The 230,686-nt window shown below is 42.0% G+C and carries 195 protein-coding genes, 2 tRNA genes, 1 other RNA gene and 1 pseudogene (2 of these 199 only partly in view); 93 read left to right on the top strand and 106 right to left on the bottom strand.

What is annotated here, in order from left to right:
- Together GKO22_RS08210 and fmt are read right to left on the bottom strand one after the other, a co-directional pair.
- Positions 1 to 197 carry the beginning of a YceH family protein gene (locus tag GKO22_RS08210; protein WP_166334042.1) on the bottom strand. 463 nt of this gene lie to the left of the window's left edge, so the window shows 197 of its 660 coding nt (coding positions 1-197); the start codon lies at positions 195 to 197; its stop codon lies off the left edge, out of view.
- Between the two features lie 57 nt (positions 198 to 254).
- On the bottom strand, positions 255 to 1,172 hold the full coding sequence (gene fmt / locus GKO22_RS08215; protein ID WP_166334044.1) for a methionyl-tRNA formyltransferase: 918 nt from the start codon (positions 1,170 to 1,172) through the stop codon (positions 255 to 257).
- A 90-nt stretch (positions 1,173 to 1,262) separates the two neighbouring features.
- Between fmt and GKO22_RS08220 the strand changes: the two genes are divergently transcribed.
- The 4 genes from GKO22_RS08220 (at position 1,263) to metA (ending at position 5,972) form a co-directional block, all read left to right on the top strand.
- Positions 1,263 to 2,480: an ABC transporter permease gene (locus tag GKO22_RS08220; protein ID WP_166334046.1), complete on the top strand. Its 1,218-nt coding sequence runs from the start codon at positions 1,263 to 1,265 to the stop codon at positions 2,478 to 2,480.
- A gap of 72 nt (positions 2,481 to 2,552) precedes the next feature.
- A complete protein-coding gene (gene icd, locus GKO22_RS08225) occupies positions 2,553 to 3,827 on the top strand; it encodes an NADP-dependent isocitrate dehydrogenase (protein WP_166334048.1) in 1,275 nt (424 codons plus the stop codon).
- 58 nt (positions 3,828 to 3,885) lie between these two features.
- Complete coding sequence (locus tag GKO22_RS08230; protein ID WP_166334050.1) at positions 3,886 to 4,941, top strand: threonine aldolase family protein; 1,056 nt, start codon at positions 3,886 to 3,888, stop codon at positions 4,939 to 4,941.
- A gap of 68 nt (positions 4,942 to 5,009) precedes the next feature.
- Positions 5,010 to 5,972 (top strand): homoserine O-acetyltransferase MetA, encoded by a 963-nt coding sequence (metA, locus tag GKO22_RS08235; protein ID WP_166334052.1) that lies wholly within the window; start codon positions 5,010 to 5,012, stop codon positions 5,970 to 5,972.
- Here the strand turns inward: metA and GKO22_RS08240 are convergent.
- Complete coding sequence (locus GKO22_RS08240) at positions 5,947 to 6,972, bottom strand: DNA topoisomerase IB (protein ID WP_166334054.1); 1,026 nt, start codon at positions 6,970 to 6,972, stop codon at positions 5,947 to 5,949. The two genes, metA and GKO22_RS08240, sit on opposite strands and share 26 nt — an antisense overlap.
- A 257-nt stretch (positions 6,973 to 7,229) precedes the next feature.
- Here GKO22_RS08240 and GKO22_RS08245 point away from each other — a divergent pair, with 257 nt between their 5' ends.
- The 12 genes from GKO22_RS08245 to GKO22_RS08300 all read left to right on the top strand — a co-directional run bounded on the left by GKO22_RS08245 (position 7,230) and on the right by GKO22_RS08300 (position 17,450).
- Positions 7,230 to 7,892, top strand: coding sequence for a MarR family winged helix-turn-helix transcriptional regulator (locus tag GKO22_RS08245; protein WP_166334056.1), 663 nt, complete (start codon positions 7,230 to 7,232; stop codon positions 7,890 to 7,892).
- An 8-nt stretch (positions 7,893 to 7,900) separates the two neighbouring features.
- Positions 7,901 to 9,394, top strand: coding sequence for a phytoene desaturase family protein (locus GKO22_RS08250; RefSeq protein WP_166334058.1), 1,494 nt, complete (start codon positions 7,901 to 7,903; stop codon positions 9,392 to 9,394).
- Positions 9,378 to 10,214, top strand: a complete 837-nt coding sequence (locus GKO22_RS08255; RefSeq protein WP_166334060.1) for a phytoene/squalene synthase family protein — start codon at positions 9,378 to 9,380, stop codon at positions 10,212 to 10,214. Before GKO22_RS08250 ends, GKO22_RS08255 begins: the two co-directional genes overlap by 17 nt.
- A 27-nt stretch (positions 10,215 to 10,241) precedes the next feature.
- Positions 10,242 to 10,715, top strand: a complete 474-nt coding sequence (locus GKO22_RS08260; protein WP_166334062.1) for an SRPBCC family protein — start codon at positions 10,242 to 10,244, stop codon at positions 10,713 to 10,715.
- Positions 10,712 to 11,179, top strand: coding sequence for a sterol desaturase family protein (locus tag GKO22_RS08265; protein ID WP_166334064.1), 468 nt, complete (start codon positions 10,712 to 10,714; stop codon positions 11,177 to 11,179). Before GKO22_RS08260 ends, GKO22_RS08265 begins: the two co-directional genes overlap by 4 nt.
- The gene (locus GKO22_RS08270) at positions 11,169 to 11,726 is read left to right on the top strand and encodes a lipocalin family protein (RefSeq protein WP_166334066.1); all 558 of its coding nucleotides are present in this window, start codon (positions 11,169 to 11,171) and stop codon (positions 11,724 to 11,726) included. Before GKO22_RS08265 ends, GKO22_RS08270 begins: the two co-directional genes overlap by 11 nt.
- On the top strand, positions 11,716 to 13,020 hold the full coding sequence (locus tag GKO22_RS08275) for a cryptochrome/photolyase family protein (protein ID WP_166334068.1): 1,305 nt from the start codon (positions 11,716 to 11,718) through the stop codon (positions 13,018 to 13,020). Before GKO22_RS08270 ends, GKO22_RS08275 begins: the two co-directional genes overlap by 11 nt.
- A gap of 9 nt (positions 13,021 to 13,029) precedes the next feature.
- The gene (idi, locus tag GKO22_RS08280; protein ID WP_166334069.1) at positions 13,030 to 13,572 is read left to right on the top strand and encodes an isopentenyl-diphosphate Delta-isomerase; all 543 of its coding nucleotides are present in this window, start codon (positions 13,030 to 13,032) and stop codon (positions 13,570 to 13,572) included.
- Positions 13,573 to 13,697: 125 nt separating this feature from the next.
- Positions 13,698 to 14,045, top strand: a complete 348-nt coding sequence (locus GKO22_RS08285) for a hypothetical protein (RefSeq protein WP_166334070.1) — start codon at positions 13,698 to 13,700, stop codon at positions 14,043 to 14,045.
- A 171-nt stretch (positions 14,046 to 14,216) separates the two neighbouring features.
- Entirely contained in the window at positions 14,217 to 14,753 is a 537-nt protein-coding gene (locus GKO22_RS08290; RefSeq protein WP_240920221.1) for a GNAT family N-acetyltransferase, read from the top strand.
- 478 nt (positions 14,754 to 15,231) lie between these two features.
- A complete protein-coding gene (locus GKO22_RS08295) occupies positions 15,232 to 15,423 on the top strand; it encodes a hypothetical protein (RefSeq protein ID WP_166334071.1) in 192 nt (63 codons plus the stop codon).
- A 14-nt stretch (positions 15,424 to 15,437) separates the two neighbouring features.
- Positions 15,438 to 17,450 (top strand): hypothetical protein, encoded by a 2,013-nt coding sequence (locus tag GKO22_RS08300; RefSeq protein ID WP_166334072.1) that lies wholly within the window; start codon positions 15,438 to 15,440, stop codon positions 17,448 to 17,450.
- A 119-nt stretch (positions 17,451 to 17,569) separates the two neighbouring features.
- On the opposite strand, the gene GKO22_RS08305 is transcribed toward GKO22_RS08300, so the two are convergent.
- Positions 17,570 to 18,124: an NADPH-dependent FMN reductase gene (locus GKO22_RS08305; RefSeq protein ID WP_166334073.1), complete on the bottom strand. Its 555-nt coding sequence runs from the start codon at positions 18,122 to 18,124 to the stop codon at positions 17,570 to 17,572.
- 113 nt (positions 18,125 to 18,237) lie between these two features.
- Between GKO22_RS08305 and GKO22_RS08310 the strand changes: the two genes are divergently transcribed.
- Positions 18,238 to 18,612, top strand: coding sequence for a YkvA family protein (locus GKO22_RS08310; protein ID WP_166334074.1), 375 nt, complete (start codon positions 18,238 to 18,240; stop codon positions 18,610 to 18,612).
- A gap of 102 nt (positions 18,613 to 18,714) precedes the next feature.
- Here GKO22_RS08310 and purL read toward each other — a convergent pair whose 3' ends face one another.
- Both purL and GKO22_RS08320 read right to left on the bottom strand, forming a co-directional pair.
- Complete coding sequence (purL, locus tag GKO22_RS08315) at positions 18,715 to 22,392, bottom strand: phosphoribosylformylglycinamidine synthase (RefSeq protein ID WP_166334075.1); 3,678 nt, start codon at positions 22,390 to 22,392, stop codon at positions 18,715 to 18,717.
- Positions 22,393 to 22,505: 113 nt separating this feature from the next.
- Positions 22,506 to 23,045, bottom strand: a complete 540-nt coding sequence (locus GKO22_RS08320; RefSeq protein ID WP_166334076.1) for a lipocalin family protein — start codon at positions 23,043 to 23,045, stop codon at positions 22,506 to 22,508.
- An 87-nt stretch (positions 23,046 to 23,132) separates the two neighbouring features.
- Here GKO22_RS08320 and GKO22_RS08325 point away from each other — a divergent pair, with 87 nt between their 5' ends.
- From GKO22_RS08325 to uxaC, 4 genes are all read left to right on the top strand, one after another.
- Positions 23,133 to 23,591: a DUF4268 domain-containing protein gene (locus GKO22_RS08325; RefSeq protein WP_240920223.1), complete on the top strand. Its 459-nt coding sequence runs from the start codon at positions 23,133 to 23,135 to the stop codon at positions 23,589 to 23,591.
- A 27-nt stretch (positions 23,592 to 23,618) separates the two neighbouring features.
- A complete protein-coding gene (locus GKO22_RS08330) occupies positions 23,619 to 24,410 on the top strand; it encodes a S1/P1 nuclease (protein ID WP_166334077.1) in 792 nt (263 codons plus the stop codon).
- Between the two features lie 52 nt (positions 24,411 to 24,462).
- Positions 24,463 to 26,466, top strand: a complete 2,004-nt coding sequence (locus GKO22_RS08335; protein ID WP_166334078.1) for a M13 family metallopeptidase — start codon at positions 24,463 to 24,465, stop codon at positions 26,464 to 26,466.
- A gap of 416 nt (positions 26,467 to 26,882) precedes the next feature.
- Positions 26,883 to 28,283, top strand: a complete 1,401-nt coding sequence (uxaC, locus tag GKO22_RS08340) for a glucuronate isomerase (protein ID WP_166334079.1) — start codon at positions 26,883 to 26,885, stop codon at positions 28,281 to 28,283.
- 690 nt (positions 28,284 to 28,973) lie between these two features.
- On the opposite strand, the gene GKO22_RS08345 is transcribed toward uxaC, so the two are convergent.
- On the bottom strand, positions 28,974 to 30,647 hold the full coding sequence (locus GKO22_RS08345; protein WP_166334080.1) for a pseudouridine synthase: 1,674 nt from the start codon (positions 30,645 to 30,647) through the stop codon (positions 28,974 to 28,976).
- Between the two features lie 133 nt (positions 30,648 to 30,780).
- Here GKO22_RS08345 and GKO22_RS08350 point away from each other — a divergent pair, with 133 nt between their 5' ends.
- The gene (locus GKO22_RS08350; RefSeq protein WP_166334081.1) at positions 30,781 to 32,223 is read left to right on the top strand and encodes a dicarboxylate/amino acid:cation symporter; all 1,443 of its coding nucleotides are present in this window, start codon (positions 30,781 to 30,783) and stop codon (positions 32,221 to 32,223) included.
- Positions 32,224 to 32,305: 82 nt separating this feature from the next.
- On the opposite strand, the gene GKO22_RS08355 is transcribed toward GKO22_RS08350, so the two are convergent.
- From GKO22_RS08355 to GKO22_RS08370, 4 genes are read right to left on the bottom strand one after another with little or no spacing between them, the layout of a single operon-like run.
- On the bottom strand, positions 32,306 to 33,118 hold the full coding sequence (locus tag GKO22_RS08355; protein WP_166334082.1) for a phosphate ABC transporter ATP-binding protein: 813 nt from the start codon (positions 33,116 to 33,118) through the stop codon (positions 32,306 to 32,308).
- A complete protein-coding gene (locus GKO22_RS08360; protein WP_166334083.1) occupies positions 33,073 to 33,945 on the bottom strand; it encodes a PstA family ABC transporter permease in 873 nt (290 codons plus the stop codon). The genes GKO22_RS08355 and GKO22_RS08360 overlap by 46 nt, the downstream gene beginning before the upstream one ends.
- Entirely contained in the window at positions 33,938 to 34,825 is an 888-nt protein-coding gene (gene pstC / locus GKO22_RS08365) for a phosphate ABC transporter permease subunit PstC (RefSeq protein WP_166334084.1), read from the bottom strand. Before pstC ends, GKO22_RS08360 begins: the two co-directional genes overlap by 8 nt.
- Positions 34,822 to 35,823 carry a PstS family phosphate ABC transporter substrate-binding protein gene (locus GKO22_RS08370; protein ID WP_166334085.1) on the bottom strand — a complete coding sequence of 334 codons (1,002 nt, stop codon included), beginning with the start codon at positions 35,821 to 35,823 and terminating at the stop codon, positions 34,822 to 34,824. The genes pstC and GKO22_RS08370 overlap by 4 nt, the downstream gene beginning before the upstream one ends.
- Positions 35,824 to 35,955: 132 nt before the next feature.
- Here GKO22_RS08370 and GKO22_RS08375 point away from each other — a divergent pair, with 132 nt between their 5' ends.
- The 6 genes from GKO22_RS08375 (at position 35,956) to GKO22_RS08400 (ending at position 42,357) form a co-directional block, all read left to right on the top strand.
- Complete coding sequence (locus GKO22_RS08375; RefSeq protein WP_166334086.1) at positions 35,956 to 38,061, top strand: HEPN domain-containing protein; 2,106 nt, start codon at positions 35,956 to 35,958, stop codon at positions 38,059 to 38,061.
- Positions 38,062 to 38,090: 29 nt separating this feature from the next.
- Positions 38,091 to 38,864: a uroporphyrinogen-III C-methyltransferase gene (cobA, locus tag GKO22_RS08380; protein WP_166334087.1), complete on the top strand. Its 774-nt coding sequence runs from the start codon at positions 38,091 to 38,093 to the stop codon at positions 38,862 to 38,864.
- On the top strand, positions 38,861 to 39,433 hold the full coding sequence (locus GKO22_RS08385; protein ID WP_166334088.1) for a precorrin-2 dehydrogenase/sirohydrochlorin ferrochelatase family protein: 573 nt from the start codon (positions 38,861 to 38,863) through the stop codon (positions 39,431 to 39,433). The genes cobA and GKO22_RS08385 overlap by 4 nt, the downstream gene beginning before the upstream one ends.
- Entirely contained in the window at positions 39,430 to 40,128 is a 699-nt protein-coding gene (locus GKO22_RS08390) for a phosphoadenylyl-sulfate reductase (RefSeq protein WP_166334089.1), read from the top strand. The genes GKO22_RS08385 and GKO22_RS08390 overlap by 4 nt, the downstream gene beginning before the upstream one ends.
- Positions 40,129 to 40,137: 9 nt before the next feature.
- Entirely contained in the window at positions 40,138 to 41,028 is an 891-nt protein-coding gene (cysD, locus tag GKO22_RS08395; protein WP_166334090.1) for a sulfate adenylyltransferase subunit CysD, read from the top strand.
- Between the two features lie 81 nt (positions 41,029 to 41,109).
- Positions 41,110 to 42,357, top strand: a complete 1,248-nt coding sequence (locus GKO22_RS08400) for a sulfate adenylyltransferase subunit 1 (RefSeq protein WP_166334091.1) — start codon at positions 41,110 to 41,112, stop codon at positions 42,355 to 42,357.
- A gap of 224 nt (positions 42,358 to 42,581) precedes the next feature.
- Here GKO22_RS08400 and GKO22_RS08405 read toward each other — a convergent pair whose 3' ends face one another.
- The gene (locus GKO22_RS08405) at positions 42,582 to 43,001 is read right to left on the bottom strand and encodes a putative quinol monooxygenase (RefSeq protein ID WP_206367856.1); all 420 of its coding nucleotides are present in this window, start codon (positions 42,999 to 43,001) and stop codon (positions 42,582 to 42,584) included.
- A 233-nt stretch (positions 43,002 to 43,234) separates the two neighbouring features.
- The gene (locus GKO22_RS08410) at positions 43,235 to 43,903 is read right to left on the bottom strand and encodes a cysteine hydrolase family protein (protein ID WP_166334092.1); all 669 of its coding nucleotides are present in this window, start codon (positions 43,901 to 43,903) and stop codon (positions 43,235 to 43,237) included.
- Between the two features lie 388 nt (positions 43,904 to 44,291).
- Here GKO22_RS08410 and GKO22_RS08415 point away from each other — a divergent pair, with 388 nt between their 5' ends.
- From GKO22_RS08415 to GKO22_RS08425, 3 genes are read left to right on the top strand one after another with little or no spacing between them, the layout of a single operon-like run.
- Positions 44,292 to 45,380, top strand: a complete 1,089-nt coding sequence (locus GKO22_RS08415; RefSeq protein ID WP_166334094.1) for a glycosyltransferase family 4 protein — start codon at positions 44,292 to 44,294, stop codon at positions 45,378 to 45,380.
- Positions 45,370 to 46,449 (top strand): UDP-N-acetylglucosamine--N-acetylmuramyl-(pentapeptide) pyrophosphoryl-undecaprenol N-acetylglucosamine transferase, encoded by a 1,080-nt coding sequence (locus tag GKO22_RS08420; RefSeq protein WP_166334096.1) that lies wholly within the window; start codon positions 45,370 to 45,372, stop codon positions 46,447 to 46,449. The genes GKO22_RS08415 and GKO22_RS08420 overlap by 11 nt, the downstream gene beginning before the upstream one ends.
- Entirely contained in the window at positions 46,439 to 47,278 is an 840-nt protein-coding gene (locus GKO22_RS08425) for a glycosyltransferase family 2 protein (RefSeq protein ID WP_166334098.1), read from the top strand. Before GKO22_RS08420 ends, GKO22_RS08425 begins: the two co-directional genes overlap by 11 nt.
- A gap of 71 nt (positions 47,279 to 47,349) precedes the next feature.
- Here the strand turns inward: GKO22_RS08425 and GKO22_RS08430 are convergent, their stop codons facing one another.
- The 3 genes from GKO22_RS08430 to GKO22_RS08440 form a co-directional block, all read right to left on the bottom strand.
- The gene (locus tag GKO22_RS08430; RefSeq protein ID WP_166334100.1) at positions 47,350 to 48,243 is read right to left on the bottom strand and encodes a bestrophin family protein; all 894 of its coding nucleotides are present in this window, start codon (positions 48,241 to 48,243) and stop codon (positions 47,350 to 47,352) included.
- 178 nt (positions 48,244 to 48,421) lie between these two features.
- Positions 48,422 to 49,312 carry an SMP-30/gluconolactonase/LRE family protein gene (locus tag GKO22_RS08435; protein ID WP_166334102.1) on the bottom strand — a complete coding sequence of 297 codons (891 nt, stop codon included), beginning with the start codon at positions 49,310 to 49,312 and terminating at the stop codon, positions 48,422 to 48,424.
- Between the two features lie 19 nt (positions 49,313 to 49,331).
- Positions 49,332 to 51,176, bottom strand: coding sequence for a glycoside hydrolase family 15 protein (locus GKO22_RS08440; protein ID WP_166334104.1), 1,845 nt, complete (start codon positions 51,174 to 51,176; stop codon positions 49,332 to 49,334).
- 92 nt (positions 51,177 to 51,268) lie between these two features.
- Here GKO22_RS08440 and GKO22_RS08445 point away from each other — a divergent pair, with 92 nt between their 5' ends.
- Positions 51,269 to 52,045 carry an SDR family NAD(P)-dependent oxidoreductase gene (locus tag GKO22_RS08445; RefSeq protein WP_166334106.1) on the top strand — a complete coding sequence of 259 codons (777 nt, stop codon included), beginning with the start codon at positions 51,269 to 51,271 and terminating at the stop codon, positions 52,043 to 52,045.
- 194 nt (positions 52,046 to 52,239) lie between these two features.
- Here GKO22_RS08445 and GKO22_RS08450 read toward each other — a convergent pair.
- From GKO22_RS08450 to GKO22_RS08485, 8 genes and pseudogenes are all read right to left on the bottom strand, one after another.
- Positions 52,240 to 53,157: pseudogene (locus tag GKO22_RS08450) on the bottom strand (endonuclease/exonuclease/phosphatase family protein); the annotation flags it as partial.
- A 12-nt stretch (positions 53,158 to 53,169) separates the two neighbouring features.
- Positions 53,170 to 53,829, bottom strand: coding sequence for a ligase-associated DNA damage response endonuclease PdeM (gene pdeM, locus GKO22_RS08455; RefSeq protein ID WP_166334110.1), 660 nt, complete (start codon positions 53,827 to 53,829; stop codon positions 53,170 to 53,172).
- Positions 53,826 to 56,294, bottom strand: coding sequence for a ligase-associated DNA damage response DEXH box helicase (locus tag GKO22_RS08460; protein WP_206367857.1), 2,469 nt, complete (start codon positions 56,292 to 56,294; stop codon positions 53,826 to 53,828). Before GKO22_RS08460 ends, pdeM begins: the two co-directional genes overlap by 4 nt.
- A 4-nt stretch (positions 56,295 to 56,298) precedes the next feature.
- On the bottom strand, positions 56,299 to 57,888 hold the full coding sequence (locus GKO22_RS08465; RefSeq protein ID WP_166334112.1) for an ATP-dependent DNA ligase: 1,590 nt from the start codon (positions 57,886 to 57,888) through the stop codon (positions 56,299 to 56,301).
- Complete coding sequence (locus tag GKO22_RS08470) at positions 57,885 to 58,898, bottom strand: ligase-associated DNA damage response exonuclease (protein WP_166334114.1); 1,014 nt, start codon at positions 58,896 to 58,898, stop codon at positions 57,885 to 57,887. Before GKO22_RS08470 ends, GKO22_RS08465 begins: the two co-directional genes overlap by 4 nt.
- A 59-nt stretch (positions 58,899 to 58,957) precedes the next feature.
- A complete protein-coding gene (locus GKO22_RS08475; protein ID WP_166334116.1) occupies positions 58,958 to 59,578 on the bottom strand; it encodes a response regulator in 621 nt (206 codons plus the stop codon).
- Complete coding sequence (locus GKO22_RS08480; RefSeq protein ID WP_166334118.1) at positions 59,571 to 61,481, bottom strand: tetratricopeptide repeat-containing sensor histidine kinase; 1,911 nt, start codon at positions 61,479 to 61,481, stop codon at positions 59,571 to 59,573. The genes GKO22_RS08475 and GKO22_RS08480 overlap by 8 nt, the downstream gene beginning before the upstream one ends.
- 132 nt (positions 61,482 to 61,613) lie before the next feature.
- Positions 61,614 to 62,594 carry a TolB-like translocation protein gene (locus tag GKO22_RS08485; protein WP_166334120.1) on the bottom strand — a complete coding sequence of 327 codons (981 nt, stop codon included), beginning with the start codon at positions 62,592 to 62,594 and terminating at the stop codon, positions 61,614 to 61,616.
- A gap of 102 nt (positions 62,595 to 62,696) precedes the next feature.
- Between GKO22_RS08485 and GKO22_RS08490 the strand changes: the two genes are divergently transcribed.
- Positions 62,697 to 63,182, top strand: a complete 486-nt coding sequence (locus GKO22_RS08490) for a regulatory protein RecX (protein WP_166334121.1) — start codon at positions 62,697 to 62,699, stop codon at positions 63,180 to 63,182.
- Between the two features lie 143 nt (positions 63,183 to 63,325).
- Positions 63,326 to 64,033 (top strand): DsbA family oxidoreductase, encoded by a 708-nt coding sequence (locus GKO22_RS08495; protein WP_166334123.1) that lies wholly within the window; start codon positions 63,326 to 63,328, stop codon positions 64,031 to 64,033.
- A gap of 59 nt (positions 64,034 to 64,092) precedes the next feature.
- Here GKO22_RS08495 and GKO22_RS08500 read toward each other — a convergent pair whose 3' ends face one another.
- From GKO22_RS08500 to GKO22_RS08515, 4 genes are all read right to left on the bottom strand, one after another.
- On the bottom strand, positions 64,093 to 64,482 hold the full coding sequence (locus tag GKO22_RS08500) for a hypothetical protein (protein ID WP_166334125.1): 390 nt from the start codon (positions 64,480 to 64,482) through the stop codon (positions 64,093 to 64,095).
- 432 nt (positions 64,483 to 64,914) lie between these two features.
- Complete coding sequence (locus GKO22_RS08505; RefSeq protein WP_166334127.1) at positions 64,915 to 66,009, bottom strand: GAF domain-containing protein; 1,095 nt, start codon at positions 66,007 to 66,009, stop codon at positions 64,915 to 64,917.
- Positions 66,010 to 66,062: 53 nt separating this feature from the next.
- Positions 66,063 to 66,479: a response regulator gene (locus tag GKO22_RS08510; RefSeq protein ID WP_317165706.1), complete on the bottom strand. Its 417-nt coding sequence runs from the start codon at positions 66,477 to 66,479 to the stop codon at positions 66,063 to 66,065.
- A 167-nt stretch (positions 66,480 to 66,646) separates the two neighbouring features.
- Positions 66,647 to 68,101, bottom strand: a complete 1,455-nt coding sequence (locus tag GKO22_RS08515) for a sensor histidine kinase (protein ID WP_166334131.1) — start codon at positions 68,099 to 68,101, stop codon at positions 66,647 to 66,649.
- Between the two features lie 237 nt (positions 68,102 to 68,338).
- On the opposite strand from GKO22_RS08515, the gene GKO22_RS08520 reads away from it, so the two are divergent.
- The 3 genes from GKO22_RS08520 to coaA all read left to right on the top strand — a co-directional run bounded on the left by GKO22_RS08520 (position 68,339) and on the right by coaA (position 71,051).
- Complete coding sequence (locus GKO22_RS08520) at positions 68,339 to 69,568, top strand: nucleoside recognition domain-containing protein (protein ID WP_166334133.1); 1,230 nt, start codon at positions 68,339 to 68,341, stop codon at positions 69,566 to 69,568.
- 94 nt (positions 69,569 to 69,662) lie between these two features.
- The gene (locus GKO22_RS08525; RefSeq protein WP_166334135.1) at positions 69,663 to 70,034 is read left to right on the top strand and encodes a methylglyoxal synthase; all 372 of its coding nucleotides are present in this window, start codon (positions 69,663 to 69,665) and stop codon (positions 70,032 to 70,034) included.
- Between the two features lie 63 nt (positions 70,035 to 70,097).
- Positions 70,098 to 71,051 carry a type I pantothenate kinase gene (coaA, locus tag GKO22_RS08530; protein ID WP_166334137.1) on the top strand — a complete coding sequence of 318 codons (954 nt, stop codon included), beginning with the start codon at positions 70,098 to 70,100 and terminating at the stop codon, positions 71,049 to 71,051.
- Here the strand turns inward: coaA and GKO22_RS08535 are convergent.
- From GKO22_RS08535 to GKO22_RS08545, 3 genes are all read right to left on the bottom strand, one after another.
- Positions 71,038 to 71,949 carry a mechanosensitive ion channel family protein gene (locus GKO22_RS08535; protein ID WP_166334139.1) on the bottom strand — a complete coding sequence of 304 codons (912 nt, stop codon included), beginning with the start codon at positions 71,947 to 71,949 and terminating at the stop codon, positions 71,038 to 71,040. The two genes, coaA and GKO22_RS08535, sit on opposite strands and share 14 nt — an antisense overlap.
- A 140-nt stretch (positions 71,950 to 72,089) precedes the next feature.
- Positions 72,090 to 74,570 (bottom strand): S9 family peptidase, encoded by a 2,481-nt coding sequence (locus GKO22_RS08540; RefSeq protein WP_166334141.1) that lies wholly within the window; start codon positions 74,568 to 74,570, stop codon positions 72,090 to 72,092.
- A gap of 148 nt (positions 74,571 to 74,718) precedes the next feature.
- Entirely contained in the window at positions 74,719 to 76,167 is a 1,449-nt protein-coding gene (locus GKO22_RS08545) for an exonuclease domain-containing protein (RefSeq protein WP_166334142.1), read from the bottom strand.
- A 250-nt stretch (positions 76,168 to 76,417) separates the two neighbouring features.
- Here GKO22_RS08545 and GKO22_RS08550 point away from each other — a divergent pair, with 250 nt between their 5' ends.
- Positions 76,418 to 77,623 carry an acyl-CoA dehydrogenase family protein gene (locus GKO22_RS08550; RefSeq protein WP_240920224.1) on the top strand — a complete coding sequence of 402 codons (1,206 nt, stop codon included), beginning with the start codon at positions 76,418 to 76,420 and terminating at the stop codon, positions 77,621 to 77,623.
- The gene (locus GKO22_RS08555; protein ID WP_166334143.1) at positions 77,613 to 79,715 is read left to right on the top strand and encodes a 3-hydroxyacyl-CoA dehydrogenase NAD-binding domain-containing protein; all 2,103 of its coding nucleotides are present in this window, start codon (positions 77,613 to 77,615) and stop codon (positions 79,713 to 79,715) included. The genes GKO22_RS08550 and GKO22_RS08555 overlap by 11 nt, the downstream gene beginning before the upstream one ends.
- Positions 79,716 to 79,732: 17 nt before the next feature.
- Here GKO22_RS08555 and GKO22_RS08560 read toward each other — a convergent pair whose 3' ends face one another.
- The 3 genes from GKO22_RS08560 to prpB are packed head-to-tail and all read right to left on the bottom strand — an operon-like array spanning position 79,733 to position 83,265.
- Entirely contained in the window at positions 79,733 to 81,196 is a 1,464-nt protein-coding gene (locus GKO22_RS08560; protein WP_166334144.1) for a bifunctional 2-methylcitrate dehydratase/aconitate hydratase, read from the bottom strand.
- 43 nt (positions 81,197 to 81,239) lie between these two features.
- Positions 81,240 to 82,394 (bottom strand): bifunctional 2-methylcitrate synthase/citrate synthase, encoded by a 1,155-nt coding sequence (gene prpC / locus GKO22_RS08565; protein WP_166334146.1) that lies wholly within the window; start codon positions 82,392 to 82,394, stop codon positions 81,240 to 81,242.
- On the bottom strand, positions 82,381 to 83,265 hold the full coding sequence (gene prpB, locus GKO22_RS08570) for a methylisocitrate lyase (protein ID WP_166334147.1): 885 nt from the start codon (positions 83,263 to 83,265) through the stop codon (positions 82,381 to 82,383). The genes prpC and prpB overlap by 14 nt, the downstream gene beginning before the upstream one ends.
- Positions 83,266 to 83,695: 430 nt before the next feature.
- Between prpB and GKO22_RS08575 the strand changes: the two genes are divergently transcribed.
- Positions 83,696 to 84,118 (top strand): sigma-70 family RNA polymerase sigma factor, encoded by a 423-nt coding sequence (locus GKO22_RS08575; RefSeq protein ID WP_166334149.1) that lies wholly within the window; start codon positions 83,696 to 83,698, stop codon positions 84,116 to 84,118.
- 42 nt (positions 84,119 to 84,160) lie between these two features.
- On the opposite strand, the gene GKO22_RS08580 is transcribed toward GKO22_RS08575, so the two are convergent.
- The 9 genes from GKO22_RS08580 to GKO22_RS08620 form a co-directional block, all read right to left on the bottom strand.
- Positions 84,161 to 84,814, bottom strand: a complete 654-nt coding sequence (locus GKO22_RS08580; protein ID WP_166334151.1) for a response regulator — start codon at positions 84,812 to 84,814, stop codon at positions 84,161 to 84,163.
- Between the two features lie 97 nt (positions 84,815 to 84,911).
- A complete protein-coding gene (locus tag GKO22_RS08585) occupies positions 84,912 to 85,283 on the bottom strand; it encodes a response regulator (RefSeq protein ID WP_166334153.1) in 372 nt (123 codons plus the stop codon).
- Between the two features lie 9 nt (positions 85,284 to 85,292).
- Positions 85,293 to 85,892 carry a chemotaxis protein CheB gene (locus GKO22_RS08590; protein WP_240920225.1) on the bottom strand — a complete coding sequence of 200 codons (600 nt, stop codon included), beginning with the start codon at positions 85,890 to 85,892 and terminating at the stop codon, positions 85,293 to 85,295.
- Positions 85,893 to 85,895: 3 nt separating this feature from the next.
- Positions 85,896 to 86,717 (bottom strand): CheR family methyltransferase, encoded by an 822-nt coding sequence (locus GKO22_RS08595; RefSeq protein WP_166334155.1) that lies wholly within the window; start codon positions 86,715 to 86,717, stop codon positions 85,896 to 85,898.
- 3 nt (positions 86,718 to 86,720) lie between these two features.
- The gene (locus tag GKO22_RS08600; protein WP_166334157.1) at positions 86,721 to 87,092 is read right to left on the bottom strand and encodes a response regulator; all 372 of its coding nucleotides are present in this window, start codon (positions 87,090 to 87,092) and stop codon (positions 86,721 to 86,723) included.
- Between the two features lie 20 nt (positions 87,093 to 87,112).
- Entirely contained in the window at positions 87,113 to 90,709 is a 3,597-nt protein-coding gene (locus tag GKO22_RS08605; protein ID WP_166334159.1) for a response regulator, read from the bottom strand.
- Between the two features lie 4 nt (positions 90,710 to 90,713).
- On the bottom strand, positions 90,714 to 92,183 hold the full coding sequence (locus GKO22_RS08610; protein ID WP_166334161.1) for an ATP-binding response regulator: 1,470 nt from the start codon (positions 92,181 to 92,183) through the stop codon (positions 90,714 to 90,716).
- A gap of 269 nt (positions 92,184 to 92,452) precedes the next feature.
- Positions 92,453 to 92,896 (bottom strand): hypothetical protein, encoded by a 444-nt coding sequence (locus GKO22_RS08615; protein ID WP_166334162.1) that lies wholly within the window; start codon positions 92,894 to 92,896, stop codon positions 92,453 to 92,455.
- 98 nt (positions 92,897 to 92,994) lie between these two features.
- Entirely contained in the window at positions 92,995 to 94,134 is a 1,140-nt protein-coding gene (locus GKO22_RS08620) for a porin (RefSeq protein ID WP_166334164.1), read from the bottom strand.
- 283 nt (positions 94,135 to 94,417) lie between these two features.
- Between GKO22_RS08620 and GKO22_RS08625 the strand changes: the two genes are divergently transcribed.
- The 6 genes from GKO22_RS08625 to GKO22_RS08650 all read left to right on the top strand — a co-directional run bounded on the left by GKO22_RS08625 (position 94,418) and on the right by GKO22_RS08650 (position 98,557).
- Entirely contained in the window at positions 94,418 to 94,903 is a 486-nt protein-coding gene (locus GKO22_RS08625; RefSeq protein ID WP_166334166.1) for a DUF6438 domain-containing protein, read from the top strand.
- 215 nt (positions 94,904 to 95,118) lie between these two features.
- The gene (locus GKO22_RS08630) at positions 95,119 to 96,174 is read left to right on the top strand and encodes a linear amide C-N hydrolase (RefSeq protein WP_166334168.1); all 1,056 of its coding nucleotides are present in this window, start codon (positions 95,119 to 95,121) and stop codon (positions 96,172 to 96,174) included.
- Positions 96,175 to 96,182: 8 nt separating this feature from the next.
- On the top strand, positions 96,183 to 96,461 hold the full coding sequence (locus GKO22_RS08635) for a hypothetical protein (RefSeq protein ID WP_166334170.1): 279 nt from the start codon (positions 96,183 to 96,185) through the stop codon (positions 96,459 to 96,461).
- Between the two features lie 178 nt (positions 96,462 to 96,639).
- Complete coding sequence (locus GKO22_RS08640) at positions 96,640 to 96,870, top strand: hypothetical protein (RefSeq protein WP_166334172.1); 231 nt, start codon at positions 96,640 to 96,642, stop codon at positions 96,868 to 96,870.
- A 207-nt stretch (positions 96,871 to 97,077) separates the two neighbouring features.
- Positions 97,078 to 97,788, top strand: coding sequence for a DUF421 domain-containing protein (locus tag GKO22_RS08645; protein WP_166334174.1), 711 nt, complete (start codon positions 97,078 to 97,080; stop codon positions 97,786 to 97,788).
- Positions 97,789 to 97,966: 178 nt separating this feature from the next.
- On the top strand, positions 97,967 to 98,557 hold the full coding sequence (locus GKO22_RS08650) for a hypothetical protein (protein ID WP_166334175.1): 591 nt from the start codon (positions 97,967 to 97,969) through the stop codon (positions 98,555 to 98,557).
- A 132-nt stretch (positions 98,558 to 98,689) separates the two neighbouring features.
- Here the strand turns inward: GKO22_RS08650 and GKO22_RS08655 are convergent, their stop codons facing one another.
- The 5 genes from GKO22_RS08655 to pdxH are packed head-to-tail and all read right to left on the bottom strand — an operon-like array spanning position 98,690 to position 102,222.
- Positions 98,690 to 98,986, bottom strand: coding sequence for a YgaP family membrane protein (locus GKO22_RS08655; protein WP_166334177.1), 297 nt, complete (start codon positions 98,984 to 98,986; stop codon positions 98,690 to 98,692).
- A gap of 57 nt (positions 98,987 to 99,043) precedes the next feature.
- A complete protein-coding gene (ispE, locus tag GKO22_RS08660) occupies positions 99,044 to 99,841 on the bottom strand; it encodes a 4-(cytidine 5'-diphospho)-2-C-methyl-D-erythritol kinase (RefSeq protein ID WP_166334179.1) in 798 nt (265 codons plus the stop codon).
- Positions 99,842 to 99,866: 25 nt separating this feature from the next.
- Positions 99,867 to 101,057 carry an NADH-quinone oxidoreductase subunit D gene (locus GKO22_RS08665; protein ID WP_166334181.1) on the bottom strand — a complete coding sequence of 397 codons (1,191 nt, stop codon included), beginning with the start codon at positions 101,055 to 101,057 and terminating at the stop codon, positions 99,867 to 99,869.
- A gap of 2 nt (positions 101,058 to 101,059) precedes the next feature.
- Positions 101,060 to 101,563 (bottom strand): NADH-quinone oxidoreductase subunit C, encoded by a 504-nt coding sequence (locus tag GKO22_RS08670; protein ID WP_166334183.1) that lies wholly within the window; start codon positions 101,561 to 101,563, stop codon positions 101,060 to 101,062.
- Positions 101,564 to 101,568: 5 nt separating this feature from the next.
- Positions 101,569 to 102,222, bottom strand: a complete 654-nt coding sequence (pdxH, locus tag GKO22_RS08675; RefSeq protein WP_166334185.1) for a pyridoxamine 5'-phosphate oxidase — start codon at positions 102,220 to 102,222, stop codon at positions 101,569 to 101,571.
- 134 nt (positions 102,223 to 102,356) lie between these two features.
- On the opposite strand from pdxH, the gene GKO22_RS08680 reads away from it, so the two are divergent.
- The 3 genes from GKO22_RS08680 (at position 102,357) to GKO22_RS08690 (ending at position 104,856) form a co-directional block, all read left to right on the top strand.
- Complete coding sequence (locus tag GKO22_RS08680; RefSeq protein WP_166334187.1) at positions 102,357 to 102,923, top strand: YqgE/AlgH family protein; 567 nt, start codon at positions 102,357 to 102,359, stop codon at positions 102,921 to 102,923.
- 24 nt (positions 102,924 to 102,947) lie between these two features.
- Complete coding sequence (locus GKO22_RS08685) at positions 102,948 to 104,201, top strand: PQQ-dependent sugar dehydrogenase (RefSeq protein ID WP_240920227.1); 1,254 nt, start codon at positions 102,948 to 102,950, stop codon at positions 104,199 to 104,201.
- A gap of 277 nt (positions 104,202 to 104,478) precedes the next feature.
- Positions 104,479 to 104,856 carry a DUF423 domain-containing protein gene (locus GKO22_RS08690; RefSeq protein WP_166334189.1) on the top strand — a complete coding sequence of 126 codons (378 nt, stop codon included), beginning with the start codon at positions 104,479 to 104,481 and terminating at the stop codon, positions 104,854 to 104,856.
- Between the two features lie 16 nt (positions 104,857 to 104,872).
- Here GKO22_RS08690 and GKO22_RS08695 read toward each other — a convergent pair whose 3' ends face one another.
- The 5 genes from GKO22_RS08695 to GKO22_RS08715 all read right to left on the bottom strand — a co-directional run bounded on the left by GKO22_RS08695 (position 104,873) and on the right by GKO22_RS08715 (position 110,290).
- On the bottom strand, positions 104,873 to 105,598 hold the full coding sequence (locus GKO22_RS08695; protein WP_166334191.1) for a menaquinone biosynthetic enzyme MqnA/MqnD family protein: 726 nt from the start codon (positions 105,596 to 105,598) through the stop codon (positions 104,873 to 104,875).
- Between the two features lie 4 nt (positions 105,599 to 105,602).
- Positions 105,603 to 106,220 (bottom strand): histidine phosphatase family protein, encoded by a 618-nt coding sequence (locus GKO22_RS08700; RefSeq protein ID WP_166334192.1) that lies wholly within the window; start codon positions 106,218 to 106,220, stop codon positions 105,603 to 105,605.
- A 6-nt stretch (positions 106,221 to 106,226) separates the two neighbouring features.
- Positions 106,227 to 107,420, bottom strand: coding sequence for an aminofutalosine synthase MqnE (gene mqnE / locus GKO22_RS08705; protein WP_166334194.1), 1,194 nt, complete (start codon positions 107,418 to 107,420; stop codon positions 106,227 to 106,229).
- 123 nt (positions 107,421 to 107,543) lie between these two features.
- Positions 107,544 to 108,446: a transglutaminase-like domain-containing protein gene (locus tag GKO22_RS08710; RefSeq protein ID WP_166334196.1), complete on the bottom strand. Its 903-nt coding sequence runs from the start codon at positions 108,444 to 108,446 to the stop codon at positions 107,544 to 107,546.
- Between the two features lie 8 nt (positions 108,447 to 108,454).
- Positions 108,455 to 110,290, bottom strand: a complete 1,836-nt coding sequence (locus tag GKO22_RS08715; RefSeq protein ID WP_166334198.1) for an ABC transporter ATP-binding protein — start codon at positions 110,288 to 110,290, stop codon at positions 108,455 to 108,457.
- A gap of 230 nt (positions 110,291 to 110,520) precedes the next feature.
- On the opposite strand from GKO22_RS08715, the gene GKO22_RS08720 reads away from it, so the two are divergent.
- Positions 110,521 to 111,690 carry a pyridoxal phosphate-dependent aminotransferase gene (locus tag GKO22_RS08720; protein WP_166334200.1) on the top strand — a complete coding sequence of 390 codons (1,170 nt, stop codon included), beginning with the start codon at positions 110,521 to 110,523 and terminating at the stop codon, positions 111,688 to 111,690.
- A 23-nt stretch (positions 111,691 to 111,713) separates the two neighbouring features.
- Complete coding sequence (locus tag GKO22_RS08725; protein ID WP_166334202.1) at positions 111,714 to 112,553, top strand: prephenate dehydrogenase; 840 nt, start codon at positions 111,714 to 111,716, stop codon at positions 112,551 to 112,553.
- A 124-nt stretch (positions 112,554 to 112,677) separates the two neighbouring features.
- Here GKO22_RS08725 and rpmA read toward each other — a convergent pair whose 3' ends face one another.
- The 5 genes from rpmA to GKO22_RS08750 form a co-directional block, all read right to left on the bottom strand.
- The gene (gene rpmA / locus GKO22_RS08730; protein ID WP_066751365.1) at positions 112,678 to 112,941 is read right to left on the bottom strand and encodes a 50S ribosomal protein L27; all 264 of its coding nucleotides are present in this window, start codon (positions 112,939 to 112,941) and stop codon (positions 112,678 to 112,680) included.
- 74 nt (positions 112,942 to 113,015) lie between these two features.
- Positions 113,016 to 113,327: a 50S ribosomal protein L21 gene (gene rplU / locus GKO22_RS08735; RefSeq protein WP_066751363.1), complete on the bottom strand. Its 312-nt coding sequence runs from the start codon at positions 113,325 to 113,327 to the stop codon at positions 113,016 to 113,018.
- A 96-nt stretch (positions 113,328 to 113,423) separates the two neighbouring features.
- Complete coding sequence (locus GKO22_RS08740; RefSeq protein WP_166334204.1) at positions 113,424 to 113,921, bottom strand: hypothetical protein; 498 nt, start codon at positions 113,919 to 113,921, stop codon at positions 113,424 to 113,426.
- Between the two features lie 107 nt (positions 113,922 to 114,028).
- Entirely contained in the window at positions 114,029 to 114,757 is a 729-nt protein-coding gene (locus GKO22_RS08745) for a DUF3307 domain-containing protein (protein ID WP_166334206.1), read from the bottom strand.
- Positions 114,751 to 115,350 carry a SatD family protein gene (locus tag GKO22_RS08750; RefSeq protein WP_166334208.1) on the bottom strand — a complete coding sequence of 200 codons (600 nt, stop codon included), beginning with the start codon at positions 115,348 to 115,350 and terminating at the stop codon, positions 114,751 to 114,753. The genes GKO22_RS08745 and GKO22_RS08750 overlap by 7 nt, the downstream gene beginning before the upstream one ends.
- A gap of 218 nt (positions 115,351 to 115,568) precedes the next feature.
- Here GKO22_RS08750 and GKO22_RS08755 point away from each other — a divergent pair, with 218 nt between their 5' ends.
- On the top strand, positions 115,569 to 116,444 hold the full coding sequence (locus GKO22_RS08755) for a PPK2 family polyphosphate kinase (RefSeq protein WP_166334209.1): 876 nt from the start codon (positions 115,569 to 115,571) through the stop codon (positions 116,442 to 116,444).
- A 72-nt stretch (positions 116,445 to 116,516) separates the two neighbouring features.
- On the top strand, positions 116,517 to 116,897 hold the full coding sequence (locus tag GKO22_RS08760) for a hypothetical protein (RefSeq protein ID WP_166334211.1): 381 nt from the start codon (positions 116,517 to 116,519) through the stop codon (positions 116,895 to 116,897).
- Between the two features lie 16 nt (positions 116,898 to 116,913).
- Here the strand turns inward: GKO22_RS08760 and GKO22_RS08765 are convergent, their stop codons facing one another.
- Positions 116,914 to 117,594: a carboxylesterase family protein gene (locus GKO22_RS08765; RefSeq protein WP_166334213.1), complete on the bottom strand. Its 681-nt coding sequence runs from the start codon at positions 117,592 to 117,594 to the stop codon at positions 116,914 to 116,916.
- Positions 117,595 to 117,700: 106 nt separating this feature from the next.
- Here GKO22_RS08765 and GKO22_RS08770 point away from each other — a divergent pair, with 106 nt between their 5' ends.
- Together GKO22_RS08770 and GKO22_RS08775 are read left to right on the top strand one after the other, a co-directional pair.
- Entirely contained in the window at positions 117,701 to 118,933 is a 1,233-nt protein-coding gene (locus tag GKO22_RS08770; protein WP_166334215.1) for a metallophosphoesterase family protein, read from the top strand.
- An 18-nt stretch (positions 118,934 to 118,951) separates the two neighbouring features.
- On the top strand, positions 118,952 to 121,993 hold the full coding sequence (locus tag GKO22_RS08775) for an SbcC/MukB-like Walker B domain-containing protein (protein WP_166334217.1): 3,042 nt from the start codon (positions 118,952 to 118,954) through the stop codon (positions 121,991 to 121,993).
- 48 nt (positions 121,994 to 122,041) lie between these two features.
- Here GKO22_RS08775 and GKO22_RS08780 read toward each other — a convergent pair whose 3' ends face one another.
- The gene (locus tag GKO22_RS08780) at positions 122,042 to 122,902 is read right to left on the bottom strand and encodes a polysaccharide deacetylase family protein (protein WP_166334219.1); all 861 of its coding nucleotides are present in this window, start codon (positions 122,900 to 122,902) and stop codon (positions 122,042 to 122,044) included.
- Positions 122,903 to 123,174: 272 nt separating this feature from the next.
- On the opposite strand from GKO22_RS08780, the gene ychF reads away from it, so the two are divergent.
- The 3 genes from ychF to GKO22_RS08795 all read left to right on the top strand — a co-directional run bounded on the left by ychF (position 123,175) and on the right by GKO22_RS08795 (position 125,640).
- Complete coding sequence (ychF, locus tag GKO22_RS08785; RefSeq protein WP_166334221.1) at positions 123,175 to 124,275, top strand: redox-regulated ATPase YchF; 1,101 nt, start codon at positions 123,175 to 123,177, stop codon at positions 124,273 to 124,275.
- Positions 124,276 to 124,341: 66 nt separating this feature from the next.
- On the top strand, positions 124,342 to 125,295 hold the full coding sequence (locus tag GKO22_RS08790; RefSeq protein WP_166334223.1) for an acetyl-CoA carboxylase carboxyltransferase subunit alpha: 954 nt from the start codon (positions 124,342 to 124,344) through the stop codon (positions 125,293 to 125,295).
- A 51-nt stretch (positions 125,296 to 125,346) separates the two neighbouring features.
- Entirely contained in the window at positions 125,347 to 125,640 is a 294-nt protein-coding gene (locus GKO22_RS08795) for a hypothetical protein (RefSeq protein WP_166334225.1), read from the top strand.
- 157 nt (positions 125,641 to 125,797) lie between these two features.
- Here GKO22_RS08795 and GKO22_RS08800 read toward each other — a convergent pair whose 3' ends face one another.
- Positions 125,798 to 126,028 carry a hypothetical protein gene (locus tag GKO22_RS08800; protein ID WP_166334227.1) on the bottom strand — a complete coding sequence of 77 codons (231 nt, stop codon included), beginning with the start codon at positions 126,026 to 126,028 and terminating at the stop codon, positions 125,798 to 125,800.
- 123 nt (positions 126,029 to 126,151) lie between these two features.
- Here GKO22_RS08800 and GKO22_RS08805 point away from each other — a divergent pair, with 123 nt between their 5' ends.
- Positions 126,152 to 126,796: a hypothetical protein gene (locus tag GKO22_RS08805; protein WP_206367859.1), complete on the top strand. Its 645-nt coding sequence runs from the start codon at positions 126,152 to 126,154 to the stop codon at positions 126,794 to 126,796.
- 23 nt (positions 126,797 to 126,819) lie between these two features.
- On the opposite strand, the gene GKO22_RS08810 is transcribed toward GKO22_RS08805, so the two are convergent.
- Positions 126,820 to 128,337, bottom strand: coding sequence for a GH3 family domain-containing protein (locus tag GKO22_RS08810; protein WP_166334229.1), 1,518 nt, complete (start codon positions 128,335 to 128,337; stop codon positions 126,820 to 126,822).
- Positions 128,338 to 128,516: 179 nt separating this feature from the next.
- Between GKO22_RS08810 and GKO22_RS08815 the strand changes: the two genes are divergently transcribed.
- On the top strand, positions 128,517 to 129,998 hold the full coding sequence (locus GKO22_RS08815) for a DUF5687 family protein (RefSeq protein WP_166334231.1): 1,482 nt from the start codon (positions 128,517 to 128,519) through the stop codon (positions 129,996 to 129,998).
- A 64-nt stretch (positions 129,999 to 130,062) separates the two neighbouring features.
- On the opposite strand, the gene GKO22_RS08820 is transcribed toward GKO22_RS08815, so the two are convergent.
- The gene (locus GKO22_RS08820; RefSeq protein ID WP_166334233.1) at positions 130,063 to 131,961 is read right to left on the bottom strand and encodes a DUF3857 domain-containing protein; all 1,899 of its coding nucleotides are present in this window, start codon (positions 131,959 to 131,961) and stop codon (positions 130,063 to 130,065) included.
- A complete protein-coding gene (locus GKO22_RS08825) occupies positions 131,961 to 133,937 on the bottom strand; it encodes a DUF3857 domain-containing protein (protein ID WP_166334235.1) in 1,977 nt (658 codons plus the stop codon). Before GKO22_RS08825 ends, GKO22_RS08820 begins: the two co-directional genes overlap by 1 nt.
- Positions 133,938 to 134,295: 358 nt before the next feature.
- Here GKO22_RS08825 and GKO22_RS08830 point away from each other — a divergent pair, with 358 nt between their 5' ends.
- The 3 genes from GKO22_RS08830 to GKO22_RS08840 all read left to right on the top strand — a co-directional run bounded on the left by GKO22_RS08830 (position 134,296) and on the right by GKO22_RS08840 (position 139,576).
- A complete protein-coding gene (locus GKO22_RS08830; RefSeq protein ID WP_166334237.1) occupies positions 134,296 to 134,991 on the top strand; it encodes an ATP-binding cassette domain-containing protein in 696 nt (231 codons plus the stop codon).
- Positions 134,992 to 135,005: 14 nt separating this feature from the next.
- On the top strand, positions 135,006 to 138,353 hold the full coding sequence (locus GKO22_RS08835; RefSeq protein ID WP_166334238.1) for a DEAD/DEAH box helicase: 3,348 nt from the start codon (positions 135,006 to 135,008) through the stop codon (positions 138,351 to 138,353).
- A 116-nt stretch (positions 138,354 to 138,469) separates the two neighbouring features.
- Complete coding sequence (locus GKO22_RS08840) at positions 138,470 to 139,576, top strand: mechanosensitive ion channel family protein (RefSeq protein ID WP_166334240.1); 1,107 nt, start codon at positions 138,470 to 138,472, stop codon at positions 139,574 to 139,576.
- A gap of 288 nt (positions 139,577 to 139,864) precedes the next feature.
- On the opposite strand, the gene GKO22_RS08845 is transcribed toward GKO22_RS08840, so the two are convergent.
- Together GKO22_RS08845 and htpG are read right to left on the bottom strand one after the other, a co-directional pair.
- Positions 139,865 to 140,620, bottom strand: a complete 756-nt coding sequence (locus GKO22_RS08845) for an isocitrate lyase/PEP mutase family protein (protein WP_166334242.1) — start codon at positions 140,618 to 140,620, stop codon at positions 139,865 to 139,867.
- Positions 140,621 to 140,811: 191 nt separating this feature from the next.
- Entirely contained in the window at positions 140,812 to 142,701 is a 1,890-nt protein-coding gene (htpG, locus tag GKO22_RS08850; protein WP_166334244.1) for a molecular chaperone HtpG, read from the bottom strand.
- 169 nt (positions 142,702 to 142,870) lie between these two features.
- Here htpG and GKO22_RS08855 point away from each other — a divergent pair, with 169 nt between their 5' ends.
- Positions 142,871 to 143,449: a suppressor of fused domain protein gene (locus tag GKO22_RS08855; RefSeq protein ID WP_166334246.1), complete on the top strand. Its 579-nt coding sequence runs from the start codon at positions 142,871 to 142,873 to the stop codon at positions 143,447 to 143,449.
- Positions 143,450 to 143,701: 252 nt separating this feature from the next.
- On the opposite strand, the gene GKO22_RS08860 is transcribed toward GKO22_RS08855, so the two are convergent.
- The 4 genes from GKO22_RS08860 to GKO22_RS08875 all read right to left on the bottom strand — a co-directional run bounded on the left by GKO22_RS08860 (position 143,702) and on the right by GKO22_RS08875 (position 145,607).
- Positions 143,702 to 143,989, bottom strand: a complete 288-nt coding sequence (locus GKO22_RS08860; protein WP_206367860.1) for a type II toxin-antitoxin system RelE/ParE family toxin — start codon at positions 143,987 to 143,989, stop codon at positions 143,702 to 143,704.
- A complete protein-coding gene (locus GKO22_RS08865; RefSeq protein WP_166334248.1) occupies positions 143,952 to 144,185 on the bottom strand; it encodes a hypothetical protein in 234 nt (77 codons plus the stop codon). The genes GKO22_RS08860 and GKO22_RS08865 overlap by 38 nt, the downstream gene beginning before the upstream one ends.
- 126 nt (positions 144,186 to 144,311) lie before the next feature.
- A complete protein-coding gene (gene aroB, locus GKO22_RS08870) occupies positions 144,312 to 145,376 on the bottom strand; it encodes a 3-dehydroquinate synthase (RefSeq protein WP_166334249.1) in 1,065 nt (354 codons plus the stop codon).
- A 24-nt stretch (positions 145,377 to 145,400) separates the two neighbouring features.
- A complete protein-coding gene (locus GKO22_RS08875; protein WP_166334251.1) occupies positions 145,401 to 145,607 on the bottom strand; it encodes an RNA-binding S4 domain-containing protein in 207 nt (68 codons plus the stop codon).
- 86 nt (positions 145,608 to 145,693) lie between these two features.
- On the opposite strand from GKO22_RS08875, the gene GKO22_RS08880 reads away from it, so the two are divergent.
- On the top strand, positions 145,694 to 146,893 hold the full coding sequence (locus GKO22_RS08880) for a proline dehydrogenase family protein (protein ID WP_166334253.1): 1,200 nt from the start codon (positions 145,694 to 145,696) through the stop codon (positions 146,891 to 146,893).
- The gene (locus tag GKO22_RS08885) at positions 146,893 to 147,498 is read left to right on the top strand and encodes an HAD family hydrolase (RefSeq protein WP_166334255.1); all 606 of its coding nucleotides are present in this window, start codon (positions 146,893 to 146,895) and stop codon (positions 147,496 to 147,498) included. The genes GKO22_RS08880 and GKO22_RS08885 overlap by 1 nt, the downstream gene beginning before the upstream one ends.
- 40 nt (positions 147,499 to 147,538) lie before the next feature.
- Here the strand turns inward: GKO22_RS08885 and GKO22_RS08890 are convergent, their stop codons facing one another.
- Together GKO22_RS08890 and GKO22_RS08895 are read right to left on the bottom strand one after the other, a co-directional pair.
- A complete protein-coding gene (locus GKO22_RS08890) occupies positions 147,539 to 148,873 on the bottom strand; it encodes a hypothetical protein (protein ID WP_166334257.1) in 1,335 nt (444 codons plus the stop codon).
- A gap of 13 nt (positions 148,874 to 148,886) precedes the next feature.
- On the bottom strand, positions 148,887 to 149,471 hold the full coding sequence (locus tag GKO22_RS08895) for an RNA polymerase sigma factor (RefSeq protein ID WP_240920229.1): 585 nt from the start codon (positions 149,469 to 149,471) through the stop codon (positions 148,887 to 148,889).
- Between the two features lie 239 nt (positions 149,472 to 149,710).
- On the opposite strand from GKO22_RS08895, the gene GKO22_RS08900 reads away from it, so the two are divergent.
- Positions 149,711 to 150,556 (top strand): universal stress protein, encoded by an 846-nt coding sequence (locus GKO22_RS08900; RefSeq protein WP_166334261.1) that lies wholly within the window; start codon positions 149,711 to 149,713, stop codon positions 150,554 to 150,556.
- Between the two features lie 9 nt (positions 150,557 to 150,565).
- Here the strand turns inward: GKO22_RS08900 and GKO22_RS08905 are convergent, their stop codons facing one another.
- From GKO22_RS08905 to GKO22_RS08915, 3 genes are read right to left on the bottom strand one after another with little or no spacing between them, the layout of a single operon-like run.
- A complete protein-coding gene (locus GKO22_RS08905) occupies positions 150,566 to 151,159 on the bottom strand; it encodes a LytS family sensor histidine kinase (protein WP_166334263.1) in 594 nt (197 codons plus the stop codon).
- Positions 151,160 to 151,180: 21 nt separating this feature from the next.
- Positions 151,181 to 151,774, bottom strand: a complete 594-nt coding sequence (locus tag GKO22_RS08910; RefSeq protein ID WP_166334265.1) for a DUF502 domain-containing protein — start codon at positions 151,772 to 151,774, stop codon at positions 151,181 to 151,183.
- A 6-nt stretch (positions 151,775 to 151,780) separates the two neighbouring features.
- Positions 151,781 to 154,213, bottom strand: coding sequence for a bifunctional UDP-N-acetylmuramoyl-tripeptide:D-alanyl-D-alanine ligase/alanine racemase (locus GKO22_RS08915; RefSeq protein ID WP_166334266.1), 2,433 nt, complete (start codon positions 154,211 to 154,213; stop codon positions 151,781 to 151,783).
- Between the two features lie 351 nt (positions 154,214 to 154,564).
- Here GKO22_RS08915 and GKO22_RS08920 point away from each other — a divergent pair, with 351 nt between their 5' ends.
- The 3 genes from GKO22_RS08920 (at position 154,565) to GKO22_RS08930 (ending at position 155,584) form a co-directional block, all read left to right on the top strand.
- Positions 154,565 to 155,311, top strand: a complete 747-nt coding sequence (locus GKO22_RS08920) for a DUF6733 family protein (RefSeq protein ID WP_166334268.1) — start codon at positions 154,565 to 154,567, stop codon at positions 155,309 to 155,311.
- A 107-nt stretch (positions 155,312 to 155,418) separates the two neighbouring features.
- Positions 155,419 to 155,494: transfer RNA gene (locus GKO22_RS08925), tRNA-Gly, on the top strand.
- A gap of 5 nt (positions 155,495 to 155,499) precedes the next feature.
- Positions 155,500 to 155,584 (top strand) — tRNA-Leu (locus tag GKO22_RS08930).
- A gap of 184 nt (positions 155,585 to 155,768) precedes the next feature.
- On the opposite strand, the gene GKO22_RS08935 is transcribed toward GKO22_RS08930, so the two are convergent.
- The gene (locus GKO22_RS08935; protein WP_166334270.1) at positions 155,769 to 156,863 is read right to left on the bottom strand and encodes an L-dopachrome tautomerase-related protein; all 1,095 of its coding nucleotides are present in this window, start codon (positions 156,861 to 156,863) and stop codon (positions 155,769 to 155,771) included.
- 6 nt (positions 156,864 to 156,869) lie between these two features.
- Positions 156,870 to 157,616: a dienelactone hydrolase family protein gene (locus GKO22_RS08940; RefSeq protein ID WP_206367861.1), complete on the bottom strand. Its 747-nt coding sequence runs from the start codon at positions 157,614 to 157,616 to the stop codon at positions 156,870 to 156,872.
- Positions 157,617 to 157,968: 352 nt separating this feature from the next.
- Between GKO22_RS08940 and GKO22_RS08945 the strand changes: the two genes are divergently transcribed.
- From GKO22_RS08945 to GKO22_RS08960, 4 genes are all read left to right on the top strand, one after another.
- Positions 157,969 to 159,018, top strand: coding sequence for a TonB-dependent receptor domain-containing protein (locus GKO22_RS08945; protein WP_166334272.1), 1,050 nt, complete (start codon positions 157,969 to 157,971; stop codon positions 159,016 to 159,018).
- A 193-nt stretch (positions 159,019 to 159,211) separates the two neighbouring features.
- Complete coding sequence (locus GKO22_RS08950; RefSeq protein ID WP_166334274.1) at positions 159,212 to 162,013, top strand: TonB-dependent receptor; 2,802 nt, start codon at positions 159,212 to 159,214, stop codon at positions 162,011 to 162,013.
- A 79-nt stretch (positions 162,014 to 162,092) separates the two neighbouring features.
- Positions 162,093 to 163,097, top strand: coding sequence for a purple acid phosphatase family protein (locus GKO22_RS08955; RefSeq protein WP_166334276.1), 1,005 nt, complete (start codon positions 162,093 to 162,095; stop codon positions 163,095 to 163,097).
- 14 nt (positions 163,098 to 163,111) lie between these two features.
- Positions 163,112 to 164,185 (top strand): phytase, encoded by a 1,074-nt coding sequence (locus GKO22_RS08960; RefSeq protein ID WP_166334278.1) that lies wholly within the window; start codon positions 163,112 to 163,114, stop codon positions 164,183 to 164,185.
- A gap of 81 nt (positions 164,186 to 164,266) precedes the next feature.
- On the opposite strand, the gene GKO22_RS08965 is transcribed toward GKO22_RS08960, so the two are convergent.
- A complete protein-coding gene (locus tag GKO22_RS08965) occupies positions 164,267 to 165,109 on the bottom strand; it encodes an SMP-30/gluconolactonase/LRE family protein (protein ID WP_206367862.1) in 843 nt (280 codons plus the stop codon).
- A 272-nt stretch (positions 165,110 to 165,381) separates the two neighbouring features.
- Between GKO22_RS08965 and tssD the strand changes: the two genes are divergently transcribed.
- The 4 genes from tssD (at position 165,382) to GKO22_RS08985 (ending at position 169,005) form a co-directional block, all read left to right on the top strand.
- Positions 165,382 to 165,888, top strand: a complete 507-nt coding sequence (gene tssD / locus GKO22_RS08970; RefSeq protein ID WP_166334280.1) for a type VI secretion system tube protein TssD — start codon at positions 165,382 to 165,384, stop codon at positions 165,886 to 165,888.
- Positions 165,889 to 165,895: 7 nt separating this feature from the next.
- Complete coding sequence (locus GKO22_RS08975) at positions 165,896 to 166,915, top strand: hypothetical protein (protein ID WP_166334282.1); 1,020 nt, start codon at positions 165,896 to 165,898, stop codon at positions 166,913 to 166,915.
- Positions 166,916 to 167,264: 349 nt separating this feature from the next.
- Positions 167,265 to 167,588 carry a hypothetical protein gene (locus GKO22_RS08980; RefSeq protein WP_166334284.1) on the top strand — a complete coding sequence of 108 codons (324 nt, stop codon included), beginning with the start codon at positions 167,265 to 167,267 and terminating at the stop codon, positions 167,586 to 167,588.
- Positions 167,589 to 167,823: 235 nt separating this feature from the next.
- Entirely contained in the window at positions 167,824 to 169,005 is a 1,182-nt protein-coding gene (locus tag GKO22_RS08985) for an MFS transporter (protein WP_166334286.1), read from the top strand.
- A gap of 6 nt (positions 169,006 to 169,011) precedes the next feature.
- On the opposite strand, the gene GKO22_RS08990 is transcribed toward GKO22_RS08985, so the two are convergent.
- The 10 genes from GKO22_RS08990 to rnpB all read right to left on the bottom strand — a co-directional run bounded on the left by GKO22_RS08990 (position 169,012) and on the right by rnpB (position 181,396).
- Positions 169,012 to 170,343 carry a hypothetical protein gene (locus tag GKO22_RS08990; RefSeq protein WP_166334288.1) on the bottom strand — a complete coding sequence of 444 codons (1,332 nt, stop codon included), beginning with the start codon at positions 170,341 to 170,343 and terminating at the stop codon, positions 169,012 to 169,014.
- A gap of 5 nt (positions 170,344 to 170,348) precedes the next feature.
- Positions 170,349 to 172,361, bottom strand: a complete 2,013-nt coding sequence (locus tag GKO22_RS08995) for a hypothetical protein (protein WP_166334290.1) — start codon at positions 172,359 to 172,361, stop codon at positions 170,349 to 170,351.
- A gap of 20 nt (positions 172,362 to 172,381) precedes the next feature.
- Positions 172,382 to 173,068: a hypothetical protein gene (locus GKO22_RS09000; protein ID WP_240920231.1), complete on the bottom strand. Its 687-nt coding sequence runs from the start codon at positions 173,066 to 173,068 to the stop codon at positions 172,382 to 172,384.
- 306 nt (positions 173,069 to 173,374) lie between these two features.
- Positions 173,375 to 173,944, bottom strand: a complete 570-nt coding sequence (locus GKO22_RS09005) for a gluconate 2-dehydrogenase subunit 3 family protein (protein ID WP_166334292.1) — start codon at positions 173,942 to 173,944, stop codon at positions 173,375 to 173,377.
- 12 nt (positions 173,945 to 173,956) lie between these two features.
- The gene (locus GKO22_RS09010; RefSeq protein ID WP_166334293.1) at positions 173,957 to 175,381 is read right to left on the bottom strand and encodes a Gfo/Idh/MocA family protein; all 1,425 of its coding nucleotides are present in this window, start codon (positions 175,379 to 175,381) and stop codon (positions 173,957 to 173,959) included.
- Between the two features lie 30 nt (positions 175,382 to 175,411).
- Entirely contained in the window at positions 175,412 to 177,097 is a 1,686-nt protein-coding gene (locus GKO22_RS09015; protein WP_166334294.1) for a GMC oxidoreductase, read from the bottom strand.
- A gap of 32 nt (positions 177,098 to 177,129) precedes the next feature.
- Complete coding sequence (locus GKO22_RS09020; RefSeq protein WP_166334295.1) at positions 177,130 to 178,347, bottom strand: nucleoside permease; 1,218 nt, start codon at positions 178,345 to 178,347, stop codon at positions 177,130 to 177,132.
- Between the two features lie 92 nt (positions 178,348 to 178,439).
- On the bottom strand, positions 178,440 to 179,354 hold the full coding sequence (locus tag GKO22_RS09025; protein ID WP_166334297.1) for a hydroxypyruvate isomerase family protein: 915 nt from the start codon (positions 179,352 to 179,354) through the stop codon (positions 178,440 to 178,442).
- Between the two features lie 236 nt (positions 179,355 to 179,590).
- Complete coding sequence (locus GKO22_RS09030) at positions 179,591 to 180,946, bottom strand: sigma-54-dependent transcriptional regulator (protein ID WP_166334299.1); 1,356 nt, start codon at positions 180,944 to 180,946, stop codon at positions 179,591 to 179,593.
- Between the two features lie 67 nt (positions 180,947 to 181,013).
- Positions 181,014 to 181,396, bottom strand: an RNA gene (gene rnpB / locus GKO22_RS09035) — RNase P RNA component class A.
- A gap of 84 nt (positions 181,397 to 181,480) precedes the next feature.
- On the opposite strand from rnpB, the gene GKO22_RS09040 reads away from it, so the two are divergent.
- Both GKO22_RS09040 and GKO22_RS09045 read left to right on the top strand, forming a co-directional pair.
- Positions 181,481 to 182,407, top strand: coding sequence for a DNA/RNA non-specific endonuclease (locus GKO22_RS09040; protein ID WP_166334301.1), 927 nt, complete (start codon positions 181,481 to 181,483; stop codon positions 182,405 to 182,407).
- Between the two features lie 111 nt (positions 182,408 to 182,518).
- A complete protein-coding gene (locus GKO22_RS09045) occupies positions 182,519 to 182,863 on the top strand; it encodes a hypothetical protein (protein ID WP_166334303.1) in 345 nt (114 codons plus the stop codon).
- Between the two features lie 47 nt (positions 182,864 to 182,910).
- On the opposite strand, the gene GKO22_RS09050 is transcribed toward GKO22_RS09045, so the two are convergent.
- Positions 182,911 to 183,153, bottom strand: a complete 243-nt coding sequence (locus GKO22_RS09050; RefSeq protein ID WP_166334304.1) for a hypothetical protein — start codon at positions 183,151 to 183,153, stop codon at positions 182,911 to 182,913.
- A gap of 230 nt (positions 183,154 to 183,383) precedes the next feature.
- Positions 183,384 to 183,722: a zinc ribbon domain-containing protein YjdM gene (locus GKO22_RS09055; RefSeq protein ID WP_166334306.1), complete on the bottom strand. Its 339-nt coding sequence runs from the start codon at positions 183,720 to 183,722 to the stop codon at positions 183,384 to 183,386.
- Between the two features lie 369 nt (positions 183,723 to 184,091).
- Here GKO22_RS09055 and GKO22_RS09060 point away from each other — a divergent pair, with 369 nt between their 5' ends.
- Positions 184,092 to 186,440, top strand: coding sequence for a PAS domain-containing sensor histidine kinase (locus tag GKO22_RS09060; protein WP_166334308.1), 2,349 nt, complete (start codon positions 184,092 to 184,094; stop codon positions 186,438 to 186,440).
- A gap of 18 nt (positions 186,441 to 186,458) precedes the next feature.
- On the opposite strand, the gene GKO22_RS09065 is transcribed toward GKO22_RS09060, so the two are convergent.
- On the bottom strand, positions 186,459 to 189,356 hold the full coding sequence (locus GKO22_RS09065) for a triple tyrosine motif-containing protein (protein ID WP_166334310.1): 2,898 nt from the start codon (positions 189,354 to 189,356) through the stop codon (positions 186,459 to 186,461).
- Between the two features lie 175 nt (positions 189,357 to 189,531).
- Here GKO22_RS09065 and GKO22_RS09070 point away from each other — a divergent pair, with 175 nt between their 5' ends.
- From GKO22_RS09070 to GKO22_RS09105, 8 genes are all read left to right on the top strand, one after another.
- The gene (locus GKO22_RS09070) at positions 189,532 to 192,588 is read left to right on the top strand and encodes a SusC/RagA family TonB-linked outer membrane protein (protein ID WP_166334312.1); all 3,057 of its coding nucleotides are present in this window, start codon (positions 189,532 to 189,534) and stop codon (positions 192,586 to 192,588) included.
- A 26-nt stretch (positions 192,589 to 192,614) separates the two neighbouring features.
- Positions 192,615 to 194,159 (top strand): RagB/SusD family nutrient uptake outer membrane protein, encoded by a 1,545-nt coding sequence (locus GKO22_RS09075; protein WP_166334314.1) that lies wholly within the window; start codon positions 192,615 to 192,617, stop codon positions 194,157 to 194,159.
- Positions 194,160 to 194,281: 122 nt separating this feature from the next.
- A complete protein-coding gene (locus GKO22_RS09080; RefSeq protein ID WP_166334315.1) occupies positions 194,282 to 195,562 on the top strand; it encodes a glycoside hydrolase family 2 TIM barrel-domain containing protein in 1,281 nt (426 codons plus the stop codon).
- A gap of 30 nt (positions 195,563 to 195,592) precedes the next feature.
- Complete coding sequence (locus GKO22_RS09085; protein WP_166334317.1) at positions 195,593 to 196,459, top strand: glycoside hydrolase family 16 protein; 867 nt, start codon at positions 195,593 to 195,595, stop codon at positions 196,457 to 196,459.
- 326 nt (positions 196,460 to 196,785) lie between these two features.
- A complete protein-coding gene (locus GKO22_RS09090) occupies positions 196,786 to 198,810 on the top strand; it encodes an adenylate/guanylate cyclase domain-containing protein (RefSeq protein WP_166334319.1) in 2,025 nt (674 codons plus the stop codon).
- A gap of 10 nt (positions 198,811 to 198,820) precedes the next feature.
- Positions 198,821 to 199,405: an HD domain-containing protein gene (locus tag GKO22_RS09095; RefSeq protein WP_166334321.1), complete on the top strand. Its 585-nt coding sequence runs from the start codon at positions 198,821 to 198,823 to the stop codon at positions 199,403 to 199,405.
- 258 nt (positions 199,406 to 199,663) lie between these two features.
- Complete coding sequence (locus GKO22_RS09100; RefSeq protein ID WP_166334322.1) at positions 199,664 to 202,795, top strand: SusC/RagA family TonB-linked outer membrane protein; 3,132 nt, start codon at positions 199,664 to 199,666, stop codon at positions 202,793 to 202,795.
- Between the two features lie 30 nt (positions 202,796 to 202,825).
- Positions 202,826 to 204,673 (top strand): RagB/SusD family nutrient uptake outer membrane protein, encoded by a 1,848-nt coding sequence (locus GKO22_RS09105; RefSeq protein ID WP_166334324.1) that lies wholly within the window; start codon positions 202,826 to 202,828, stop codon positions 204,671 to 204,673.
- A 137-nt stretch (positions 204,674 to 204,810) separates the two neighbouring features.
- Here GKO22_RS09105 and GKO22_RS09110 read toward each other — a convergent pair whose 3' ends face one another.
- From GKO22_RS09110 to pyrE, 8 genes are all read right to left on the bottom strand, one after another.
- Entirely contained in the window at positions 204,811 to 205,944 is a 1,134-nt protein-coding gene (locus GKO22_RS09110; RefSeq protein ID WP_166334326.1) for a DEAD/DEAH box helicase, read from the bottom strand.
- Positions 205,945 to 206,072: 128 nt separating this feature from the next.
- Positions 206,073 to 207,068: an FAD:protein FMN transferase gene (locus tag GKO22_RS09115; RefSeq protein ID WP_206367863.1), complete on the bottom strand. Its 996-nt coding sequence runs from the start codon at positions 207,066 to 207,068 to the stop codon at positions 206,073 to 206,075.
- A complete protein-coding gene (locus GKO22_RS09120; protein ID WP_166334328.1) occupies positions 207,068 to 209,284 on the bottom strand; it encodes a PepSY domain-containing protein in 2,217 nt (738 codons plus the stop codon). The genes GKO22_RS09115 and GKO22_RS09120 overlap by 1 nt, the downstream gene beginning before the upstream one ends.
- 10 nt (positions 209,285 to 209,294) lie before the next feature.
- Positions 209,295 to 209,780, bottom strand: a complete 486-nt coding sequence (locus GKO22_RS09125) for a DUF2271 domain-containing protein (RefSeq protein WP_166334330.1) — start codon at positions 209,778 to 209,780, stop codon at positions 209,295 to 209,297.
- Positions 209,781 to 209,784: 4 nt separating this feature from the next.
- Positions 209,785 to 211,302, bottom strand: a complete 1,518-nt coding sequence (locus GKO22_RS09130; RefSeq protein ID WP_166334332.1) for an ankyrin repeat domain-containing protein — start codon at positions 211,300 to 211,302, stop codon at positions 209,785 to 209,787.
- Positions 211,303 to 212,165: 863 nt separating this feature from the next.
- Entirely contained in the window at positions 212,166 to 213,581 is a 1,416-nt protein-coding gene (gene mnmE / locus GKO22_RS09135) for a tRNA uridine-5-carboxymethylaminomethyl(34) synthesis GTPase MnmE (RefSeq protein WP_166334334.1), read from the bottom strand.
- A 108-nt stretch (positions 213,582 to 213,689) separates the two neighbouring features.
- On the bottom strand, positions 213,690 to 214,088 hold the full coding sequence (locus GKO22_RS09140) for an SRPBCC family protein (RefSeq protein WP_166334336.1): 399 nt from the start codon (positions 214,086 to 214,088) through the stop codon (positions 213,690 to 213,692).
- Positions 214,089 to 214,132: 44 nt separating this feature from the next.
- Positions 214,133 to 214,774, bottom strand: a complete 642-nt coding sequence (gene pyrE / locus GKO22_RS09145; RefSeq protein ID WP_166334337.1) for an orotate phosphoribosyltransferase — start codon at positions 214,772 to 214,774, stop codon at positions 214,133 to 214,135.
- A gap of 22 nt (positions 214,775 to 214,796) precedes the next feature.
- On the opposite strand from pyrE, the gene GKO22_RS09150 reads away from it, so the two are divergent.
- The gene (locus GKO22_RS09150; RefSeq protein WP_240920233.1) at positions 214,797 to 215,402 is read left to right on the top strand and encodes an NUDIX hydrolase; all 606 of its coding nucleotides are present in this window, start codon (positions 214,797 to 214,799) and stop codon (positions 215,400 to 215,402) included.
- Positions 215,403 to 215,503: 101 nt separating this feature from the next.
- On the opposite strand, the gene lysA is transcribed toward GKO22_RS09150, so the two are convergent.
- From lysA to serC, 4 genes are all read right to left on the bottom strand, one after another.
- The gene (gene lysA / locus GKO22_RS09155) at positions 215,504 to 216,688 is read right to left on the bottom strand and encodes a diaminopimelate decarboxylase (RefSeq protein ID WP_166334341.1); all 1,185 of its coding nucleotides are present in this window, start codon (positions 216,686 to 216,688) and stop codon (positions 215,504 to 215,506) included.
- A 16-nt stretch (positions 216,689 to 216,704) separates the two neighbouring features.
- Positions 216,705 to 218,018, bottom strand: coding sequence for an aspartate kinase (locus GKO22_RS09160; protein WP_166334343.1), 1,314 nt, complete (start codon positions 218,016 to 218,018; stop codon positions 216,705 to 216,707).
- A gap of 118 nt (positions 218,019 to 218,136) precedes the next feature.
- Entirely contained in the window at positions 218,137 to 219,084 is a 948-nt protein-coding gene (locus tag GKO22_RS09165) for a D-2-hydroxyacid dehydrogenase (RefSeq protein WP_166334344.1), read from the bottom strand.
- Between the two features lie 25 nt (positions 219,085 to 219,109).
- Entirely contained in the window at positions 219,110 to 220,177 is a 1,068-nt protein-coding gene (gene serC / locus GKO22_RS09170; RefSeq protein WP_166334346.1) for a 3-phosphoserine/phosphohydroxythreonine transaminase, read from the bottom strand.
- Positions 220,178 to 220,501: 324 nt separating this feature from the next.
- On the opposite strand from serC, the gene gyrA reads away from it, so the two are divergent.
- The 3 genes from gyrA to GKO22_RS09185 all read left to right on the top strand — a co-directional run bounded on the left by gyrA (position 220,502) and on the right by GKO22_RS09185 (position 225,434).
- The gene (gene gyrA, locus GKO22_RS09175) at positions 220,502 to 223,093 is read left to right on the top strand and encodes a DNA gyrase subunit A (protein ID WP_166334347.1); all 2,592 of its coding nucleotides are present in this window, start codon (positions 220,502 to 220,504) and stop codon (positions 223,091 to 223,093) included.
- Positions 223,074 to 224,192 carry a tetratricopeptide repeat protein gene (locus GKO22_RS09180; RefSeq protein ID WP_166334349.1) on the top strand — a complete coding sequence of 373 codons (1,119 nt, stop codon included), beginning with the start codon at positions 223,074 to 223,076 and terminating at the stop codon, positions 224,190 to 224,192. Before gyrA ends, GKO22_RS09180 begins: the two co-directional genes overlap by 20 nt.
- Before the next feature lie 69 nt (positions 224,193 to 224,261).
- Positions 224,262 to 225,434, top strand: a complete 1,173-nt coding sequence (locus GKO22_RS09185) for a tetratricopeptide repeat protein (protein WP_166334351.1) — start codon at positions 224,262 to 224,264, stop codon at positions 225,432 to 225,434.
- 127 nt (positions 225,435 to 225,561) lie between these two features.
- On the opposite strand, the gene GKO22_RS09190 is transcribed toward GKO22_RS09185, so the two are convergent.
- From GKO22_RS09190 to GKO22_RS09200, 3 genes are all read right to left on the bottom strand, one after another.
- Positions 225,562 to 226,059, bottom strand: coding sequence for a hypothetical protein (locus tag GKO22_RS09190; protein ID WP_166334353.1), 498 nt, complete (start codon positions 226,057 to 226,059; stop codon positions 225,562 to 225,564).
- Between the two features lie 163 nt (positions 226,060 to 226,222).
- Positions 226,223 to 228,412: a glutamine synthetase III family protein gene (locus GKO22_RS09195; RefSeq protein WP_166334355.1), complete on the bottom strand. Its 2,190-nt coding sequence runs from the start codon at positions 228,410 to 228,412 to the stop codon at positions 226,223 to 226,225.
- A gap of 178 nt (positions 228,413 to 228,590) precedes the next feature.
- On the bottom strand, positions 228,591 to 230,686 hold the 3' portion of the coding sequence (locus GKO22_RS09200) for an alpha/beta hydrolase family protein (RefSeq protein ID WP_166334357.1). Its footprint extends 739 nt past the window's final position; 2,096 of the gene's 2,835 nt are visible here — the last part of the coding sequence; its start codon lies beyond the right edge, outside the window; it ends in the stop codon at positions 228,591 to 228,593.

The following is a 230,686-nucleotide window of genomic DNA, read 5'->3' on the forward strand; positions in this document are numbered from 1 at the left end:
CTGTCCAAAGCTACAATAACCGTACTTTCGTCGTATTGTACTACCGGCCGGCGCGATGTTTTCTGATTACACGCCGTTTGTAAAGCATTCAAAGTAAGCGGATAATACTCCGGTGTGGTCTTTGCCTTCTCCAATAGCACGCCTAATACGCGTGCCTCTTTGGCATTTAATATTGGTAGCGGTTTATGTTCTTCCATCTGTATTGCTGTTATACGATGTGGTAAGTTACATATATTTTCCTTTCTATTGTAGTGTTATGGAAAACGGTACCCTCGTAGAAAGTCGCCTACGGTCATTCTTTTCTTGCCTTCAATCTGCACTAATTTCAAATCTAAAAAGCTATCGGTACAGGCAAATCGTAAATATGTTTTTTCATCAGTTTCGTATTCACCTGCGGCAATCGTAGGTTTTTCATTCACGAGTACCGTTTCATAGATCTTGAGTACCTTATCATGCAATTTAGTAAATGCGGTGGGATAAGGGCTCAATCCGCGAATCTGATTGTATACATCTTTACCCGGTCTGTCCCAGTCAATCTCACAATCCTCTTTGAATATCTTTGGCGCGTGCTTCCAATCCGATCCTTCTATCGCATCCTGCGGAGTCGGCTGGAGCGTGCCAGCGCGCAAGGCATTTACCGTTTCTAACAAAAGCGTGGCACCAGCGTTCATCAGTGCATCGTGCAAATCGCCGGCGTTATCTGTATCTGCAATAGCGACTTCTTTTTGGAGCAAAACATTACCGGTATCAATCTCGTGCTGCAACAAAAATGTCGTAACGCCCGAAGTTTTCTCGCCATTCATCACCGCATGATTAATCGGTGCCGCACCGCGGTAATTGGGCAGGAGCGAGGCGTGTACATTCACCGTTCCATGTTGAGGCATATCCCACACGACCTCAGGCAACATTCGGAAAGCGACCACAATCTGCAAATTGGCCTGATACGACTTTAAATCCGCCAAAAATTCTGGATTGCGTAGTTTTTCGGGCTGTAAAACGGGGATTTGGTGCGCTACGGCATACTGTTTTACCGCAGATTCGTGCATTTTCTGACCGCGCCCAGCTGGCTTGTCGGGTGTAGTGACTACCGCCACGACTTGTTCGCCTGCTTGTACTAATGCATCAAGAGAAGCTACCGCAAAATCGGGCGTACCCATAAATATAATTCGCATCGTATCTTTAAATCTTTTGTAGTTTGTTTCGCGTCATTCAGGGATGACATTTTTTATTAACTTTGCGAAGTTACAAAATATAATTTCAGCTTGAATTTCTCCTATTTTTTAGCCAAAAGGATCACCGTTTTCGGCCATAGAACGTTCTCGAAGATGATCATTCGAGTGACGATCGGTGCGCTGAGTTTGGCGATATTGGCGATCATTATGGCGGTCGCCATTCTGAAAGGATTCAAGCAGGAAATTACCGACAAGCAGCGTGGTTTTTTTGGTGATATTATGATCGTCAAAAACGATGTTTCTACCTCCTACGAGAGTGCGCCGATCGCGCTTTCGAGGACTAAATTAGATTCTATTCGTGAACTACCTAACGTAGAAAACATCTATCCCTTTGCTACCAAAGCGGGCATTATCCATGTCAATCAGGAAGTCGAAGGTGTGTTGATCAAAGGTATTGACGGTAGCTATCGCCAAGATTTTCTATCGCGCATGCTTGTGGAAGGAGATACCATTAATTTTGCAGCAGAGAATGCAAACAACCAAATTCTGGTATCTCAGCAAACTGCTAATAGGCTGCATCTGAAAGTTGGAGATAGTTTTATCATGTATTTCGTGCAGCATCCGGTTCGCAAACGCAAACTGGAGGTTAAGGGAATCTATACCACCCATTCGGAAGAGTTAGATAAGATGTATATCATCGGATCGCTGGATCTCATACGCCGTATCAATGATATGGCGCCAGAAGATGTGGGCGGTTATGAGGTACGGATCAAAGATTTCACGCAGTTGGCGCTCACATCCAGCGTGGTCGAAGATGAACTTCCTATACACATGGCGACTACTAACGTAGTCGAACAGATGCCTGACGTGTTTAATTGGCTCGAGCTGTTAGATATGAATGATAGCGTTATTTTTGTGTTGATGGTGATCGTCGCGCTGATCAATCTGATATCTGCCTTGTTGATCAATATCTTAGAGCGTTCTAGCATGATCGGCATTCTAAAAGCGCTCGGCATGCGCAATACCGAACTTCGAAAAGTGTTTTTGTATAATTCGCTATACCTGATTGGTTATGGTTTGGTGATCGGGAATGTACTGGCTATTCTGCTGTACTTCTTTCAGCGTAGTACGCAATTTTTCAAATTAGATCCCAGCATCTATTATGTTTCTTTTGTGCCCGTACAGATTTCATGGCACGAAGTTCTTTCACTCAACGTGGCTTTGATCGCGATCGTATTCGTGGTATTGATCATTCCTTCCATGTTGATTAGCAGAATCTCGCCAATAAAAACCATTCAATTCAAATAAGATTTTCAAATTGTACAGTTTGGTATTGTTTTGGTTGCTTGACGACTAGAACCACGTTAAAAATTGTACATTATGGCTGAAAAAATTTCCTTAAATGCGGATAGATCTTTGCACGTACCGCATCATCCCATTATTCCTTTTGTTATTGGCGACGGTATTGGACCTGATATCTGGCGCGCAGCAGTGCGGGTTTTTGATCAAGCCGTATCGCATGTGTATGGTGATGAAAGAGCAGTCGCATGGAAAGAAGTTTTGGCCGGTGAAAAAGCGTACAATGAAACAGGAAGCTGGCTTCCAGAAGAGACTACACAAGCATTTCGCGACTATCTTGTAGGCATCAAAGGTCCTTTGACTACGCCGGTAGGCGGCGGTATTCGTTCGCTCAATGTAGCGTTGCGCAAGGCATTGGATTTGTATGTCTGTCTTCGCCCAACAAAATGGTATCCCGGCACACCAACTCCTGTATTGCATCCAGAATACATCGATATGGTGATTTTTAGAGAGAATACCGAAGATATTTACGTCGGTGTAGAATATGCGGCAGACTCCGAAGAAAGTAAACGCCTACAACAGTTTTTGAATAACGATCTAAAGCTGGATTATGATTTTCGCGCCAATACAGGTCTAGGTATCAAAGTGGTATCGGAAGAAGGCACCAAACGCTTGGTACGCGCCGCGATACAATATGCTCTAGAACAAAATCGGCCTTCTGTGACGATTGTACACAAAGGCAATATTATGAAATACACAGAAGGCGCATTTAAAAATTGGGCTTACCAGCTGGCCGAAGAAGAGTTCGGCGATCAAGTCTATACGTGGGATCAGTGGGATAAAACAAAAGCAGAAAAAGGGCAGGAGGAAGCGAACAAAGAGCAACGTGCAGCACAAGATGCCGGAAAATTAATCATCAAAGATGTGATTGCCGATAACTTCTTGCAGCAAATATTATTAGCACCGCGCGATTATTCGGTAGTAGCCACCCTCAATTTAAATGGCGATTATGTATCAGACGCTTTGGCAGCCATCGTTGGGGGCATTGGTATTGCGCCAGGAGCAAATATTAATTACCAAACTGGTCATGCGATATTTGAAGCCACGCATGGCACGGCACCGCGTTTTGCCGATACCGACACGATGAACCCTTCCTCCGTAATCCTAAGCGGTGTATTACTATTTGAATACCTCGGTTGGGATGCTGTAGCTACTACTATTACCGAAGCACTCGCCAAAACGATAAAAAAGAAAACCGTCACGGTAGATTTCTATAATCAGATGGAAAATGCCACTTTGTTAAAGACAAGCGAGTTTGCGGATCAGATAATTGCCAACTTTAGTCCAGTTTCATAAGATAATGTCCGGTCTTTTTTTGCAACTTTGAGCGCCATAGATGACGGCACGTTACCATATGTACAATTTTAAAAATGACTACGCGGAGGGCGCACATCCTTCCATATTAGAACGCTTATCACAAACCAATCTGGTACAACAGGCTGGATATGGCGAAGACGAATATAGCTTGCTGGCAAAGGAAATCCTGAAAGAAAAGTTGGGGAACAAGTGGGCAGCCATCCACTTCGTATCCGGAGGTACACAGGCAAATCTGTTGGTCATATCTTCTTTGCTAAGACCACATGAAGCGGTGATTAGTGCGGCCTCGGGTCATATTTTTACCAACGAAGCGGGTGCTATTGAATCCGTTGGACATAAAGTGATTGCCGTGCCTACAAAAGATGGTAAGCTCACAAGCGCCGATATCGAAAAAACATTGCAAGCGTACCAGCTGAAGCCGCATGTGGTAAAGCCGCGTTTAGTGTACATTTCCAACACGACGGAGGTAGGCACGGTGTATTCTAAGACCGAATTACAGGATTTGTACACACAATGTAAGGCCAATGATTTATTGCTTTTCTTGGATGGCGCACGCTTAGGTCATGCATTGATGGCACCTGGGAGTGATTTGCTATTGGAAGATGTGAGCAGGTTCACGGATGTGTTTTATCTGGGCGCGACTAAAAATGGTGGTTTATTGGGCGAAGCAATCATTTTTAACCACAGCGCCGTCAGTCAGGAGTTTGAATTTGTCATGAAGCAAAAAGGCGCGCTACTTGCCAAGGGTCGTTTGCTAGGAATACAATTTCTGTCTCTCTTCGAAGGCGACCTGTATATGGAACTGGCGCAACATGCTAATTTGATGGCTGCTAAAATCGCGAAAGCCATTCAAGATGAGGGTCACCAATTTTTGTCAGCTCCGCAGTCCAATCAGCTTTTTCCGATCTTGCCCATGCCGCTCATTCAAAAGTTGTTAGAAAAATACCAGTTTTACATTTGGCAACAAGTAGACGAAACGCAGGCTGTAGTGCGCTTAATCACATCATGGGCTACGCCCGAAACGATTGTAGACGATCTGATAAAGGATATCCGATTGTATAATCAGGAGGACGTGGTTTCAAACCCGTCTTAATCCTTTTTTTATTCTACCGTATTCTTGCTATTTTTGCTTTTTAAGTACATTTAGGGAACAATCGGGTTATGCCAGTAAAGATACCAAACAATCTACCAGCTATTGAGCTTCTCAAAGAAGAGAACATCTTTGTGATGAGTGATTTACGCGCTAGCACGCAGGACATTAGGCCGCTGCGCGTCTTGATCTTAAACCTGATGCCCTTAAAAATTACCACGGAGACCGACTTTGTACGTTTGCTATCCAATAATCCATTGCAGGTTGAGGTAGAATTTCTACGTCTAGATACGCATACACCCAAAAATACTTCCGAGGAGCATTTAGAGTTATTTTATAAAGGCTTTAGCCAAGTAACAGAGAATTTCTACGATGGGATGATCATCACGGGGGCTCCAGTAGAAATGTTGCCGTTTGAGGAAGTGAGTTATTGGAATGAGATGAAAGCAATCTTCGACTGGGCCAAAACGCATGTTACTTCCACTTTGTATATCTGTTGGGCAGCGCAAGCCGCGTTGCATCATTTCTATGGTGTAGAAAAAGTACCACTAGATCACAAACTTTTCGGTGTATTCAAACACAACACGACTGAAAATCGCAGTCCCTTGTTTCGGGGCTTTGATGACGAATTTTATATCCCACACAGTCGGCATACCACGATTGCTAAAGAGGAACTGTTAGCTCAAAACGAGATTTCAATTTTAGCCGAATCAGATGAGGCAGGCGTAGCGGTAGTTTGTTCACGTGGAGGTCGGGAGTTTTACCTAACGGGACACTCGGAGTACTCACCTTGGACGCTGCACGAAGAATACTTACGTGATGTAGAGCGCGGTAGTGAGATTCAATTACCGATAAACTATTATAGAAACGACGACGCAAATAATCCGCCATTAGTACGGTGGAGCGGACACGCTAATTTGTTATTCAATAATTGGCTCAATTACTTCGTCTATCAAGAAACGCCATACGACCTTCGTGACGTGCCGCATTTAGGCTCATTAAATGAGCCTAGCGCAGCAATCGCTGACAAATAGCTTCTGCTTGCGGAATACTTAGTCGGCGCGCGCCAACTTTAAGTTTTGCTTTCTTGTAAAATGTGCCATCCAAGAACATTTCTTGTATCAAAGGATGCACATAATATTTCTTGGCCACAGCCCGCGTGTTTCCTAATTCTCCAGCGATCTGATCAATAATGGCATTCAACAGCTTTTGGCTGTTTTTCAACTCGTATTCAGACTGTATGGCCGCCATCAATTTGACCGCTAATATAGTCGCACCCCAGATCCGAAAACTTTTTACCGAAAGTTTATATTCCGAATTCTGCCCCTTTAAATAGGTATTCACGTCGCGACCACGCAATTTTCTAATTCCTTTTGGTGCGGATGGATCCAAATACTGAAACAAGTTTTTGCCTGGGATCTCCGACAATGAGGCTACAAAATTGTACAACTTCTTATCATTTACCACGTGTAATTGAGGCACACCTTTTTTGCCGACGTAGCTAATCGTGACGCCTTCTTTGGATAACGTGACATGCGATTTCTTTAAGGTAGTGAGGCCGTACGATTTATTGGCCTTCGTATATCGCGCATTCCCCACACGCATCAATGTACGTTTGATCACAGCCAACGCCAGAGCAGATACCTTGTCCTTCGTCCACTCAGGCAATTGGAGATCTTTATTGATCCTGCGCTGCAATTTTGGTAAGTATGGCCCTAAAGCCAATACCTTTTGAAATTTAGCATCATTTTGGTTCTGCGTCCATTCTTTATGATAAATGTATTGTTTACGATCGCGTAAATCATAACCAAAACATTGAATATGACCTTTCGGATCGGGACATATCCATACGCGCTTCCAAGCAGGTGGGATTACCAGTGCTTGAATTCTCTTCAAGGTGCGTTCATTGGTAATGAATGCGCCACGCAGATTTTTGTAGCGGTAAGATTTACCGACTTTCACTCGTTTGTAGCCTTTGCAGGTGCAGTCTATGTATTTATATGCGTTTTTTTCCGCTTGATCTATGCTTTCCATGCTTATTGTTTGATACGTATTGGATCCCTATAATCCGTGTGTTATGCAACAAAGGAATAAAGACATTTGTTTCTCTGATTAGATACATAATCATCCTAAAATTTGATAAATGAATACGAACAAAATAAAGTTGATTTTTACACCAAACATTTGAAACAACTCGTGTAGATCATTGTTTATATCAAAATACCATGATATAACAGTTTAAAAATATACTATTCATTATCCCTCAACCCTCATCAATAAACATCGCAAAAATGAAATACGATTTGTTACAAGATGTCATCCAGCTAGTATCAGAGTTTGAGCAGGAACAACTGTCGCATGCGAGCTATGGGAATGATTTGAAGGGCTTTATGAGTTGGGTCGCCAACAGTAAAGCCTCAGATCGAGAGCGAACAATAGCATGGAAGGGTATGGAAAATGGTCGATCAGCCGAAAGTGTTATCAGCACCTTACTAGTTCACCTGAATCGCTACGCTAAAAATTACTCACGATCTGTGCTTATTCATAGTGACTTTTCCACGCAGGAAGACTATATTTATCTCATAAATCTAAAAGCTTTTGGGGAGATGACCAAAATGGCTTTGATTAAGAAAAACATTCAGGACAAACCTGTCGGCATGCAAATCATCAACCGTCTCATCAAACATGGTTGGGTAAAGCAGCAAGACTCCGTGACGGATCGCCGTAGCAAGATGATCTCCATTACAGATATAGGGTTAGAAGTACTGGAACAACACATGCACAAAATCAGACAGGCCACACAAATTGTATCTGCTGATTTGCTGCCCGAAGAGAAACTGGAATTGATTCGCCTACTGCAAAAACTAGAAGCGTTTCACCATCCTATATATTTAAGTAACACACCAGCAGAGCAGCTGTTGGGTCAAGCGTATCAACAATTAAAATCTACCTAGACCACAAAATGAAGAAAAGGATTGCCATCATAGGATCCGGAATCTCGGGATTATCTGCCGCGGCTTACGCTGCGGCCGAAGGCCATTCGGTACATGTATTTGAGAAAAATGCAGGGCCGGGAGGTCGTGCACGCCAATTCAAAACGGAGAATGGATACACTTTCGATATGGGACCAAGCTGGTATTGGATGCCCGATATCATTGACAATTTTTTTCAAGACTTTGGAAAACACGCCACCGATTATTTCGAATTAATATCGCTGGATCCTCAGTTTGAAATGGTTTTCTCCCAAGATAATGTGGCTATCCCACGCGATTATGCGCAGATGAAAGTGTTGTTTGAGCAGATCGAACCAGGTGCTGGTTCACGGCTCGACGAATTTATGAAAGCCGCAAAATACAAGTACGAAGTAGGTATGCGGGATTTCGTAAACAAACCTTGCTACAGCTGGTTTGAATTCATGTCGCCCAAGATTGCTGGCAGTGCGCTTCGCCTAGATTTGCTTTCTGGATTCAGAAATTATGTCAAGAAATACTTTAAGAATCCTAAATTGATCTCCTTGATGGAATTTCCGGTCATATTTCTTGGTGCATCGCCACGCAAAATTCCTGCGATGTATAGCTTGATGAATTATGGAGGCTATGCATTAGGCACTTGGTATCCAAAGGGCGGTTTTTTCGAATTGGTGAAAGCCATGAAATCAGTCGCAGAAGAGCAGGGTGCAGTCTTTCATTTTAATCAACCGGTAGAAGCCATAAACTGCGCGGATGGTGCGGTGCAGACTTTATTAATAAACGGCGAAGAGCAAGCTTTTGATGTTGTGATTGCTTCTTCGGATTACCATCATACCGAAACATTATTAGCGCCATCATTGCGTAATTACGATGAAAAATACTGGGCTGCTCGCACTTTTGCACCATCGTGCTTAATTTATTATCTAGGGTTTAATGAGCAGATTCCTAATCTAAAACATCATACCTTATTTTTTGAAAATGATCTGGATGCGCATATAGACTCTATTTACGTGGATAAAGCTTGGCCAGAAAAACCGTTATTCTATGCCTGTTGTCCATCGCAAACAGATGATGCGGTGGCGCCAGAAGGCCACGAAAATATCTTTCTACTGATGCCGTTGGCTATGGGTGTTGCGGATGATGAGCCGACTCGGGAACGTTATTTCTTGGAAATGATCACGCGATTGGAAAAACATACCCGAGCAAGTAATTTATTGGATAAGATCGATTTTAAGAAAAGCTATTGCGTTTCTGATTTTATGCAAGATTACAATGCTTATGGCGGCAATGCGTACGGATTAGCGAATACCTTATCGCAAACGGCGGTATGGAAACCCGCCATCAAAAACAAAAAACTAACAAATCTATTCTATACAGGACAGCTGACTGTGCCAGGTCCCGGTGTACCTCCATCTATTATCTCTGGTAAAATCGTTGCTTCTGAAGTCAATAAACTTAATACATACTCCTATGAAAAAGCTGTTTGATGAATTAAGCTTCCAAGTAAGCAAAGCCACCACGGAAAAATATAGCACCAGCTTTTCCTTAGGAATTCTGGCCTTAGACCAATGCATTCGCCCAGCAGTATATGCTATCTATGGATACGTGCGATTAGCAGACGAAATTGTCGATAGCTTCCATACCTACGATAAGCAAAAATTGCTGGAGCGCTTTAAAGAACAAACGCATCAGGCGCTGGATGAGAAGATTTCGTTGAATCCTATCCTGCAGTCTTTTCAGGAAACGGTACACCGCTATGATATTGATCGGGCACTAATCGAACAATTTTTGCATAGCATGGAAATGGACTTAAATCCGACAGAATACAATACTGAAAAGTACAAGGAGTATATCTTGGGATCGGCCGAGGTGGTTGGGTTGATGTGCCTACAAGTATTTGTAGATGGCGATAAGTCTGCCTACGAAGCCCTGAAACCATACGCGATGAAGCTCGGATCTGCCTTTCAGAAGGTTAATTTCTTACGTGATCTGAAAGACGATTATCAAGTATTGGGACGCACATACTTTCCAGATGTGAATATGGCGGTATTTGATAATGCGATTAAATCTGCTATTGAAGAAGACATTCATACGGAATTTCGAGAGGCATTGGTGGGTATCAAAAAGCTGCCCGTTTCGGCGCGCTTCGGTGTGTATCTCGCCTACAAATATTATCTTTCTTTGTTCAAAAAGATTAAGAGATTGCCTGCGCAGCGTATCATGAGTGAGCGTGTGCGGATACCCAATGGCCAAAAGATGTCGTTGATGATGCAAAGTTATGTGGCTTACAAAATGGCCATTATGTAGTCCATTACATCTAAAAAATCATACAACATGATCTATAGTATATACCGAGAACAACATGTAAAAGGAGATATTGAATCAATTTGGGCATTCTTTTCTTCACCACATAATCTGGAGGAGATAACACCGAAGGATATGGCGTTCGTAGTCAAAAGTGAGATGGAAGATCGGTCCATTTACAAAGATCAAATTATTGATTATACGGTAAGTCCGATATTTGGTATTCCGCTTAAATGGCGTACGCGTATAACGGACGTAGTGCCTCTACAGCGTTTCATCGATTTTCAGGAAAGCGGACCGTACAAATTATGGGAACATACCCATACCTTTACTCCGGAAGGTGATGGCGTTTTGATCACCGATCATGTACGCTACGAACTGCCATTTGGCCCTTTGGGCACGCTGGCGCATCAGCTCTTTGTAAAAAAGAAATTGAAAAACATCTTCGACTATAGGCATCGAGTCTTAGACAAAAAATTTAATCATAACACTGTGCAACTATGAATTTTTTAATCCTGTTGGCCACCTTTCTAATCATGGAAGGAATTACCTGGACGGTACATAAATATGTAATGCATGGATTCTTGTGGCGATTGCATCGCGATCATCACGATCACAGCACCGAAGGTCATTTAGAGAAAAACGATTATTTCTTCGCGATCTTCGCTATTCCAGCCATTGCACTTATCTATATAGGCAGTACACAAGGTTTTAATCATTTGTTTTACATCGGGTTGGGTATTACCTTATATGGTTTTGCTTACTTCTTTGTACACGATATTTTTATTCACCAGCGTGTATCATTTCTTCGGAATACGACGAATCCTTACCTGATGGCCATTCGCCGTGCCCACAAACAACATCACAAACATACGGGAAAGGAAGAAGGCGAATGTTTTGGTTTCCTGTGGGTACCTGTGAAGTATTTTCAGATGTATTTTAAAAAGAATCAACAGCATGAACGTTAGATTACAGACTTACCTCTTACTTATTTTCGCTCTATGTATAGTCGGTTGCAGTACGACTTACATACCAAAAACGGCCAATCCTGTCAGCTCATTTGAGGTGGATCGCTACTTGGGTACTTGGTACGAAATTGCTAGACTAGACCACAAATTTGAAAAAGGATTATCGCACGTGACAGCAACCTATTCTGCTAACGAAGATGGGAGTATTAAAGTGCTCAACAAGGGGTACAATAAGGAAGATAAAGAGTGGAAATCGGCAGAAGGAAAAGCGAAGTTTCGCGGAGAACCGACCACTGCCGCGCTAAAAGTTTCCTTTTTTGGGCCATTTTATGCGGGCTACAACGTGATTGCTTTAGACAAAGATTATCAGCATGCCTTGGTGGCTGGTAAAGACTTCGATTATTTGTGGATACTTTCTCGCGAAACCACGATTCCAGAAGAAGTAAAAGTTAATTATTTGCGCCTAGCATTGGAAGTGGGCTATGATATTGAAGATCTACTTTGGGTAGACCAAGCTCCAGCTACGAAAGGAGCAGATGAAGGATAAGATCAACATTTTTTGGTTTAGAAGAGATCTGCGATTGGAAGATAATGTTGGTTTATCCAAAGCATTAGCACAGGATATCCCAGTAGTTCCGATCTTCTTATTCGATCAAGAGATTCTATCTAAATTACCAAATACTAAAGATATACGGGTAGATTACATTCATCAAGCACTGCAATCTTTACAAGGAAAACTCGAAGAGCTAGGTAGCTCACTGCATGTCTATCACGGCAACGTGGAAGAGATCTTTGAGCTGCTGATCCAAAAATTTGACGTCCAAGCAGTATTTTGCAATCGAGATTACGAACCTCTAGCGATCGCTAGAGACAACCGCGTGCAAAAGTGGTTGGCTAAGGAGGACGTGACCTTTTCGGCTTTCAAAGATCAGGTCATTTTCGAGAAAGGTGAGATTCTGAAGAATGATGGCACACCGTATACCGTGTATACGCCGTACGCCAAGAAGTGGCGCGCAGCATTAGAGCGCAAGCACTACACGGCAGCACCAAGCACGCTTGATGGATATTACCAGACAAAGAAAAAGTCTATTCCTTCCTTGAAAACATTAGGTTTTGAGAAGACCGTCTTGAACTACGAAACTCCATCACTCACACCCGGAATGATTGATGATTACGATCAGCATCGGGATTTTCCGGCAGAAGATCGTACTACGCGGTTGGGCGTGGCGCTGCGCTTCGGCACTATATCGGTACGCGAATGTGTGAAGACTGCGCTCAAGAATAACGACACATGGTTATCTGAGCTAATCTGGCGCGAATTCTTCATGCAAATCCTATTTCATTTTCCGCATGTGGTAGATACCAGTTTCAAATCATCTTACGACAACATTCGCTGGCGTAATAACGAAAAGGAGTTTGAAAAATGGCGCAAGGGAGAAACCGGTTATCCGATTGTAGATGCAGGTATGCGACAACTCAATGAGACGGGTTTTATGCACAATCGCGTTCGGATGGTCGTAGCCAGTTTCTTATGTAAGCATTTGCTAATTGATTGGCGTTGGGGCGAAGCCTATTTTGCCGAAAAATTGCTTGATTATGAGCTTTCTTCCAACAATGGCAATTGGCAGTGGGCAGCGGGATGCGGATGCGATGCTGCGCCGTATTTTCGGATTTTCAATCCCGATGCACAAACCAAGCGATTTGATAAAGACCTGAAGTATATCAAACGTTGGAACCCGCATTACGCTGATCGGTTAGAAACAGCCATAGTAGACCACAAACAAGCGCGCGAGCGCGCACTAAATACGTATAAAGAAGCACTGAACGACGCGAGATCCTAATATTAAGGTATGGAAAGAAATAAGGTAGTACTAGTAGATCAAAACGATCAGACAGTGGGAGAGATGGACAAATTACTGGCACACGAGCGCGGCGAGCTTCATCGGGCATTTTCCATCTTTATATTCAACAGTCGCGGAGAAATGTTGATACATCAACGCGCTGCCGACAAATACCACGGCGGCGGTTTATGGACCAATGCCTGCTGTTCGCATCCGCAGATGCACGAGGATCTCGAACAAGGTGCGCTTCAAAGACTGCAATTCGAAATGGGATTAGTTTGTCCAATCACGCCGCTTTTTTCGTTCATCTACCACGCCAAAGTAGAAAATGATTTGATAGAGCATGAGTTTGACCATGTTTTTGTGGGCTACAGCGATGATACACCATTGCCCAACCCAGCGGAAGTACAAGACTTTCGGTGGATTAGTGTGCGCAAACTGCACGAGGAGATTCTGACGTCACCAGAAAAATTCACCTACTGGTTTAAATCAGCATTGGATCAGGTACTCGAAACGTTAGAACAAACTAAGTCGTTCGCTGCGAATCGATAAGCCTTTTAGCACAATTATTTCTTCGCATCACGCAAACCGAATATTGTACTTCACTGTTATGGAGTTGGGTGCCATACTTTTCCTAGTGATCATGATGCCCATTTCAAACAACAAGACAGATACTGATGAAAATTACGACGATATTACTAGTAGCTTCCGGCTTTCTATTGAGCACTGCTTGCGGCAGCAAACGCATGAATAATGATACCGCACAAGAACAACCAGGGTTGGATGCATCGCGTAATCTGGTTATTTATTACGATAAAGATACGGGCAACGATCAGTTGCTAGAAGCTGTACAAACCTTCGGTGCAGAGGTAGTATACCTATATGATGCCCTGAATGGCGTAGCGATTAGCATTCCAGACGACAAGCCCATGGAAGATGCCATCGGTTATTTCGAAAAAATTGCGGGAGTTACTTCCGTAGATAGAGACGGCATGATGTCTATCCAAAATCAAATGGAGAAATAGGGCTTTTTCGCAATCAAATTTTCCTGATTTAATTTTCACAAATGTTTGAATACAATTACATTTGTGAAAATTAAAATTTCGGGTGTCATACATCTACCTTTCTCTCCTGTACCGATCTTTTATCGACGCTTTACAGCACTCGGAATGCAGGCCTATGGGGAGTAATGATCTATGCTCCGAATCCACAGCAAATCTGCCTACCTGATGAATACGCTTCGCTATAGAGATAGTACAATAGAAGATCTACCTACTATTGTTTCCATTTACAATTCGACTATTGCTTCTCGATTAGTCACTGCCGACGTAGATCCTGTTTCGGTAGAAAGCAGATTACCCTGGTTTCACGATCATTCAACAGATAAAAGGCCATTATGGATCATTGAGAAAGCAAGCGACGGAACAATAGTGGGATGGGCAAGTTTCCAATCTTTTTATGGTAGACCGGCTTACGATGGCACGGTGGAAATTAGCATTTATTTGCAGGAAGCGCAACGCGGACAAAAATTTGGCAATGCCATACTACAATACTGTATTGATCGAGCGCCCGATTTCGGAATAGATGTCTTATTGGCTTATATCTTCGCGCACAATACGCCAAGTATTGGCTTGTTCGAAAAATTTAAATTTTCCGAATGGGCAAATCTTCCTGATATCGCCGTGTTGGATGGACAGCGACGTAGCCTCAAGATTTTAGGTTTGCACCTTTAGTCCTAAACAAACCTCCACTGTTCTCCAAATCGTAACTTTTTAAGTACATATCGGGATTGATAACATACTTCAATCTTTATTCACCTGAACGTAGGTGACAAATATCCATATCGCATACCAAACCTCTAGTAATTCATAAAAGCCTATGGGTTAACTGATTAACAACGTAGGTTAGTTGAATAAATCAGATCATCCAACCACCATCCATTTTTAATTAAAAGAACATTTTTTGTGCTTTCCATTCTGCACCAACTCAACTGAATTATTAATAATTAAATAAAAATATTCTTAATAGTTAATTATTTACATTTTATTTAACTTAATTTGTAGTAGAAACGCTACAATATCATTCTTGCAGCTATTTATTTTGTTCATGAAAACACCCTTATAGCTTCAAGAACACATAGTTACTAATACAAGCCGATACTACTAGATTCGCTGAATCAATTCGAGATGCTAAACATTAAAATTATCTATTATGAAATATTTAAACAAAAAGAATATTATGGAAAATTTATCAAAAAAGACCAATTATGAGTCACCATCATTAGAAATTTCATTTATTAAGATGGAAGCTGCCATCGCAGCTGGATCTGTTGTGAGAAGAAACCCAGATCCTCTCTTATCGGAATGGCAGGACGTAGAGACGGTGGATATTTGGAATTTTTAGTAAACACCGCGATTATGAATAATAAAGCAGGTATTTTTGCGATGGTTCTCCTGAGCATTCTTACTTTATCTGGATGTTCTGACAAATTGGTAGAAACTCCGGGAGAGTTACTACGGTTACAAATTGGTGTCGAGGGAATAACAGCATCCGTGGACAATGTTAGTACCTCGACATCACAGCGGAGTGTGCAAAATTCGGATAATATCTCCTCTGCATTTTCGGGTGACGAATCGGGATTTGTAGCTAGTCTTACAACCATCCAAGATGGATTGGTAGGCACTTATGATGAAGATTATATCAATAGCTCTACCATTCCAAACGCAACAAAAAACACCATCAGTCGTGCTACGATCGATATGCCACAAGGTTACACTTATCGTGTGATACTTTACAATAGAAATACGGGTGAATTTTGGAGAACAATACATGCGAGATCAGGCACGCCAGCAACAGTAGATGGACAGAGAGGAGTAACCTATACGTGGTACGCATACTCTTACAACAATATGGAAGAAATACCCGCACCCACAAATCTGTCGAATCCTTCCATAGAAACTCCAACCGACAAAGCGCTGATGTATGCGACAGGCGAGATCAACATACCTACCACGGGCGAAGCAGAAGCTAATATCATAGGAATTTTATTTGAGCACAAAGTAGCGCAATTACGTATTAGAATTGATGCAACATCGCTAGCCACCTATGCGACCATAAATAATTTGAATGCTACATTTGATAATCCTTCGTACATCAAAAAAGGCCAATTTAATATCCGAGGAAATCGTATAAGTCAGATCGAAGCGGCACCTATTGAAACTATCTTTAATACCCGTTCGGCGACAAACATATGGGATAGAAGTTTCTTCACAGTAGATCCGCAAGTATTGAGTACCTACAGAATCACGATAAATGATCTACCCGTAAGATTTACGGGCGTACCTGATGCTTTGGCAAATCGCAATCTTGCAACCTACTTTGGGATGGCTAATCGACCCGTGTTTACTTCGAGTTTCAGAAATCCTGTGATCGGGCAGCGCTTAACCTCCAACATTTTTCTCAACTATCAGCCATCTTCTTTGCGCGTACTACACATATCAAGTGGCTCAAGCGATGGATTTGCACTGGAGCAAGGGCCATCTTGGCAGTTTATCAATTCGAAGGAGAATTTTGGTGATTTGCCTCAAAGTGTGGTAAAAATAGGATCTTGGACAAATGGCGGCGGAGCTTGGGAAGGCGGAACTGCAACCAGTAACTCTGCTCAGAACAGAATGACCTTTAGCACGAGTAATGCTTTTGATACTCAAATTCGTACTAGGCTAGCAGCAGGCGCACCAAATAGACCTGATGTGGTGATTATTGGTTTCAACGTCAGTTCTATCTCACCCATTTTTGGCACTGCATTGAATGATTTTATCAATGATAGAGGCGTTGTTGTCATGATGCTGCAAAGCGTTTCTAATAATGATCAAAATAGCGCAAACTTCTTCAACAATCTGTTCGGTGTCAATAATATTGGTTTTTTCAATAATACTGGCGCATCAGGCGCGATGTATCCCATTGATGGAAACAATCCTACAGATGTAATATTGAATGGACCATTTGGAGATGTGCGTAATCAGTATTGGGGCGACGATCGTGGTCCATCGACATTGGGTATCGTGAATGCACCTGCTAATCAAATCACCATCTATTCTCGAGAGCAAGCCATCAACAGAGGAGTGGCAGGAACCAGAGGTGCAACCATGTTTATACACAATACTAAAAGTATATTTTTCGTTGGCGATGGTGGATTTGTGGCTTATAGTGCTGGAGGTGCTAACAATATGACGGCCTTTCCATTTTTATACGATGCAACGACGACTCGTCCGCTTCCAAAGCCCTTCGGAAACTCGAGTAATGGGTATGTCGCCGGAAGTAGAAGCGCATACAATAGCATCGTGATGGCGAATGTAATGGCATGGGCCGTACTTAAGGCTGAATTAGAAGGAATCAGACCATGGCGGTATGCCGCACCACCAAGACCATAATTATGCAGAAGAGTATAACACAAATTTGTAAGTGCAAATAAGTACATGTAAAAAAAGGTTCAGCGCATATTTCCTTTGCGCTGAACCTTATACTTTATCGCTAGTCTTTGTGGCGACATCTAAACGTGTCTATTAGCAAAATCGATATAAGCGTTTAGCGCTTTTGTTAAAAAGCGACCACTATCTTCTTTTAGCAGCGAGCCATCTTCATCAAAACACGCTTGTACATTAGCGATATACACTTCCGGTTGTGCCAGAGTGGGCATATTTAGATAGGCCAATGACTGTCTTAAATGATGATTTGCCCCAAATCCACTTTGATTACTAATGGACGAAGAAATTACCATAGCTGGCTTTCCATCCCAAACACTGCTACCATAAGGACGAGATCCGACATCTATAGCATTTTTCAAAACGCCGGGCACCGAACGATTGTATTCAGGCGTGATAAAGATGATACCATCAAAAGATTTGATTTTTTGCCGAAAAGGCGCATATTCTGCCGGTTCATCATTTTCGTCGTAGTCTTGATTGTAAAGAGACAAACCACCAATCTCCACCATTTCCAATGATACGCCTTGCGGAGCCTGTTCTCTCAGATACTGACCGATTGCTTTGTTATAAGAACCCTTGCGTAATGATCCTACCACGATTCCAATATTTTTAACTGCCATAATGTTATTCAATTTGATGTACAATAAACAACACCTAGCGTACTAATTTGGTTTTTTGCTTGGGCATAGTTATTGTCTTCTATGTAGTGATTTGTGAACAAGAAAGGACAATAATGATTAAACCAAGGTATTTTGTAAAGGCTTTAGCACTATATAAGGTGTTTAGAACCTATCAATTGAACAGAAAGGATTTGGATAAAGCAGACAGCTTGTCAGCTAATCTAAAAGCGCATGGGGAGGATTTTAAGTTGATGGTTAGTATGGCGAAAGATACGTTGACCGGCAAGCACAAGATGAATAAGTGGAATATGTCTATCATTGTAGGTACAATAGTTTATGTGATATCTCCTTTAGATGCTGTGCCCGATATTATTCCGGTACTTGGCTGGCTGGATGATGTCGCTATTGTGAGCTACGCACTAAGCAAATTGCAAAAGGAAATGGAGCGATACAAAAAAGAGCAGCAACTACAGCCTGCGAAGATTTAGCAAAATTAGTTACATGAAGAAAGCCTCTTGTAAACCAAAAAGAGTTCGCAAGAGGCTTTCTTCTGTATAATCAACCTCAAATATGGAGGAGTGCATCTTCTTTTATGCCGATGGATGCGATTCAATCCATTTGCGTGCATTTACAAATGCTTCTAACCAAGGCGACACCTCATCTTGGCGACCAGCAGGATAGTTTGCCCAGTTCCATTGGAAGATAGAACGTTCGATGTGCGGCATAGTCACCAAATGGCGACCAGTTTCATCGCACAACATCGCTGTATTATAATCCGATCCGTTTGGATTATGCGGATAAGATTCATAACCATATTTACCGACAATCTGATATTGGTTTTCTGCCTCCGGCAAATAGAATTTACCCTCGCCATGCGAAATCCAAACACCTAATGTACTACCAGCAAGCGTAGAAAGCATGACCGATTTGTTTTCTTCGATACGAACAGATACGAAGTTTGATTCGTGTTTACCAGAAGTATTGTGATGCATCTTGCCGTGCTCGGCATGTGAAGGATTGATTAACTCCAGCTCCATAAACAACTGACAGCCATTACATATACCGACTGATAACGTATCTGGTCTGGCAAAAAAGTTGTCCAATGCTTTTTTTGCTTTTTCATTATATAAAAAGGCACCGGCCCAACCTTTGGCAGATCCTAATACATCCGAATTGGAGAAGCCACCAACGGCACCGATAAACTGAATATCTTCTAGCGTTTCACGACCGCTAATCAAGTCGGTCATGTGCACATCCTTGACATCAAATCCTGCTAAGTACATCGCATGCGCCATCTCGCGCTCCGAGTTAGATCCTTTCTCGCGAATGATGGCAGCCTTTGGTCTTGCTACAGTTTTATCAATCTGTGGCAACTTGCCATCAAAATTTGCAGGTAATACGAAGTTTAATGGTTGCTGCTTATAGTTCTCATAACGCAACTCAGCCGTACCATTTTTAGATTGTTTCTGATCCAGTAGGAAAGAGGTTTTGAACCAAGTATCACGCAAGGTCGCTACACTAAATTCAAATTTATCGCTGTTGTTAGCGAAGGTGATCTGATCACCCACTTGCGGTGCTCCGATTTTCGCCAACTCAATTCCTGCTGCTGCAAATGCCGATTCGAAAGCGGCATCGTCCGTAGCCTGTAGCACCACAGCGATATTCTCATTAAACAATGCTTTGACGCTGTCTTGTTCACCCAAGGAGGTCAAATCATATTGTGCACCTAAGTTGATAGAAGAGAACGACAACTCTAATAAGGTAGTTATTAAACCGCCAGAACCGATATCGTGCCCAGCTGCGACCAAACCTGATCCGATCGCATCTTGAATAGCATTAAATGCTTGCTTGAAGAAAGCAGCATCTTTAATGTCCGGAACTTCCTGTCCTACTTTGTTTAAAATCTGCGCGAAAGATGATCCGCCTAATTTTAACTGATCTTGAGATAGTGATATATAATAAATTGATCCTGCATCGGCTTTCAACACCGGCTCTATTACTTTAGATATATCATTACAGTTGCCTGCTGCCGAGATAATTACCGTTCCCGGCGCGATAACCGATTCACCGTTAGGATATTTCTGCTTCATAGAAAGCGAATCCTTTCCAGTAGGAATATTGATACCTAATGCAATCGCAAATTCAGAACAAGCTTCCACTGCTTGATATAAGCGTGCATCCTCACCTTCATTATTACAAGCCCACATCCAGTTCGCAGAAAGAGAAAGACCTTTCATACCGTCTTTAATTGGCGCGAATACGATATTGGATAAAGCTTCGGCAATAGCCGTACGGCTCGCAGCAGCCGGATTTACGATAGCGGCTACGGGAGAATGACCGACCGTGGTGGCAATTCCTTCTTTTCCTTTGAAATCCAAAGCCATGACACCAACATTGTTTAGAGGCAATTGCAATTCACCAACACATTGTTGTTTAGCAACACGTCCGCCAACACAACGATCGACTTTATTCGTTAACCAATCTTTGGCTGCGACTGCTTCCAATTGTAGTACTTGATCAAGGTAAGTTGGAATTTGATCAGCACTATATGCTAAATCAGCATAATCACGCGCTACCGTCTGATCACGCATGATCGTTTTTGGCGAAGAGCCAAAGAAATCTTCCAACGCGTAATCCATTGGCTTAGCGCCTGTAGTTTGCGAAGCGAAGGTAAAACGATGATCTCCGGTCACATCACCCACCGTGTACATCGGTGCACGCTCGCGATCAGCAATGGTTTTTAAACCTGTAATATCTTGTTCACCAATCACCAAGCCCATACGTTCTTGGGATTCATTACCAATAATTTCTTTGGCCGAAAGGGTAGGATCACCTACAGGTAATTTGTCCAGATCAATCAAGCCGCCCGTATCTTCTACCAATTCTGACAAGCAGTTTAAGTGGCCACCAGCACCATGATCATGAATAGATACAATGGGATTGTGATCTGATTCAACCATAGCACGTACCGCATTGGCAGCACGTTTTTGCATTTCGGGATTAGAACGCTGAATCGCATTTAATTCAATTCCTGAACCAAAAGCGCCCGTATCCGCAGAAGATACCGCAGCACCACCCATACCAATGCGGTAGTTTTCACCGCCCAGAATGACAATTTTATCACCAGTTTTTGGCGTATGTTTTTTTGCTTGATCTAATTTTCCATAACCTACACCACCGGCTTGCATAATTACTTTGTCGTAACCTAAAGTGCGACCAGCTTCTGCATGCTCGAAGGTAAGCACAGAACCGGTAATTAACGGTTGACCAAATTTATTCCCGAAATCAGAAGCACCGTTCGATGCTTTGATCAGAATATCCACCGGACTTTGATACAGCCAAGGACGCTCAGGAACCGCTTGTTCCCAAGGGCGATCTGCTAATAAACGAGAATAAGCCGTCATGTAAATCGCCGTTCCGGCCAATGGAATCGATCCTTGGCCACCGGCCAAACGATCACGAATCTCACCACCAGAACCAGTGGCAGCTCCTGCAAAAGGTTCTACCGTGGTAGGAAAGTTATGTGTTTCCGCTTTCACCGAAAGCACCGAATCGAAGACTTTCTCTTCGTAAAAATCGGGCTTATCAGCAGATTTTGGCGCGAATTGTACCAATTGCGGACCAGCAACAAACGCCACATTATCTTTGTATGCAGAAACAATACTGTTAGGATTCGTTTCCGAAGTTTTCTTTATTAATTTAAATAGGGAAGTGGGTTTTTCTTCTTCATCAATGATGAACGTACCATTAAAGATCTTGTGACGGCAATGCTCTGAATTAGCTTGTGAGAAGGCGAACACTTCCGCATCCGTCAATTTGCGATCAAGCTTTTCCGAAAGGCCGTTTAAATAAGCGACTTCTTCGGCATTCAATGCCAAACCTTCGGAATCATTGTATGCTGCGATATCATCTATGTCTAAAATAGGTTCTGGCGCAATGTCGATCGTATACAAGTCTTGCTTCAAGGCCGGATATCGTTGCGAAATCATCGGATCGAAGTCCGCAAAATCTGCTGCAACCGGCGTAAACTCTTCGATGCGAATAATGCCTTCGATGCCCATATTCTGGGTAATCTCTACGGCATTGGTACTCCAAGGCGTCAACATGGCCGCACGCGGACCAACGTAGGTTTGTGCTATTTCTGTCGCTTCTAGAATAGACGCGTTGCCAAAAAGCCAGTTGAGTTTACTAATAGTTTCAGCGGAAAATGCCGTTTGAGCTTGCACCGCATACACGATACCTTGTTGGTTACGAAAGAAATGGATCATTAGAAATACTGCGTAAGAAATTCTTCAAAATCAAACACAAAATTAGCTAATTTTAGTGTAAAACGTACACAGAAATACCGTTGTTAGTAATTTCTGTGTTTATCCACAGCTGATCAATCTATTTCATGATCCGCCCATACCAATTGATCGGTGGCATACCCAGCACGTACCGCGTATTGCACATATTTTTGTCTGATATGTTCCGGTACTTTTTTGTCGCGGGAAAGTATCCACATGTAGTCTGTATTTTCGCCAAATACCAGTGCATATTTATAATCTTGATCAATATGCATGATATTGTAACCCGAGTAGAATGGCCCGAAAAAAGATACTTTTAAGGCGCCAATATGATCTTTACCCAAAAATTTTGCTTTTCCTCTGCTCTCTTTCCATTTCTTTTTGACCGTATCAAAGCCGCGATTCAGCACGGTGATCGCACCATCTAGGCGTAAATCGTATGTAGCAGTCACTTCTTGCAGATTTTTCTCCCAGAAAAAATCCAACCGTGCCACCTCATGCCATGTGCCCATATATTTCGTTTTATCAAAATCATCGACGACCGGTACATTTGAACGCACCGGTTTCAAAATCTGGTATGCTGCCGTTCCTATGGCTATTGCAGAAAGTGCTAATAGCGATTGTTTCTTATCCATCCTGTAACATTTTGTATTAAAAACAGTCTAAGATTCCAAAAGTTTCTGCGGAATTGATAATTTTACATACTACAAAAAGCAAAAGTATTGTACGGAAAAGACGAGGTAAAGAGAACAAAGGAAGCATTTTGGACTGCGTATGGGCAATACATGCGCGTTATTCCTTTTGAAGATGGGGAAAAGCAGAGCTGGATCAATTATAAAACAGGCGTTAAGCACTTATTTTTCCGAATGGAAGCTCACCACCAATCTGCTCGCATCGCGATCGAATTAGATCATCCTGATGAAGGCATACGTACATTAATGTATTCTCAATTAGAACAGTATCGCCACATTTTGCACGCGGAATTGGGCGAAGACTGGGATTGGCTACCTAATACACAGAACGAATACGGAAAAGAATTCGCGGTGGTACAAACAACCATCCGAGCCAATATCATGGAAAAGGCCGATTGGCCTACTTTGATCTCCTTTTTCAAACCCAGAATGATCGCCTTAGATAGTTTTTGGTCATCCGCAAAATACGCTTTCGAAATATTCAAATAAACAACACTATAATAACAACATCAACACATGAACAACTTTTTTAAATCCGTCGTTATTTTGCTATTAGTTAGCAGCAGCAACGCGGTTTTTGGCTGGGGAATGACCGGACACCGTGTCATCTCGGAAATTGCGGAAGCACATTTGAGTAAAAAAGCGAAGAAAAACATTTACCAATTGATCGGCAACCAAAAGCTTGCCTATTGGTCCAATTGGGCAGATTTTATCAAATCTGATCCCGATCCGGAACTACAAAAAACGGGTTCTTGGCATTTTGTGAACACCACTGGCAACCTTTCTTATTCAGATTTCGTAACAGAACTTGAGGCTTCGCCAGAAGATAACCTATATAAGGCGTACGCAGCATTACGTAACGATGCTAAAAACCGTCAAGGAGATCTAGCTAGAAGACAGCAACAATTGTACTTTATCATTCACTTACTTGCTGATGCACACCAGCCGATGCATGTTAGTCGCAAAGAAGATCTTGGGGGCAATAAGATCGATATTACATTCTTCGGGAGAAAAGGTAATATTCACCGCGTTTGGGATAGTGATTTGGTAGATAATGAAAAATACAGCTACACCGAATATGCGCGTGTACTGGACTATGACAAAAACAATTACGCGAAATATACGCAATCAAGTATGGAAGAATGGTTGTATGAATCACATCAAATAGCCAACCAGATTTATGACGATGTAGCTAAAGACACGGACCTAAGCTACCAATATATATACCGCTATAAGTATACGATGGAAGCTTGCTTGCTAAAAGCAGGATTACGCTTAGCGAAAGAATTGAATGATATCTACGGTTAAGAATAAATCGTAGATTAGTACAAAAACACAAACAACTAAACAATAAGAATACATGAAGAAAACGTTAATCTTCGCTGGGATGATGCTTGCTGCCGGAATGGCCAGCGCGCAAGACAGCCCGGCAATTAATCAAGCTCACATGGACAAGACTGTACGTCCGCAGGACGACTTTTACCAATTTGTAAACGGTAACTGGATGAAAACCGTAGAAATTCCTTCCGACAGAGCGCGTTGGGGAAGTTTTGATGAGCTCCGGGAAATGACCGATGTCAATACGCAAAAACTACTGGAAGAGGCTTTAGGTAAAGATTTTGCCAAAGGTACTGACGGACAGAAAATAGCAGATCTATATCGTTCGTATGTAGATATGGAAGCTCGTAATAAGCATGGCATTGAGCCAGTTAAAAAACAATTAGCAGACATCCAATCGGTCAAAAATCTGAAAGGTTTGTATGATTATTTCGTGAAATATGGTGCCGTTGGCGGTAATCCATTCTTTGGCGGTTACGTAGGCACACACATGAAAAACTCAGCGATCAACACCGTTTATCTTGGTGGCGGCGGGTTGGGTTTAGGTCGTACTTACTACCAAAAAGAAGATGCTAAAAACACCGAAACATTAGCAGATTACCAACAATTTATCAATAGCTTGTTTCCAGCTTTCGGACAAAAAACGCGCGATCTGAAAGGACCAGGTATCGTAGCATTCGAAAAATCGATCGCGGCGAAGCTAAAAACCGTAGAAGAGCAACGTGATGCGAATAAACGCTACAATCCAGTTGCAGTTAAGGATTTGGGTGGCCTAGTAAAAAATATGGATGTCGCTGCTTACTTGAAAACGATGGGTTTCAAAGCAGACACCGTAATCATTGGTGAATTGAAATACTACCAAGAATTGGATGAAATCCTCCATGAAAAAAACCTTCCTATCATCAAAGAATACCTAAGCTTCCATGTAATGGACGGTGCTACAGGTTACTTGACTAAAGATTTAGAAGATTTGTCTTTTGACTTTTATGGCAAGAAATTGCGTGGCCAGAAGGAACAACGCGCCTTAGACAAAAGAGGTTTGGAGTTTGTTAATGGCAACGTGGGTGAATTGTTGGGTAAGTTGTATGTAGCTGCTTATTTCCCTGAAGAAGCCAAGCAAACATGTGAAGAATTAGTCGGATATCTACGTAAATCATTTGATGCACATATTCGTGGTTTAGCGTGGATGTCTCCAGCTACGCAGGAGAAAGCATTGGAGAAATTATCGAAATTCACAGTCAAAATTGGATACCCAGACAAGTGGAAGGATTATTCTAACCTAACGGTTGGTACTTCATTATTTGAAAACATCAACGAAATCAAAAGGTGGCGTTTTGCTGAAAACTTAGCAAAACAAGGTAAACCAGTCGATAAAGAGGAGTGGGGCATGTCGCCACAAACGGTGAATGCATACTACAGCCCGTTGAACAACGAAATCGTATTCCCTGCGGCAATTCTTCAACCGCCGTTTTACGATTACAAAGCAGATGCTGCGGTCAACTTTGGCGGTATCGGCGCGGTGATTGGTCACGAACTTTCACACGGATTTGATGATTCTGGTTCACAGTACGATGGCGATGGTAATCTGAATAACTGGTGGACAGATCAAGATCGCGAGAAATTCGAAAAGGCGGCTGATGCCTTGGTAGCTCAATTCGAAACCTACGAACCCGTACCGGGCGTATTTGTAAACGGTCGTTTTACCTTAGGTGAAAACATCGGTGACTTAGGTGGTTCTTCTGTGGCATTTGATGCGTTGCAAATGTACTTGAAAGACAAAGGAAATCCAGGATTGATCGATGGTTATACGCAAAACCAACGTTTCTTCTTGTCATGGGCTACCATTTGGCGCACGAAAACTACCGACGAATTTGTAGTAAACCAAGTGAAGACAGATCCGCACTCGCCGGCACAATATCGCGCATTTGCTCCGATCATCAATTTAGATGCTTTTCACGAGGCTTTTGATACCAAACCTGGTGACAAAATGTATGTTCCTAAAGAAGATCGTATTGTAATCTGGTAATACTAGTTTCTCATCAATTCATTTTATAAAAAAATGAATCGGCGAAACGTCAAGAAGTCCTTGTTGATCCAAATCAGCAAGGACTTTTTTTATGCTTGCGGTTTTTCGATAACGTTTGCGTAAATATTATCCCTGATTTTCTCTGTTGGCGTGGCTCAATCACTTATCTTGCAGCTAATAAAGAAAAAACAACAACCGCAATACCCGCATAAATACCACGCTGATAGACCGTGGATTAAGCGAACAGCTGTTGCTATTAAAATATTAGTAACCAATATTTCTAAAATTACGATACCCTACCTACTACCTATGGGATGGTAACAATAGCAAGATGGTGCGTTGTCGTATGGACACTCGACACGCACCATACATGCGATAAGAAGCAATAAACACTATAGGATAAAGAAAATAGCGCAATGAAGAAATTTTTAGATGACAACTTTTTGCTACGCACCCAGACCGCGCAAGACCTGTATCATCAAGTTGCCAAGCATTACCCCATTATAGATTATCATAATCATTTAGTGCCACAGCAGGTGGCAGAGAATAGTAGATTCGAGAATATTACACAAGTGTGGTTGAATGGCGATCATTATAAGTGGCGTGCCATGCGCACCAACGGTGTGGCAGAGAAATACATTACCGGAGACGCTACGGACAAAGAGAAGTTCTTGAAATGGGCCGAGACGGTACCGTATACCTTACGAAACCCACTTTACCATTGGACACATCTAGAGTTGCAGCGTTATTTCGGTATAAAGGATTTACTATCGCACAAAACGGCCGAAAAGATTTACGAGGAAACGGCCGCAAAATTACAAACACCTGCTTTCTCGGTGCATGGATTGCTGGAGCGCATGAATGTCGAAGTAATCTGTACCACAGACGACCCAACAGATTCGCTGGAGTATCACCAGCAATTTGCCCAGCAACGGGCGAATTTTAAGATGCTTCCCGCATTTCGGCCGGATAAAGCTATGCAAGTAGACGATGCTGGTGCGTTCAATCAATACGTGAACCTTTTAGAATCAGTAACGAATACCTCAATTGGTAATTTCACCGATTACCTCGACGCATTGAAGCAGCGTCACGATTTCTTTGCAGCGAATGGTTGCAAAGTGTCAGATCATGGTTTGGAGCACATCTACGCTGAAGATTATACCGATCAGGAAATCTACGCTATCTTTAATAAGATTCGTCAGAATCAAGGTATCAGCTTATTGGAGAATCACCAATTCAAATCAGCTATGCTGGTTTATTTTGCCCAGTGGGATCACGAAAAGGGTTGGGTACAACAATATCATCTGGGCGCGCTGCGCAACAATAATTCGCGCATGCACCGCCTGATTGGGCCAGATACCGGCTGGGATTCTATGGGTGATTTTAGTCAAGCTCGTGCATTGTCCAAGTTTCTGAATCGATTGGATAAAAATGATCAACTAACAAAGACGATCATTTACAATTTGAATCCGGCCGACAATGAGTTGATCGCTACGATGGTGGGGAATTTTAATGATGGTTCGATTGCCGGCAAGGTGCAATTTGGCTCCGCCTGGTGGTTTTTAGATCAAAAAGACGGAATGACCAAACAAATCAACACTTTGTCTAACATGGGTTTGTTGAGTAGGTTGGTGGGCATGTTGACCGATTCACGCAGCTTCTTATCATTTCCTCGGCACGAGTATTTCCGTCGATTGCTTTGTGATATTTTGGGCGAAGATGTCGAGCAAGGTGAGTTGCCAGATGATGTAGAATGGATCGGAAAGATCGTTTCCGACATCTGTTACCATAATGCAAAGAATTATTTTAATTTTTAATGGCGTTTACGCGCATTTAAAGTGGCATTTTACTATTATTTTCATACAATTGTTAATGAATTGTTATTAATATTCTTATTTAATTGTAAAAATCATATATTTGATAAGCCAAGAATGATGAATCGGCATTCCATTTTATTATTGATACAAGTTATACGTCTCTGAGGGAGATGTACACATATCTTAGTTTTTGTTGTAAGCGTTTTCGCTTAGTTTGTGTTGGGTAGCAGCCTTCGGGCTGCTATTTTTTTTGATAAAAAATTGAGTAAATTTAAATCATTACTCTCCATAAAAATGGCGGGCAATATGATCAAAAGTTCATTTTTTGGAATAGGTCAGATACTTGTTCACAAATAGGGGGAATCTTGAATATTACTGGTCTACGAGTCGGGTTAGATAGCGTATTTATTCGGGTTAGATGGTCGTCTACTTAACCTTTTGTCGGGTGTAAATGTACTGAGACAGTACTAAGTATGTAGTATAGCACCTGCATTAGCGGTGTATGAATACCTTACGATCATAAGCTCATCGGTGAAGTAGTAGCCAATACATAGGCAGGATGATCATCAAAAGAACGACTTACTCATATCAGAGATAGCAATAGAACACCGCAATTTTATCTTGGTTTTTGATGTCACATGCCGCAAACTGTAGACACAATCAGCCTGTAACCCACAAATTATGAGAAACTTAAAAAGGATCAGCGACCTCAAAAACCAACTGTTCATTGGAGTCCGGATGTCGAAATGAGATATATCCGGCATGCAAATGCAAGCGATCCGCTTTACTGCCATACAGATCATCGCCTACAATCGGCGTATGTAAACCTAAGCTGTGCGCGGCGTGTACACGCAGTTGATGCGTACGCCCTGTGAGCGGAAAGAAATGAATTCTTGTTTTTTCATTCACGACTTCTACTACTTGATACTTTGTTTGCGCATGCTTTCCGTAGGTATAACAAGCCATTTGACGCGGGCGGTCATCGAGATCGCCACGAAGTGGCAGCGTGATCATCCCTTTCTCGCTTGGAATGCGCCCATCCAACAATGCCGTATAACGCTTGGATACCTGATGTTTAATAAATTGATCCTGAACGATGCGATGCGCTTCTTTGTGTTTAGCCAAGACGATAATACCAGAGGTAGACATATCCAATCGGTGAATAATCACCGGACCGGTAATATCTGGCCGTAAGGCCAAAATCCGGCTGTACACCGAATCTTTAATTTGTATTCCCGGGACAGAAAGTAATTCTGCCGGCTTATTGACAACGACGAGATGTGCATCTTCGAATAGGATTTGTAATCCAGCGGGAGTTTCGGGCGTTTGCAAGAGTGGATTGGGCTCTACACGCAGTCCCTGCATCATAAAGTTCAGAATCGGCTCACATTTGCCGCGACAAGAAGGGTAAAATTGTTCGTGGCGGCGCACTTCCTGCGAAGGCGATGTGCCCCACCAAAACTCCGCCATACAAATCGGCGTCAATTGATGCTGATATGCATATTGAAACAATTTGGGGGCAGCACATTCTCCGGCGCCAGCAGGAGGGACGCCATTGGCTTCATTTCGAAATATGTCTAAGACATTTCGTGTATTACCTTTGGCATTTAGAAATTGATATTGATCAAAGATCTTTTGCTGCAGCGCAGCGGAGCGCTGTCTGCGTTCGTCTCTCAGCGTGCGCATCGCTAGCTGCCAATGTTCTTCGTTTTCCTGTGCTTCGACCAAACGCTGTTGACAGGCGCGCTTCACCAGATCATATTCGTGCTGGTCGCGGTAACTTTGCTTCACCAAATCTGCTAAGATCTCGGCAGTTTCCCAATGATTTGCATCCAACGTGGCACGAACACGCTTTCTTTCGCTTTTCAACTGTTTTTGCTTCGTGCGCGCCGCTTGCAAAAGCTGCTCATTATGCAACTGCACGGCGCTCAACTGCTCTTTGGCCATTTTCCAAGTATCCGATTGCTCCAGCACCTCGATTTCACGGTTGATTTCATTGATCCGCTGCTCTTCTTTCAAAAAGAATCCTCCTTCTTCCAGCATATCGTAGATGGGCGGTACAAAATAAGCGTGTTGGTTGCTATTGGCTAATTTGCCCGATACCGCTGCCAAAAAACCCAGTTGCCCATCCCGATCTTTCACCACCATCACACCAAACATCTTTCCAATTGCCAAGCCAGCGTCCTGATCCGTCAGCCCAAAGTTGTGCACGAAATCTTGTTGCTGTGACAGATAAGATTTCACTTCGTTTGCGGCGCGTACACTTAACGGATGTGGATCGTAGCTAAATGGAAAAGTGAATAAAGGTGGTAGCGACTCGGATGTCGCTGGCAAAGGATGGAAATATGGTGGCTTTTCTGACATAAGATTTCTGCAAAATTACGGAATTGTATGCTATGTAAAAAGGCTGCTTGAAACCACCTTAATTCGCTCGAACATTTGGTTTACGCGCCTATTTTTATATTTTTGCTGAAATAAGGTTAAACCACCACATTACATGCAAAAATCAAAAATTGCTTTTGTAACACTTATAACCATTGCATTAGCTTCTATTATCACCTTACTTTCGGAGTTCGAAATTGTTCCTATTTCTACCACTGGAATGATGGCCGTTCGCTGGATTACTGCCGTTGTGCTCATCGCCAATGCATTGGTTAGACGCAATTTAACTACGTGGATCTTAACTAGTATGGCACTTGGCGTGTTTATTGGTGTCGACTTTCCCAACGTCGCTCGCGCGTTGCAACCACTAAGTCAAGGATTCATCAAATTAGTGAAAACCATCGTCGGTCCGATCTTATTTGCCACGCTCGTGTATGGTATTGCGGGGCATTCCGACTTGAAGCAAGTCGGTCGTATGGCTTGGAAATCATTATTGTATTTCTTCTGTGCCACGACTTGTGCTATTTTTATCGGATTAGCCGCTATTAATATTACACAAGCGGGAGTAGGCATAGATGTAGAGAATATGCCACACGAAGAATTGCCTCAGTCTACTTCCACCGTTTCTGCCTCTGATCTAGCCGCCTTGGAACATATCGATGAGTCTGCACACGGCATCTATAAGTTCGCGGCATTCTTTCGGGATACTTTCCCAGAAAACATCGTCAAGTCTGTCTATGAAAATAAGGTTTTGCAGATCGTGGTATTTGCCGTGATATTCGGTATTGGGCTAGCGATGGTGCCCGAAGAGAAGCGTAAACCAATGGTTGATTTTACAGAAAGTCTCTCCGAAGCGATGTTCAAGTTCACCAACCTCATTATGTACTTTGCACCGATTGGTGTGGGTGCAGCGATGGCTTATACCGTAGGTCATTTAGGGGTTGATATTCTGAAGAACTTATTCATGTTATTGGCCACACTTTATATAGCATTGATTTTCTTTATCTTACTGGTGTTATTTCCAGTAATGCTATATCTAAAAATACCTATTAAGAAATTCTTGGCTGCTGTTAAAGAACCGGTGTCTATTGCCTTTGCCACGACGAGTTCGGATGCGGCTTTGCCAAAAGCAATGAGCGCGATGGAACGTTTCGGCGTACCACGCAAAATTGTTTCTTTCGTGATCCCCACCGGATATAGTTTCAATCTCGACGGCACTTCCTTATACCTTTCTTTGGCTTCCATCTTTGTGGCGCAAGCCGCTGGTATGGATCTGAGCTTCGGACAACAATTGATGATTGCTTTCACCTTGATGATTACCTCTAAAGGTGTAGCAGCTGTACCCCGAGCTTCATTAATCATCTTGATCGCCACAGCCGATCAGTTTGGTTTGCCGACATTCGTCATTGCTGCTATTCTAGGAATTGACGAGCTGATGGATATGGCGCGTACTTCTGTGAATGTCATTGGAAACTGTTTAGCTACGGTCGTAGTCGCTAAATGGGAAGGTGAGTTCGATGCCGAAGCGCCATTTCGCCAGGATGAGATTGCAGAATAACCTGGTCTTTCAGAAGATTTAGCAAGAAAGCTAATAATACAGAAGCGGGGCTTACATGGATGTAAGCCCCGCTTCTGTATTATTAGGATATAAAACCTTTGACATATTGCTTAGTGAGTTCCTGCTGCGGATTAAACAAGATATCCTCGGTCTTGCCAAACTCTACTACTTCACCTTGGTATACGAATAAAATGTAATCCGATACGCGACGCGCTTGCCGCAAAATATGCGTGACCAATACAATCGTGTAGTCCTTCTTCAATTCAATCAAAAGATTTTCAATAGTCTGCGTGGATATAGGATCCAAAGCAGAGGTTGATTCGTCGCCAAGGATAATCTCCGGTTGTACGGCTAAACCTCTCGCCAGACATAAGCGCTGTTGCTGTCCGATGGATAGGCGCGTAGCTGATGTCCCTAAACGATCTTTTACTTCATCCCACAAGCCTACATTACGCAACTGTGTCTCCACAATCTGCTTGAGTTTACTCTTATCCCGTTCGCCATGAATACGCGGCCCGTATACGATATTATCATAAATAGACATCGGCAGTGGAAATGGTTTTTGCGAGAGCAAACCCATCTTTTTGCGAATATGCGTGACCTCTGCATTTTTACCATAAATATCCTCGCCATCGACGATTACAGATCCCGTAACCTGTACATCTTTGCTATCATCCAACAGGCGATTCAAGGTTTTCAACAAGGTCGTCTTGCCACAACCCGAAGGGCCGATGATAGAGGTAATCGAGTTATTGGGAATATCTAAACTCACGTTTTTCAAAATCTGCTTTCCCTCAATATGTACGTTCAGATCCTTGATCTGAATTAAAGGTTTTGTCGCTGTTTCGATCACAGTTTGTGTTTCTTTTGTTTCGCTGCTAGTAAGTGTGTGCATAGAACGATGAATAAAATGATGAAAGTCAATACCAAAGCAGAGGCGTACGCTCGACCTTGTACTTCGGGAATCGGGCTGCTTAGTTGAAAGAAAATAGCTAATGGCAACGTGGCCGCCGGTTCGTCTATGTATTTGGGCATATTATCGCTGAATCCAGTGGTGAGCAGTACGCCGGCCACATCGCCAATGGCACGCCCAAAAGCCAAGAGAATGGCGGTAAAAATACCGGGTTTAATGTATTTAAGCACCACGCGCGCGGCTTCCCAGCGTGTAGCACCGAGCGAAAATGTCACTTGCGTTAAGTCAATTGGAACAGTCTTGAGCAATTCATCAATCGTGCGCACCACAATTGGAATCGTCAACAACGTAATCGTAATGATACCACCTAGTAGTGAAGCACGAATACCTAACCAAATCATAATGCTGAACGCAATGGCGCCATACACAATGGAAGGAATGCCAAACAAGACATCAAACAGTAATTTGGCGCTGCGCGCAATGAAGGAGTCTTTTGGCACGTAAAGATTGAGGTACAGCGAAATTGGAATACCAATAAGTGTTGCAATTCCAGTGGAAGCTAATGCTAGATACAAAGAACCAAGAATTGCATTCAGAATACCGCCACCCTTACCAATGTAAAAACCGCCTTGTGGAGATTGCGAAATCATTTCCCAAGACAAGTAGGGCAAACCTTTGTATAAGATGGTCCCCACAATAAAGAACAAAGAACCAGTGATGGAAATGCCTGATAACTGCATCAGGATCTTGGCGATCTTTTCCTTGCGTAAGCGGTTTCTTACTATTTTACTAGTTGTATGTTTAGCCATGATCCTCCAATCTATTTAATACGACTCGAGAGATGAGGTTGAATCCGAAAATTATAACGAAAAGGAGCAATGCCGCGAACATCAACGCAGAATCGTACATAGGAATCGACATCATCTCGCCAAAATTATTGGCAATTAACGCAGGAATCGGATACCCGGCATCAAACCACGAAGTCGGGATCTGTGGTACATTGCCACAAACCATCAGCACAGCAATCGTCTCGCCAATAGCTCGTGAAATACCTAATACAATCGCTGCCACGATTCCTGGTCTAGCTTTCCGCAAATTGACCGATACAATGGTTTCCCACTGTGTCGCCCCTAAAGACAAGGATGCATCTTTCAGTTCCTGTGGTACAGTTTGCATCACTTCCACCATAATGCTGATGAGGATGGGGAAAATCATCACAGCCAGCACAATTCCGCCAGCAAACACTGAAAAACCGGTAGTTTCGACACCGAAGATCGGCGCGATATAATTACTTAGAATAGGCACAACGAACAAAATGCCCCAGACGCCATACAATACCGGAGGAATAGCCGCCAGCACATTCATCAATGGTAAAACTGACTTACGAAGACGATCCGACGCAAACTCTACCAGATAAATGGACGCCATCACACATAACGGCACGGATATAATAAGCGCAATAAGCGTGACCCAAACAGTTCCCAGAATAAAGGGTAAAAATCCAAAGTTGCCCTTCAGAGGCGACCAAACACTGCTACTTAAAATAGTCCACAAATTCTCGTTCTGTAATAATGGTAAAGATTTGAAGGTAAGCCCCACAGCAATCAGCACCACAACTAAGATCTTTGTGACTAACAAAAATGCCGAGCCATACTGCACGATCTTATCTATCCATAATCTAAACTTCATTTCTTCAAAAGTTTTATATTTTCAATAGCAATAGCATCATCATTCAAAGGAACATAGCCATTTTCTAATAAATATCCCTGCTGTTCTTTCTCCAATACAAATTCAATAAAGGTTTTTAACAACACATTATTTTGTTGCCCTTCATGAATGACAAACATCAAGTCACGCGCTGGCGGCGAGGGATATCGATTGTCGGCTACCGCTTCCGTAAGTTCAGGAAGCGTACCGTAAAAATCTTCCTCCGGATCGATTTGCCCGTTCTGATTAATATCGATAGGAATCACAGCCAAACCTGCGCTAACTTGTTTCGTTTTTAGATCATACAGGTAATTGATATTGTTGAAGCCAATCGAAAGCGGACGATCTTTGATCGCTTGCGCGATGCCTGGGTCTCCAAAAATTCCAATGCCTTTTAGATCTTCTTGATTGACCCCTAAAAATTTTGCCCAAGTTTCAGCAGCACCTGCTGCATCAGATCGGGTATACACCTCAATAGGTTCGGACACGAAACGAGCGTCGATATCATTCCAGTTTCTATGTTTCCGAGTCACAAAAACATCGATCAATTCCTGTCTGGTCAGTCCACGCGTCGCAATCAATTCAAAATTGGGATGAGCATTACTAATCGTACCAATCACAGCATCTTTTGCTACAAAAATAGGGTAGGCGCCTTTATCGATTTCTTGCTGATGCAAATCACGCGATACTAAACCGATATCTACCATATTGGTCAACACATCGGTGATACCTTTGCCTGCTCCTCCTGCCGAAATATTAAATCGCACATTAGGATGAATCGTTTTAAAATCCTCGCTCCACAAGACAGCAATAGGATATAGTGCAAATGCCCCTGAAATCGAAATATTACCTACCAGTTCACCATTTTCATCCACTCCGTTCTTTGTCTGTGGCGCGCACGAATTTAAGAATACCAAAAAAACCAAACTAAGTAACTGAGCTACATAGTGTTTGGCATACACTCTTCTCTTTTTACTCATAACGATAAAAACAAATATATAGTAAATTGGTAGATATTATGGGTTTTGTCTATATTTTTTTTAGATTTGTATTACGGCAGTTGTTGTACTTGAACGACTGTAGAGATAACGTACTGAAATTTAGATGAGATTATGCAAAGTTTTCGAACAGAACTGGAAAACCCAGTCGTTGAACAAGAGATCATTGCGTTAGCGCAAAAAATACGTGATTTCCACGCAGGGACGCTTCCTGAGGAGAAATTTCGTTCGTTGCGTTTAGCGCGCGGTGTCTATGGACAGCGGCAAGCCGGAGTGCAGATGGTGCGCATTAAGTTACCTTTTGGCCGGCTGACTTTCCAGCAGATATTAAAAATTGCCGATGTATCAGATGAGTATGCTAGTAAAAACCTGCATTTAACGACGCGACAAGATATACAGATCCATTATGTGAGTCTAGACAAAACACCGGAACTGTGGTCTAAACTGGCCGAAGATGATATTACGCTGCGCGAAGCTTGTGGTAACACCGTTCGTAATGTAACTGCATCGGCTACCGCCGGAATTGATCCAAAGGAACCATTTGATGTATCTCCGTATGCGCACGCCACCTTTTTGTATTTCCTCAGAAATCCAATTTGTGCCGAGATGGGGCGCAAGATTAAGATATCTTTCTCCTCCAGTGAGGATGATACTGCCTTCTCTTACATTCATGATTTCGGTTTTATTCCAAAAGTGAAGGTGATTGATGGGAAAGAGGTGCGTGGTTTTAAAGTGATGATGGGGGGCGGATTAGGAGCTCAACCCATTTTAGCCCATGCGATTTTCGACTTTTTGCCTTCCAATGAGATCATTCCTTACATGGAAGCTACGCTTCGCGTGTTTGACAGGCATGGTGAGCGCAATAACCGCAATAAAGCTCGATTCAAGTACTTGATCCAAAAACTAGGCTTGGAGGAAGTATTGAGCTTAATCGAAACGGAAAAAACGGCGATAAAATCCAAAAAGTTTGAAATCGATCTCGATGCCGTCGTACAGCCTGAGCCTCCAACAGCCATTGTAGAGCCAGTTGCTCCGGTAGATGCTTTAGCGTATGAGATATGGAGGCAAACGAATGTATTTGAGCAGAAGCAAGAAGGCTATTTTGGTGTATATGTAAAAGTGCTTACGGGCGATATTCCGACCGACAAAGCACGCATCTTGGTGGATGGCATCAGAGATCATATCGCCGATGATATCCGTATTACCCAAGATCAGAACTTATTATTCAAATACGTACGCGAAGAATCTTTGCCACATATCTATAATGTATTGCATAGCGTAGGTTATGCCCGCGCTGGATATGATAGCACATCCGACGTGACGACCTGTCCCGGTACCGATACCTGTAATTTAGGTATTTCTAATTCTACGGAAATGGCGCGTGTCATTGAGCAATATATTCATGAGTTTCATGCGGATTTTGTACACGAAAAGCAGTTGAAAATCAAGATTTCTGGCTGTATGAATTCTTGTGGACAGCATGGGTTAGCACATATTGGCTTCCACGGTAGTTCCGTCAAAGCAGATGGCAAAGTTGTTCCAGCAGCACAAGTGATGCTGGGAGGCGGTACATTGGGCGACGGATTGGGTCGTGTGGCAGAACGCGTGATCAAAGTTCCGACGAAGCGCGTGTTGCAAGTCGTTGACGTGTTATTAATTGATTATAAAAATAACCGCGAAGCGGAAGAAAAATTCCATGCGTATTACGAGCGGCAGACCAAGGATTATTTCTATCGATTGCTGAAGCCCTTAGCAGATCTGACCACGCTTACGGATGATGAATTCGTAGATTGGGGTCACGAAGGTACTTTCTCAACGGCCATTGGTGTGGGTGAATGTGCAGGCGTCGTGATTGATTTGGTGGCTACTTTGCTATTTGAATCTGAGGAGAAGATAGATTGGGCGAGACAGGCTTTAGAAAAAGGACAATATGCAGATGCGATCTACCATAGTTATAGCTCATTCGTCAATACCGCTAAAGCATTATTATTGGACAAAGGTGTAAACGCCAGCACACAAGCGCAAGTAATTGCCGAATTTGAAACCAGATTTGTAGAGGAAGAGTTGTTCTCATTCCCTAACTCATTTACAGAAAGAGTATTGCAGATCAACAAATATGAACCTTCCAAAGAATTTGCAGAAGCGTATCTGACACAAGCGACAGCCTTTTATCTGGAAGGTGTAGAAAGAAGAGAAGAGCTTCGTGTCGTAAATTCCTAATTAAAAAACAGGACGAGAAAGAGAATCGGATGAAAGAAATAAAACCATTTATCACGTTGGTGGGAGCAGGACCTGGAGATGCGGAACTGATCACTTTAAAGGGCATTAAGGCCATTCGCGAAGCGGATGTGATCTTGTACGATGCCTTGGTCAATGACGAGCTACTGGATTACGCCAAGCCCAACTGTGTGAAAGTATATGTCGGTAAACGTGCGGAGCGGTTGTCCACTTCACAAGATGAGATCAATAAATTATTGGTTGATTATGCCATGAACTTCGGTCATGTGGTACGCCTCAAAGGTGGCGATCCATTTGTATTTGGTAGAGGTGGTGAAGAGCTGGATTACGCACATGCACATCAAATTGAAACGGCTGTAGTACCAGGAATATCTTCCTCGATTTCGTTAACAGGTCTTCAACAGATTCCATTAACCTATCGCAATATTGCAGAAAGTTTCTGGGTGATTACAGGATCTACTTCCGATACACAACTATCCAAAGATCTACAATTGGCCGTAAAAAGCACTGCTACCGTGGTGGTGTTAATGGGATTTGCGAAACTATCGCAGATCGTAGCGCAATACCAGCAAGAAGGTAAGCATGAATTGCCTATCGCGGTTATACAAAACGGATCTACGCAAGAAGAACGTATCGTATTAGGTACTGTAGATACGATTGTAGGACAAGTCCAGTCAGCAGGAATTGGTGCACCAGCTATCATTGTCTTAGGCGAAGTCGTGGCAAAACACCGAGAATTTGCTCAGGTAATGGAAAGCGTAAAAACAACGGTACTTTCATCATGAATACCTTATTCCCAATCTACATAAAGATGCACCAGATTCAAACGTTGGTGGTTGGCGCTGGGCCAGTAGGTTTGGAAAAGTTGCAGGCAATTTTCAATAATTCGCCCGAAGCAAAGGTACGTGTCGTGGCCGAAGTAATTAGTGCGGAGTTCAAAGAATTTGTTCGTGATCTTACAACGGTAACCGTGGCGGAAAGATCATTTAAAGCAAGTGATTTAGACGGTATTGATGTCGCTATATTGGCTACGGACAACGAATCTTTGAATAACTGGGTGCGCGAACTCGCTACTGAAAAACACATCCTATTAAATGTCGCGGACAAGCCAAGCTTATGCGATTTCTATTTGGGATCTGTGGTGCAAAAAGGTGATTTAAAAATTGGCATATCGACCAACGGAAAATCACCGACAATCGCCAAACGGGTGAAAGAGCTCTTGCAAGAGCTCATTCCAGAAGAGATCGATGAGACGCTGGCACTGATGCAAGAGATGCGCAATGGACTGAAAGGTGATTTGCAACAGAAAATAACCGTGCTCAATGCACATACAAAGGAGTTGTTAGACAAATGATAGCAGAGATTAGAAGAGATATTGCGGGGTTGGATGCCAAAGAAATATTGGCGTATCTGCAGCAACATCATGCGGCAGAAACTATCTTCTCGACCTCATTTGGGATAGAAGATCAAGTGCTGACGCATTTATTATACGAGGTGCAAAGCCACATCAATATGTTTACTTTGGATACCGGTAGGCTTTTTCCAGAAACCTATTACGTGTGGAACAGAACGCTGGAAACTTATGGTTTTCCGATCCGTCCATACTATCCACAAACGCACGAAGTTGAGCAAATGGTAGCGTTGAAAGGACCTTCCAGTTTTTACGAGAGCGTTGAAAATCGGAAAGAATGCTGCTACATACGCAAGATAGAACCTTTGCAACGTGCGATTCAAGGGTATAAAATATGGATTACAGGAATCCGAGCCGATCAGTCGGCCAATCGTCACGATATGGAACAAGTGGAGTGGGATGAGGCCAATCAGATGATTAAGATTCATCCGCTATTTCACTGGACCTTGGAAGAAGTGGAATCTTTTCTAAAGAAGAATTTCGTGCCGTACAATCCACTACACGATAAAGGATTCCCCAGCATCGGTTGCCAGCCTTGTACCAGAGCGGTCGCGCCAGGTCAGGATTTCAGAGCTGGACGATGGTGGTGGGAGGATCAAAGTAAAAAAGAATGTGGTTTACATGCTACGAGTAAATAAGAAAAACGAATGGATTATTTAGATCATTTAGAGGCGGAGGCCATTTATATATTGCGTGAGGTAGCTGGTCAGTTTGAGAATCCTGCCTTGTTATTTTCTGGCGGAAAAGATTCGATCACACTGGTTCACTTAGCTAAAAAAGCTTTTAGACCGGGAAAATTTCCCTTTCCATTAGTACATATTGATACGGGGCATAATTTTCCGGAAACCATCAGCTTTCGTGATCAACTCGTTGCAGAGTTGGGCGAGCAGTTGATCGTTGGTTATGTGCAAGATAGTATCGACCAAGGAAAAGTAGTCGAACAAACAGGCAAGAATGCAAGCAGAAATGCCTTACAGACTGTCACGCTCTTAGATACCATCGAGCAATATGGTTTTGATGCTTGTATCGGTGGTGCACGCCGTGATGAGGAGAAAGCACGTGCCAAAGAACGCATCTTTTCCGTGCGTGATGAGTTTGGCCAATGGGATCCGAAGCGTCAACGTCCTGAATTATGGAATATCTTGAACGGCAAGATCAATAAAGGAGAAAATGTACGTGTATTCCCGATATCCAATTGGACGGAATTAGATGTATGGAACTACATCAAACGTGAAAATATTGCTTTACCATCGATCTACTTTAGCCATCAGCGTGATGTCGTATTACGCAATGGGCAGTGGATGGCGGCAGCTCCATTTTTGCAAATTGATGGAACTGATACCGTAGATCATAAATCCGTGCGTTTTAGAACCGTAGGGGATATGACCTGTACGGCGGCAGTAGATTCAGAAGCGGTCGAATTAGATGATATTATAGAAGAAATTCGCTCTTCGACAATTAGTGAGCGTGGCGCTCGCTTAGACGATAAAGTGTCGGAAGCGGCGATGGAAGAACGTAAAAAACAAGGTTATTTTTAATTTGCACTTCGTAGTAAGTCGCGCGTGCAGAGGTGATCAACATGCGCATTACGCAATACGCATTACTCAGTACTAATCATAATGGATATATTAAAGTTTATAACAGCAGGTTCGGTAGATGATGGAAAAAGCACGTTGATTGGTCGCTTGTTATACGACACCAATTCCGTACTCGACGATCAGCTCGAAGCGATTAAGAAAGCGAATCGCAAGAATAACGATGGTACCGTGGATTTGGCGATTCTGACGGATGGCTTGAAAGCAGAACGGGAGCAAGGCATTACCATCGATGTGGCCTATAAATATTTCCAAACGGAGCGTCGCAAATTCATCATTGCGGATGCGCCTGGACATATACAATATACCCGTAACATGGTGACTGGCGCGTCGAATTCTGATCTCATTGTGATCTTGGTAGATGCGCGCAAAGGGGTGATCGAACAGACCAAAAGACATTCTTTCTTGGCTAAATTGCTATCCATGAAGAAAGTGCTAGTCTGTGTGAATAAAATGGATATGGTCGACTACGATCAACAGGTTTTTACTAACATAAAAGCAGATTATGAGCAATTAGCAGACAGATTGGGTTTAGAAAATGTGGATTATATTCCAGTTTCCGCCTTGAAGGGCGATAATATCGTCCACAAATCAGTGCGCATGACTTGGTTTGAAGGTGAAGCGTTGCTAGATTACTTGGAAAAGGTAGAATTTCCCGAAGCAAAACTATCGAAAGGTTGGCGTTTTCCAGTACAATGGGTCGTTCGGCCACAAACGGAGGATTTACACGATTACCGAGGTTACGCAGGTCGCGTTTTAGGATCAGGCTTGCGTGTCGGTGAAGAAGTCATCATCTTACCAAGCGGCGTACAAAGTATTGTAGACCGTATTGAGATTAATCAGCAAGCTTTTACCGAAGCAGAAAATGGGCAATCCGTTATTGTGCATTTAAGCACGGACGTGGATATTTCACGCGGTGATACAATTATTAGCGCTGCACATCCAACACATAGCGATCGTAGTTTTGAAGCCAACATTAGTTGGTTTGACAGCAAACCGCTGGATACAGCGCAATTATACTTATTGCAACATCACAGCAAAACGGTCAAAATTAAAGTTCCTGAAGTGTTGTACAAATACGACGTAAATACACAGGAACAACACTACGGTTCGGATATTAAGCTGAATGATATTGGCAAAGTTTTCATTAAAGCTGCGGATGAAATTCCTTTTGATCTACAAGTAGATTTTCCAGAAAATGGTCGTGCCATTATAATTGATCCACGCACAAATATTACCGTCGGAGCTATCACCATCGAACAGGTAGCGTAAAGCGAAAAGCAGAAGAAATTAATATTTTATTTAAGCAACACATAATAGGTGTGTTGCTTGAACACTCTATTTAACATAATATATATTATAATGTAATTAAATTGATAAATTCCACTATCTCGTTTTCCCAGCAACCAATAGCAAAGTTTTTTTTTTCAAACTATTATTTATCTGCCTACGGATGATCACATTCGTGATATAAAATAAGGTGTTTTTCGCCTTATTTACAGATCTACCTTTTTAAAGATCTTCGACATCGTTAATGTATCCATAGCGTCCATATCCAATATGTTCAACGAAATTACCATTTTAGCCGTCGCTGTTTTATAGTGCTCGAAATGAGCGGTTTTTAAATGGCTTAGGTATGCTTCTTCATTCGCATAGATTTCCAAAATTCTTACTTGAGTTGGATTTTCAATTTCAAACATTGGAAAAATCGAAATTACGCCTGGTTCCAATCGTACGGAAGCTTCCGCTTCTTCGATGAGAATCGCTTTATATTCCTCAAAATGGCTAGGTTCTATTTCAAGTTCTGCAATTCGTACCATCATGTCGCTTGCAATGGACTCAGGTTTTTTCGGATCACATGACACACACATCAGCATGGTTAACACCAACAGACACAAAGCAAGATTAGTTTTCATTACTAAGATATATTTTCCACTAATCTAAATAAAACCAATGGCAATGATGGTGTACGAGATTTGCAAATATAGATTTTACTGGAAGAAGTTATTTTGCAAGCAACCGCAAGTACGATAAATAACTGGGACGGCTAGACCATCTAAACAACTATCGCAACTTGGTGGATTTACCTATTACGAATTGAGATTAGAAGAGATGGTATTAAAAGATTAATCCCAACACTCCACTTTTCTTATTTCTGTTTTAAATATTCCTCACTCGTTTTGATGTCTGCGTACAAACCGCCCAGTGCATTAAGACCAGCGAGGTGCGCTTCTGTGATTTGTTGTGCCGGAATTACTTTACCATTCAACTCCCGATCTCTGGTGGTCACGGCATCGGAGATAATCGTATTACTAAAACCATAATCCATAGCTGCCCTTGTCGTCGCGTCCACACAGACATCCGTCATCATACCTACAATGACTAAATTTGAAATATCCTTTTGATTCAGATAATCTAGCAATTCCGTATCTCTAAAACTATTAGGATAGTTTTTGGTAATCACCTTCTCTCCTTCCAATGGTGCAACACTGCTGTGAATTTTAACTCCTTCTGTATTGGGCAAGAAAAAGCCAGCGCTTGCATCAGTAGCTATATGTTGAATGTGAATTACCGCAAAATTACTATCTCTAAAATGTTTCAATAATTTGGACGCTTTCTGCGCTCTTTCATTAGCATTATAGAGCTCCATGGCTCCATTAGTGAAATAATCATTCTGAATATCGATAATTACTAATGCCGTTTTGGAAGGATTAGTAATGCTTCTTAGTTTTTCTTTTTGCTGTTGGTTACTAACCTGTCCGTGCGAAGTGGATACCAATCCAAATGCGATCACTAATGCTGAAATTGTCTTTTTCATACCACTTATTTTTTAATAATTAAATATACATTTTTTAAAATATTTTCTTTATAATATATTTTATAAACCAATATAGTTATTAAATGTTTTTCAGCAGATAAATAATCTTCGTAAACAGATTAGTAAAGCGGTATGGAAGATCCTTTAACTATTAATTGCGTTAACAATATCGGAATAGCATTAACGATTCCTACTAAAGCTTACATTAAGTACCTGTTTTAAGAAAGCTAAATACCTGTATATGATATTACGCCACGCTTGGCATTAGCTTTGAACAGGCATCCATAGTTTGCTTATTGATTACCACGCACACTGCATCATCTATCCACCTTAGACAGTTTTTCACCACAACATTTGTCTAGGTTTAACACGACGAAAACACGATCAAATGAAAATTGGAATAATCGCACACTTGAAACATCCTATACGTAAACCTTTTATGGGGGGATTAGAAGCATTTACGCACGACATCACCAGCTTACTGATGCGCCGAGGGCATGATGTCACTTTATTTGCTAGTGAGCACTCCGACCCCGCCCTCCCCTTACAATCTATCATGAGTGATATGGACTATGATAGAGAAACTTTCAGTCGGTTTAGAGCACATGAGCTTTCAGAAGATTTCATATCCACGCATCACGCCTATCTGGAACTTATGCAAGACATCGACAATCAAGGATTTGATTTGATCTTCAATAACAGTTTGAACTATGTCCCAATCACCATGTCTACTATCGTGAATACTCCTATGGTGACCGTTTTGCATACTCCACCAATATTTGAGATGAAGCGTGCAATTGGTAAAATAAGAGATAAAAACAAGATGCATTATGTATCAGTATCCCAATCCAATGCGCAATCTTGGAAGCCATATATGCCCTCAGGATGCCATGTTATCAATAATGGAATTGATGTGAAGAAATGGACTTTCTCTGCCCAAAATGATCGTGAATACGTCATTTGGTTCGGCCGCATTCATCCAGATAAAGGTACACATTACGCGATTGAGGCAGCTCGATTAGCAGGTAAACGCATTAAGATCGCCGGTTCAATTGCAGATCGTCACTACTTTGATACCAATGTAGCACCTCTACTGGGTGAAGATGCGGAATGGGTAGACTTGTGTACACACGACCAGCTCAATCAGCTAATTGGTCAAGCAGAAGTAAGTATTATCACACCGTGCTGGGATGAGCCTTTTGGTCTAGTTGTAGCAGAAAGTTTGGCATGCGGCACACCGGTCGCTGGATTTGCGCGAGGCGCATTGCCTCATATCCTCACTAAGGATATTGGATCGTTAACAGCGTCTTGTAATACGCATGAGTTAGCGGAATGTATCGTGAAGGCGAGTCAACTTTCCAGATCTGCATGCCGATCGTACGCCGAAAAGGAATTGGGTATGGATAAGATGGTGTCTGCTTACGAAGCATTATTTCATGATATAGTAGATACCAAATATTTGCCTCATGCCATTTAGATATTGCTATTATGTGCATCACCACGGCTCGGGGCACATCATGCGCGCTATTGCCATTGCAAAAGGACTTCCGAATCAGAACATCACTTTCTTAGGTAGCGACTTACTACCCTATTGTAAGCTAATACCAGAAAATGTAAATTGTGTCCATCTACCGATTGATACAGCTAGCGCAGAAGATGTTCACCATATTTTAGATCCCGTGTCATTTTTGCACTACGCGCCACTACGTGTTTCAGGTTTACTACATAGAAATGCTTTAATGATTGATTTCTTTCGGCGAAATCCAGAAACCATCCTATTGATTGATGTTTCTGCAGAAGTTGCTTTGTTGGCTCGGCTTTGTGGTATACCCACTGTACTTATCAGGCAAAATGGTGTACGGAATGATACCGCGCATCATCTTGCCTATGAGAGTGCGCAGCTAATTATTGCGCCATTTCCTTCATTTTTGGATTCGAAGTTTGACAATCCAGCCTACCACAAAACATTATATGCTGGCGGCTTTTCACGCTACACGCATGTAAAAGATCTAGTTCAGTTGGGAAATGATGTCGCCGTATTTTTGGGACAAGGTGGAACGAATATAGATCTATTTTTTATTCGACATTTACGCACATGTCTGCGTACGGAGATGCATTTGCATATTATTGGAGCGGTAGAGTCCGATGCCAGCATTGACGGAGTAACTTTTCATGGCGTTTTGGATCAACCAAATGCTGTTTTAAGATCTTGTGACGTGGTTATTTGCAATGCTGGACACAATACAATCATGGAATTGGTGGATCTAAACAAATCCATCATTTGCATACCAGCTAGCCGCCCTTTTGACGAACAACTACAGAAAGCTTATTATCTAAGCCAATCCGGTTGTGCGATCACCGTACTGGAAGAAGATATATATCACACCGATTGGAATGATAGAATTGAGGAAGCTCTTAAATTAGATAAAGCAGTACTTGAGCATGTCACAGATGTTGAAGCCGTCACGAATATTGTGCATCATTTAGAAGAGCTTCGGAAAAGATTACTCGAGATACCATTAACACCTTATGCATATGATTCGTAAAACTGAAAATATCGCGGTACTCACTCTTGTCCATCAACGTGGCAAAGCTTTGGTCAATATGTTGAATGGTATCGCTACGGGATCTACTTGGCCGCAAGAGGTTTTGATCATATTCATGAACGAACAACCTTTGGTATTGGATATCGAATATCCATTTTCTATAAGAAGTATCGTATTGGAGACTGACACAGGTCTTAATTTAGGAGCTGCGCGTAACCTAGCGATGAGAGAATCGTCTGTGAATTACAATGTATTTCTTGATGTTGATTGTATACCTGATAAAGACTTTTTAGAAACCTATTATAATCAGCTTGAAAACAATTCCGATGTCTTATACACTGGTCGTGTACGCTACCTACCAGCAGCTTTCGATCAAACGGAAAACTGGACAAACCGTTTGGAAGAGATTAGTGCTCCAGATCCTGTGCGTCATGCCATAAAAAACTACCCATACGAATTGTTTTGGTCGCTAAATTTTGGCTGTTCGAAAGAGGTATTTAACAAAATTGGTGGTTTTGATATGCAATATTTAGGCTACGGTGCCGAAGATACAGATTTTGCCTTTCAGGCAAGGCATAATGGTATAGCGCTGCAAACAATTGATGCGCTAGCATTTCACCAGTACCATGCTTCTTATCAACCACCCTTGAATCATTTGGAAAGTATATGTCGTAACGCTAATCGCTTCTTTTCAAAATGGCAATTTTGGCCCATGCAAGGATGGATAGATGCCTTTGAAAAGGCAGGCTATGTAAAAAAGGCTGATGACAATCTGGAAATCAGATCACTGCCTTCAGACGAGGACATCATGGCTGCGCTAAAGCGCTAGAAAACAATGAAACCATAAAAAAGTCCATTCTTAATAGAGAATGGACTTTTTTGACAGTAGTCAAAACCGTTTTACAAAGCATAAAATGATTCTGGTTTTATCGGGTCTGGTTTATCGGTTTTACCCAACATCTCCAACGTATTGATATGAATATTGCGTGCAATCGTGGTCATCGGTGTATCGTGTGCCCGATTGCTAAACGGATCTTGCATGTGTGTGGCCGTGCGCTCTAATAGAAAGAAACAACTTGAGCTCACCACCAACAGTGGCAACTCAAATAAGCTAGCTATCTCTCCTAAAGAAATGGATAAGGTCACTACAAAGACATAAATCATAAAATGCAAAAAGAGCCGATAGGTTACTGGAAACACCGTATTTTTGATTCGTTCTGCCATACCCATATGATCTGAAAATCGAACGAATGAGGTGTTGATCTGAACATGACTAAATTCAGTAAGATCACCAGTTTTACGTAATTCGGCCACTTGCAATGCGCCTTGTTGCATCAATGTTAGCGGCACATTGGACTGATCTTCTAGCCCCTGCATATCTTGCTCACTAATCAGATCTTCGATGTGTTTTTTGGGGTTTTGACCGCGAAGATTTTGACCCAAACTATAACACCATGCGACATGCCGCATAGCGATTTGCTCAATTACCTCTTTCTGATCGGGTGATATGAATGATTGCAGCTGCAAGACCATACTCCGGCTATCGTTGACAATGCCGCCCCAAATTTTACGTGCCTCCCACCAGCGATCGTATGATTGATTTAGATTGAATGATAACAATACAGATATCGCTGTACCAATAAATGCTGGTATCGAGATGTGCATTGGCGGTATATAGTCAATAAATGTGATGGTTAAGTATTTAACCACGGATCCTATTATAATTACATACAGGAGTTCCAAGCGGATTTTGTTAAAAATATACCGCATTGGAATCTTTTTGCTAATTAACATATATTAAGTAATATTAAAATGTCGTCCTTCCACAGATGATTATAAGGCATATAATGATAACGAGTCGAAAAACAGGTTTCGCCTTCAGACCGTCACACTGTAATTTCTTACCTTATACCTTCAGCAAGAACAATTATGTACTTCAAATGTTTTTTGGTAGATGATGGTGAGGCAGATATTATAGGATTTGAACAAATTTGTTCGCCTTCACACCGTAATAGGGTAAGTTTTCCAACACAAAGGTATATCCAGCTTGCGGTTGATCTGCCAGTTCTTCCTCGGAAAGTTCCTTTGCCGCGGTTGTAATGTAGAGATCATTGTACTGTTTTCCTCCAAAAACGCAACTGGTAACTTGTTTAACAGGCAATTCAATTTTTGCTAAAATCTCACCTGTATCCGGGTTTCTTCTTGTCACACATCCACCACCAAAATGTGCCACCCAAATCATTCCTTCGCTATCTAAGGTCATACCATCAGGCACTCCCTCTTCTTCATCAAAAGTAACCACAGTGTGTATATCGGTGATACCTACTTGAATACTGTCATAGGTAAATCGCCGTATACTGGCTTTATCACTTTCTACATGATAAAATCTGCTTTTCGACTCATCCCAATCCAATCCGTTAGATATGGTGGTCTCGTCTAACACTTTCTTGAAGGTCAAATCTGGATAAAGCACATACATCGCACCGCGATGCTCTTTTTCATCTGTATGCATACTGGCAATCCAAAATCGCCCACTCGGATCCACCTTACCATCATTATACCGATTTTCGGGTGCATGCGGTTCTGGTTGCGCCAAGAATTTGGCCTCGCCTTGCGGCAAGGTCATAGTATAAATTCCGCTAGACATGGCCGCAAGAAAGCGACCATCTTGGCACGGCGCGATCGCTCCAACAGGATTATCAACAGTGGTAATTTTCAACGATTTATCAGCTGGATAATAAGAATAAATATCTGCTGAAAGTATGTCTACAAAATGTAGACATTCTTGGCGATCGTCCCATACCGGTGATTCGCCCAATTGGCATGGAACCGCGACCACCACTTTTAAAGATTTTTCTATCATGTTATGTTATCTTATTCCCTTAAGACGGTTTTTTAAGACTTTCTGTTTGCCTTCCAATTTGTTTATTCAATTCCAGCGCCGCGCTGATGAGACCGAGATGCGTAAAGGCTTGTGGGAAATTCCCTAAATGCTCGCCCTTTTTGCTGATTTGCTCCGCAAACAAGCCTAAATGGTTACCATAACTTAGCATTTTCTCGAAATTCTCGACGGCTTCATCTACGCGCCCCATCTTCGCCAGTACCTCAATATACCAGAACGAACACATGGTAAAGGTGCCCTCCTCACCTTCTAAACCATCAATTCCTTCATCGTTTAGGTAACGGTAGACTAGAACATCAATACGTAATTCTTCATCTAATGCTTTCATCGTATCTTCCCAGCGAGGCTCTTCGGGTGTTATAAAATGAACCAATGGCATCAGCAACACACTAGCATCCATTCGTTTTGATGTCTTTGCACCATCCTTGTGCTGTACCCAAGCCTTGATATCATCATTCCAGAAATTTTCATAAATATCTTTGTAGATATCATTTCGCAAGCGATGCCAACGATCTGCATCGTATGGGAAAGAACGATCTTGACCTATTTTAATAGCCCGATCTATGGCCACCCAGCACATCAATCGACTATGTAAAAATTCGTGTTTTTCATTTCGAATCTCCCAAATACCGTGATCCGGCTCATTCCATCGCTTCTCTACCTGAGCCACTTCTTTAACGATGATCTCCCATAGCTCGTAAGTTATAGGCTTGTACATATTATTATAAATATAGATCGTATCAAGTAACTCGCCATAAATATCCAATTGCAACTGATTATTGGCTTCGTTACCAATGCGGACAGGCTTACTTTGTTTATAGCCTTCTAAGTGGTTTAAATCTTGTTCCTCCATCTCCGATGTACCATCTACTCGATATAATAGATGTAGATCGCGATCTCTATCTTGGGTAATAATCCAATCTAAGAATGCTTTTGCCTCATCCTTAAAGCCTAACTTCAAAAATGCATACATCGAGAATGCGGCATCGCGAATCCATGTAAAACGATAATCCCAATTGCGATCACCACCGATTTCTTCCGGTAGGCCAAAGGTAATCGCGGCCACCGTAGATCCATACTGCATAGATGTCATTAGCTTCAAGGTAATAGCAGAACGATGAATAATCTCTTGCCAACGACCTTGATAAGTAGATTGCTTCAACCAATCACGCCAGTATTTAATGGTAGCAAAATAGTTCTCAATACCATATTTCTCAATACTTTTAAAATTAGTCGTGTCACCATCTTTGGCTGTTTCTAATACAAAAATATGCTTCTTCCCCTCTTCAAGAGTAAAGGACGCATAGGCATCATTTTCGCGTAGCGTCATATCGCAGGAGGCGGATAAACGTACAGTGGATTGACCGTTATCTTTCGTACTAAAGTGTATGCTATCTTCGCTTCGTTCTGCCGTATGTTTTACTTTGGCGTAACCAAATCTTGGTTTACATTGCATCTTGAATTTAATATTACCTCGAATGGCTTTTACTTTCCGCACGATAGCGTTAAATGTAAAACAAGAATCCTCTACCACGGGCATGTAATCGGTGATTTCTACAATTCCATCTTCCGAAAAGAATCGAGTAATCAATACAGCCGTTCCTGGAATATAAATCTGCTTCACATTTACATCGCGCATCTCGGGCGTAATACTAAAGTAGCCGCCTTTATCTTTGTCTAAGAGCGCTCCGAAAATGGTTGGAGAATCAAATTTGGGAAAACACATGAAATCGATGGTACCATCCAAAGCTACTAAGGCCGCGGTATGCATGTTTCCAATAACGCCATGATCTTCAATAGCGGGGTAACCAGAATTTTTTCGCATAAATAATTTGCAACAAGGGATTTTTTTTAACCTGTTAGTTGAAAAACAAAAAGTGAGATTACTTGTTTTTTTTCTAAATAATTATTTTACAAATGGGAAAACTAGACAATAAGGTAGCCATCATTACTGGATCTGACTCTGGTATTGGACGTGCCATTGCAGAAGCTTTAGGAGAAGAAGGTGCTAAAGTCATCATCACATACCATTCTGATGAAGATAGTGCTAAAGAAACATCTGAATATCTGACGTCCCAGAAGGTGGTTCATACCACACATAAGCTTGATGTAAGCGATGAAAAAAGTGTAAATAGCGTATTTGAAAAAGTAATTGAAGAGTACGGTCAGATAGATATTTTGGTAAACAACGCCGGTGTAAACGGCAGCAATATCAAGGTCATAGATATGGATAATGATACATTCGATACCTGTATCAAAACCAATCTGTACGGTCCTTTTTATTGCACACGCAAATACTTGCGCCTACGTAAACCTGCTCAAAAAGGCGGAAAGATTATCAATGTGAGCTCGATACATGAAGAAGTTGTCACGGCAGGTAATAGCGACTATAATGCTTCTAAAGGTGGCTTAAAAAATTTCAGCCGTAGCTTGGCTTTGGAGTTGGCAGAAGAGGAAATCCAAGTAAACAACATCGCTCCAGGTATGATCTTGACGAGTATGAATCAAGAAGCCATGGATGATAAAAAGGTGAAAAAGGAAAAGGAACAAAATATTCCGATGAAGCGTGCTGGCGAGACGAAGGACATCAAAGCTGCAGCCATATTTTTGGCCTCTGCAGATAGTGATTACGTCACCGGATCTACCATTACAATAGATGGTGGACTGAGTATCAACTTAGGGCAAGGTGCGTAGTCCATTTTTCTAAGGCATCAACATTAACAAGAAGAGAGCGATTATCTATTATCGCTCTCTTCTTGTTTACCTTCTTCGATCAGCTCTTCTACATCCTCTTTTTCCTCTTCTTCCAATTCTTTCACTTCTTTTTGCTGCACCTCACTTTGCAGGTTGATGTGAAACGTGCATCCAATTGGAAAATGATCTGATCCTACCGATGGATAGATAAACAATTTATCAATAAAGACAGCCTTGCAGTGGAATAATAAATCTAATGGAACACGGAAAAACCAGTATTTCGCATGAAATGTAGCCAATATACCACGACCAATGCGTGCATCAATCAATTCACTGGTTTTCTTGAATAAGATGGAAGCGCGTGCCCACGCCACATTATTAAAATCTCCCACGACAACAACAGGCAATTCATAATCTCTAACTTTCTTCGCCACGCTCAGTAGATCACCATCCCGCTCTTTAGAATTGTCTTCCTCCGTCGGGCTCGGCGGTGGTGGATGCACGGCAAAAAATACAAATCGATGTCCATCCGCAGTTTCGAGCTCCGCTTCTATGCTCGGCAAATCATCGGCTACGAAATAATGCGTTTCTACGCGATTCATCTTAAGCTTGGTATACAGATGCATCCCATAGGTATTTTCCAACGTTACTTTTTGATAGTGTGGATACGCCTGTTCTAACGGGCGCATGGCTTCTTCCCAAGCAGCATTACTCTCCATCGTAACGAACACATCGGGGTCTTCGTTTTCGATCAGATCAATAAATCGTTGAAATTCGGTGTTATATTGATAAATATTGCAAGCGATAACACGCACTTGTTCAGACTTTTCGCCATCAACATCCTTGCTTCGTTGGCTTCGCCAAAACTTGGTATAACGCACAAAAATGTATAAGTGAAAAACGATTAGTGCAGCTTGAGCACCTTGCAATACCCACATCCAGCCATTGATCTGCACGTAGAAAAAAGTAAGTGGAAACACGATTAGCTGTAAGAAGAGCAGCTGCAAACGCATAAACTCCGGTACGCGAAATACCCAATGTTGATGTTGGATAAAGGGCAATGTGCTCAAAACGATCAAAAGAACCGACAGAACAAGTAATAGGATAAACATCGTATAATTAAATTAACAACTCACTGCAAATAAACCATCTTCATAGATGGCATAACAAAACGCCCCTTCGGGCACACAACTCGTATCTAACCCACTGAAAAGACTAAAAGCGGGCAATATTAACTGTGTATCGGATACGACAAAACAAGGGAAACGCATGGTACTTTTGCGACCAACAGCAACATGTATACCGGGATGTAGATGACCACTGATACTGTGGATACCAGCAGAAAACTGCCGATCGCCATGCGTAAAATGAATATTCCCAATAGCATAACCATCTGCTAAGATGCGAATTCCCAATTCTTCAAATGCGCGATCCGATAGGCGATCATGATTTCCTTTTACTAATAGGAACTTACATGAATCGTTTTCTTGAATAATATCTTTAAGTAAGGCAACTTCCGAATTCATCCCAGCATGCAGGAGATCGCCGGTTATTAATACCTTCTCGGGATGGTAATGAGTGATCAGATCGCGCAAACGTTCCATATCGCGCGTAGCAACCTGTTGCGGCAGCGCAATACCAGATTTACGAAAGTGCGCCGCTTTGCCCACGTGCAGATCCGAAAGGATAATGGTGTTTTCGGCAGGCCAATACAGGGCACGCTGATTCGTCAGCACTAACTTTTCACCTGCAAAATCAATTTCCTGTTCTTGTATGTTCTTCATCGCCTCTTTCCGGGTCGACCTCCACTCTCTTGCATCCGACGAATTCGTGTCGCCAGATCTTCGCTAGAAAGTGATTGCCGCATACTATCCACCTTGATCGGGAAACTAAGCGGCGTAAACCCAGTGGCAAATCTAAAGATAATCTTGCTGGTATTTATACGTTTGAACGCGCTTTGTAAGCGGGGCTCTTCCAACTGCTGATTGAACACTTCGGTGTAAGCCTGTCGGAGCAATAGATTCTGTGGATCGTGATCTTCTAATACCTGAAAAATAATTCCGGAGGAAGATTGCAGCGACTTATTATTCTTCTGAGCTCCTGGAAATGTTTGTACAACCATGCCAGCGATAACAGCTATATCTCGAAACTTTCGCTTAGCCATCTCCGTCGAGTTAATACTGGATAATACATCTTCCATCAAATTTTCCGCGCTTAATATCGATTGCAGTTGATCCTCATTAAGTGAAATCTCCGTATCAGAGAATAACTCAAAACCATAATCATTCATAGCCATAGAAAAGCTAATTGGTGAAAACCGGCTAATGCGATACGCCATCAGAGCCGCCATCACTTCGTGAATCAGGCGACCTTCGAAAGGATACATAAATAAGTGGTATCCTTCTTTGGTGACAATCAATTCGACTAAGAATTCATCTTCGGCCGGAATATGGGAGAAACTTTGCTGTCGCGCGAAGAGTGGATGCAAGAAACGTAGTTCTTGTTCTTTGGCCGATGGATGAACAGATCGCGCTAATTTCTGCCGTAGGAAATGACTTAGATTAGAACTTAAAGGCAGCCTACCGCCCAACCAGCTGGGCGTAATGGCTTTGCCAGAAGACAGTCGCACGTAGGTTGTCATTTCCTTGATGCGCACTAATTCCAATACGCGACCAGCCAAAATAAATTTATCTCCTGCTTTTAGTTTTGAAATGAAATATTCCTCAATCATACCGACGTAACCACCAGAGGTGAATCGTACCCGCATCATGGCTTCGCTGACAATCACGCCGAGATTCATGCGGTGCAACATGGCAATACGTCGCTTGGTGACCACCATCAATCCTTCCTCATTCTCTACGACTTTATGAAACTCTTCGTAGTTCGCGCCGATCTGTCCGCCACGCGTGATGAAAAACAAACACCAAGACCACTCCTCTTCGGTGAGGTAAGAGAAAGCATGTGTATCCTTCATAGTGGTCATCAATTCTGCTGGGCGAAATCCGCCGCCTAGAGCAATCGTCACTAAAAATTGTACGAGCACATCAAAGGTTTGCACCATCGGATCGCGCGATTCTATCGTATTATTCTTGACCGCTTCTTTCAAAGCCGCGACTTCGATCAATTCCAATGAATGTGTCGGCACCACGTATATTTTAGACACCTCAAAAGGCGAATGACCACTCCGACCAGCGCGTTGCATAAATCGCGCTACGCCCTTGCTCGAACCAATTTGTATGACGGTATCTACCGGTTTAAAATCTACTCCCAAATCCAACGACGAGGTAGAAACTACGGCCTTTAATTTCCCTTCGCTCAGCGCGTCTTCAATCCATTCGCGAATTGCGCCATCGATCGAGCCGTGGTGCAACGCGATTTGACCTGCAAAATCAGGATACGCTTCCAAAAGCAACTGATACCACATCTCACTTTGACCGCGCGTATTGGTGAATAAAATGGTCGATTTACTAGCCAAAATGATGGGCACGACTTGTTCTACGAGCTTACCGCCCATATGCCCAGCCCAAGGCAGCACTTCGACTTCGTCGGGATAGACTGGTTGAATATCGATCTTTTTCTTTTCGGTCGCCACGATTTTCACACCTTTCATCGGTGCCGGAATCAACACTTCCAGCGCTTGATCTAGATTGCCAATTGTAGCCGTAATTCCCCAAATTCGGAGCTTTGCATAGTTATGGCGCAAATAGGCAAGCGCCAATTCGATCATCACACCTCGTTTCGTGCCGAGCAGTTCATGCCACTCATCAACGGCCACACAGCGCAATGATTTGAAAAATTTGTTTCGCGCTTTTTGTGCCAACAGCAAATGCAGACTTTCTGGCGTTACGAGCAAGACATCAGGCATTTGCTTGCTTTGCTGCTGTTTGCGCTTCACATCGGTATCGCCATTGCGCACATCCACCACCCAATCCAGACCAATCTCATTAATGGCTTCTTGCATGGCGCGCGCCAAATCTTTGGCCAAACTGCGGATCGGCGTCACCCAAATCAATTTTAATCCAGCACGGTATTTTTCGGGCTGATTCATAAAATCTTGCAATACGGCTAGAAATACTGAAAAAGTCTTTCCAAAACCGGTTGGTGCCACCACCATACCGCTTTTTCCGCTGGCGTACGCCGCCCAGGTTTTCTCCTGAAAACTGAATGGTTGGTTTCCCTTGTCGGCCATCCAACGCGTGATAATCGCGTAACCATCGGTCTGACTACTTTTCTTGACAGATATACTCATGCGATCAGGTGCTGGCAGGGATTAGCTTCTTGACTTCTTCAATATCATCAATCTCTGCCACTGTTTTATCCTTTCGCCAGCGCAAAATTCGGGGAAAACGTAGTGCTACACCCGATTTGTGACGATTACTCAAGGCGATTCCTTCGAAAGCAATCTCAAAAACCAATTCGGGTTTTACGGTGCGTACTGGGCCAAATTTTTCGGTTGCATTGCGGTTCACAAATCGGCTGACTTCTTGTATTTCTTTATCCGTCAAGCCCGAATACGCTTTCGCAATCGTCACTAATTCATCGTCTCGGCGTACCGCAAAAGTGTAATCTGTGTAATAAGCACTTCGCCGTCCACTACCCTTTTGTGCATAAATAAGTACGGCGTCAATAGTTAAAGGATCAACTTTCCACTTCCACCAGTCGCCTTTTTTGCGACCGCTATGATAGGGCGAAGCCAAATGTTTGAGCATTAAACCTTCACTATTGCGCGAACGCGCATCTTCACGAATTGCAGGAAGGTCTTCCCAACCGCTACTGGCAATTACCTCTGATAATCGTAAAGAAGTTTCGGGATTTTGTGCTACAAGTTTTTCTAATTGTGCTCGTCTTTCAGATAATGGCCGAGCGCGCCAGTCTTCCGCTTCGTATTCTAGTAAATCGTACAAAAATACAGATACAGGAACATCGGAAAGCATTTTTTTGGAGATTATCTTTCGGTTAAGCCGTTTCTGTAATTCACTAAACGGAAGCACTTGCTCCTCTCGAACGGCAAGAATCTCTCCGTCGATCACAAAATTCCCATTCCACGCAGCAAGCGCTTCGGCAATCTCGGGGAATTGCTCGGTGACGAGCTCCTCACCTCTGGACCAGATAAAGACTTCGCCATTGCGTTTAATAAACTGCCCACGGATGCCATCCCACTTGTATTCTGCTTGCCACTGCGAGCGATCGCCTAAATCAGGTAATTCCTTTTCTAATGCATATGCGAGACAAAAAGGATATGGTTTCGATAATTCCGTGTCGCTATAATGGCCTTTTACCAAAAGATCAAAAACGACATCTTCCCTATTCCAATGCCCCATAATGCTGTGTGCTACGGCACTTTCTTCCATAGCATAAAAACGCGCTAAGGCATTGATGAGCGTTTTGGAAGATACCCCAATCCGAAAGCTACCACCCAGCAGCTTATTGAAAATGAAACGTTCTTGCGCTGGCAAGGTATCCCAAGCTTGTATTACAAAGGCTTTCTTATCTGCTTCGGATTGATCTTTTAATTGTAAAATATCCGTCATCCATTCCGACAGGGTACGCTCAACGGTTTGCGATGGCGGCGGCAATACCAAAGCAATGGTTTCGCCAAGGTCGCCTACGGCCGAGTACGATTCTAAAAACAGCCATTCTGGAATTTGGGAGACCTCCATCGCCCATAGCTTTAACAAAGTCGTGGTCAAAGGTCGTTTGGGCCGCTTACCAGTAAACAAAGCTAAAAACCACAATTTATCTTTCTCCTCGCCATCGCGCAAAAATTGCTGAATAGCCTCCAATTTTGCGGTCGTTTTGTTGGTGCTATCTAAAGCAAATATTAAGTCTGCAAATGCTTTCATGACTGCGCCTCCTTATGTTCCAGACTTTCGTCCTCTTCATCTTGTCCATATTCGGTAGGCACTACATCTGCTGCGATGCCAATATCGTTGAGGTATTTCGCAAAGACCGCCGTCTGTCCGTGCGTTACATGCACTTGTTCGGCGCCAGTGGCTTTTACCGCTTGAATCAATCCTTCCCAATCCGCATGATCGCTAATCGGAAAACCTGCGTCTGCGCTGCGCCATCTTCTTGCACCACGCACTTGCATCCATCCGGAGCAGATGGCGTGCGCCATATGTGGTATTTTCTTGATCACCTTCGATTCTAATAAGGAGGGCGGCACGATCACAATTCCCTGATCCAAATGTTTTACGTCTTCCCGTAAATCAACAATTTCATATTTCGGAAGTTGCACGCCAATCTGTTCGAAGGCCAGATTCAATTTACCAATCGAATAATGCACATATAGTGGTCCGGCTTCTTTCAGCGCCTGCATGATGCGCTGTGCTTTACCCAGCGAATAACCCACGAATACCGAAGTCTTTTGCTGTTCTTGATTATGCTTTACCCATTGTTGTAGCTGTTCATTCTGTGTAGCAACAGATTGCCAACGGTAAATCGGCAAACCAAAAGTACTTTCGGTCACGAATTCATGGCATTTAACCGGTTCAAACGGTGTAGAAAGACCATCTTCCTGAATTTTATAATCACCCGAGACGACCGAAACTTTGCCTTTATATTCTAAACGGATCTGAGCAGATCCAATGATATGCCCTGCTGGATGCAATGAAATCTTTACGCCATTGCGCGAAATTGTCTCATTGTATCCAATGCCTTGCACCGAGATATCAGGACTAATTCTGCTTTGTAAGATGGGAACGGTAAAGTGATGACATAGGTAATTTTTCATACCCCACTTCGCGTGATCCGCATGTCCATGCGTGATAATGGCGTAATCTACCGGCTTCCACGGATCGATATAAAATTGGCCCGGCTCACAATAGATTCCTTTATCGGTAAATGTCAACATAGTACAAGAAGCAACATGGTATTGCTGCGTTTTGTTTGCTTCTTACGTATAGCAGCTGCTTATATAAATTTCATCTCGGTAGCCCGATGAATGAGCGATGCGACATTGTTGACTTTGAACTTTTGTAAAAGATTACGACGGTGACTTTCGACGGTGAGCGGGCTGATGAACATATTCTCGGCAATATTGCCCGTGGTCAATCCTTGCGCCAGCAATAATAGAATTTCCTGCTCACGCCGCGTCACGATCGGCACGGTATGATCGGCTTGTTTCAGCATTTCTTGCATTTCTTGTGCAATGATCTTTTCACCTCGGCAAACTGCTTGAATGGCGTCAATCAACTCTTCGGCCGATACATTTTTGAGTAGATAACCTGCTGCACCATGTTGCAGCATACGCGTAGCGACGCTGGCTTCATTGAGATTGCTAATCGCAATAACCTGTATATTAGGATGTTGCTTTTGTAAGATTTGTATCGCTTCAAATCCATCCATATTAGGCATATTGATATCCAATAGCACGACATCCACGTCGGCAGTTTCCAGATAAGCGATGGCTTCATTTGCGTCCTCAAAAGACTGACTTAACTGTATTTCGTCGGCACCAGCCAAGATATACTCGAAGCCACGCAAAACTAAAGGATGATCGTCTACTACGATAACTTGAATGTTTTCAGACATGTGTATTGAATGTTATGTGTATAGAAACACCTTGATCCGGTGCAGTATCAATGTCCAACTCGCCATTGAGCATATCGACTCGGTTTTGAATATTTTGTAATCCAATTCCTTTGGATCTGACTTTTGCTTTGTCGAATCCGCGCCCATTATCTTCAATGGATAAGTAAAATTGTCCATCATCTTCGCTGCATTGCAACAATACGTGCGAAGCTTGACTATGACGCACCGTGTTCGTCAATAATTCTTGTGCGATGCGGTATACGCCGGTTAGGAATCGTTGATCATGATGGCCTGACAAATTGATGGCACTAAAATCGACCTTCAGAGCGGCATGTTGCATGCTTCGGCACAAGTCACTAAGTGCAGCTTCCAACCCCATCGTACGCAAAGATTCGGGCATCATATTCCGCGCTACACGACGCACCTCGTCTACCGAATAATCAACCTGCTGTATTAACTCCTGCAAAGGATCATCTTGTTTTTTATAGTCAGTTTTGCCATTTGCTGCTGCTTGTACAACCAGAGCGGAAAGCTTGAGCTTGATACCTGCTAAGATACCGCCTAATCCGTCGTGCAGATCTCGTGCAATACGACTACGCTCCTGCTCTTCGCCATGTGCCATCGCATTAAAGATTTGTAACTTTTCCTGCTGCGCGTTTAGCTGCTTGCGGTTACGCATGCTGCTGTAGCCGATGAAAACAAACATGAGCAACAAGATCAGACAAAATAGTAAACTAACGATCCATCCGCGTGTGCGGATTAGCGTGATTTGCTGTGCTTGATTTTTTTCTTGCGTAAGTAAAAGTTCTCTTTCTTTTTCTGCTGTTTGGTACTTCTTTTCCAGTTCTAATATGCGCGTTTCATTCGCATCTACCGCCATGGTATCTACCACAGCGGCGTACTTTTTGTACCAAGCTGCAGATGCTTCGTATTGCTGCAAATCGCTTTCTATCGTAGCCAAATTATAATAGATCCGCTGTTTGTTTCGCAAAATGGCGGTACGCTCTACATAGGGTAGCACTTGCATCAGTGCTTGTTTGGCTTCTGGCAATTTGCCAGCATCTCGAAAAGCTTCATACTGATCAAACAAGACTGTTGCAGCTAGCGATTCGCTTTTCAGTGCGCGCGCTGATGCCAAACCTTTATCAAATTGGGCAAAAGCTTTGTCAAATTTTCCTTTTTTCTTCCAATAACTACCATAAACAGTGTAATACATGGGTCCGTAGGTCGAATGCGGAATTAACTGCAGTGTTTTGGCAGCTTGTTGCAATAATACTTCGGCCTGATCTAGATGGGATTGAAAAATGGCATTGCGTGCCGCATTTACATAAGCCGTCAAGCGATGTTCATCGAGTGCCGAATCGTAACGCAGCAGATCAATCGCTCGCTTATAATAGCGATCTGCTTGCTTGTAATCCTGCATATTCATTAATGCCATGGCTACATTTTGGTAATTACTACCTAATAATGTCGTGTCGCGAATGGCTGTCGCCATCGGAATCACACGGTGAATCAGCGCTTCTACATATTCGCGAGCGCGTCCTTCCCGTTGCAATAGCGCACCGTAGCTAGACCACAAGCGGATGCGGTAACGAGTCGCTCGTTCATTATTGATTTTACTCAGGTTTTTTTCTGCGGCCATATACAGCTGTTTGGCCTTGTCTGAGTCGGCATCAAAATAGGCGGAAGCTTTATAAAAGTCGATCACTCCTAATTGAAATGCTTGATCTTTGTCTTTCGGAAACAGTTTTTGCGCCTGAGCGATATACAAAAATGCTTGAGCGGTATCGTAATCGCCCCAAAAAAAGCTAAGATCTAATAGTGCAAATGCTTTCTCTTCATGATCTGGAAGTAACTTTATTGTCTGGTAAATGCTATCGCCATAGTGCTTAATATCCCGCATAGACTGGGCTGATGCTGAATAGTACGAAAGCATATATACGAGAAAAGAGATATGCCAGAGGCAAGTGCGCATAGGATGAGATGTGATGGACAAGTAGTTAAGTTACGCAATTCGATTAACAATCCGTAGGTTTTAACGCCAAATCACCTGTCCACCAGCAGACTCTATTTTATCGTTTCTCCAAATCACTGGAATCACGCCTGGCGAATTCGCAGCTACCGGATCCACATTATACACTTTGCCATCGTTTGGAATTATTTTTAGATCCCATACAAAACCAAACGGTCCTGTCTGTCTATAATTTGAACCCACCAAAATATGCTTTCCATCGGGCGAGAAGATACTTTTTGCTTCCTTGAAATTACTTTCTGTAATTTTCACAGGCTCCGAACCATTCATATCCATGGTATGTAGATGGTTTCCAATTCGTACTAAGAGTTGTGTTCCGGCAGGATTAACATCCAGATCTCCCCAGTCATCATACGTCATCTCTTTTACCAATTGACCGGATGTATACGGCGGATCTAGACGAATAATGTAATTTTTGTGCGTAAGCAATAGGCTGTTACCTGGCAGCCAAAGTCGTGTCGCATTAAAATCGAATGGTTCGCCATTGATATCTAGCAAACGGGTTACAAATTCGCCATTTCTGCGCACGATGGTAACGCCATCTTCTTCGTCATTGGACGTAATTAAGATATGACTTTTGTCGTGCGACAAATATCCTTTACAATACGCATTCAATCCGGGGCTGTTGTATACGAAGTTTTCTAGCATGGTATTGTCAGACATCTTGCTAATCATAAATCGAATCGGATAGACACCTAAGGTGCTCTCATCCATCACTGTCAACCTTTCTTGACCATCGCGCGAGACATCAAAACTATTTAGATCGCTATTATCTGGAATAAACGCACCACCAGAACCAGCTGGCATGGCAAACCGCATAATGCCATCGCTAGCCCAATCATAGTAAATCGTACCAGAAAGACCATCTACTCCACCACCATTGTCGCCACCTCCAATGTTATCATCTTTTGAACAGCTTGCAAGAATAAGCGATATCAAAAGGATTATGCCATAGTATTTTATGGATACAAAGTATGTTTTCATGAGTAATAGTTTTTAAGTGTGCTATCTAAAGTTAAATTTCTGACTATAAGTTGTACTCAGCAATCCCTAGAAACCAGTATTTTTGTACGAAAGCGATTTGCAATGTCAGAAACTGAACGCCCGAAAAAAGTATATACGCCCATGCAAGCCCGCGCTAAGGCGGAGCACTACTGCGCTTTTCAAGAGCGAGCACAGCAAGAAGTACGTGATAAGTTGTATAGTTGGGGTTTGCATATGCAGGATGTGGAAGCAATTATCAGTCAACTCATCGAAGACAACTTCTTGAATGAGGAACGATTCGCCAGAGCCTATGCCCGTGGTAAATTCAAAATGAAAGGTTGGGGCAAAATAAAGATCAAACAAGGCTTAAAACTGAAACAAATATCTGCTCCTTTGATCCGTATAGCTATGAGCGAAATCGATGGTAATGAGTACTTTGCGACACTAGAATCTCTAATCAACAAAAAGCATCTCCTGATTCGGGAAGAGAACGATTTTAAAAGAAAGCACAAGCTTTTTCAATACGCACTCGGTCGCGGTTACGAGTCCAACCTGATTGCCGAAGTGCTGGAAAGTAATCACTATTGAATTTCAGACGTTTGATAATTCATATTTCTTGCTCGTTTATAATTTTACATACAGCTTATATTATCCTCATTTTTATGCGTTATATTTGAGTTTATGATTATAATAGATGGAGTATTTTGTAGCCATCTATAAAATATAAAGGTATGAAAGTAGAAATCTGGAGTGACATCATGTGTCCGTTTTGTTATATCGGTAAGCGTAGTTTCGACTCCGCTTTAGCACAATTTGAGCATCAAGATCAATTGGAAATAGTTTGGAAAAGCTTTCAATTAGATCCAAATCTACCTGAAACACCACTACCTGATCAAATTGCCTACTTCGAAGAATATAAAGGCTTAAGTAGAGAGCAGATGGAGGGTATGGCTGCTCACGTCTCTAATTATGCTAAAAGCGTGGGGCTAGACTTTAATTTTGAACAGGTTCAAATAGTCAATACATTCAAAGCACATCGCTTCATACAAATAGCTAAAGAGCAAGGACTAGGCAACAAAGCTGAAGAAGTACTATTTAGAGCTCATTTTGTAGAAGGAAAAAATATCGGCGATGTCACGACATTACAAGATTTAGCGCAGGATATTGGTCTTAACAGGGAAGATGTAGATAATGCTCTGAATGACGATAAATACGCTTATCAAACAAGGCAAGAAATTCAAGAAGCGCGAAGCGTGGGTGTGCGTGGGGTTCCTTTTTTTGTTTTCGACCGGAAGTATGCCATTTCTGGAGCTCAAGCCTCTGATCAATTCTTACAAACTTTAGAAAAAACATTTACCGAATGGCGAGCAGCTAATCCTAGCTCTAAATTTGTAGTGAATGATGGCGATAGTTGTGCTGCGGATGGTTCGGGATGCTAAATAAAATCATAAAGGATTATTGATAATGCGATAGCCATATGACAATATACGCATTAAAATTAAACGGCATCGCGAAGCTCAAATTCAGCGTATAATGCTTCACTATACTCCTGCCATCGCAGGAGTTTAGTATCTTTTTGTCTAATCTTCGACGATTCGAGCTCATTTGTAATCAAGCTATTGAAAAACATATAAATCGAACCTAGAGAATAGTCTCCAGCATAGCCTTCTTCGGAAAGCATACCCTGTAAGTAAATTCGATAGTATTTGCATGCAAATTCAATGGGATTTGATAAAGAGATATTTTTCCCAATCAATTCACCATAGAAGCTGCATAAAGCATGTAGATACTCTGCAACAATATCTGCATTATCTGACTTATTATATTCCGGATTATATTCAATCTTCACTAAGCCCAGTGTGTCCCCTATACGCTTATTGAGTTTCATAATAACTTAGTTTTTGGTATAAACATTACAAATATATCATAATAATAAACATATTTTCATATTTAAGCGACTTATTTTTAAAATTGTATTTAAAATAATATTTCCAATACACAGGAAAAATAAACTTCTCGATTATTTTTATTTTATAATATTCTATAAAAAAAAGGGTTTAAACAACTTATTTTTAGCAATTAACATTTTTTAAACTTTCTTTGATATAGTATGAGGGCACGGTAATTTTTATAGATTATTTGATCATCATACCATTAGCTTCAGTATGTATTATAAGAATACCGATACGAGCTAGAAAACTTGTTTATCAAGTAGAAATAGTAAAGCAGGTAAAGGTCTTAATAGTTCAGAAGATTATAGAGATATCGATTACCATTTAAATCATCGCTGCCAGCACAAGAAGTAGATCAGTTATTTATACTAATCATTTTTCGCTAAATTAAATAGTACACTTTGTATTTCACGATCTAACTTATTTGCTGCCTGAATAATCATATCTATTTCTTCGTTGCGAGGTGTACTTCCCAACTCCTTCCAAATTTGTGTAATTCCCAAAATCGAAGAAAGTGGCCCTCTAAAACGATGCGATTGCAGATCATTCAGCCATTGCAACTGTTGATCACTTTGTTCAGAGATGTTTTCTTCCATATTCTCAGGAAATATCGGCATCGCATGGTATGATACTCCTACCAAATCACCTTCTACGCTATAGGCAGGACTGAAATGACAATATGAATTGACCCCGCCCCAACAGATACCTGATTTGGTTTGCACAGAAATACTTTGTCCTGCTAAAGCACGATTATAATTATTTATAAATTCGGGCATAGTACTATCTCCAAGGTAATCCCGAATATCATCACCTATCTGGATTTCCCGATGCAGATTTTCACTAATTAATTTAGAGAGGTACGGATGACATTTTAATACAGAGAAATTTTTACCCAACAAAAGAGTTACCATTTTTGTCCTATTAAACAATGATTCCCGACGTATAAGGTGGTCATCCCAATGATTATATTTTCCATCTACAGACGGAATAGCATCTTTATCTTCTACCAGCAAAACAATTTGAGACGCTAAAGTACGTAACAATAAGCGTTGTACATCTGTAATCTTAGTAGGCTTATCATGATAAATACAGAGATAACCTAATACTTCTTTTCTTTTATTTTGAAGTGGAATCCCAGCGTAAAATTGTATTTGGGGACATACATTACCTAATGATAAGTTACAAAACTGCTGTGTCAAAGCTAAATCTTCGACAATCACTAAATCACTTCCCTGTTTTAATCTATAAATTATTGAATCTTGTATCGGTATACGGTTTAACTCAAATCCATGGCTATAGATATTGTATTGGTGCTTACCATCCAAAAAGGCTAAAGTCGCAAATTTCGTGGAGCACACATCGGTTGCAGCTGTAATGACATCACGCACAGCTTGCTCGATACTTGCTGGAAAGGTCAACATTGGTAGAGGCGGGGCAAAATTAATAGATTCTTGATCTGGCATAGTACGCTTGTTAGTTTTCGTTATACGAATTGTATACAGTTAAAATCCTGCATTTAATTTTGACCCATTTCATTTGTATTTCCGCAAATAACTTCAAAATTTTCTTTGAGTAATGGTTTTGTAACGTAACTAGTTACTTCTTTCTTGGATAAACTTCTAAAACTATCTTCGGGCGATACCGACGAACTAACAATATACAATTTGGTTGTATGAAGCAATTTCTTATGGCTTAAATGATCTACTAATTCCCAACCATTCATTAGCGGCATATTAATATCCACCAACAATATATCAGGTAGTGATTGACCTCGTTCAGATTGCGCGATATAGTAATCGTAAGCTTGCTGTCCGTCAAAAAAGGCAATAAATTCCAAATCTTTACACAACAACGAAAAATTCACTTTACATACGTAGTGAAATATAGGGTCATCGTCTACAACGCATATTACCATTCTTGTCTTTTTAACCATAATATGTACTGCACACTATAAAATAGAATACCTAAAAATTGAAAATAGATTTATTAGTACTTTGTATTCTTTAAAGATTAGAAAATAAAAAAACCTATTAATGATATATTTTTGTTTTTTTTCCACATCGTGATCAATACTCAGTATGTGGAATAAGATTGATACTGTCATTTAGGCAATGTAAAAAAAACGGTAGTGCCATGGCCTAGCTGTGACTCTATCCAGACCTCTCCTCCATGAAGTGCCACGATTTTTCTGCAAGTCGCTAAACCTATGCCACTACCTGCATATGATGATTCGGAATGAAGCCGCTGAAATAGCGTAAAAATTTTTTCCGAATCTTTCTCTGGGATACCAATACCATTATCGCTCACACTTAAAAGCCAAGAAGTATCTTTCTCGACGGATTTTATCTGAATATCTGGTATACCATCTTTTTGATGAAATTTAAGTGCGTTGCTTAATAAATTTTGAAATAATTGATAAAGAAATGATGCGTAGCCTAATACTTTAGGTAATTTCTCACATGTAATTACGGCCTTCGAATCTAAAATCTGAACACGCAAATCCATCTTGACAAATTCCACTATTTCTTCAAGGTTACAATACTCTTTAATGGATTTTCCATCTAATTTCAGGTGATCCAATAGTGACTTAAGCATTTGAATAATGCGACCTGCAGAATCCTCTATTGCTTGGAAATAATAACGATCTTCTGCACCCAATTTTTCGCCGAGAGTTTTTCGCAAAAGATCTGTTACACTGATGATGGAATGTGCGGGGCTTAACAAATCATGTGAAGCTGCAAACGTAAATTCCTCAACATCGCGTGTTTTGCTAAGTAATTGTCGATGTAGCTCTTTCATTGCTAACTCGACACTTCGCTCTTCCGTTAAGTCGCGAGTTACTTTCGAAAAACCAATAACAGCGCCCGCTACATCGTGGATGGCAGTTATGGTGACATTACCCCAGAACTCTCTACCATCTTTTCTTAATCGCCATCCTGTCGTGTTTGCACTTCCTAAATTCTTAGCACGCTCTAATAGCAACGATGGTAAACCTGCCTGACGATCCTCTTCGGTGTAAAACACCGAAAAGTTCTTACCCACGATCTCTTCTGCCAAATAACCTTTAATACGCTTGGCACCTTTATTCCAATTTTTCACGTTGCCTTCGGAATCTAGTCTAAATATAGCGTAGTCTCTAATTTCGCTAATCATATCAACGACTTGCTCATCATCCATATTTGGAGATGGTACGATCTGCATTGCAAAACCACTAACATTATATTCACCATCTCGCAGTGATGCGATGCTTGCAGAAAAAGAGGATGTCTCTTTATGTTTATTTTTTAAATGAATGCGATGACTGCTCCGGTCACAACGTATTAGTTCTTTGACTATCTCCGCCATCGTCTCAATAGAGGGACTATCTACTCCGATTAGTTCCAAAAAATGCATTCCAATAGGATTATTCATTCCTTCTGGAAGAAATCTATTTATATCACCATTGTATGAGGTAACAAAACCAGAAGAATCTAAGAAAAACAAAGTATGATCCGAATATGCTGCAGATGCATTCTGTGTATCATTTTTTAAAATAAAATTGTCTTCGAAATGCATTTGATATGCCTTTTTCTCTTGTTCTCTGATAAGGTGACGATAATCATAACAAGGCCTATCCTTTGGATTATACACACCTCTGTTGCACACAAACATAGAAAATAAAGCCGCAGCAGATAATTATAAACGTATAGAATTATCTTTTTTGCGTGCATTTACCTATTATTTGTTATACAAAAAGCTCCCGTACAATCTTCTATAAAATGTGTACATTTACCCCGCACAATCCACATTTATATGGCGCTAAATTACGTTTGGGTATCATTTTTTCTGATCACCTTTGTCGTGGCACTGATTAAACTAATCGGAGGAGACACCGAAGTTTTCCAACAGATTGTAGATTCATTATTTAAAAGTGCAGAAACCAGCGTCACCATCAGTATCGGTCTTGTTGGCATGATGACTTTCGCTTTAGGGATTATGAAGATCGGTGAACGTGGCGGTATGATTACTATTTTTGCGCGTATAGTTGGTCCATTTTTTCATAAACTATTTCCAGAAATACCCAAAAATCATCCAGCGCTGGGATCAATCTTAATGAATTTCTCCGCCAATGCTTTAGGGTTAGATAATGCCGCTACACCGTTAGGTTTGAAAGCGATGAAGGAGTTACAGGAGCTTAATCCGAAGAAGGATACCGCTTCTAATGCCCAAATTATGTTTATTGTGCTCAATGCCTCAAGTCTAACGCTTTTGCCATTTTCTGTCATGGCTTATAGACAAGCAGCTGGTGCGGCGCAACCTTCCGACGTATTCCTTCCGATATTAATTGCCACTTTCTTTTCTACACTCGCCGCCTTGATATTGGTATCTATTTATCAACGCATCAATCTCTTTAACAGGGTTGTACTAGCTTATTTGGGCGGCTTGTCTCTGTTCGTCTTTGGAATGTTGTTTTATTTCAACACGCTGAGTCCAGAAGAGATCGGTGTGATTTCTCGCGTGGTTGGCAATGTTACTTTGATGAGTATTTTTGTTTCTTTTATAGCCCTTGCCTTTATCAAGGGAATAAATGTTTACGATGCGTTTATAGATGGTGCTAAGGAAGGTTTTGATGTGGCGGTAAAGATTATCCCTTATCTCGTAGCTATTCTTGTTGGCATTGCTATATTCCGCGCTTCAGGCACGATGGACTACATCATTAACGGAGTCGCTTACGCGGTGGCGCTTGTAGGTCTGGACACAAGCTTTGTAAATGCCTTGCCAGTGGCTTTGATGAAACCATTAAGTGGCAGCGGCGCCCGCGGATTGATGATCGACCTTATGAATGCCAAAGGCGCAGATGATTTTGCTGCACGTGTAGCTTGTGTGATTCAGGGATCTACAGAAACTACATTTTATGTTTTAGCGGTTTATTTCGGATCGGTCTCGATAAAGAATACGCGACATGCTCTACCTTGTGCCCTCCTAGCCGAATTGGTCGGCGTCATCGCAGCAATCGTGGTTTCTTATCTGTTTTTTGGATAGCCGCTGCTAAAATAGTATCTTGTAGTAATCTCCAGATATTCACAGATTCTACAAATAAGTCAGAGATAAATTATAATTCCTACTCCATAATAGAATGAAGACAATCGCTCTCGTAGCACACGATGGAAAAAAAGCCGAAATGGTGGCTTTTGTAAAAGATCACAAAGATTCGCTTTCCAAAGCACATATCGTAGCCACTGGTACGACAGGTACTTATGTCAGACAGACGGGTTTAGAAGTTGAACTGAAACTTAGCGGCCCCAAAGGTGGCGACGCCCAGATTGCAGCATTAGCTGCTGAAGGAAAAGTTGATGGAATTATTTTCTTTCGTGATCCACTTGGAAAACATCCGCACGAGCCAGATATTCAAATGCTTATGCGCATTTGCGACTTATATAATGTGCCGTTGGCTACCAACCCTGCCACAGGTGGATTGATTTTGGATGGCTTATTAGCATCTATTTGATTTAAATGTTAGGAAAAATATAGATCTATAGGTTTATATTTGTGCCAGCAAAACACGTAAATCATGTCTTCGATACAAGAGCAAACGTTTACCAATCCATTTCGCACCTTCACCAAAGAGGAGTGGAAAAAACTTAATGGTAAACGATCACATAATATGGCTGCGTCCGACTTGGATAATCTCCGAGCGCTAGGTGAGCCGCTGAACATTGCCGAGATCGAAGATATTTACTTTCCGCTATCGAGTCTCATTGAGCTGCATATTCAACAATATCGATCTTTACATACACTCAGCAATGATTACTTTCATCGTGAAGAAAAACGTTTACCATTTATCATTGGCATAGCCGGTTCGGTGGCCGTGGGCAAAAGTACAACAGCCAGAGTTTTGCAGAAGGTATTATCCTTATTACCAGAAAAACCAAAGGTAGATTTAGTAACAACGGATGGCTTTTTGTACCCCAATGCCGAACTAATTGCAAAAGGTATCCTTAATCGTAAAGGTTTTCCAGAAAGTTATGACACACGCTTGCTATTAAGCTTTCTATCAGAGATGAAGTCTGAGAATAGAACTTACAAATTGCCTTTGTACTCACATCTGGTGTATGATATTGTACCTAATGAATATCAGACCATTGAGCAGCCCGATATCTTGATTGTGGAAGGAATCAATGTATTGCAGGTAAACTCGCAAAAACAATCCGGCAACGGGGTTTTCGTATCCGATTTTTTCGATTTATCTATTTACGTGGATGCGGCAGAGGAAGATATTGTTAGTTGGTACATTGATCGGTTTGAGTCGCTCCGTGCAACAGCTTTTCAAGATAATACCTCCTACTTTCATAAATATGCCGATATGTCGCCGGAGGAAAGTCAAAAAATGGCCAGCGGAATTTGGAATGAAATAAACAAACCAAATTTACATGAGAATATTCTTCCGACACGCTATCGCGCAGATCTCATTCTTACGAAAGATGCGCAGCACTTTGTAAAAGAGGTAAAAGTTAGACGGATTTAGCTGCGGTCGCACTCTGCTCGAACTTCAGCACTTCTTTCAATATTTCGTTTTCGAGTCGCCTGTGTAATTTATTGCTGTTGCTCACGGCATGCAAATCGATACGATATTTCACGTAATCTTTACCAATCTCCACGACTTTGAGCTCCATCTCTTCACCGTCTTGCAGATTGGGATGCGCTTGCAAACTTTCTCGCAAGGCTGATTCTAATAGCTCCACCTCCAAAGCAACATCTAGTGGCAACTCAAATTTCACCGCAAATAAACTGGATGGATGCGCCGAATGGTTCGTCAACGTAGATGTAAATACCATATTGTTGGGCACCATCACCATATCGTCTTCTTCGTCTTGAAATACAATATTGGCTAAAGTAATATCAATAATTCGCCCCTGCTGATTACCTACTCGTATGCGATCTCCTATAGATAATTGATCGGAGAACATGATGATCAGGCCACTGATCATATTGGTAATATAATCGCGAAAAGTAACCGCAATGGCCATTGCAACTATTGTTAAGCTGGTTACGAACTCTAGGGGATTGATCCCAAAAAAGATCATCATGGCAATGATGGCGCAAATAGCATTGGCTACGGCGGTCAACCGGTTTACTCCCAAAACGAAATTACCTCGCACTGCTCTATTGGCGTTTCGTGCGTGATAAATAGCAATAAAACTGTATCGAATGATCGAGAAAATAATACTGGGTATCAAGAACGTATACGCGGCAAGCAGCATCTGCATCGGAAAACTCCGAGCCCGCTTGGATTCTGGACTCAATGCATATATTTCTTCAAACTGCACCTGACTCCAAATCAAAATTCCTGCTATCACGATCTTCAATATAAAAATCATGATCTGCCTAGAGCGCCGTTTATTATTCGAATAATCCGTATTCATAGTCGACTAAAGTAGCTAATTTTCCATTTATTTTTATCGCTGCTGTACTTTTTCCTGCAAAACAAATGCCCATCTGTGATTGGATGGGCATTTGTATCCTAAGTAGCATTCGTGTGCTACAGTGGTCGGTAATGGTATGACTATCGACTTAACGGTCTTTCGCGATTCATTTCCACCATATCCACCTCATCCATTTTTGAATCACCGATCAGATGTTGGGAAAAATAGTCGGCCATTTTCCAAAAGAAATATTCGGTCATATCGCCAAAAGCGTGTCTTTGCCCTGGCAATAACAAGAAATCAAATCGTTTATTGGCTTTGATCAGGGCTTCCGCCATACGAATAGAATTGGCAGGGTGCACGTTATTATCAATATCGCCGGTGGCGATCAATAATTTACCTTTCAAGTTCTTAGCCAAGACCGAATTGCGGTCAATGTCGTACGTAAACGTAGTATCGCCTTTTGTAGAGATCTTCTCGCCTACGCCATGATGGCGTTCGCTCCACCAACGGTTGTAAATATTATTTTCGTGATTACCAGCTCCAGATACAGCTACTTTGAAGAAATCTGGATATACGAGCATGGCGGCGGTAGACATAAATCCTCCACCCGAATGACCGGTGATGCCAACTCTATTGACATCGATAAATGGATGGCGATCGGCCAACTGCTCGGCAGCTACTTTTTTGTCTTCCAAACCATAATCGCGCAAATTGCCATAACCATAAGTATGATACCATTGCGAACGCGCAGGGTGTCCACCACGATTACCAACTGTGATCACGATAAAACCCATTTGCGCCAACCGATCAATACGATCCATGCTACGACCAAAGGATTTGTTTACCGCTTCTGTTTGTGGACCTGGATATACATATTCTACTACCGGATAAGTCTTAGTCGAATCAAAATCAAAAGGTTTGTACATCACGCCGTACAAATCGGTAATGCCATCACCGGCTTTGACCGTGAATGGCTCTGGGAATTTGTATCCAGCAGCAAACAAAGCGGACAAATCTGCTTTTTCCAGCTTCATCACCAAACGACCATTAGCAGCGTATAGATTAGATTCTGGTGTGGTATTTACGCGTGATGAATTATTGACGAAATAGTTACCGCTTTCGCTTGTGGTGATTTGATGATCAAAATCACCCGAGTTTAATAACTTAGGCGTACCACCGTTTAAAGACACACTGTAATAATGTAAGAAATAAGGATCTTCTCCACTTTCCTTGCCATTGGCCGTAAATAGAATGGTATTTCCTGCCGATTGATAAGCTTGCACATCATCCACATTGTACGTCCCGGAAGTCAACTGGCGTTGAAGATTTCCTTGATTATCGTACAGGTACAAGTGCCCCCAACCATCACGTTGCGACCAATGTACAAACTGTTTGCCATCATTCACCAAATACGGTTTGTGAATGTCTTGGTACACATTCGAACGTTCTTCTACCAGTGTACGCACGTTGCCATTGATATCTACGGCTAATACATCAATGCGTTTTAAATCGCGACTTGATCGCGAAATGTAAAACTCTTCGTTGTTGCCATGCCAATAGCCCACATAACGCTTGCCCGTATAGCTGCTTTTATCTCGGTCTTTTCTCCAAATACCGATCGTCTGATTTTTATAAGCATTTACGCCCACACGTTTTGGCGACAAAGTTTGTGCGTTGAAGATATACAGTTCCGTTTCGGTAGAATCTACCTCACCGGGCATTTGATATTTGTACGTTTCGAGCGTTGGGCGCTTCGCTCCTACATTATTAATAACCCACAATGGACTTAAATGGCGCCCATCCTTGCGTGTTAAAACGAAATGCTGACCATTGGGCGACCAGCTTAAGTAAACTGCTTTGCGCTTTTCTTCCTCGTCTTTATCGCCGCCAGTAGTAATGCTATATTCATCACCACCCCAAGCATAATTCAGCACGCCATCCGTAGTGAATTGATGTTCTACAATCGTGCTATCTTTCTCATCCTTCACCGCTTTATCGTAATCGGCCTTGCTCATCCAATACAGATTGAACTTTTTGGCAAAGTATACGCGCGTGGTATCCGGATTGAAGTTAGCCCACGAAAGGGTGTTTTTTTCTTTCGTTTGGTCACTGATTTCGCGCAATGCACCCGATGCTAGATCGTATTCTAGGTGAAATACTTTTTTCTTAATCGTATCCGATTTGTTTTTCAACTTCGCGATCTCTTCCTTGCTCTTGATCGTATCTTTTGTGCTTTGCACTTCAAATTGGATGCGTTTCTCGTCGTCGGTGAACCGTAAATCTTTTAAATCCAAATGCTGGCCATCAAAAGGATTGCGCACGATGCGCGTGATCTTTGCAGCCAAATCGTCGTGATCAAAAAGTAATGATTTCCGCTTTGCGGCAGGATCTACCAAATACCAGTTTTTGCCAGCTGGTGAGCTGTACTCGTACCAAAAGCGATCGGAATGATTAATCCAATTAGGAGACACGCTGGTAGAATGTATCAATTTCTTTAACTTCTCAGGAGAGAATTTGGCAGCTAATGCATAATTTGCTTTCTGCTTCGTTTTTTCTTTCTCTTGCGCAAAGGCAAAAGTAGCGAAGCAAACTAAACAAGCTATAAAAAGTTGTTTCATGGGATGAACTTGCAGTTAATTAGTAATAGATGTGGTCGAAATTACTTTATTTTAATACATTTTCATTCTTCGGTATGTAATATTTTAGTGTGAATAGCGCCAATTACGAAAGTTTTGAGCTTTTCTTCGAATAATTTCGTGAATTGAATTAAAGCAACTTCATACGAAGCTCTATTGGCTTTAAAATAGCAGCTTCGTCCAACTGTTCTGCATCTATCGTAATTACTTGATGTCTGCTGGTAGATTTTACCAGAAAAGATTCAATCAATTGCATCATGTATTCATTGCCGTGATGCCGTTGCAGTTCGCTTTTGTAATCCGCCCAGCTAGTGGATTGGCTTTCCGATGGAATGTAGCCCATACCGTAAAACTTCCCTTTTTCGATCCAAATACAACTTTTCTCTTGCTCATCGCGGCCGCGATCGACAATAAAATAGCTTGATGTATCGGCCTGTGCCAATTCGACAGCGGCAGCCACTTTCCCATTATACAATTCCTGATCTGGCAGATCTTGAATTCGGCGTACGAGATCATTAGCTGTTTGTGGTAGCCGCACTTCTAAAGGAAAATGGCAGAAGCGAATATCCAGACCAAGATCGTTGATCATTTTTCGAAACACAGCGGCACCTTCACGCAGACTATAAAAAGATTGGATGCAGGTTTGGTGTTTGAGAAGCTTCGTCAAGCTGAGATGTTGATACCCGTCCATTCCGATGTAACTCACCAATCCAAACTTAGGTTCTACTCGCTTCAATGCACGGTTATATTTCGGCCACAGCCGATTGATTTCCAAACATTCCAACAATAAGGCCATAAGCTCCGTACCGCAGCGTTCGTACGAAATATCATAAATCTCCTGCAGGAAACCTTGCCGTTTTGCTTGTATATTGTGCCCACTGAAATGCCCGGCAACTCGTTTTTTTATATTAATAGCTTTACCAATATAGATGACTTTGCCCGATCGATCATGGAAATAATATACTCCGGCCGTGATTGGTAAATTATCGAAGGTATTTTGTGAAAGATTTGCTGGCAAACGTTGTTCAGAACCATTTTTGCGGAGCATTTGCGAAAATACCATTTCGCTATCTGCTGCTAGAAGCAGATCGAAAAGTGCGACTGTCGCGGTGACATCACCACCAGCGCGATGTCGATCTTGTACGCGAATGTTTAACACATCGCATAGGCGACCTAAACTGTACGATGGCAATCCAGGCTTGATCTTGCGAGCCAATCGCACCGTACACAGCTTAGGAGCCTGCCATTGCCATCCAGCTTCGCCGAGCTGATGTTTGATGAAGGAATAGTCGAAATTTACATTATGCGCCACGAAGATGCGATCTTTCAACAACGTATAAATAGTTTCTGCTATTTCGGAGAAAAGTGGTGCAGCAGACACCATATCGTCCGAAATGCCAGTAAGACCAAAAATAGCTGGTGGAATAGGCTGCTGCGGATTGACTAAGATTTCCCAACGTTCGATCTCCTCTACGCCATTATGAATAGCAATAGCTATCTCCGTGATTTTACTTCGTTCTGCACTCCCACCCGTCGTCTCAATATCGACAATAGCATATTCCCGCAATCCTTTTGACATGTTTTCCAAATTGACGCTCAAATATACTAATTTATTTAGCATTTATAAGTGGGCCATATCCGTGGAATAAAGTAAAAATAAATTTTCTTTACCAAACTTTGTGTTTGCTTATAATTTTTGCAATAAATGAAGCAGGCAATTTATATTTCAAACGAACTATTTTAAAATATATAAAAGTCTGTTAACGGGGTCTCTGATACGATTTATTCGAATTTAATTAACTTACCCTAACTATACTTTAAACCGAGATATGATGATTAATAATGCCCTAACTCCAGAACACCATGCTTTTCGCGATAGCTTACGCGCCTTCATCAAAAAAGAAATTATTCCCCATATTGACTCTTGGGAGAAGAACGGACAAATTGAGCGTAGCATCTGGAAAAAGATGGGCGAAATGGGTTTTTTAGGTTTGAATTTTCCGGAAGAACTGGGAGGGTTGCAACTCGACTTTTATTATTCCATGATATTCTGCGAAGAGCTTTCCAAATGCTTTTCTGGTGGATTTACCATATCTGCGTTAGTAATTCAGTACATGTCTGCTCCTTATTTGTGGAAGTATGGGTCTTCCGAACTACAAAAACGTTATTTGGAAGGCATTATTAGCGGTGATTTGATCAGTGCTATTGCCATCACGGAGCCAGGTGCGGGTTCTGACGTCAAGAATATAAAAACTACGGCCCTACGCGATGGTGACGATTATATCATCAACGGGTCTAAGACTTTTATCACCAACGGCTACTATGGAGATTTTTTTATTACGGCAGTAAAGACGAATCCTAAAGCTGGCATTAAGGGAATTAGCTTAATAGTGATTGACCGAAACGCAGAAGGCGTATCTGCTCAAAAGATTAATAAAATGGGTTGGCATGCATCAGACACAGCAGAATTGCATTTTGATCAAGTTCGCGTTCCAGCAAAAAACTTAGTGGGACAAGAGAATAGCGGCTTCACCTATCTCATGGGCGGTCTGCAATTAGAACGACTCACGGCCGCGATCCACAGTTTATCTACCGCGGAATCGGCTTTGGAATATGCCTTGGACTATATTCAAAACAGAAGTGCATTCAATCGTAAGCTGAAAGATTTCCAAGTGTTGAGGCATAATATCGCACAGATGGAGGCGGATATTCTCGTTCAAAAAGCATTTTTAAAACATTGTTGCGACCTCCAACAAGAGCAAGTTTACGCGGTCAAAGAATGCTCGGTCGCCAAATTGCAAGCTAGTGAACTAGCCAATCGTGTGGTGAGTCAGTGCTTGCAATTGTTTGGCGGATACGGCTTTACAGAAGATTACAAAATCGCCCGATTGTATCGCGATGTGCGTGTAGGTACAATTATTGGTGGTACATCAGAGATCATGTTGGAGATCATCGCAAAGATGACGATTGATCAAGTAGAGTACAACACAACTGCTTCTCAAAACCAGCCTCAAAAAATTTCATATGACGAATAGTTCTAACCTTGACGGATTTAACATTCTGCAACATCCGCAAGGTGTTGTAGAGATAGCTGTCAACCTACCATCCAATCAAGCGCTTTCTTTAGCGCATATCAAAAACTTCTTTAGCTTGGCTGATTCTTGGATTAGCCGTGATCATGTTAGTGCGCTATGCTACTCCATCGATGGTAAAAATGCCGCTATAAATCCAGACTACATTACATTAGTCGAACAAGCAAAAGACGAACAATCCTTTCGAAGTGATCTGGATAGAATAGATCAACTTATTCAGAAAATCCGAATCTATAATAAGCCATTAATCGCCATTCTACGCGGAGATTGTGTAGGCATTTATTTCGCTTGGACATTAATTGCCGATTATCGTTTGGCACTAGGCGAAAATGTTCGGGTTGGATTTCCGGAAACTGCCTTTGGCATGTTACCTTCATTAGGTAGTGTTACTCGCATGATACAGCTCTGGGGCGAAGATTTTGCTTTTCGAATTGCCACACAATCTACGCTACAAACGATACCCGAAGCTGTATCGCTTGGTATTATTGATAGACAGGTAGAAAATAAGGAAGATGCGTTAATTATTCTTGTCGACTACGTACAACATTTAAAAGCCATTCCACAACAAACGGCATCCGCTATTCAAGAGCACCAAAAAATACTTGCTACGCCGCGCATTAATCCACTTTTTGCTGGAGTTGAGGCCTATCAGGCGCTTATCCTAAAATCTCAAGATGGTCTTGATGATTATGCACTGCGCCAACTAGAGCATGATATGTACATCAATACTACCTTATCTGATCAGGTGGTTACCATGCTACGTACGAACTATTATGGCATGCGCTCGGCCAAAGAAAGGATCAAGCAAATTGCTGAAAATACATCGCGAGAAATGACAAAAATTGGGGTCATTGGTGCAGGTATGATGGGCTCTGGCATCGCTTACGAAGGCGCTCGTGCTGGTCTGGATGTGACTTTAGTAGACACTGATCTTGACAAGGCCGAGCACGGCAAAAATTATGCGCAAAAGGTGACCGACAAGCTCGTATGTCTAAACAAAATGACGGTTAGCGAGCAAAAAGCATTAGTACAAAGGATTCATGCTTCAGAGCAGTTTGAAGATTTAAAATCGGCCGATATCTTGATAGAGGCCGTTTTTGAAGATATCGCACTGAAAACGAAACTTATTGCAGACATATCACCAAATTTGGCCGCGCAAACGGTGTTTGCTTCGAATACAACTTCTTTACCCATTGGTCAATTGGCGCAATCCAGCCAAAATCCAGCGTCCTTTATTGGTTTGCACTTCTTCTCACCCGTAGATCGGATGCCGCTAGTGGAAGTCATCTTGGGTAAAAAAACGGATCAAAGCACGATAAATGCCGCGCTAAAAATCATTCATTTACTAAATAAAATACCGATCGTTGTCCAGGACGGGCCGGGATTTTATACTTCTCGTATTTTCTTTAATTATTTGTTGGAAGGAATAACGATGGTGCTCGAGGGAATACCAGCTTCAATGGTAGAGAAAGCCGCAAAAAAAGCAGGGTTTCCAGTTGGTCCCTTGTTGGTATTGGATGAAATATCTTTGCCACTGATGCTGCACGTGTACGATCAACTGCCCGCTTTGCATGAAGCGCAAGAAGCGGCTTACGCTCATCTTAAAAAGATGATAGCGGCAGGGAAAACTGGGCGCAAAGGAAAGGCAGGTTTTTATCCCTACGACGAAAACGGAAAACGCGGTGAAGTGGTCGATGAAACGACAGCAAGTAATGCAGCAAATATTGATCTAGATATTCTGGGCAAACGACTGCTCCATGTCGTTGCACTTGATGCGTTTCGCTGTTTGTCAGACGGTATTATTGCTCAACCAATCGATGGTGATATAGGTTCCGTATTGGGAATTGGGTATGCGCCGCATACAGGCGGTGTATTTGCACACATAGACCAAGTGGGATTAGCAAAATTTGTCTCGGAATGCGATGAATTTGCGTCGCATGGCGCGCAATGGCAAATACCGAATGCTTTAAGAGATCTAGCTGCGCAAGATTATCGGTTTTACGACGGATTCCAAAGCAATTGGAATCCGTCGTAAAACCGATTTTAAAATTACTAGCGTACCGGATAAGGTACGGCTAATAAATCTGTCAATTCGTTAACGGCCAAATTTCGGAATGTTTCGTAATCCAGCGTGTTCTCCAGTAACTGCGTTTGCTGTTTCCCTGCATATACCCTATAGAGGTTGACTTTATATTTAGCAATCAGTTTTGGAATGCCTTCATCACGACGGCGGCGGTGGCCAATCGGATATTCTACCACCACTTCTGGTAGTGTGCTCCCATCTTGAAAAGTAACTTTCAACGCATTGGAAATGGCTCTTTTCTCTGGATCATGGTAATCGGCTGTGAATTGCGGATCTTCCACACAAGTCATTTTGTCGCGCAGCACATCAATACTTGCATCTGATGCGATAGCGTCTTCATAATCCGATGCCGTTAGTCGGCCAAAAATTAATGGAATAGCAATCATATATTGCATGGCGTGATCGCGATCAGCAGGATTATGCAGCGGACCTTTCTTATCAATGATGCGAATAGCGGCTTCGTGCGTGCGAACAGTGATAGCTTTTATATCGTCAATCGTTTTGTCCGCTTCTTTTAACTGCTGATGAATAGTCATGGCTGCTTCTACCGCTGTTTGGGCATGAAATTCTGCTGGGAACGAAATTTTAAACAATACGTTCTCCATCACGTAAGATTCGTAAGCGCGCTGGAACTGAAATGGCTTTCCTTTAAAAGAAACATCGTAAAACCCCCAGATTGGTGCGCTTAAAACCGAAGGATAACCCATCTCTCCAGTTTGCGCGATCAATGCCAGTCGTACTGCGCGCGAGGTGGCATCGCCAGCAGCCCAAGATTTCCGACTTCCGGTATTTGGCGCATGGCGATAGGTACGCAAGGATTGTCCATCGACAAAGGCTAAAGACAAAGCATTTATAATTTCATCCTGCGTTAGCCCCAACAATTTTCCAGCTACCGCCGTAGATGCTACTTTTACTAATAGTACATGATCTAGTCCAACTTTGTTGAACGAGTTTTCCAATGCCAACACGCCTTGTATTTCATGCGCCATCACCATCGCTTCTAAGACCGCATGCATTTTTAGCGGTGCTTTGCCGGCCGCAACGGCAGTTCGGCTAATCCAATCAGAAACAGCCAATATCGCACCTAGATTATCCGATGGATGTCCCCATTCTGCGGCCAACCACGTGTCGTTGAAATCCAACCAACGTACTAAAGCGCCAATGTTAAAAGCTGCTTGCACGGGATCAAGTTGATACGAAGTGCCCGGAACTTTAGCACCGTGCGGCACGAGCGTACCTGGAATAATCGGACCGAGTAATTTCGTACAGGCTGGATAACTTAAGGCTTCCAGTCCGCACCCAACCGTATCTAAAAAACAATAATGAGCGGTCTGTAATGCGAGATCACTTTTTATTTCATAGTTTAACACATAGTGAGCAATATCTATCAGCACCTGATCTGGCTGAGGTCTGTCATTAGAAATATGAGACATAGAGAATAGTTAAATTTTGTTGTGTTGTTGTTTAAAGAGAAGCTTATCCGCGCTTGTCTAAAGGCACATACGCACGATTTTCTGGCCCGGTATAATGGGCACTTGGTCTTATTATTTTGCCATCCAAGCGTTGCTCGATAATATGTGCTCCCCATCCTGTTAAGCGCGCTAATACAAAGAGCGGCGTAAACATATCCGTGGGAACGCCCATTCGGTGGTACGATACGGCCGAGAACCAGTCCAAATTGGGAAACATTTTCTTTTCCGCCCACATCACGCTTTCTAAGCGTTCAGCAATTTCATACAAAATCGGCTCATTTGCTTCCGCACTTAATGATTTTGCTACTTGCTTGATGACCTCATTTCGCGGATCGGAAGTCACATACACCGGATGGCCAAATCCGATGATCACTTCCTTATTGGCTAGGCGTTGGCGGATATTATCTTCTGCTTCATCTGCTGATGTGTAGCTATTTTGAATCTCAAAAGCCACTTCATTTGCACCGCCGTGTTTTGGTCCGCGTAGTGCACCAATTGCTCCCGCAATAGCCGAATACACATCAGATCCTGTCCCAGCGATCACACGTGCGGTAAATGTTGACGCATTAAATTCATGCTCCGCATACAGATTCAATGATATTTGCATCGCTCTTGTCCAGCTATCGCTGGGCGATTCTCCATGTAGTACATGTAGAAAATGTGCGCCTACCGTTTTATCATCGGTCACTACATGCACTTCCTTGCCATGATACGCAAAATGATACCAATACAATAAGGCAGAACCTAAGCATGCGATCAAACGATCAATAATGTGCTGCGTTTGTTCTATTGTTGGTTTGGCTGGCTCTGGCTCCAAACTTCCTAAAACAGATACCGCAGTGCGCATGACATCCATCGGATGGCTTCTTCGTGGTAAGCGTTGTAGTACTTCCTTTAATTCCTGTGGCAAATCCCGTTTAGATTGCAATTCAGATTGATAAGCAGCCAGTTCCTTCGCGGTCGGTAATTCGCCATATATCAAGAGATAAGCAACTTCCTCAAAACTAGCTTGTTCAGCTAATTCTAATATATCGTAGCCACGATAGTGCAAGTCATTACCATTCTTACCTACGGTAGACAAACTGGTATTGCCTGCCGCTACACCCGATAGCGCAACACTTTTTTTGGGTTTAAATGCGTGTTCATTACTTTCCTTCATCCTGCTTTTGATTTAAGTAGTCTTCGTATGCGTAATAATTAATGCTTTGATAGAGTTCTTCTCGTGTTTGCATGCTGGATATAGCATTGGCCTGAGAACCATCACGGCGAATGGTTTCGAATACATTTAAGGCCGCTTTATTGGCTGCACGAAAGGCAGAAAGTGGATACAAAACCATATCGACGCCTACTTCCGATAGTTGTTGTGTGGTAAATAATGGCGTTTGTCCGAACTCGGTAATATTCGCTAAAATCGGTATGGATAATGCATCGGCGAAGCGTTGGTAATCGTGCAATTCGGTGACTGCTTCGGCGAATATAAAATCGGCGCCGGCCTCCTGATAAGCCACCGCCCGTGCAATAGCGGCATCTACTCCTTCAACTGCTACAGCATCAGTACGCGCCCCTATAACAAATTGCGGATCTGCTTCTTTAGCATCAACAGCTGCTTGAATCCGTTCGACCATCTCCTGCGTAGATACGACTTCCTTTCTCGGGCGATGCCCGCAACGCTTGGCGGCTACCTGATCTTCCATATGTACGCCTGCCGCTCCAGCTTTCAACACACTACGAATTGTACGTGCAATATTGAAAGCGCTGGCACCGAAACCCGTGTCGATATCTACCAACAGTGGAAGATCACACACTGCCGTAATACGTTCAATATCGGTAAGTACATCCTGTAGCGTAGTGATGCCTAAATCGGGAATACCTAAAGAACCAGCGGCTACACCACCGCCAGAAAGATAGATCACGCGAAAACCTGCTTGCTTAGCTAAAAGTGCGTGGTTCGCGTTTATAGTTCCTACAATTTGTAACGGATTTTCTTTTGTGAGTATCTGTCGCAACTGAGCACCGGCGGAATTTGCCATCTTAAAAAATTGTTAATGCGTACGCGTTTATAATTTGGCTGCGCATGGCTTGTGAGACAAGCGCGAAGCTTTTTAAAGATAAACATTATCTCACAACTAGCAAAACGACGGAATAAATGAGTTTGAAGAATCTCGCGATCTATGTTTGTTTGCGCGATTTATACGTATTACACGGGTCAAACCACGTGTTTTTCGAGTTAGCTACAACTGCCAGTAAGCAGTATCTCCACTTAGGTAATAAATCATAAAAATATGATTTACAGATAGTTAAATAAACAAAAGTTTCTTAACACCATTAATAATACGTATTTTACACACACGATAACATAATCCCAAAAAGGATAGTGTGAGTTATCGGTAGCATGGTATTTGTAACCAAAAGAGCAATACGATTGATATAAAATCATTTCACATTTTAATAAAGGTTCACATGAAGATGCAATTGTCCACCACAGTAATTAAAATGAACACCTTACAGATTACAATCAAAAGAGCGCTTGACCACAGTGTTGGTTTTTTATCACGTCATTTATTAAGGGCAGTACCATTTCCAACAGACGGTATGCCAATCGAACCTTTAGCACAAATTATGTCTAATAAGCAGGTGCCATTGCCCAATAATTCACAACCAAAACCAGAAAATACAACAAACGAAACAGATCGTTTACGTTCTTTTGAGGCAGGTTTGAATGCAATAGATGCGGATTCGTATACACCATTTATGATGCATATAGAAGGTTATAAAAACTGTGAAATTGCAGATTACTTAGGCTTAACAGAAAACCAAGTTACCTTAACGATCAACAAAGTACGTACATTTCTACAAACACACGATTACTCTATAGATAATTAATCTAAGAAGAATTTAAGAAGTCCGTATAAATTGGAGAAGAGGCTAATCAATCAACTGATGATTGATAGCAAACCGGATGAGTTCTACGTAATTCTTGGAAGTTGTTTTATCAAGTAGTTTCTGACGATGGCCTTCTACGGTGCGCTTGCTAATAAATAGCTTTTCGGCAATATCCTTGGTCGTGAATCCATTTACCAACAACTGCAATACATCGTATTCTCGCGACGATAAATCTAAGTCACGCAACACTTGCTCGGGCTCTGGTTTTACTTGCTTGCTCCCAAGGGATTGTAACATCCGGATACTAATTTCGGACGATAAATATTGACCACCTTTACCCACGTGCGAAAGCGCAAATAATAACTCATCATAATCGGCATTCTTAAGCATGTAAGCTTTAGCGCCAAGAGACATTACTTCTTTCACTTCCTGATCACTATCAATCATGCTTAGGAACACAACCTTAATATCAGGGAAACTAGTACACATAGCTCGCATCAATTCTGAACCGCCGATACCATTCATGTTCATATCCGTGAGCAGAATATCCACCTCAGAATTATTGCTAAGTAGCGCAAGCACTTCTTCACCACTCTCAGCCTCTGCAACGATGTTAATATCCGGTTGAGTCTCCAGAAGCAACCGTATGCCATTTCTAACTACTTTGTGGTCGTCAGCTAATATAATACGCATCATGTTATACAATAATACTAAAAATTGATCTAAAAAGCCATAGCTTTATGAGTAAGATATTAGCTACGCATGGAAATATTTTCAGAACGAGTATGACAGATTACGAGTGCTTTTCCAACACTTGTTTGACCATCTCTTCAAGGTCAAAAATATTGAATGGTTTAGACAAATAAGCCTCTGCCCCAGCTTTCTCGGCCAGAAGATGCACTTCATTATTAGCAGAGCAATAAATAACAGGAATGCTTTTATACACGGGATGTTGTTTCAATAATTGGGTTGCTTTCATACCACCAATTTCTGGGATCCAATTATCCATGAGTATCGCGTCTGGTTTGGTCTCCTCTACGCGTTCTATAATATCATGCGATGTTTCGGAGACGGCAACATTATAGCCGGCGTCCGTCAATATAATATTACAGACATCTAAAATATGTTTATCGTCGTCAAAAATTAAAATAGTCTTGTTATGCATGTTGGTATTTTACTGATTATTTGTCTTATTTGCAAGCGTATTAATTAATTTTGCCATATCGGCTGGCTTTATGATATAGTCCGGATTTACTTGCGTCATGGCTTCTCGTGGCATCAAGTCAACTTCGGCGGTTTCAGGATCCTGAATGATGACCAACCCTCCGGCAGTTTGTACATACTTTAACCCTAATGCACCATCATGATTCGCGCCAGAAAGTAATATAGCAACTGCCTTTTCGCCAAATATCTCTGCACCAGATTGAAAAGTGACATCAATAGATGGGCGTGAATAATGCAATTTTTCGGAGTAATCCAGTGCTAGTTCCGTAGGCGTTTCCAACAACACATGATAGTCTGCAGGTGCTAAATAAATGGTGTTAGGCTCCAGAGACATTTTATCCTCGATCTCGAAAACCTTTAATTTTGTATGCTTTTCAAAGACAGACTCCAGTTGCGAATCTGCAGCCGCTTTACGATGTACTACTATGATGATGGGAAATCCGAGATTTTCATCTAAATCTGGCAATAGATCAAAAAGTACTTTAAGACTGCCGGCAGAGCCACCAATCAATAAAACACCTGTATCCCTGTTTCCATTTTTTCTCATCATCTTTTATTGCAGTTTGCGCCATACTTTGTCTGATCCAAGCTTTTTATACGTGTTTTCTAAATTAGAAAAACGAATACTTTCTTTGGATCCCAAGGCTAGATAGCCTAACTTCTCTAAACTATTGTCGAACAAGTTAAACACCTTATGCTGTAATTCCTTCTCAAAGTAAATCAAGACATTGCGGCACATAATAAGTTGAAACTCATTGAAAGACGCATCCGACACCAGATTGTGTGTGGAGAATACAACCCTTTCTTTGAGTTTATCGTGAAACTTTGCAACATCATAATTCGCCATGTAATAGGACGAAAGCTCTTTCTTGCCTCCTGATATAATATAATTTTCAGAATATTGTTTCATGTGGCGAATGGAAAAAACGCCATTTCGAGCTTTCTCCAATACTGTTGGATTTAAATCCGTGGCATAGATCAAAGAGCGATCGTACAAGTTAGCTTCTTGCAGCATGATGGCCACTGAATACACTTCTTCTCCAGTAGCACAACCTGCAATCCAAATGCGAATGAACGGATAGGTCGCCAACTGCGGCAATACGTCTTCACGCAGTGTTTTATAAAAATGCGGATCGCGATACATTTCTGTCACATTCACCGTGATTTCTTCCACAAATCGCTGTAGGTAATCAGGATGATGCATGACTCGATACCGCAATTCTGCGAAGCTATACAACTTATCCATCATACAAATACGGCTTACCCGCCTTTTCAGTGAAGCCTTGCTATACAGCGTGAAATCATAGCCGTATTTCTCGGCGATCTCCTCGAAGAGTAAATCGAGTTCATCATCTCGTAATATGGCGTGCTCCATGAATTATATGATCTTGGATAAGATGAGCAATAATTTATCCAAATCCACTGGCTTCGAAATATAATCATCCGCCCCAGCTGCCAAACATTTTTCGCGATCCCCGACCATGGCTTGTGCTGTAACCGCAATGATCGGCAACGACTCAAAACCACGTGTACTGCGAATCATGCGAATCGCCTGATAACCATCTAAATCTGGCATCATCATATCCATCAGTACGACCGCGATATCATCGCTGTTATGCAGCAAATCAATTCCTTCGGTAGCACTGGCACTCGAAACCGACTTATAGCCCTTCACACGTAATGTCAATTCAAGTGCGTAGATATTACGCGGATCATCGTCGATGATTAGAATCTTGTTTTTATTATTCATAACCTATATTGAGCGCTTTTTTAACCCTCGTATAACCATACACGTAACAATGATAAGAGCTGATCGGCATCCACCGGTTTTGAGATATAATCCGATGCGCCTGCCTGTATACATTTCTCTCGATCACCTATCATCGCTTTTGCAGTAACCGCAATAATAGGCAAGCGCGAAAATTGTGGCATTTCGCGCACGCGACGAATGCTTTCATAGCCATCCATTTCGGGCATCATCATATCCATCAATATCACCGAGATATCTGGGTTTTCCTGCATCTGCTGTAGTGCTTCTTTGCCATTCATGGCAGAATACACTTTCATCTGGTATTGTTCTAAAGATTTGGTCAGTGAGAAAATATTTCGCACATCGTCGTCGGCAATCAATACTTTTTTGTCTCGCAGTACATCATTCAACGCACCCAAGCCATTATTTTTCGAACTTTGCTCCTGCTGATCTGAGCCTGACACCAAATGAAGAAACAGGCCGACCTCATCCAATATGCGTTGGTAAGAGTGTGCTGTTTTCAGTACGATAGAATCTGCATATTGCTTGATCTTGTTCTCTTCCGCATGCGATAGGTTTTTGCCTGTGAAAATAATTATCGGCAGGTTTTCTAATCCATCTTTTGTTTTGATGGCTTCCAAGGTTTCGTATCCAGAGCGATCTGGCACGCCCATATCCAATATCACACAGTTCACGTCCGACGAGGATAGCGCATCCACACTTTCTTCTACCGAATTTTTGATTTCAGAGGCAATGTTAAAATTGCTCAGATAGTATGCTAATGCTTGGGCATGTTTAGGATTCTCTTCTACGATCAATACCTTTTTAGGATAACGCTCCAAAGCATCTTCAATCTTCTTAAACATACCACCAATCTGCTCTGATAGCAGTGGTTTACGAATAAAGTCGATGGCACCTTTTAACAAGCTTTCCTTCTTTACCTCCAGTGAAGACATGATGTGCACTGGGATATGCTTGGTGGCGGCATGCCCTTTGAGTTCGCTCATTACTTGCCAACCATCTTTGATCGGCAACTGAATATCTAATAAAATAGCCTTCGGCTGATAAGTCTTTGCATAGTCAAGCGCGACATCTCCACGAACCGCTACCACGCCTTTGTAATTTTGCTGACGGGTATATTGTAATAATGCTTTGGCAAAATGAATATCGTCCTCCACGATTAGAATCACCTTATCATCGACTGTAATATGATCACGATCATCTTCTACATCGGCAGGGATATCTGGCAGAGCAAAGGTATTTGCGGAATCACTTACCAGTGATTCGATTTCTTTCACATCATCGGAGATACTGCTTAGCAAATCTTCTGTTACGGGGTTTACCTCGGCCACATTTCGATCGATGGGAACGATCAAGGTAAATGTGCTTCCTTGATTCTGTTCACTTTTCAAACGAATCTCACCACCTAATAATCTAGCGATCTCTCGGCTGATGGATAAGCCCAATCCTGTGCCGCCGAACTTGCGTTGCGTCGAGCCATCGGCTTGTTGAAAGGCTTCGAAGATGAGCTGTTGTTTGTCTTCGGCGATGCCAATTCCTGTATCTTGTATCTCGAACAATACGTGATGATTTGCCTCAGGATCTCGCTTGATCGTCAGCGTAATGCTGCCTTCGGCCGTAAATTTAATCGCATTAGATAGCAAATTCCGTAGTACCTGATCTAGTCGTTGACGATCTATCTCAATGCTATTTGGCAAGTCCGAATCTAATTGAATATTAAATTGCAACGATTTTTCGGTCACCACGGGTAAGAAAAGACTTCTTAAATCATCTACTATGTCGCTGATCTGTACCGAATGGTATTCTAATTCCATCTTCCCAGCTTCTATCTTGGATAGATCAAGTATCTCATCAATTAGTGTGAGCAAACTTGTACCAGAACTGTGAATCACGCGTGCAGATTCTGCATGATCATCGTCCATTTTGCCATCTGCATTCTCACCCATCAAGCGAGACAAAAGCAGAATTGAGTTGAGTGGTGTGCGCAGTTCATGCGACATATTTGCTAAGAACTCTGTTTTATATTTGGTACTTAGCGCTAACTCCTCTGCTTTTTGTTGTATTTCTACGTTTCGCTCCGCGATCAGAAGATTTTTCTCTTCCAAGAGTTTGGATCTTTCTTCCATCTCTTGGTTAGATTGCAAGAGCTCTTCCTGCTGTACGCGAAGCTCCTCTTCCGAAGCCTGTAGCTTTTGCGTTTGTGCTTCCAGCTCCACATTCAGATTTTGCATCTCGTTGTGCTGCACTTGCAGTTCTTCGGCTTGTGCTTGACTTTCTTCGAGCAAAGTTTGTACTTGTTTGCGACTTTTTGCCGAGATTAAGGCATTGGCCAATGTAAAACAAGCTTCGGCAAAGAAATCTAACTTGGTTTTACTAAAGGCATCTAATGCACCAAATTCGATGACGCCCAAGCATTTGGAATCTGATATAATGGGCATCCAGAGTACGGCATTCAATTTAATCGTGCCATGTGCAAAATTCACGACATATTCTTGCTGTTCGAGCTCTTCAAACAATTTGGGCTGACGATCGACAAATACCTGACCAACCATGCCTTCGCCTGGTTTCAGTATCTTGGGAAGACCATCTTTCAAACCATAAGTACTGGTCAATACCAAATCCCCGTCTTCAAAAAGATAACAAGCACCATTGACTAATCCGCTATAGCTTATTAAGTAGTTCAAGGCATCATTTGCTAACTCTACGTTTTCTTTGTTGCCAGTAAGCACTTCGTGAAACTGTGCCATACCTTTTTGTTCCCACTCATTATTGTTGAGTATCTCAAATGATTTGCGAAGTGCTGCACTCATTTCATTGAGCGAATGCGAGAGATTACCCAGTAAGTCATCATGCTGCTCATCGATCTTCACACTGTAATTGCCATGTGCGATCTGATCGGCCATTCTCTCAACACTCGCCAATCTACCTTGTAGCTCCCGATCAATATCAGCTAATTCCTGTTGTAATCGCTCTCGATCTTGTAGTTCTTTTTGAATGCGGGTATAGAAGTAGAATGTGATAAGAAGAGAGATTAATCCCGCGGCGATAATCAACATAGTGGTATTGTCCGACGCCGAATAAACACTGGCTGTCCGCACCTCCAGTAATTGATTTTCGGTATCTACAATACGATCGATCACTGCACGGCAGCTGTCCATAAAACGCCGACCTTCTTCTAATTGCTCTAAAGTAATCGTTTCGTTTGCTCGCTTTGTACGTACCAAACGCTTTAGAATGCTCAAACGTGTGTCGATCAGTTTGTACAATGTATCTGATCGTTGCACTTGCGCGTCATTGTCAGCAATTAGATCTTGTAAATTTGTGATCGCCATCGGCAACGTGACCATACTTTGGTTGTATGGCTCTAAAAAGCGTTCGTCGCCGGTGAGGATATAGCCACGCTGTCCAGTTTCTGCGTCTTGTAGATTCGTCCACACTGCATTAGAAGCATTAATGACTTGGTAGGTGTGCTCTACGCTTGCCTTATTATCAATCAGGTTAGAAATACTGATGTAGGAAGCAATGGAGCTGGTAACCAGAATAATAAACGAGACTCCAAAACCTACTTGTAAATTTCGGATAATCTTTTTAGGCATAATATTAATTTGATGGTAAGGTAAAATAAAATGTAGAACCCTCGCCGACTGTGCTCTGCAAGCCGTAAGTGCCCTGATGCTGATTGATGATCTCTGCACAGATATACAGTCCGATGCCTAAACCTTGAAAACGTTCTGACGACTCTTCTACGCGATAAAATTTATCGAAAATATTTTTGTGCTTATGCTCTGGAATACCGATTCCAAAATCGGTAACGCTGACTTTGATTTCATCTTTTGATTTTTCCGTCTTGATAACTACACGCGCCGAATTGGGCGAATATTTGATCGCATTGGTAAGGTAATTGGTCAATACTTGTTCGACTCGGATTTCATCTCCAATCAATTCCTGATCGATCGGATCACCAATACGTTCTAGCGTCAACTCACCTGTACCAAAAGTTTGGTACATCGTGTCGATCACATTGCTAATCATTGGCTCTAGCAGAAAAGGAACTTTATTGATCTTAAGACGGCCATTTTCCATTTTTGAGATATCCAGCAGATCTACGATTAAGCCATTTAATTTGTTGAGCTGGTTGTGTACACGCTGAATGTAATTATGCGCGTTTTTCTGATCCTGTGGCTCCAGTATTCTCTCTAGTAATTGTACGTAAGCTTTAATGCTCGTTAATGGTGTTTTTAGTTCATGACTCGCGATACTCAAAAATTCGTCTTTCTTCTTCTCAATATGTTTCCGATCGTCGATATCGGTGAAAGTCCCTACCCATTTCGCAACTGAATCGTTTTCTTTGATCGGAATAATTCGTAATAAATGAAAGCGGTACGTATCAGATCCTAATTCACGGATGCGCGTTTCCGATTCGAATGGAGTCGCGGTAAGCAGATGTGGCTGCCATGAATCTAATAAATAAGGATCTTCAGGGTGTGTTTCGGGAAATAATTTTGACGTAACCGAATAGTTGAACCACTTATTATTAACGAACTCTACTTCGCCCTTAGCATCGGCCATAAAAGCAATTTGGGGCAACGATTCCAGTATAGAGCGCAGATGATCTACTCGCTCCTTTAACATATACTGCGTTCTTTTTCGCTCTTCTATCTCCAAACGCAACGCTTTCTCCGTACGATTGAGTGCTAATGTCTGCTCGTACAAACGGTAAAACGTCTTCACCTTCAGGATCAAGATGTCAGGATCTACCGGTTTAGTGACGTAATCTATACCACCAGAAGCATACCCTTGCGTTATGAATTTTTTGTCGGTATTTACAGCAGACAGGAAGATGATTGGGATTTCTTTGGTTTTATTAAAGCCGGAAAGAGATTCAGCCACTTCAAAACCATCCATTCCAGGCATTTGAACATCCAAGATGATCAGTGCATAATCCGTTTTCAACACCTTCTTCAAGGCTTCTTCGCCCGACGTGGCAGAATCTACTTCGAAACCCTTACTCGTAAGTAATCGCTCCAGCGAATATATATTCTCTATGGTATCGTCAACAATCAGAATCATGTAAGTCTTCTAAGACAAGTTTTTACACTAACAGGCTATTAATGCTCTCATTAATCTTTCTAAAATAGCATTTTTTTGCGATTAGGTAGCTGCGCAGTGAAGTTAGCAAAAATCGCTCCATTTCGGCATTAGAATTACATTTGACGGGAAATTATTTTTAAAACACACGCTACAATAATAGCTTTGTTCCCATTTGACACTGGGCAATAAAAAAAACAGGCAAGAACAATAATATTGTTCCTGCCTGTTTTTCAGATCTTTTTATACTTTTATGCTTGCGTTATTGGATTATCATCGCCATCGGCGTCATCCTTTTTTGGATATCCTTCGGCATCTAAATCATCCGAAAAATCTTCAGGTTGTGCGCTGAGCGCTTCATCAATTGGATCAACTTGTAGTTCTTCACTGCCTACAACTTGATCTAACTCTTCTAATCGGCCATCTAACTCATTTTGCTTTTCCTGATACTCACCTTGAGCATAAGGATTTGCTTCGTCGTAAAGTGCACCATCTTCTTGCCCTTCGGGTGCAGCCGTATCATACGGCAACGGATGATCGTACTCGCTATCGCCCGATTCAGTATCCAGCTCAAAACTATCTTGCTCTTCGTTGTACTTCAGCGTTTCTCCGGTAGCTTCCGCTTCATCGCGGATTTCATCATTATCAAATGGCAGCTGTTCTGCGTCGTTTTGTCTATTATTTTCTTCTGACATGCTAACTCCTCTTCTATAGATAGTAAAATTAATTGTTTCTCTACTTTAATAACAAAGGAGTGCCGATACCGTTTGCCAGAACTGAAAATATCGCTTTTCTAAAAATTCAATTGCGCCTGTAGCCTCAGCAGATTCCCGGTCTGCAAATTTTCGGGAAGTTGCTGATCTTCATAACGACGCGAAGACATGGTGTACATCGCGACTAACTCGAAATATTTGGAAGGTTGCCATTCTACGCCTAACTCCCATTCTTTTACATCATAACTGCGCGCATCTTGCTCGTGTTTTTTTCCTCCTTTGTATTGTTGCAAACGAGTGAACGGGATTAATATTTGATTTTTGAGACGCGTCATATACGATAATGTTACGTAACCGCCAGACAGCGATTTGGTATCAATGGCTTGCTGCAATCCATCGTATTCTGGTCCACGACCAATGTTATATTCTGCTTGAATACCGAAAGGTTGTGGGTATAACACGAATGAAGCCGCCACGCGCTGGTCTAAATAATCTCGATCCGCATCTACACTTACCCCTTCACTAATACGGTCTTGTGATATAATGTACCGACCAGTATAACCTTGCAAACCTGCTTCCACGATCTGATTGCCAATCTCAAATGGATAACTAAATCTGGAAACTATGTGCATACCTTTGTTACCTTCCGGATTATTGGCAGTTTGCCCATTATAAACGCCAAAAGCAAATACACCATAATCTCCCGAACCTTTCAGTCCTCGGGCTATCAAATCAGCAAATAGTTTTCTCTTTTCTTGGGGTGCCCAATAGAAGAATACTCCCAAATCCCGTTCGTTGCGCAACGCGCTATTCGTACCATCTGCGCGATCTAAAGGCAATCTGTTTTGACTGGATTGCATATTTTCAAAACCAAATGGCACCTTACTCTGTCCAATACGCAGTCTAAATTCATTTTTACTGTCCAATCCCAAATCAAAATAGGCATCTCGAAGCTGCCCATAGTGCAAACCTCCTTGCGCCGAACTAGCAAAGTCTGGTTGTAAGTAAAAATAAATTCTATCATTGAGCTGCCCGGAAAAGATAAGTCGTACACGTCGCAACATAAAGCCACCGCCTTCTCCCCAACTTGCGTCACATTGCTCACAGCCCAAGTTGGGATTTGTCTCCAACAAACGGTTGTAGCGCGCCTGTACATAACCACGCATATTGATTGACTGATACCAAGGTTTTTCTTGCGCAATCGCGCTTGAAACAGTCATAAGCAGCACAAAACAGATAATTCGAAATAAATACATTTAAACTCAAGATCAATTTAATGTTAAAAGATGTGCCGAAAATAATTACTTAATAATATCCTAACATCAAGCATTATGTTAATTAATGATATCATAATATTGAGTTTATCATTGCATAATAATCGCTTAACATTTTGTTAATACTGAGTGGCGAATTGGACATTTATTACCTAATAAAGAAGAAATTGCGCAATACCTAGGCTGGTTTGGCAACGTTTTTGGAAATGCTTTGGTAAACACATCAACTATGAGATATTCCGTATACCTATTTTTCGTCGCTGCCCTTCTATTCTCCGCATGTAGTTCACAACGTGCAGGCAGGATCGAAAATGCAAATCAAATCAGTATGATTACAATTTCAAGAACTCCATGCTTTGGCACCTGCCCAGTCTATACGATGCAAATTGATAAAAATTGTGTCGTCACTTTGGATGCGGTGGATCATTTGCCTAACAAAATGAAGGGTTGGTATAAGGCTAATCTTCCAGAAAAAGAATGGATGGTTTTGGTGAATAAGTTGGAGAAAATGAATTTCAAAGATATGCAGGATGATTATGGCAATCGCCAAATTACTGATTTACCTTCGGTAAATACCGCGATCACTTTTGCAGATGGCAACGCCAAAAAGATAAACGATTATGGAGCGCGTGGTACGCAAGAACTAAGTGAATTATATACATACGTAGATGCGCTTATTGGATCATTAGATTGGGAGTCGACAGATCAAAAATAAATACTTCTGTATTCAAATAGCTTGTTGGGCATCACTCGGAAGGGATGATGCCTTTTTCTTTGTCCATCATTCACGAAGACACAGCGTTACAGATTGTAAATTTATCTTAAATGGTTAAAATTCATTTATTGGCACTAAAATATTATGTATTTTTAGAAAAAAAAACCAAAAAAAACACTGATAATCAAATAAATACTAAATCAATTAGATATCCTATGAAATTATTAAAAAGAATGTTGATGACGATAGCAACCTCTTCTCTGATGGCGCAAGCGATACCTTGCACCAGAGTGGTGTATAAAGGTCCGAATGAGACCATCATTACCGCGAGAAGTATGGATTGGCGTGATGAAATTCCTGCTAATTTGTGGGTTTTCCCGAGAGGAATAAAACGCAGTGGCGAAGTTGGACCAACTTCTATCCAGTGGACATCAAAATATGGAAGTGTTGCGGCTAGCGCTTGGGATATTGCCACTGCCGACGGCATGAACGAAAAAGGTTTGGTAGCGAACGTTTTGTGGTTGGCGGAGTCAAAATATCCATCTTTCAACCCAATAGCGGGCGAAAAAGGGCTTACTATCGCAGCTTGGGCACAATACGTATTAGATAATTTTGCTACAGTAAATGAAGCGGTTGAAGCATTGGAACAAGAAAAATTTGTCGTTGTAAGTGATGTGATACCGGGTACAGACAAGTTTACTACGTTGCATTTATCTATATCGGATAAAACGGGTGATAACGCTATTTTCGAGTACATCGATGGTAAATTGATGATACATCACGATCCGAGCTATACGGTAATGACGAACTCTCCCGTTTTTGATCAGCAACTTGCTTTAAATGCTTACTGGCAAGGTATCCCGGGTACGATCATGCTACCGGGAACCAATCGTGCGGCAGATCGATTCGTGCGAGCGTCCTATTACATCAATGCCATCCCACAAACGGATGATACCAGAAACTCGTTAGCGAGTGTGTTTAGCGTGATTCGCAATTGTTCCGTACCTTTTGGTATATCTTCTCCAGCAGAACCAAACATATCATCCACCCGATGGAGATCTGTTTCTGACCACAAAAATCTCACTTATTATTTTGAGACGGTCAACGCACCGAGCGCATTCTGGATCGATCTTAAAACTCTTGATTTTAGCGAGCAGGGTAAAGTGTACAAGCTACAAGTCGATGGCAATTTTAACCTTGCTGGATTGAGCAATGAACAGCTGGTACCGAAAGAACCATTTCGATTTATGGGGTTAAATCAGGATAAGTAATTCAATCTATGCCATATTTACTTTTTGCCATTACGTTAGTTGTTTTTGTTCCAATCATTCTGTTATCCTATAGATTCAAGAAACCCGTTATCGCACACTATATTTTAGGGTTTATCAATATCGGAATTGTAGCTCATATGCTTTCTACGATGGAAGAAGCTAGTAAATCTTTCGATCCACAGACGGGAATGGGCTTAGGTTTTTATTTGATGTCGGCACTAGTAACCTTTGCCCTATTGACTTTAGCCGGCATCGTGCGCTTTATTTATCAAATGAAATTTAAATAGTCGATCTCGTAAAGATGATAGGCTATTTGATTGCGGTATGCTGAATTTACAACGGCCGGCTCCGTACTGTACACTTGTTCATGGAAGATATACCCGTTTTGTAATTATAAGAAACGTTATGCCACACGAGCTGTTGTAGTAGTACAGAAAATAGAAAAATACATCTTAAAATTACATTATGGCTATTGAAACAGGAAACGAAGGACAAGTAACAAAACAAATTGAGAAGGTTACTTCTAAAGTGCCTTCCGCCACATTTTTGATTGCTGCTGTCGCAGCAATGGGCGTATCACTTACTTTAAAATGTCTGTGTAAGGACAAAAATGCATTATTCGTCGGCCAATGGGCAGCGCCGTTTTTGCTACTTGGCGTGTACAACAAAATTGTAAAAACAGAAGGACACGATTAAAGCAAGTAAAAAGTAAGATCTATAATGAAATTATGTATTGCACGTACTATGCCTCTCCCTTGAGAGGCATAGCTATTTATACATTATCATGGTTACTCAAATTTATCCTGCCCCTAAAAAATCATCCAAACAGTTCGCTTATAATGATGACTGCAAAAACCATAACACTCATTAAAAGGTTATAGTGGTAATACATCACCTTCGGCCATGTCAAACATTCTCACACTTCTAAATCACGAAAAATTTTTCAGCGATGTTTTTTTGTACGACCTCGACTTTAGCTATGCGATAGAGATCATCTTTCGCACGACCGTAATGTTTTCCATAATTTTGATATTTCTGCGATTAACGGGAAAGAAAGGTATTCGCCAGCTAAGCATCTTTGAAGTGGCTATTATTATAGCGCTTGGATCGGCAGCGGGCGATCCAATGATTGATCAAGAAATGGCCATTATCCCTTCCCTTATTGCCTTTATCTCTACCCTAATATTGTACCGAAGTATTACCTATTTTGCAGCTAAGTATAGTAAAGTAGAATCCTTGATAGAAGGCCAACCTATCTATGTTATTGAAGATGGAAAATTCAGTTTAAATGTAAAAGAGGCACAAACGCTAGGCAAAGATGAATTTTTTGCAGAAATGAGAGAATCTAATATATCACATGTAGGGCAAGTGAAAACAGCCATTCTAGAAACAAATGGTAAGCTGAGCATCTTTTACTTCGAACAAGACCAAGTCAAATATGGTCTTCCCATTCTACCGAAAGAGTATAATAAAAAAACAATAGATATTACAGTGCCAAATCATTACGCATGCACAACATGCGGAGAAACCGCTTACCTACACTATTCTACTTCCTGCTCACGTTGCCAGGGTGTAGAATGGGTCCTTGCTGCAAAGGATTGCCGAGTAACATAAAAAACGATTGTTAAGACAGAACAAATCCTAATTGATATCAAGAACTAGATTAATACCTTAAAGCCCGCTTATCACCTTTTTCCAACCCGTCAATATACTCGAAATTATAGTCCTAAAAAACATCTTTGAACACTGTTTGTCTTACTACTCGTAGAAGTAGTGAACGAAAGGACAACCGATGATACCAAGACAAGAAAAAGGTATGCGAATTGATTGCTCGTCTTCCAATAGTTTTTCCACTGTAAAAGAGGCAGAGCAATTTTTTACAGTGGCAAAAAAACGCCTGTTCAATATAAACAAATGGAATAAGGTGGCCGTCCTACCTTCATCGGTATTTCGACTAGCTAGTAGCGACGGGACGCCGCTCGACCGACAAGCGCAAGAAGGAGATCTAGTACGAATAGACATTTTAGGGCCAGGCTTGCCTAGTAGCAATGGCTATGATTGGGTTCGTATTGAAGAAATTTCAGAACAAACAACTTCTGAAATGCAACAGGTCGCTATTACCTTGAGACCATATATCGATCCCACAAGTACGAGTCATGACATTGCACATTTTTTTAAAAATATTGCCACCTCAACCATTTTATTAAAACAAACGGACCGTGAGGTTTCGGTACAATACGCGGGGAGAAACGAAGTGATAAACGATCAAAATGAGAAAATAGCGGATAATATTCGAAATACTTTGATCGGATTAACTGCTAAATTAGGAGGATCGTACCCTCAATGGAAGGCTTTGATCGCCGGAATTTTAAAAGAAGTTTAACACAACAATTTTACTTAAAAAACCGTGTAATTATGTGCAACTGGCAGTACTTCTAATCAGTTTTTTACGATAAAAGTCCTATCAACACCAGAGGTGGATAGGACTTTTAGATAAGGGTTATATAGTACTTATTTATTTCACGAAATAGCGATGCTCAATGACTGTAGTATCTGGCTTTTCTTCTTCTTTATTCAGAGCACTTGTAAGACGGCACTTCCCGGTAACTCCGCGATAAACTAACGAACCACCCAAGGCAATACCCGAGAAAGAAGTCAATGGACTGCGGAATAAGTTTTTAACTCCTACACCTAAGATAAATCCTCCCGCGATTACAGACAATATACGCTCCGATCCGCCGACATTTGCATCTGTACACTCGGCGTCGAATTTATCTTTCAGCGTTTCCAATGTTTTATTTAAAATACTCATAGCTTTTCTTGTTTACTCATAGCATAAACATTTTGGGATGTAAAAAGTTTGAAAAATTTAGCCCAAAAAAACGGTTCCGAAAGATTGCAATTTTCGAAGGTCTGGAGCGGAATCAAACAGGCCATAAACTGCCGAACCAGAGCCCGACATAGAAGCATATAAGCAACCTGAATCATACAAGGCAGATTTCAATTCTTGTATCTCCGAATGATGACGAAAAAGTCCTTCCTCAAAATCATTTTTAATATGATATTTCCACTCCTGCACCGGCAGTTGGATCGCTTCTCGTAGATCTACCTGTGCCGTACGAATGGATACATTTTGGTATGCTTCGGCGGTCGAGATATGAATCGGCGGCTTTACAACGACGATATGATAGGCAGAAAGATCGATTGCTATCTCTTCAAAAGTAGTCCCGATTCCAGTCGCGTATACCGGCTTATTGCGAATGAAAAACGGACAGTCTGCGCCCAATTGACTGGCATAAGATTCCAATTGCTGCTGCGTCAAATCTAATTTGTATTGCTGATTTAGCATTATTAAAGCCCGACTTGCGTCGGCCGAGCCACCGCCCAAACCCGCACCAACAGGAATGCCTTTCAATAAATGGATCTGTACTGGAGGCAGATCATGATCTGCCGCAAGCAGACGATATGCTTTTGTACAAAGATTGTCTTCGCCTACCGGAAATGCATGGTTATAAACTTGCATAGATAGCGCCTGGGAAGGCAATATCTCAATACCATCATATATTTTGACCGGATAGAAAATCGATTCCAGATCATGATAGCCATCTGGTCTTTTGCCAGTAATATGTAGCCCGATATTTATTTTTGCGTTGGCGAATTGTAGCATACTTACTGCTTAGATAATTGAATAATTAACGATCTACCTCCCCAAGTACGATATCGATCGATCCCAATATAGCGATCAAATCAGCAATCAACACATCCTTTCCCAACGCAGGCAACACTGAAAGGTTATTGAAACTTGGGCCACGTGCTTTCACACGTCTTGGGATATCGCTACGCTCTTGCGTTACGAAGTAAAAACCGAGTTCTCCTTTCGGATTTTCAGCGCGTACATAGTAATCCTGCGGTTTTAAATTCACTTTTTTGGGCACCAGTGCACGCGGATCAAAGTCCGGCGTCCGTTTAAAATCGGAGGTCAGTCGGGCAAGACACTGTTCTATGATACGAATCGATTCCCGCACTTCGTCTACACGAACCTTGTACCGATCCCAACAATCACCTTTTTGTCCCATTTTCCCTTCTCCTACCGGAATGTCAAATTCCAATTCAGGATACACAGAATAACCATCCACTCTGCGCAAATCCCACTTGATACCCGAACCACGCAACATAGGACCGCTACAACCGTAATTGATCGCTACGTCTGCAGGCAATACACCAATATTTGCCGTTCTTGCGATGAAAATTTGATTGTTGGTCAGAATTTCATCTAATTCATCCAATTTGGGTTTGAAATAATCCACAAGTTCGCGACAGCGCTCTTCAAAACCGACGGGCAAATCATAAAAGAGACCACCAACCCAGATATAATTATAAAGCATGCGCGAACCAGAAGCCCATTCTAACATGGCCATAATATGTTCGCGATCGCGAAAACACCACATAAAAGGAGTAAATGCGCCAATGTCTATTCCATACGTACCGATCGCAATCAGATGGGAAGCTATGCGATTCAGCTCACAGACCAACACCCGGATGTATTCTACACGCTTCGGTATGGATTGTTCCATTCCGAGCATGCGCTCTACTCCCATCACAAATGCATGGCTATTATTCATAGAAGATAAATAATCCAATCGGTCTGTGAATGGTATGCTCTTTCCAAAATTCATGGATTCGGCGTGCTTATCAAAGCAGCGGTGTAGGTAACCCAGATGCGGTATTACTTCTTTGACAATCTCCCCATCGGTAATCAATTCCAAGCGCAAGACACCGTGCGTAGACGGGTGTTGTGGCCCCATATTGATGACCATTTCCTGCGATTGGATAGAATTTATCTTTTCTTGATAACGTGCTAAAGCTTCGTTGTATCGACTCATGGTTAATCTTTTACCGGTATACCGTGATAGATTTCTGGATCTTGATAATCTTTTCGAAGGGGAAATCCTTCCCAATCATCGGGCATCAGAATACGACGCAGATCGGGATGATCGGTAAAAAAAACACCCATTAGATCGTACGCTTCCCGCTCATGCCATTCTGCCGTGCGCCATACCGAGGATACCGACGGCAGCTCTGGAAGCAAATCAGTAGAACGATCGTGCTCTAAGCGTACTTTCAACGTGAGCTGGCTTTGATGCGGAATAGACGCTAACTGGTATACCACTTCGAAATACGATTCTGGAAAATAATCTACTGCGGCGATATCAGACAGGAAATCCACATAAAAAGCGGGATCGTTCCGTAAGAATAAGCATACCGCCAGTAAATAATCAGGATGTATGTATAATGCAGGCTGCAAACCTGCTAACTGTACGTCTTGCACAGCGTCTGCATGGACTTGCTCCAACAGTACAGTGCGTAAATGCGCTATTTGTTCGCTCATGATTATTATGGGGCTAAACGTTGCATCTTCCAAACTTGGTTTTCTTTCACATAAGCTATTCGATCATGCAATCGGCTTGCTCTGCCCTGCCAGAATTCCATTTCTACTGGGCTTACCAGATATCCGCCCCAATGTGCAGGTCTTGGTATAGTAAGATCGCCAGCGTATTCGGCATCTATTTTAGCCACCCGCTCTTCTAAAAAAGATCGATCAGGAATAATCTGGCTTTGAGGCGACGCTGTAGCACCGATCTGACTACCACGCGGTCGAGATTGAAAATATTGGTCTGACTCCGTTTCTGGAAGTTGTTCGATATTGCCAACAATACGCACTTGTCTTTGTAATTCTGGCCAAAAGAAAAGTAAAGATACAGCAGGATGCTGTGCAATCTGATGTCCTTTAGCACTATGGTAATTGGTATAAAAGCTAAATCCAGTAGATTTGATATCCTTTAAAAGCACCACGCGAGCTTGGGGCATTTGCCGTTCATCGATAGTAGATAATACCATGGCTGTCGGCTCCATTACTTCAGCACGCAATGCCTCATCCAACCAAGCAGAAAACTGCTGAATAGGATCAGCCAGTGCGTTTTCGTAATCGAATGATCCTTTAACGTAATCCTCTCGAAGGTCTGCTAATTCTTGTCTTATAATCGCCATCAAAACATCTGTTGATATGCACAAACTTAATCAAAAGCACCTTGTTTTACCCATAAGGATGTTAAATTTATTGTCAAAAACTAGGGATTACTAGACACAATCGATAAATTTGGTCTACGAAAGGAGGATCATGTATGTTTAGCGAATACGAACCAAAGCAAGGGAGCTTATTGGTGTCAGAGCCTTTCATGCTCGACCAGAACTTTGAACGTTCTGTCATTTTGTTGTGTGAGCACGATGCCGACGATGGTACCGTCGGATTAATTTTAAACCACCGATCGTTCATGGTATTATCCGATATTGTCGATGGTGTAGAAAACCCTAACTTCCCGGTTTACTTAGGAGGTCCAGTAGAACAAAACACACTCTATTTTGTTCATGAGGCGTATGATCGCCTACAAAGCGGCACGCATGTAGTTGATAACTTGTATTGGGGCGGCGATTTCGAGCAGCTCATAGCGCTCATTAATCGAGGTGAAATATCTTCTGACGAAGTGAAGTTATTTCTTGGATACTCGGGCTGGAGTCCCGATCAATTAGAACGTGAAATACAGCAAAACTGTTGGGCAGTACACAATTCATACAGTACAGATTTAGCTTTCATAATTGATGGTGAAGATCTGTGGAAACATACCTTGGTTAGCTTAGGACCGAAATACGCACACGTTGCCAATTTCCCTAAAAGACCAGAATACAATTAATTGCATATATCACTATATCATATTATGAAAAACGTAAAATTTATGATTCCTACAGCCTTAGCTGTGGCCTTAATGACTTCTGCATCATGCAGTGGTACAAATTCAACTGCAGAAAATCCCGACAATGTTAGCGACACGACTTCGTATCCTCCCGTCGAAAAAAATAAAGCAAATACAGATTACAAACCTGCATTTGAGGGACAAACTCGAATCGCTGGGGTGAAAACTAGCACCGCATTTGAAGGCAAAATGATTACTGATGCATTGACGTCACCTTGGGGAATCGTTGAATTGCCAGATGGCCGATTATTAGTCGCGGAAAAAGCAGGTAATATGCGTATCGTAGATGCAGAAACGGCGAAAGTTAGCGAGCCAATCACCGGCTTACCAAAAGTAGATGATAATGGGCAAGGTGGATTATTGGGCTTAACGCTTGATCCATCTTTTGAATCGAACAGAATGGTATATTGGGTATTTTCTGAGCCTGCGGCGAATGGAAATCATACTGCTGTAGCAAAAGGTAAATTGGCGGCAGATGATAGCAAAATCGAAAATGCACAAGTCATCTACCGCGCGCTGCCAACTTATGATGGCAAATTGCACTACGGCGGTCGTGTGGTGTTTGACAAAGACGGAAACTTATTCGTAAGCACCGGTGAGCGTTCTGATTTAGAAACTCGTCCACAGTCACAAGATTTGAAATCTGCACTAGGAAAGATTCTTCGCATTACGACAGATGGTAAAGCAGTAGCCGGTAATCCATTTGAAGGACAGGCAGATGCTTTGCCTGAAATCTATTCTTACGGACATCGCAATACACAAGGTTTGGCATTCCATCCTGAAACAAGCGAATTGTGGAACAGTGAATTTGGTCCACGTGGCGGTGATGAAATCAACTTGATCAAAGCGGGTAACAACTACGGCTGGCCAGTGATTACTTATGGCTTGGAATATAGCGGTGATCAAATTGGCACACCTGTCATTCAACAAAAAGAAGGCATGGAACAGCCGGTGTATTACTGGGATCCAGTATTGTCTCCTAGCGGAATGACTTTCTACAAAGGAAGCAACGTGCCTGAGTGGAAAAACAACCTATTCATCAGCGGGTTAAGTTCGACGCACATCGCACGTATCGTCATCAAAGACAACAAAGTGGTTGGCGAGGAGCGTTTGCTGGCTAGCGAAGGGCAACGCTTCCGCGATATCACCCAAGGTAAAGGTGGTGCATTGTACACGGTTACGGATAGCGGTCGCTTATATAAAATAGATAAGAAATAAAAAAGTAAGTTGTTGTCGGTAAAACGACGATGATTTCTCAGATCCCTTTTAAAGAAATCTTATATAAGATTACTTTAAAAGGGATTTTTTGCTGAAATATGATAAGCCACCGGGATGATCATCAGATAAAACGTATTACTACGCGTTTTTTGAGATTAAATTAGGTTCTTTGAGGTCTGTAGCTATTTCACTATCAGATTGATCAATACTATTATGAATATTTGATTCCCAAATCACGAATATTATATAAATTAGGCTCACTTTTTACATCATCAAAATGAGAACAACAGTATTGCTTGCGGGCGCCGTTTTTGGCTTTTTAGGAATCGTTTTCGGCGCTTTTGGTGCGCATGCATTGAAGAAAATACTGTCGGAAGAAAAAGTAGCCTCTTTTGAAGTTGGTGTGCGATATCAGATGTATAGCGCGATCACATTGCTTGTTATCGGCTTTGGTCTTGATTTTGAGTTACGGATAGCGCGCTTGGCATTTTTTGGAATTTTCTACGGAACTATGGTCTTTTCTGGCAGCATCTATCTGCTATCTTTCAAAGAATACTGGAAAGCCGAAGGATTGAAGTTTTTAGGTCCAATTACTCCTCTTGGCGGCTTGCTACTACTCTTTGGTTGGGCTTGTATCTTTCTTAGTATTATTTAGATAATAACTCAGCTATTTATAAAGTCTGATATAGCTCCAAATATCGCGCTATCGCTAGCCTTTTTTCATCTGTAAGATGAAAGTCTAATTTATTTTTCAGGTAATCTTCGAAATCAAAATTTGGAAGCACAGGCAATGCTGCGATTACCTCATCCATTTTTGTCAACCCATAAGCTATAGCGTCGTTAAACTCTGTTTCAAATGCAGCTGGTAATTCTTTATTGGCAGCCCAAACGGCAAAAGCAAATGGAAGGCCCGTAAATTCTTTCCAGCAAGCACCTAGATCATACGCATAGGCATGCTCGCTTTTTTGTCCAAAGGTACGGTCACCGATCAGTACTTCTGCATCAGCATCTCCGGCTAAGACTACGTCCACATCTTTACGCCAAAAGTATTTAAATAATATACGAGCTAGGCCATTTGATGTTTTAGATTGCGGATCCAGACGTAAGACCTTCACTTCATCCATAGGAACTTTTGAAAAAACAAAAACCGAATCCACCGCACCATCACTACCAATACAGTAATCTCCCACAATATGATAGTTGGGAATATCGAGCAATGCTTGTATTGGAATAATGCCGAGGTCAGCTTCATTTCGAATTACTTTTTCTGCACAGGCACTGGGGTAATCCATCAACAATTCTGCATCACTACTTATCGCTGATGATGCTTGTAAACCTTTTAGAAATGGTAAAGTATTGGTATAGGTTGCGACCGCAATCCTTATTTTATCAGACATTTATCTATAATTCGTCTAAGTGTTTGGTATTGTAGTAATCTAATATGCTGTATTTTCCATCTTCATACTTGACAACGTACAACGCGGTATTAGTATGTGGAAAATCATCCATCTGGGAAATGGCTATTCCGGTAAGGTGACAAAGCAAAATACGCAAAGCACGTCCATGCAAACATACAAGCACCAGTTCTTCGTCTTCTTGTGCAAGCATATGATGCATGGCTTCCTGCTGTCTTTTAACCAATGCATTGGGTGATTCGCCATTTTCCACGGCTACATCCAGCAAATTGTTTCGCCACTGATCGACCAAAGCTTTAAAACCAGCCATAATCGTTTCATCCTGCTCTCTTCCCTCGTAGATTCCCCAACTAATCTCGTCCAAACCAACCAACTGCTCGGTTGGAATTCCCTTTTTAATAAAAGAGGCGACAGTCTCGTGTGTACGGAGCAAGGTAGAGGTATATATTTTATCAAAAGGAACGTGCTTATAAGCTTGATAGAAAGCTTCTGCTTGCTTTCTTCCCATTTCGTTTAATGGAGAGTTCACGCCACGTCCTTGTACAATTCCGCGCAGGTTGAGGTCGGTCTGTCCGTGTCTAATGAAATAAAATGTTTTCTTCAATATCGCTTAGTTTACTACAGGTAATGCGTAATAGTTTTTCTTCGTGTCATTGTCAAATGTCACATCCTTAAAATCGGTGACTACATTATACACGGTATCACGCTCCACAGGATGGCGACCTACGTTACGAATTAGTTCTACTAATTCTTGTGTGGACATTGCTGGAGTTTGTTCCTCCGCACCTGCCATGCTGTAGATTTTAGTGGTATCATCCAATGTACCGTCAATATCATCTACGCCAAAACTCAATGACATCTGTGCCGTATCGCGCGATATCATCGCCCAGTAAGCTTTGATGTGTGCAAAATTATCCATATATATTCTGGCAATAGCATAATTGCGCAAATCTTCAATTACAGAAACCTCTGGAACATGCTCCATCTGATTGTCTTTATTTCGAAATTTTAATGGGATAAAAGTTTGAAAACCTTGCGTTCGATCTTGCAGTTGGCGTAATCGCTCCATGTGATCTACACGATGCCAATATTGTTCGATATGTCCGTACAACATCGTAGCATTAGTATGCATGCCAAGCTTATGTGCTTGCTCGTGAATATCCAACCATTGGTCGGCAGTACATTTGTCGTGTGCGATCTTTTCCCGAATCTCTGGATGAAAAATCTCAGCTCCACCACCAGGCATGGAATCCAAGCCAGCTTCTTTCAAATATTTCATGCCATCGTAATGCGACAGCTTTGCTTTTTTGAATATATAGTAATATTCTACGGGTGTTAATGCTTTAATATGCAAGTCAGGACGGTGTGCCTTGCAACGTTGGAAAAACTCTGCGTAAAATGCTAAGTTTTGCTTAGGAACTACACCGCCAGTAATATGCACTTCCGTCACAGGCTCTCCATCGTACTTCTTGACCACATCAAGCATGCCATCCACATCCATCTCCCATCCTTCTTCGCGTTGCTTGATCATGCGTGAATACGAACAGAATTTGCAATCGTACACGCAGACGTTAGTAGGCTCTATGTGAAAGTTTCGATTGAAATAGGTGATATCGCCATGTTTCGCTTCGCGAATGTAATTAGCCAATACACCAAGATAGGATAACTCCCCATGCTCATATAAGTACACACCTTCATCGAAGCTGATCCGCTCGCTATCGCGCACCTTCAGCGCTATCGCTTTGAGCTGCGGATCCAAGTTGGCGTTATTGATCAAAAAATCTAGTTTCTGCTGTGCGTCCATGCCACCCTCCTAAATATCTAACAGATACAAATGTATCAAAAAATCCCCTAAAAATAGTTGTGCCAACAGCATATTAACTACATAAGAATGCTATTATAACCCCGTTAATACAGTTTCTTTTAATTATTGTTTTACCTGTGGATAGAACTCTTGAATAGCATGCGTATACACAGCTGTATTGAGTCGCATCATCTTCTGAAAATATGCTGGTTGCGCTGCACCTATCGGATATAAAGTCAATTGACGCTTATTTCCAACAATTCTATCCCAGATTGTCGTAGGGCCATTTTGCAGGGATACGGTGAAATAATACAAGTATGGAGCAATCCATCGTTTGTAATCTTCTTTGCTTATGGAATTATTTGGATTCAATAATTCAAAATCCCGACCTTCAGCGATGCAAGCCTGCAGCTCTACGGCATTTAATGGCGTACCATCTCGTACGGTAATTACATCGTATTGCGGATCTATAAAAATCCACTTGTTGATGTCGGCAATATATACTTCATTGGCCACATGACCACCACCCCATTTCACTTCAGAAATATCGCGAGTCATCAAACTCAATTGCCTCGTCGCGAAACCTAAAGATGCTAAACACTGTTGAGCCACGGTCGCATATTCGACGCAGCGAAATCGGCGTCCTTTCTTCGCTTCTTGCAAGATATAAGCAGCATCATGGTATTCTGGTATATTTTCGCCATCATGCTCCCACCGACTTTGTACCCAACTCTGAATAGCTGTAATTTTATCGAAATCGCTTTCGCAATGTTGTACGATACTATCCAAATTGTATGTTTCACGCAAATAGGTATAAGCTTTGCCATGAGACAAATCGGGATATTGAAGCGTTACAGAAGATGGTTGCTCGTAATCAAATGTCAATGAATGTATTGTCGAGTCTACACGATCCTTACCAATAGGAATAATACCGCCCAACCTCGGCGACATCCAGAATATAAACAATACAACGCAACCAATAAGTCCGAGTACTATTTTCCATGCGATACCCCAGACTTTTCTCATCAAAGCACTTAATTAGAAAATTGCTGCATTTCGATCAAACGATTATACAATCCGTTTTGTGCGATCAATTCAGGGTGTGTACCCACTTCTCGAATAGACCCACCTTCTAATACGATAATCTTATCCGCATTGTGTATAGTGCTTAATCGATGTGCGATTACCACCGTGGTACGGTTCTTCATCAAAGCATATAATGCATCTTGCACCAATTTTTCGGATTCCGTATCCAAAGCAGATGTAGCCTCGTCTAAGAGCATTATCGGCGGGTTTTTCAGCACGGCGCGAGCGATACAAATCCGTTGGCGCTGTCCACCCGACAACTTAGAACCGCGGTCTCCAATATTGGTTTGATAGCCGTCTTCCGTCTTCAAGATAAACTCATGCGCATTGGCAATACGTGCAGCCGCTTCGACCTGCTCTGGTGTCGCATCTGTATTAGCAAAGGCAATATTATTATAAATAGTATCATTGAACAAGACAGACTCTTGATTGACCACGCCAATCATGGCACGTAAATCTTCCTGTTTCAAATCTCGCAAATCTGTACCATCAAAACGAATAGCCCCACTCGTAACATCCATAAACCTTGGTATAAGATCTACCAAAGTAGATTTGCCGCCACCAGAAGGTCCTACCAAAGCGACCGTGCCACCTTTGGGAATATCTAGATTTATATCACGTAAGACTTCATGCTCACCATAAGCAAAATGCACCTTTTCGAAAGAAATGCCTTGCTTAAAGTCGGTCACCGCTTTTGCATCTGGAGCATCTTTCACTTCATTCTTCTCATCAATCAACGCTAATACACGCTCACCAGCGGCAATACCATTATGGACACTACTAAATGCATCAGTAAGTGCTTTTGCTGGTCGCATTACTTGAGAGAATATTGCAATATAGGCGATGAACTCAGAAGCGCCCAACTCTCCGCTTCCACTCAACACCAAATGACCACCATATACCAAAATAACGGCCACCATCACCACGCCTAGCAATTCGGATACAGGCGAACCCATTTGCTGGCGGCGAACCATTCTACGCATGATATTGGCATAACGATGATTCTCTCTGTTGAAACGATCTTTCACAAAGAAATTGGCGTTGAATGATTTTATAATTTTGACACCAGAAAGCGCTTCATCCAAATAGGTGATCATATTCGCATAAGATTGTTGCGCTTCTGTTGCTTGCGATTTAAGTGTTTTTACAATTCGTGAAATAAAAAATGCTGAAACAGGAATAACCAAAAGAGAAAACAACGTGAGTTTTACCGAAAACACAAAAAGCATAATCATATAAGCGATTAGCTGTAATGGTTCTTTAAATGCAACCTGCAAGGTACCAGTTACTGAAAATTGCACCACCTGCACATCTGATGCTATCTTTGAGATCACATCTCCCTTTCGTTGATTGGTGAAATAACCTAAATGCAAACTCATTACATTATCAAATACAGCCCTACGAAGATTTAACAAAGTATGAATCCGGAGATTTTCCATGATACGTTGGGAAAAATATCGAAATATATTGCTGATGAGCACCGAGATTACAATCACAATACACACATACTTCAATGCTTCGTACGGACCAAGATCGTAATACAGCCTATCGGCATAATAGGTAAACCAACCACCTATATCAGTCAATTCTGATGGTTTGGCTATCACCTCTGTAGCAATCATTCCTTCGTCGCCCGTCCCTTTAAAAAGCACTTGTAGCAATGGCGCCAACAAAGCTAGGTTCAATGTGCCAAATATCACTGTAATAAGTGTACAGATGATGTATGGTATAGCATATTTTGCAATGGGATTAGCAAAAGATAATAGTCTAAAATATGTCTTCATTCAGTATTTTAATTGTACAAATGTAGCAAAATTTGACCTACTGCATTGGTTTTATGCGAATAGCAACAACATTGTGTCATTATTTTGATATTTAACTAAATTGGAAGAATAGTCAAATATTTAATTATCGTAACTGCTGCGCATTTCAAAAACGGTCACTAGATTAACGTAAAAAATTAATACATTCGTGCTTCAAGCACAAATTTGAGAGACATTATTACCATATACACATGCAGATAGCCGTAGCAAAACGCCTTGAACAGACGCAAGAATACTACTTTTCGAAAAAGCTTCGTGAGATAGAATCCTTAAATAAGGCGGGCAAAAACATCATCAATCTGGCTATAGGAAGTCCAGATCTACCACCTCACCCTACCGTTGTACAAGAATTAGTAAAAACTGCTTCTTTAAACAATGTGCACGGCTATCAAAGCTATAAGGGTAGTCCTATTTTGCGGGAAGCTATCGCAAACTGGTATAAAAAATATTACGTCGTAACAGTAGATCCGGCAACCGAAGTATTACCTCTCATGGGATCAAAAGAGGGCATCATGCATATTTGCATGACGTATCTACAGGCTGGAGATAAAGTCTTGATTCCAAATCCCGGATATCCCACCTATGCTTCGGCTGTGCGCCTTAGCGAAGCTACTGCTATTCCATACAAGCTTTCGGAAACCAACAATTGGTTGCCAGATTTGCAAGCCTTGGAAGCAAATGGCTTGCAAGGAGTGAAAATGATGTGGATCAATTATCCACACATGCCAACTGGAGCCAAAGCAACTACGGCATTTTTTCAAGATATTATTGCCTTTGGCAAAAAACACAATATCCTGATTTGCCACGATAATCCGTACAGCTTTATACTCAATGAAGAGCCTATGAGTATTATGCGTGTAGACGGTGCGATGGATGTGGCTATAGAGCTTAATTCCTTAAGCAAGTCTGTTAATATGGCCGGATGGCGTGTCGGTATGATGATAGCAAAAGCGGATCGAATTGACGAGATTTTACGCTTTAAATCCAATATGGATTCCGGCATGTTTTTCCCTGTTCAAGCTGCTGCTGCCAAAGCATTATCACTCGATCAATCATGGTACGACGAATTGAATACTATTTACAAAAAACGTCGTGAAAAGGTTTTTGCGATTATGAATCTGCTCGGATGTAGCTATCAAAAAGAACAGGTTGGGCTATTCGTGTGGGCTAAAGTATCAGATCAATACAAAGATTCTTACGAATTAACTGACAGCATCTTATATGAAGCCAATGTATTTATTACTCCTGGCGGAATATTCGGTGACGCCGGCACGCAATACATCCGCATTAGCTTGTGCGCGACGGAGGAAACATTCGACCGTGCCTTCGAAAGAATACAAAAATTATCTACTAATACATAACCGATATCAATATGCAAAATACTATGAATATTGCTATTGTCGGGGTCGGTCTTATTGGTGGATCGATCGCTATGCGGTTACGGGAAACCCATTTTGCTACGCGCATTTATGGAGTTGACAAAAGTGAAAGCAACCAGAAAAAGGCACTGCAACTGGGATTGGTAGACGAGATTGTAGACTTAGAAACCGCAATCGCTAAATGCAAAGTGTTGGTTTTAACCGTACCTGTGGATGCGATTATGCAACTTGCTCCTTACATCTTAGATAGAGTCGACCAACAAGTGGTGATCGACATGGGATCTACTAAGATCAATATATTGCAACATATAGAACAACATCCTAATCGTGGCCGTTATATTGCAGCACACCCGATGGCTGGTACCGAATACTCGGGACCTGAAGCCGCCATTCCAGATCTATTTCGAGATAAAGTAATGGTTTATGTAGAGGCGTTTAAAACCGATGAAGATGCGTTCGATATCGCCGAGAGCATTAGCGAACAATTGGAAATGCGATCTGTCTTCATGAACGCTGAAGAGCATGATATGCATACGGCATATGTATCGCATATTTCGCATATTACTTCCTTTGCATTGGCACTAACTGTGCTACAAAAAGAAAAATCGCAAGGAAGAATCTTCGAATTAGCGGGTTCTGGTTTTGAATCTACCGTGCGTTTGGCGAAATCTTCCCCAGATATGTGGACTCCTATCTTAAAGCAAAACCGAGAAAACGTCTTGGAGGTCTTAGAAGAACACATCAAGCAATTGCAAAAGATCTACAACAATCTCGAAGAAGAAGATTACGAATCTCTGTATAAGCTAATTAAGCGTTCCAATAAAATTAAGCGGATTATACGGTAAGAGGCTATTGTTTCGCCAAGACGAAATTGCGAAGCCAAGGGGTGCGAGACTAAAGCAATCTATAGAAAACCAAAAAAGCCCTTGAACAATTTGTTCAAGGGCTTTTTGATGAAATAAGGTATTCTTAGTTCTGCTCAGCAGGAACTACAGAAACGTATGATTTATCGTTCGCTTTTTTGCGGAAAACAACTGTTCCAGCAGTCAAAGCGTACAATGTATGGTCTTTACCGATACCTACGTTAGCATCAGGGTTGTGTTTTGTACCACGCTGACGAACGATGATGTTACCAGCGATCGCTTGTTGACCACCAAAGATTTTAATACCTAGTCTCTTGCTATGTGACTCACGGCCGTTCTTGGAACTACCCGCACCTTTTTTGTGTGCCATTTTCTTATCTTAATTTATGACGTTAAGTCAGATTAAAAATTCAATTATTTTCAAAGTCTCTTCGACTTCTCTACTTACAAACTAATACCAGTGATCTGGATTTTAGTGAAACTTTGACGGTGACCGTTTTTCTTTTTGTAGCCTTTACGACGTTTTTTCTTGAAAACGATTACTTTATCACCTTTCAAATGAGACAAAATCGTAGCTGAAACTTTAGCACCTGAAATACTAGGTGTACCTACAGTGAATTTACCACCGTCTTCTGCTAACAATATGTTGTCAAATTCAATACTAGCGCCTTCATCTCCCTGCAAACGGTGCACGAAAAGATATTGGTCTTTTGCAACCTTGAATTGCTGTCCTGCTATATTTACTATTGCGTACATTGTTATTTAATTAATTTGTTTGTATTTATTGATCGGCAAAGATAGAAATTACGATCTATAAATACAAACAAATTATGGCGCTAAATTCTATTGTTTTTAGCGCCCTAGTAACGCTAGCTCACTATCTGTATACATTTTTGCTCCGTCCAAATAATTATATATTAATTGCTTTGCGTGTTTATCCGACATCTTGTGCAAATTATTCATAACAAATGTTTTATCGTTTTCCACTTCGCTATGATATCCTAAATATTTTGGTGAATAGTACTGTATACACAAGCGGATGAATCGTAGCTCTACTTCTTGCGGATTGGCTTCTATTAGATCTTCCAACATACTCTTAGCATTTTTGAAGTAGCTCATCTTCTTGATCGGATTGGCTGTGTGCTTGGCCATAAACATATGAAAAGCAGCCTCATAACCTTTTTCTACCGGTGTACGAGCCGTTTCCTGCAAATGCTCATGATATTTTTCACATAGGTCTTTGTTTTTCACACCTTGATTGAAATTTTTTCTGGCACCGTTCAAATCAGCCTTTTGTGCATGGCACAAACACACTTGTAATAGCAGGAGGCAAAGGATGTATATACGCATAATCAGTTTATTTTGACACTTATCTGATGGAAGTTACAAAAAACAGACCAACTATTTCAAATACAAATGATTAACACAACAAAAATTGACGGACTTAAACATATTCGCTACAACAAATTCTCACGCGCATATTTTAGCAACACACCTAGGAGCAACGCTATTGTAAAACTTAAAAAAGTACCCAACAAGATGTATTCTGTAAATTTTGTGTTCTTCGCATTGGTTAGATCGCCAAAACGAAAGATAGATTTTGCTGCAAGCAGAAACCCTATTCCTGGCAAAAAATTTAGTTGAATAAAAATGACCACCATCAGCCGTTCTAAAATACCAATAACTAAACCGGCATCCAGCAATGTTTCCGTTTTCTTTCCCGTAAACGCCTGCTCTGTATCCCATCTGCTAAAAAACACACGCATGATTATCGGTGTTACAAATACTAATACCAGTAATGTGAGTAAGTATAGCACATTGGTTGGCGACCATAACTGTAATTGTTGAAAATAGTTAGGATAGTAAAAAATCATGACTACGGAGATCATGAGCAAATGCAGGATTTGATCGAAAACAAAAGCTTTAAATGGCTTGGTAGGCCACTGATCCTCATACCAAATCTTTAAGCTATCAATTGCCAGATGCGTCGCGACAATAAATATGATCCCTTGCCAATGATCAACAAGTGTTGCAGAAAAAATCAGTAGTAATGCAAGTGCATGTATGCCTACATGCAACAGCAAGTACTTAATGTGTACCCTCCTTTTCTCGACCAAAGACTTTGGCTGCAACACAAAATCCCCCAATACATGCGCTAGCAAAAATTGCAGTAAGACTATTAACATTGTTTCATAATTAATTGTGTACAATAATTGGCACTCTCTTGAATCTTAGCAAATCCTGCTTTCGTCAATTCGGTACTTAGTTGGCTTTGATGTTTACGATTCAGTAGCTTAGCAAGCTGCACTTGGCTTTTATCAGGGTTTTCTATTGCTGCCGCAAAAGATTCGGCCATATTGACTGTCCATCGCCCCATAATTTCAGTGCATAATCCCATAATAATATTAACGATCTTATCCACTTCTGGCCAAGGGCTACTCATCTTAAAAAGATTGCGCCTCAGATCGTCAAATGCTTCACCAGATCTAATATACGCTTCTCCTGTTGATTCTCTGACTGTATTTGCCGCTTGATTTATTTCACCAATGCCCAATCCGAGACGCACGCGTATGCCATCTATCGTCTGTAACCGAGCCATCAAGACGACAGCACACACGATCGCTTTGTCTAGGGGCATGATCGCCTGAAAACTATCACCGCGATAAATGTCGTAGTTATCTGAATAGACAGATAGCACTAACCTCAGCTGTTCGCCCCATAATTGGCTATCGACCATTCGCGAGTTTACAATATCTCCTGTTAGTATAGCGTATTTCATAGCAATAAGTTGTAAAATCAAATATAATAAATTATCATCAAAATTAGTGATAATTTGATTTATCACTAATATCAATGATATTTTGATTTATCAGCAATATTAATGATAATTTGATTTATCACAAATAGGAGTGATATATGCGCAGCACCGAAACCTGTATACAAACCATTATAGCGTTCTATTGTTAACTATAATGTAAAAACCTAATACACAAACTAATGAGTCTATACAATAATAAATACCAAGCCACGAACGATTTTTTGATTGATGAAGCACCAACCAAGATAAAACCAAAAATCAAAAAGAAAGAGGCGAAGTCTCGTTTAAAGAAAATCCGTAAAGAATTAGCCCACTTACAAGACGTGATGTACGCACACGACCGATACAGTGTATTGATCTGTATACAAGGGATGGATACTTCCGGAAAAGATTCATTGATTCGCAGAGTTTTCGAAAAGTTCAATGCGCGCGGCGTAACGGTTCACAGCTTCAAAGTGCCCACATCCATAGAGCATCAACACGATTATCTATGGCGACACTATATCGCGCTACCTGGAAGAGGCAAATTCAGCGTATTTAATCGTACACACTATGAGAACGTCTTGGTGTCACGCGTGCATCAACATAATTTAGCCGATGAACACCTTCCCGATGTGGTAGATACGGATCATCTGCCGACCGATTTCTGGAACAAACGTTTCGAACAGATCAACAATTTCGAGAAGCATTTGGTAGAAAATGGCACGATCATCTTCAAGTATTTCTTACACATCAGTAAAGAGGAACAGAAAAACCGCATCTTAAGAAGATTGAATAATGAAGATAAAAATTGGAAATTCTCTCCAAGTGACCTTTCCGAACGAAAGAAATGGGACGAATACATGCAGTATTATGAAGATGCTATCAGAAATACAAGTACAGATAGCGCACCTTGGTACATCGTTCCCTCCGATAATAAATGGGTAGCTCGTTACGTAGTAGCTAAAATTTTGTTGGAGATACTCTCGGAACGTAAAGACATCAAATACCCTGAATTACCAGAGAAGATCATGAACAACATCCAATCGTACAAAAAAGAACTAGAAAACGAATAATCACAAAAGAGCATCATTATAGTGCTGATTTGGAATATTTTACTAAATTTACAGTAATATAAACCTATCATTATGCAGACAAAAACAGAGTTCCTAATCTGGGACAAGATTGTATGCAGCGCTAAGAAGAGATTTGACAACACTGTATATGTCAATAAATTAAGCGGAATAGATCCGGAGGTCTATGATAAATTGGTGCTACATATTATATTAGGATTCGCGTGTGGAGAGGATCACAACAGCATATCGACCAACTTACACAATGAGCTGGAACATATCGGTGTGAAAGTTCGTGAAGATTCACTAGATAAAGTGCTAGCCGATAAGCACGAAGTATTTAACAGCGAGATTTATGCCGCTTACATCGCATTCAGCATGCTCGAAAACGGAGCCAGCGAGCATGAGGTCTTAGGTTGCGTTACAGATCTTTTGGAAAATCCTGAAACGACATAAATACAGAATCTATAATTTATAGCGCATAGCCAAACATCCAATCGTAAATCGCATCCTGATGGAAAAGGTTTTCTACACTGCCATGTGTACCTCCGGGTATCACAGTTAGTGTGGCGTCTGATTCTGGATTGCACGACTTAATGGCTTTATATATTTTCTGCGACTCGGAGAGCGGCACGACCCGATCACTATTGCCATGTTGAATCCATAAAGGCACTTGCGTAAGCCCACAAGCGAGCGTCAACGTGCCACCTCCACATATGGCCACTGCTGCCGCAATTCTATCTGGATATTTCCCCGCCACATCCATCGTACCATACGCTCCCATACTCATTCCACAAACATAAATACGATTTGGATCGCCACCATGGTTTTCCAACACCTCGTCCACGATATTCATCACTTTATCAGCATCCCACCCATTCGATGTTTGCGGAGCGACTACAATCGCATCGATTGAACGCCCTTTTTCCATCGCGCGCAAAACGCCATAACGCTTTACACGGTTGATATCAGAGCCAGACAAACTTCTACCATGTAAGAAAACGAGGATAGGTAATTTATCAGCTTTCAGATCGGTTTGAGATGGCGTGTTTACCCAATACGAATAACTACCTTTTTTATGGACAGCTTTGAGCTGAGCATGTGCTATAGAGATGGTGACAAAGAAGAACACCAGCAAATAGATAAAACGCATAAATACTGACTGTTGACGATTAATAACGATTTCGAAGATAGCAAAAATAGTCCGACAAAAATAAAATCAGTAATTTTAACGTCTTACACGGAAAGAAGCTTTAACTATGCGCATATTACATACAGCAGACTGGCATTTGGGCAAACGATTAGATTTCTTTTCCCGAATACAAGAACAACAGGACGTACTAAATGAAATCTGCGAAATAGCAGATAAAGAAGATGTAGATGTAGTACTGGTGGCTGGCGATCTATTTGACACATTTAGCCCTCCCGTAGACGCGATCGAATTGCTATATGGCTCGCTAAAACGGCTAACGAATAACGGTAAACGTCCGGTTATTGCCATTGCTGGCAACCACGATTCTGCGGATAGAATTGACGCTCCCGATCCATTAGCACGTGCTTGCGGAATTATATTTGTAGGTTATCCCAATGCGCAGCTTAATGCATCAGCTACTTCCCAAGGATTTAGCATCACACACACCGATAAGGGTTTTATAGAATTACTTCTTCCTCGTTTTAATTACCCACTGCGCATCATTGCTACCCCGTATGCCAATGAGCTTCGCTTAAAGCAATATCTCGGAGAAGGTGATGATCGAGACATCAAACTGCATGAAATATTAGCGACGCATTGGCATGATCTTGCCGGTCGGTATTGCGATGCACATGGTGTTAATCTATTAATAACACATTTATACATGATGAAGCGCGGTGGCGAAATGCTGGAAGAACCAGAAGGCGAAAAACCACTCAAAATAGGAAACGCAGATCTGATCTACACCGATGCGATTCCATCGCAGATACAATATACCGCATTAGGTCATTTACATCGCCATCACCAGCTCGGCACAGCATCGTCGCCCATTGTATACTCTGGTAGCCCTCTCGCCTATTCATTCTCCGAAGCAGGACAAGAAAAGAAAATAATCCTAGTCGATCTAGCGCCCAACGAAAATGCCCAATATGCGCAGCAACGTTTACATGGCGGCCGAACGCTGGTGCGCAAACGATTTGATGATATCAATACAGCGGTAGCATGGTTGCAGAATAATCCGAATACCTTGGTAGAATTGACGATGGTGAGCGACACATTCATGACCTCAGCGGAATTAAAAAGTTTGCAAGAAGCACACGATGGCATCATCCATATCATACCGATCGTACAAAGTAATAGCAGTTCGCTTGCCACCGAAAAACCTCTAGCCGACTTGGAGAAAGATGTAAAATCACTCTTTGTAGATTACTTTCAAAGTCGCTACGGTCAACAGCCTAACGATGAACTACTCTCGCTGTTTGAAGAAATCAATGGTGAACTAGACACGTCAGAATCTTAACACCCCAAAATTGCTTACATGTTACCTATATATTTAAGTATTGAAGGATTTTACTCCTATCAGGAAAAGCAAGAAATCGATTTTACGGCGCTAACCGAGGGAGGTCTGTTTGGTATTTTCGGAAGTGTTGGATCGGGAAAATCATCTATTCTAGAAGCAATTAGTCTCGCACTATACGGCGATACCGAACGCTTAAATAAGACGGATAAGCGTGGCTACAACATGCTTAATCTCAAATCTGCACAGGCAAAAATTGTATTTGATTTTCTAAATTTTGAAGGTGAAAAATTTAGATTTACAGCACAATGGCGACGTAGACCCAACAAATTTGAAGACACCAGCACCATCGAACGTGCTGCTTATATATCCGAGCAAGATCGTTGGATTCCATTGGAGTCTGCCGATGGTTCATTGGTCACCAACCTTTCGTACGCTAACTTCCGACGTACTATTATCATTCCACAAGGCCAATTCAAAGAATTTTTAGAGCTGAAAGGCAAAGAACGTTCGGAGATGTTGAAAGAAATATTTCAGCTAAACCGCTACGATTTAGGGCCAAAGGTCTCTACCCTGCAAAGCGCAAATAACCAGAAACTCGAAAATCTAAAAGGAGCTCTGTCTGGTTTTGAAGGCATATCTGCAGAAGTGCTGCAAGAGAAAGAACGACAACTGAACACAAATAGAGAGCAGCTCACAAAATCTAAAACGGAATTAGATCGATTGCAAACGCAGGTTCAAATCTTAAAAGAAGCCGCGGAGCGTCACCAAGAGCTTGCCGATAAAAAAAGAGATCTCGATAATGTGTTACAGCAAAAGGAAAAGATTGATCAACTGCGTTATGAATTGAAGATCTACGAGCAAACAGCCAATCTATTTCGTGAGCCCATGGCTTCTCGCCAACGTCTGGAAAGAGAAAAAGAAGCTGTAGGCATGCGAGTAGAGCAACTTCAAGGACAGCGCAAAACCCTTTCAGAACAGATCGATGTATTACAAGAAAATTTGCGCGTCGTTGAGCTGAATTACAAACAGATCGAACGCATGCGTCAGGAACAAATTGACCTGCAAAACCTAATCCACATCCGTAAAAATGAAACCATACTACAGCAAGAGCAAGCCAATTTAAAGAAAGGAGAACCTTTCGTAGAAAAGTCAAAGCAGGAACTGGCAGAAAACAACGAGTTATTAGCCAAAACAGAGCTAAAGTTAGAGGATCTAAAGTCGAATAGATTTGAGGCTTCCGAACTCTTAGAAATCGAAGCTTGGTATTTGGGTAAAGATAATTTAGATAACCAAATCGAGTCCTTTGATCTGCAGAAAAAACAATTGCAAGATGAGTTAACGGCTATCCGACAGCAATTTCAGGCCAAAGGCTTTAAAGAAGCAAGCTGGGAAGAGGAGATCAAAGCACAGGAAAACCTGTTGCAAGAAGCCATGTCGCAATTACGAGAGCAAGAAACACATTTGCAGGTTCAAGTACGCTTAGGCGATTTTGCACACAGCTTGCAGGATGGAGAAGCATGCCCATTATGCGGTGCATTAGAGCATCCACAACCTATGTCGGGCGAGCAAGCGACTCGGGAAATGGAGAATGTTTTAGCAGAAAAAACTAAGCATACAGTACAGCAAGCTGCTATCCAGCAACTAACTACCGAACTAGCACGACTTTCCAATACAGCACAGCACAAGATAGAAAATTTGGAAAAGCTAGAAAGTGATCTTAGCACTTTGCAGACGCAAATGACCAAGCATAAAGAAACTTTCCGCTGGGATCTGTACTCTCCTGAAGATAAGTCCTTATTTGGCGAGCAAAAACTGAAAAATAAAAAAACCGAGGAAGCAATTCAAAATCTAGAATCCGAAATAAAACAGCTTCGTACGGTATCTACCCAGAAAACAGATGAAGTAGCAAGATTTGAAAAAAGATTACAAACCATTATCGAACAGATTGCGGTAGCCAAAAGATTGATTGCGCAATACAACGAGCAGCTACATACGCTAGACGAAGCCTTGTATAAAAGCTACAGCGAAGCAGACTTAATCAACCTCAAGCAGCAAACAGAGTTAAACATAGCTCGTACCATCGAAGATTACGAACTGCTAACTAAGCGTGTTAATCAAAAAAAGAATGAATTTGCAGACATTGCCGGTCAATATCAACTATCAAAAGAGCAATTTGGTACTTTACGAGAAACACTGGCCGCTAGTCGTGCAGAGATTGCACAATTATTGGCTAGCAACCAATACGATGACTTAGCACAGGTACAGCAAATTTTAGACAAAGATCTCCCCGTCAGTCAAATACGTAGCGAGATTCAAGAATTTGATATCCAGCAGCAGGTGCTGGAGCGTCAAGTGGAAAATCTGACCATCCGTACACAAAACGACAATTATACGCCAGAAAAGTTTATAGAAACTCGCGATCGCTATGTTGCACAACATTCGGCTTACGAAGAAGAGTTGGCAGGTTTTGGTGGATTAGAGCGCGAGTTAGGTCATCTCACGGTAGAATTTGCCAAGAAAGAAAGGCTCCATGAGCAATTTGAAGCGCTCAGCAAACGGGCAGATCATCTCAAAATAATGGACAACTTATTCCGAGGCAACGGTTTTGTCAATTATATTTCTACCATTCACATGCAACGCTTGTGCGAGATTGCAAATCTGCGATTCCATCGACTCACGAAGAACCAACTTAGTTTGAGTGTGAGTGATACGAATGATTTCGAAGTAATCGATAACTTGAACAATGGTCACCACCGATCCGTCAAAACTTTATCAGGTGGCCAAAGTTTTCAAGCATCGCTTTGCTTGGCGCTTGCTTTAGCAGAAAATATCCAGTCCCTTAACAAAGCGGATAAAAACTTCTTTTTCATCGATGAAGGATTTGGTACGCAAGATCACGAAAGTATCAATACCGTATTCGACACGTTACAGTATTTGCATCAGGAAAATCGAGTAGTAGGCATTATATCGCATGTAGAAGAACTCAAGGAACGTATGCCGCGTGCGGTCACGGTCACTAAAGATTTTGAGCGTGGTAGCATCGTGAGTCACAGCTTTTAGTCAATAAAGAGTATACATGTTGCTGGCAAGAACCACCAACATGTATATTTAATATTTCTTCGGATAGTCGGTCATGAACTCAAAGTTGTAATCCGGGTGTTGTTTCAAGCTATCAATAAGTGCACCCAACTGCTTCTGTGCTTTCGGTAATTGAAACATATCGTCATGCATCAGCAAAACCACATTATTAGGATACAAGCCCATATTCTTGTCTAAGAATTTTTTCATGGCTTTATAGGTCATGTCTACGGTTTGTTCCGACTCGCCAGTTTTCCCATTTATCCGCCACTCTACATCCCAACCAAAAATCTGGAAACCATCTTCGTGCAACATTTCGGCAGTAGTACCACCATTGCGTCCATCCAAACGTTTCACATCACCAAACATCCAGATATTTCTTCCAGGTAAACGAGCAACCTTGTGTTTCAAGCCCAAATCCTCTTGCGCGCGGATAAAATCGGTATACGCCACTGTCGGATCGGCATAAAAAGTTTGATAACGATGATTGGCATGTGTATAGCTATGATTGTAAGCTTCTACCAGCGGGTTATCTAAATACTTTTGCAAAGAACTAGTCAGTTTTTTGCTCATTTTGGCATGTTTTCCAATAAGAAACACACTGCTCTTCACACCTTTAGCAGTTACAATCGAATCGATCGCCTTACTACCTAATAACGGTCCATCATCAAAAGTGAGGTAGATGTGTTTAGGTTTTTTCTTAAGCTCGCGATAAATGGAATCTTTCAACATGTTTCGTGCTACCTTTGGATCAATTTTATTGATTGAATCTACCGGCGCAAAATACAACAGCCCTTTCTTAAGGGAATCCAGCTTATCCATCAGCAGACTCGGATTCGCTAAGCGAACTTGGTCAGTCCCCACAGTATCATAAGGTGCCGATGTGAGCACTTTACTAGACGTAGAATTGCAAGCATTTAATAGAACCGCGCTGCTAAAAATAGCAACACTCAAAAACAAAAACCTACTGCGCATAATCATAACACCAACCAAAAAACATAAGACCAGCTTTTGATGGTCAAACATGTGATAATTTTAATCGCAAAAGTACAAAAAAAGGATGACCGAAATATAATAATAAACAGCTATTTATCGGTTATAGACTATCAGCATCCCACAATCTCTTTCAAATTATTATCTTTGCACAAATTTTTAGGACTTTTATGGCATTACAATGTGGAATCGTCGGTTTACCAAACGTAGGTAAATCTACCTTATTTAACTGCTTATCAAATGCGAAGGCACAAGCTGCCAATTTCCCATTTTGTACGATAGAACCCAATGTGGGCGTAATTACCGTTCCGGATGATCGCTTAAAAACGTTGACAGAATTAGTAAATCCGCAACGTGTAGTACCCAACACGATCGAGATCGTAGACATCGCGGGTTTGGTAAAAGGTGCATCGAAAGGTGAAGGACTTGGCAATCAGTTTTTAGGAAATATCCGCACTACCAATGCCATTATTCATGTTCTTCGTTGTTTTGACGATGGCAATGTGATCCACGTGGATGGATCTGTTGACCCAATTCGCGACAAAGAGATCATCGACACGGAATTGCAGCTAAAAGATTTGGATACGGTAGTAAAACGCATCCAAAAAGTAGAAAAGATGGCGAAGACGGGTGGTGATAAAGATGCGAAGAAAACGTATGAAATCCTTTCTATAATCAAAACACATCTGGAATCGGGCAAATCGGCTCGCACTGCGCCTTTGCAAGAGGAAGATTTGGAATTCGTAGAAGAGCTATCTTTATTGACTAGCAAACCCGTTTTATATGTATGTAACGTGGAAGAAGCATCTGTCAATACAGGCAATGCCTATGTAGAGCGTGTCAAAGAAGCTGTAAAAGATGAGAACGCTAGTGTTTTAGTGATCTCGGCTCAGATTGAGTCCGAAATTGCACAATTAGAAGATTACGAAGAGCGCCAAATGTTCTTAGACGACCTTGGTTTGACGGAATCAGGAGTCAATAAATTGATCCGCGCGGCATACGATCTATTGGATTTGGCTACCTATTTCACCGCCGGTGTACAAGAAGTACGCGCTTGGACGATTGAAAAAGGATATACGGCACCACAAGCGGCAGGCGTTATTCATACCGATTTCGAGAAAGGTTTTATCCGTGCCGAAGTGATCAAATTTGATGATTTCGTGAATTTGGGATCAGAAGCAGCTGTCAAAGAAGCAGGAAAACTTTCGGTAGAAGGCAAGACCTATGTGGTACAGGATGGTGATATCATGCACTTCCGTTTCAACGTATAAACCCTCATTCAATACTAATCTAAAATCACTATCTTAGCCTTTTGCCTAGCATAGTAAATACACAATATGGAGACAACATTTGATTTTGAAAAGCCAATAGCAGATTTGCAGACTCAGATTGAGAAAGTTAATCAAGTGGCCGAAAAGACGAAGGTAGACATGAGCGCTACCGTTCGTGAACTCGAAGAAAAGTTGGCGAAAACAAAAATCGAGGTCTATCAAAATATGACCGGATGGCAGAAGGTACAGATGTCTCGCCACCCAGGTCGCCCACAGACATTTGATTATATAGAAATGATCAGTACCGATTTTGTGGAGCTCCACGGAGATCGTACGGTACGTGATGACAAAGCTATCGTAGGCGGATTTGCCAAGATCAACGGTGAATCGGTCATGATTATCGGTCATCAAAAAGGTAAAAACACCAAAGAACGCCAATTCCGCAATTTCGGAATGGCTAACCCTGAAGGTTATCGCAAAGCGCTGCGTTTGATGAAAATGGCAGAAAAATTTGGCAAGCCAATTATTACGTTGATCGATACGATGGGAGCATATCCTGGCTTGGAAGCGGAAGAGCGCGGACAAGGTGAGGCGATAGCACGTAACTTACTGGAAATGTCGGTACTTAAAGTTCCTGTCATCTGTATCGTTATTGGTGAAGGTGCCTCTGGTGGTGCATTGGGTATTGGTATTGGCGATCGTGTATACATGATGCAAAATACGTGGTATTCCGTCATTTCTCCTGAGTCTTGCTCATCCATTTTATGGAGAAGCTGGGATCACAAAGAAAGAGCAGCAGAAGTATTGAAATTGCGAGCAGAAGATATGTTGCAAAATGGTTTGATTGATGGTATTATCGAAGAACCAGTGGGTGGAGCACATCAAGATCCTTTAGCAGCGGCAGAAGAGTTGAAATCAAAAATTATAAGCGATCTTGCTGAGCTAAAAGCTAAAGATGTGGATACTTTGGTCAACGAACGGATCGACAAATTTAGCAATATGGGTGTGGTGGTCGAATAAAACCTTTTTAACTTCCAATTGTTCTATTGTTAAGAAACAACAGAATATATTATGGACAAGTTGAAAAAGTTTGAGTTGATGGAAAAGATTTCCAGAGAGCTTGAGGATGTGAGACACAGTCAGCAAGCAGTTTTGGAAAAGATTGGAAAAATTGAAGTCGATAACATCGAACTCGGCGACAAAACAATCGAAGAGAAAATACCTGAGATCTATGAGCGCACCGCGCATAACGCAGATGCTATTCAGGCTATCTTAGATTCGTTCCAACAAAAAACGGAAGAATTTGGTGACAAAAACAATATCGCTAAATTGAAAGAACAGCAGGAAATCAATAATTTGAAATAATATCAAATCAATCCTGTATAGAGAAAGTCCGATAGATACATTCTGTCGGACTTTCTTTTTTATTGAAGATTGTGAAAATAATAATCTAATGAAAAAGCAAGGGCAATTTGCTTATTACAAATTGCCCTTGCTTTTTTACCTTTCAAGTGATAGAGAATTAATCTTCCTTCTCCTCTGGATCTACATTGGCATCTGCATTCCCTGCTAGTGGCCCTTGTGGTCCATCTAATTCATCTTCGTCCTGCGTTTCTTCAATATCGGGATCATCGTCTCTTTGTGTTCCTTCTACATCGTCGTTTTCAGGGGGAAAGTTCGAATAATTTGCTTTTTCATTTTCTGCCTGTCCACGCTCTTCCGCATTTTTCGGCTTTTTATCATTATCGTTCATACCTATTTTCAGTTTAATGTATTTCTATAAGTACTAACAGGGTACATTATAAAAAGTTTTGGACGAATGGTGCGTTTTGGAGTGGAATTTGCCCCATATATGGGAATACATACCTACCGGAATATGATTATAAAAGATACAGAGACTATTGGCAAAGAAATTCCTAATGTAATACGTAATGAAATAATTACCGCACTCGCGCACTACCCAGAGTTAAAGTCGACACACATTCGATTTAAGTTTACCAGATCATTAAACGGTTCAATTATGGCAGCCAGACCGCAAATTAGTACGCTGTTTGGTAAGCGCAAAAACCGTAAGTATGATATTCTGATGAGCCCTGTTTTTAAATTGAAGAATAGCATAGAACCTCTGCATCAAGTCGATCCAAATGTATTAATTGGCTGGATTGGTCATGAGTTGGGTCATATTATGGATTACGAACAGCGTAGCACATTTGGCATCGCTAGGTTCGGATTATTGTATTGGCTTTCTAAGACTTATATCCGGAAAGCAGAGCGCGTGGCCGATACATTTGCTGTACATCGTGGCATGGCGTCGTATATACTAGCTACCAAAGACTTTATCCTAAGTCATAGTGGCCTTTCCCAAAAATACAAGGACAAGATCACACGTTTGTACCTTTCTCCCGATGACATTGTCCAAGTGGTAGAAGAAATGCAGCAGAGCAATAATAGAGAAGGTATTTTAGTTGAAGAAGCAGAGATATCCACGAACCTAGATCATCAGGAACAAGAAAGCCGGTAATTACCGGCTTTCTTGTTCTTCCATTATAGGGTTGCGATATGAGCTTCGAATTCCAAAAATTCATCTTCTTTCATGACGCGCGGTATCTTCGTTTGCCCACCCAACTTTTTAAAATTAGCGCTCCAATCATGAAAATGAGCTACAGGAACTACACGCACCTGTACATCAGATAGTGATTGATTGCGTGCCACTTTGTAATTCTTATTACTATTACTCAGCTCTGTATCCAGAAACGTGTTTAAGTCTGCTATTTCCAAATGATTATCTGCACCCAAATACCACTTAGATACATACTTTCCATCGACGGAAACGGTTGCGACAGTAAATTCATGAACTGGTAAATCGAATTTCTCTTGCACCCGCTGAATAGCCATATTCATTTGATTTACTGATAGTTGCTCCCCTACTACATTTAAAAAGTGCTTCGTACGGCCGCTAATGGTAATTTCACCGAGTTCTTTATTAGCAATAATAACCGTATCGCCAATCATATAGCGCCAAGCACCTGAAACGGTTGAAATTAATAGTACATATTCTTCCCCTTCCTGCACATCTTGCAGAGTCAATACTTTCGCATCTTGGCGCACACGCCCTTCATCGTCCATATTTTCGGTCGTGAATGGTACAAACTCAAAAAACACGCCGTTATCAACGATTAACGACATAGCATCGGTATCCGGCCGTTTTTGTGTCGCCAGATAACCTTCGGATGATAAATAGGTATCGATGTAGATAACTGGTTTGGCAAATAGCTTTTCAAAACTTTTGCGGTAAGGGCCAAAAGCCACGCCGCCCGTAGTATATACTTGTAAATTGGGCCAGATATCGTGAATTGTCTCTAATTTATGATAGCTGATGATTTCTTTCAACATCAGTTCCGCCCACGATGGAATACCACTAATCGTACCTACATCCCATTTAGGTGCTGCTTTCACAATACGCTTCACGCGCTGCTCCCAACTATCACTTGCTGCGATTTTCTTTCCGGGTTTGTAGAATTTACGAAACCACATGGGCAAGTTGGCCGCTGTAATTCCACTAATTTCTCCTGCTAAAAATCCATGAAAATCTTTCAGATTCGTACTACTACCCAACATCATGATATTTTTCTCAAAAAATTCTGCTGGTATATCAAAGTTTTTCATGCTCAGGACTTGCTGAATACCGGACTTACGAATAGCATCCAACATATCGTCGGTGACCGGAATAGCTTTACTATTGCTCGTCGTACCACTGCTCAGGGCAAAATACTTTTGCCCACCTGGCCACGTTACATTCTCGTGTCCTTCTTCCAGATAATGCCACCATTCAGCGTGTAATTTATCGTAATCAAAGATGGGAACTTGCCGTTGAAATGCTTCAATAGGATTTTCTGACTGTAGTATTTCTTCAAATCCAAACTGCCTACCGAATGCGGTTTGCTGTGCGCGGGTCAGTAAATTTTTTAAAACTTCTAATTGTGCTTCTTGTGGACTGGTGTCTCCTTTTAGCAATCCATTAACCTTTATTGCTCTTTTTATGATCTCTCCAATTATTGCCATAGGTACAGCTATATTTATGTTCTCTAGATAAAAAAGATGTGATATACATTCACATCTTTTCAACTTAGATAACGTCAAATCTTGATTATTGTTGAGCTTGCTATCGCAATAATTAGCTATTTTATATATCTTAGGAGAGAAAATTAATGCGCTAAAGCATTTAACACTATTATCCCAATATGTTCGTAAAATTTCTGACTTTGGAGTGGAAAAGTCTCTTCCGCTCTGCACACGTCGGTCATAGCATCTTGATCAAGATAGTACTCGCCATTTTTGGCTTGCTATTAGCCTTTGGTCTTTGGTCTATAGGACATAATATGTACGATATACTGGACGAAAGCTCAGACAGTTTGTTTCCTATGCAGCAAGTAAATCGCTTTTTGCTGTTTTATTTTGTTGCAGAATTGGGTCTACGTTTCTTTATGCAGCAACTGCCAATCTTGAATGTAAAACCTTTCTTAATTCAGCGAATTTCGCGTAGCTCGATCACGCATTATCTCTTAAGTAAAAGTGTCTTTAGCTTCTACAACCTCCTCGCCCCTTTACTGTTTATCCCTTTTGCATTGGCTTGCTGGTCTGTTGGAGATTATGCTACGGTGCCAATACTCGGTTGGCTTGCGGCGGTATTGGGGACTTCCTTATCACTGCATTTCTTCAACTTCTCTGCGCAACACACGCTGTCTGCCAATTGGCGATTAACAAGCGTTGCTTTGATTATAGTCGCCGTACTGATCTTGTTGGATTACTCGCATTTGTTATCTGTTTCAGACCAGATGGCTTCTTTCTTCGAATTGATTCTACTTCGTCCGCTCTTGTGTATCCTACCGCTCGCTATGGTTGCAGCAGCATATTTATGGATACATCGCTCCTTACGGCAGCGACTATATTTGGAAAGTAATACGAATAAACAGAAACGATCAATAGCCTTCGCAGATTTACGTTGGCTTGATCAGTTGGGCCGTTATGCACCGCTAATCCGTTTAGATCTTAAATTGTTGTGGCGAAATAAACGGACTAAAACTATGTTAGTGACAGGCATAATAGGATTACTTTATGGATTGATATTTTATCCTAATCAACATGCAAATAGTCAAGGAATGCTTGTATTTGTAGGAATATTTATGACAGGTCTTTTCATGTTTAACTTTGGTCAATTTGTTCCCGCATGGGATAGCTCTTATTATCCACTCATCCACACGCAACGGATTGGTATCACAGATTATCTCGGTGCGAAATCACTATTGTTTTACGCCAGCATTATTTTGGCCACGATCTTGACGATTCCTTATCTCTATTTTGGCAGAGAGATTCTGTTGATCAACCTCGTGACTGCTGTATACAATATCGGTATCAATGTGCCTATCATCCTATTTTTTGGTACTTATAATAAGAAACGGGTAGATTTAGACAAGTCTCAATTTTTTAATTATCAGGGTATGGGCGCTACACAATGGATCATCATGTTACCCGCCATGCTCATTCCTGTACTTCTTTGGTCAATTATCCACGCTTTTGTTAGTTTTGAAATAACATGTTTAATTTTTGGAACAATAGGTATAATTGGATTATGTTTAAGGGCTGTTTTCTTGAAAAGCATTGCTCAACGATACCAAGCACGTAAGTATGCTATGTTGGAAGGCTTTAAGCAGGTAAGTGAATAAGATATAAGCAAAACGTACAATGCTCAGAAGGTTTTTGCAAATACCTAATTAATAAATAACAGAATTACCTCTTTAAGCTAAGTGTCAATCTCAGTTTATCATTATTTGCTACTTCTTGCATGAAATTTTCGTAGGATTCGTAATCTTCTGCTGGAAAAATACCGTCCTTAATAAGGAGTTTCCGGCAATAAAAGAGTTTGCCCTCTACTAATTTTGCTATTAATTTATAGCTTCCAAATTTACTTTCTAGGTTTACTTGCTTTGGGATAATGAGTGGAACAATCTCCTCATCGAAAGTGATATATATACTATCCGTATCGATGTAACCACGTTTTATTTCAAAAGGCAAGCTGCGATTGCGTACTGATGGAATAGTACGTTGCACATTGAATAAATTTGGAAAAAAGGAAATCCGATCATCTGTTATATTGCCATAGTTTTCAATACTTATCCCTAGTTTCTCAATGAAAAGAGGTACATCGTTATCCGCCGATAAATCTATCGAAGTAAACTCCAAATTATTAATATCGTACAGGTATTTTAAGTGTTTTTCTTTTTCTGTCGGCGATTTTTTCACTAGCGAGAAGTGATTATCGAATTGTGCACCTTGAAAATTAGTGGTAAGATTACCACTAATTCTTCCATTTTTAGATAAAATCAATTCGGCGTCCCGTACTTGCGTACTCATTTCAGCATCAAATTTTGGTGTTTTCAACAATTTGCCGCCCTCTTTTGTGTAGGCGAAAACCCATCTATCATCCGTAAAAGAACCCAAATAACCGAACGGCGCATCTTGACTGGTGCATTCTAACCAAGTGGTATCATTTTCTAAAGGCAAACATAAAATAGCATGATTGCCTTGTTCCATACTGGCAAACGACTGCAGTAAATCGTTTTTTTCATCTCCAGCTTCCACCACGCAATAATAAGATGGTATATCTACAACTTCTAATAGAGCTTGCATATAGTTGACTAAAGCTTTGCAATCACCATAACCAAGCCGGTCTACCTCGCTAGCTTTGATGGGCTGAAAGCCACCGATACCTATTTGCACGCTGATGTACCGAGTCTTTTTTTGAAAATAGTCATATATTTTTTTGGCTTTTTCCTTTTCACTAGTCTCCTTCTCCACTAAGTTTAGAATAGTCTTAATGGTTTCTGGTGGCAGTACACGTTTATCCTTTAACAGATAATCGTAACAGAGTTGACCTAAACCTTGCCAATCATCATAAGCGCCTCTAAAATTATAGTAGGTAAAATTCTTTGGTGCTACCTTGATGGAAGTGAAGTATGTATCCCGATTTGGCGCGTATACTTCGTTGCGAATAGCCCATGTATTTTCTATTTCCCACGTTAAACTCTTTTGCTTCTCATTTTTAACCTCTTCTACGACACCCGTATAATTTCTGGTATGAACGCGGACTTCATCCGATGGATTACAGACAAATTGATAGCTACTTTTCGCTACAGCCACACCAAAATCGGGAACGGGTTTCCACTCTGGAATGATTAAATTCTGTTTATTTCTAACTTCGTAGTTGTAGACAATGGTATAGGGATAACTAGTCACCTGAGGCGTATAATATTTTACACGACTATCCTCAAAGAGTGAAAAGTCACTAACAGCACTTTCATCTTTGAAATTATTCAGAGAAAACTTCGTGATCAATTTTCCAAACTCATCATAGATTTCGCCTTTAGCCGATTTGATAGCCGTATTTTTATCGTAAAATAGTGCTAATGCGCCATACTTATCGCCATTTTTATTTAAAACAGTGATTGTTTTTTGGATAGTTATCGATACGTCTTTAGCAGATCGCATATCAATAACCGTTTTGCTATCTCTAATAATGGCATGTGCTCGATTCTTTAAAGATGCAGATATATGCTCTGCCGAATAGTCTTGCGGCAGAGCCGTTGAAATGCTATACAGGAAAATAGAAACTAATAACAATACCCTCATTAATTCTCTTGTGAGATCAATACTTCAGCTTGTTGCGCTTGAATAATTTGATTATAAAACTCTTTTAAATAATGATACTCATCGGCAGAATAGATTGCTTTATTGAATGCAAGCAGCTGATTTACCGCTAAAGTTCGGTCTGCTATTTCACTTTGCAAAAAATATCGACCACCCTTATCAGGTAACGCAATAGCTAAATCTTTCGGTCGTTCTGTTACTGCAAATTGCTCTGGCAGGGTAAGCTTTATAGTCACTCTTTCTTCACTTGCAGCACCTAGATCTACAGGGAAATTTCTTTCATTCAATTTAAATGGATTCTTTTTAACACCATTGATAAAGAAGGGATTAAAATGACGAATGGCATTTTCTGGATCTTGCGCTGCAAACTCTACTTCGTAGACTTCACTTAATGATCTTTCCACACTGTCAACATAGTTTATTTTGAAATTTTTAATTTTGATGTTAACCATTCGTTCGGCTAGCTGATCCACGTAGTCATCTAAAGAGGAAGCGCTCGCGATTGCTTTCCGTTTATTCAGCGCATCATAACCGTTTAAATAGGTGATTAACTTTGCGGTAATTTTTCCATCAGCATGCATTTCGCCAATTAAACTATAGGTGGACAAACTTTTTTTACCGGCTGTTAGGTCAATCCAATAAGAAGGTTTTTTGAGATGAACGACGCGACCTTGATCGTTAATACATCGTAATGGCAACAGGCCAAATGGCAGCAATGGATCAGTGGCATCCAACAAATAATTTTCTGTTCCGATATTGAGCTTCGCAATGACATAATTAAAATCACTCATAACTGGATAAAGCTTATTTGGAATAGGATTGTCTCTGGTCGATAGGATCACCGCCTCCACATCCAAATCGGCAGCAGAAAGTGCCGAAATAAGCGCAAAATTAATATCAGCCACATTGCCAGATCGTTTTTCTATTACCTCCTTGACGCTGGTTTCGCTGTACTTGCCATAGTAATTATTCCATTTTACTTGTTTTTTTATATAATCAAAAATGGCTTTAGCTTTCTCTAGTTCATCTGTTTTTCCTTGAATAAGATCAGGGACAATGTATTTAAAAACATCTTTCCGCTTCATCTGTCCACCAAACTCCTTATTATTAGCTAACTCTCTATCAACATCTTTCCAATTTTGAGTATATTTTTTTGTTGTACCATTAAATAAAACAACGTCAGAAAGCTCAAAATGTGCCGCAGATATATAATTGCTTGGCGAGATCATATATTCTTCTTCCACAAAAGCAGGTACATCTTTCAACGTGTAGGTCAATTTGGAGCAATCTAGGTCTTTGCCAGCGACACGTAGACAGTCTTTGGCTAATTCTGCTTTGTTTTCAGTAAGCTTCAAATATCCTCTCAAAGATACGTTGTACGTATAGTTTCCAGGTATAAATGCTACATAAGTACTATTTAGCTTCGGATACTCACCTTGAAAATTCCAACTTTTGAAATTAAATAAATAAGGACTTTCGATCGTATATTCGTACTCAATGATGGAGTTATCTTTAATGTTTGGTAAGGTAAATTTGGTTAAGACTTGATATTTAGATTTATCTTCCGTGAATATTGCTTTATTGGTCATTATGGTTTCTTCCAATTTACCATTTTCAAGGTTAAAGGTCGCTGCCTTTATTTCGGAGACACGCTCTTTTTCATCATATGCATCTCCGTTTTTATGCAATGGAATTAAGATGTTTGCAGCACTAAACCCTTCTTTATTAAAAATCTTTATACGAGCATGGTATTTGTGCCTCAACTTCATCGTTCCAGTTTCCGATTCGTAAGAAAGGCGTGTAGTACCGTATTCATTCAAAAAAACGGCATTAGCATTACTATCGATCTTATTTCTATCGAAATGTATATCATCGTAGGTAGGTTTGCCAAAATCGAAGTCTTGCGAAACAGCCCACAAAGGAAGCAATAAAAGGGCAACTATGACACTTTTACACATATAAAGAATTTCAGGTTAATATTGATGCAATAATAATCAACTTGTTTTAGTATTGGATTTATTATTGGAAAAATATTTTATTCTCCTAGAGAATATCGAATTAGCATAAATTCAGCTTTGTGTTAAAATCCTATTTGATTACCAAATGATAAACGATCACACGCTGTAAATCCCTACTTAACTCCGAAAAAAATGCTAACTTACAACTGCAAAAACTTCGAAATATCACTTTGATGGCTTGAACAAGCGACTATATGATTTTAAAGAAATATTCTTATTCGCACTCTCCTTTTTCAAGTACGCAGTCGTAGTTTTTCTGGAGATTCTTAGATAGCAAGTGAAAAATACGATACAACACATGATTGACATTATTGATATAAGCAAAACATACAACGGTCAGACGGTTTTGCAAATCCCAACTTTACAGATTCACCAAGGAGATTGCATAGGTTTGGTAGGCAATAATGGCGCAGGAAAAACAACGTTGTTCAGCATCTTGCTAGATCTTATTCCTGTCACCACTGGTTCTGTCCTACATCAGGGATTGCCTGCTTCGGAATCCGACGAATGGAAAAGTTGGACTACTGCTTTTTTGGACGAAAGTTTCTTGATTGGTTACCTCACGCCAGAAGAATTTTTGTATTTCATTGCTGAAGTACGCCAAGTGAAACATAATCAAGTGGATTTCTTATTGGAGCGTTACCAAGATTTTTTTCAAGGCGAAGTATTGAATCGTGGCACCTACATCCGCGATTTATCCAAAGGAAACCAAAAGAAGGTCGGCATCATCTCTACGTTAATTGGTGATCCGCAGGTCATTATCTGGGACGAACCTTTTGCTAATCTGGATCCGAGCACACAGATTCGCCTCAAGCAGATCATTAAAGATCTGACGACGAAGGGTGAAAAAACCATGCTGATATCCAGTCACGACTTATCGCACACGGTTGATGTCTCGAGCAGAATTATCGCTCTGGAACGTGGTACAATCGTAAAAGATATGGCGAAATCAGATGAAACCTTGCCAGAACTGGAACAATTTTTCACAGTTTAAGATCATTTTACAGCGTGAGATTACCTGACGGCACGTACCAACTGCAAGCTATATCATTTGACGAATTGAGCGATTTAATGCTGCTAAAGCATTATCCTTCGATAGATACGGCATTCGCCAAAACAGCAATGTATCAGTTGCGGGTATCGGAGATAATGCTCCATGGTATTGAGTTTGTGGCTGCTATGGATCTTGGACAAGATCTCATCATTCGCCTTTGGGAAAGTAATGCTGGTATCAGCGTACGTACATCTTCACCAGTTTACGATCAAGACAGTCTTACTAGATATGAATATTTAGCAATCTACGCAGTGATGCATATCACTGCTTACCGCGTATTCTTCCAGACCGATGCGCGGCGCGAAATGATGATTCCTTATGCGAAGCCATATGGACTAGAGTCAGAATCTGATTTAGATTTGTATTTTGATTTGGTGTATGATAAAGGATCGATTGCAGTACGACCAGCTAATGAAGCTATTCTGCGAGCAGATCTGCAGGAAGGAATGGCTGATGGACTCCCACTTCCAGCTACTACTGACCGGGAAATAGAAACAACTATAGCGAACCAAAATATTCTTGTACTAGGATTGCACAAGTTTTACGCGCAATTGCGCTTTGTTTTGGTAAACGTAGGTACGACGCAATCCGGCAAACCTAAAGCACCTTTCCAATTCCTTGACACTTCTAGCATGCTTTGGAAAGAACAAAGTACGTCGGCGGTCAAGTTTTACGCAGCATTAGGCACTTTTGCGAGTGCTTACGAGGAAAAAGAAGAGGAACAAGACCTAGCAGCATTGATCGCGATACAACGCAATCCACTCTCACTTCCTGTTTACATACACGATCGTGGTATTTCAGACAATATTACCGCAAAATCCATTCGGCCGATCGCCGTGGAAATACTCCAAGCTACGATGGTGCTCCGCGTATTCAAGCGGCAACCATTTTATGAACTTACGGCCACCTTGCGTTGGCATGAACAGGAATTACCTGTAAAAACACTGCCTATCAAGCATCGTTATTTCTTGCACAGAGATCAGGTGTTTTCGCTGATTGACAATGTGCATATGTTGCGCTTGATCGAATATTTTCGAAAGCGACCCGAGATCTTGCTGATCCACGAATCAAAGTACGCTGCTTTCGAAAAATCAGTGTTGGAGCCGTTAGAAGATGCTATTGAGATCCAGTATGCAACGATTCGACCAGCTACCAAAGAGGAAAAACAAGTCATCCGCAACGATACGGAGAAAATCATTTATTTGGCGCAGCGTGGCAACTACGTATATCTAACGCCTGTGGTACGCTATGGAACAGTCGAGATTCCGCTTGTGACCAAAAAGCAAATCAAAGGATTAGATGCCAACGGAAATGCGTATCTCGTGGAGCGAAATGAAGACTTAGAGAGTAAGTTCAAAGCACTTTTGAGTGCGCAGCATCCCTACTTTGCGGAGCAATGGCACGAACGCGATTTCTTCTACCTGCATCACGAAGCATTTGTCGCTAATGAATGGTTTTTGTCCGTCTTTGAACGATTGCGTCAAGAAGGAATCCGTATTCTCGGGGCACAAAATCTAAAACTCGATAAGCTCAACATACACACGCCAAAGATCGACATAAAGATACTGAGCGGCACCGATTGGTTCAACGCCAAAATTGCAGCAACTTATGGCGATCAACAAGCATCGATAAAGCAACTGTACCGAGCTATTCGCAATAAGCAACGCTATGTCGCTTTAGACGATGGCACACGCGGTATTTTACCCGAAGAATGGATCGCAAAATTATCAAACTTCTTTGCACTGGGTGCTGTGCGAGGAGAACAAATCGACATTCCCAAAGCACGATTTGTCGAGTTGCAAGATTTAAATGACGAGGTCGAATGGTCGCCAGAAACCAAAAGTGAAGTTGACCTTTTTGTCAAGCGACTACATCATCGAAAAGAGTTTCCGACAGTTGAAGTTCCTGAAGCATTACAAGCAAAGCTCCGCCGCTACCAAATCCAAGGATTGGCCTGGTTGTCTGCCTTAGACAATTTTAATTTTGGTGGTTGCTTGGCGGATGATATGGGTTTGGGCAAAACTTTGCAAATCATCGCATTGTTGCTTGCTCAACGCAATCAAGGAGATCGACGTACGGCGCTGGTAGTTTTGCCGACTTCGCTCCTATTCAATTGGGAGAGCGAAATACAAACGTATGCACCTTCCCTATCCATACATATTCTTTATGGCAAAGGAAGAGATCTTCCGCCCGCCGAGTGGTCGGATTTCGATGTCTTAATTACTACTTATGGTGTCATGGTTTCGGATATTTCGAGGTTAAAGAAATTCTCTTTCGACACGATCATTTTAGATGAATCGCAAGCGATTAAAAATCCTTCTTCGATACGCTATAAATCGGCTTTACAATTAAAAAGTCGAAATCGCTTTGTGCTGACAGGTACTCCAATAGAAAATAGCACCTATGATCTGTATGGTCAGCTTTCCTTCGCGTGTCCCGGTCTGCTCGGTAGTATGACTTATTTCAGAGATACCTATTCTACACCAATTGATCGTTTTGACGATCATAAACGTGCAGCAGAATTGCAGAAATATACAGCTCCATTTATATTGCGACGCACAAAGAAGCAAGTGGCCACCGAGTTACCGGAGAAAACCGAGATGATCATCTACTGCGAATTGGGTGAACAGCAACGTACCATTTACAATGCTTACGAAGCCGAATTACGCCATTACGTCGATCAATTTGACGAAGACGAATTAGAGCAAAACAGCATGAATGTACTTGCCGGATTGACGCGCTTAAGACAGATTGCCAATGCGCCGGCTTTGCTTAAAGAAGGTTACGAAACAACTATTTCTGCTAAAATTGATGCAATGTTGGAGCAATTAGATAGTATTATTGAGCAACATAAAGTCATCATTTTTTCTCAGTTTGTGGGTATGCTGAATTTAATCCGTGGTCGATTAGATGATCGTAAATTAGCGTATTCGTATCTCACCGGACAAACGGCTGATCGGGCAAACGAGGTGGAGCAGTTTCAAACTAGCGATGATCGGCGGGTATTTTTGGTCAGCTTAAAAGCGGGTGGTACAGGCTTGAATCTGACCGCAGCAGATTATGTCTTTTTGATGGACCCGTGGTGGAATCCAGCGGTTGAAAATCAAGCAATCGATCGTAGCTATCGGATCGGACAAGAGAAACGTGTCACGGCGGTAAGATTTATCGCTGTAGATACGGTAGAACAAAAGATGATGACGTTGCAGCAAAAAAAACGTGATCTCGCCGGTTCATTAATTTCACCTGCTGCCTCGAAAATCCCAAGAATAGGCAAAGACGACTTGTTAAACTTACTTGCCTAAGTATAAATTTCCCTTTTGACAGTTTCTGTAAGCTAATCGTTTATTACGCAATAACAAAAACTAAAAACTACCTCGGCATAGGTCTGTTATACGATTGTACCTTAATAAAAAAAGATATGACAATCGACCTGACTGAACTTGCGTTCAAAATGCCCGCATGGACTTGGAATGTACTCGTCATTATTTTCTCGGTGGTTTTGGGTTTTGTGATCCGTGCTATACTTCTACCTATCGTACGCCAACAGGCAAACAATGGTAGCTCTTATTCTGCCATAAAATCCATTATTAGGCATCTCAATAAAATTTTATCCGTTTTTATTCCACTTTTGGTATTCAATGGATTATTGCCTTTCACCCGATTTACCGTACAAGCGCATGCTTTGGTCGAAAAAATCACGGAAATTTTAATCACTTTAGCATTCGCGATTGTCGTGATTCGTTTCATCCGCATTTTCGAAGATTACCTCTATCACCGCTTCGATATCAACAAGGAAAACAACCTACGAGAGCGTAAGATTCGTACGCAAATCGAGTTTATTCGCAAATTGCTGATTACACTTATTGTCATCATCACCATCGCTATTGTGCTGTTGAGCTTTGAGAATATGCGTAAGATCGGTGCCGGATTACTTACGGGTGTGGGTGTAGGTGGTATAATTATAGGTTTTGCGGCGCAAAAGTCCTTAGGAAATCTGTTGGCTGGTTTACAAATCGCATTCACACAACCCATCCGTATGGATGATGTGCTGATTGTAGAAGGCGAATGGGGCAAGGTAGAAGAAATCAATCTTACCTATGTGGTGGTCAATATTTGGGACAAACGACGGCTCGTATTACCAATCAATTATTTTATCGAGAAACCATTTCAAAACTGGACTAGAAATACTGCGGAGATCTTGGGTACAGTTTTTCTTTACGTCGATTTTACAATTCCTGTTGATAAACTACGGGGAAAATTGACCGAACTATTGGAAAGCAATATACTTTGGGATGGTAAAGTGAATGTCTTGCAGGTCACCGATTTTAAGGAGAAAACAATGGAATTACGCTGTTTGATGAGCTGTCGCAATTCTGGACATGCGTTTGAACTACGTTGTTATGTGCGAGAGCACATGATTGCCTATATCAGCGAAAATTTCCCCACTGCACTCAGCCAAACGCGTGTTTCTATGTCGCCACCTATCACTCCAGATGGTATGAATACTGCGCCGGATATTATTTAATAAAAGTCATATCGTCATTGCTGGAAAGAAGGCTGATGTGATCTGTTTTTTTAATTGAGAGAGTTAATAAGGTAAATAAAGTTTATAGCTCAGATTGCCGCAGCCTCGTGCCACGGCTTCGCTAAGACGAAAAGTTAGGAGTAACGCGCAACTCTAAAACACTAGGTCCTTGCAATACCGAACGAAGAGCAACTAATAGCCATCTCCGAAAGAAACTGAACTTAATAATCATAAAAAAATCGGTGTGCAGGTCAACTGCACACCGATTTGAGTTACTGACTCGTTTTTCTATTGATACAGTTTGTTAAAGGCTTGCTCTTTTTGAATATCTCCTAACAATTCTTTGGTCGTTTTGAAGATTTTCTCATAAAGCTTTGCCCCGTGACTGATACGTTTAACACCTAGTGCCGTCAAAGTTTTGTAATCAGGAATGTTTGGTGTAGCAAACACGTTCAAAGGCAATTTGATTTCTTGGATGAAATGCTTGATGTCTTCTTCTTTTTCAATCACCGGAAGAAAGATACCATCGGCCCCAGCATCCGCATAGATCTGCGCTCTTTTGATCGATTCTGCCAAGGCATCAGGATGTTTGGTAGTATATGTATCTGCTCGTGCATTGATAAAAATATTTGTCACCGCTTTGATCGCTTTGATCTTATGCGCCAACACTTGTGGATCTTCCATGCCGCGTTTACCGTCTTTCACGACGCCATCTTCTAGATTGATCCCAACGACACCAACTTCCACCAATTGCTTGACGTTTGCGGCCACTTCTTCTGGATCAGATGAATAGCCTGCCTCGAAATCAACAGAAACCGGAATGTTAACAGCTTTTACGATACGCTCGACAACGAACAAAATCTCGTCTACGCTGATGTTTTGCCCATCTTCGTAACCCAAAATATTGGCAATCGCATGGCTAGAACTTCCCAATCCTTGAAAACCTAATTCTTCGGCCACTTTGGCCGTATGTGCATCCCAAACATTTCCTAGTACAAATGGCTTGTCCTGCTCGTGCAGTGTTTTGAATTTTTCTACTGACATATTTGCTTGATTATAATTGTTATGAACTTCGTTCGATTTCTATTCCTTTACGCTTATAAATGTGCCGAGGTCAAGGTACAGCACACTCCTTAAAAACAGGGTATCTGTAAAAATGTTTTAGCATCAAAATCACTATAAATGCAAAAAAGGTGCTCCGAAGAACACCTTTTACAAAATATATTGCTAGATGATTAAATCATCTCCACACTGCGCTTCACAAAGGAAGTCAACTCTGCTCCGGTCAACAAACCTCTGGAAAGCAATGCCAAGTCAAAAGCTTGCTTCGCTAAGCGCGCACCTTCTTCATCCGAACTTTCCAAAATACGCTTCACCAAAGGGTGATTACCATTCACAGTCACTTTGTACTGATCTGGCAATTCGCCGTAGAATCCCATACCGCCACCACCAGTTTTGGCCATATCTTTCATACGACGCATAAATTCATCGATGGTTACAGAAACAGGTAGATCTCCAGCACTCAATGCCGCCACTTCAACTTTCATATCGGTGCGTGTGATGGCTTTTTCAAATAACTCTGTCGCTTGCTTGCTCTCATCTTCTGACAATACGGCTTCGATCTGCTCGTCTTTCTCAATCAATTTTTCCGCAACATCCGCATCCACACGTTTCAATTTCACTTTTTCACCGCCTTTTTGCTCTAGGTAAGAAGTGATATGCGTATCCAAAGGACCATCCAATACTAATACATCGTATCCTTTGGCTTTTGCTCCGCTGATAAAGCCATCTTGCTGAGCAGTATCATGCGTATATAAGTAAACGATATTACCATCTTTATCTACTTGAATATCTTTAACTTTCTCATAGTATTCTTTGATGGTGTAATGCTCGCCATCGGTATTTTTCAACAAGCAAAACTCATTCGCTTTCTCCGCAAATTTGTCATCGCTCAACATACCGTATTTGATAAAAAGACCGATGTCATTCCATTTTTCTTCAAATCCTTTGCGGTCAGATTTGTAGATCTCCTGCAATTTATCCGCTACTTTCTTAGTAATGTAGGTATTGATTTTCTTCACATTACCATCAGCCTGCAAGAAAGAACGCGATACGTTCAATGGAATATCTGGTGAATCTATCACACCGTGTAGCAACATCAAGAATTCTGGAACGATATCTTTTACTTCATCTGTAATGAATACCTGACGAGAATATAACTTGATCTTATTGCGTTGAATTTCTAGATCATTCTTAATTTTTGGGAAGTAAAGAATACCCGTCAAATTGAAAGGATAATCTACGTTCAGGTGAATCCAGAATAATGGTTCATCCATTGAGTATGGATACAACTCGCGGTAGAATGCTAAATAATCCTCATCCGTTAATTCAGAAGGAGATTTGGTCCATGCTGGATTGGTGTTGTTGATGAAATTATCAACCTCAACAGTTTTGTATTTAGGTTTGCCTTCTTCGTCTTCACCATCTGGCTCGCTGCTAGATTTCGTACCGAAGCGAACTGGAATCGGTAAGAATTTAGCGTATTTGTTTAAAATCTCTTCTAAACGGCTTTTGTTCAAAAACTCTTCTGAATCTGCATTTACGTGCAAAATCACATCGGTACCACGCTCCGTACGGGTACCTTCCGAGATCTCATAAGATGTACTACCATCACAGGTCCAGTGCGCTGGTTCTGCTCCTTCTTGGTATGACAATGATTGGATCTCTACGCGATCGGCCACCATAAAAGCGGAGTAAAAACCCAAACCAAAGCGACCAATGATTTCGTTGGCATCGTTTGCTTCTTTGAATTTCTCCATGAACTCGGTCGCTCCTGAGAATGCAATTTGGTTGATGTATTTTTTGATCTCATCAGCCGTCATTCCTAATCCCTTATCAGAGATCGTAATGGTCTTTGCTGCTTCGTTGAATTTGACATCTACCGTCAAATCGCCCACTTCACCGCCAAACTGACCTAATGACGAAAGTCGTTTAATCTTCTGCGAAGCATCCACTGCATTGGACACCAACTCTCTTAAAAAAATCTCGTTATCAGAATACAAAAATTTCTTGATCACTGGGAAGATGTTTTCCGTGTGAATCGAAATCGTACCTTTCTCTGCCATATCTATTATAGTTTCTATTGTGTGTTTATAATCTATCTATAACTACTTTATTCTGATTCTATCCCAGCAAGGAATATTCCATTCGAAAAATGTAGCCAATATGACAGCGTGGCGCTGAAAAAATAACAGTCAATGTGTACTTTTGCGGGCACAGTCCTTACAAAACGTCATGTCATTGTTTAAAAAGCCTTATTTTATGCGTTCCGGTGTGGAGCGCTTTAGAGATCTTTTAGAAAAGGAAATTGGTCAGCGATGCGAGGTGTATCGGCACCCTTCGACCAGTCGCAAATTGCCCGCGGTATTTGTATTGATGTTCAAAAACTTCCCAGATCCGGAATACATGACGGCTTACAGCTATGGTTTATCAGCATCAAATGGAAAAGACCAAGGATTTGCTGGACGAGAACTGGTGATTCAGATCAAAAGCAATTTAGATAACTGGGGACATGTGCTGGGATTTCTAATTAGCCATTTACGAGGTGATTGCCCATTCGATGTGGGACAGATTATACGTTTTGGGCAGCCGATCGCAGGAGATTCTAGTATGGAGCATTTCTTAGTGCACGATGCAGATGAAGACTTGGGTACCTCAACGAACTTCATCTTGAGCAAAAATTATGGCGTATCGCTAGTACAACTGAGTCCTATCTACGGCAATGAATTAGCTGTTATCAATAAGATGGGCTGGACTGCTTTCTATTCTCGCCTGCAATCGGTTAAGAGCGATATAAATCGCAATCCGCTATAAATAACCTAATAGATAATAGATCACGATAAAGGCGATAATAGTTCCAAAACAACCAAAACCTAATTTACGAGCGCCCCATCCGGCAATCAATGTCTTAAATAATTTGTTCATCTGCTTCTCTAGTATAGTTGCATTAGAAAACACGAAGTGTGAGTGAATTGTTTTGGTGACCTAAAGTGGGGATGGGTTTTCGGATGGACAGATTGTAGATCGAGGACGGCTTAAATCTTTCGTTTTGTCGGATTTTGCCTGTTAGAGAAGAGAAAGTATCTCAATGTTATTTTCATTCACTCTATAGTAAAGCGTATTATATTTTAAGACAATAGCTTTATAAATGAGTTTTAATTCTGATTTAGGGAAAATATTTGGGTTGTGAGAAATCAATGCTATTGTTTTCTCAATCTGTAAAACCAGCCTCCGAATTTCTTTATCTGCAAAATTTTCTTCGAGGTAAGTTATAGTATTGGCAAGTTCAGCAAGGGCATTAGCCGTCCAATAAACTTTATAGCCACTTTTCATACAACCTTCTTGCAGTAGCATGTGGCTTTACATTACCACTATCAGCATCCGAAATACCTTTCTCAACTGATAATTGTTCTTCGCTTGAGATAACATCCCACCAATCCTTCGTTTCCTGTTCTTTGAATTTCATTAATTTTTCAATGATTTCCTGATCTTCTAATGTGGATAACCATTGAATTAACTCAACTTTCTTATCTGATGTTAGAACTCCCATTTCTGAATTGATTTAATCATTGTTCAACCTAAAGATACAAATTTTTGCGGCGAAACTGTTTACCACATCATCTTCCAATGTTTGCGACTTTAATTCATTGGAACGCTAAAAACTTCGTTCTACAAACTAACTCCCCAACCCCCGATAATAATCGAGTGCAGCTTTAATTCCTGCTTCATCCACGTATTTGTTGTACGTGCAGTCGCCAATTGCATTCAGCAAAGCAAAACCAATCTGATTTGCTTCGTTCTTTTTGTCATTGCGCATCAAGCGGAATAATTCTTCATCGATAGATGGGGAAATGTTGTAATACGGATAGGTGCGCAAAAGATATTGTTCAATCTCTTTCAGTTCTTCTGCAGACAGCGTACCTGATTGTGTAGACAGATAGGCTTCGCATAGCATACCAATTGCTACGGCTTCGCCGTGCAATAAAGGATTCTGATCGTTCGCGAGAGAATAACCTTCTACCGCATGGCCAATAGTATGACCGAAGTTCAAAATCTTACGGATACTATTTTCTGTTGGGTCTTCTTTTACAATCTTATTTTTGATCATCACCGAATCGTACACGATCTGTGTGTCGATATCGTCAATATTGATTTGCTGGCAACGCTGAAAGAGCGCTTTATCCTGTATCAAACCGTGTTTGATGATTTCGGCGAAGCCGGACAAAAGTTGTCTTGAATCCAGTGATTCTAAGAATTTGCCACTAATAAAAACCGCTTTAGGTTGCGTAAAAGTCCCGATGATATTTTTGAAGTTATCCAAATCGATTCCTGTTTTACCACCTACGGAAGCATCTACTTGCGCGAGTAATGTCGTTGGAATTTGGATAAAATCGACACCACGTTTGTAAGTAGAAGCCGCGAAGCCGCCCATATCGGTTACAACGCCACCACCCAAATTGATCATCAAGGCTTTGCGATCAGCACCAAAATCGAGCATGGTTTTCCAAATACCGATACAGTAATCGATATTCTTATTTTCTTCACCAGGATCTACTTCGATGATATCATAATCCACGATTTCTGGAATAGCAGCCTGTAAAATCGGTAAGCAGTGGTCATTGGTATTGATATCTACCAAGATCAGTACATTGGAATATCCACCATCGGTGATAAAGGATTGTAAACTCGACAGGTCATCTTCAAAGTACACCTTATAACCCAAACTTTCTATCTGTTGCATAACTATTAATCAATCATAATGTACTTAGACGACCTCTACGATCTGTCCTTCGAATTCTACTTGGTCACCTCGCTTTACCTTCAATCTCTTGCGGTAATCTACGGTACCATTGTACTGAACCATCCCCTCCTCAACTACATATTGCGCCATCGCACCGTGCTCCACCCAGTTCATTGCTTTAAGCAATTGGATAAGGTGAATAAATTCGCCTTTCAATACAAATTTTTGCATAGCCAAAATTAAATAAATTACGTGCATATCCAGCTTTTAATTCAACAATTACTTAGTTTTGCAGGAATAAACACAACACGACATTGATGGAAACCTTAGGAGCGCCTATTAAGTTGGATTTCAACGATACGGCGACAGCTTTCAGAACGAAAAGTGATGCTGATCTGAACAAAGCTTATTGGCTATTTAAAATGGTATCGAGCAGTGCTCTGATTAAGGTAGGAACCCCCATAACCAACTTCTCTTTGCAGATTGGCTTACCTATTCAGGGTATTATCAAAAACACGATTTACAAACAATTTTGCGGAGGCGAAAGTATTGAAGATTGTACCCGTTCTATTCGCGAATTGGGCGAAGGAAATGTGACCACGATCTTAGACTATTCGGTAGAAGGTGAAGAATCTGAAAGTAGCTTTGAAGATACGTGTGCAGAAATCGTAAATACGGTCGCATTTGCTAAGCATGAAAAACTCATTTCTTTCTGCGTTTTTAAACCAACAGGTTTAGGTCGATTTGATTTATTCGCGAAGCGCGATGCCAAACAATCGCTCACTGATCTGGAGAAAATCGAATTTACACGAGTACTAGAACGTTGCGAACGTATATGCGCTGCTTGTCATGAAGCAGGGATTCCGGTTTTGATCGATGGTGAGCATTCGTGGATACAAGACACGATCGACGATATCTCGCGTGATATGATGGAGAAATTCAATCAAGAAAAACCAATCGTATACAATACATATCAGCTTTACCGTCATGATAAGTTGGCTTCGCTAAAAGCGGATTTTGCGTATGCTTCTGTACGTAACTTTCATTTAGGTGCAAAATTAGTACGTGGTGCATATATGGAAATTGAGCGCGATCGCGCCAAGTCAGAAGGCTATCCTTCGCCGATACAACCCAATAAAGCAGGTAGTGATACAGATTATAATGATGCAATTCTATTCTGCCTAGATCATATTGATAAAATGGGTTTGATGGCGGGTACACACAATGAAGATAGCTCTCGCTTACTAGCAGAAGAAATGCATAAGCGCGATATTGCACATCATCATCCCAACATTTGGTTTGCACAATTGCTGGGCATGTCAGACAATTTGTCTTTCAATTTAGCAGCGGCAGGTTATAACGTGGCCAAATACATGCCTTACGGACCTGTAAAATCGGTGATGCCGTATTTATTTCGCCGTGCTCAGGAGAATACTTCTGTAGGCGGACAAACGACTCGCGAGCTAGGTTTGATTATCGCGGAAAAAGAAAGACGTAAAAAAGTAAAAAAAGGTTAATGACTATAGCGGACAAAACACAAAAGCTCTTGGAACTATCAGCCTCGTACGATGCGTTATTGTACGATGTAGACGGCACATTAGCGGACAATATGTCCGCGCACAAAGCGGCTTACGCTGCCGCAGCATTGGAGTACGGTATCCACTTGGATACCGACCTTATTGACGAAACGGCTGGCTGGCCAACGATAGCTGTTGCGGAATTGATTGCCCAGCGTTATGATAAGACCTTTGACTTTGACGAGTTTGCCTTACGCAAATCCACGATTTTCCGGACGGAATATATTCAACAAACCAAACCAGTGGAGCATGTGATGCAGCATCTGCGTCAAGAATTAGGCAACAAGAAGATTGGGTTGGTATCTGGCGGCACCAGAAAGACTTTAGAGATTACGCTCGAAGTGATCGGTGTGAAAGGATTATACGAAACACTTGTTTGTGCAGGCGATACGCCAAACGGCAAGCCCTCACCAGAACCTTTTTTATTAGCTGCAAAACAATTGAATGTTGATCCAGAGCGCTGTTTCGTTTTAGAAGATGGTGATCCAGGCGTGCAAGGTGCGATTGCTGCTGGCATGGGTTGGGTGCGTATCGATCAGCTGTAGATTAGATACGTCACCTATTATTTTTTCTTGTTTCGAATTTTTAGAAGTTGGTAATAACGCGCAGACCTCCATTAGTATAATTCATATCTGCTCTTTTGAAGTTACCGACAGGCAACTTCACATAAGGTTCTAAAGAAACGGATGGTCCACGCCTAATTTTCAACTCTTTACCAACCGACATATTTACAAACCCACCAAAACCGGATGAATTCACATTCGTATTAGCCGACTCCATGGTACGTACCACGGGCTGCACGGCCGCTCTCATTTCACTTTCATTGCTCGGCAATCCCGCGGCATACGGATTAGCATTCACATTTTCAATATAGTGTGCAAAACGTTGCTGTCCTAGCACGGCCGCATAAGAAACACCAACACCGGCATACAGACCTTTGTAAAAAGAATATTTGGCTTCTACAGGAATATCTATGGTGCGCACCATGCCCGTCACGGAGTTTACATTGGGAATCAATGGCATACGCGCCATTAAACTTTTGCTGGAAAGCCCCACATCGTTTTGTAATGGTCGCTCTGGTGCCGCAGCTACTTCCATCGAAGCGACTTGAGATGGATCTCGCAGCGCGCCCACTTCGTATTGCTGAAATGATGCACCGGTTCGCACGCTTAATTGTTTTGTAACATTATAGGACAGCATTAGTCCACCACCAAAGTTAACTTTTTGATCGGTAGATGAAGGTGCTACTACCAAACCCACATTGAACTTATCACTGAATCTAAAACGCTTGCTTTCGCCCACCACTTCTTTCATTGCAGCAGTAGTGACGCCTTTACTATCTGCAAAAACAGATGGGAACACACCGTCTTCTCTCGCAAACACTTCTGAATCATCCGTATCTGGCAGAAAAGACAATCTACTTTCTGATAACTTAATATCATTATGTATATCTCCAGATTGCGCCACTAAAACAGGTTGCGTAGGCATCAGCCAAGATTCTACCACATGGATGGCAGACAAGCGACTGTCTGGCGCTGCGCTCAAAACAGGTTGATATGATTCCATCAGCTGTGTTGCTGCCGAATTAGGCACAATGACCGATTTTTGCGCTGCTCGAGGTGTTGGAACTTGATCAATAGTTGAAGGTGCAATTTGCTCTGTAGATTGCGAACTTAAAGTAGGTCGATCAAGATCAGACTGCGAATTGAAATACCACATGCCTAACACGGCCAATGCCGCACAAGCAGCAGCACTGCGCACCCAAAGCGGTATTACGCGTTGGCGCGTAGTTTTACCTAAGTGATCTTTTCGAAAGTGTTCCCAAGCTCCCTCTTCATAAGGCAATTCGGTAGACGCTTTGAGCTGTTCGACTATACGGTCAACAATGTCCTTTTCTTGACTGTTCTTCTTTTCCTTCATGTTAAACCCGATACTAGGATTTTATATTTTCTTGATCCATAAATTTGCTATACAGTATGCGTAGCTTTTGCTTTGCTCTGGTGAGATAAGTTCTCGATGTACTTTCGGGTACATCAAGCATTTTACTAATCTCTTCGTGTGAATAGCCTTCTATCTCATACAAATTAAAGATTGCTTTCTGAATGGGAGGTAGACCATCTAATAGCTTTAAAATATCATTTGCTTCTAGACTTGACGTCATGTTGACGGAAAGATTTCCAATCTCGGTGCCCTCTTCGTCATCAATGAATTGCATCTGCTTCTTTACTCGCAACATGTCAATCGCCGTATTGACCGAAATACGCGCCATCCAGGATCGAAAAGTTTTTTCCAATACTTCATCATCCGGATGCTGTTCGAAGCTATGTAGTTTGCGAAACACCTTCACAAAACTTTCATTGATAATTTCTTCGGACTCCACTTCCACCTTCACATATCGCAAAACCACCGCCTTCACATACCCGTAATACTTTTTATAGATAAATGCTTTGCTGTGCTCCGAATCAGACACCACACAACCCTCCAGCGCGACTCTTAATGTCGGTGGATGCTTACGCATGACATATTTCCGTATAATTTCCAAGCGAGCTAAATCAATATCTTTAAGTTACGCCTATTCTTCGATTTATCTCTGTCCGCTTGTACAGATTCTGTTGACTGCATATTCCATCTGTAGAGCAAAACGATCAAAGTATGTTTGGCGCTACAAGCATAGGTAAATAATAAAGTCTTTGCAACACCTCTATTTAAAACAGAAAAATAATGTAAATTTAAAATAACATTTATAAACCGCTTCATATGAGAACCATATTATTCCCCACTGATTTTTCAGCATTGGCAGATAATGCTTTTATATATGCTATCCATTTGGCCAAAAGTGTCGACGCTAACCTGAAAGTACTACATAGTTATATGTCGCCTGTCTTTGCTTCTGTACATCCCGGGCAACCGGAGATATTAGGTGAAATGTATGCGAACGTAGAAAGCACAGAGCGAGAGAAGTTTCTGAATAATACCCCTCACCTGATGCAAAAGGCAATGGATTATGGTTTTCCAGAAGATCGCATCTCGTTTCTATTCGAGGAAGGGCCTGTTGCTTCTGTGGTACGAGAGTTATCCAAAAAACAGAAATTTCATCTTATCGTGATGGGTACGCATGGTCAATCGGGTTTTCTGGATAGGATAATTGGCTCCAACACAGTTTCGGTTATTGATTCGGTCAAAACGCCAGTCATTGCCGTGCCGCCACATGCGCGTTTTTGTGGTATCAATCGCGTCGTATTTACCACATTATTCAGAGAAACGGATAAGATTGCATTGCGCGAAGCGTTGATTATGGCGAGAGAAGTTGGCGCAGAAACCACCTGTATCCACGTCGTGACGCAATCTGACCTAACCACTGTCGGTAGACACATGGAGCAATGGTGCGAAGATCATAAGCGGTATACCGTACAGTTTAAATTGTTGGATAAAGTAGAAAGTGTAGAGCACACCATTACCAATTATATATTGGATAACAATGTTGATATGCTTGCGGTGATTAAAAGAAATCGAAATTTCTTTGACCGATTATTTAAAGATAGCACCACGCACAATCTCACCTTTCATACTAAAGTACCTATTATTGTATACCACGAGGAATAAGGAAAAACGCTATTCGTATTTGAGAAAGAGTGTCGCTTTGAACGTTTGGGAATTGCTATTGACAAACAGCTCATGCCTGTCTGGGTGGAACAATTGCAGGCGTTCGCGGTAATACGTGATGAGTTCGTCTTCGCCCTGATTCTCTACATAATGGTTTACACGATTACTCACTTCAAGCAGAATACCACCTTCGGAAGCACTTATACGTACTTTGATCGGAAACTTGGCCATAGAGGCATAGCCATTTTTCACCGCATTCTGTATCAAAGGAAATAGCATGAGCGGTTCTATATGTGCTGGATGATCAGACACCTTTGCATTAAATTGTAAATAAAACTCCTCGGTCTGAATATCTTGCATATGCTCTACATAATGCTGCAGCATCTGCACTTCCTTCGCTACGGACCAAGGCGTGTACATTGAGCAGCTTGCTATTTCTTTCTGAAAATTGCCTAATTCACCTAACCGATTAGCCTGAGCATAACCGAGCAGAAGCGACGTATCGCTTTGACTTAACTGAAAGCTCAGCCGAGCTTGCAACTCCATCCTGAGGACATCCACCTCTGTTTTATTTCCAAAAAAACGCGCTATGAATTTGCTCATTTTAAATCTCTTTAAAAGGTGTTAATCCAGACTACTCACACCACCAGACACGACTAGTTTCATCGCTTCAGTGGCCGACATATGCAATTTAGAAACGCGTTCTGCCTTGACCACTACCACTTGCCCAGCAAATGAATATGAATAGGGAAAATAAACCAACACCTCACCTTCCAAATGAATAGCTTTGAGATTACGCTGTGTCAGAAACCCGATTTTCTTCAATCCTGTCTCATTGATTTCGACCAAAACCGGCTCGTTAAACTTTTTAGCATCGCCTACAAAAGCTTCTGTAAAATCTTTAATAGAGGAATACAAGGTATTAAAAATCGGAATCCGATTTACCATTCGGGCCATCCATTGCTGAATAGGCACCGTAACTAATGTTGTAAAAACAAATCCTACTAACACCAGTACTACAATGACGGTCACAATGCCCATTCCTGGAATATAACGTGGCGCTCCGTGCTCGTCTTCGATCAGATGTGTCAGGTTCAGCGCATTATCTAAAGTTGCTACTAACCAGATAATCAAAAAAACCGCTCCCGCTAATGGAATCACTACTAAAGTACCTTTGATGAGGTAATACAAGAAACGTTGGAAAAACTTTCTAAACATAATATGTTATTGATAATAATAGACACGCTTTACGCGCGCAGAGATATTGACTAATAATTCGTACGGTATCGCACCAATGTTGCGCGCCATGGTTTTGATATCAGGAAAAACGAGTACTTCATCACCTTCCGCTACATTTAGATCGGTCACATCAAGCATACACATATCCATACAGATATTGCCGATGGTACGCACTTCTTGTCCGCGGATCAGCATATACCCAATTCCATTCCCAAAACGCCGATCGTAACCGTCGGCATAGCCGATTTTGACCGTCGCAATCTGACCATCTTTTTCTAGCACACCCCGTCGGTCATATCCTACCGTATCGCCTTTTTTCAAACTTTTGATCTGTGTAATCGTTGTCTTTAACTGACTTGTGGGCCAGATATCCAATCCGCTGGCATTCAAATCCACACCGTACAAACCAATCCCCAATCGCACCATATCAAAATAAGCGGATGGCCAGCGCACAATACCGGCAGTATTGCACATGTGCTTGATCACTTCATAACCTAGCTCCTGCTCCAATCTATTCACTGCGATTTCGTATTCTGCGATCTGCTGCTCGGTAAAAGTCGTTTGTGTACGACTTCCTGCAGCTACCATATGCGAGAATATAGAGAGCACCTTCAGTGCTTTAGCCGCTTTCAGCTCCGAGATTAATTGTGGAATTTCTACACTTAAAAAACCCAATCGGTGCATCCCGGTATCCAGCTTGATATGTATCGGATAATTGACGATGTTTCTTTGATCAAGATAATTCGTAAAAGCTCTTAAAATTCTAAAACTATAAATCTCCGGTTCTAAATGATGACTGACTAATCGATCGAACGTAGATTCATCGGGGCTCAACACCATAATAGGCAAAGAAATACCGCCCTGTCGCAGCTCTACACCTTCATCCACGAAAGCAACCGTAAGGTAATCGACGCCATTATATTGCAACATATTGGCTACCTCAAAACTACCGCTTCCATACGAGAATGCCTTCACCATTGCCATCAATTTTACGTCTGTTGGCAGCAGTGAACGATATTGCCTCAAATTATGCTCTATGGCATTGAGATTAATTTCTAAGACGGTACCGTGCGATTTCGCGGTAAGGCGCTTCACAATCGTTTCGAAATGAAATGCGCGACCACCTTTCACCAAAATAGTTTCGTCCGAAAAGACTAAAGTAGGCCAATGCCTATCCAGATCCTCGGTATCAGCAAAAGTGAGCACCTCACAATCTAAACTTTCCAGCGCGTTCACCGTCGTCCCCACCCAGATAAGTCTGTTCAAGGTATAGGCAGATAACAGTTCACGCAGCTTGTCGATATATTTGGGCGCCTCTGGTAATCCCATGATTTCCGACAAAATTAGCGTCCGCTTTGGATGTTGATGTTGGCGCTCCAGAAAATCTAATGCAATCTTCAACGCACCCAAATCATTGGAATACGAATCGTCTATTACTGAACAATTATTGATGCCAGACTTTAATTGCAAGCGCATCTCCACAGCTTCCAGATTGCCGATACGTAGCGCAATCATAGACCAATCATAATCCAGATGCCGCATCACGAAGACGCAAGTCAAACAATTCTCAATAGACGCTTGATCTACAAATGGGAGCGTTACCGCTATTCGTTCTTGTTGCTCTCGGATAATGACATCCGTAGAAGAAGCACCAATTACTATGGATTCGATCTGCCAATGATTGGCGGGCGCAACACCCCAAGATAATGGTTTATCGCTAGTTATAAGTTGCTCGTTCGCCACATACTTGGCTGGATAAATCAGCACTTCGCTATGTCGAAACAGCTTTAATTTTTGTTCCAATTTTGCCTGCTTAGTTGAGAATCCATCTGCATGTGCCACACCAATATTGGTAAGCACACCGATATCTGGCTGGATCATATCGGCCAAGCGTTGCATCTCTCCTTCTAGACTGATTCCGGCTTCGATGAGCGCAATATCATATTGATCGCTCAAATGCCAAAGAGAAAGAGAGACTCCCAACTGGGAGTTGTAGCTCTTCGGACTTTGATAAACCTTCTTATCGGGAGATAATAGTTGATAAAGCCATTCTTTCACGATCGTTTTGCCGTTACTCCCCGTAATACCAATAATTGGATAATGATATCGACCTCTATGATAGCTAGCCAAAGCCTGTAAAGCACAGATAACATCCTCCACCCAAAGAAAGTTAGCCATAGGGAACAGGGAAATATCAAGATCGCTCTTAGATACTACAAAACTACGGACTCCTCGCTCGTAAGCTGCCGCAATGTACCGATGACCATCTCGAACAGCACGTATGGCAAAGAATAAAGATTTTTCCCCTTGATATACTTGCCGACTATCATAAACGAGCTCGGTAATAGTATGATCAGCAACAGGAAGGATAGTCTTCTGCGCAGCGATAATACTAGCGATGTCGGAAACCAAATACATAGGATCTAAATTGAGAAACGAAGTTCACTATTTTTTCGAACAATCTAAAAGAATACGCAAATATAATGCGTCCGATAAAAATCAACATTTCACAGATATTATTATGATAAAAAAACAAATAGAGACCCTGTAAGAGGTAATAAATTGAATAAATAATTATATAACCATAAAATTTAGAAAAACCACAAAACTATAAAGCCTTAAAATCATAAAACAAATTTTATTATACCATTTTATTGCTAAAAACACACAAAAACAAAATATTTATTAAAAAATATACATGATTTATTATTAATAATTGAAAATTTCAAATATATTTGATCATTAATCAATTAATTCAATACAAAAAATATGGATCTATTAAGAAAAATCACTAAAATCATTGCAATCATTGTAGCTTTTACAAATTTAACTACAGTTCAGGCGCAAACCGACGATGTAACCGCCTCATTTGGACTAACCAGCGATCAATTCTTTGGATTCGCACCCAATTTCACATTAGAATACAAGCTAAGTGACAAAATTGGTCTATCGACCTACGGAATTTTCTGGGGAGCTGGAACTGGAGCAGCTTGGGGAAACTGGACGGAGTTCGGTGGTGGTGTCAACCTTTATCTAAGTGAAGGAATTACCCTAAACCCAAACTTGGGCTTTACTTTCGGAAACTTATTGTCTAAAGGAGCAGCCGATGGACAGCTTGGTGGTATCGCAGGTGATGGTATCGTACCCAATGTCTTCTTTAATGTAGATATACCAAAATTCGAATCAGAGATTTACGCAGGTTATTATGCGCCACTTACGGACAAAGCGCCAGTTGGTGGATCTACTTTGGCTTATTTGCATTACTGGGCAAATGCTGGATACAAGGTAAGTCCTGCTTTCTCCTTCGGAGCACACTTCGAACATCTGCGTAGAACAAAAGATGATATCGGCGGTAAGCTAGATTACTACCAATGGCTTGGACCGTATGTACAATTCAATGTTCCAAAATTTGCAAGCTTTGTACGGTTGTCAGCGGGTGCAGACTTCGTGAAGACAGGTGATATCGCCGAGAACTCAGAATCGTTCTATAAGTTATCGACCGGATTTTCTTTCTAAACTATTATTACCCAACACAAACAACAAACAAAGTACTGCATTCGCGGTACTTTTTTATTTTTTCCTTTGCGTAGCCGCAATATTCCTATATATTTGCAGCACCAAAAGCGAAAGTAGCTCAGTTGGTAGAGCACGACCTTGCCAAGGTCGGGGTCGCGAGTTCGAATCTCGTCTTTCGCTCCACAATTGCCTAGGTGGTGAAACTGGTAGACACGCAGGACTTAAAATCCTGTTCCCGTTAAGGGAGTGCGGGTTCGATTCCCGCCCTAGGTACAAAACCCTCTTTATCAGCAAGATAAAGAGGGTTTTGTTGTTTATAAACCTTACAAATCAATGCGTCAACATCTCAAATAGAAGTCAACTTGTAACGAATCGAAAGAATCCCGTGGAAAGTTGAAACATGAATCGTACTAACATATAACCGGAATTCTATTTAATTACATAAAAAAGAGCATAACTACAACGGCAACTTCACCTTAAACGCCCGATACGGATATTCCGTCTTGTCTTCACCATTATTCCACTGTGGTAAACGTTGTAATTGTGCGCAGGTAAAATACAGATAATCGTCTGAGCTGATGCCGAAAGAATCGGACCATATCAGGTTGGGATCTTCGATTAAGATTTTTCTTACACCGTCGGGTGTTATGTACGCAATAGCATATTCTTCCGATGAAGCGAAGTATACATTACCTCTCTTATCCGCTATCATCCCATGGGTAATACCGACTTTACCTAGATCTTCCACCTTATCCTGCAAGTCCGCATCACTAAGCTGCGGATTAGCTAGATAATTGGTCTCGATACGATATAAATTTTGCTTATTGATGGGTTTGAAATAAAAGTATTTGAAATCTTGTGTTAGTGCGATACTATTGATGTTTGAGGAAAACGGCTTACCATCGTTATCTTGCATTTTGACCCCGTCATATTCTAAGACTATATCTTCAGCTCGAGTGAATGCCGTATGCGACAGTACACTTCGGGACTGCTTTGTCTGTAAATCTAAAACTACGATAGATGCGAGACCTGGATCTGATAGGTAAGCCAGACTCCTGTCCGTATCTATACGCACATCATTGAGCGCAGATTTGGACTTATCTAAGTCGTCAAAGAAGAAGACATCTTCTACTTGATTGTTTTTAGTATTGATCTTCACTAATTTAAATAGACCTTCCTCCTCTACTACACTATTGGCAAAAATATTGCCCGCAGGTGCAGGCCGAGAATCTAAAACCCATAAAAAATCATTTGCATCAACGAACAAATCCTGCACTCGTAAAAAATGATTTTCGTACGCTCCTTTTTGATTCCACTTTGCATTTGGATATGGCACTAGCTCACCACCTATCAATTCTGCTAATGCTAGATTGCCTGCACCATCATAGTTAGGAAACGACACAAAAATCCGATTACTATGATTGACACTCAATCCAATAGCCATACTTTTATCAAATTGTGCTACTTCGATCAGTTCATCATCGGGCGCTATGCCCACACAACTTTGTATCAACAGCACCACTGTACTTAGTAGGATTAGGAACGCTTTCATACGGATTTAGTTTAGTACTTCTTTTAGAAACAATAAGGTATGATTCCACGCTCGCTGCGCCATGATAGGATTATAATCCTTAGAAGCCGGATCTGTAAAAGTGTGTTCTGAATTGGCATAGGTGATGATTTGCCAATCTGCTTTGCCGTCCTTCAGTTCCTGCACGAGGTTATCATAATCTTCTTTAGAAATGGATTTATCATCTGCAGCATGTTCCACTAATACTTTTGTACGAATGGGTTTATTTTCTCTCGCTGCATCTTTCGCATAACCACCATGTATGCATACCACTCCTTCCACTTTCATATTTGCGCGGGCGACTTCTAGCGTACCTGTACCTCCGAAGCAATATCCGATGACTGCTATCTTTTGACCATTTGCTCCAGTCCTCTCTAGCTCGGCTAGCGCAAGCGCTATACGATGCTGATAAGTTTGGAAATCGTTTTTATATTGGGACGCTATCTTACTAGCTGCCTCATTATCCTCTGGAATATTTCCTTCGCCATATATGTCGGCAATGAGTGCAATGTAACCTTGCTTCTCTAGTGCTAGAGCTGCAGTTTTTGCTTCTTGATCAATCCCTTTCCATGCCGGCAATATGAGCACACCCGGTAGTTTCTTATTAGCATTAGACGTGACTAAGCCAGAGAGTTTCTGATTTTCGTCTTGGTAATTCACAGCTTTCAATTCCTGTGCTTGAACATATAATGGACCACTAACCAGCAGAGCGATTACAAAAAGGTATTTTATCATAACTTTACTATCCTTAAATGAATTTTTAACCTAAACTACCAAAATTACACAATAAGTATACCAGTAGTAAGACATTATATAAACCTAACGAATAAATGCCTGTTTTCAGACCAAAGGCACAACCAATATGCCATTGTTACACGAGGCCATTGGCGATAATTTAAAGAATACGGCAAGCCAATTTCCTGACTGTAACGCTAGAGTTTCTACATAGCAAAATTACCGCGTTAACTACCTTGACTTATGGTAACAAACGACACAGAAGGAAAAAGCAATTTTGGCATCTGGCGTGAAAAATAGAGACAGGCTCGCCATTTGGGGGATGAATGGCTACGAATGAGTACTTTTTAAAGTGCAAGCTAGAGAATTGATATTCGCAAATTATGTGCGTTGGGATCAAAACATTACGGATCGTACTGCCGTCTTTCTGGGTGCACGTTTAGAATGGACAAAGCTTCAATACACGGGCAACTACGTACAAGACGAACAAGATCTTTTAGAAACCATCACCAACAGAAATCGTTATGTGACGGTGCTGCCTAGCATCACTATAAAGCATCAGGTCACTGATGATTTTATCTTACGCGCAGCTGTTACGACCAGCTTGGCTCGTCCCAATTATTATGCTTTAGCTCCGTTTGTCAACAGCCTTCCCGAAGATAGAAACATCGAAGCCGGCAACCCAAATCTGAAAGCGACCTACTCCAGCAACTACGATCTGATGGCTGAAAATTATTTCAAAAACATTGGTCTAGTCTCTGGCGGAATATTCTACAAGCGTTTACGCAACTTTGTATACCAATATCGCGATCTCAGCTATACTGAAGACAAATTTGCTATTGATTTCCCAGATTTGCCCAATCCTATTAGCGGCAACAACGCGGATCGATGGACTTTTAGACAAGCGCGGAATGGCCGCGCTGTGGATTTATATGGCACGGAGATCGCCATCCAGCGGCAATTGGATTTTCTTCCAGGCAAGTTCTTCAAAGGTTTTGCGGTATACACGAACTATACTTATATAAAATCTATTGCCAGAGGTATTACCATTGTAGATGGCGAAGATCGTACTGGTCTTTCTTTGCCAAAAACAGCTCCTCATATGTTCAACGGATCGGTATCTTGGGAAAACCAACGATTCCTAGCACGCGTGTCGAGCAATTTTGCGGCAGCATATCTGGATGGCATCGGCGGAACATATTTTGAAGATGTATATTATGACAAGCAGTTTTTCTTAGATGCGAATGCAGCGTTAAAAATAAGCCCACAACTCCGGATTTTTGCAGAAGCGACCAACCTGACTAATCAACCGTTGCGATATTACCAAGGAAGCAGAGAACGAATGATGCAATTAGAATATTATCGTGCCCGCTATACATTGGGTATCAAACTCGATTTGTGATTCTTCACGTCTAGAAATTATATAAGCTAACTATTTGTTCACGCTGACCACATAAAAACGTAAATAAAAAAGATACAGATACGAAATGAGTCTTGAAGACAGTTCATCTACGTTATGCTTAACCTAAGCTTAACATGCCAATAACTCACACTTATTGTAGAGGTAATAGTTTTGTGGAAAATCAGATACCTACATGAAATTATTCTACACGTTTGCCTTGTTACTATTGTGTTCCAACACTTTTGCGCAAACCACCATCTTAAAAGGAAAAGTCCTTGATGCCAGTGATAGCTTCTCCTTACCAGGTGCTACACTTCGTTTAGAAGAAACGAACCGACACACTGTTTCAGACGCAACAGGATCATTCGAGTTTTTGGGTGTACCTGTTGGCACCTACACTATTACAGTCAATTACATGGGTTACCAAGTGTACAGAAAAGAAGTGACGACCAATGGTAAACAAGAAAATTTGCAGATCTTACTCCAGCCATTGAGCCACTCTTTGGATGAAATCAGCGTGATTGGTGATATCGCTAAAGGGCAGGCAAAAGCTTTAAATCAACAAAAAAATAATAGCAACATTACCAATATCATATCTTCTGATCAGGTAGGTCGCTTCCCCGATCAAAATATTGGAGATGCGCTAAAACGTGTACCAGGCATTACGATGCAAAATGATCAGGGCGAAGCACGGAATATTATTATTCGTGGTCTTTCGCCTGAGTTGAACTCCGTAACGATCAATGGCGACCGTATTCCATCCGCCGAAGGCGATAACCGCAACGTACAGATGGACTTGATTCCGGCGGATATGATTTCGACTATTGAAGTCAACAAAACACTCACGCCAGATATGGATGCCGATGCGATTGGTGGATCGGTGAACTTGGTGACTCGTGCTGTACCAAACAAACAACGTTTTTCGGCAACGATGAGTGGTGGCTATGCGCCTATCCGCGGGAAAGGTTTGTACAATGGCGCACTTGTTTACGGAAATCGCTTTATGGATAATAAGCTTGGCGTCGTAGTAAGTGGTACTTTACAAGCGCAACACTTCGGCTCTGACAACGTGGAAGCAACTTGGAGAGAACAAGACGGACGCATTGCGATGAGCGAAATGGATATCCGCAAGTACGATGTACAACGGATTCGCCGAAGCGTATCCTTAGCGACGGATTATGAGATTAACTCCCGCAACCGCATCGAGTTGAATGCTATTTATAATTGGCGTGATGACCGGGAGAACCGTTACCGTACGAGATACACTGGACTGACTTGGAATGATGATATTCAAAGTTATACGGGACGTGTTCGTAGACAGACTAAAGGCGGTATCGGAAATAGCTTGAATGATAATACGCGATTAGAAACACAGAAGGTGATGAATTTCTCTGTCAAAGGAGAGCACTTGCTAAGCTCTGTGGTAGATTTGGACTGGGCAGCTAGTTATTCCAAAGCACTGGAAGATCGTCCGAACGAACGCTACATACAGTATCAATCGCCAAACAGTATTCGTTTAGATCAGGATCTGAGCGATACTTACAGACCATTAGTGGTCGATCCATACCAGGATAATTCGATCTTCAACCTGCACCAATTAACAGAAAACCATAACTACACGGCCGAAGATGAATTTGGTTTTAAAGCCAATGTACGTTTCCCTTTCAGTGTTATATCCGATCAAAAGGGTCGTATTCGTGTTGGTACGCGACTTCGTGCTAAAACAAAATCGCGAGACAATATCTTTTATAGCTATACGCCTACCACACCGTTTGGAAATATGAGCACGCTTCCGCTGGAGAATTGGAGCGGTGACAACTACGCTGCTGGTAGCAAGTACACACCGGGATCGTTTGTAGACAAGCGTTTTTTAGGTGGATTAGATTTCACTAACTCTAGCTTATTTACACAAGAAGCTGATCCATCGGAATACTTAGCCGTAAATTACAGTGCAAAAGAGCTGATCTTTGCCAATTATGTACGATGGGATCAAAATATAACCGAACGTACTTCTATGATTATTGGAGCACGTATGGAACTGACCAAAATCAACTATACAGGTAATTATGTTGAAGGTGAAGAAGATTTGCTGGGTGCAGTAAACAACAAAAACAATTACATCAATATTCTACCAAGCATCTCTTTCAAACATGATGTCACCAATGATTTTATCTTGCGCGCGGCTTATACAACTAGTTTAGCTAGACCAAACTACTACGCCTTAGCTCCCTATGTAAATAGTGTTCCAGAGGACAGAGAGATCACAGCTGGTAACCCGAACTTGAAAGCGACCTACTCGCACAACTTCGACTTTATGGCGGAAAATTACTTCCAAAACGTCGGTTTGGTATCTGGAGGTGTTTTTTATAAGCGAATGAAAAACTTCATTTACAATTATAGTGATGTGAATTATACCAATGCGAAGTTTGCTAGTGCATTTCCAGGGATATCAAATCCTATTCCTGTAAACGCTACTGATCAATGGACTTTCGTGCAAGCGCGTAATGGTGAAAATGTAGATGTATACGGATTGGAAGTTGCCTTCCAACGTCAATTGGATTTCTTACCGGGTAAGTTTTTGAAGGGATTTGGTGTATATGCGAACTATACGTACATTAAGTCGGTTGCCAAGGGCATTACCAACGATGATGGTGAAGAACGTACTGGTCTTGGATTGCCTAGAACAGCACCGCACATGTTCAATGCTTCTATCTCTTGGGAAAACAGCCGCTTTTCAGCACGCTTATCCAGTAATTTTGCAGCAGCCTATCTAGATGAAATTGGTGCATCGGAGTTTAATGATGCATATTATGACAAGCAGTTTTTCTTAGATGCGAATGCTTCTTATAAGATTACACCTAAACTGCGTATTTTCGCTGAAGCCAATAATTTGACTAACCAACCATTGCGTTACTACCAAGGTAGCACAGAGCGCATGATGCAATTAGAATATTACCGTGCGAGATATACACTTGGTCTTAAGTTTGACCTCTAGTACTCTGCTAATATCATCACTCAACAACATGCAACAAAACTTCGGTTTTGTTGCATTTGCTTTAAACACGATAACAAACATGAAACAACTACTAATTACATTCTTAACGGTCGGCATATGCATTTCGAGCCTTGCGCAAGAGCAGGTAACTCCTTTTGAGTACGAAAAGCAGACGGGCTATTCTGGAAAAAATATTCCAGGCATCACCTACCAGGAAGATAGCTTTAACTTCGTCGTAGTTGGCGATTTTGGCCGTGTGGGAGATTATTACCAACGCGACGTGGCCCGTGAAATGGGACATGCTACAGTTGTACTTGATGCAGATTTTATTTTATCTGTAGGTGACAACTTTTACCCAGATGGCGTGCAAAGCACACAAGATTATCATTGGATATCTTCTTTCGAAGAGATTTATAAAGATCCCAGCTTGTACCGACCTTGGTATGTCGCATTAGGTAATCATGATTACCGCGGGAATGTGCAGGCACAGATCGATTACACTGAAGTGAGTAGAAGATGGAATATGCCGGATCGCTATTATAGCAAAACATTTGAATTGGAAAATGGCAAGAAAATGCAAATGCTCGTAATCGACACCAACCCATTCATCAAAAGCTATCACAAAAACCCTGAAAAATACCTTCAAATTGCGGAGCAGGATACGGCCGCGCAACGCCAATGGTTGGAACGTGAACTCGCTAAGAATGATCCTTCGATCGCTTGGAAAGTCGTGGTAGGCCATCATCCTCTGTATAGCGGTGGCGTGCGCAAAGAAAATGCAGACACAAAACTTTTCGAGCAGCAGTTTGCAGATCTTTTCGACAAATATAAGGTGGATGCATATATCTGCGGCCATGAACACGATCTCCAAATCATCAAACCAGCTGGCCGATATACGACGCAATATCTTTCTGGAGCAGGTAGCGAGGTGCGCCAATCCGGTGAACGGGAAGGTACTATCTTCGCAGCTACAGAGCCTGGTTTTATGACATTTTCTATCGTGAACAACAAATTGACGGTGCACGTCGTCAAAGCAGATCCAAAAGGTGCTGCTGTACTCTATAAACACAATACGGATAAATAACTCTACTGACACAAATGAAACATATAATCAACCTTAGTTTAGCAATTTGTTTACTAACTTCTTGTGGCGATCGCTTAGCCAGCGTCGCTCCCAACGCATTAAAACCAACGATCATCACTGAACCAACGGAGCACGACACAGACGATCCTGCGTTTTGGATACATCCTACTGATCCAACCAAAAGTTTGGTTATTGGCACGGATAAGGAAGTTGGCGGAGGTCTATATCTCTACGATTTAGAAGGAAAAATTGTCAACAAATTCTTGGACATGCAGCGCCCTAATAATGTGGACGTAGCCTATGGATTGGACATTAACGGCGTAAAGACCGATATTGCTGTCATTACAGAGCGCAAAGCAAATACAATCCGAATCTTCTCTTTACCAGATCTGAAACCGATTGATAACGGTGGCATACCAATTTTTGAAGGCGAGCAAGGCGAAGACGAGCGTGATGGCATGGGCATCGCTTTATACACGCAAAAAATCGATTCAACAAGCAGCACTATTTACGCGATCGTTGGTCGTAAGACTGGTCCTTCGGGCACTTACCTTTGGCAATACAAACTTGCTGCAGATCAAAATGGCATCGTGCACGGTGAAGTGGTCCGTAAATTTGGCACGTATAGTGGCAAAAAAGAGATTGAAGCCATCGCAGTCGATAATGAGTTGGGCTATGTCTATTGTTCGGACGAAACGGCTGGTATTCGCAAATATTACGCTGATCCTGCGCACGGCAATGAGGAATTGGCATTCTTTGGTCAGCAAGACGCCTTACGCGATCACGAAGGTATTGCGATTTATAAAAAAGAAAATGGTGCTGGATATATCTTGGTATCAGACCAACAGAAAAATTCTTTTTTGGTGTACGACAGAGCAGGAACAGCATCTGATCCACATGCGCATATCTTGCTTTCCGAAATCCCAGTTTCTGCTGTAGAGTGTGATGGCGCCGATGCAATCAACTTGAATCTTGGACCAAAATTCCCAGAAGGCATGTTGGTAGCTATGAGCAATAGCCGCATATTCCATTACTATGATTGGCGCATCATACAGGAATGGATTGATCACAATCCGGTAAAAAAATAAAAGTACAATCATTACAAAATTGGCTTATCAAAAAAGATAAGCCGATTCTTTTTATAACTGTAGAAGATAATTTAAAATATGCTACAGTGACGAAGTATTAAGCTTGACACGGAGCAGATAATTTGAAGCGGTAATGTACAACCAGTCGTCAGCACCAAAAGCACAATTCGCCGTTGCTACACCAGTGTAAATACGACCAAGGAGTTTTCCTTCTTTGCTAAGCACAGCGATTCCCTTGCCCGCTCCAACAAAAATATTACCCTGACCATCCACTTTAAAACCATCTGGCACCGCTCCTTCGTCTGCCAAACTCTTACTAAAATCGTACAAAACTTTTCCCTTACCAACGATCTTGCCATCGCGAAATGAATAGGCCAATAAGTGTGGTCTTTTAGGATCACTCAAGGCTACATACAAGACAGACTCATCTGGCGAAAATGCAATACCATTTGGTTTCTGTAAATCTGATAAGATCTGTTCAACGGTACCATTCGGTGTGATCTTATAAACGCCGTCTTCCGCTATCCCTCGGTGAAGGGTATCTTTTTCGCGATCGGGCAAACCATAAGGCGGATCTGTGAAGAAGTAAGAACCGTCACTATGTTGACATAGGTCATTGGGAGAATTCAGTCGTTCGCCATTCCACGAATCTGCGAGCGTAACCTTACCGCCCCTGCTCAAAGACATCTTGGAGATACGCCGATCTCCGTGTTCGCACGCTACAAGTTCGCCTGCCTTATTAATCAACAAACCATTAGAACCCGGCTCACTACTGTAAGGATGCAAACCTGTATAACCAGATGGCATTAAAAAAGGTTGAAAACCATCTTCTACACGCCATTTATAGATGGTATTTCGTGTTGGGTCACTGCATAACAAAAAGCCATGCTCTGGCACCCAAACTGGACCTTCTGCCCACTTCATACTATCTGCTAGTATTTCTATAACTTGATCAGGATCAACGATATTTTTGAAGGAGACATCAATGCTCTCTATTCTTCCGAGAGTAGGGTAAGTCTGACCTTTACTTATAAAGGAAAGGAGAACGAAAAAACTGAAAAATAGGTTTCTAATCAACATCATATGTATCAAATATAACTTTCAGGACTAATGCACACAAGTCTTACGTACTGATAAAGGGAGGATAGTGGAATAATAATTGTTATTACAAAAATTCACTATCTATTGTTAAATATATGAAACAAACGTTTGTATTAATCTTTGTGCTTGCATTATCGAGCATTCTAAGTTCTAATGGCTTTGCCCAACAAAGTGACAATCGCACCAAAATACAGTTGACAATTACTTTTGAAGGGAAAGAGATTGTAACAGATCTGACAGGTGTCAGCACGTCATTCTCTCGAAACCCAGAGAATGTGGAGACCTTGCCGTCTACGGCGAAAGATACGGTCAAACCGACGACTACTGATTATTATGTTGGCAACATATACCTCGGTGTAGATGCTCATCAAATCAGTGATGATATGTTGCGCATTTTCTCTAAGAAACAGACGCGCTTCGATGGGAAGATCACTGTCGTAGATACTTATGCGCGCACACCCGACCGTACCATTACATTCAAAGACGCTGCTGTACTAAGTTTTTCCCAGCAAATGTCTACCTACGGCGAATCATATGGCAATTCTGCGATGACATTTAGCTGTAAAGAGATTGCTGTTAATGGTATAGACATCGAGCAGTAAAACCTCTATGAAACGTTTCTATCAAACGCGTTGGGAAATCACGCCTGACCGTATTGTGCTATATCCTCAACGGACGTTCAGCATGATAGCCATCTTCTTATTGATCATGGGGATTGGCTTGTTCGTTCTGCTATATAATCAGGATGAAAACTTAAAGTCGCTTTGGCCAATCGCTTTAATATGGTTACTATTTACCATCTTTTTCGGCGCATCGGCTCGAAATTGCATCGTCTTCGATAATCAATCGGGTACGCTGTACCATAAATGGTTAGGAGTACTTACGACTAGAAGCATTCCTTTTAACGAATTACACAGTATTAATGTAGTTAGTCAGAGTGGATTAGGTGGCTATAGCTACAAACTGTTTCGTAAGAAGGCGCGCTATGGCCGAGGCATTGCCGTCTCATCCGGTTACAGCAAAGCAAATGATGAAAATGCATTAGCCTTTGTGACCGAAGTGATTCCTAAAATACATGCATTCTTCGATCAGCATGACAAACTATCAAATCCAGAGATCGTACCGTTGACTTCGCTACGATATTTCCGGCAAGATGGAGATCAATATGTGGTGCGAGGTGCTAAGTTGTCGCATGTATTGTATGGGTTATTATTCATCACCATGTCCATCTGGATTGCGTTAGGCGTGCCGGAGAAAACCATCGGCATCCATATTGCACAAGTGTTTGTCTTGTTATTGGTCGTTGTCTTCGTGAATAGTGTTTTTATCAAATTCATCTTTGATCCTCAACAACGCACTTTGAAAAGGACAGCACTCTTTTCTTACATGAATAAGGAATACAGTTTTGAGCACTTTTTAGGAGTACAGGCTGTACGTCACACTACCAATATGATCTACACGGGTACTTCGGTACATCTACATTTCGTGGATGTATCAAAAAATAATAAAGCGATAGAATTAGAAGTTGCCTCTTATTATCGTGTAAAGAATGTGGATCGCTTTATCCAAGAGTTTCATCAAGTGATGCAAGTGCAACATCCACTACCATCTATAGAGGAGCAGATCTAAATCCTGTAAGTCATCTTATTTGTACCGAAATAGGATGACTTACAATATTTGATGAAGTTTGATGTATTGCAGTAGCATGATGGTTTTAGCATCTTTATGTTTTGATAACTATGTTATTTCAAATGATCAAATATAAGAGATTGTCCTTTTCATCCTGTTACACGAAAGTTAAAAGGTGCGAGTTTTTATCCCACCTAAAAAGCTTTTCATAAGTCTTTCTTTGTCAGTAAAAATTTTTCTATTGTTAGCGTAAACAATGACACAGAAAAATTGTATATTGGACTAAGGATTAGACAGTTGGCATTGTTTCCATATTGCCTATCACGTACATCATCTTAAAAAGATAAACATGAATTCTAAAACCCAATCAATTTTAAGTTATCTCGGTATTTTATGGTTAATCGCTTATTTCTTGGGCAAGGATCAGCGTGACAGTTTGAGCCTCTATCACTTGAGGCAAGGTTTCGGTCTATTATTAACAGGTGTGATCATCAACGCTGTCGGATATATATTGGTTAGCGTTGTTGCTGCCTTATCATTTGTCATCAACATTATCGGTATTATCTTCCTTATTTTTATCGTGCTCGGCGTACTGAACGCTGTCAATGAAGTTCGCAAACCGTTACCTCTGATCGGACATCTATTCGAAAATCAGTTTTCATTTCTAGATTAATCTCTTGGTGATTCACTCAGCTTTCGCGATGTATCACGCGAGCTAGCAGAGGCATTTACTATCATATTTCGATGCAAAAGAAGAATTCTCTTTTGCATCGTTTATTTAATAAACACTAAAGAACTGGATTGAAAATCCGTCTTAAAGGTATAAAATCAATTTTTCGGAATCGCATGATCTAAGCTTTTGACAATGTACGCTTTTGATTACCTTTGCGGTACATCTATAAAACATCATGACGGTATCCAATGTGAACCAAGATACGGTAGACATTTCTGTGAACAAAAGTAGAATTCGTCTAGCCGTTGCTGCTTTCTATTTTTGTCAAGGGCTTGCTTTTGCCTCTTGGGCCAGTAGAATTCCTACGATCAAACAGCATCTTGGACTTTCTGAGGCACAGCTTGGAACTGTGCTGCTGATGTTGCCGATTGGTCAATTATTAACCATGCCTCTGTCAGGACGTCTCGTTTCTAAATACGGAAGTCATCGCTTGCTTCCCATCGTTGGATTTTTATATGTAGCCAACCTTTTTACGATTGCACTAGCACCGAATATGTGGGCTTTGGGCGCGGCACTCCTGTTCTTCGGCATCATTGGCAATATGTGCAACATCTCGGTAAACACGCAGGGTGTATTGGCAGAAGGAATTTATGAACGTTCGATCATGTCATCTTTTCACGGCACATGGAGCATTGCAGGCTTTACCGGTGCCTTGATTGGCTTGATCTGCATGACGCTAAAGCTCTCCATAGAAACACATTTTCTAATCATTACCGGTATCGTATGGACACTGAATCTGTTGAACAGGAAATATTTGGCACTGCCATCGGGTATACAAACTAAAAAAGGCGGTTTTGCTTTTAAGCCCGATAAATTATTGATTTCCTTAGGCGTCGTTGGCTTTTGTAGCATGGCGACCGAAGGCGCTATGTTCGATTGGTCTGGCGTGTATTTCGATGAAGTAGTGCACGCGCCAAAGAGTCTTATTGTGTTGGGCTATGCGGCATTTATGGTGATGATGGCTTTGGCTCGATTTGTAGGCGATAAAGCACTTTCTAGATTTGGAAGACAAAGAATGTTGCAAGGAAGTGGTATTTTAATGTTTTTGGGAATGGCACTCGCCGTCTCCTATCCTAGCCTAATTGCAAGTACTTTGGGTTTTATGCTAGTTGGGCTTGGTGTTGCTTGTAACGTGCCTGTTGTGTATTCGGTAGCGGGCAAACATCCAACCATTTCTTCTGGCATGGCATTAGCGATGGTTTCAAGTTTGAGTTACCTTGGCTTTTTGATCGGTCCACCGTTGATTGGTTATATCGCCGAACTGTCGAGCTTGCGCTTTTCTTACGGCGTATTTTCCCTGTTCGGAATTGTCTTGTGTACCATGTGTACTATCCTACCAGTCTTTAAAAATTCGTAGTAAGACTTAGTAACGATCTAACAATTGCTTGATCGGATGCAGTTTTGCGTCTTTAAATTGGACTGTACCTGATATATTTATCACAGTTTCTGCATCACGCGTTCCTTTGACAGTTGCTTCTTGAATTATTTCGAACCATGCAGGCAACGGTATTGGTGCTTCCCATATCTCTGGTTGTCGATACCGTAAATAAAATAGATCTGTTTGCGGTGCTAACTCCGCTGAACTAATAGCTTGTTGGCTATCGGTACTTAATAAAAGTAATTGTCCAGCTTGCTGCTTATAAAACTTGTAAAACATCTTTTCTGGCAAGTATGATAACAGATGTGGTGATGCCATGAATGACAGTTTTATAGCAGGCACGGTCTCATTTCGTAGCTCGCGCTTTTCCACCATTTCAAAGTTATCATCATAATCGTATGTAATGATGGTATCGGCTTGTATTACTGCTTCGTTCTTCCATTGCAACTCCCAGTAATTTCCTAAATAGGGTTCAATATCTTGCCAAGGCAGTCCCTGCGCAGATAGCATTTCTTGATGTTGTGCTAGCCAAGGGCGAACGTCGGCTTGAAGCCGTATAGACAGAATATTATCCTCCGGAAAAGTTGTACCTATCGCTTTTTTGCTGAATCGTCTTTCTGTATCATCCAATAAACCTGCTACACTTAGTTGACCAGCAATAAAATCCAATGACCCAAAGTTTTCCTTTTCTAGCTGCCAAAAAACAACATCTCCCTTAGCGGATTTAGGCCTTTTATCCTTCAGCGTGGCGAACTCTACAAGGTCGTCTTGTGAAGTCAGTATTTGTGTCATCAGTTCGACAACTTCATCGGTCTTTTTTGGATTCCACGCCAAGACCACCTGTTGCTCGTTGCCAACGATATAGAAGCGCTTGTTTGCGGTATTAGCAGACCAAAGATTTGAATTATCGGATGGCAGATCGATCTGCCATTCGATAATGGGTAATACCTGTTGAAGTCGCGACAAATTATCTATCGTTAGAATAGTGAAATAAGCATTACTTCCGGCAGGCATATCAAAAAAATACAGGTTCGCAGGCATCGAAACACCTAAATTCCACGGCCGTAGTTTGTGCAGATCGGCATTAGCCGATGTATCACTGACGCCTCCAAAATAGGCGGCTGGATTCCACAAAGCATTTCCTGCCAACTCGCGAATAATCTGATCAGATCTGACCTCCAAAATTGCGGTCGCGTCGCGATGCACCCACTGTGATTGCGAACGCATTTGCCTGTACGAGAAAAAGAGAACCAAACCTAAAGCAACAATGCCAAAGGGCAATAAAATCCATCCTATTACTCGTACAAATCTTTTCATCGCTTTTATTTTACTGTAGGAACAAATTCATTCAACAAATCGAATAAAAAGACCAATGCATTGCCTTTGCGATCTGGAAAATCAAGAGATAGCTCGGCAGAAACTTTGTTTCCTTTCATACCCGGAGACCGCACGGTGAAATCGCCGTATTGTCCGAGTTCCTCTACTGTAGAACGTAATTGGCGTTCTACAGGTATATCCATTCGATCAAACAGTTCTGGTGCCTTTTTTGTGTTGAACAAAACTGAAAATGCATCTTTTTTAGCGATATCTACGTAAGGCTTATGTCCTTTTCCTGGATACTTATTTGTATTGATCTCTTGCATTTTGACTTGGTTACTACCCACGAATACGATTCCGTCTTTGATCAAGAAATATAGCTGCAAAGCCGATCCGTATGACTTCGGTAGTGCATATACGCCATTGAGATTCTCTATCTTTAGTTCACCCTGTCCTGCTTCGAGCAATCTTTCGAAGATGCGTGTATCGTCCGAAGAAAACATCCATAAGAAGTCTGGTACCTGCTCGGTCTTGGTTTTCTCTACTTCCTGATAATTATAATCTTCATCATACACATAGTCCGTGTAACTTACCTCTACCGGCGTTACACCGTGTAAGACCAAGAGGTTATCACCTTTGAAGACTTTGCCAATGGCCTTTTCGTCGAGAATCACATCGAAGAATAATGCTGTAAGGTCGACATATTTATCGTACCTACCGGCCATCGGCCCGTAATATCGTTGAAAGATGTGTGGCATGTATTTGATATAGGCTTCGGTATCCATCGCAAAAGACATAAATCCAAGAATATCTTCGCTTAGATGTGGAAGGAATTTCTTATTCATCTTTCTAGAATAGATCGCTTTGAAGTAGCGGCTCATTTCTTTGTCTAACGTCGCATCACCACGAATGACCAACTTATTTCCCTCCACGACCATTTGTCCGCTCACCATCTCAATACCATAATCTATTTTTGGCATCTTCCCTATGCCGACGACACTATACAGTAAGTGTGCTGGCAGATAAGATTGATATATCGCACCAATATCTTGCAAACGTAAGTCGGCGATCACATCATCTCCCATCTTTCCAACCTTGTGTTTCTTCGTATAAGAGGAAAGCGTACCCGTCGTGATTTCTTGCATACGCTGATCAATCCATTGGCTCAATAACATATTGATCATAGAATCACGTGTAGTCGTGTAACTGCGATAGTTTAGGTAATAATCATCGGCATATTCTTCTTGGCCCAGTACAGAATCGACTTCATCATACATCTCTGGTAATTGAGGTGGTGCTATGGTAATGATATCCGAAGTATCTGATAAGACAGCGACAGAATCGGCCATATCCATATCATCCCAATAATCTACCGCTACGACGGTATCAGCAGCCCAATCATCGTATTCTATATATACCGAATCCGCCGGCATAGCTACATCGTATGCATACTCATCATACTCCGGCACATAATCATATGATGGGTAAGCTTCTGCTACGGGCTCAGGCAGCATATAGCGTTCGCGCACCTCTGGCAATTCGAAATAGTGCTCAAAGAAGCTTGCACCTAAGACGTAAGCGGTGTTTTTATCCCAGCTTACGCGAATGGTACGATCTTTATTATAAATACTTTTCAAGCCATTGATCAGTTCTATCTTACGATTGGGACCGATAAGTGATTCAAACTTGTTCGCATCTACTAGTGGTAACAATCCGCCAAAGAACTGCACACTATCGGTAGATTGCATATAGAAATATGCTTTTGAGTCGTAATCGATACCGACATCTTCGAGTTTATTAAATGTGCCGCGTCCGGTAGCACTGATCGAATCAAACACACCTACTTTTTGAAAAAATGTATTGACATCTGCAATATCTAGATGCTTAAAGACTGCTTTTGTATTTACTGTAATAAGCACATTGGCCTCGGCCGGAACCTTACTGATCAAATCCTGTGCTTGCACGTACAGGATGGTTTGAAACAGCAGAAATGCTGTTATGATAGATTTAATTTTCATATGAAATTGTACTACTTATATCAATTACTTAGTTGAATCTTATTGGATAGATTGACGCGGCCATCTATCACTTGCAGTGCGGGCACTTTTAGCATGGTAGCCTTTTTGTTAGGTGAAATTTTGGCTTGCGGATTGGATACAGATATGATGGTTTTATCAAACCGATAGATCGCGGAGTAATAGGCATCATCAAAGCTTTTTTTACTTTCAGGGCTTAATGCGTCGAGCTTCTTTTTGGCTTCTGGGCTCTGCTTAGATATACGCTCAAACACACCACTTTTGGTTTGATAAGCATAACTCGAATAACCGCTTATATTGGTTTTAAATTGCTTTGATAAGGTTTGCGTAAAAGCATTGAGCGCTTCGACTGAGGTAAAATTACACGACAACGTGCCTATAAAATTGTTGAAATCCAACGAATGTTGCACATTGGATATGCCTGGCGTTTTTTGCAAGATGGAAACGATAGCGGCCATTTCTCGACGAATGTCTCCCTGTGTTGGTATCTTCATTCCGTCAACTTTATCCAATTTCATTAATGATGCCACCTTGGTTTTACTCTTACTGAGGTTGATTGTGGCCTTGATCGTTCCGGCACCATTATTATGCATTGTTACTTCCTCAACAATATCGAAGCAACCGGTAAAGAGACAACTAGCGAGCAGTAAGGTGAGCATACGCGCCAAATGTGTGATCATAGTATTCATAGTAGACTGCCTGTATTGAAATTGTGTGAGATACAAAATAACGAATATACTGAAGTTTTTATATTTTCACTCACACTAAGTGGAATCTACGACGTTATACGACACCCTATCATGGCCATAAATAATTAGTAACATTAGGAGCAGATGGGCATGAGAATATCGAAACGAATCAATACGTGTAATCAATGCGGCACCATCAGATCGCCAATTCAAAACATCCTACGCCGGATGTAAAATCAAAAAGACCCCATACCGTAAAGTATGAGGTCTTTTTGATTTTCTAAGGTTTTGAAACGGTGCTGAGCACTATATCGCCCAAGCTTTATCACCTTTCTTATATGGGAATTCTCCGTCATAACGACCAGGAATCTTCACATAATTCAATGCTTGTTTCATACCTACTTCTGAAGTGAAGAATCCAGTAAGCGTCAGTTGCTTCAACATCGTGAAGAAATGATTAGGATCATCCTCTTTCTTATTGGTCTGGTATTCCTTCGCCTCCTTGTCGTATTCATTCACAAAAGTAAGCTGCTCTTCAGGCGTTAGCTGTTGGAAATCTTTGCCGTGCTTTTCATTGGCACGATCATCGATTTTGCCAAGGCCTTCTAGGAAAGCTTTTTGATCTTCTGGCGAATAACAATCACGAATCATGACCGGGATGAACTCTCCTACGCCCGCCTCTTTGGCTCCTGGTGTAGAAGTTTTAGGCAAGATCGCTTCCGCTAGATCTCCTAACAAGTTCATCGTGTCTTTTTCAAAGAGTGAAGCGACTTCCTTGGACGCTGTTCTGGTACAGCCCTCTAAAAACAGGCTGCTTCCGATGACGGCGCCGCCCATCAGTAGTGCTACACGTTGAATGGCTTCTCTTCTATTCATGTTTTTTAATGCTTAAAACTTATACTTCATTTCCCAGCCCGAGCGGTATTCACGCTTCACGAATTGGTTGACCATATCAAAGTTCGTCACTTTCATATTGTCATTATCCCACAACAATTTCAGGTTACGACCTGGATATTTACCATCAACATTCATATCGGCACCGCGGATAGCTAAGTTAGCCATTAACAAACATTCTGTCAGTGGACCAGAGATTTCAAAAGGTGCACTCACCTCTTTTTGCCCGTATCCAGCGATACATGCTTCTACCCATTGTGCGTAGTGACCTGACGCTTGTCCCGGTACGCGCTCGTATTTCAAGGCAACTTGCTCTTTACGTGAAGTAGGCAACAAACGGGCGTTTTCACCATACGTATCCGCCAAGATTTTACCTTTTGTACCGATCATCAAGATACCATTACCACCATCTCCGAAGATTTCGTTTGCTTCTAGTTCTTCTGGACGTGCTGGTTGAATACCACCATCCATCCAATGCAAAGTAACTGGTCCAGCAGTACGATCTGTTTTCGGGAAAGTCATCGTAGCGTGGCTAGATGGCGGACAACTTTCTGGGAATACCCCACGTTTGAACTCATCAACATATACTGTACCCACACTAGCGTGTACATCTTGTACATATTGCAAGCCTAATACGCTGAAAGGAACTTCTACTAAGTGACATCCCATATCACCTAAAGCTCCTGTACCGTAATCCCACCATCCGCGCCAGTTAAATGGCACTAAATGATCTACGTAATCTTTTTGTGGCGCAGTACCTAACCAAAGATCCCAATCCAATTCTTTAGGAATCTCGGCTTTACCTGCTGGCCATTTGATACCTTGAGGCCATACTGGTCTGTCTGTCCAACAATATACGGTATGTACATCGCCAACCAAACCCGCTTCGTACCACTCTTTGACTTGACGCGTACCATCATTTGATGATCCTTGGTTACCCATTTGAGTCACGACTTTATAGCGCTTTGCTGCATCGGTAAGCACACGTGCTTCCCAGATATCGTGTGTCAGAGGTTTTTGAACATACACGTGCTTGCCTAATTCCATAGCTGCCAAGGCGTGTATTGCGTGGTTGTGATCTGGTCCAGAAACGGAGACAGCATCAATATGTTTGTGCTCTTTGTCGAGCATCTCACGATAATCTTTATAATATTTGGCTTTCGGGAAGCGACCTCTAGTTTTTGCAGAACGGCGATCATCTACATCACAAAGGAATGCAATCTCTGCTTTTCCACTGTCGTAAAACGATTTGATATCGCTTTCGCCTTTTCCGCCCACACCGATACCTGCAACCATTAGCTTATCGCTTGGTGCTACAAATCCCGATCCGCCCAAGACATGACGAGGAACAATCGTAAAAGCTGCAGCTGCAACAGCCGCTTGCTTTATGAAACTTCTTCTTGAATTCTTATCACTCATGTTTTTTAGTGTTTATTAGGTGTTTTGTTTTTATAGGTTTCCTTTTTTCAATTCGCTTACTGCATAGTCTACTGCACGAGCGGTTAATGCCATGTACGTTAGTGAAGGGTTGACACAAGCTCCAGAAGCCATAGCCGCACCATCGGTCACAAAAACATTCTTCGCATCCCAAACTTGATTATGCTTGTTCAATACCGAATTTTTAGGATCTGTACCCATACGTGCTGTTCCCATCTCATGGATACCTTGACCGAAGCCATATCCACTATCATAAGTATGCACATCTTTGGCACCGACAGATTCCAACATTTCTTGCATTTCAGACATCATGTCTGGTCTCATTTTCTTCTCATTGTCTTTGATCTCCATGTCCATTTTCAAGACTGGCAGTCCCCACTTATCTTTCACGGATTTGTCTAGAGAGATCTTGTTTTCATGGTATGGCAATATTTCGCCAAATGCGGTAAAACCGACACTCCAATTACCCGGTTCGGTCATCGCATCTTTCCATGCACCACCGACCGACATTTCAGCCACCTCGCCAGACCAACGGCCACGACTAGCGGCACCTTGATATCCAAATCCACGTACATAATCGCGCTTCTTATCGTCGCCCGGTACATTTTGGAAACGTGGCACGTATAGTCCTGTCGGACGACGCCCATAGAAATACTTATCTTCGAATCCTTCAATTCGTCCACCAGCACCTAAGCGAAAATGGTGATCCATCGCATTGTGACCTAGCTCGCCACTGCTGCTTCCCAATCCGCCTTCCCAAATATCGGTAGCGGAGTTCATCAATACCCATGTAGAGTTGAATGCCGACGCACAGACAAATACCACTTTTGCATAGTATTCGTATGTTTTTCCTGTTTCTGCATCTACAATCTCTACTCCGGTAGCTTTCTGTGTGTCTTTATCGTACAAGATACGCGTCACGATAGAGAAAGGGCGCAAGGTCAGATTTCCAGTTTTCATAGCTGGCGGCAATGTGGATGATTGCGTACTAAAGTATGCACCGAAGTTACAACCTAACCAACATTGATTTTGATACTGACAATTAACCCTTCCATGATGAGGAACGGTGATATTGGCGGTACGCCCCATGATAAAGTGACGTTTGCCACCATAGTTTTTCTTAATACGCTCTACGATATCTTTCTCCACCGCGTTGAAAGGCATCGCTGGCATAAAATCACCATCTGGCAATACATCCAGACCATCTCTATTTCCTGATATCCCAGCCCATTTCTCTGCATAGCTATACCAAGGTGCAATATCTTTATAACGAATCGGCCAATCGGTACCGTGACCATCCTTCAAGTTAGCTTCGAAATCCAGATCAGAAAAACGGTAACTTTGACGTCCCCACATTAGAGAGCGACCACCAACGTGATAACCTCTGTACCAGTCAAAACGTTTCTCTTCGGTATACGGGCTTTCTTTTTCGTTTACCCAGAAATCAAGATTTTTTTCATTTAAAGCGTAGTCGCGACGCAGTACTGGATAGTCTTCTTCCATCTGTTGGGTACGACCTCCACGGTGCTCATATTCCCAAGTATCTTTATTAGCATGATAGTCTTTTACGTGTTCTACATTACGTCCACGTTCTAGCATGATAGTTTTTAGGCCTTTTTCCGTCAACTCTTTAGCGGCCCATCCGCCACTGATTCCGGAACCTATAACAATTGCGTCATACGTATTACTTTGTACCATTATCTCGTGTTTTATAATTTCCCAAATACTATTTATTCTGCATTAGCTACGTTTCTTGTTGTCGTGTCTTTAAACATCAACAAGAAGATCACTAATACGGCAAATGCAATTCCGGCCGGAATTAACCAGATGGTCTCCCAATTATGACCACCATCAGCCGTTACATAACTTTCTACAATCTTACCCGACAACAAGGATCCAATCAACATACCTACACCATAAGTTGCTAAAGAGATGAAACCCTGTGCCGCACTTTTAATTTTTGGCCCGGCCAATTTGTCTGTATAAATCTGACCTGTAACGAAGAAAAAGTCGTAACAGATACCATGTAAGACAATACCCATTACCAACATCCAATATCCCTGACCGGCATCGCCGAATGCAAAAAATGCATATCGCAAGACCCAAGCCAACATACCGATACCCAACATCTTCTTAACGCCCAAACGCACAAATAAGAAAGGCATTACTAAGAGAAATAAAGTCTCAGATACTTGGCCTAATGACTGTATCGCTGCAGCAGATTGCATACCGATCTCATTCAGATAGATATTGGTAAAGTTATAATAGAAGGTAAGCGGAACGCAGATCGCTATGGATGACAAGAAGAACAACAAGAATGACTTGTTTTTCAACAAAGCAAAAGCTTCCAAACCAAGAATCTCGCCGATCGTTGTTTTCTCATTTTTCTTTGTTGGAGGTGTATCAGGCAAGAATAGACTGAAAATCGCCAAGATACCAGATGCAGCCGCTGCCAGAATAAAGGTTAGCTGCAAAGAATTTGTTTTCTCCCATGATAACCAGCCAATCACTAATCCGGCAATGATCCATCCTATTGTACCAAAAACACGAATACCGGGAAACTGTCTTTCGGTATCGGTCAATTGGCGAAAGGAAACAGAATTAGCCAATGCCAAAGTAGGCATAAAGCAAACCATGTACGCCATGACGATGGGTAAAAAGTCATCGAAGGAAGTCAACGTAGAAGCGTAATACAATAGACCAGCACCGATAAGGTGCAATAGACCTAAAATACGCTGTGCTGCAAAGTATTTATCGGCGATCATACCGATAATAAAGGGCGCTATGATCGCCCCAATGGACTGCGAAAGAAACGCAAGACCTACATCGCTATCGGAAGCGAGTAAATTATTTTTGACAAAAGTGCCTAAAGTGACAAACCATGCTCCCCAAATGAAAAATTCGAGAAACATCATGAAAGACAACTTAAATCTAGTAGCGAAGGACATACAAATGGTTTATAAATTTGTTTTTTAAAAATAGTGAAAAATTCGAGATTCTAAAGATCTATAACAATGTGTTAACAATTCAATTTTACGGTTTACCGAAAGGAGTCTACCGCGCGGTAAGCCTGGACCAAGCGCTCCTCGCCTTCTTTACCAGACTGAGACATACCATGTTCCATACCGACGACGCCTTTGTACTCTTTTTGGTGCAACCACTTAAAAATATTTAAAAAATTAATTTCACCAGTGGTCGGTTCATTACGCCCAGGATTGTCACCGACTTGCACATATGCAATTTCACTCCAGCATAGTTCCATCAGTTTGATGAGATTACCTTCGTTTTTCTGCTGATGATACACATCGTATAAAATCTTACAGGACGGGCTATCGACAGCTTTGCAGATCTCATAGGTCTGATCGGTAAAACGCAAAAATAAATCTGGTGTATCACTTAATGGTTCCAGCACCATGCTAATACCGTGTGGTTCGAAGATCTCTGCGCCACGTTTTAGGCTTTCGATTACATTGGCCGTTTGTACACCAATTGGAAGTCTGCGGTCGTAATCACCGGGAACGACAGTGACCCATTTGGCATTGACGCGCTTAGCCACTTCGACAGATTCTCTACAGCCTTTCAAGAAAATATCAAGATGTTCCTGTTTTCCAGCAGCTAAAGTATTTTGTCCGTTCCCCCCTTTTGGCACTACAAACACCCCCATTCGCATTCCGAGTTTGGCTAGCAGTTCTCCAATTTGCGTTTGCTCGCGCTCGGAGCGAGAAGGCATACCATTATCTTCAATACTGCGAAACCCAAGGTCATGCATATATTGAATCTCATCTAAAAAGTTTTTGCCAGCACTGGCAGCAAACATACCTTGATGTGGAGCGTAGTCGAGATTAAAAGTAGCGTTGGAGTTAGGAGATGTGGTTGCCCAAGCATTTCCGTGAGGCAATACGGTAGATGCACCTACAGCGAGGGCACTTTTTTTAAGAAAATCCATTCTATTCATAACACAGCTTTATACAATTCGATCCGCAATGCACGGACCAGTCAGAAGCTAGTAAGTGTTTACTCATGAATTGTTTTATATTGGTAAATGACTCGAAAGATAGGAAATTCGAACCATAACATCGATAACAAATCGGTTACAAAATAAAAAAATCATCCTCTGATAATCTGGAAACGAACTCAAAAATTCTTTCCAAATCGTAAGAAGATGATTTTTTATAGCGCAGTAAGTGTACGCTAATGCTCGAGCTTATATTGCTTCAATCTACTATCCAACTCGGATGCAGACAAGCCAACAGCCTGTGCCACAAGATCCCTGCGACCATTGTATTTAGCCAACTGAAAATCGAGATACAAAGTTTCTACATGTTGTTGGTATTCTTCTATAGACTCGAATGCATCCAAGTCTACCATCTTGCGGCTTTTAGAATTGGGTTGTGAAGGGTTTGCAAAAGATTCAACTTCTTTCGCAGTAATATTTTTGCCACTTAAGATGATGAGACGCTCTACCATATTGCGCAATTCGCGAATATTTCCCGTCCAAGGCAAAGCTTGCAATGCTTTCATCGCGTCGCTCGTAAACTCTTTGACAGGCATGCTATACTCTCCGCAAATTTCTTCACAGAAAGCGCGTGCAATAATAGGAATATCTCCTTTGCGTTCGTTCAATGGAGGTACATGGATCAAGATCACACTTAAACGGTGGTACAAGTCCATTCGGAAATTGCCTTCCTCGATCTCACGTAGCAAATCTTTGTTGGTCGCGGCGATCACACGCACATTTACTGAAATCTCTTTATCACCACCGACGCGAGTAATCTTATGCTCTTGCAAAGCGCGCAACACTTTGGCTTGTGCCGACAGGCTCATGTCGCCAATCTCGTCCAAGAAAAGCGTACCGCCGCTGGCTTGCTCAAATTTACCAATTCGTTGTTTTACAGCTGACGTAAATGATCCTTTTTCGTGCCCGAATAATTCGGATTCAATGAGTTCGGAAGGGATTGCAGCACAGTTTACCTCAATTAATGGTGCCGAGGACCGTTCTGATTTTTCATGCAACCAACGAGCTACCAATTCTTTACCCGCACCGTTTGCGCCGGTAACCAGTACACGAGCATCTGTAGGTGCTACCTTGTCAATGGTATCTTTGATTAAGGTAATGCCGCTTGATTCGCCTAAGATCTCTTTGGTTTTAGAAACTCTTTTCTTTAGAACTTTGGTTTCCTTTACCAAAGAGCCTTTCTCCAACGCATTGCGCACGGTAATCAAAAGGCGGTTCAGATCCAACGGTTTCTCTAAAAAGTCAAAAGCTCCTTTTCGAGCTGCTTCTACGGCAGTCTCAATAGTACCATGACCGGAAATCATGATAAAAGGCGTATCCGTAAACGTCTTAGAAGTACTAAGCACTTCCATGCCATCCATCTTATTCATCTTGATATCACATAATACCAAGTCGATTTTTTCTTTTTTTAGAATATCTAGAGCGTCGCTACCATTATCTACATCGAGGACTTTATAATCTTCGTATTCTAAAATATCCCGTAGCGAGCTACGGATTGGTCTTTCATCGTCAATAATTAGTACTGTAGTCATCTATGACAAATATTTAAAGTATCGTCAATATATAGGAAACTTTCTTATATACTATGCAATATGCAAAAAAGAAGCAAACCTTATAAGCCGGGTTCTGTGCCCAACTTACGTTGAGCCTCTATCATTTATCTACGCTTGCATTCGCACGCAAGCTGTATCAACCTACCCATTGCAGATGTCCGAAGACAAAAGGCGAGCCACCTTTTCCGAAGTCTGCAACCTATTTGGTTTTTCAACACACGAGGTTTACCGCGATGCATATCACTATACAAAGCCGTGAGCTCTTACCTCACGTTTTCACCCTTACCTCTTTCCAGAGGCGGTCTATTTTCTGTGGCACTTTCTATCGCATTCCGAAAAATGCGCCTTCCCGTTAGGAAGCGTGTTGCTCTGCGTTGCCCGGACTTTCCTCTCCTCTAATAATAGAGCAGCGATAGAACCAGTTTGCTTCCGCAGGCAAAAGTAAACAATAATTCATAAACGTTTACGACGAAAGCCCACAAAGCAAGAAAAACACTTACCTTCGTCATCCAAATGATGAAATCCCACACTCCTTATATTGTAATGTTTCTTTTTTTACTAGCTGGCTCTTGTAAATACCTAGCTCGTATCAATGAATCAGCATATGATCCAAAAGCTCCTGACGCGATAACTACGCAGAATTTAGATCAAAAATTAGTGGACGACGCACCTCCAGCGACAGGTGAAAACAGCAATATGTATTTGGGAAATCCCTCCAACGCACAACCAAATTACATTTTAAAAAACAACTTCTTAATTAATCTCCCTTATTACAGCCTTTCTTACGATGCAGATCGAGGAATTGCGAACTGGGTCAGTTGGCATTTAAACCAAGACGGCCTCGTGAGTAACACTTCGCGACGCGATAATTATGCGGAATACCAGGGCCTGCCCGAAAGTTGGCACATGGTACATCCTAAAAATTATAGTGGTTCTGGCTTTGACCGTGGACATCATTGTCCTTCTGCTGACCGGCTTACGTCAGAAAACGCCAATGCAGCGACTTTTTTAATGATTAACATACTTCCACAAGCGCCCAACAACAATCAAGGTGTGTGGAATAATTTTGAAATGTACCTACGACGCCGCGTCGCAGAAGGCAATGAGATTTATGTAATTATGGGATCTTACGGCCAAGGTGGCATAGGCAAACAAGGATATGCCACGCGGATAGACAGTGGTCGAGTGGCTGTTCCTTCCCATATCTGGAAGATCGCCGTTATTCTACCAGAAGGTGACAACGATATACAGCGTATAGCAGCTGGTGAAGCAGAAATTATAGCTATAAACACGCCAAACAGTGAATCGGTTAGCTCTTCATGGAGGAAATATTTGGTTACAATTCGCGATCTAGAAAAGGCTACAGGACATAATTTCTTATCGGAATTGAGCATAGAAATTCAAGATAAACTGGAAATAGAATTGTCCAAAGCAGCATAATCACGGTTGAATCAACTGAAATTACCAATCCAAGCTATAAATCGAGACTAGGCACTAATAATTAACAATTTGGCAATATACCACTCAAGGGATATTTCTTATATTCACCGTATGAAATTCTCACATTTACCGCTACTTCTTATCACAGCGCTTATTTTTCTATCATCATGCGCTGCTATGTTCTCTCGCTATAACACCTACATGGAAGAATGGAAAGGTCAAGATGAGGAACTTGTATACTTGGTATACGGTCCACCTATGAGAAATCAGGAATTAAGAGATGGACGTAAACTCATTGCCTATGATTTCCAATCTACAGGAACAGAACAGTCGCTGTACTGCTCGATCAATTTTGAATTGCAAGATAGCATTGTCATGTCTGCTAAATACACTGGAAACATTGGCGCTATAAGACGACATATCAAAGGCCCCAACGGTCCTAAGCTGGTAGAGTAACGTATTTTGCACGTACACCTAATCCATACAGAACTCAATAATACGTTTTAAACTAAGGATTGATAGATTCTTGATCTGCGTTGGCTAGACAAAATCAAATTAAATGCTCGCTCACTGAACGTTGCCAAATCTTTGGTAAAGCTCATTTTGCCTTTGAACACTTTGGTACAATAGGATAAGATATTATGCAATGTATTCTTGTCCAAATCTGACGAAATTATATTATAAAGAAATTTACGAAGTAGTTCTACATCACCTAAATCTAATGTCTGGATAACCTTATTAGACATAAGGTATTGATCTATTGTGGTCACTAAATTAATATTCATATCCGCTCCTCCTTACCGTTACTTAAAATTTTGGTTTACAATTAACCAATCATTAATAATAACGTCATAGTAGCTAAAGATGTTTCATAAGCTACTAGAAATGATATACTGGAAATGACGAAGTATTAATCCGACAGCAACCTGTGTTTAGTACATGCTATTGCAGTTAATACGTTAACCGAGTTAGAATACTAGGCTTTCTTCACGAATTCTGATTTCAACGCCATCGCACCGAAACCTTCAATTTTGCAATCAATATTGTGATCACTATCCACTAAACGAATATTCTTCACCTTGGTACCTGCTTTAATACCTTTTGGTGCACCTTTTACGGGTAAATTTTTAATAATGACAATACTATCACCATTTTGCAGGATATTTCCATTACTATCTTTAACGACCAACGCGTTGGTATCAGATGTATTTTCATCATTATTCCACTCATGTCCACATTCTGGGCATATCATTAAAGCATCCATTTCATAGACATAAACGGATTGGCACTTTGGGCAAGGAGGTATAGTACTCAATGTAATTTCTTTTTAGATCGCCAAAGATACGATATATTGACATAACCGGCTCAGATTAATCGGTACAATGTGAATCATAACATGCCCGCTATAGCTATCTACTTTTCCATACGCACTAACAAGAATTTTACAAAAGAACAGGAGCTATAATTGCTAGCATCTTTATCAGTTTTTTGACCAAAAAAGGACTAGTGTGAGCTATCAGAAGCCTTTAAAGTATCATTATAGACATCAGACTATAGTGAGAAAGCTATGCTTTATTTGATCGTCATGCGACATTTTATAATTCAAAAAATCCTATTTTGCAACGAATAACTATCTACCGTACAATTCGCGCACAGTGATACTATTTAACCGAACATCTACATCATGCTTAGTCGACTCCAAATTTCTCCAAATGACGAACATCGTATCCTTGATAAAAAGGTGTACGATACGCTTCATTCATCACAAGAAAAAGAGTTTAACCGTATTACGGAAATTGCCCGTCTATTATGTGAAACGCCAGTAGCTGTCATAAAGCTGACAGACGAAAATGAGATTTGGAGTCAGTCCAATTTCGCACTGGATGAAGGAAGTATCGCGCTAGCTAATTCATTCTGCAAGCATACTATGAAGGGCACAACTCTCTTCGAGATACAAGATACATTGTTAGATCCGCGATTTGCAGACCAGATAATGAGTAATGATTCAACGATACGTTTTTATGCTGGTTATCCACTTATTGACGGTCATGGTAATAAGCTGGGCACTTTGTGTGTAATGGATCATACTGCTCGCGCATTGAACGAAAGTCAAAAACGTGCTTTAGCACTTTTAGTGGAAAACATCGTTGATCTTACGATAGAAAAGAAAAAACAAGATGAATTTAGTTCATTCGAACGGATGTTTCGTCTATCTCCTCATCTTATCTGTATTTTTCGCCCTGAGGTGCCGTTTTTAAAGCTTAATCCAGCCTTGTGCAAATTGACCGGATTGGAGGATAACACATTCAGATGCGAAAATTGGCGCGATGTTATTCACCCTGAAGATTGGGAAAACGTGCTCCATGCATTCAACACCGTTTCTGCAGATGATTCAGAAGTAGTGATCACGACACGCACGAAGTCTGCTTCTGGAAATTACAGAAATATTGAATGGGTAATATCATTAGAACATTCAATAGGTCATTTGTACGCATTAGGGCGCGACATTACAGATGAACAGGTGCTAAACAAGGAATTGCAACATACCACGCAGCTATTATCCGAGACGAATCAAGTAGCTCGCATAGGTAGTTGGGAAATCGACTTAGATAACAACAAGCATCGCTGGACATCGGTCACGAAGCAGATTCATGCTGTACCCGACAATTATGAACCTGATATTGACACTGCGATCGAATTCTATAAGGATGAGGAGGTAAGACAACAAGTAAGAGAAGCAATAGCAAATGGAATAGCCTTTGGCAAACCTTGGTCATTAGAAGTTCAAATCGTTGATGCTACAGGCAAGACAATTTGGGTAAACTCATTGGGTAAAGCCGAGATGCGAGACGGTCGTTGTCATCGTTTGTATGGTACTTTTCAAGATATAGACGAAAGGAAGAAAATCCAGTTAGAAAATGAAAATTCGCGTGCAATATTGCAAGCTTTCGTACAGCACAATCCAGCCGCTGTAGCGATGCTTAATCGAGAAATGGAATACATTGCTGTAAGTGATGCTTGGCTGCGAGACTATAGATTGGCAGACAAAAACGTGCTTGGCAAATCGTATTATGAGTTGTTCCCTTTCATTACCGCAAAGGGCAAAGCGCGCCACCAACGCATACTCGCTGGCGCCATTGAGCAGCATCTTGAAGACAACACCCTATTTGATGGCAGCGAATTTACCGGTTTCTCAGCTTGGGAAATGCGTCCTTGGCATCTAATCGATGGCAGCATTGGTGGTATAATGATTTTCACACAAGACGTCACGCATCGTATTGAGCAACGCCAAAAACTCATAGCCGCAAAAATAGAGGCCGAAGCAGCGAGCAATGCTAAGTCTGAATTTCTTGCTAATATGAGTCATGAATTGCGCACACCACTGAATGGTATCTTAGGTTTTGCGCAGCTAGCTTTACATGCCGCTAATGAAGTGGATAGAAAGCAATTTATTGACTTGATTACCGAATCAGGGCACACATTATTAAAAGTAATCAACAACATCCTTGATTATAGCCAACTGAAATCCGACAAGATGATCTCGGTTACCGAGCGAACAGATCTGCACCAGCTTATCGAAGAATCTATCGAGGAGATGATGCCAGATGCCACTTCTAAAGACTTAGCATTAAAAAGTCATGTGGGAGTAGATATTCAACGTTTTATTTGGACGGATTCGGTTCGTCTGCGCCAAGTTTTGCGCAACTTACTCAGCAATGCCTTGAAGTTTACCGATGTAGGCAATGTATTACTACAAGTTGATCGATTGGAAGAGAGCAATGACTTTGTAACTTTACGATTTTCAGTATCAGATACGGGGATAGGCATATTGCCAGAAAATCAAAAGTCGATCTTCGAAGCATTTACGCAGGAAGACAGCTCTCTGACGCGAAAATATGGTGGAACTGGATTGGGACTCACTGTGTCGAACAAATTGCTACATAGCATGGATAGCACACTACAACTGCAAAGCAGTCCCTATGTAGGAAGTACCTTTCACTTTGATCTGCGCGTGAAAGGTATGCATCATTAATCGGATACTATCCAACCATTAGATACTATTAAGATAGGAACTTAATGATATCTGCGTGTCCACATTCAATTTTTTACGAATGCGATAGCGATGCACTTCTACACCACGTACGGATATACTTTGCAATTGCGCAATTTGTTTTGTGGTAAAATGCAAGCGTAAATAGGCACACACTTTCAAATCATTTCGCGAAAGCGATGGATGTTTGTCGGTTAATCTTTGCAGGAAACCATCATTTAACTCATCGAAATGCACCGCAAACTGATCCCAGTGCAGCGTATTCTTATCCACATCTTTTAGCAAAGCAGTGATGCGCTTCAAGTCAGACTCGTCTGCTGTGCCAGACTCGATCTTACCTAACTCTGCACGGAGTTTATGGAGTGCATCCGCATTCTCCATGAGTTGCATACTCGTACTTGCCAACTCCTTTGTCTTGATTAACACTTCGTCTTCCAGGTGTTCTTTCTGCAATTTGATAATCTCTCGTTCATTTTTATCCAGTTCTAATTGGTAAATGTACCGCATTCTATTAATTTCTTCTTCGTGCTTCCTTTGTCGGTTAAGCCATGCCGCCCGCTGCCATCGCACGGCTAGAAAGAATGCACAAAGCAATAATATCGTGTAGATAACCCAAGCTAATCGCGTAGCATACCACGGAGCCAAAATGCTAAATTGATAACTGACCACATCGGATTCTATTCCCAAATTGCTCTTCACCTTGACCCTAAAAAAATAATCTCCACTAGGCAAATTGGTGTATGCCTTTTGTCTTTCGGAGGTCCAAGCCGACCATTGATTATCATATCCCTCTAGCTGAAAACTATACAATAGATTAGCATGCGCGCCATAGCTTGGGGAAGAATAGTGAAAATGAAAATTATTGTAATCTGCTGCCAATGTGGGAATATGGTATTTATCTCTCGGCGTATGATCTCCAAATCCTGCATACAACAGGGAGTCCTTGTCTCCTACAACCCGTACTTGTGAAAAGACTAACTCTGGCTTTTCACTATTTTCTAAATACTTTTCGAGATTGATATGTAACATACCGCGCTCGGCGCCCACGTAAGTATTGTTAGCATTGTATGGATAAATATTCTCAAAACCAGTCGTGTGTAGCCCTTCAATCTCGGGAAAGTAGATGAGTTGATAACCGTGAGGGCGCGATTGATACGTGGCTACGCCTACTCTCTTTGCACTAGAGAACCAAATATTACCAGCCTCATCCTGCTTAATGTATCGGATAGGTAGACCAGAAAAGATATTCAACCCATGGTGTGGTTTAAATACTTTTTCTTTTCGATCAAACGCGTAGATCCCTGCCTCTGTAGCAAAGATGGCTTTGCCATTCCAACGAAAGACATAATTCTGATAGGAAGAAGGTAAACCATCTCTATCCGTAAAAAGCTGTGTAGTATAGCTTTCCCTGTCCGAACTGACGAGTATTTGGTAAATTCCACGGTAAGGATGTGATGCCCAAATATAATCCAGCGTATCTGGCATCAAAAAACGATAAGAATCAAGATGTCCTTCTAACGCACCTTGGTATCTACTTCCAGTCGGATCATGTGTAAAAAGATCTAAACCTTGGTAAGTCCCCATCAGCGTACTGGGAGCATTTCCCGAATCTTGATTCAAACTGGGCCATGGGAGAAAGTTCCAAGTTCCGGTTCGCGTAGCGATGGGCATTGCTTTCAAATTATCAATGCTGAAAACTCCGCGGTTATGTCCTAGCCATAGGTTTTTATTCACTTCGTCTAGATGCCATGCTTCGCCACCATCAGTGCCAGGTATCATGCTGAACTGTGCACGTACTTGGCTGTGATCTTGAACAGTATTTGATAGCGGTGCAGCAAATAACCCATTAGAGGAAGCGATGTACAGTCGCTCATTCTTGACATAGCTCGAATAACCGGTCACATCGGCATCCATACCTGGCCGGATGTATTTGATAGCACTTCCATAACTAATCAATGCAATGGCATTGTCTAATCCAGCCCATATATTCTGCTGCTTATCTACAAAAACAGAGGATACATTATTATTTGGAAGGCCTTCGGCTGTACTGATGCGTTGCAAAATATTTCCACGCGCATCCCGAATCAGACAGCCCTCCATCGCTGACGCAAATACATACTCTCCATCATTGATCTTGGCAACGGATGGCGTATACACATCTTTTGCATCGGAAGGACGCGTTGGTAAGCTTTGATATGATTCACCTTTCAGAATATACATCTTATCAGTAGAGGTGGTAATGATTACTTCATCTTCGTCGCCAGATAATACGCCCGTTACCAACTGTTTTCTGAGGCTGGGATCGCCCTGTAGTAAATGCCATTTACCATCAATAAATTCTGACAATCCCAAATGGATATCTTGCGCAAATAGACGACCGGCAGCAGTGCCCAAAAATTCCCAACGATTTTTGGCTGGATAAACGTGCATCTTTCCGTTCAAAAGTCTAAAAATGGCGGCATGTGCGCGAAAAAAGATCGCTTTTTGATAGCCGACAGTATTCCATACATCAGCAAATCCAGCATAATTGTGGCCTAATTTCTGACTTAATGAGGTATAAGCCAAAGACTGCCTTTGATCAGCTTGAAAATAGCCAAATTCACCTTGTCCACCCACGTACACACGATCGTGCTGATCAATAAATAGCGAACGAACGATCGTCTGATTAGACAAACTATGTTTAGACCATGCATGACCATCGAAGACGATCAAGCCTTCATTGTTGGCAAAATACATCAGACCTCGGCTATCTTGTCCTATCTGCCACGTACGACTGCCGCCTTCAAAATCAGCTTTTGAATAACTATATAGCAGTGGTGTACCCAACTTATTCTGAGCAGCAACTGGCACACACCAGCCATACATCATAGCAAAAAAGCAATAAAAGATATACTTCATCTAAATTTATAATTACGCATCAGAATACGTAGGTAGCGCTACAAATATAGCAATTAAGCCCATTTTCAGCACATGATGTAGTAATGAAGTAGTACGTTTCTTCGTGGCTATTCCGTGGTTTTTCTACATTTGACTTTCTACTTATAAACCAAAACCAAAAACTAAATCTTAACACATGAAACATCGTGTACTAATTTTTGTTGTGGTTACCTTTCAGTGCCTGCTGTCGTCGATGGTGTTCGCACAGAGCCGTGAGGTAACAGGAAGGATTACGGATCCAAATGGCCATCCGTTAACTGCTTCCATTATGATCAAAGGCGCGTCTGGAAGCGGAACCAGCTCCGGCGCAAATGGTATTTATCGCCTTCAAGTGCCAGAATCTGCGGATTCACTGATTGTCACGTCTGTAGGATATCTACGTCAGGCAGTATCTGTGAAAACCAATACGGTGAACGTACAAATGATTGCTGATGCAGGCTTCAACGTAGAAGAAGTCGTGGTTATCGGTTATGGTACACAACGTAAAGGTGATTTGACTGCTCCGGTCGCTACAGTAGATATGGAAGAGGCGATAAAACGTACTGTGGCAACGCCAATGGATGCGATTCAAGGATCTGTACCAGGCGTGCAAGTGGTGAGTGGCGGTGCGCCAGGCTCCACACCTACTGTACGTATTCGCGGTGTCGGTTCGTTCAACAATGAAAGTCCGCTGTACGTGGTGGATGGAATGTTTATGGACAATATCGACTTCCTGAATCCGAATGATATCGAAGATATGTCGGTATTGAAAGATGCATCTGGAGCTGCTATCTACGGGGTGCGTGCAGCCAACGGTGTCGTAATCGTCACGACCAAACGTGGAAAGCTGAACACCAAAGCACGCGTAACGTACAATGGCTACGCAGGTATTCAGACGCCGACCAACATGCTCAAAATGGGTAGCGGACAGCAATATGCTGATTTTGCAGCCGCAATCGGTAGGCAAGATATCGTGGATGCTTCTATCTCACGATTCAACGAACCCGGAAACACCACGGTGATGAATACCGACTGGTACGGCGAATTGCTGCGTTCACAAGCATTAATTCACAACCACAATGTAGATGTACAAGGCGGTAGCGACAAAATTACGTACGCCTTCGGCCTGAACTACATTGATCAGGATGGTATCATGGATGCCGAAAACTTCCACCGCAAGTACAACATTCGCATGCAAACGGAAGCGCGTGTAACGGACTGGTTGAAAGTTGGTTTCACCGCTCATATCAATAACTTTCACAACTTCCAGCCAAACAATGCTGCTTTCAGACAAGCTTACTTTGCTTCACCATTGTATCCTGTGTATGATGAGCGAATAGAGTTAGCAGATCCGATCAAATTTGGTTCTAGTGATCCTATTGGTATCCCTACGGGCTTTTGGTTCAACAACCCTATTGCTACAGCGTATTATAATCACAACGAAACCAAAGGTTTCCAAGTATTACCAAGTGCGTATGTAGAGGCTAATTTTTGGGATAATAAGATTACTTTCCGTTCGCAATTAAGCCAACGCTACCAGTCTACGCACAACATTCAGTACAATCCTGTTTATTACATCGATAATAATCAACGTGCTGACCGTTCGTACTTACGTTCGGGACAAGGTCGCAATTCCAACTACATCCTAGACAATTTACTGACGTATCGTGATGCGGCAGAAAAACACCATTGGAGTGTATTGTTAGGTCAATCGACACGTGAAGAGCGCTGGAGAGATACGTGGGTATCGGCCAATGATGTGCCTGCTTCACAAGAATTCTGGTATGCTGGTCAAGGTGCACAAGGCCTTGGCTCTGCCACTGGATACGGCGAGAATGGTTTCCGCAATGCCGGAGTTTCTGTATTCGCTCGCGGTACGTACGATTATGACAACAAATATTTGTTGACCGCGACTTTCCGTGCAGACGGAAGTTCTAAATATCAAACTAAATGGGGGTATTTCCCATCAGTAGGTTTGGGTTGGGTGTTGAGTCGTGAGAATTTCATGCAAGAGCAAAACCTATTTGATCTATTGAAAATACGCGGTAGCTGGGGTCTGTTGGGTAATGATGGTATTCAGCCCAATGCAGGTTACGCGATCGTTAACTCCGGAAATAACTTCTCTGGTATTTTTGGCAGTGTAGGCACTACGAATGGTGTCCGCGTACCGGGATACCGTGTTGGCCGTTTCTTCACGCAAGTAGGCTGGGAAATGGTTGAAGAATGGGATGCTGGTCTTGACTTTGCCTTATTCAACAATCGCTTGAACGGTACGGTAGATTATTATCACCGTGAAACGAAAGACTTAGCATTTAGCCGTCCGATTCCGTTCATGTGGGATCGCGTATATGGTAACTGGGGAACAGTGGCCAACAGCGGTTGGGAATTTGGATTGAATTGGGCAGATAAAAAAGGCGATTGGGGATATCGTATTGGCGCAAACGCGACGACATTGAAGAACCGGGTGACCGATTTGGGTGGTTTAGCTAATATTATGAATGGTTTCCCAGAATGGGCTGCCGAATTCCCATCTCGTATCGAGGTTGGTCAGCCGATCAACTATTTCTATGGTTACGAAGTGCAAGGAGTATATCAAAACCAAGCAGAGATCAATGCTGATCCAATCGCAAGCCGTTATAACGAACAAAATCCAGGTTCTCCTATCCTACCAGGCTATTTGCGTTACAAGGATCAAAATGGCAATGGTGAATTGGATGAGTCGGATCGTATCAACTTGGGCAATTATTTACCAACGCTGAGCTATGGTTTCAATGTTGGTATTGAGTACAAAGGATTTGACTTAGGCGTTGTACTGCAAGGCGTAGCTGGCAATAAAATTCATAATTTAAATAGAGCGATGCGTCGTAAATATCCGCAGATGAATGCCGATGCTGCGTTTATGGAAGGATTATGGACAGGCGAAGGAAGTAGCAATACTTATCCGTCGGCGGCAGGAAGCGTAGCAGCGTGGAACTTACAGGCGAGTTCATTCTTTGTAGAAAGTGGTGCTTACTTGCGTGTACAAAACGTGCAGCTAGGCTACAGCTTTAACTTGACGCCGTCTATCCCATTCCGCGTATTTGCGACAGCAGATCGTCCATTGATCTTTACGAATTATAATGGATTCTCACCAGAAGTATCTGGAATGGGCTTCGATGCCAATGTGTATCCGGTAGCGGCCACATACAGTTTAGGAATAAGAGCTAGTTTTTAATGATGACTTTCTTTAGCAATACAACCATGAAAAAATATAATCAAATGCTATTGGCGGGATGCTTGAGCACGGCACTTCTATTGAGTGGCTGCGAAAAATTCCTTGACAAACCATTAGAAAACCAACAACGATCGGAAGAGATCAATTATGGCAACGTGCAATTAATGTATGCGCCTGTATCGGGCGTGTACCGCGCCGCTTCGGATGATAATCTCGTGCACTGGATCGATTTGTCGATACGTGCCATTCGAGATGATGACTACCAACAGGCAGCACCTAATCCAAATGACAACCCAGAATTAATGGCCATCAAGAATTTCCAAAATGATGTGACCATCCAATCGTATTGGGGATTGAATCAGTCTTGGATTAGCTATTATAGCTTGGCCATCAGCGCCAATAATGCCTTGTTGGAGTTAGCGCAATTTGCAGAGCGTATTGATCCGAATAATGCCGAACTACAAGGATTAAATAGACAATATCAAGCAGAAGTGCGTTTCCTGAGAGCCTATGCGCACCTGATGGTATCTCGCCTTTTTGGCGATGTGCCCATTCTATCAGACAGTGGTGATATTGCACGTTTGACGACTATCGGAAAAAGCAGCCGTGCAGAAGTACGCCAATGGATCATCGAAGAGATGGATTTCTGTGCTGCCAATTTGAAGAAAGAACGTCCAAATCAATCAGCCACTCATAAAGGTGCAGTTACCGCTTATTCAGCACTTTTGTTGAAAGCAAAAGCAGCGGCCGATTTAGCCGGTAACGATAATGGCAGCCCGCAGTGGGACGTAGTTTTAGAGGCGACTAATGAGATCATCAATAGTAACCTATTTATCCTATATGCGGACTTCTACGAATTATGGAAAGTACCAGGCAAACTATCCAATGAGTCGTTGTTTGAATTGCAATATTCAGATTTTGGCTTACCAACTGGCGATATTGTACGTCCGGGCGTAGATTGGGGAACATTCTTCCGTTGGCAAGGTCCTTCGGGCGATCAGCGCGGAAGCGCAATCTCCGGAGCAGGTTGGATTCCACCATCACAGAACATCGTAGATTTCTTGACCGCGCGTGGCGACGAGACACGTTTGAAAACGACCATTTTAGAATATGGCACAAACACGCAACCTGCTGTTACCCCAAGTGGTGATAATGTATATGGGAATCCATTCAACATCAAATATTTCAATGGAAAAGCCTATTTACCAGCTTCGCAAATGACCGAAGGTCGTCTAGAATATGGCGCAAACAACAACGTGCGCATCTTGCGCTATGCCGATGTGTTGTTATTGAATGCAGAAGCCAAAGTGCGTAAGGGACAAAATGGTGATGAGCCATTCCGCTTGATTCGCGAACGCGTGAATATGCCTGCGATCACCGGCGTCACACTCGATCAAATCCTCGACGAACGTCGTGCTGAGTTTGCCTGCGAATGGTGGGGCGAGCGTTTCAATGACTTGGTGCGTACTGGTCGCGCTGCACAAGTATTCGGATCGCGATTCGTACCGGGCGTGAGTGAATCGGTTCCGATTCCACAAACGCAGATTGATGCTAATCCAAACTTTAGATAAGCATAACCAATAATCAGCCTGTGGCCTACCGACGCGTAATCGTCATCCAGCCACAGGCTGTTTTTTACAAATACTGTTTACGTAGCATACTGTTACGTTATCTTTTTCAACACACACACGATATGAAGATCCGTAAATTATTATCCATACTGTGCCTCAGTATTTTTGCAACAAGCCAAGGATCATACGCGCAAAACCCAATTCCTGTAAAGATTGTAGACAAGAATGGAAAGTTTGAAATACAACGCGAAGGTCAACCTTATTTTATCTTAGGCGCCGGCGGCACCGGAAAGCTAGAATTATTAAAAGCAACGGGTGGCAATTCCATCCGAACATGGAGTACCGATGGCGCTCAAAAAATCTTAGATGAAGCACAAAAATTAGGATTAACCGTCACCATGGGCTTACGCGTCGGCACGGAAAGACACGGTTTTGATTACAATGATCCGGCAGCGGTAAGCAAACAATTAGAAAGACTCCGCGCAGAAATCAACACTTTCAAAAACCATCCTGCCCTATTAGCTTGGGGAATCGGCAACGAACTGAACCTGCATTACAGCAACGAAAAAGTGTGGGATGCCGTCGAAGGAATTGCTTCGATGATTCACCAAGAAGATCCGCATCACCTAGTTACGACGATGCTCGCTGGCGTGAATAAGAAAGAAATCGACTTGATAAAAGCAAAATGCCCTTCATTAGATCTTATCGCGGTGCAAACGTATGGTACGCTGGCTGCTGTACCGCAGCAATTAAAAGAGTTTGGTTGGGACAAAGCGTATATGGTAACCGAATGGGGGCCGACCGGACATTGGGAAGGTTTGCAAACGCCTTGGAAAGCGTCGATCGAAGAAACGAGCAGTGAGAAAGCTGCAGTTTACAAAAAACGCTACGAAGCGTCCATCGCAAAAGATCCACATTGTGTTGGTTCTTATGTATTTCTCTGGGGACAAAAACAAGAACGCACACCCACGTGGTATGGTCTATTCACAGAAGATGGCGAGCAATCTGAAGTGATCGACGTGATGCAATACTTATGGACTGGCACATGGCCGGCGAAACGTGCACCACACATTAAATCATTCACCATTAATAAAAAGGAAGCGGCTGATCACATCTATCTAAAACCGGGCGCTACGTATCCCGTACAAGCAAACGTAACCGATCCAGCTGGTCAACCACTGACCGCACGTTGGGAATTGTTGGCAGAAAGCACCGATTTGAAAGAAGGTGGCGACAGAGAAAATAGACCACATGCTATTGAAGGATTAGTACAGGAAAAATCTTTTGACAAAGCGGTACTAACCGCTCCGGAGAAAGAAGGCGCTTACCGTTTGTTTTATTATTCATCGGACGGGAAAAATAAAGTCGCAACTGCCAATATTCCATTTTTTGTCCAGAAATAAAGTCATAATTTAAGATTATACCTATTCGCTATGAAATTAATCCACGTTTTATATGCCACATCGCTAGCCTGCGTGGCTTTTGGAGCATGCCAATCGGTTACGAACCATCAGGAAGTCGCGCCCAAAGGCAATACAGATAGTACTAAAAATTACAAATTCACCGCTCAGCCAACTTGGGCAGATGAATTTGACAATATCGGATTGCCTGACACCAATAAATGGTCGTACGATGTAGGGTCGCAACACAACGGTTGGGGCAATCAAGAATTACAATACTATACAGAAGCTGATCCTAAAAATGTGGAAGTCAAAGATGGACATCTATACATCCATGCATTACCCGAGCAAAAAGAAGGACTAGATTATACTTCTGCACGCTTAGTGAGCAAAGGGAAAGGAGATTTCCTGTACGGACGATTTGAAGTACGTGCCAAAGTACCAGCTGGCAAAGGTACTTGGCCAGCAGTGTGGATGCTCCCGACTGATTGGACGTATGGCGGATGGCCAAATTCCGGCGAAATCGATATTCTCGAGCATGTAGGTTATGATCCAGATGTGGTACATATTAGTGTGCACACCAAAGATTATCATCACTCGATCGGCACACAAAAAACGGCTTTCCGTAAGATTGAAAATGCCCGTGAGCAATTTCATCTCTACCGCATCGATTGGACACCAGATTACATCAAAGGTTTTGTAGACGACCAAGAATTGTTCTCTTTCGCTAACGAAGGATCTGGCTTTAAGACCTGGCCATTCGACCAAAAGTTTCATTGGCTGATCAACTTGGCGGTCGGTGGATTTTGGGGTGGTGCCGAAGGGGTTGACCGCGAAGCCTTTCCAGCTACCTTTACCGTGGACTATGTGCGCGTATACGATTTGGTGAAGTCGCAGTAATGAATTAGGGATTTATATGTTATTGTAGCGATATACTCCCAGTACTTCCAAAATTGTTAAAAAGTGTAAAATATACACAGCGTAAATCTTTTGGCACGAGTATTGAAGATGTACAAGTATTCATAATTTAGGTTAATAATTGGTTAGTTAGTGAAACACCTGAAGTTCCCCACTTCAGGTGTTTCTTTTTTATAATCAAATCTCGACACAGCTGAAAACTGAAAAAAAGCCCTATATTTAGCAGTATAATTAACCTTATCGCCCATTTTTGACTATTCAGAATGCCTAATCTTATAGATGTTAGCAAAAAGCTTCGTTATAAACAGATGGCTTTACTGCCACTTTTTGCCTTTTGCATGCTCACCAACCTCTTAGCGCAAAAACAAGTACAACCAGAAACGGTGCTTCTTATTCAGAATTTAAAGGAAAAAGAAGAAATGGAATTGGACTCGCTTTGGAAAACCATTGACCAAGACGATCCACAATTCAAGGCGCTGGATTACGATGATAGTGCGTGGGCACCCCGTGGATCTGCGGTAACTAAGTTAAATGAAAATGGGGTCGCGTGGTTACGATTGTCATTTCGACTGACACCAGACTTACTAAAAATGCCACTCTGTCTGGACATCGCACAAAATGGTGCATCCGAGATATATTTGGATGGCGTATTGCTCGACTCTGTCGGCGTTATTGGAGCCGGCGAACCTGCATTGAACGTATTGAGCAAGCGTTTTCCAAAGTCATTCTCCGTGGCAGATACGGGCATTCATGTTATTGCAGTACGTTATCAAAGTCATCCCGTCGTAAACACGATAAACGATATGGATGGCAGCTTCCGAGCAGGATTACTAAGTTCTTACAAGACCTTTAATATCAATTTTAGAGATGCCAATGCCTATTATGCAAAAGGGATTGCCAAGAATGCTCAGTTGACCACCATACTCATGTCGTTAGGCGGTATTTTCTGTGCATTAGCTGTTGTTCACCTGCTACTGTTTTGCTTCTATTACAAAGGTTGGTACAATCTGTATTTCGGAATCTATAACTTATCTATTGGTTTGTTTTGCATCTTCATCTTCAAGATACAAAACAGCTACGAGATCGACCTTTACCTTTTCTACGTCAAAGCTTCCGTATTCACACTCATTCTGTTTTCTGTATCGCTTACTGGATTTACCAATACCTTATTTGGTCGCAGCCGAATACGTCGTATTATCATGTTAGGAATCGGAGCATTATGTTTTGCCTCAGCACTTATTTCACCATTGATTATGGTTCTGCTGTTGCCTTTCTATCTCATCACGGTATTGGTAGAATCCTTTTACATCATCGTGCGCGCTATGTTGCGTCGGGAGCGACCTGCATTTATCGTGGGTGGCGGCATTTTGGCCTGTTTTGCGTACATCGTCATACTATTCCTAGTTTCCTTTTTAAGCAAAAGCAATCCCATCAACAATTTTATAGATAGCAATAACCGCAATGCACTTTTAATCATTTTAATTACGTTTCCACTTTCCATATCGGGCTATTTGGCTTATCAATTTGGCAGAACCAATACCAGTCTGCAGTTGCAGTTAGCAGAAGTAAAGCGCCTTTCGGCTAAGACCTTGGAGCAAGAGCATGAGAAACAACATATTTTGCAAAACCAAAATGTATTATTGGAGGAGCAAGTTCGTACTCGCACAGAGGACCTACAATTAGAAAAGCAAAAATCCGACGAACTGCTGCTGAACATCCTGCCGCAGGAAATCGCCGAGGAGCTCAAAGAGCGGGGCGAAACCCAAACCCGCTATCATGAGGAAGTGACTGTGATCTTCACAGACTTTGTCAACTTCACCGAAAACTCCGAGCGCTGGGGCGCAGAGCGAATGATTGCCGAGTTGCACGAAGATTTCACCGCTTTTGATCAAATCATGGAAAAACACGGTTTAGAGAAAATCAAAACTATCGGTGATGCGTACCTCGCTGTGTGTGGATTACCTTTGAAAACGAATAATCACGCCCATCAGACCGTATTAGCGGCGCTAGATATCTTACAATACGTCCGCGAAAAAGCGCAGCGTAATGAAGGTAATGCACTCGATATTCGTATTGGTATACATTCCGGTTCTTTAGTCGCCGGCATCGTCGGTGTCAAGAAATTCGCGTATGATATCTGGGGTGATACCGTCAATACAGCGGCACGCCTAGAACAAAATAGCCTACCGGGCAAAATCAATATCTCTGAATCCACTTATCAATTGGTGAAAGATTATTATATATTTGAAGACCGGGGATTAGTAGAAGCCAAAGGTAAAGGTGAAATACCGATGTACTTCGTTAAATCTACCAAAGAAAAATACCAAGCATAATTCGACCAGAATGGAATACTATAAGTTGCATGACATAATTATTCAGAAATTGCGCGATGAGCTCCCCGGTCATCTCTCTTATCACAGCGTGACCCATGTGAAAGATGTGATTCAAGCGGCTGAAAGCATTGCAAAGAATGAGGGTATCACTGGCGACACACTGACCTTAATCATGACTGCAGCACTTTTTCACGATACCGGATTTATATACGGATCTAAAAACCATGAAGAGCGTTCCTGTGAAATCGCAGCATCCTACCTCCCAGATTATGGTTATAGTGATGATGACATCACCTTGATTCAAGGGATGATTATGGCCACCAAAATCCCACAATCACCTCAAAACCATCTCGAAGAAATTCTCGCAGATGCTGATTTGGATTACCTCGGGCGGAATGATTTTTTTGTGATCGGCGATAAGCTGTACGAAGAATTAGCCATGTTTGGCATCGTACAAACCGAAAACGATTGGAATAGCTTGCAAAAGAAGTTTTTGGAAAATCATCATTACTTTACCCACACGGCAATCTCCATGCGGCAGCAAAAAAAGGACGAGAATCTTGCTATCATTAAGCATAAATTAGCGCAGAAGTAACTAGGAACAGTATTTCAGCTACTTACCAAACCACTTTATCAATCATCGTTCTTAAGGCTCGCTAAGGACGATGAGACTATTTAGCAATATTTTGATACGATATGGCAACCCCTGCCCTATCTGAATTCCTACTTTTGATCCATACCTCATATAAATTTGATGATTTCGAGGTCAATCCAACTTTTCTAGGCGCACAATAGCTTCTATTACCGTTGGTCAGTCACACTAACTGGATTATAAACATAAAATTCTACTCCTATGATGATGCTATCTAGGCGGCACCCTGGTTGGGCGTCTGTCGCATGCAAACTACTGCTCCTGTTTGTTTTCTTTTCTTTCCTATCTACGCACGCAAAGGCGCAAAACGGGATACAAGTGCAAGGGGCAGTCCGCGAAGCGGAAACCAACAATCCCTTAGAAAATGTTACCGTCGAGGTAAAAGGCACCAACATCGGCACCAGTACCGACAGCGAAGGACGATACACACTGGAAGACGTAGCGCCCGACGCGATTCTGGTTTTTTCTTTAATTGGTTATCCCAATGTAGAACGCAGCGTGCAAAATCAAGCCAATGTAGACGTTACGATGGGCGCTGTGGCCGCCGATTTGGATGAAGTCGTTGTCGTTGGTTATGGTACGATGCGCAAGCGCGATGTGACCGGCGCCGTTTCTTCGTTGAATGCGAAGAAAATAGAGAATGAAGCACCTACTCAATTAACTGATGCACTACGGGGCAATGTAGCCGGTTTGAATGTCGGTTTTAGCTCACGCGCCAAAGGCGGCGGTTCGCTGCAAATTCGTGGTCGAACTTCCCTCAACGCCGGAACTAGTCCGTTAATCGTATTGGATGGCGCTATTTATTACGGCGCTTGGGAAGACATTAATCCGGCTGATATTGAAACGGTGGATGTGCTAAAAGATGCGAGTGCTGCCGCCGTCTTTGGTGCCAAATCAGCTTCTGGCGTGATCTTAGTCACCACCAAAAAAGGAACGGAAGGCAAACCCTTGATCAACTACAATACGACGATTGGCGTAGCGACAATGGCCATCAATCAGCCCGTGCATCAGGGACAAGATTTCGTCAATTGGCGATCCGATGTATTTAAAAGCATCAATGAAAATGCACAACCTTTTCAGTTTGATGATCCACGCAATCTGCCGAGCGATATCAGTATGGATACTTGGCTGGGTTACGATCAATCCTCGGGCGATCCCGTGCGCGTTTGGCTACGTCGGCTCAACCTGCAACCCAACGAGGTAGACAATTACATGAATGGGAACGTGACAGACTGGTACAGCCAAGTATTTCAAAACGGCTTGCGACAGGATCACAACCTCAGCGTATCGGGCAAAAACAAAGATATTTCTTATTACGTTGGCGCAGGCTACCTAGATAACGAAGGCATTATCGTCGGCGATCGGTTCAAAACCTTGCGCACCAGAGTCAACTTAGAAGCCAATGTGACCAACTTTCTATCGATCGGCATGAATTTACAAGCCGTTTCGAGAGATGACAGCGCTATTCCACACGCCTGGGGAGAGATCACGGCGCTATCGCCCTATGGCGATCAATTTGATGCAGATGGCAACTTGACGTGGCGACCGAACAACGAAGTTTCTGGTGGCGTCAACCCGGGTTACGATGCCTTTCATACCGATCGCAAGGATCGCACAAACTCGTTGAACAGCACTATTTTTGCGAAACTGAAATTACCGCTCGGTTTTACCTTTACCACCAATTTCACACCACGCCTAGAGCTGTACGAACGCTACAATCACGAGCGCTCCTCGCACGAAAGCTGGGCCACTTTTGGAGGAAGAGCGAGCCGCCAGCAACGCACGACCTACTTCTGGCAAGTCGATAATATCCTAAATTGGAATAAGGAATTTGACGGCATGCACCGCTTTGACGTGACTTTATTGGCCAATGCCGAGAAGCTACAACGCTGGGACAACAATATGTCGAACGACAATTTTGACCCGAACGATGATCTGGGATATCACGGTATCGGCAATGGGATCAATCCCATCATCGGAAGTTATGACAGCTACAGCACAGGCGATGCCTTGATGGCGCGTATGGTCTACACCTTGAAAGATCGCTACACCATTACCGGAACCTATCGCCGCGACGGATATTCTGCCTTCGGGCAGCGTCATCCAAGAGCGGGCTTCGGTTCCATCGCCGGGGCATGGACATTCTCCGAAGAATCCTTTTTCAATGTCGATTGGTTTAATTATGGAAAGCTGCGTGCCTCTTGGGGTAGCAACGGCAATCGAGATGTGGGCTCAGGTCGTGATATGTACGTAGCATTAGCCGATCTCACCACGGGTAAATATTTGTATGTACGACCTGATGGCACCGTGATCCAAGCGAATCAACTCTGGGTGAATCGCATGCAAAATCCCAACTTCCGTTGGGAAAGAAACACGTCCTACAACTTCGGGTTAGATTTCTCCTTATTCAACGACCGCTTGTCGGGTAACCTCGAATATTACCAGATGAATTCTACCGACTTATTGGTGTTGCGTAGTCTACCCAACGTAATTGGTTTTGACAATGTGATGGACAATCTGGGCGAAGTGCGCAATCGTGGTTTTGAGGTCACGTTGAATTCCTTAAACATTTCTAAAGAGAACTTTAGCTGGCGCTCCACCGCATTATTTCAACTAAATCGCAACGCGATCAAACATATTTACCGCGATTACGGACCGGATGGTCAGGAACTCAATGACATTCAAAACCGTTGGTTTATCGGACAACCGATTGATGCCATCTGGGATTGGAAAGCGCAAGGCATTTATCAGTTGGGGCAGGAAGAAGAAGCGGCACGTTACGGCTTACAACCGGGCGATTATCGCTTAGAAGATGTGAATAATGATGGACGATTTAGCAATGCCGACCGACAGTTTTTAGGATTCAGCGAGCCCAGATATCGTTGGTCGTTCCGCAATGATTTTCAATTCCTCAAAAACTTCTCTGCTTCCATCTCTATGTATGCACTATTCGGACATCAGTCGCCTTTCAACTCCTTGAAAAGTCGTGATGGCTTTCCAGACCGCAGAAACAGTTATGCATTCCCTTATTGGACACCAGAAAACCCTTCGAACGAATGGGCGCGAATCAACTCCAACGAAGGGAGCGCCACTGGCTTCAATGTGTATCGCAAGCGTTCTTTTGTGCGGATAGACAATATTTCTTTGGCCTACAGCTTTGATGCTGAAAAGTTGGAGCGCCTGCGTCTGCGCGGATTGCGTGTATTTGCCAACGTGCGAAATGCAGGCATGTGGGCGCCAGAATGGTCGTTCTGGGATCCAGAATGGGATCCAGCTAATGGCCCGGGTCCAACACCAAGATTTTACACCATCGGACTAGACATCACTTTATAACGAAACGATTTATTTAAAGATCCACATCGTATGAACACGTTTTCAAAATATACAGTATACGCGATCCTTTTGCTGGCGGCAAGCACGCAAGGCTGCAAACGCTCCTTCTTAGAGCCCAAGCCACTATCTATCTACACCCCCGACGAAACCTTTCAAAGTTCCGCCGCCTTATGGGCTACGCTTGTTGCTTGCGAGCGCAATGCGCGTATTGAATTTATGGGCGATGGCGCTCCTATCGTGACCGAAATGATTTATTCGGATATCGCCGTATCGGGCAGTACCGACAAACCTGGGCCAGCGATCGACCTCAATCAAGCCATCACGCCAGACGGCGATCTCGACAATATCGAATACGAAAATCGGATCGAATGGTATTGGAAAGAAGGCTATCGGGGTATTCGCTATGCGAATACAGCCATTCATTATATCGATGCACCGCAGGATTATGCCAATGAAGCAGAAAAGAATCACCTTTTAGGTGCGGCTTATTTCCATCGCGCCCTGCGCTATTATCGCTTAGTACATCAGTTTGGCGATGTGCCTGCGGTATTCTTTATGGCGACCGAGCCGAAGTTGGACTTCTATAGCACCAAGCGCGAAGTGATCTTGGAACAGCTCAAAGAAGATTTGGAATTTGCGCAAGAATGGGTGCCCGACAATGTCAATAAAGGGCAAGTAACCAAAGGTGCAGTCAGTCATTTATTGACGAAAGTAAATCTAGCGCTGGGTTACTTTGACGACGCCATTGCATCCGCCAACAATGTGATTAATGGTGGCACTTATAGCTTGATGACGTCGCGATTTGGAACTACGGCAAACGATGCCAATCGCAATGTAATCTGGGATTTGCACCGGCCGGAGAATAAATCTCTTTCCAACAACCGCGAAGCCTTATTTTTAGTGATCGATCGCATTAATCTAGATGGCAATCAATCGGGCGGCGTACAATCCATGCGAAATGGTTTACCTTTTTGGAGCAATGCCGGCATTGTGACGCCGTCGGGCAATCGTGCGATGTCAGATCTACACAATATCGAGCTGCCGCAAGTATTGCAATACGGACGTGGAATCGGACGCGTACGCCCGACTTGGTACAGCCAGCACACTTTGTGGACGGATGACACCGACCTGCGACACGCGCCAGGAAACTGGATGCGCATGGAAGACTTGGTATACAATTCGCCCAACTTAAAAGGCAGCGATCCGAGCTACGGAAAACCGCTACAGAAACGCAACGCCACAGGCGGTTTGCTGACCACCGATACGATTCGATTCTGGTTTGATTGGCCACATTACAAACTATTTGTAGAAGATCCGCAACGCGTACAACCCGCTGGTGGTAATTCCGATTGGTACGTGTTCCGCCTAGCAGAAACATTGTTATTGCGGGCAGAAGCGTACGTTTGGAAAGGCGACTTGGCCAGCGCCGCTGCAGATATCAATGCCGTGCGCACGCGTGCTAACGCCCAGCCCATCACCACCGCGGAAGTAAATATCGGTACCGTACTTGACGAGCGCGCGCGGGAATTGTACTATGAAGAACCGCGGAAGACGGAAGTAACGCGGGTTGCGTATATATTTGCCAAAACAGGTGCTACATCGGAAGAAGGCAAAACGTACAGCGTAGCCAATTTCTCCGAAAACAACTATTTCTACGATCGCGTGATGGCCAAAAGTGATTTTTATAACAAAGGCGTGCGTACCAACTTTGGGATCAATTATCGGATGAGTCCTTATCACGTCCTATGGCCTGTTCCGATCAGTGCCATTAACGGAAATCCGCAAGGAAATATCAACCAGAATAAGGGCTATGTAGGCGCCGAAAGCAACGTAGAACCGTTGGATTATGTGATTGATCAGATCAGCGAAGGCGACTAGCATTCACGCAGAAAAAAAGGCTAGTGTATCATCCCTAGGAAACACTAGCCTTTTTCAAATAACAGATCTATGCGGTTATCTGATTAAAATAACAGCAGCAATCGGTAATAGAATTTCATCTGGATGAAATTTAAAAACTAGTTCGTCGGTCTTTCGATATCGATCAACTCGACTCTTTTGCCCATTTTTTTCTGAATGACTTCAAAATGCTGTAGTTCAAGGTGTGTTAACAGTGTTATGGCTTCTCCAGATTGCGCTGCCCGCCCCGTTCTCCCGATGCGATGAATATAATCTTTAGGCGATCGAGGCAATTCATAGTTGATCACGAAGGGCAGGAAGTGGATATCTATTCCTCGCGCCATTAAATCCGTTGCTACCAAGACACGAAGTTTTCCCGATTTGAACTGAGACAATGCTTCCGTCCGAGCACCTTGACTTTTCTTACTGTGGATCGCTCGTGCATCGATACCATTCTTTTTCAACTTGTTGACCACGGCATCCACCTGATATACCGAAGAGGCAAAAATCAGGACCTGACTCATTTCCTTTTGCTGAATCAGCTCGCGCAAATATGGACCTTTTTTCTCTGGCGGCATCAGATAAGCCGTCTGTTTGATCAGTTCTATAGAATCCTCTTCCTCTTCAATCTGAATCACCGTTGGGTTAGATAACACGATCTGCTGGATGCTTTGCAGATCCGTGCTTAGTGTTGCAGACAACAATATATTTTGTCGTTTCGCAGGCAGATGGTTTAAAATCTGATCCATTTGCTCTTTGAATCCTAGATTCAACATTTTATCGGCCTCATCTAGCACCAAAGCACTAATGCTAGAAAGATGTACCGCATTGTTGTCCAACAGTTCTAATAGCCTGCCCGGCGTCGCAATAAGTACGTTTACGCCCTGCATACCCATCATCTGCGGATTGATAGAAACACCGCCGTAAACCGCAACCGTCTTTACAGGATGTGTTAAAGCTGGGCTAAAGGTTTTAAATACGGTATTTACTTGCTCCGCCAATTCCCGAGTAGGCACCAATATGAGCATATTCGCATGGCGGTTCTTGACGCCCACATTATCTTGCAGATGCATCAAGAGTGGCAATACATACGCCATCGTCTTTCCAGATCCTGTTTTAGCAATTCCTAATACGTCCTCTCTATTTAGAATAGCTGGAATAGCCGCTTGCTGGATCGCAGTCGGGTTTGTATATTGTTGATTTGTCAGTGATTTTACTAATGCAGGCGACAAACCCAAAGATTCAAAAGACATATAGTTTTTTTATAAAAAATACAATTAAGATCGATGTAACCGCCACAAATAGCTTGAAGAAAATCTCCGCTAAAACAGATCTTCCTGAATAGCTACCCCATTTCATCCCGATAAAATTCAAGAAAAAATTACTGCTTTCGATTTTTCAAGACGCGACCAGCATCCGTCACAAAGATATAATTATAACGGGGAAATGCCTTCATGAGCACTTTCCCTCTTTTTGCCCCCAAAACCATGATGGAGGTGCTGAGCGCATTGGCCATTTCGGCCGATGGACCGTAAATACTGACGCTGGTGAGCCCAGTAGATGGATAGCCTGTTTTTGGGTTAATGATATGCGCATAGCGAATGCCGGCGATTTCGGCATACTTTTCATAACTGCCCGATGTAGTCACCGCTTCCTCTCCCAATTGTAAAACCTGCATGATTTTGTGTTGGCGAAACGGATGATTCAATCCTATTTTCCAATGGCGCTCACTAGGCGGTTTTCCCCAAGTGGCCAAATCCCCCGAAGCATTCACGATGCCTCCTTTCACCCCTTCTTGCTGCATCAATTCCCGGCCTTTATCCGCAGCGTATCCTTTGCCAATCGATCCAAAACCGATCTTCATGCCTTTTTTACGCAGATAAATGCTGGATGCAGCGCTGTCCAATACGATGTATTGGTATCCGACATGTTGCACGCTACGTTGCACCATTTCCCGATCGGGCAATTCGGTCATACTCCCATCAAATTGCCAAACCTGATCCAGCCCAGCAACGCTAATATCAAATGCGCCTTCCGATAACTCGGAGTAAGCTAATGCACGCTTAGTCAGATCAAATACTTCGCGATCGACCACCACGGGTCGAATACCAGCTTGTTGATTTACTTGTGAAATTTGCGTTTGCGGTTGCCATTCCGAAATCAGGTTTTCGATCCGACTTACTTCGGCGACAACCTGATCGATATGTTGATTTGCTACTGCAGAATCGGTATCCACCACCGTGATCGTAAAAACCGAACCCATCAAAGTGGCTTGTCGGGTGAGCATGACATCCTGTGCCAGTGACGTACCTACCGACAAGAGTAAAGCACCAAATGCTAGCGTGAGCCGACCAATGTGAATCCGCGCAAACTGCATTAGTAACAATCCGTTAAAAGTTGACCCTTGCTTCGGTAATATTCGAGATTGTTCGCCCCGGCGTTTGCCAAAATGGTTTCCAGAATCGCTTCTACATCCCGTTGCATCTGCAATGCCCCACAAATCATGATGACACCACCATTGCGCAGCAACGCGCCAAAGTACGACGAGTCCCGACGGATTAAATCCAATACATATTGACTGTTTTCCTCGCGGGAATAGGCTACCTGATAGCCAGCTAATCGTTGTTGTGCAATCTGCTCATGGGCAAAGGCCGCATAACCTTCATTTGATAGCGTTTTATAGCGAAAACCTGCATACAATTGAATAGCTCGCTTCTTTTTATTAGCCGCCACCATCCCTAGGAAAGGAGCGATTCCTGTCCCATTGGCAATCATCGCCACATGCTTGGCTTTCTTTGGCAAATGGAAATGCGCATTCGCCAACAGGCGAGCTGCAATCTGCTCTCCCACTTGCAACTGATGGAGATAGCCAGAGCCTAATCCGTTGGGGTGCAGTTTCACGATGAGCTGTATATTCCCCTCAATACAGGCAATGGAATAAAACCGTTCCTTCGCGTCATTGTCGGGATAGATGGCCAAAAGATCGCCCGAAGTAATGCGGCTTCGTTTTTTAGGTTTCAATACCACTTGAAAGACAGGGTCTTGATCGCCAGTGATATCTGTTTTGGAGATCACTTCCAGCTCTTGCAGACGGGGCTGCGCAGCAGCATAAATACTTTCGGCTGTCGCCAAAGTCAGCAAGGTTTCCTTGCTCCACGCCTGTGCCCAAGCAGCTACATCCGCAGTGGATTTATCATTCACCGTGTGCAATGCTACCGTACGACCTGCCCACGGCTGCGCTGCAAGCATTGTATCAACTTGATGGGCATAGGCACAAAAATCGGGATAAGAGGTAGATCCAAATCCCAAAACGGAAAAACCTACTTGCTGCCGTTGCGGATAATCCACTAAGCGTTGTTCGAATTTCTTCGCGTTGCTCGGTGCTTCGCCCAAACCATACGTACAGGTAAAAATGACCAGTTCACGCGCATTCGGAAAAATGCCGTATTGATCGATATTGGTCAGGAAAGCACGTTCGCCTTGATCCAACAATTGCTTGTGCACCCGATTGGCCATGGCCAAGGTGCTACCATTCTCCGATCCGTATAGCAGAATGATTTCGGCATTATCGGCGCGGTATTTATTTTTGATCTTCGTACCGGTGCGGCGAAAGGTAATGACAAAACCAGAATAGATAAAGAAGAGGATATTAAGCGCGCCCAATCCCAACACGATTGCCCAGACGCGATTAGTCTGCCCGGTATGTAAATCCAGACTCAGTTTTTCCCAGACAGCGGCATAGGCATAGCGCGTTTCTGAAACCAGCTCACCACTTAGCTGATGTACCGTGATCTGCCGATCGGCTAAGGTGAGTATAAAATATTCTTCTGGATCATCTTCTAAGAATGGGAATTCTATTCGTTCGACTTCGTCGAGCATAATATCTTGAAAGATGGGAAAGTCGGCTGGCGCAAGCTGATTATCGATCCATTCCTCCTCCGTTCGCTCTTCCAGATCATACTCCTGTACGGCTTCTGTTTTATTTAAAATGCCCGTGCGCGACAAGAAAAGATAGGTACCCGTCAGCGAGATCATCAAGACCGGAATAAGCATCACCCTTCCGCTCACCACATGAAAATACTGCGCGAAGAAATCACGATGCACTTTTTTGAAAAAGTGCCGCCAACCTTGCTGTCTTTTTACGATCAACAAGATTCCCGTCAGGGTGATGAGCAATAATAGAAAGGAAACTACGCCCACTACAATACGCCCTGTTTCGTGCAGAAAGAGGGAGCGATGTAAGGTGGTTGTCCATTGGATGAAATCACTTTTTTTGGCCACTGGCCCAAGAAGCATTCCGCTTCGCGGATCAATGTAGCCTTTCACAGATTCGCTTTCGGCATCCAGCGCATCCAGGTATACTCTAGATTGTTTGTCTATCGAAAGTTCGATAATCTCCGGATAGAGATCTTTGATGATGCGGATGGTCTGCGCAACAGAAACAGTGTCTAATCCGTCTGAGCGGTACGAGCTGCTGCTTTCGTCTACCGCATCGTACGCTAATATGACGCCGGTAAGGGATAGTATAAGCAAAAATAAGGAGGATATGAGCGCCAATAAAAGGTGCGCATATCTCCAAATCGATAATGTCATTGTGGGTAATCTATTGGGCTTTCGTCAGTTTTACAAATCGAATATACCCTTTTCCGTTGGTGCGTGCGGTGATGCCGTCTGTCGTCAGTGCGACTTCCGCATCGGTCGTATGGTATTTCTGTTCTTCTACCGCCGACTCAAAACGCAACTTATAGCCTTTGTTCAATTTATCGTTATCGATTTCCAATACCTTAATGGCGCGGTCACCACCACCCACCGATGCGCCTGTCACAGCGTGCAACTTTTCCTTGGTTTTAGTTTGGAATTTGTACCACTCTTTCAAGGTGTTGTACCATTGCTTGTCTGGCCCCAATACCGACAAGGTTTTTTCATAACCACCTTGTGGATTGATTAGAGAGATGATCACGTAGGCTGCTTCGCCCTCGTACGCATTCATCTGAATCATGCATTTGTATTTGCTGGACTGCGCCACAGCGGAAGCGATAAAACCGACACCCAAAGCCAAAGCTAAGCCTGTTTTTGTAACTATATTCATGCGTTTATTTTAAGAAATCTGTAGAAACTAGGTTGTTAGACAAAAAGTCATTTTCTTGTGCTAGATCGTAGGCTGTCTCGTCAAATTCCGTTTTCAAAGATTTATCCGCGCCTAATGCGACCAATGCTTTCAGCATCCTGTCATCTTTGGCAATCAGGGCAGCTTTGTGCAAAGCCGTTACGCCTTCCTTATCTTGTGCATTGATATTGGCACCTAATTTCGAAGCCTGTTCTACTAATGCAATGTTCTCTTTTGCTACTGCCAAGTGGAATAGTGAGCTACCATCTGTTTGTGGCGCAGACACGTCCACTCCTTTGCCTTTCAGCAATGTTAATTTTTCTTCGAACGGACTCGCTCCAATCGGCGCCGCACCTTCGCGATTTGCTCCACGCTCTGCACCGCCACGGTACGAGTTGAACCAGTAATACGCCAAATTGTATCCGTCTTTGTTTAATAAAGTCACATCAGCACCTTTGGCTAACAATTGCTTCACGATTTCTGGTGAGCCATTGCTAATTGCTAAGGTCAATGCCGACTCTCCTTTTTCATTTGTGGCATTCACCTCGCTACCAGCACTTAATAGCGCTTCTACCGTAGCCGCATTTTGACCAGCCGAAGCCAACATCAATGCCGTTGTACCATCGTTGTTGGCTTTAGTAACCGCAACGCCTTTGCCTAAGAAATAATTAATGATTTCCATATTGCCACCGCGTACGACACCATGCAATACGGTACTACCATCGTGACTAATGGCTTGTGGATTTAGTCCTTTGGTTTCTACTAAGAATTGGTACGTAGCCAAGCCATTGGATTCACCACGACGAAATCCTTGGCTAGCGAAAAATAAGGCATTATCCGTCAACTCAGATCCACGTTGAATCAATTTTTCTATTAAATCGGTCTTACCAGATTTGGTGGCATAATCTGCTACGGTACGTCCGTGTGCATCTTTATCTTTAATGGATAGTCCTTTGGATTCGAAATATTTCACTAAGGCTAGATCATCATCACTTGGCGCAGCCAACATCATAAGCGTTGCACCATCTGCATAGGTTTTCTTCGGATCGACGCCTTTGGCAAACAACGCATCATAAATAGCGGTGTTGGTATTGCCACCACCTGCTGCATAGGCTGCGATGGGTACGCCGTAACTGTCTGCATAATTTACATCAGCGCCTTTTTGCAATAGATAGTCTACTACTTCCTTATTGCCATTTGCTGCAGCCCAGTGTAGGTAATGGCGACTGTGGTGTGTTTTCTTATCAACCGGATTGCCTTCTTGCTCTAATAAATAAAAGATGATATCATTAGATGCACCGCTATTGATGGCCATCGTGGTCACATCAAAAGAAGCTGCGTTCGACTCAGACGGACTATTTCCTGCTGCCGTTAAGGTCTTAACCTCGGTGAGATTAGGATTCTTCCCCCAAAAATCACGGCTCAAAAAAACGTTCTGGCTCTGCGCGGAGGCTACACCTGTACCCAGACCGAAAAGTAGTAGGGCTAATTGATAAGTCTTCATACAACTGTCTTTATTTATTATAAGTCTAAATTAATACCAAACATAAGTAAATTATCATTATAAAAGATGTTGAAACAGGAATTTTTACTTGATAATCAGAAAAAAATACATCGTCATCAGTTAATGTTAATGAATATCAACGTTGGAAAAAGGTGCTTATCAAAATACTGTTATGTTATCAAGAATTGCGTTACGAAATACCGTTAGTACTATATTACAATTGGTTTTTCATAAACAGTATGTATAGGTAGTACAGTGCGACTATTGGATATTACTTAGCCATTGATTCACCATTAATTCACGTTAGATTCACGTCTCCTTAACCTTTCCCGTATCGTTAGTGTATTGTTAGTGTAACTGACATAGGCATTTTATGTATTGTTACTGTATTAGAACTGTATTGAAACTATACTTAGAAACCTGAATCAATGCCGAATGTAAGGCGAGACTCGAGTGACGCAATGGTTGATGTATGGGCGAGTAATGATTTAGATCACAGTTAACCCGAATTCCGCTGCAAAGGATATTGCAATAGCCGGAATTTCTTACAGCGAATACGTGAAGTTAGGCCAGTTTTTAAATTGCCAATTGTACATCTTGAGCCGATTAAAAGATATATTCAACTCAAATATATCGAAATAATGAGCCGATTAATAATGTTATTCGGCTCAAACAGCGAAAATAAATAAAGACTATGATACTAAAATTGTGAATCTGTGCCAATAGAATAGCAACCATTGTGGCAAGGATATCTAAAAGCATATCGCTCCAAAACCTAAACCACAAAAAAGCACTGAAAATAGTACATTTCCAGTGCTCTATATCTATTTACTAATATCTACTCTTATCTAACTACTCCCAAACTACTTCCCAATACAGAACTTTCCGAAAATAGTACCCAGTATATCTCGATCTACATCAATCTGCCCGGTAATCGTACCGATATGGCGGAGCGCATCGCGCAGATGCGATGCCAGCAAATCGCCAGAAAGACCGATTTGAAAACCGCGATCCACATCTTCCATCGATTGAAAAGCTAATTTCAGTGCTTCCACATGGCGAATATTGGTAATCACCTGTTGATTATCGGATACGAGACCACGAATTCTTTCGACCAAAGAACTCGTTAAGCGAGCGACAGAAGCCGGATCTTTGGCCGACAGCGCCACAATCTCATCTGCATAGCCGCCGCCGATAAGTGCTGCTTTAATCTGATCGTCAAAATCATTGGCAAAATATCCGCCTTCTAAATCAATCTTATTGCGCACCAAGATGGTGATCAAACCGTCACGGTGAAATGCTTTCACCTGTTCGATTACTTCCTCCGCGGTATTGTTCAAAGAATCGTATAAGTATAATAAAAGCTTCGCTGCAGCCACCTTTTCTTTGGCTCGTGCCACACCGATCGCTTCAATCGTATCCAGCGTTTCTCGTAATCCCGCCGTATCAATAAAGCGAAACGTCACGCCATCAATCGTCATCATCTCTTCGATGGTGTCGCGCGTAGTACCTGCAATATCACTCACAATAGCACGCTCTTCATTGAGCAAGGTATTGAGCAAGGTCGATTTACCGGCATTTGGCTTTCCAATGATCGCTACGGGCACGCCGTTCTTAATGGCATTACCATATTCAAAAGAATTAATTAACTGCGTGACATGCTCTTTAAGCGTGCCAATTAACGCCAAGAACTCCGAGCGATCAGCAAACTCTACATCCTCTTCCCCGAAATCCAACTCCAGCTCCAGCAAGGCCGTGAAGTTGATCAATTGCTCGCGCATGCGTTGCAGTTCGCTACTGATACCGCCACGCAATTGATTCATCGCAATCTCATGCGATGCTTTATTTTCCGAAGCAATCAGATCGGCTACCGCTTCTGCCTGCGACAGATCCAAGCCACCGTTGAGGTAAGCGCGTAAGGTAAACTCTCCTGCCTTAGCTGCGCGAGCACCGTGGCGTATTAATAAGCTCAAGATACGCTCGATAATATAATTGGAGTTGTGCGTCGAGATTTCGACGACATGCTCCTTGGTATAGGAGTTTGGCCCTTTGAACAAGGAAATCACCACCTCATCAATAATCACATCGCCATCTCGGATCGTACCAAAATGCAAAGTATGCGTTTCCTGTTTTGACAGATCCTTTCCCTTAAATACCGAATTGGCAATAGCTATTGCATCTGCACCCGAAAGTCGGATGACCGCGATTGCGCCATTGGCACCGGGAGACGTGGCCAACGCCACAATAGTATCTGAAGAAATAATATCGGAGGTAGTCATGCCCGCAAAATTAAGGAATAAATGTGAATGCGCAGACCGGCATGAGCCGCAAAAAGAAAGCGTGTAGGAAATCCTACACGCTTCGTGATATATCTGTAAAAGCTAGAGCTAGCCTAAAACTTCTTTCAATCGAGCTACTTGATGATCCACCAGTTTCTGCAAAGGACCAGAAGCCATCATTTTCATCATCATGTTCAATTGCGCTTCGATGATGAAGGTTGCTTTAGTTTGTCCCTCTCCAGCCTCTTCTACCTTCCAATGAAGTGATACTTCAAAAGGCGTATCATTAGTCGGTACACAGGTCAATTCTTTATTCTCCACACGCTGACTGATTTTCAACGCTAACTTCGCCATATTTTTGATGGTGAATTGTGCTTCATCGGCAGTGGATGACCAGTTGTAAATATTGTCTGGCATCAATTGCTCATGATTGTTTAGATCAGACAAGAACGTATACACATCGCCAACTGGCTTTTGTATTACGGTGGAATTTTGAATAATAGTCATATCAAGTGTTTTTTACGAATACCAGAACAACTAACAGGCCAAAATTATTTCCCCCAAGTAGAAGGATTTTTGCGCCAGTCTTGTAGTACCTCCATATCGGCCTCCATGATGTAACCGTTTTGCAAGGCTACATGGATCAATGCATCGTAGTTACACAAGCTGTGCAACTTACATTTAGCTTCTTTGAAGTTTTCTTCAGCAGCATCTAGTCCATAGGTAAAGATAGAAACCAATCCGACCACGTTGCATTCCGCTTCGCGTAATGCCTGAACCGCAGCTAAGCTACTTTTTCCGGTAGAAACCAAATCTTCAATCACCACCACGCGCTGTCCGCCGCTTACTTCACCTTCGATCAGGTTTTGACGACCGTGTTCTTTTGCGCTACCGCGAACATACGTAAATGGAAGACCCAAATCTTGTGCTACCAACGCTCCCTGAGGGATTCCGGCAGTCGCTACACCCGAGATCATATCTACCGTACCGTACTCTTCTTGAATCAGTTGCGATAGATTTTGTCTGATGTAGGTTCGGATAGATGGATGAGATAGTGTGATCCGATTGTCACAATAAATAGGCGATTTCCAACCCGATGCCCAAGTAAAAGGGTTTTTAGGTTGCAATTTAATTGCTTTAATTTGCAGAAGCGATTCAGCAATTTTTTGTTCAACCTCATTGTAGTTATTCATGCCGCAAATTTATAAAATTTATATGAACCAGAACCTGCTAATTTTAGCAGATTTCGTACCACAGCACTCCGTCAATCCTCAAACGATTGGTTTACAAGAAATTGATCTAGAAAAACTTTTTAAAGCAAGCGCGACTAATGCTGATCCTGTCACATACTTAGCAATCCTCTCCGACCCCGGCACCTACTTCAAAAACCTATTGGAAGATACAAAAGTGATAAAGGCGGCAGGCGGCATTGTGAAGAACGGACATGGCGAATACCTATTTATCCATCGCTTGGGCAAATGGGATCTACCCAAAGGCAAATTAGAGGAAGATGAAAAAACACGCTCTGCTGCAAAACGGGAAGTGGAAGAAGAATGTGGTGTGAAGATAGATTACTTGGGTGCAAAATATTGCACCACCTATCATACGTATACAATGCGTGGCCGAATGGTGCTCAAGCAAACGAATTGGTACGAGATGGGCATCAACAAATCGCCCGACCTGATCCCGCAACTAGAAGAAGACATTGATGAAGCGGCGTGGATTGACGTGGAAGATTTTGACACCATCCTTGGAAATACTTATCCCCTCATAGCAGATATCGCCAAAAAGATCCTGCATCAGCATACAGATCCACAGTAATCTTTTCAATACAGCACTTAACGCAATCAGGCTTATTCTACAGGAATGATATTCATACCCGTAAAATAAGCCTGATTTGATCGTATAAAGCTTGTCTAAGCTTAGATATTGGCCAACTCCAATTGACCTTCACTCGCATAGCAATAGCGCACCTCGTCGCGTAGATTATAGCGAGAAGCCATCACTTCCGCATACGCACCAGCGGTACGAATGGCGATCAAGTCGCCACGCTCGCTAACGGGCAATGGAACTTCCTTACCAAATGCGTCTGTACTTTCGCAGATGGGTCCAACGACATCATAGTTCGTCGTATCCTCCGCTCCCGCTCCTACTTTTTCAATCTTATGGTACGCTTGGTACAGCATGGGGCGCATTAGCTCCGTCATACCTGCATCGAGGATCAAGAAATGTTTCTTTACGCCATTTTTGGTATAGAGCACTTTGCTGATCAATGATCCACATTGTGCGACCAAAGCGCGACCTAGTTCGAAATGTACTTCTTGGTTGGGTGTACGCTCTAGAAAACGATCAAAAATATCAAAATAGGTCTCGAAGTCTGCAATCGGATGTTCATCTGGCGCGTAATAATCCACCCCAAGTCCGCCACCCACATTGAGTACGCGGATAGTCGTTCCACGTTCTTCGAACCAGTTTTTCCATTCGTTCACCTTTACGCAAAGGCTTTTGAATACATTCATATCCGTAATCTGCGATCCAATATGAAAGTGAAGACCTACCAGATCGACATTCGTACAGTTACGGAGAACAGCAGCAGCGCGCTCCAATTCCGAATTGGGCAAGCCAAATTTGTTTTCGTCCAATCCGGTGGTGATGTATTGATGCGTTTTGGCATCTACATTGGGGTTTATGCGCAGCGAAACATTGGCACGCACGCCCATCTCGGCAGCTAAACCGTCAATGATTTCCATCTCTTGGATGGATTCAACATTGAACGCAAAGATGCCGTGTTGCAAAGCCGTACGAATCTCTTTGTCGGATTTACCGACACCGGCAAAGGTAATCTGAGAAGCAGGAAAACCAACTTCAATGGCTTTCTGAACTTCATTGCCACTCACACAGTCTGCTCCAAATCCTACAGCTTGAACTGTAGAAAGTACGCGCGGATTGAAGTTAGCTTTTAGCGCATAATGCACGTGAAAACCACGCTTGTCTGCCGCCGCTTTGGCTTCCGACAAGGTTTGTTGTAACAGATCTAAATTATAATAATAGAAGGGCGTTTCCATCCCTTCGAATTGTGCTAATAGCTTGGAATCAAAATATGACATCAAACGGGTTGTGTTGTTAAAATAAACGGTGATGTAAAGAACGTAGCGCTTCGGTTTTGTGCTCGGTATCTAATAAGACAGATACGTTAAAATCCGACCCACCATAAGACACCATACGCACAGGCAGGTGTTTTACCGCTTCGAGCACTCTTCCTACGTAACCATGTGCATTGGAGCTGAAATCGCCCACCACGCAAACGATGGTTTGCTCACGATCTACTGATACGGAGCCAAAATCTTCTACTTCTTTGATGATATCTTCTAGATTGGTGGTATCGTCAATGGTAAGCGACACGGCAACTTCAGAAGTCGTGATCATATCGATCGGCGTCTTGTAGCGTTCGAAGATTTCGAAAATACGACGTAAGAAACCATACGCCAACAACATCCGTGACGACTGGATATGAATTGCCGTGATACCGTCTTTGGCGGCTACGGCACGAATCACGCCTTTTTGCGCGCCTTCTTTACTGATTAATGTGCCTGGAGCTTGCGGATCCATGGTATTTAATAGACGTACGGGCACATTATAGCGTTGTGCTGGGAATACGCTTTGCGGATGCAAAATCTTCGCCCCAAAGTAGGCCAACTCGGCCGCTTCGTCGAAACTTAGGTGACGAATCGGTGTGGTACCGTGTACTACACGCGGATCATTATTGTGCATGCCGTCTATATCCGTCCAGATTTGTACTTCTTCGGCACGGATAGCCGAGCCAATGAGCGAAGCGGTATAATCTGATCCACCACGACGCAAATTATCAATCTCGCCAAATGAATTGCGACAGATAAATCCTTGCGTAATAAATAAGGTATTGTCTGGATGCTGATTCAGAATTGCGCCTAATTTCTCTGCGGTAAACTCGATCATCGGTTCATTATCTTCATCGATTTTCATGAAGTCCAATGCGGGAAGCAATACCGAAGCAATGCCCAATTCTTCGAGATAATAATGCCACAAGGTGGTCGATAACAATTCGCCTTGCGCCAATATAATCTTCTCCTCCGATGGCGTAAACAAATCGCTTGCGAAAGATGAAATACTTTCGAAATGATGATCGATCAAATCCTTTCCCTTCTTATAGCCTTCCTCGGTAGCGAAAAGCTCCTTAATCAGTTCTTCGTACTTATCCTTATGCTTCTTAATCAGCTGTTTGGCCTCCTCTGTCTTTGCGCCAGCAAAAGCGTGTGCAATTTCCACCAATGCGTTGGTCGTGCCCGAAACGGCCGACAACACTACAATCTGACGTTCCGCAGGTGCTACAATTTCGAGCAACCCTTGAATACGCGCCGCACTCCCTACCGAAGTGCCACCGAATTTTAGAATTTTCATTAGAATATATACTTATTATGGATACTAATTAACGTACACTTGCGTGCTACATCACTGCGCACGCAAGCGTAAATTGGGTGAAGATAGCACTTTAAAGGCTATTTCAATCGTTTTATGATTATTTCTTGAGATTTGCGATCAGCAAGTTAGCGAGTTCTTCGCCAATGCGCTCTTGTGCTTCATTAGTCGCCGCACCAATATGTGGTGTCAAGGAGATCTTCGGATGCTGTAGCAATTCTACGCGTGGCGTAGGTTCGCTATCGTACACATCTAAGCCAGCGAAAGACACTTTACCTGAATTTAGCGCGTCTACTAAAGCCAACTCATCAATCACGCCACCGCGTGACGCATTGACAATACCAACACCATCTTTTACTTTCGTAAACTCTTCTGCACCGAGCACTGCCTTATCTGTGAATGGCACGTGAAGGGAGATAAAATCTGCTACAGGCAAAAGCTCCTCAAAGGAAAGTTGCTTCACCGGTACTTCAACTTCAATATTACCAGATAGAGACAATGGTAAAGTGAATGGGCCTTCGAATAGATCAGAATAGACCACATCCATTCCCAGACCCAATGCTACCTTGGCCGTTTCGCGACCAATACGACCAAAACCGACCACACCTAGGGTTTTGCCTTTTAGCTCTACACCTTTTGCATACGCTTTCTTCAAACCACCGAATTTGGTATTTCCTTCTACCGGCATTTTGCGATTAGAATCGTACAAAAAGCGAACGCCATTCAAGAAGTGCGCAAAAACCAATTCTGCTACCGAGTGCGAAGAAGCTGCCGGTGTATTGATGACGATTACGCCTTTAGATTGGGCATAATCGACGTCTATATTGTCCATACCGACACCACCGCGTCCAATAACTTTTAAGTTTGGACAAGCATCAATTAATTCCTGACGAACTAAAGTGGCACTACGCACGGTAATCGCATCGTATGCTTGCAGTTTTTCTGCTAATTCGGCTTGTGGTATGTGTACGGTATCTACGGTAAATCCTGCCTCTTCCAACAAGCGCTGTCCGATCGGATCTATCCCGTCATTTGCTAATATTCTCATGCTAAAATAAATACTTAAATGTCACTTAATTATGGGTTTCTTCAAACTCACGCATCAAATCAGTTAAGGCATTGATAGATGATATACCTAATGCATTGTAGATCGACGCACGGAAACCGCCAACTGAACGGTGTCCTTTTAGGCCGACCATACCGCGTTCTTTGGCTAGCGCCAAAAACTCCTCTTCTAATGCTGGATTGGTCATCACGAAAGTCACATTCATGCGTGAACGGTCTTCTACCTCTGCCGTACCACGGAAGAATGGATTGCGATCAATCTCTTCGTACAATTGACGGGCTTTGATGATATTCTCTTGTTCCATCACACTCACCCCACCTTTGGCTTTCAACCAACGCAGATTGAGCACAGACACGTATATAGAGAATACCGGCGGAGTATTGTACATGGAATCTGCTTTAGCATGCTGCTGATAGTCGAAAATTGAAGGAATGGTGCGACCAGTTTTACCCAGCAACTCATCTTTCACCACAACTAACGTAACGCCAGCAGGCCCCATATTCTTCTGTGCACCGGCATAGATCAATCCATGATCAGCTACATTGACCACGCGGCTAAAAATATCAGACGACATATCAGATACCAATGGTACATCTGCCTGCGGCAAATCAAAGATCTCTGTACCAAAAATGGTATTATTTGATGTATAATGTAGGTACGCAGCATCTGCTGGCACGGCATATGATTTTGGTATATAACTATAATTACGATCCGAAGAAGACGCTACTACATCGATCGCTCCGAAGTTTTTCGCTTCTTTAAGCGCTTTGGACGACCACGTACCTGTATCGAGGTAAGCCGCACGACCGTATGTAGGAAGCAAGTTAAAAGGTACCATGGCAAATTGTTGGCTAGCACCTCCTTGCAAAAACAGAATGCTATATCCTGCTGGCACTTCTAACAGCTCGCGAACCAGACTTTCTGCTTCAGCGATCACTGCTTCGAACTCCTTCGAACGGTGCGAAATCTCCAAAATAGACAAACCTGTTCCATTAAAATCTAAAACTGCCTGCGAAGCTTCCGCAAAGACATCCTTTGGTAAGATACAAGGTCCGGCACCGAAATTATGTTTCATATGCTTATAATGCTTAATTGTATGGATAACGTGAATTAAAATTAATGCGACAAATGTACTAGATTTATAATTGAGTTCACAACAGAATTTTGATTATAGTTTATTTTTTACAAAAAACTTACTCATTCATTGAAAATGAATCAACTAATCAGATGATTTATTATTAATAATACATTCAAAAGGGAAATTATTAATTAGCATTTATAAACAAGCATTATTTGAGGGGGTATTTATTCATAGGATAGCAAAAAAAATCCGTATCTTCGCACGATTGCGCCCACACTATTTAGAGCGTTAATATTAGTTAGTATGTAACCCAATAATATGGCTGAAGAAACAGAAAACGAAAATAATTTAGTACCTGCTAACGACAGGATCATCCCCATAAATATTGAGGATCAGATGAAATCAGCGTACATCGATTATTCGATGTCGGTGATTGTATCCCGTGCATTACCCGATGCTAGAGACGGATTGAAACCCGTTCACCGTCGTGTGTTGTATGGCATGCTAGACTTGGGCGTTACCAGCAGTAAGCCGTACAAGAAATCAGCGCGTATCGTTGGTGATGTACTGGGTAAATATCACCCGCATGGCGATACCTCAGTGTATGATGCGATGGTACGTATGGCTCAATTTTGGTCTTTGCGTTATCCGATGGTCGACGGACAAGGTAACTACGGTTCTATCGATGGTGATCCACCAGCAGCGATGCGTTATACAGAAGCGCGCTTGCGGAAGATTGCCGAAGAGATGCTTTCTGACATCAACAAAGACACGGTTGATTTCCAACTGAACTTTGACGACTCGTTGCAAGAGCCTACGGTATTACCTACGCGTATTCCAAATCTTTTGGTCAATGGTGCTTCGGGTATTGCTGTTGGTATGGCTACGAATATGGCGCCGCACAACCTTACAGAAGTGCTAAACGGTACGGTCGCTTATATCGACAACCGTGATATTGAAATCAGCGAATTGATGCAACACATCAAAGCGCCTGACTTCCCTACCGGCGGATTGATTTACGGCTATACTGGGGTAAAGGATGCTTTTGAAACGGGACGTGGACGTATTGTGATGCGTGCCGTAGCGGAGATTGAAGCAACTAGCAGCGGTAGAGAAATTATCGTAGTTACTGAGATCCCATATCAGGTCAACAAGTCCGATATGATTAAGCGGACAGTAGACCTGATCAATGAAAAGAAATTAGAAGGTATCTCGGAGATTCGCGACGAATCCACGAAAGATATCCGTATTATATACGAAGTAAAACGGGATGCCAATGCAAACGTCGTATTGAACAACTTGTTTAAATATACGTCTTTGCAAACTTCTTTCTCTGTCAATAACATCGCCCTTGTAAAAGGTCGCCCGGTATTGATGAATCTGAAAGACATGATTCACGAATTTGTGGAGCACCGTCATGACGTGGTGGTACGCCGCACCAAATTCGAGTTGGCAGAAGCAGAAAAACGGGCTCATATCCTAGAAGGATATTTGATCGCGCTAGATCACTTAGATGAAGTGATCAAATTGATTCGTGCTTCGGATACGCCAGAAGATGCACGCGTAGGTTTGATGGAGAAATTTGGCTTATCCGACCTACAAGCGAGAGCGATTTTGGATATGACCTTGCGCCGTCTGACAGGACTAGAACGCGACAAGATCAAAGAGGAATATGCCGAATTGATGAAAACGATCGAATATTTGAAACAAGTATTGGCAGACGAAGGTCTGCGGATGACGATCATCAAAGACGAGATCATTGAAATCCGTGAAAAATATGGCGACGAACGTCGTTCCGCGATTGTGCATTCTGCAGAAGATATGCGCATGGAAGATTTCATCGATGATGAAGAGATTGTCATTACTATTTCGCACAATAGCTATGTGAAACGTACGCCATTGTCGGAATACCGTCGTCAAAGTCGTGGTGGCCGCGGTTCGAAAGGATCCAGCACCCGCGAAGAAGATTTCACCGAGCACATTATTACGGCATCGGCGCATAATTACTTGTTACTATTTACCGAAGCTGGACGCTGTTTCTGGCTACGTGCATTCGAGATTCCTGAGGGTTCGAGAACATCTAAAGGTCGCGCGTTGCAAAATATCATCAACGTACCAAAAGACGAGAAGATCAAGGCATTCATCAAAGTCAAAAACCTGAAAGATCAGGAGTACTTGGAGAACAACTTCATCATCATGTGTACGAAGAAAGGTACGATCAAGAAAACCTCTCTGGAGGCCTACTCTCGTCCGCGTGCTAATGGTATCAATGCCATCAACATCAACGAAGGTGATCAATTGATCGAAGCTAACCTAACCAATGGCAACAGCGAAATCGTCATGGCATTGCGCTCTGGTCGCGCGATCCGCTTCAACGAATCGACTGTAAGACCAATGGGTAGAACCGCTACAGGTGTACGTGGTGTACGCTTAGCACACGATAACGACGAAGTTGTTGGCATGATTAGTGTTGATAATAGCGAAGAATCAACCATCTTAGTAGTCTCTGAAAAAGGATACGGTAAACGTACCGATGTAGAAGATTACCGCGTAACGAATCGTGGCGGTAAAGGGGTAAAAACCTTGAACGTAACGGACAAAACCGGAGAACTTGTCGCGATCAAAGATGTGAACGATCAGGATGATTTGATGATCATCAATAAATCGGGCATCGTGATACGGATTGGTGTAGATACCCTTCGTGTGATGGGTAGAGCTACACAAGGAGTGAAATTGATCCGCTTAAATGAGAACGACGAAATTGCTTCGATTACTAAAGTAGCTCGTGAAGAGGAACTAGAAGAAGGAGAAGAGCTCGGCGAAGGATTCGTAGCAGATCAGGATGGTGTAGCAACTCCAGACAATGAAAATAATGCTGTTTCAGACGAAAATGATGAAGAAAGCGAATAACATCAGCAAATACATACTCACCTTTGGCCTAGCCATCGGTGGGTTATCTGCTTTTGGGCAGTCTGCTGTCAAAGAAGCGACGAATAACTTCGCTTTGTACACGCAAACTGGTGAGCTCAAACATTTGGAAAACGCCAAAAAATTTATTGATGGCGTATACAAAACTAGAAGAGATTCTTCTAACACGCGTATCAATTTGACGCGGGTGATGATTTATAGTTCTATCGCGTATGCGGATTCTACACGTAAGATAAAGACCGAAAGAGATCCCATCGATCTGACCCTCGCTACCCTAGCGCGCTTAAGTGATCGCGAAAAGAACACACGCGAAAGTGAAATGGCTTATGTAACGCAGAATCTTGCGGCTGCCTATACGTACAAGGCAAATCAGGCTCTCCAAGCTCAGGAGTACGATTTGGCCTACAATAATTTTTTACGCGTTAAAGAATTACAGCCCAAAAACGAAGATATCATCTACAACTTAGGGTTGTTGGCCAACCAGACCAATCGTATCGATGAAGCCATTGCATACTATCAGCAGGCTATCACACTTTCTTCGCGCCAACCCATCCAATATTTGGAACTGGCTCGGATATACGAGAAGAATAACCAACCAACAGAGCGTCGCAAAATACTGGAAAAAGGAAGTGCTAACTATCCTGAAAACAAGGAAATCTTGTTTAAACTCATTGAAACGTATTCTCAGCAAGGTAACTATAACGCTATTGTGCCAATTGCCGAACATGCGGTTAAAATGGAACCAGAAAATGTTGATCTGAATTACTTGGCTGGATTCTCATTCGAAAATGTCGGTAATATCGACAAAGCGAAGCAATTTTATGAGCGTACGGTACAATTGAATGATAATAATTATGAGGCAAATTTGGCTTTAGGATTATTGTATCTACAACAGTTTATGGAGAATCAAGATGATCAAGAAGCACAGAATAATGCACAGAATTATCTCTTGAAAGCCAATGAAATACGTCCTCATGAAGTCAATGCCTTGCGTTCGCTAGCGATGTATTATGAGAATGCAGAGGACGACATGCAACTGGATCGTGTAAACCTCCTTCTGAATAGATTGCAAAACTACTAGGCACGTTCTTTGTTAACCTAGATCATAGAATTGAAAACTTGAAGAACATTAAACAAACAAAAGCGTAATATGAATATCAAGAAAAGTCTAATAATAACCGGAGTCTTAGCGATTTCGATGAGTACAGTCTTCGCACAAAGCGGTAATCTTAGAAAAGCGAAATCTGCCTATACTAAATATGAAGAGTTGGGAGGAGCAGAAGCAGGTGAGCTTTCTGCAAAAATGTTGAAAGACGGTATTGCGCCGATTGAGGAAGCTATTGCACACGAAAAAACAAAGGATAACCCAGAAACTTGGACGGTGTATTCTTTGATCTATTCTAACTTGGCATTTGCAGAAAAAAATGGTGAATACGCCGACAAAGCAATCACTGGTTTAGCGAAAGCAACAGAATTAGATGCAGACAAAAAGAATGAAGAAAACATCAATGCTGTAAAAGTGAACCTTCGCAACTTCTACCAAACAACAGGTTACGAGGAGTGGAAAGTAGAGAATTACAAAGGCGCAGCAGAAGAGTTTGACAAAGGTTTGGCTTTGATGCCAGGCGATACGACGTTAATTTACTTTGGTGCATTAGCAGCAATCCAAACACAGGATTACCCAACTGCGATCAAAAAGTATGAAGCGTTGCTTCCACACGAAGATCACTCCGAATATAGAATGATCAGAGCAGATCTGCCAAAATTGTACTTATCTACAGGTGATACAACCAAAGCGCTGGAGTATGCTGATGCGGCTGCAAAAGCCTTCCCAGAGGATAATGATATCGTGATGCAAAACATCGAGCTGAACCTGATCACAGGCAACGAGGAAAAAATTATTTCAGGTATCGAGAGTCAATTAGAGCGTGATGCAGGCAACAAAACATTGCACTACTATTTAGGTACAGCTTATGCATCGAATGATAACGATGAGAAAGCGTTAGCATCTTACAAAAAAGCGTTAGAAATTGATCCTGAGTACGTAGAAGCTAACTTGAACACAGCGGCAATCATCATGAACATGGCTAATCAAGCGCTTATGGATCTTAACGGTGACAAATCGGTATCTGATACGGACTACAATACGCGCGTAGAAACGATCAAAGCGGATATGGGTAAAGCGGTTCCTTATTTGGAGAAAGCGTTGAGCAAAGACCCGAACAACACGAACGCGTTGAGTAACTTGAAAAGTTATTATAACTTCATCCAAGATGAAGATAAAGCCAACGAGATTCAAGCTAAATTAGAAGCTGCTCGCTAGTTTTAATAACAACATAAAGTCATCATCATAGATGATGCAAATAGAAAGAGGTATTTACGATGTAAATACCTCTTTTTTTATGGAAATATCTCCGTTTAGAGCGCTATAACTTGAATTACTGGAATTCTCAAAAGGCGCAGCCACCAGCGTAATAAGTAATCGTCGCTGATTCATACGAAGGTGTGTTATTTGGTATGGTCTGGTCGCCTATTCGAACGGTGACTGTGTAATGTTTGCCTACAATCTTAGCCGCACCATCATTTTTTGTTGCTCTATAATAAATTAGCGTATCTCTAAAGCCAGTTTCCGTGTCAGACAATAATATCCTTACATCTGTCGCATCAATGGGCTGCTCCATCACTTGATAATCAAACTCTGCTGCGCCGAAAGTTTCAACCGGAAGTCCGGGTAATGCTGCATTTGCTCGTACTTTTCCATGCATAAGTGTCTTGGCGCGTTTGTTTTTCAAAAATTCGATTTGGTACTTGTAATCACTTTTTTCGTCAGACAGCGTGGCACACCATCTGGTGCCAGCGATTGGAATTACATTGTTATCATCCTTTTGGCATGCACCCAGTAAGAAGAAAGCAACAAGCCCAACAAAGACGAATCGATTATTTTTCATAGAAAATTAGGTCAATACAAGGCGCAAAAATACAAATTTTATCGATTTACGATGTGTTGACTTTATATTACTGCCTCCTACTCGATCGGCTTTCACAAAAAAAACCACTTGCTGTTGCAAGTGGCTCTCGGGTAATAGATAGGTTAGTTAGTTATGCTGTTGATTAGTGAATGAACAATAGCTCACGCAACTTCGGCAATGGCCATTTGTTATCATCTACTATTTTCTCTAGTTTATTCACGTGGTAACGAATCTCATCGAAGTAAGGTTTTACCAACTCGTCGTATGCGATAGCACGATCGCGGATATCCTCGATTTCGTTCGCTTTCTTACGCTCCTGGCGCATGGCTTCCGATTTCTCCAAAGCGATATTGATGTGTGAAGAGATACGCTCGATGAAGTTACGCTGTGAGCTATATGCTTCTGCCGATAGACCAATCTCTTTCAACCCTTTTACGTTTTCGATCAATTGATTTTGGTACGCGAAACAAGCTGGAGCGATTAAGCTGTTGGTCAACTCGGTGATCACACGCGCTTCGATTTGTAATTTCTTGTAGAAATTCTCTAACAAAATCTCATGTCTTGCTTCCGATTCGCGCTTCGAATAGATGCCCAATTTCTCGAAAAGTGCTAACGACTCTTCACTTACGTATACATCTAATGCTTTAGGCGTAGACTTGATATTAGACAATCCACGAGTAGCTGCTTCTTCTGCCCACTCATCACTATAACCGTTTCCTTCGAAACGAATCGCTCTAGATTCTTTGATGTAACGACGAACGACATTCAATAAAGCTAGGTCTTTTTTGATGCCTTTTTTGATTTGCTTATCTACCTCGATCTTGAATTCGATCAATTGATTTGCCACGATAGCATTCAAGATAGTCATTGGCAACGCCGAGTTGGCAGAAGATCCAACTGCGCGGAATTCAAATTTGTTTCCAGTAAAGGCAAAAGGTGATGTACGGTTACGATCCGTATTATCCATTTTCAAATCTGGAATTTTAGGAATACCGTGCCATAGGTTGGCTTCATTTCTTACCTTTTTCGCTACGCGAGCTGATTCTACTTCGTCTAAGATATCATCTAATTGAGACCCCAAGAAGATAGAGATAATCGCTGGCGGCGCCTCATTCGCACCTAAACGGTGATCGTTCGAGTGACTTGCAATAGATGCCCGTAACAAATCTGCATGTGCAGATACCGCCTTGATGGTGTTCACAAAGAATGTCAAGAACATCAAGTTGTTTTTAGGTGTTTTGCCCGGTGCTAATAGATTAACCCCTGTATTGGTGATCAATGACCAGTTATTGTGTTTACCAGATCCATTGATACCACTATACGGCTTCTCGTGCAACAATACTTTGAAGTGATGACGTTTAGCCACTTGCTCCATCAAGTTCATCAACAATTGGTTGTGATCAATCGCTAAGTTGATCTCTTCGAACATCGGTGCACACTCAAACTGTGTCGGTGCTACCTCGTTGTGACGAGTTTTCAAAGGAATACCCAATTTCAACGCTTCATTTTCCAAATCCACCATAAACGCTAATACGCGCTCTGGAATAGCTCCGAAGTAATGATCGTCTAACTGTTGTCCTTTTGCAGCCATGTGGCCAAATAAGGTACGACCAGTCAATTGCAAATCCGGACGCGCATTATACAACGAAAGATCGACCAAAAAGTATTCTTGCTCAATACCTAAAGAAGCAGTTACTTTATTAACTGACTTATCAAAGAATTGTGCTACATCTGTAGCTGCTTTATCAATCGCAGAAACTGCTTTTAATAAAGGTGCCTTATAATCTAATGATTCGCCTGTGTATGATACAAAAACTGTTGGGATGCATAAAGTCTTTCCACCGCCAGTTTCGAACAAGAAAGCGGGTGAAGACGGATCCCAAGCTGTATATCCACGTGCTTCGAACGTGTTGCGAATACCACCATTTGGAAAAGAAGACGCATCTGGCTCTTGTTGTACCAAGGCATCAGCAGTAAATTTTTCAATGGCCATTCCGTTACCATCTGGTTCGAAAAATGCATCGTGCTTCTCTGCCGTTGAACCTGTCAATGGTTGAAACCAGTGTGTATAGTGCGAAGCGCCATTGGATAAAGCCCATGATTTCATTGCCTGCGCAATATCTTCTGCTAATTCGCGAGAAATGCGTTTTGACCCTTCAACAGACTCCTTGAGTTCTACAAAAGTTGTCTTTGGCAGGTAGTCACGCATTTTGTCTATCGTGAATACATTTTTACCATAAATCGCTATGGCTTTTTTGGACTCAGCATATCCCTCATGATTAATTTCTCTTGAACCCGCTGAATTTACAGATTGAAACCGTAAGAATGACATATATTTTGAAAGTTAATTTTGCAATAAATTGCTAAACAGCATAAAAAAAATGCTTTCACATCACATTTTCTTTTGTAAATATGGCTCTTTTCTCGAAAAAAACAAAAAATTATTTTTTTTAAAACTAAAAATGGGGAAAATTACTTTTCCCCATTTATAATATTCGAATCAAAATACGTTACATGCTCAATCCCCAATCGATTCCTTTATGGATTGCAGGCACACCCGAGGTGATCCAAACGGGAGCAGGCTTACCTTTTAAGAAATGGTCGAAAAATTGTGCTTCGCGCTGCTGAATATCTTTTCTATTCTGACGTTGTATCAAATTATGGTCGTCGCCATTGTAATTCAATAACCACACCGGCTTCTGCAAGCGACGCAATGCCGTAAACATTTCGATACCTTGGTACCATGGCACAGCGCCATCTTGGTCATTGTGCATAATCACGACAGGAGTATTTACACGATCCATGAAGAATAAAGGCGAGTTCTCAATGTATAGATCACGCGCTTCCCACAAATTCTGACCGATACGACTTTGTGTATTCTCGTATTGAAACTGACGTGACATCCCCGATCCCCAACGAATACCGCCGTACGCAGAAGTCATATTTACGACAGGCGCACCTGTCCAAGCCGCAGCATACATATTGGTGCGCGTAATCAAATGCGCTACTTGATAACCGCCCCAACTTTGTCCTTGGATTCCCATTTTTGTCGAATCGACAAAACTATTGGTACGTGCCAAGTGCTGCATTCCCGAATTGATGTATTCTTCCGCCGCTTGGCCTGGATAGCCAGTCTCGTACGAAATATCTGGCGCAAACACCAAATAACCATTGCTCACGAAATAGGGAATATTCAAGCGTGAAGGCGTAGGTGCAGGAGCTTGATAGGTATATAAACCTTGTGATAGTTTTTCGTAGAAATAAGCAATTATTGGATATTTTTTATTCGGATCAAAATCTTCTGGCTTATACAAAATGCCGGAAGCATCATGCCCATTTGGTGTAGTCCAATGCACTAGCTCTGCTGTTCCCCAATTATAACCTGCCTGTTGCGTGTTGATATCGGTTAATCTGCGTTCCTGATCCATCTTCGCACTGTTAATATACAGATCTGGTGAATGCTGGTAATCTTCTTTCGTATAAATCACCTGTGCCAAATCCTCGCTTGCCTCCACCTTACGATATGTTTTTGGCTGCATGAAGATCTTTTTAGGGTTTGACTTTCCTGCGTTGACACTATAAAAACCGTTTTCTTTTGTTGTCTCATCAAAAGCCGCCAAGAATTGATCTTTATCAAAAAGATAGGTCGTGCGGTATCTTGGATTCTCCTCGCGCGACAAATTGACGGCGCGGAATGTGATTTTTTGATCCCGCCCATAACCATTTGTAATCGTATACGGTTTCTGTTTGCCTGCTAAGTCAAAAGCCCAGATATCATAACGATCATTAATATATACCGTTTGACCATCCTTGGACCAGCCTGCCACACCGTATGCGCCTGGCAATGCCGGCATATCATTCTCCTCGTCCACAAAACTTACGGCAATACCTTCGTGCAACGATTTTTTCGAATCGTTTGCCAAGTCATAACTCGACCAGCTTGCCGTAGCACGGTCAAAGAAAACAGCATAGTCTGCCTTTGGAGACAGATAGGCTTGCCCATTAAGATCGGAAGCGATCAATTTATGCTGACCGGTTTTGGTCGATACTTTATAGATATTCGACTTCGTGCCCAGATCCCACTGCGAAGAAATACGATTTCCAAAATCAGATGTTACCAATACCCACTCTTCGTTACCCGAATCTGTCGTGATGACTCGATTGAAAGTTTCATCACTCAAAGGAATAATCGTCGCAGATGATTGCGGATACACCACGGCAGAGAAGCTTTTGGTTTGATCGCGTTTCAGATTGACCAATTGCTGGGGTTGCAAGTAATCATCTTTCCAATGCCAAATATCTAATTTAGCATGCTCAAATTCTACTAGCGTGGTATCCTTGACCAATGGAATTGGCGCCAAACCGATGTATAATTTTTGCCCGTTTTCACTAAACCTAAGCGGTGCATCGCCGCTTACCCACCAATTTTGCGGAACACCAGCAGTAGCTTGTTGCCCGATCAATCGTGCGGAATCCTGATCGGCTGTGTAATAATATAATTTGTATTCTTTGGACAAGGTTTTGTCATCCCCTTTGAAGGCTACAAAAGAAAGTTGCGATTGATCTTCCGAAAAACTAAACTGCTTATACGTGCCTTTACCATGAC

The sequence above is a fragment of the Sphingobacterium chungjuense genome (assembly GCF_011316935.1).
GTDB lineage: Bacteria > Bacteroidota > Bacteroidia > Sphingobacteriales > Sphingobacteriaceae > Sphingobacterium > Sphingobacterium chungjuense.

What these genes read in the sequence shown, in the direction of transcription:
- GKO22_RS08715 (WP_166334198.1), bottom strand. Translation starts at nt 110,290, where the DNA reads ATGAAGACATATTTTAGACTATTATCTTTTGCTAATCCCATTGCAAAA.
- icd (WP_166334048.1), top strand. Translation starts at nt 2,553, where the DNA reads ATGGCTGAAAAAATTTCCTTAAATGCGGATAGATCTTTGCACGTACCG.
- GKO22_RS09100 (WP_166334322.1), top strand. Translation starts at nt 199,664, where the DNA reads ATGATGATGCTATCTAGGCGGCACCCTGGTTGGGCGTCTGTCGCATGC.
- cobA (WP_166334087.1), top strand. Translation starts at nt 38,091, where the DNA reads ATGAAAGAAATAAAACCATTTATCACGTTGGTGGGAGCAGGACCTGGA.
- GKO22_RS09095 (WP_166334321.1), top strand. Translation starts at nt 198,821, where the DNA reads ATGGAATACTATAAGTTGCATGACATAATTATTCAGAAATTGCGCGAT.
- GKO22_RS09105 (WP_166334324.1), top strand. Translation starts at nt 202,826, where the DNA reads ATGAACACGTTTTCAAAATATACAGTATACGCGATCCTTTTGCTGGCG.
- GKO22_RS09060 (WP_166334308.1), top strand. Translation starts at nt 184,092, where the DNA reads ATGCTTAGTCGACTCCAAATTTCTCCAAATGACGAACATCGTATCCTT.
- GKO22_RS09180 (WP_166334349.1), top strand. Translation starts at nt 223,074, where the DNA reads ATGATGAAGAAAGCGAATAACATCAGCAAATACATACTCACCTTTGGC.
- GKO22_RS09075 (WP_166334314.1), top strand. Translation starts at nt 192,615, where the DNA reads ATGAAAAAATATAATCAAATGCTATTGGCGGGATGCTTGAGCACGGCA.
- GKO22_RS08470 (WP_166334114.1), bottom strand. Translation starts at nt 58,898, where the DNA reads ATGTTGACATTTACCGATAAAGGAATCTATTGTGAGCCGGGCCAATTT.
- GKO22_RS09050 (WP_166334304.1), bottom strand. Translation starts at nt 183,153, where the DNA reads ATGTCTAATAAGGTTATCCAGACATTAGATTTAGGTGATGTAGAACTA.
- GKO22_RS09160 (WP_166334343.1), bottom strand. Translation starts at nt 218,018, where the DNA reads ATGAAAATTCTAAAATTCGGTGGCACTTCGGTAGGGAGTGCGGCGCGT.
- GKO22_RS08685 (WP_240920227.1), top strand. Translation starts at nt 102,948, where the DNA reads ATGAAAAACGTAAAATTTATGATTCCTACAGCCTTAGCTGTGGCCTTA.
- GKO22_RS08535 (WP_166334139.1), bottom strand. Translation starts at nt 71,949, where the DNA reads ATGAATACGGATTATTCGAATAATAAACGGCGCTCTAGGCAGATCATG.
- rplU (WP_066751363.1), bottom strand. Translation starts at nt 113,327, where the DNA reads ATGTACGCAATAGTAAATATAGCAGGACAGCAATTCAAGGTTGCAAAA.
- GKO22_RS08425 (WP_166334098.1), top strand. Translation starts at nt 46,439, where the DNA reads ATGATTCGTAAAACTGAAAATATCGCGGTACTCACTCTTGTCCATCAA.
- idi (WP_166334069.1), top strand. Translation starts at nt 13,030, where the DNA reads ATGGAAAGAAATAAGGTAGTACTAGTAGATCAAAACGATCAGACAGTG.
- GKO22_RS08255 (WP_166334060.1), top strand. Translation starts at nt 9,378, where the DNA reads ATGAAAAAGCTGTTTGATGAATTAAGCTTCCAAGTAAGCAAAGCCACC.
- ychF (WP_166334221.1), top strand. Translation starts at nt 123,175, where the DNA reads ATGGCATTACAATGTGGAATCGTCGGTTTACCAAACGTAGGTAAATCT.
- GKO22_RS08590 (WP_240920225.1), bottom strand. Translation starts at nt 85,892, where the DNA reads ATGATGAGAAAAAATGGAAACAGGGATACAGGTGTTTTATTGATTGGT.
- GKO22_RS08990 (WP_166334288.1), bottom strand. Translation starts at nt 170,343, where the DNA reads ATGAAAAGATTTGTACGAGTAATAGGATGGATTTTATTGCCCTTTGGC.
- GKO22_RS08335 (WP_166334078.1), top strand. Translation starts at nt 24,463, where the DNA reads ATGAAGAAAACGTTAATCTTCGCTGGGATGATGCTTGCTGCCGGAATG.
- GKO22_RS09115 (WP_206367863.1), bottom strand. Translation starts at nt 207,068, where the DNA reads ATGCAGTTTGCGCGGATTCACATTGGTCGGCTCACGCTAGCATTTGGT.
- GKO22_RS08815 (WP_166334231.1), top strand. Translation starts at nt 128,517, where the DNA reads ATGTTCGTAAAATTTCTGACTTTGGAGTGGAAAAGTCTCTTCCGCTCT.
- GKO22_RS09045 (WP_166334303.1), top strand. Translation starts at nt 182,519, where the DNA reads ATGAAATTCTCACATTTACCGCTACTTCTTATCACAGCGCTTATTTTT.
- GKO22_RS08620 (WP_166334164.1), bottom strand. Translation starts at nt 94,134, where the DNA reads ATGACTGTTTCAAGCGCGATTGCGCAAGAAAAACCTTGGTATCAGTCA.
- GKO22_RS08430 (WP_166334100.1), bottom strand. Translation starts at nt 48,243, where the DNA reads ATGTTAATTAGCAAAAAGATTCCAATGCGGTATATTTTTAACAAAATC.
- GKO22_RS08740 (WP_166334204.1), bottom strand. Translation starts at nt 113,921, where the DNA reads ATGCGTATATACATCCTTTGCCTCCTGCTATTACAAGTGTGTTTGTGC.
- GKO22_RS09140 (WP_166334336.1), bottom strand. Translation starts at nt 214,088, where the DNA reads ATGACTATTATTCAAAATTCCACCGTAATACAAAAGCCAGTTGGCGAT.
- prpB (WP_166334147.1), bottom strand. Translation starts at nt 83,265, where the DNA reads ATGGCAAATTCCGCCGGTGCTCAGTTGCGACAGATACTCACAAAAGAA.
- GKO22_RS08475 (WP_166334116.1), bottom strand. Translation starts at nt 59,578, where the DNA reads ATGTCTGAAAACATTCAAGTTATCGTAGTAGACGATCATCCTTTAGTT.
- prpC (WP_166334146.1), bottom strand. Translation starts at nt 82,394, where the DNA reads ATGAAGGAAAGTAATGAACACGCATTTAAACCCAAAAAAAGTGTTGCG.
- GKO22_RS08500 (WP_166334125.1), bottom strand. Translation starts at nt 64,482, where the DNA reads ATGAAACTCAATAAGCGTATAGGGGACACACTGGGCTTAGTGAAGATT.
- purL (WP_166334075.1), bottom strand. Translation starts at nt 22,392, where the DNA reads ATGATCCATTTCTTTCGTAACCAACAAGGTATCGTGTATGCGGTGCAA.
- GKO22_RS08760 (WP_166334211.1), top strand. Translation starts at nt 116,517, where the DNA reads ATGCAGACAAAAACAGAGTTCCTAATCTGGGACAAGATTGTATGCAGC.
- GKO22_RS08920 (WP_166334268.1), top strand. Translation starts at nt 154,565, where the DNA reads ATGGATCTATTAAGAAAAATCACTAAAATCATTGCAATCATTGTAGCT.
- GKO22_RS08650 (WP_166334175.1), top strand. Translation starts at nt 97,967, where the DNA reads ATGATACCAAGACAAGAAAAAGGTATGCGAATTGATTGCTCGTCTTCC.
- GKO22_RS08505 (WP_166334127.1), bottom strand. Translation starts at nt 66,009, where the DNA reads ATGCCAGATCAAGAATCTATTAATTTTGCCCCGCCTCTACCAATGTTG.
- pdxH (WP_166334185.1), bottom strand. Translation starts at nt 102,222, where the DNA reads ATGGCGATTATAAGACAAGAATTAGCAGACCTTCGAGAGGATTACGTT.
- GKO22_RS08825 (WP_166334235.1), bottom strand. Translation starts at nt 133,937, where the DNA reads ATGTGTAAAAGTGTCATAGTTGCCCTTTTATTGCTTCCTTTGTGGGCT.
- GKO22_RS09030 (WP_166334299.1), bottom strand. Translation starts at nt 180,946, where the DNA reads ATGACTACAGTACTAATTATTGACGATGAAAGACCAATCCGTAGCTCG.
- GKO22_RS08435 (WP_166334102.1), bottom strand. Translation starts at nt 49,312, where the DNA reads ATGATAGAAAAATCTTTAAAAGTGGTGGTCGCGGTTCCATGCCAATTG.
- GKO22_RS08610 (WP_166334161.1), bottom strand. Translation starts at nt 92,183, where the DNA reads ATGATTCTGATTGTTGACGATACCATAGAGAATATATATTCGCTGGAG.
- GKO22_RS08310 (WP_166334074.1), top strand. Translation starts at nt 18,238, where the DNA reads ATGATTAAACCAAGGTATTTTGTAAAGGCTTTAGCACTATATAAGGTG.
- GKO22_RS08345 (WP_166334080.1), bottom strand. Translation starts at nt 30,647, where the DNA reads ATGTCAGAAAAGCCACCATATTTCCATCCTTTGCCAGCGACATCCGAG.
- GKO22_RS08635 (WP_166334170.1), top strand. Translation starts at nt 96,183, where the DNA reads ATGCCATATTTACTTTTTGCCATTACGTTAGTTGTTTTTGTTCCAATC.
- GKO22_RS08285 (WP_166334070.1), top strand. Translation starts at nt 13,698, where the DNA reads ATGAAAATTACGACGATATTACTAGTAGCTTCCGGCTTTCTATTGAGC.
- GKO22_RS08415 (WP_166334094.1), top strand. Translation starts at nt 44,292, where the DNA reads ATGAAAATTGGAATAATCGCACACTTGAAACATCCTATACGTAAACCT.
- GKO22_RS08240 (WP_166334054.1), bottom strand. Translation starts at nt 6,972, where the DNA reads ATGGAAAGCATAGATCAAGCGGAAAAAAACGCATATAAATACATAGAC.
- GKO22_RS09195 (WP_166334355.1), bottom strand. Translation starts at nt 228,412, where the DNA reads ATGTCATTCTTACGGTTTCAATCTGTAAATTCAGCGGGTTCAAGAGAA.
- GKO22_RS08420 (WP_166334096.1), top strand. Translation starts at nt 45,370, where the DNA reads ATGCCATTTAGATATTGCTATTATGTGCATCACCACGGCTCGGGGCAC.
- GKO22_RS08270 (WP_166334066.1), top strand. Translation starts at nt 11,169, where the DNA reads ATGAACGTTAGATTACAGACTTACCTCTTACTTATTTTCGCTCTATGT.
- GKO22_RS08805 (WP_206367859.1), top strand. Translation starts at nt 126,152, where the DNA reads ATGATTATAAAAGATACAGAGACTATTGGCAAAGAAATTCCTAATGTA.
- pyrE (WP_166334337.1), bottom strand. Translation starts at nt 214,774, where the DNA reads ATGAATAACTACAATGAGGTTGAACAAAAAATTGCTGAATCGCTTCTG.
- lysA (WP_166334341.1), bottom strand. Translation starts at nt 216,688, where the DNA reads ATGTCATATTTTGATTCCAAGCTATTAGCACAATTCGAAGGGATGGAA.
- GKO22_RS08770 (WP_166334215.1), top strand. Translation starts at nt 117,701, where the DNA reads ATGCGCATATTACATACAGCAGACTGGCATTTGGGCAAACGATTAGAT.
- GKO22_RS08935 (WP_166334270.1), bottom strand. Translation starts at nt 156,863, where the DNA reads ATGAAAGCGTTCCTAATCCTACTAAGTACAGTGGTGCTGTTGATACAA.
- GKO22_RS08575 (WP_166334149.1), top strand. Translation starts at nt 83,696, where the DNA reads ATGAAGATGCAATTGTCCACCACAGTAATTAAAATGAACACCTTACAG.
- GKO22_RS08975 (WP_166334282.1), top strand. Translation starts at nt 165,896, where the DNA reads ATGAAACGTTTCTATCAAACGCGTTGGGAAATCACGCCTGACCGTATT.
- GKO22_RS08330 (WP_166334077.1), top strand. Translation starts at nt 23,619, where the DNA reads ATGAACAACTTTTTTAAATCCGTCGTTATTTTGCTATTAGTTAGCAGC.
- GKO22_RS08480 (WP_166334118.1), bottom strand. Translation starts at nt 61,481, where the DNA reads ATGCGGGATATTAAGCACTATGGCGATAGCATTTACCAGACAATAAAG.
- GKO22_RS08275 (WP_166334068.1), top strand. Translation starts at nt 11,716, where the DNA reads ATGAAGGATAAGATCAACATTTTTTGGTTTAGAAGAGATCTGCGATTG.
- GKO22_RS08695 (WP_166334191.1), bottom strand. Translation starts at nt 105,598, where the DNA reads ATGTCTGATAAAATAAGGATTGCGGTCGCAACCTATACCAATACTTTA.
- GKO22_RS08390 (WP_166334089.1), top strand. Translation starts at nt 39,430, where the DNA reads ATGATAGCAGAGATTAGAAGAGATATTGCGGGGTTGGATGCCAAAGAA.
- GKO22_RS08585 (WP_166334153.1), bottom strand. Translation starts at nt 85,283, where the DNA reads ATGCATAACAAGACTATTTTAATTTTTGACGACGATAAACATATTTTA.
- GKO22_RS08515 (WP_166334131.1), bottom strand. Translation starts at nt 68,101, where the DNA reads ATGCATTTCGAAGACAATTTTATTTTAAAAAATGATACACAGAATGCA.
- GKO22_RS09065 (WP_166334310.1), bottom strand. Translation starts at nt 189,356, where the DNA reads ATGAAGTATATCTTTTATTGCTTTTTTGCTATGATGTATGGCTGGTGT.
- GKO22_RS09020 (WP_166334295.1), bottom strand. Translation starts at nt 178,347, where the DNA reads ATGTCCTTCGCTACTAGATTTAAGTTGTCTTTCATGATGTTTCTCGAA.
- GKO22_RS08680 (WP_166334187.1), top strand. Translation starts at nt 102,357, where the DNA reads ATGTTTAGCGAATACGAACCAAAGCAAGGGAGCTTATTGGTGTCAGAG.
- GKO22_RS09040 (WP_166334301.1), top strand. Translation starts at nt 181,481, where the DNA reads ATGATGAAATCCCACACTCCTTATATTGTAATGTTTCTTTTTTTACTA.
- GKO22_RS08810 (WP_166334229.1), bottom strand. Translation starts at nt 128,337, where the DNA reads ATGGCAATAATTGGAGAGATCATAAAAAGAGCAATAAAGGTTAATGGA.
- GKO22_RS08490 (WP_166334121.1), top strand. Translation starts at nt 62,697, where the DNA reads ATGTCAGAAACTGAACGCCCGAAAAAAGTATATACGCCCATGCAAGCC.
- GKO22_RS08560 (WP_166334144.1), bottom strand. Translation starts at nt 81,196, where the DNA reads ATGTCTCATATTTCTAATGACAGACCTCAGCCAGATCAGGTGCTGATA.
- GKO22_RS09010 (WP_166334293.1), bottom strand. Translation starts at nt 175,381, where the DNA reads ATGAGTGATAAGAATTCAAGAAGAAGTTTCATAAAGCAAGCGGCTGTT.
- GKO22_RS08965 (WP_206367862.1), bottom strand. Translation starts at nt 165,109, where the DNA reads ATGAAGTGGGCAGAAGGTCCAGTTTGGGTGCCAGAGCATGGCTTTTTG.
- GKO22_RS08250 (WP_166334058.1), top strand. Translation starts at nt 7,901, where the DNA reads ATGAAGAAAAGGATTGCCATCATAGGATCCGGAATCTCGGGATTATCT.
- GKO22_RS08350 (WP_166334081.1), top strand. Translation starts at nt 30,781, where the DNA reads ATGCAAAAATCAAAAATTGCTTTTGTAACACTTATAACCATTGCATTA.
- GKO22_RS08355 (WP_166334082.1), bottom strand. Translation starts at nt 33,118, where the DNA reads ATGCACACACTTACTAGCAGCGAAACAAAAGAAACACAAACTGTGATC.
- GKO22_RS09070 (WP_166334312.1), top strand. Translation starts at nt 189,532, where the DNA reads ATGAAACATCGTGTACTAATTTTTGTTGTGGTTACCTTTCAGTGCCTG.
- GKO22_RS08625 (WP_166334166.1), top strand. Translation starts at nt 94,418, where the DNA reads ATGAGATATTCCGTATACCTATTTTTCGTCGCTGCCCTTCTATTCTCC.
- pstC (WP_166334084.1), bottom strand. Translation starts at nt 34,825, where the DNA reads ATGAAGTTTAGATTATGGATAGATAAGATCGTGCAGTATGGCTCGGCA.
- GKO22_RS09130 (WP_166334332.1), bottom strand. Translation starts at nt 211,302, where the DNA reads ATGAAGACTTATCAATTAGCCCTACTACTTTTCGGTCTGGGTACAGGT.
- GKO22_RS08230 (WP_166334050.1), top strand. Translation starts at nt 3,886, where the DNA reads ATGTACAATTTTAAAAATGACTACGCGGAGGGCGCACATCCTTCCATA.
- GKO22_RS09120 (WP_166334328.1), bottom strand. Translation starts at nt 209,284, where the DNA reads ATGACATTATCGATTTGGAGATATGCGCACCTTTTATTGGCGCTCATA.
- GKO22_RS08290 (WP_240920221.1), top strand. Translation starts at nt 14,217, where the DNA reads ATGCTCCGAATCCACAGCAAATCTGCCTACCTGATGAATACGCTTCGC.
- GKO22_RS09165 (WP_166334344.1), bottom strand. Translation starts at nt 219,084, where the DNA reads ATGAGAATATTAGCAAATGACGGGATAGATCCGATCGGACAGCGCTTG.
- GKO22_RS08375 (WP_166334086.1), top strand. Translation starts at nt 35,956, where the DNA reads ATGCAAAGTTTTCGAACAGAACTGGAAAACCCAGTCGTTGAACAAGAG.
- GKO22_RS08745 (WP_166334206.1), bottom strand. Translation starts at nt 114,757, where the DNA reads ATGTTAATAGTCTTACTGCAATTTTTGCTAGCGCATGTATTGGGGGAT.
- GKO22_RS09080 (WP_166334315.1), top strand. Translation starts at nt 194,282, where the DNA reads ATGAAGATCCGTAAATTATTATCCATACTGTGCCTCAGTATTTTTGCA.
- GKO22_RS08525 (WP_166334135.1), top strand. Translation starts at nt 69,663, where the DNA reads ATGAAGACAATCGCTCTCGTAGCACACGATGGAAAAAAAGCCGAAATG.
- GKO22_RS08305 (WP_166334073.1), bottom strand. Translation starts at nt 18,124, where the DNA reads ATGGCAGTTAAAAATATTGGAATCGTGGTAGGATCATTACGCAAGGGT.
- GKO22_RS08600 (WP_166334157.1), bottom strand. Translation starts at nt 87,092, where the DNA reads ATGAATAATAAAAACAAGATTCTAATCATCGACGATGATCCGCGTAAT.
- GKO22_RS08665 (WP_166334181.1), bottom strand. Translation starts at nt 101,057, where the DNA reads ATGAGTCGATACAACGAAGCTTTAGCACGTTATCAAGAAAAGATAAAT.
- GKO22_RS08655 (WP_166334177.1), bottom strand. Translation starts at nt 98,986, where the DNA reads ATGAGTATTTTAAATAAAACATTGGAAACGCTGAAAGATAAATTCGAC.
- GKO22_RS08630 (WP_166334168.1), top strand. Translation starts at nt 95,119, where the DNA reads ATGAAATTATTAAAAAGAATGTTGATGACGATAGCAACCTCTTCTCTG.
- GKO22_RS08895 (WP_240920229.1), bottom strand. Translation starts at nt 149,471, where the DNA reads ATGCGTAAGCATCCACCGACATTAAGAGTCGCGCTGGAGGGTTGTGTG.
- GKO22_RS08890 (WP_166334257.1), bottom strand. Translation starts at nt 148,873, where the DNA reads ATGAAGGAAAAGAAGAACAGTCAAGAAAAGGACATTGTTGACCGTATA.
- serC (WP_166334346.1), bottom strand. Translation starts at nt 220,177, where the DNA reads ATGAAACATAATTTCGGTGCCGGACCTTGTATCTTACCAAAGGATGTC.
- GKO22_RS09110 (WP_166334326.1), bottom strand. Translation starts at nt 205,944, where the DNA reads ATGTCTTTTGAATCTTTGGGTTTGTCGCCTGCATTAGTAAAATCACTG.
- GKO22_RS08820 (WP_166334233.1), bottom strand. Translation starts at nt 131,961, where the DNA reads ATGAGGGTATTGTTATTAGTTTCTATTTTCCTGTATAGCATTTCAACG.
- GKO22_RS08645 (WP_166334174.1), top strand. Translation starts at nt 97,078, where the DNA reads ATGTCAAACATTCTCACACTTCTAAATCACGAAAAATTTTTCAGCGAT.
- fmt (WP_166334044.1), bottom strand. Translation starts at nt 1,172, where the DNA reads ATGCGAATTATATTTATGGGTACGCCCGATTTTGCGGTAGCTTCTCTT.
- GKO22_RS08360 (WP_166334083.1), bottom strand. Translation starts at nt 33,945, where the DNA reads ATGGCTAAACATACAACTAGTAAAATAGTAAGAAACCGCTTACGCAAG.
- GKO22_RS08440 (WP_166334104.1), bottom strand. Translation starts at nt 51,176, where the DNA reads ATGCGAAAAAATTCTGGTTACCCCGCTATTGAAGATCATGGCGTTATT.
- GKO22_RS09005 (WP_166334292.1), bottom strand. Translation starts at nt 173,944, where the DNA reads ATGAATAGAAGAGAAGCCATTCAACGTGTAGCACTACTGATGGGCGGC.
- cysD (WP_166334090.1), top strand. Translation starts at nt 40,138, where the DNA reads ATGGATTATTTAGATCATTTAGAGGCGGAGGCCATTTATATATTGCGT.
- GKO22_RS09190 (WP_166334353.1), bottom strand. Translation starts at nt 226,059, where the DNA reads ATGAAAAATAATCGATTCGTCTTTGTTGGGCTTGTTGCTTTCTTCTTA.
- GKO22_RS08855 (WP_166334246.1), top strand. Translation starts at nt 142,871, where the DNA reads ATGTCATTGTTTAAAAAGCCTTATTTTATGCGTTCCGGTGTGGAGCGC.
- GKO22_RS08910 (WP_166334265.1), bottom strand. Translation starts at nt 151,774, where the DNA reads ATGTTTAGAAAGTTTTTCCAACGTTTCTTGTATTACCTCATCAAAGGT.
- GKO22_RS08765 (WP_166334213.1), bottom strand. Translation starts at nt 117,594, where the DNA reads ATGCGTTTTATCTATTTGCTGGTGTTCTTCTTTGTCACCATCTCTATA.
- GKO22_RS09150 (WP_240920233.1), top strand. Translation starts at nt 214,797, where the DNA reads ATGAACCAGAACCTGCTAATTTTAGCAGATTTCGTACCACAGCACTCC.
- GKO22_RS08405 (WP_206367856.1), bottom strand. Translation starts at nt 43,001, where the DNA reads ATGAAAACTAATCTTGCTTTGTGTCTGTTGGTGTTAACCATGCTGATG.
- GKO22_RS08485 (WP_166334120.1), bottom strand. Translation starts at nt 62,594, where the DNA reads ATGAAAACATACTTTGTATCCATAAAATACTATGGCATAATCCTTTTG.
- rpmA (WP_066751365.1), bottom strand. Translation starts at nt 112,941, where the DNA reads ATGGCACACAAAAAAGGTGCGGGTAGTTCCAAGAACGGCCGTGAGTCA.
- GKO22_RS08915 (WP_166334266.1), bottom strand. Translation starts at nt 154,213, where the DNA reads ATGTATTTGGTTTCCGACATCGCTAGTATTATCGCTGCGCAGAAGACT.
- GKO22_RS08540 (WP_166334141.1), bottom strand. Translation starts at nt 74,570, where the DNA reads ATGAAACAACTTTTTATAGCTTGTTTAGTTTGCTTCGCTACTTTTGCC.
- GKO22_RS08595 (WP_166334155.1), bottom strand. Translation starts at nt 86,717, where the DNA reads ATGGAGCACGCCATATTACGAGATGATGAACTCGATTTACTCTTCGAG.
- GKO22_RS08795 (WP_166334225.1), top strand. Translation starts at nt 125,347, where the DNA reads ATGGACAAGTTGAAAAAGTTTGAGTTGATGGAAAAGATTTCCAGAGAG.
- uxaC (WP_166334079.1), top strand. Translation starts at nt 26,883, where the DNA reads ATGAAGAAATTTTTAGATGACAACTTTTTGCTACGCACCCAGACCGCG.
- GKO22_RS08875 (WP_166334251.1), bottom strand. Translation starts at nt 145,607, where the DNA reads ATGCAAAAATTTGTATTGAAAGGCGAATTTATTCACCTTATCCAATTG.
- GKO22_RS08245 (WP_166334056.1), top strand. Translation starts at nt 7,230, where the DNA reads ATGAAATACGATTTGTTACAAGATGTCATCCAGCTAGTATCAGAGTTT.
- htpG (WP_166334244.1), bottom strand. Translation starts at nt 142,701, where the DNA reads ATGGCAGAGAAAGGTACGATTTCGATTCACACGGAAAACATCTTCCCA.
- GKO22_RS08790 (WP_166334223.1), top strand. Translation starts at nt 124,342, where the DNA reads ATGGAGACAACATTTGATTTTGAAAAGCCAATAGCAGATTTGCAGACT.
- GKO22_RS08690 (WP_166334189.1), top strand. Translation starts at nt 104,479, where the DNA reads ATGAGAACAACAGTATTGCTTGCGGGCGCCGTTTTTGGCTTTTTAGGA.
- GKO22_RS08670 (WP_166334183.1), bottom strand. Translation starts at nt 101,563, where the DNA reads ATGAGCGAACAAATAGCGCATTTACGCACTGTACTGTTGGAGCAAGTC.
- GKO22_RS08550 (WP_240920224.1), top strand. Translation starts at nt 76,418, where the DNA reads ATGATGATTAATAATGCCCTAACTCCAGAACACCATGCTTTTCGCGAT.
- GKO22_RS08385 (WP_166334088.1), top strand. Translation starts at nt 38,861, where the DNA reads ATGAATACCTTATTCCCAATCTACATAAAGATGCACCAGATTCAAACG.
- GKO22_RS09090 (WP_166334319.1), top strand. Translation starts at nt 196,786, where the DNA reads ATGGCTTTACTGCCACTTTTTGCCTTTTGCATGCTCACCAACCTCTTA.
- GKO22_RS08710 (WP_166334196.1), bottom strand. Translation starts at nt 108,446, where the DNA reads ATGAGAAAAGTCTGGGGTATCGCATGGAAAATAGTACTCGGACTTATT.
- GKO22_RS08900 (WP_166334261.1), top strand. Translation starts at nt 149,711, where the DNA reads ATGAGAACCATATTATTCCCCACTGATTTTTCAGCATTGGCAGATAAT.
- GKO22_RS08960 (WP_166334278.1), top strand. Translation starts at nt 163,112, where the DNA reads ATGAAACATATAATCAACCTTAGTTTAGCAATTTGTTTACTAACTTCT.
- GKO22_RS08750 (WP_166334208.1), bottom strand. Translation starts at nt 115,350, where the DNA reads ATGAAATACGCTATACTAACAGGAGATATTGTAAACTCGCGAATGGTC.
- aroB (WP_166334249.1), bottom strand. Translation starts at nt 145,376, where the DNA reads ATGCAACAGATAGAAAGTTTGGGTTATAAGGTGTACTTTGAAGATGAC.
- GKO22_RS09000 (WP_240920231.1), bottom strand. Translation starts at nt 173,068, where the DNA reads ATGAATACTATGATCACACATTTGGCGCGTATGCTCACCTTACTGCTC.
- ispE (WP_166334179.1), bottom strand. Translation starts at nt 99,841, where the DNA reads ATGCTACAATTCGCCAACGCAAAAATAAATATCGGGCTACATATTACT.
- GKO22_RS08615 (WP_166334162.1), bottom strand. Translation starts at nt 92,896, where the DNA reads ATGTCAGAAGAAAATAATAGACAAAACGACGCAGAACAGCTGCCATTT.
- GKO22_RS08860 (WP_206367860.1), bottom strand. Translation starts at nt 143,989, where the DNA reads ATGCTACTGCAAGAAGGTTGTATGAAAAGTGGCTATAAAGTTTATTGG.
- GKO22_RS08755 (WP_166334209.1), top strand. Translation starts at nt 115,569, where the DNA reads ATGAGTCTATACAATAATAAATACCAAGCCACGAACGATTTTTTGATT.
- GKO22_RS08995 (WP_166334290.1), bottom strand. Translation starts at nt 172,361, where the DNA reads ATGAAAATTAAATCTATCATAACAGCATTTCTGCTGTTTCAAACCATC.
- GKO22_RS08905 (WP_166334263.1), bottom strand. Translation starts at nt 151,159, where the DNA reads ATGAGCAAATTCATAGCGCGTTTTTTTGGAAATAAAACAGAGGTGGAT.
- GKO22_RS08845 (WP_166334242.1), bottom strand. Translation starts at nt 140,620, where the DNA reads ATGTCAGTAGAAAAATTCAAAACACTGCACGAGCAGGACAAGCCATTT.
- GKO22_RS08605 (WP_166334159.1), bottom strand. Translation starts at nt 90,709, where the DNA reads ATGCCTAAAAAGATTATCCGAAATTTACAAGTAGGTTTTGGAGTCTCG.
- GKO22_RS08840 (WP_166334240.1), top strand. Translation starts at nt 138,470, where the DNA reads ATGACAATCGACCTGACTGAACTTGCGTTCAAAATGCCCGCATGGACT.
- tssD (WP_166334280.1), top strand. Translation starts at nt 165,382, where the DNA reads ATGAAACAAACGTTTGTATTAATCTTTGTGCTTGCATTATCGAGCATT.
- GKO22_RS08520 (WP_166334133.1), top strand. Translation starts at nt 68,339, where the DNA reads ATGGCGCTAAATTACGTTTGGGTATCATTTTTTCTGATCACCTTTGTC.
- GKO22_RS08445 (WP_166334106.1), top strand. Translation starts at nt 51,269, where the DNA reads ATGGGAAAACTAGACAATAAGGTAGCCATCATTACTGGATCTGACTCT.
- GKO22_RS08400 (WP_166334091.1), top strand. Translation starts at nt 41,110, where the DNA reads ATGGATATATTAAAGTTTATAACAGCAGGTTCGGTAGATGATGGAAAA.
- GKO22_RS08410 (WP_166334092.1), bottom strand. Translation starts at nt 43,903, where the DNA reads ATGAAAAAGACAATTTCAGCATTAGTGATCGCATTTGGATTGGTATCC.
- gyrA (WP_166334347.1), top strand. Translation starts at nt 220,502, where the DNA reads ATGGCTGAAGAAACAGAAAACGAAAATAATTTAGTACCTGCTAACGAC.
- GKO22_RS08465 (WP_166334112.1), bottom strand. Translation starts at nt 57,888, where the DNA reads ATGAAAGCATTTGCAGACTTAATATTTGCTTTAGATAGCACCAACAAA.
- GKO22_RS08580 (WP_166334151.1), bottom strand. Translation starts at nt 84,814, where the DNA reads ATGATGCGTATTATATTAGCTGACGACCACAAAGTAGTTAGAAATGGC.
- GKO22_RS08260 (WP_166334062.1), top strand. Translation starts at nt 10,242, where the DNA reads ATGATCTATAGTATATACCGAGAACAACATGTAAAAGGAGATATTGAA.
- GKO22_RS08950 (WP_166334274.1), top strand. Translation starts at nt 159,212, where the DNA reads ATGAAATTATTCTACACGTTTGCCTTGTTACTATTGTGTTCCAACACT.
- GKO22_RS08865 (WP_166334248.1), bottom strand. Translation starts at nt 144,185, where the DNA reads ATGGGAGTTCTAACATCAGATAAGAAAGTTGAGTTAATTCAATGGTTA.
- GKO22_RS08885 (WP_166334255.1), top strand. Translation starts at nt 146,893, where the DNA reads ATGACTATAGCGGACAAAACACAAAAGCTCTTGGAACTATCAGCCTCG.
- GKO22_RS08985 (WP_166334286.1), top strand. Translation starts at nt 167,824, where the DNA reads ATGACGGTATCCAATGTGAACCAAGATACGGTAGACATTTCTGTGAAC.
- GKO22_RS08555 (WP_166334143.1), top strand. Translation starts at nt 77,613, where the DNA reads ATGACGAATAGTTCTAACCTTGACGGATTTAACATTCTGCAACATCCG.
- GKO22_RS08800 (WP_166334227.1), bottom strand. Translation starts at nt 126,028, where the DNA reads ATGAACGATAATGATAAAAAGCCGAAAAATGCGGAAGAGCGTGGACAG.
- GKO22_RS08370 (WP_166334085.1), bottom strand. Translation starts at nt 35,823, where the DNA reads ATGAGTAAAAAGAGAAGAGTGTATGCCAAACACTATGTAGCTCAGTTA.
- GKO22_RS08720 (WP_166334200.1), top strand. Translation starts at nt 110,521, where the DNA reads ATGCAGATAGCCGTAGCAAAACGCCTTGAACAGACGCAAGAATACTAC.
- GKO22_RS09185 (WP_166334351.1), top strand. Translation starts at nt 224,262, where the DNA reads ATGAATATCAAGAAAAGTCTAATAATAACCGGAGTCTTAGCGATTTCG.
- GKO22_RS08775 (WP_166334217.1), top strand. Translation starts at nt 118,952, where the DNA reads ATGTTACCTATATATTTAAGTATTGAAGGATTTTACTCCTATCAGGAA.
- GKO22_RS08295 (WP_166334071.1), top strand. Translation starts at nt 15,232, where the DNA reads ATGAAATATTTAAACAAAAAGAATATTATGGAAAATTTATCAAAAAAG.
- mqnE (WP_166334194.1), bottom strand. Translation starts at nt 107,420, where the DNA reads ATGGACGCACAGCAGAAACTAGATTTTTTGATCAATAACGCCAACTTG.
- GKO22_RS08495 (WP_166334123.1), top strand. Translation starts at nt 63,326, where the DNA reads ATGAAAGTAGAAATCTGGAGTGACATCATGTGTCCGTTTTGTTATATC.
- pdeM (WP_166334110.1), bottom strand. Translation starts at nt 53,829, where the DNA reads ATGAAGAACATACAAGAACAGGAAATTGATTTTGCAGGTGAAAAGTTA.
- GKO22_RS08940 (WP_206367861.1), bottom strand. Translation starts at nt 157,616, where the DNA reads ATGATAAAATACCTTTTTGTAATCGCTCTGCTGGTTAGTGGTCCATTA.
- coaA (WP_166334137.1), top strand. Translation starts at nt 70,098, where the DNA reads ATGTCTTCGATACAAGAGCAAACGTTTACCAATCCATTTCGCACCTTC.
- GKO22_RS08320 (WP_166334076.1), bottom strand. Translation starts at nt 23,045, where the DNA reads ATGGATAAGAAACAATCGCTATTAGCACTTTCTGCAATAGCCATAGGA.
- GKO22_RS08725 (WP_166334202.1), top strand. Translation starts at nt 111,714, where the DNA reads ATGAATATTGCTATTGTCGGGGTCGGTCTTATTGGTGGATCGATCGCT.
- GKO22_RS08640 (WP_166334172.1), top strand. Translation starts at nt 96,640, where the DNA reads ATGGCTATTGAAACAGGAAACGAAGGACAAGTAACAAAACAAATTGAG.
- GKO22_RS09015 (WP_166334294.1), bottom strand. Translation starts at nt 177,097, where the DNA reads ATGGTACAAAGTAATACGTATGACGCAATTGTTATAGGTTCCGGAATC.
- mnmE (WP_166334334.1), bottom strand. Translation starts at nt 213,581, where the DNA reads ATGACTACCTCCGATATTATTTCTTCAGATACTATTGTGGCGTTGGCC.
- GKO22_RS09125 (WP_166334330.1), bottom strand. Translation starts at nt 209,780, where the DNA reads ATGAATATAGTTACAAAAACAGGCTTAGCTTTGGCTTTGGGTGTCGGT.
- GKO22_RS08880 (WP_166334253.1), top strand. Translation starts at nt 145,694, where the DNA reads ATGGAAACCTTAGGAGCGCCTATTAAGTTGGATTTCAACGATACGGCG.
- GKO22_RS08300 (WP_166334072.1), top strand. Translation starts at nt 15,438, where the DNA reads ATGAATAATAAAGCAGGTATTTTTGCGATGGTTCTCCTGAGCATTCTT.
- GKO22_RS08830 (WP_166334237.1), top strand. Translation starts at nt 134,296, where the DNA reads ATGATTGACATTATTGATATAAGCAAAACATACAACGGTCAGACGGTT.
- GKO22_RS08980 (WP_166334284.1), top strand. Translation starts at nt 167,265, where the DNA reads ATGAATTCTAAAACCCAATCAATTTTAAGTTATCTCGGTATTTTATGG.
- GKO22_RS09085 (WP_166334317.1), top strand. Translation starts at nt 195,593, where the DNA reads ATGAAATTAATCCACGTTTTATATGCCACATCGCTAGCCTGCGTGGCT.
- GKO22_RS09025 (WP_166334297.1), bottom strand. Translation starts at nt 179,354, where the DNA reads ATGAATAGAATGGATTTTCTTAAAAAAAGTGCCCTCGCTGTAGGTGCA.
- GKO22_RS08510 (WP_317165706.1), bottom strand. Translation starts at nt 66,479, where the DNA reads ATGGTTAAAAAGACAAGAATGGTAATATGCGTTGTAGACGATGACCCT.
- GKO22_RS08460 (WP_206367857.1), bottom strand. Translation starts at nt 56,294, where the DNA reads ATGAGTATATCTGTCAAGAAAAGTAGTCAGACCGATGGTTACGCGATT.
- metA (WP_166334052.1), top strand. Translation starts at nt 5,010, where the DNA reads ATGCCAGTAAAGATACCAAACAATCTACCAGCTATTGAGCTTCTCAAA.
- GKO22_RS08265 (WP_166334064.1), top strand. Translation starts at nt 10,712, where the DNA reads ATGAATTTTTTAATCCTGTTGGCCACCTTTCTAATCATGGAAGGAATT.
- GKO22_RS08545 (WP_166334142.1), bottom strand. Translation starts at nt 76,167, where the DNA reads ATGTCAAAAGGATTGCGGGAATATGCTATTGTCGATATTGAGACGACG.
- GKO22_RS08955 (WP_166334276.1), top strand. Translation starts at nt 162,093, where the DNA reads ATGAAACAACTACTAATTACATTCTTAACGGTCGGCATATGCATTTCG.